At 64.5% G+C, this 177603-nt stretch carries 161 protein-coding genes and 1 rRNA gene (1 of these 162 only partly in view); 95 read left to right on the top strand and 67 right to left on the bottom strand.

Annotated elements, in window-relative coordinates; all coding sequences use genetic code 11:
- Together ASG84_RS28670 and ASG84_RS27325 are read right to left on the bottom strand one after the other, a co-directional pair.
- Nucleotides 1-448: the 5' portion of a helix-turn-helix domain-containing protein gene (locus ASG84_RS28670; protein WP_442970897.1), read on the bottom strand. It extends 260 nt beyond the left edge of the window; 448 of the gene's 708 nt are visible here — the first part of the coding sequence; the start codon lies at nt 446-448; its stop codon lies off the left edge, out of view.
- Between the two features lie 643 nt (nt 449-1091).
- On the bottom strand, nt 1092-1262 hold the full coding sequence (locus ASG84_RS27325) for a hypothetical protein (protein ID WP_156399344.1): 171 nt from the start codon (nt 1260-1262) through the stop codon (nt 1092-1094).
- A 457-nt stretch (nt 1263-1719) separates the two neighbouring features.
- On the opposite strand from ASG84_RS27325, the gene ASG84_RS01980 reads away from it, so the two are divergent.
- Both ASG84_RS01980 and ASG84_RS01985 read left to right on the top strand, forming a co-directional pair.
- Entirely contained in the window at nt 1720-2715 is a 996-nt protein-coding gene (locus tag ASG84_RS01980) for an alpha/beta hydrolase (protein ID WP_057475331.1), read from the top strand.
- 155 nt (nt 2716-2870) lie between these two features.
- A complete protein-coding gene (locus tag ASG84_RS01985; RefSeq protein ID WP_057475332.1) occupies nt 2871-3488 on the top strand; it encodes a class I SAM-dependent methyltransferase in 618 nt (205 codons plus the stop codon).
- Nucleotides 3489-3566: 78 nt separating this feature from the next.
- On the opposite strand, the gene ASG84_RS01990 is transcribed toward ASG84_RS01985, so the two are convergent.
- Nucleotides 3567-4739 carry a winged helix DNA-binding domain-containing protein gene (locus ASG84_RS01990; protein ID WP_057475333.1) on the bottom strand — a complete coding sequence of 391 codons (1173 nt, stop codon included), beginning with the start codon at nt 4737-4739 and terminating at the stop codon, nt 3567-3569.
- Between the two features lie 4 nt (nt 4740-4743).
- The gene (locus ASG84_RS01995) at nt 4744-5517 is read right to left on the bottom strand and encodes a metallophosphoesterase family protein (protein WP_235581492.1); all 774 of its coding nucleotides are present in this window, start codon (nt 5515-5517) and stop codon (nt 4744-4746) included.
- Between the two features lie 164 nt (nt 5518-5681).
- On the opposite strand from ASG84_RS01995, the gene ASG84_RS02000 reads away from it, so the two are divergent.
- From ASG84_RS02000 to ASG84_RS02010, 3 genes are all read left to right on the top strand, one after another.
- Nucleotides 5682-7025 (top strand): MFS transporter, encoded by a 1344-nt coding sequence (locus ASG84_RS02000; RefSeq protein ID WP_057475334.1) that lies wholly within the window; start codon nt 5682-5684, stop codon nt 7023-7025.
- 134 nt (nt 7026-7159) lie between these two features.
- Complete coding sequence (locus tag ASG84_RS02005) at nt 7160-7711, top strand: hypothetical protein (protein WP_057475335.1); 552 nt, start codon at nt 7160-7162, stop codon at nt 7709-7711.
- A 127-nt stretch (nt 7712-7838) separates the two neighbouring features.
- Nucleotides 7839-8162, top strand: a complete 324-nt coding sequence (locus ASG84_RS02010; RefSeq protein WP_057475336.1) for a hypothetical protein — start codon at nt 7839-7841, stop codon at nt 8160-8162.
- A gap of 5 nt (nt 8163-8167) precedes the next feature.
- Here ASG84_RS02010 and ASG84_RS02015 read toward each other — a convergent pair whose 3' ends face one another.
- Complete coding sequence (locus ASG84_RS02015) at nt 8168-9541, bottom strand: FAD-binding oxidoreductase (RefSeq protein WP_057475337.1); 1374 nt, start codon at nt 9539-9541, stop codon at nt 8168-8170.
- Between the two features lie 70 nt (nt 9542-9611).
- On the opposite strand from ASG84_RS02015, the gene ASG84_RS02020 reads away from it, so the two are divergent.
- Nucleotides 9612-11360, top strand: coding sequence for a helix-turn-helix domain-containing protein (locus ASG84_RS02020; RefSeq protein WP_057475338.1), 1749 nt, complete (start codon nt 9612-9614; stop codon nt 11358-11360).
- Between the two features lie 18 nt (nt 11361-11378).
- On the opposite strand, the gene ASG84_RS02025 is transcribed toward ASG84_RS02020, so the two are convergent.
- Nucleotides 11379-12338, bottom strand: coding sequence for an SDR family NAD(P)-dependent oxidoreductase (locus ASG84_RS02025; protein WP_057475339.1), 960 nt, complete (start codon nt 12336-12338; stop codon nt 11379-11381).
- A 71-nt stretch (nt 12339-12409) separates the two neighbouring features.
- Here ASG84_RS02025 and ASG84_RS02030 point away from each other — a divergent pair, with 71 nt between their 5' ends.
- The 3 genes from ASG84_RS02030 to ASG84_RS02040 all read left to right on the top strand — a co-directional run bounded on the left by ASG84_RS02030 (nt 12410) and on the right by ASG84_RS02040 (nt 15731).
- On the top strand, nt 12410-14323 hold the full coding sequence (locus ASG84_RS02030; protein ID WP_057475340.1) for an alpha-amylase family protein: 1914 nt from the start codon (nt 12410-12412) through the stop codon (nt 14321-14323).
- Between the two features lie 75 nt (nt 14324-14398).
- A complete protein-coding gene (locus ASG84_RS02035; RefSeq protein WP_057475523.1) occupies nt 14399-15355 on the top strand; it encodes an alpha/beta hydrolase in 957 nt (318 codons plus the stop codon).
- A 16-nt stretch (nt 15356-15371) separates the two neighbouring features.
- Nucleotides 15372-15731, top strand: a complete 360-nt coding sequence (locus tag ASG84_RS02040) for a VOC family protein (protein WP_057475341.1) — start codon at nt 15372-15374, stop codon at nt 15729-15731.
- 1 nt (nt 15732) lies between these two features.
- Here ASG84_RS02040 and ASG84_RS02045 read toward each other — a convergent pair whose 3' ends face one another.
- Entirely contained in the window at nt 15733-16614 is an 882-nt protein-coding gene (locus tag ASG84_RS02045; RefSeq protein ID WP_057475342.1) for a PE-PPE domain-containing protein, read from the bottom strand.
- 75 nt (nt 16615-16689) lie between these two features.
- Nucleotides 16690-18063, bottom strand: coding sequence for a WS/DGAT domain-containing protein (locus ASG84_RS02050; RefSeq protein ID WP_057475343.1), 1374 nt, complete (start codon nt 18061-18063; stop codon nt 16690-16692).
- Nucleotides 18064-18257: 194 nt separating this feature from the next.
- Here ASG84_RS02050 and ASG84_RS02055 point away from each other — a divergent pair, with 194 nt between their 5' ends.
- Entirely contained in the window at nt 18258-19610 is a 1353-nt protein-coding gene (locus ASG84_RS02055) for a sialidase family protein (RefSeq protein ID WP_057475344.1), read from the top strand.
- A gap of 53 nt (nt 19611-19663) precedes the next feature.
- On the opposite strand, the gene ASG84_RS02060 is transcribed toward ASG84_RS02055, so the two are convergent.
- Both ASG84_RS02060 and ASG84_RS02065 read right to left on the bottom strand, forming a co-directional pair.
- The gene (locus tag ASG84_RS02060) at nt 19664-20461 is read right to left on the bottom strand and encodes a hypothetical protein (RefSeq protein WP_057475345.1); all 798 of its coding nucleotides are present in this window, start codon (nt 20459-20461) and stop codon (nt 19664-19666) included.
- A 135-nt stretch (nt 20462-20596) separates the two neighbouring features.
- Entirely contained in the window at nt 20597-21175 is a 579-nt protein-coding gene (locus tag ASG84_RS02065; protein ID WP_057475524.1) for a TerD family protein, read from the bottom strand.
- A gap of 227 nt (nt 21176-21402) precedes the next feature.
- On the opposite strand from ASG84_RS02065, the gene ASG84_RS02070 reads away from it, so the two are divergent.
- Nucleotides 21403-22152 (top strand): DUF1906 domain-containing protein, encoded by a 750-nt coding sequence (locus ASG84_RS02070; RefSeq protein ID WP_057475346.1) that lies wholly within the window; start codon nt 21403-21405, stop codon nt 22150-22152.
- A gap of 155 nt (nt 22153-22307) precedes the next feature.
- Here ASG84_RS02070 and ASG84_RS02075 read toward each other — a convergent pair whose 3' ends face one another.
- Nucleotides 22308-23168: an Rv1157c family protein gene (locus ASG84_RS02075; RefSeq protein ID WP_057475525.1), complete on the bottom strand. Its 861-nt coding sequence runs from the start codon at nt 23166-23168 to the stop codon at nt 22308-22310.
- 277 nt (nt 23169-23445) lie between these two features.
- Between ASG84_RS02075 and ASG84_RS02080 the strand changes: the two genes are divergently transcribed.
- Nucleotides 23446-24663: a mannosyltransferase gene (locus ASG84_RS02080; protein WP_235581504.1), complete on the top strand. Its 1218-nt coding sequence runs from the start codon at nt 23446-23448 to the stop codon at nt 24661-24663.
- A 1-nt stretch (nt 24664) separates the two neighbouring features.
- Here ASG84_RS02080 and ASG84_RS02085 read toward each other — a convergent pair whose 3' ends face one another.
- Nucleotides 24665-24949 carry a 4a-hydroxytetrahydrobiopterin dehydratase gene (locus tag ASG84_RS02085; RefSeq protein WP_057475348.1) on the bottom strand — a complete coding sequence of 95 codons (285 nt, stop codon included), beginning with the start codon at nt 24947-24949 and terminating at the stop codon, nt 24665-24667.
- A gap of 14 nt (nt 24950-24963) precedes the next feature.
- Between ASG84_RS02085 and ASG84_RS02090 the strand changes: the two genes are divergently transcribed.
- From ASG84_RS02090 to ASG84_RS02110, 6 genes are all read left to right on the top strand, one after another.
- The gene (locus tag ASG84_RS02090; RefSeq protein WP_057475349.1) at nt 24964-25389 is read left to right on the top strand and encodes a (deoxy)nucleoside triphosphate pyrophosphohydrolase; all 426 of its coding nucleotides are present in this window, start codon (nt 24964-24966) and stop codon (nt 25387-25389) included.
- A 317-nt stretch (nt 25390-25706) separates the two neighbouring features.
- Nucleotides 25707-27644, top strand: coding sequence for a translational GTPase TypA (gene typA / locus ASG84_RS02095; protein ID WP_057475350.1), 1938 nt, complete (start codon nt 25707-25709; stop codon nt 27642-27644).
- Nucleotides 27645-27747: 103 nt separating this feature from the next.
- Nucleotides 27748-29547: an ABC transporter family substrate-binding protein gene (locus tag ASG84_RS02100; protein ID WP_057475351.1), complete on the top strand. Its 1800-nt coding sequence runs from the start codon at nt 27748-27750 to the stop codon at nt 29545-29547.
- A 76-nt stretch (nt 29548-29623) separates the two neighbouring features.
- Nucleotides 29624-30532, top strand: a complete 909-nt coding sequence (mshB, locus tag ASG84_RS02105) for an N-acetyl-1-D-myo-inositol-2-amino-2-deoxy-alpha-D-glucopyranoside deacetylase (protein ID WP_057475526.1) — start codon at nt 29624-29626, stop codon at nt 30530-30532.
- A 43-nt stretch (nt 30533-30575) separates the two neighbouring features.
- Nucleotides 30576-30734 (top strand): hypothetical protein, encoded by a 159-nt coding sequence (locus tag ASG84_RS27870; RefSeq protein ID WP_008714214.1) that lies wholly within the window; start codon nt 30576-30578, stop codon nt 30732-30734.
- A gap of 66 nt (nt 30735-30800) precedes the next feature.
- A complete protein-coding gene (locus ASG84_RS02110) occupies nt 30801-31253 on the top strand; it encodes a hypothetical protein (RefSeq protein WP_057475352.1) in 453 nt (150 codons plus the stop codon).
- Here the strand turns inward: ASG84_RS02110 and ASG84_RS02115 are convergent.
- The 3 genes from ASG84_RS02115 to ASG84_RS02125 all read right to left on the bottom strand — a co-directional run bounded on the left by ASG84_RS02115 (nt 31180) and on the right by ASG84_RS02125 (nt 33870).
- A complete protein-coding gene (locus tag ASG84_RS02115; RefSeq protein ID WP_057475353.1) occupies nt 31180-31878 on the bottom strand; it encodes a uracil-DNA glycosylase in 699 nt (232 codons plus the stop codon). The two genes, ASG84_RS02110 and ASG84_RS02115, sit on opposite strands and share 74 nt — an antisense overlap.
- Before the next feature lies 1 nt (nt 31879).
- A complete protein-coding gene (locus tag ASG84_RS02120) occupies nt 31880-33328 on the bottom strand; it encodes a PH domain-containing protein (protein ID WP_235581505.1) in 1449 nt (482 codons plus the stop codon).
- Between the two features lie 62 nt (nt 33329-33390).
- Nucleotides 33391-33870 carry a PH domain-containing protein gene (locus ASG84_RS02125; RefSeq protein ID WP_057475527.1) on the bottom strand — a complete coding sequence of 160 codons (480 nt, stop codon included), beginning with the start codon at nt 33868-33870 and terminating at the stop codon, nt 33391-33393.
- A 177-nt stretch (nt 33871-34047) separates the two neighbouring features.
- Here ASG84_RS02125 and ASG84_RS02130 point away from each other — a divergent pair, with 177 nt between their 5' ends.
- From ASG84_RS02130 to ASG84_RS02150, 5 genes are all read left to right on the top strand, one after another.
- A complete protein-coding gene (locus tag ASG84_RS02130; RefSeq protein ID WP_156399345.1) occupies nt 34048-36588 on the top strand; it encodes a bifunctional FO biosynthesis protein CofGH in 2541 nt (846 codons plus the stop codon).
- Nucleotides 36589-36627: 39 nt separating this feature from the next.
- Nucleotides 36628-37389, top strand: a complete 762-nt coding sequence (locus tag ASG84_RS02135; RefSeq protein ID WP_057475355.1) for a hypothetical protein — start codon at nt 36628-36630, stop codon at nt 37387-37389.
- A 114-nt stretch (nt 37390-37503) separates the two neighbouring features.
- A complete protein-coding gene (gene fdxA, locus ASG84_RS02140) occupies nt 37504-37827 on the top strand; it encodes a ferredoxin (protein WP_008714223.1) in 324 nt (107 codons plus the stop codon).
- 4 nt (nt 37828-37831) lie between these two features.
- The gene (dapC, locus tag ASG84_RS02145; protein ID WP_057475356.1) at nt 37832-38935 is read left to right on the top strand and encodes a succinyldiaminopimelate transaminase; all 1104 of its coding nucleotides are present in this window, start codon (nt 37832-37834) and stop codon (nt 38933-38935) included.
- Between the two features lie 125 nt (nt 38936-39060).
- The gene (locus ASG84_RS02150) at nt 39061-39678 is read left to right on the top strand and encodes a LysE family translocator (RefSeq protein ID WP_057475357.1); all 618 of its coding nucleotides are present in this window, start codon (nt 39061-39063) and stop codon (nt 39676-39678) included.
- A gap of 11 nt (nt 39679-39689) precedes the next feature.
- On the opposite strand, the gene ASG84_RS02155 is transcribed toward ASG84_RS02150, so the two are convergent.
- Nucleotides 39690-40112, bottom strand: a complete 423-nt coding sequence (locus ASG84_RS02155; protein ID WP_057475358.1) for a hypothetical protein — start codon at nt 40110-40112, stop codon at nt 39690-39692.
- A gap of 2 nt (nt 40113-40114) precedes the next feature.
- Between ASG84_RS02155 and ASG84_RS02160 the strand changes: the two genes are divergently transcribed.
- The 5 genes from ASG84_RS02160 to ASG84_RS02180 all read left to right on the top strand — a co-directional run bounded on the left by ASG84_RS02160 (nt 40115) and on the right by ASG84_RS02180 (nt 44766).
- Complete coding sequence (locus tag ASG84_RS02160; RefSeq protein ID WP_057475359.1) at nt 40115-41530, top strand: acyl-CoA synthetase; 1416 nt, start codon at nt 40115-40117, stop codon at nt 41528-41530.
- A gap of 84 nt (nt 41531-41614) precedes the next feature.
- Nucleotides 41615-42277: an SDR family NAD(P)-dependent oxidoreductase gene (locus ASG84_RS02165; RefSeq protein ID WP_057475360.1), complete on the top strand. Its 663-nt coding sequence runs from the start codon at nt 41615-41617 to the stop codon at nt 42275-42277.
- A 191-nt stretch (nt 42278-42468) separates the two neighbouring features.
- Nucleotides 42469-42981 carry an OsmC family protein gene (locus tag ASG84_RS02170; RefSeq protein ID WP_057475529.1) on the top strand — a complete coding sequence of 171 codons (513 nt, stop codon included), beginning with the start codon at nt 42469-42471 and terminating at the stop codon, nt 42979-42981.
- 4 nt (nt 42982-42985) lie between these two features.
- Nucleotides 42986-44284 (top strand): O-acetylhomoserine aminocarboxypropyltransferase/cysteine synthase family protein, encoded by a 1299-nt coding sequence (locus ASG84_RS02175; RefSeq protein WP_057475361.1) that lies wholly within the window; start codon nt 42986-42988, stop codon nt 44282-44284.
- Nucleotides 44281-44766 carry a CoA-binding protein gene (locus ASG84_RS02180; RefSeq protein WP_057475362.1) on the top strand — a complete coding sequence of 162 codons (486 nt, stop codon included), beginning with the start codon at nt 44281-44283 and terminating at the stop codon, nt 44764-44766. Before ASG84_RS02175 ends, ASG84_RS02180 begins: the two co-directional genes overlap by 4 nt.
- 7 nt (nt 44767-44773) lie before the next feature.
- On the opposite strand, the gene ASG84_RS02185 is transcribed toward ASG84_RS02180, so the two are convergent.
- Nucleotides 44774-45475 (bottom strand): SDR family oxidoreductase, encoded by a 702-nt coding sequence (locus tag ASG84_RS02185; RefSeq protein WP_057475363.1) that lies wholly within the window; start codon nt 45473-45475, stop codon nt 44774-44776.
- 60 nt (nt 45476-45535) lie between these two features.
- Here ASG84_RS02185 and ASG84_RS02190 point away from each other — a divergent pair, with 60 nt between their 5' ends.
- The 5 genes from ASG84_RS02190 to ASG84_RS02210 all read left to right on the top strand — a co-directional run bounded on the left by ASG84_RS02190 (nt 45536) and on the right by ASG84_RS02210 (nt 48933).
- Nucleotides 45536-45976, top strand: a complete 441-nt coding sequence (locus ASG84_RS02190) for a MarR family winged helix-turn-helix transcriptional regulator (protein WP_057475364.1) — start codon at nt 45536-45538, stop codon at nt 45974-45976.
- A gap of 77 nt (nt 45977-46053) precedes the next feature.
- Nucleotides 46054-46485 (top strand): DUF1810 domain-containing protein, encoded by a 432-nt coding sequence (locus ASG84_RS02195; RefSeq protein WP_057475365.1) that lies wholly within the window; start codon nt 46054-46056, stop codon nt 46483-46485.
- A 9-nt stretch (nt 46486-46494) separates the two neighbouring features.
- Nucleotides 46495-46947: a 6,7-dimethyl-8-ribityllumazine synthase gene (locus ASG84_RS02200; protein WP_057475366.1), complete on the top strand. Its 453-nt coding sequence runs from the start codon at nt 46495-46497 to the stop codon at nt 46945-46947.
- A gap of 15 nt (nt 46948-46962) precedes the next feature.
- A complete protein-coding gene (locus ASG84_RS02205) occupies nt 46963-47388 on the top strand; it encodes a nuclear transport factor 2 family protein (RefSeq protein ID WP_200936481.1) in 426 nt (141 codons plus the stop codon).
- 129 nt (nt 47389-47517) lie between these two features.
- The gene (locus ASG84_RS02210) at nt 47518-48933 is read left to right on the top strand and encodes an HNH endonuclease signature motif containing protein (RefSeq protein ID WP_057475367.1); all 1416 of its coding nucleotides are present in this window, start codon (nt 47518-47520) and stop codon (nt 48931-48933) included.
- An 87-nt stretch (nt 48934-49020) separates the two neighbouring features.
- Here ASG84_RS02210 and dapD read toward each other — a convergent pair whose 3' ends face one another.
- Nucleotides 49021-49974, bottom strand: a complete 954-nt coding sequence (gene dapD / locus ASG84_RS02215) for a 2,3,4,5-tetrahydropyridine-2,6-dicarboxylate N-succinyltransferase (RefSeq protein WP_057475368.1) — start codon at nt 49972-49974, stop codon at nt 49021-49023.
- Nucleotides 49975-50155: 181 nt separating this feature from the next.
- On the opposite strand from dapD, the gene ASG84_RS27330 reads away from it, so the two are divergent.
- The 12 genes from ASG84_RS27330 (at nt 50156) to ASG84_RS02265 (ending at nt 59667) form a co-directional block, all read left to right on the top strand.
- A complete protein-coding gene (locus tag ASG84_RS27330) occupies nt 50156-50299 on the top strand; it encodes a hypothetical protein (protein WP_156399346.1) in 144 nt (47 codons plus the stop codon).
- 46 nt (nt 50300-50345) lie between these two features.
- Nucleotides 50346-51290 carry an SMP-30/gluconolactonase/LRE family protein gene (locus ASG84_RS02220; RefSeq protein WP_057475369.1) on the top strand — a complete coding sequence of 315 codons (945 nt, stop codon included), beginning with the start codon at nt 50346-50348 and terminating at the stop codon, nt 51288-51290.
- A gap of 10 nt (nt 51291-51300) precedes the next feature.
- The gene (gene dapE / locus ASG84_RS02225; protein ID WP_200936482.1) at nt 51301-52386 is read left to right on the top strand and encodes a succinyl-diaminopimelate desuccinylase; all 1086 of its coding nucleotides are present in this window, start codon (nt 51301-51303) and stop codon (nt 52384-52386) included.
- A 9-nt stretch (nt 52387-52395) separates the two neighbouring features.
- A complete protein-coding gene (locus ASG84_RS02230; RefSeq protein WP_057475371.1) occupies nt 52396-53166 on the top strand; it encodes a TIGR00730 family Rossman fold protein in 771 nt (256 codons plus the stop codon).
- A complete protein-coding gene (locus ASG84_RS02235) occupies nt 53163-53726 on the top strand; it encodes a TIGR00730 family Rossman fold protein (RefSeq protein ID WP_057475372.1) in 564 nt (187 codons plus the stop codon). The genes ASG84_RS02230 and ASG84_RS02235 overlap by 4 nt, the downstream gene beginning before the upstream one ends.
- Before the next feature lie 92 nt (nt 53727-53818).
- Nucleotides 53819-55594, top strand: a complete 1776-nt coding sequence (locus ASG84_RS02240) for a long-chain-acyl-CoA synthetase (RefSeq protein WP_057475373.1) — start codon at nt 53819-53821, stop codon at nt 55592-55594.
- A 36-nt stretch (nt 55595-55630) separates the two neighbouring features.
- Complete coding sequence (gene folP, locus ASG84_RS02245; RefSeq protein ID WP_057475374.1) at nt 55631-56491, top strand: dihydropteroate synthase; 861 nt, start codon at nt 55631-55633, stop codon at nt 56489-56491.
- Nucleotides 56488-57417 carry a glucosyl-3-phosphoglycerate synthase gene (locus tag ASG84_RS02250; protein WP_032375932.1) on the top strand — a complete coding sequence of 310 codons (930 nt, stop codon included), beginning with the start codon at nt 56488-56490 and terminating at the stop codon, nt 57415-57417. Before folP ends, ASG84_RS02250 begins: the two co-directional genes overlap by 4 nt.
- 31 nt (nt 57418-57448) lie before the next feature.
- Nucleotides 57449-57799: a DivIVA domain-containing protein gene (locus ASG84_RS02255; protein WP_057475375.1), complete on the top strand. Its 351-nt coding sequence runs from the start codon at nt 57449-57451 to the stop codon at nt 57797-57799.
- A complete protein-coding gene (locus ASG84_RS02260; protein ID WP_057475376.1) occupies nt 57796-58404 on the top strand; it encodes a DNA-3-methyladenine glycosylase I in 609 nt (202 codons plus the stop codon). Before ASG84_RS02255 ends, ASG84_RS02260 begins: the two co-directional genes overlap by 4 nt.
- A gap of 95 nt (nt 58405-58499) precedes the next feature.
- Complete coding sequence (locus tag ASG84_RS26800) at nt 58500-58667, top strand: DUF3117 domain-containing protein (RefSeq protein WP_008714277.1); 168 nt, start codon at nt 58500-58502, stop codon at nt 58665-58667.
- A gap of 136 nt (nt 58668-58803) precedes the next feature.
- The gene (locus ASG84_RS02265; protein ID WP_057475377.1) at nt 58804-59667 is read left to right on the top strand and encodes a methyltransferase domain-containing protein; all 864 of its coding nucleotides are present in this window, start codon (nt 58804-58806) and stop codon (nt 59665-59667) included.
- Here the strand turns inward: ASG84_RS02265 and glgA are convergent.
- Nucleotides 59637-60800, bottom strand: coding sequence for a glycogen synthase (gene glgA, locus ASG84_RS02270; RefSeq protein ID WP_057475378.1), 1164 nt, complete (start codon nt 60798-60800; stop codon nt 59637-59639). The two genes, ASG84_RS02265 and glgA, sit on opposite strands and share 31 nt — an antisense overlap.
- Nucleotides 60801-60876: 76 nt before the next feature.
- Here glgA and glgC point away from each other — a divergent pair, with 76 nt between their 5' ends.
- Nucleotides 60877-62091, top strand: coding sequence for a glucose-1-phosphate adenylyltransferase (gene glgC / locus ASG84_RS02275; protein ID WP_057475379.1), 1215 nt, complete (start codon nt 60877-60879; stop codon nt 62089-62091).
- Between the two features lie 67 nt (nt 62092-62158).
- Here glgC and ASG84_RS02280 read toward each other — a convergent pair whose 3' ends face one another.
- Nucleotides 62159-62770, bottom strand: a complete 612-nt coding sequence (locus tag ASG84_RS02280) for an O-methyltransferase (RefSeq protein ID WP_032375949.1) — start codon at nt 62768-62770, stop codon at nt 62159-62161.
- 239 nt (nt 62771-63009) lie between these two features.
- Here ASG84_RS02280 and sigE point away from each other — a divergent pair, with 239 nt between their 5' ends.
- From sigE to tatB, 4 genes are all read left to right on the top strand, one after another.
- Nucleotides 63010-63636 carry an RNA polymerase sigma factor SigE gene (gene sigE, locus ASG84_RS02285; protein WP_052058682.1) on the top strand — a complete coding sequence of 209 codons (627 nt, stop codon included), beginning with the start codon at nt 63010-63012 and terminating at the stop codon, nt 63634-63636.
- A 16-nt stretch (nt 63637-63652) separates the two neighbouring features.
- Nucleotides 63653-63979: a zf-HC2 domain-containing protein gene (locus ASG84_RS02290; protein WP_057475531.1), complete on the top strand. Its 327-nt coding sequence runs from the start codon at nt 63653-63655 to the stop codon at nt 63977-63979.
- A gap of 81 nt (nt 63980-64060) precedes the next feature.
- Entirely contained in the window at nt 64061-65593 is a 1533-nt protein-coding gene (locus tag ASG84_RS02295; RefSeq protein ID WP_442970893.1) for a S1C family serine protease, read from the top strand.
- A gap of 18 nt (nt 65594-65611) precedes the next feature.
- Complete coding sequence (gene tatB, locus ASG84_RS02300) at nt 65612-66061, top strand: Sec-independent protein translocase protein TatB (RefSeq protein ID WP_057475380.1); 450 nt, start codon at nt 65612-65614, stop codon at nt 66059-66061.
- 143 nt (nt 66062-66204) lie between these two features.
- Here the strand turns inward: tatB and ASG84_RS02305 are convergent, their stop codons facing one another.
- The 6 genes from ASG84_RS02305 to ASG84_RS02330 form a co-directional block, all read right to left on the bottom strand.
- Entirely contained in the window at nt 66205-66978 is a 774-nt protein-coding gene (locus tag ASG84_RS02305; RefSeq protein WP_057475381.1) for an amino acid ABC transporter ATP-binding protein, read from the bottom strand.
- On the bottom strand, nt 66975-68432 hold the full coding sequence (locus ASG84_RS02310; protein ID WP_057475382.1) for an amino acid ABC transporter substrate-binding protein/permease: 1458 nt from the start codon (nt 68430-68432) through the stop codon (nt 66975-66977). Before ASG84_RS02310 ends, ASG84_RS02305 begins: the two co-directional genes overlap by 4 nt.
- A 92-nt stretch (nt 68433-68524) precedes the next feature.
- Nucleotides 68525-69661, bottom strand: a complete 1137-nt coding sequence (locus tag ASG84_RS02315; RefSeq protein WP_057475383.1) for an Mrp/NBP35 family ATP-binding protein — start codon at nt 69659-69661, stop codon at nt 68525-68527.
- An 87-nt stretch (nt 69662-69748) separates the two neighbouring features.
- Nucleotides 69749-70621: a lytic transglycosylase domain-containing protein gene (locus ASG84_RS02320; RefSeq protein WP_057475384.1), complete on the bottom strand. Its 873-nt coding sequence runs from the start codon at nt 70619-70621 to the stop codon at nt 69749-69751.
- 122 nt (nt 70622-70743) lie between these two features.
- Complete coding sequence (locus ASG84_RS02325) at nt 70744-71289, bottom strand: DUF1003 domain-containing protein (protein ID WP_057475385.1); 546 nt, start codon at nt 71287-71289, stop codon at nt 70744-70746.
- 20 nt (nt 71290-71309) lie between these two features.
- Nucleotides 71310-72584 carry a magnesium transporter MgtE N-terminal domain-containing protein gene (locus ASG84_RS02330; RefSeq protein WP_037171529.1) on the bottom strand — a complete coding sequence of 425 codons (1275 nt, stop codon included), beginning with the start codon at nt 72582-72584 and terminating at the stop codon, nt 71310-71312.
- 59 nt (nt 72585-72643) lie between these two features.
- Between ASG84_RS02330 and ASG84_RS02335 the strand changes: the two genes are divergently transcribed.
- The 6 genes from ASG84_RS02335 (at nt 72644) to ASG84_RS02360 (ending at nt 78627) form a co-directional block, all read left to right on the top strand.
- Nucleotides 72644-73600: an HpcH/HpaI aldolase/citrate lyase family protein gene (locus tag ASG84_RS02335; protein ID WP_082520731.1), complete on the top strand. Its 957-nt coding sequence runs from the start codon at nt 72644-72646 to the stop codon at nt 73598-73600.
- Between the two features lie 65 nt (nt 73601-73665).
- On the top strand, nt 73666-74154 hold the full coding sequence (locus ASG84_RS02340) for a general stress protein (RefSeq protein WP_057475533.1): 489 nt from the start codon (nt 73666-73668) through the stop codon (nt 74152-74154).
- A 195-nt stretch (nt 74155-74349) separates the two neighbouring features.
- Nucleotides 74350-75672 carry an ABC transporter substrate-binding protein gene (locus ASG84_RS02345; protein WP_057475387.1) on the top strand — a complete coding sequence of 441 codons (1323 nt, stop codon included), beginning with the start codon at nt 74350-74352 and terminating at the stop codon, nt 75670-75672.
- Nucleotides 75669-76619, top strand: a complete 951-nt coding sequence (locus ASG84_RS02350; RefSeq protein WP_057475388.1) for a carbohydrate ABC transporter permease — start codon at nt 75669-75671, stop codon at nt 76617-76619. Before ASG84_RS02345 ends, ASG84_RS02350 begins: the two co-directional genes overlap by 4 nt.
- Nucleotides 76619-77452, top strand: a complete 834-nt coding sequence (locus ASG84_RS02355) for a carbohydrate ABC transporter permease (protein WP_057475389.1) — start codon at nt 76619-76621, stop codon at nt 77450-77452. Before ASG84_RS02350 ends, ASG84_RS02355 begins: the two co-directional genes overlap by 1 nt.
- Before the next feature lie 5 nt (nt 77453-77457).
- A complete protein-coding gene (locus ASG84_RS02360; protein ID WP_057475390.1) occupies nt 77458-78627 on the top strand; it encodes an ABC transporter ATP-binding protein in 1170 nt (389 codons plus the stop codon).
- A 65-nt stretch (nt 78628-78692) separates the two neighbouring features.
- On the opposite strand, the gene ASG84_RS02365 is transcribed toward ASG84_RS02360, so the two are convergent.
- The 3 genes from ASG84_RS02365 to ASG84_RS02375 form a co-directional block, all read right to left on the bottom strand.
- A complete protein-coding gene (locus tag ASG84_RS02365; RefSeq protein ID WP_057475391.1) occupies nt 78693-80129 on the bottom strand; it encodes an MFS transporter in 1437 nt (478 codons plus the stop codon).
- A gap of 140 nt (nt 80130-80269) precedes the next feature.
- Nucleotides 80270-81133: a hypothetical protein gene (locus ASG84_RS02370; protein ID WP_057475392.1), complete on the bottom strand. Its 864-nt coding sequence runs from the start codon at nt 81131-81133 to the stop codon at nt 80270-80272.
- A complete protein-coding gene (locus ASG84_RS02375) occupies nt 81123-81839 on the bottom strand; it encodes a metallophosphoesterase family protein (RefSeq protein WP_057475393.1) in 717 nt (238 codons plus the stop codon). Before ASG84_RS02375 ends, ASG84_RS02370 begins: the two co-directional genes overlap by 11 nt.
- A 95-nt stretch (nt 81840-81934) precedes the next feature.
- Here ASG84_RS02375 and ASG84_RS02380 point away from each other — a divergent pair, with 95 nt between their 5' ends.
- The gene (locus ASG84_RS02380) at nt 81935-82528 is read left to right on the top strand and encodes a suppressor of fused domain protein (RefSeq protein WP_082520732.1); all 594 of its coding nucleotides are present in this window, start codon (nt 81935-81937) and stop codon (nt 82526-82528) included.
- Nucleotides 82529-82535: 7 nt separating this feature from the next.
- Here the strand turns inward: ASG84_RS02380 and ASG84_RS02385 are convergent, their stop codons facing one another.
- Together ASG84_RS02385 and ASG84_RS02390 are read right to left on the bottom strand one after the other, a co-directional pair.
- On the bottom strand, nt 82536-83504 hold the full coding sequence (locus ASG84_RS02385) for an esterase/lipase family protein (RefSeq protein ID WP_057475394.1): 969 nt from the start codon (nt 83502-83504) through the stop codon (nt 82536-82538).
- A 140-nt stretch (nt 83505-83644) separates the two neighbouring features.
- Entirely contained in the window at nt 83645-84733 is a 1089-nt protein-coding gene (locus tag ASG84_RS02390) for a magnesium and cobalt transport protein CorA (protein WP_057475395.1), read from the bottom strand.
- A 57-nt stretch (nt 84734-84790) separates the two neighbouring features.
- On the opposite strand from ASG84_RS02390, the gene ASG84_RS02395 reads away from it, so the two are divergent.
- From ASG84_RS02395 to ASG84_RS02415, 4 genes are all read left to right on the top strand, one after another.
- Nucleotides 84791-85627 carry a PHP domain-containing protein gene (locus tag ASG84_RS02395; protein WP_057475396.1) on the top strand — a complete coding sequence of 279 codons (837 nt, stop codon included), beginning with the start codon at nt 84791-84793 and terminating at the stop codon, nt 85625-85627.
- A complete protein-coding gene (locus ASG84_RS02400) occupies nt 85624-86238 on the top strand; it encodes a MarC family protein (RefSeq protein WP_057475397.1) in 615 nt (204 codons plus the stop codon). The genes ASG84_RS02395 and ASG84_RS02400 overlap by 4 nt, the downstream gene beginning before the upstream one ends.
- A complete protein-coding gene (locus tag ASG84_RS02405; protein ID WP_057475398.1) occupies nt 86235-86528 on the top strand; it encodes a hypothetical protein in 294 nt (97 codons plus the stop codon). Before ASG84_RS02400 ends, ASG84_RS02405 begins: the two co-directional genes overlap by 4 nt.
- A 235-nt stretch (nt 86529-86763) precedes the next feature.
- Nucleotides 86764-87969: an NAD(P)-dependent malic enzyme gene (locus ASG84_RS02415; RefSeq protein ID WP_082520751.1), complete on the top strand. Its 1206-nt coding sequence runs from the start codon at nt 86764-86766 to the stop codon at nt 87967-87969.
- Between the two features lie 90 nt (nt 87970-88059).
- Here the strand turns inward: ASG84_RS02415 and ASG84_RS02420 are convergent, their stop codons facing one another.
- Genes ASG84_RS02420 through ASG84_RS02435 form a run of 4 tightly spaced genes read right to left on the bottom strand, consistent with a single transcriptional unit; the run spans nt 88060 to nt 91536 of the window.
- Nucleotides 88060-88752, bottom strand: coding sequence for an ABC transporter permease (locus tag ASG84_RS02420; protein ID WP_057475401.1), 693 nt, complete (start codon nt 88750-88752; stop codon nt 88060-88062).
- On the bottom strand, nt 88749-89414 hold the full coding sequence (locus ASG84_RS02425) for an ABC transporter permease (RefSeq protein ID WP_057475402.1): 666 nt from the start codon (nt 89412-89414) through the stop codon (nt 88749-88751). Before ASG84_RS02425 ends, ASG84_RS02420 begins: the two co-directional genes overlap by 4 nt.
- Nucleotides 89411-90562 carry an ABC transporter ATP-binding protein gene (locus ASG84_RS02430; RefSeq protein ID WP_057475403.1) on the bottom strand — a complete coding sequence of 384 codons (1152 nt, stop codon included), beginning with the start codon at nt 90560-90562 and terminating at the stop codon, nt 89411-89413. Before ASG84_RS02430 ends, ASG84_RS02425 begins: the two co-directional genes overlap by 4 nt.
- Complete coding sequence (locus tag ASG84_RS02435) at nt 90562-91536, bottom strand: ABC transporter substrate-binding protein (RefSeq protein ID WP_057475404.1); 975 nt, start codon at nt 91534-91536, stop codon at nt 90562-90564. The genes ASG84_RS02430 and ASG84_RS02435 overlap by 1 nt, the downstream gene beginning before the upstream one ends.
- A gap of 205 nt (nt 91537-91741) precedes the next feature.
- On the opposite strand from ASG84_RS02435, the gene ASG84_RS02440 reads away from it, so the two are divergent.
- A complete protein-coding gene (locus tag ASG84_RS02440) occupies nt 91742-92620 on the top strand; it encodes a glycine betaine ABC transporter substrate-binding protein (protein ID WP_057475405.1) in 879 nt (292 codons plus the stop codon).
- On the opposite strand, the gene ASG84_RS02445 is transcribed toward ASG84_RS02440, so the two are convergent.
- Genes ASG84_RS02445 through ASG84_RS02455 form a run of 3 tightly spaced genes read right to left on the bottom strand, consistent with a single transcriptional unit; the run spans nt 92576 to nt 95941 of the window.
- Entirely contained in the window at nt 92576-93529 is a 954-nt protein-coding gene (locus ASG84_RS02445) for an alpha/beta hydrolase (protein ID WP_057475406.1), read from the bottom strand. The two genes, ASG84_RS02440 and ASG84_RS02445, sit on opposite strands and share 45 nt — an antisense overlap.
- Nucleotides 93530-93542: 13 nt before the next feature.
- Nucleotides 93543-94376, bottom strand: coding sequence for an SDR family NAD(P)-dependent oxidoreductase (locus ASG84_RS02450; RefSeq protein ID WP_057475407.1), 834 nt, complete (start codon nt 94374-94376; stop codon nt 93543-93545).
- A complete protein-coding gene (locus ASG84_RS02455) occupies nt 94373-95941 on the bottom strand; it encodes a flavin-containing monooxygenase (RefSeq protein WP_057475408.1) in 1569 nt (522 codons plus the stop codon). Before ASG84_RS02455 ends, ASG84_RS02450 begins: the two co-directional genes overlap by 4 nt.
- A 69-nt stretch (nt 95942-96010) precedes the next feature.
- On the opposite strand from ASG84_RS02455, the gene ASG84_RS02460 reads away from it, so the two are divergent.
- Nucleotides 96011-96655 carry a TetR/AcrR family transcriptional regulator gene (locus tag ASG84_RS02460; protein ID WP_057475409.1) on the top strand — a complete coding sequence of 215 codons (645 nt, stop codon included), beginning with the start codon at nt 96011-96013 and terminating at the stop codon, nt 96653-96655.
- A gap of 266 nt (nt 96656-96921) precedes the next feature.
- Here ASG84_RS02460 and ASG84_RS02465 read toward each other — a convergent pair whose 3' ends face one another.
- From ASG84_RS02465 to ASG84_RS02500, 8 genes are all read right to left on the bottom strand, one after another.
- Nucleotides 96922-100743 carry a multifunctional oxoglutarate decarboxylase/oxoglutarate dehydrogenase thiamine pyrophosphate-binding subunit/dihydrolipoyllysine-residue succinyltransferase subunit gene (locus ASG84_RS02465; protein ID WP_082520733.1) on the bottom strand — a complete coding sequence of 1274 codons (3822 nt, stop codon included), beginning with the start codon at nt 100741-100743 and terminating at the stop codon, nt 96922-96924.
- Between the two features lie 110 nt (nt 100744-100853).
- Entirely contained in the window at nt 100854-104582 is a 3729-nt protein-coding gene (locus ASG84_RS02470; RefSeq protein WP_235581509.1) for an ABC transporter ATP-binding protein, read from the bottom strand.
- A gap of 231 nt (nt 104583-104813) precedes the next feature.
- Nucleotides 104814-105584: an ABC transporter permease gene (locus tag ASG84_RS02475; protein WP_057475411.1), complete on the bottom strand. Its 771-nt coding sequence runs from the start codon at nt 105582-105584 to the stop codon at nt 104814-104816.
- Nucleotides 105581-106690, bottom strand: a complete 1110-nt coding sequence (locus tag ASG84_RS02480) for an ABC transporter ATP-binding protein (RefSeq protein ID WP_057475412.1) — start codon at nt 106688-106690, stop codon at nt 105581-105583. Before ASG84_RS02480 ends, ASG84_RS02475 begins: the two co-directional genes overlap by 4 nt.
- Before the next feature lie 111 nt (nt 106691-106801).
- A complete protein-coding gene (locus ASG84_RS02485) occupies nt 106802-107641 on the bottom strand; it encodes an LLM class F420-dependent oxidoreductase (protein WP_057475413.1) in 840 nt (279 codons plus the stop codon).
- A 43-nt stretch (nt 107642-107684) separates the two neighbouring features.
- The gene (locus ASG84_RS02490) at nt 107685-108404 is read right to left on the bottom strand and encodes a hypothetical protein (RefSeq protein ID WP_057475414.1); all 720 of its coding nucleotides are present in this window, start codon (nt 108402-108404) and stop codon (nt 107685-107687) included.
- A gap of 29 nt (nt 108405-108433) precedes the next feature.
- On the bottom strand, nt 108434-109450 hold the full coding sequence (locus tag ASG84_RS02495) for a glutathione S-transferase family protein (RefSeq protein ID WP_057475415.1): 1017 nt from the start codon (nt 109448-109450) through the stop codon (nt 108434-108436).
- An 85-nt stretch (nt 109451-109535) separates the two neighbouring features.
- Entirely contained in the window at nt 109536-110279 is a 744-nt protein-coding gene (locus ASG84_RS02500) for a GNAT family N-acetyltransferase (protein WP_057475416.1), read from the bottom strand.
- 173 nt (nt 110280-110452) lie between these two features.
- Here ASG84_RS02500 and ASG84_RS02505 point away from each other — a divergent pair, with 173 nt between their 5' ends.
- The 3 genes from ASG84_RS02505 to ASG84_RS02515 all read left to right on the top strand — a co-directional run bounded on the left by ASG84_RS02505 (nt 110453) and on the right by ASG84_RS02515 (nt 113066).
- Complete coding sequence (locus ASG84_RS02505; protein ID WP_008714360.1) at nt 110453-110656, top strand: cold-shock protein; 204 nt, start codon at nt 110453-110455, stop codon at nt 110654-110656.
- A gap of 311 nt (nt 110657-110967) precedes the next feature.
- A complete protein-coding gene (locus tag ASG84_RS02510) occupies nt 110968-111615 on the top strand; it encodes a PadR family transcriptional regulator (RefSeq protein WP_057475417.1) in 648 nt (215 codons plus the stop codon).
- Nucleotides 111612-113066, top strand: coding sequence for a DHA2 family efflux MFS transporter permease subunit (locus ASG84_RS02515; RefSeq protein WP_057475418.1), 1455 nt, complete (start codon nt 111612-111614; stop codon nt 113064-113066). The genes ASG84_RS02510 and ASG84_RS02515 overlap by 4 nt, the downstream gene beginning before the upstream one ends.
- Before the next feature lie 92 nt (nt 113067-113158).
- Here ASG84_RS02515 and ASG84_RS02520 read toward each other — a convergent pair whose 3' ends face one another.
- The gene (locus ASG84_RS02520) at nt 113159-114304 is read right to left on the bottom strand and encodes an acyl-CoA dehydrogenase family protein (protein ID WP_057475419.1); all 1146 of its coding nucleotides are present in this window, start codon (nt 114302-114304) and stop codon (nt 113159-113161) included.
- An 89-nt stretch (nt 114305-114393) separates the two neighbouring features.
- Between ASG84_RS02520 and ASG84_RS02525 the strand changes: the two genes are divergently transcribed.
- Complete coding sequence (locus ASG84_RS02525; RefSeq protein WP_057475536.1) at nt 114394-115185, top strand: enoyl-CoA hydratase/isomerase family protein; 792 nt, start codon at nt 114394-114396, stop codon at nt 115183-115185.
- Nucleotides 115186-115195: 10 nt separating this feature from the next.
- Nucleotides 115196-116137: an adenosine deaminase gene (locus ASG84_RS02530; RefSeq protein WP_057475420.1), complete on the top strand. Its 942-nt coding sequence runs from the start codon at nt 115196-115198 to the stop codon at nt 116135-116137.
- A gap of 1 nt (nt 116138) precedes the next feature.
- Here the strand turns inward: ASG84_RS02530 and ASG84_RS02535 are convergent, their stop codons facing one another.
- Together ASG84_RS02535 and ASG84_RS02540 are read right to left on the bottom strand one after the other, a co-directional pair.
- Nucleotides 116139-117626, bottom strand: coding sequence for a molybdopterin-dependent oxidoreductase (locus ASG84_RS02535; RefSeq protein ID WP_057475537.1), 1488 nt, complete (start codon nt 117624-117626; stop codon nt 116139-116141).
- A 134-nt stretch (nt 117627-117760) separates the two neighbouring features.
- Nucleotides 117761-119074 carry a D-arabinono-1,4-lactone oxidase gene (locus ASG84_RS02540; protein WP_057475421.1) on the bottom strand — a complete coding sequence of 438 codons (1314 nt, stop codon included), beginning with the start codon at nt 119072-119074 and terminating at the stop codon, nt 117761-117763.
- A gap of 158 nt (nt 119075-119232) precedes the next feature.
- On the opposite strand from ASG84_RS02540, the gene ASG84_RS02545 reads away from it, so the two are divergent.
- The gene (locus tag ASG84_RS02545) at nt 119233-119874 is read left to right on the top strand and encodes a TetR/AcrR family transcriptional regulator (RefSeq protein ID WP_057475422.1); all 642 of its coding nucleotides are present in this window, start codon (nt 119233-119235) and stop codon (nt 119872-119874) included.
- 76 nt (nt 119875-119950) lie between these two features.
- A complete protein-coding gene (locus tag ASG84_RS02550; protein ID WP_057475423.1) occupies nt 119951-121165 on the top strand; it encodes an alanine racemase in 1215 nt (404 codons plus the stop codon).
- On the opposite strand, the gene ASG84_RS02555 is transcribed toward ASG84_RS02550, so the two are convergent.
- Nucleotides 121135-124584: a TM0106 family RecB-like putative nuclease gene (locus ASG84_RS02555; protein ID WP_057475424.1), complete on the bottom strand. Its 3450-nt coding sequence runs from the start codon at nt 124582-124584 to the stop codon at nt 121135-121137. The two genes, ASG84_RS02550 and ASG84_RS02555, sit on opposite strands and share 31 nt — an antisense overlap.
- A gap of 81 nt (nt 124585-124665) precedes the next feature.
- Here ASG84_RS02555 and ASG84_RS02560 point away from each other — a divergent pair, with 81 nt between their 5' ends.
- On the top strand, nt 124666-125283 hold the full coding sequence (locus ASG84_RS02560; protein WP_057475425.1) for an alpha/beta hydrolase: 618 nt from the start codon (nt 124666-124668) through the stop codon (nt 125281-125283).
- A gap of 56 nt (nt 125284-125339) precedes the next feature.
- On the opposite strand, the gene ASG84_RS02565 is transcribed toward ASG84_RS02560, so the two are convergent.
- Nucleotides 125340-127127 carry an AMP-dependent synthetase/ligase gene (locus tag ASG84_RS02565; protein ID WP_057475426.1) on the bottom strand — a complete coding sequence of 596 codons (1788 nt, stop codon included), beginning with the start codon at nt 127125-127127 and terminating at the stop codon, nt 125340-125342.
- Between the two features lie 276 nt (nt 127128-127403).
- Between ASG84_RS02565 and ASG84_RS02570 the strand changes: the two genes are divergently transcribed.
- The 4 genes from ASG84_RS02570 (at nt 127404) to ASG84_RS02585 (ending at nt 132862) form a co-directional block, all read left to right on the top strand.
- On the top strand, nt 127404-129185 hold the full coding sequence (locus ASG84_RS02570; protein WP_057475427.1) for a DEAD/DEAH box helicase: 1782 nt from the start codon (nt 127404-127406) through the stop codon (nt 129183-129185).
- Nucleotides 129186-129291: 106 nt separating this feature from the next.
- Nucleotides 129292-129792, top strand: coding sequence for a 2Fe-2S iron-sulfur cluster-binding protein (locus ASG84_RS02575; protein ID WP_057475538.1), 501 nt, complete (start codon nt 129292-129294; stop codon nt 129790-129792).
- The gene (locus ASG84_RS02580; RefSeq protein WP_057475428.1) at nt 129789-130802 is read left to right on the top strand and encodes an FAD binding domain-containing protein; all 1014 of its coding nucleotides are present in this window, start codon (nt 129789-129791) and stop codon (nt 130800-130802) included. Before ASG84_RS02575 ends, ASG84_RS02580 begins: the two co-directional genes overlap by 4 nt.
- A complete protein-coding gene (locus ASG84_RS02585; protein ID WP_057475429.1) occupies nt 130799-132862 on the top strand; it encodes a xanthine dehydrogenase family protein molybdopterin-binding subunit in 2064 nt (687 codons plus the stop codon). The genes ASG84_RS02580 and ASG84_RS02585 overlap by 4 nt, the downstream gene beginning before the upstream one ends.
- 72 nt (nt 132863-132934) lie before the next feature.
- Here ASG84_RS02585 and ASG84_RS02590 read toward each other — a convergent pair whose 3' ends face one another.
- The 4 genes from ASG84_RS02590 to ASG84_RS02610 are packed head-to-tail and all read right to left on the bottom strand — an operon-like array spanning nt 132935 to nt 136259.
- Nucleotides 132935-133681, bottom strand: coding sequence for an amino acid ABC transporter ATP-binding protein (locus tag ASG84_RS02590; protein ID WP_057475430.1), 747 nt, complete (start codon nt 133679-133681; stop codon nt 132935-132937).
- Nucleotides 133678-135168, bottom strand: coding sequence for an ABC transporter permease subunit (locus ASG84_RS26805; protein WP_082520735.1), 1491 nt, complete (start codon nt 135166-135168; stop codon nt 133678-133680). Before ASG84_RS26805 ends, ASG84_RS02590 begins: the two co-directional genes overlap by 4 nt.
- A gap of 39 nt (nt 135169-135207) precedes the next feature.
- The gene (locus ASG84_RS02605) at nt 135208-135690 is read right to left on the bottom strand and encodes a RidA family protein (protein ID WP_057475431.1); all 483 of its coding nucleotides are present in this window, start codon (nt 135688-135690) and stop codon (nt 135208-135210) included.
- 14 nt (nt 135691-135704) lie between these two features.
- Nucleotides 135705-136259 (bottom strand): histidine phosphatase family protein, encoded by a 555-nt coding sequence (locus tag ASG84_RS02610; protein ID WP_057475432.1) that lies wholly within the window; start codon nt 136257-136259, stop codon nt 135705-135707.
- 78 nt (nt 136260-136337) lie between these two features.
- Here ASG84_RS02610 and ASG84_RS02615 point away from each other — a divergent pair, with 78 nt between their 5' ends.
- On the top strand, nt 136338-137513 hold the full coding sequence (locus ASG84_RS02615) for an acyl-CoA dehydrogenase family protein (RefSeq protein ID WP_057475540.1): 1176 nt from the start codon (nt 136338-136340) through the stop codon (nt 137511-137513).
- A 16-nt stretch (nt 137514-137529) separates the two neighbouring features.
- Nucleotides 137530-138657, top strand: a complete 1128-nt coding sequence (locus ASG84_RS02620) for an acyl-CoA dehydrogenase family protein (protein WP_057475433.1) — start codon at nt 137530-137532, stop codon at nt 138655-138657.
- A gap of 73 nt (nt 138658-138730) precedes the next feature.
- Here ASG84_RS02620 and ASG84_RS02625 read toward each other — a convergent pair whose 3' ends face one another.
- Nucleotides 138731-139540: an alpha/beta fold hydrolase gene (locus tag ASG84_RS02625; RefSeq protein ID WP_057475434.1), complete on the bottom strand. Its 810-nt coding sequence runs from the start codon at nt 139538-139540 to the stop codon at nt 138731-138733.
- A gap of 158 nt (nt 139541-139698) precedes the next feature.
- Between ASG84_RS02625 and ASG84_RS02630 the strand changes: the two genes are divergently transcribed.
- Nucleotides 139699-140610 carry a phosphodiesterase gene (locus ASG84_RS02630; RefSeq protein WP_057475541.1) on the top strand — a complete coding sequence of 304 codons (912 nt, stop codon included), beginning with the start codon at nt 139699-139701 and terminating at the stop codon, nt 140608-140610.
- Here ASG84_RS02630 and ASG84_RS02635 read toward each other — a convergent pair.
- The 3 genes from ASG84_RS02635 to ASG84_RS02645 all read right to left on the bottom strand — a co-directional run bounded on the left by ASG84_RS02635 (nt 140607) and on the right by ASG84_RS02645 (nt 143300).
- Nucleotides 140607-142106 (bottom strand): stealth family protein, encoded by a 1500-nt coding sequence (locus ASG84_RS02635; RefSeq protein WP_200936485.1) that lies wholly within the window; start codon nt 142104-142106, stop codon nt 140607-140609. The genes ASG84_RS02630 and ASG84_RS02635 overlap by 4 nt on opposite strands.
- A gap of 153 nt (nt 142107-142259) precedes the next feature.
- Nucleotides 142260-142622: a VanZ family protein gene (locus ASG84_RS02640; protein ID WP_057475435.1), complete on the bottom strand. Its 363-nt coding sequence runs from the start codon at nt 142620-142622 to the stop codon at nt 142260-142262.
- Between the two features lie 9 nt (nt 142623-142631).
- A complete protein-coding gene (locus ASG84_RS02645) occupies nt 142632-143300 on the bottom strand; it encodes a class I SAM-dependent methyltransferase (protein ID WP_057475436.1) in 669 nt (222 codons plus the stop codon).
- 84 nt (nt 143301-143384) lie between these two features.
- Between ASG84_RS02645 and ASG84_RS02650 the strand changes: the two genes are divergently transcribed.
- On the top strand, nt 143385-143858 hold the full coding sequence (locus ASG84_RS02650) for a phosphoribosyltransferase (protein ID WP_057475437.1): 474 nt from the start codon (nt 143385-143387) through the stop codon (nt 143856-143858).
- A gap of 1 nt (nt 143859) precedes the next feature.
- Here ASG84_RS02650 and ASG84_RS02655 read toward each other — a convergent pair whose 3' ends face one another.
- Nucleotides 143860-144894 (bottom strand): NADPH:quinone reductase, encoded by a 1035-nt coding sequence (locus ASG84_RS02655; protein WP_057475438.1) that lies wholly within the window; start codon nt 144892-144894, stop codon nt 143860-143862.
- 97 nt (nt 144895-144991) lie between these two features.
- On the opposite strand from ASG84_RS02655, the gene ASG84_RS02660 reads away from it, so the two are divergent.
- Nucleotides 144992-145501, top strand: a complete 510-nt coding sequence (locus tag ASG84_RS02660) for a mycothiol transferase (protein WP_057475439.1) — start codon at nt 144992-144994, stop codon at nt 145499-145501.
- 3 nt (nt 145502-145504) lie between these two features.
- Here the strand turns inward: ASG84_RS02660 and ASG84_RS02665 are convergent, their stop codons facing one another.
- Nucleotides 145505-145999, bottom strand: a complete 495-nt coding sequence (locus ASG84_RS02665) for an SRPBCC family protein (RefSeq protein ID WP_057475440.1) — start codon at nt 145997-145999, stop codon at nt 145505-145507.
- Entirely contained in the window at nt 145996-146820 is an 825-nt protein-coding gene (locus tag ASG84_RS02670; protein ID WP_057475441.1) for an SDR family NAD(P)-dependent oxidoreductase, read from the bottom strand. Before ASG84_RS02670 ends, ASG84_RS02665 begins: the two co-directional genes overlap by 4 nt.
- 101 nt (nt 146821-146921) lie before the next feature.
- Here ASG84_RS02670 and ASG84_RS02675 point away from each other — a divergent pair, with 101 nt between their 5' ends.
- Complete coding sequence (locus ASG84_RS02675; protein ID WP_057475442.1) at nt 146922-147986, top strand: iron-siderophore ABC transporter substrate-binding protein; 1065 nt, start codon at nt 146922-146924, stop codon at nt 147984-147986.
- A 146-nt stretch (nt 147987-148132) separates the two neighbouring features.
- On the opposite strand, the gene ASG84_RS02680 is transcribed toward ASG84_RS02675, so the two are convergent.
- Nucleotides 148133-149527, bottom strand: coding sequence for an HNH endonuclease signature motif containing protein (locus tag ASG84_RS02680; RefSeq protein ID WP_057475443.1), 1395 nt, complete (start codon nt 149525-149527; stop codon nt 148133-148135).
- Nucleotides 149528-149719: 192 nt separating this feature from the next.
- A complete protein-coding gene (locus tag ASG84_RS02685; RefSeq protein ID WP_057475444.1) occupies nt 149720-151192 on the bottom strand; it encodes a cryptochrome/photolyase family protein in 1473 nt (490 codons plus the stop codon).
- 127 nt (nt 151193-151319) lie between these two features.
- Here ASG84_RS02685 and ASG84_RS02690 point away from each other — a divergent pair, with 127 nt between their 5' ends.
- The 4 genes from ASG84_RS02690 (at nt 151320) to ASG84_RS02705 (ending at nt 155021) form a co-directional block, all read left to right on the top strand.
- Complete coding sequence (locus ASG84_RS02690; RefSeq protein ID WP_057475445.1) at nt 151320-152972, top strand: alkaline phosphatase D family protein; 1653 nt, start codon at nt 151320-151322, stop codon at nt 152970-152972.
- Nucleotides 152973-152990: 18 nt separating this feature from the next.
- Nucleotides 152991-153833: an oxygen-dependent tRNA uridine(34) hydroxylase TrhO gene (trhO, locus tag ASG84_RS02695; protein ID WP_057475446.1), complete on the top strand. Its 843-nt coding sequence runs from the start codon at nt 152991-152993 to the stop codon at nt 153831-153833.
- A gap of 3 nt (nt 153834-153836) precedes the next feature.
- The gene (locus ASG84_RS02700) at nt 153837-154712 is read left to right on the top strand and encodes a pseudouridine synthase (protein WP_057475542.1); all 876 of its coding nucleotides are present in this window, start codon (nt 153837-153839) and stop codon (nt 154710-154712) included.
- Nucleotides 154713-154808: 96 nt separating this feature from the next.
- Nucleotides 154809-155021 (top strand): hypothetical protein, encoded by a 213-nt coding sequence (locus ASG84_RS02705; RefSeq protein ID WP_156399347.1) that lies wholly within the window; start codon nt 154809-154811, stop codon nt 155019-155021.
- A gap of 98 nt (nt 155022-155119) precedes the next feature.
- On the opposite strand, the gene ASG84_RS02710 is transcribed toward ASG84_RS02705, so the two are convergent.
- Nucleotides 155120-160597, bottom strand: coding sequence for an ATP-binding protein (locus ASG84_RS02710; RefSeq protein WP_057475448.1), 5478 nt, complete (start codon nt 160595-160597; stop codon nt 155120-155122).
- Between the two features lie 415 nt (nt 160598-161012).
- Nucleotides 161013-161687: a TetR/AcrR family transcriptional regulator gene (locus ASG84_RS02715; RefSeq protein WP_057475449.1), complete on the bottom strand. Its 675-nt coding sequence runs from the start codon at nt 161685-161687 to the stop codon at nt 161013-161015.
- 282 nt (nt 161688-161969) lie between these two features.
- On the opposite strand from ASG84_RS02715, the gene ASG84_RS02720 reads away from it, so the two are divergent.
- The 8 genes from ASG84_RS02720 to ASG84_RS02755 all read left to right on the top strand — a co-directional run bounded on the left by ASG84_RS02720 (nt 161970) and on the right by ASG84_RS02755 (nt 172970).
- On the top strand, nt 161970-167087 hold the full coding sequence (locus ASG84_RS02720; RefSeq protein ID WP_057475450.1) for an AAA domain-containing protein: 5118 nt from the start codon (nt 161970-161972) through the stop codon (nt 167085-167087).
- A gap of 9 nt (nt 167088-167096) precedes the next feature.
- Complete coding sequence (locus tag ASG84_RS02725; protein ID WP_057475451.1) at nt 167097-168302, top strand: metallophosphoesterase; 1206 nt, start codon at nt 167097-167099, stop codon at nt 168300-168302.
- 28 nt (nt 168303-168330) lie between these two features.
- Nucleotides 168331-169170, top strand: coding sequence for an HAD-IIB family hydrolase (locus ASG84_RS02730; protein ID WP_082520736.1), 840 nt, complete (start codon nt 168331-168333; stop codon nt 169168-169170).
- 63 nt (nt 169171-169233) lie between these two features.
- Nucleotides 169234-170028, top strand: a complete 795-nt coding sequence (locus ASG84_RS27335) for a hypothetical protein (protein WP_156399348.1) — start codon at nt 169234-169236, stop codon at nt 170026-170028.
- 4 nt (nt 170029-170032) lie between these two features.
- Nucleotides 170033-170950 (top strand): hypothetical protein, encoded by a 918-nt coding sequence (locus ASG84_RS02740; RefSeq protein ID WP_057475454.1) that lies wholly within the window; start codon nt 170033-170035, stop codon nt 170948-170950.
- A 76-nt stretch (nt 170951-171026) separates the two neighbouring features.
- Nucleotides 171027-171575 carry an LpqN/LpqT family lipoprotein gene (locus ASG84_RS02745; RefSeq protein WP_057475455.1) on the top strand — a complete coding sequence of 183 codons (549 nt, stop codon included), beginning with the start codon at nt 171027-171029 and terminating at the stop codon, nt 171573-171575.
- A 109-nt stretch (nt 171576-171684) separates the two neighbouring features.
- Nucleotides 171685-172383 carry an SDR family oxidoreductase gene (locus tag ASG84_RS02750; protein WP_057475456.1) on the top strand — a complete coding sequence of 233 codons (699 nt, stop codon included), beginning with the start codon at nt 171685-171687 and terminating at the stop codon, nt 172381-172383.
- Entirely contained in the window at nt 172380-172970 is a 591-nt protein-coding gene (locus ASG84_RS02755) for an ester cyclase (protein WP_235581495.1), read from the top strand. Before ASG84_RS02750 ends, ASG84_RS02755 begins: the two co-directional genes overlap by 4 nt.
- A gap of 6 nt (nt 172971-172976) precedes the next feature.
- On the opposite strand, the gene ASG84_RS02760 is transcribed toward ASG84_RS02755, so the two are convergent.
- The gene (locus ASG84_RS02760; RefSeq protein WP_057475457.1) at nt 172977-173864 is read right to left on the bottom strand and encodes a LysR family transcriptional regulator; all 888 of its coding nucleotides are present in this window, start codon (nt 173862-173864) and stop codon (nt 172977-172979) included.
- A 103-nt stretch (nt 173865-173967) separates the two neighbouring features.
- On the opposite strand from ASG84_RS02760, the gene ASG84_RS02765 reads away from it, so the two are divergent.
- Both ASG84_RS02765 and ASG84_RS02770 read left to right on the top strand, forming a co-directional pair.
- Entirely contained in the window at nt 173968-175377 is a 1410-nt protein-coding gene (locus ASG84_RS02765; RefSeq protein ID WP_057475458.1) for a plasmid pRiA4b ORF-3 family protein, read from the top strand.
- 590 nt (nt 175378-175967) lie between these two features.
- A 16S ribosomal RNA gene (locus ASG84_RS02770) occupies nt 175968-177485 on the top strand.
- Nucleotides 177486-177603 lie beyond the last annotated feature (118 nt).

Genomic DNA, 177603 nt, shown 5'->3' on the forward strand with positions numbered 1-177603 from the left:
TCGATGACGTAATCAAAACCGACTCTCCCGATGCGATGTGGAGATGCCGTTTTGGTGTGGGTTCGCCGCAGGCCCAGGCGTCGAGGTCGTCGATGTGGATCAACCATGAACCATTCGGGGCCTTGTGTTGACGACCCCGCAGACCGGTACCCGGCTTTAACTCCTCTTGATGGAGCGCGTCGTAGATAGTTTCGCGGTGGAAACGAGCACGGTCTGCTGCCTCCGATGGGGTTAGCCATGGCGAGGTCGGAACCCGCACTGCCCGTGCCGTTCGATTCAGCTCTCCGCGGCGTTCACGCCGGACGTCACCGCTCTTAGTCTCCGCACTGAGATACGCTATCCGTTCGATGGCGGCTCCGAGCAACGTCGTGACCTCTTGGAGTTCCGCCGACACCGCAGTCCACCGGTGGCGTAGTTCCTCCACCTCGCTGCGCGCACGGAGCAGCATTTCGATCTCAGTCACCTCGATAACCCACGCGGAATCGGGCCCTGATTCTCACGAAACTCCATGTTTAGTTTCGTCTTCCATTCTCCGAGAGGCCGTGCATGTCCGGACCCGGGTAAGTACCAGCGGCCTTCTTTCTGGAACCGGTAGCGGGCCTTTGTGAACCGCTTCCAAGTCCAGTGCTCGATCCCCCGACCGTCCTGATCAAGTGGGATCCTCAAGGCGTTGGTTAGTAGGCCGTCGCCGTGTGCGTCTGCCCAAGAGAAGATCCACCATGCATCCGAAATGTCGTCCCCATCAAAGATCGTCACTCGCCATTCCATCGGCTCCGAGTCGCTGTCCATTCGATCCCGGATGGGACGATCACCATCTGGCTTTCTTGTGACGCCAACAAGGGAGAGGGCGGTGTGATGCCGCGCGCCTTGACCGATGAGTTCAATCCTGACGATGAATTCGCGACTTCCCCGGCCGGCTGAATCTGAGGTGTGGATGCCCGTTGGACACGCTGTGATGTACACACCGCGCCCGCCCGCCACGTTCTCGGCTATTCGCAGTTGCAGCCACATAACGACCAATCCCGCGAAGGACAAGACCGCGGCTGCCCCCGACAGCGCGATCGCTAACAGCTCCATCGATGAGTGCCCTGTCAATCGTCAGCGTGTTCGGCCTGACGGAGATTCCCTCTGGCCTGATTCAGGTCGAAAACTGCATCGCGCGCTACACCGTCCACCACCCGCAACTGCTCGTCCACGCCGTCGTTAAGCATCTCGGCACTTAGAGAATTGGTCGCCCCGATTGGTTCAGATTGATCGGTCATAGCTACCCCCGGGATTGTGTGGTCGGACCGTAGCCAATGCATACCAGACGTGGGCGACTGGTCCCACGAACTTCGCCAGACTGATCACTGACCGCGCCCTCCGTCCGCAGAGCGTCCGCAGTAGAACCGCTCTCTGCCGTTATAGACAGTCTCTCAATCGACCCGTAAATGCTGCTCAAGCGGCTTGCCCATCACTTACCGTTTGTTGCAATTGCCCAGCGATGAGTTCCGCTTCAACGTCTAGGTTGACGCGCGACATCTGTAGTCACCTGGACATGTCACGTGGTGGCAGCTCGGCATCGGTCAGTGCTGAACTATGTGAATCGGTGCGGTACAGAACACGCTGAATCCCGGATTTCTCACAAGTTGTCGACGATTGGTCCGATTCTTGCTCTCCCGTCGTGCAACATTGCCCAGACATCAGCGGTGGTACAGCGCCGCGGGCAGTGGGGGTTCTATGTTCGGCGTGCGGCCGGTTCTAGTGGTGATCGCAGTTCTGCTCACCTTCGTAGCGGGCGTGCCCGCTGCTGCTCAAGACATCGACGATGAAAATCCTGCACCGAGCCGGCCGGCGCGGATCGAGAACCGAATCGATACCGGCCCGACGCTGACGTGGCTGTCGGTGTACTCGCCGAGCATGGATCGAACCATCGAGGTGCAGGTTCTCACCCCGGCGGAGCGCAAAGGCCCGCGCCCGACGCTGTACATGCTCAGCGGATCCGGGGAGAACGAACCGTCGAGCAGCATCTGGCTTCGCAAGGGCAACGCGGCGGAGTTCTTTCGTGACAAGAACGTCAACGTGGTTCTCCCGCTCGCCGGTCCAGCGAGCTTCTACACCGACTGGGAGAACGACGACCCGCGCCTCGGCCGCTACCGCTTCGAAACCTTTCTGACGCAGGAGCTTCCGCCGTTGATCGACGCGGAGTTCGAGGGCAACGGCAATGACGGTGTAGCGGGCCTGTCGATGGGCGCTCAGTCGGCGATGATGTTGGCCGCCCGGAACCCGGACAAGTACTCGGCCGTCGCGGCGTACAGCGGGTGCTTCTTGTCCGAGGGCATACTCGGGCAAGTCCTCATGCGAAGCATCGTCGCCGGTTACGGCGGCAACGCGAACAACATGCTCGGTGGGCCCCTCGACGCGGGCTGGGCCGCCCACGACCTGCTGGCGAACGCAGAAGCGCTACGCGGCAAGTCCATCTATCTCTTTTCCGCCAGTGGCCTCCCCGGTCCGCACGAGCGGTACGAGACGCTGGAAGACCTCGACACGCTGGTGATCGGCGGAGCCATCGAAGCAGGCACCGATTTCTGTACGGGCCTGCTACGCGACAGGCTCGTCGAGCTGAACATTCCGGCCACCTTCGATCTGGGCAGCCCCGGTACGCACTCGTGGCCGTACTGGGCCGAGCAGCTTGCAAAGAGCTGGCCGACCCTGGCCGCCGGGCTAGAGCCGTGAGCGTATACGCAGCTCAGTAGCGCGCTCGACAAATTTTCATGCACCCTGCTGTGCAACCTCGGCGATCGCAGTGGCGTGTTCTGCCAGTGATCCGTGTCGTCTGCATCGAACATCGAAGTTGGCTACGCTCCGAATCAGACGATAGGAGAACGTAGATGGGTCTGCAGGAACTCGAAACGCTGGTGAACCAGACAGCCACCGCCGGTGAACCTTTCGAGCGGGGAGCCGACGAGGCGGAGCAGAAGTATCTATCCTCGCTTGCGGCGCGTCCGAGTACGAGGACGATCTGCGAGGTCGGGTTCAATGCCGGCTTCTCGAGCTGGGCTTTTCTGTCCGCGTCGCCCGATACCACTGTCGTGTCCTTCGATTTGGCCGCGTATGCGTACAGCTCCGCCGCGAAAGCTCATATCGACGAACACTTTCCGGCCCGCCACACCCTGATTCAGGGTGATTCGCACACCACCGTTGCCGCGTACGCGAAGGAACACGCGGACATCCGATTCGATGTCATCTTCGTCGACGGTGATCATTCGGTGGAAGGTGCTCGCGCAGACCTCGAGGACCTACGTGCGCTCGCCACCCCGGACACTGTCGTAATCATGGACGACATCACCCCGTGGCTCTGGTTCGGCGAAGGCCCGACGCAGGCCTGGCAGGAAGCAATCGACTCGCGCAAAATTCTGCATACGCAGTACTTCCGCGACGGAGAACCTGTCGACGAAGTGTCTCCTCCTGCTGCCCGAGCCTGGGCCGAAGGCCGCTACGCCTTCTGACACCGCTGTTTGCCCACGGATTGTTCAGATGCCCACCTGCGACGGTGGGCAGATGAATAATTCGTAGGCCAACGTCGGCTACTTCTTGCCGCGCAGCTTCTTCTCCAGCGGTGTTGGGAAGGATGGAACCACCGCGGTGCCGTCGAGCAGGGTGGTGAGGCGTTCTGCCTCGGCTCCAACGGCTTTCGAAACCGTCGAGCCGACGTCTTCCAGGAGCTCGGTCACCACCGCCCCGGTTGAAGTCACCGCCCAACCCCCGACGATGCGACCCCCGGACCAGATGGACGGACCGATGTTGCCGAAGGTGTCGAACAGTGGTGCCTTGTGCTCACCCAGATACCAGGCGCGGTGTTTCCAGCCCATCGGTGTGGGATCGAGAGCGGGCAGCAGCATGACACTCGTGCCGGCGGTCTTGTCGAAGGTAGTGCCGGGCAACATGATTCCGTCGCCCTCGGTCAGTTCGACTGCCACGGTGTTCAGGCCCGAGACCGCACCACGAGTCTGTGTCTTGTTCCAGCCGGTCCACCATTGCAGGTCGTCGAGAGTTGCCGGTCCGAATACTTCGAGCCAGCGTCGGGCAAGATCGGCACGTGCTTCGGTTTCATCGAGTTCGGGGATCCCGTCCGGCCACCAGTGATCGATCGGTGCCCACGCATGCCGCCGAGAAGTCCATGCTCCCCGTGGCTCGACACGCACCAATCTTCCTTCGGCGGCCATCATCACCAACACCTCGGAGGTGACGTACCGCTTGACGTCGTACACCTTGTCCGTGGTCGGCAGATATGCCGTCTTGAGGCCGGGAACTGCAGAAGACAGTTCTGCTCCGGTCGCGGTTCCCATCGACCGTAGCACCGCCTCGGTTTCCTGTTCGGTTGCTGCGAGCCAGGATTCGACATCGTCGATCACCGGATCGGTGGGCAGCGTCGAGACCTGCTTGATCAGACGTGCTCGCATGGTGCGCGCAACCCCGAGACTCGCGCCGGCATGAATCATCGGGACGTCGTCGTGCGCGACGACGAACATCGTGCGCCGCATCGCCATCAAGCGGACGAGGCTCCGGCGTTCGTACATCGCGTCGCGAACATCCGATAGTCCCAGCGATCGAGCGCGGGCCAACACCGAGAAGTACACCGTCGCCGGGTCGGTGGCATGCAGCGCGAGCAGGGACGACACCACGGCTTCGACGCTCGAAGCCTCGGGGAAGTGCTGCGCGACGAGCCGGTGTCGCCGCTGGGCGTCGGTGATCTTCACGCGATCAGTGTGACGGCTGCTGAGGCTCAGGGCCGACAAAACCGGTGAGAAGAGCGTCGGCGATGGCGTCCATGCCGTGTGCGCGGGCATCGGCGGCAGCACCGACGTGGTCGTACTCGACCAGCTCGAACGAGACCGTCCAGCTGCCTGTGCCGTGATCGTCGAGTATCGCGTAGCGCGCATGCGGCGACCCGGATTCCATGACGTGCGGGTAGGGCTGATCGTCGTCGTACGCGGGGGCGCCGACGCTGCCCGGGTTGACCACGAGTGTGCCGCTGGGAAGCGTCCACTGTCGCTGCAGATGGGTGTGTCCGCAGGCGATGACAGAGCGATCCATGAAACCTGCTGCGCGGTGGAGTATTTCGGCCTCGGTTGCCTCGCGAGAGCCGTTGGCGTCGACCGAGTGCAGGAAATACTGCTGATCGTCGGTGGGGGTTCCGTGCACTGCAAGGATTCCGTGACCCAGTTCGAGTGAGAACGGCAGCGAGCCCAGCCACTGTCGATGCTCGTCGTCGAGTCCATCGTGGGCGTGTCGATCCCAACTACCCATGGACTCGGGAACCTGCTCGACAAGATACCGATCGTGATTGCCGGCGATCGTGGGGATGTTCAGCGCCATCAGCCGGTCCGCAGTCCGACGCGGATGTAGTCCGCCGGACAGCAGATCGCCGAGATTCACCACCGAGTCGATGCCTTGCCGTTCGATGTCGTCGAGGACGGCGTCGAGCGCCGCGATGTTGCCGTGAATATCGGCTATGAGAGCTACCCGCACAACCACAGGATCGCAGCGTAGGTGTTCGCCTGCAACACGGGAGACCTCGGCGAGCGTTGGAGACTTCGCTCTCGGATGTCCGGCTTCGATGGGTGATTTCTCCATAGACCCCTGCTCGGCGTACTCATAACGTGGTCCAGGTCACTCTCGCTCTATGGAAAGCCGAGCCCATGTCTGCAGTCACGTCGAAGCCCGAGATCGAAACGAGGGTGGTCAAGAAGGTCGCCCGACGCATCATCCCTTTTCTCGGTTTGGCCTACTTCGTCAACTATCTCGATCGCACCAACATCGGTCTCGCCAAGCTGACCATGAGCGACGAATTGGGCCTCACCGAAACGATGTTCGGGCTGGCGTCGGGACTGTTCTTCATCGGATACCTGCTGTTCGAGGTGCCCAGTAACTTGGCGCTGCACAAATTCGGTGCCAGACGGTGGATCGCCCGCATCATGGTGTCGTGGGGAATTGTGGCCGCCGCCATGGCATTCGTGCCGACGGCAGGGTGGCTATACGGGTTGCGGGTGCTACTCGGTATCGCGGAGGCAGGCTTCTTCCCCGGCGTGCTGCTGTACATGACGATGTGGTTTCCGCGCGCCTACCGAGTCCGTTTGATGGGCCTGTTCATGCTGGCACTGCCGGTGTCGTCGGCGCTCGGTGCGCCCTTGTCCAGTGCGATCATTCAGTACATGGACGGGCTGTTCGGACTGTCGGGTTGGCGGGTGATGTTCCTCCTCGAGGGCATTCCTGCGATCCTGCTCGGAGTGGTCACCTGGTTCTATCTCACGGATCGACCGTCTCAGGCGAAGTGGCTCACTGTCGACGAGAAGGCCTGGCTTACCGACGAATTGGAGTCCGAGGACGCTGTGAAGGACGGGCACATCAGTGGCTCCGTCAAGCGTGCTCTCGGTGACGTCCGAGTCTGGATGCTCGGCTTGGTGTATTTCGGCATCACCTACGGTCTCTACTCCCTGAGTTTCTTTCTGCCCAGCATCGTCGCGGGATTCAAGCAGACGTTCGACACCGACTTCTCGCTCGTGACAACGGGCCTCATCGTGGCCGTGCCGTTCGCGGTGGGCGCAGTTGCGATGGTGCTCTGGAGTCGACACTCGGACCGGACCGGTGAGCGCACCTGGCACGTCGCGATCCCCACCCTGATCGGTGCGATCTCCATTCCGTTTGCGCTGTACATGGATTCACCGTTCACCACCATGATCGCGGTGACGGTCAACGCCGTGGGCGTGTTCTGCGCGCTTCCCGTGTTCTGGTACCTGCCCAGTACGTTCCTCACCGGAGCGGGGGCAGCGGCTGGAATCGCGATCATCAACTCGGTCGGCAACACTTCGGGCTTCGGTGCCCCCTATGTGACGGGGTGGCTGCTCGACGCTACCGGCAACGCCAAGGCCGGGTTGTGGGTCGTCGGCGGTGTCATGCTGATGGCGGTTCTACTGGTGATCGCTCTGCGCAGTCGAATGGGAGTCCGCTCCGAGAGCAATACGGAAGTGCCGGTGGCGCACTGACGAACGGCTGCGTAGTCACGGAGCGGAGCATCTTCTACACAGCCGGATCCAGTTCCTGCGCCGAACACCGGACATACTCGACGGATGACAAGTCGTGGGCGGGTCCGGAGCTGGGAGAACGTCCGGATGGCGCGGTGAACAGTCAGCGAGGTAAGGCCGCGTTCGCGGCGGGGGTAGTGGGTTTGCTGGTGGGGGTAGCGATTGCGATCTCGTGGCACATCTTCGTGGCTCCGCGGTTCGATTCGGAACGGTTGGCCGCTTCCTCCGAATCCTCGGTCGCAGTCGTGGTGGGATATCTGATCGAGTATTTCGAGCCGGCACCAACGTGGATTCCTACTGTGATCGTGTTCCCGGGGTTCTCGACCATGGTGTTCTGCCTGCTCGGGTTTGTCTGTGCACGCGGTGTTGTGCAACCCCGAGTTCCGATTGCTCTGGTTGGACTTGTCGGCACGGTGACCGGCGGTCTTCTCGGCCTCTGCGCGGCTGCCTGGGCGCATATTTTGCCGCCTACCTATTACGGACTCACCGATACGCGACCATTTCGTATCGAGCTCAGTAGTCAGGGGTATTTGTGGTTCATTCTGCCGCTGTGTGGTGGGCTCGTCGGCTTAGTTGTGTCTGCGGCGGCTGCAGCGCTTCTCAGGAAGTGGTTCAACACCGGGACGGATGTCGGCCAGGGGGCTTAGTCCCTCGACCGTTTGTGCACGGGTCGCTTTCCACTATGTGAACATTGGTATGCGGGCCCTGGCCTACTGCTACCCGGCCTGCGAGACTGCGCGGACAGGAACCTATCGGGGAGAGGGTGGTGGACACATGTCGCTTGCGTTGTGTGCCATCACGTTCGCTGTACTGCTTCACGTCCTGGCAGCTCGAATTGCATCTCGTGAAAACTACGGCCGTAGGTTGCCCATCGTGAACGGCTCGTATCCGGTCAGACCTGCCCAGCGTGCCCGACGTGCCCAGGCTGCCGGATGGATACTGAGTATTGTCGGTGCGCTACAGCTCGGCAACCATTTCTGGCTGACCGAGCCGTGGTTGGCGATGGGCCTCATGGTGGCCGTTCTCTTGTTGGTCAACGGCCTGCCGAGTCTGCTGGTGACCGTGCTCCACAACGGAAGTCTGCGAACGCAACAGTAAGGCCCTCAGGACGCGAACACCTTTCCCGGGTTGAGGATTCCGTGCGGATCCAGTGCCTTTTTCACCGCGCGGTGCATGTCCAACACGACCGGATCGAGTTCCTGTACCAGGCCGTCCATCTTGAGTAGCCCCACTCCGTGCTCACCGGTCACGGTGCCGCCGAGTTCCAGAGCAGCGTCGATGATCTCGGCAAAGGCGGCCTGTGCGCGCTCACGGGCCGGAAGGTCGTCGTGCGGTGTGATGAGCAGTGGGTGCAGGTTTCCGTCACCGGCGTGGGCGATGTTGGCGATCGTCGTCTCGTACCGCAGGCCGATCTGCTCGATACGCGAAAGCATTTCGGGCACATGCTTCTTCGGTACACACACGTCCTCGGTCAGTACTGGACCCAGTCGCTCCATCGCCGGATACGCCAACCGGCGGGCCGCGAACAGCGCGTCGGCCTCCTCCTGATCGGTCGAGACTGCAGACCACGTGGCCCCCGCCTCGTCGAAGCACGACAGCATCTTCTCGGCTTCCTGGTCTCCGATGAGCCCTGGATCGTCGATCCGCCCGAGTAACACCACATTCGCCTCGACCGACAGGCCCATGTTCTTCCAGGCGTCGACGGCGATGAGGCACTGTTTGTCGATCAGCTCCAATGCAGACGGCGTCAACCCGGCGGCAGCAACCGCGGCCACGGCACGACCGGCGTCGACGATCGAGTCGAAATAGCCGGCGACGGTCCGCTGCGGGTCCTGCAGCGGGCGCAGCTTGAGGGTCACCTCGGTGATGATGCCGAGCGTGCCTTCCGATCCGACCATCAGGCCGGCAAGGTCGTAGCCGGCAACACCTTTCGCGGTTTTGCGGCCGAGCCTCACCAGTTCTCCGGTTCCGGTGACCACCTGCATCCCCATGACGTAATCGCGGGTGACGCCGTACTTCACGCAGCACAGCCCGCCCGCGTTGGTGGCAACGTTGCCACCGATGGTGGACCACGGTGCACTGGCCGGGTCCGGTGGGTACCAGAGACCCTGCTCGGCGACCGCGGCTCGCAGGTGATCGTTGACCACTCCCGGCTCGACGACGGCGTATCGCTCGAGCTGGTCGATCTCCGTGATCGCGTCCATGCCGTCGAGGGCGAGTACGACACATCCCTCGGTGGCATTTGCGCCGCCGGACAGTCCGGTGCCCGCCCCGCGAGTGACGACGGGTGCGCCATGAGCCAGGCAAGCGCGAACCACAGCCTGCACTTCTTCGGCGCTACGGGGCCTCACGACGGCAACAGGCACCGCAAACGGTGCCCACTCGGCCTCGTCGTGCTGGTACGACGCGATGACGTCGGGATCGACGACGACGCGGTCCGCTGGGAGAGAATTCGACAACTGTTCGACGAGCGACATATCTCGACTCTAGCTGTGACCTGCGTCTCGGCCAATGTAGGTTTTCTCTATGACGCCCTCGAAGTCATGGATGGAATTGCTGCTGGACGATGCATCCATCGACGAACTGGAAGCCCAACGTCGAGCGCATCCCGGCGCCGAGGCGCACGCGGCGTCGCGGCTGCGCGCATTGCTCGATCAACGCAAACAGCGCAGCACCGAACTCTCCGCGCTGAACGACATCGCAGTGCGCCTGACAACCGTGCGAGACAACCGGATTCTGTTGCAGGAGGTGGTGGACCAGGCGCGCACACTTCTGGGCGTGGATCTGGCCTACATGGGTTCGGTGTATGGGAACGAGTTCGTCATCGAAGTCACGAGCGGTGCACTGACGCCGAAGCTCGTGGGCATCAGACTCACGCTCGACGAGGGGCTCGTGGGGCTGATCGTGCGCGGTGCCTCGCCGTCGTGGACCCCCGACTACCAGAACGAACCTGCCTTTCGACACATCACGGGAGCGGACAGTGCTGCGCGGTCGGAGAACATGCGCGGCTTACTGGGCGTACCGCTCCGGGTGGGCGACCGCGTGATCGGCGCACTGTTTGCCTGCAAACGGTCGGAGCGGGACTTCGCAGACAGTGAGATCGCACTGCTGTCGGCACTGGCTGCACACGCGGCTATCGCGATCGAGAACGTTCGGGCGATCGACAAGCTCGAAACTCTCAACGCCGAGTTATCTATTCGCACTGCGGAATTGGAACAAACACTGCAATGGGACCGCACGTTGACGCAGGTCGTGCTCCACGGGGGCGGTGTGCGGAGTCTGGTGCGCGAGGTGGCTGCGGCCACCGAACGCCCGGCGTATTTCGTGGCGGATGTTGCGTCTGTGCCGGCTGCTCTGGAGTACACCGCAACTACGGTCGACACCCTCGTCGACCGCTGTAGGGCGGGCGCGGATACGGCCGTCGACGACGCGATGACCGCTCACCGGGTGGTGGCAGCGGGTCACTTTCTGGGGGTGTTGATCTCGGTCGGACCTGAGGACCATCAAACCCGTTTACTTCTCGATCGGGCCGCACCGGCCATTGCGTTGTCACTGGCCGAGGAGCGGGCCGCAGCGGAATCCGCACGCCGCGCGCAGGACGCCTTTCTGGTGGATCTGCTTCTTCATCCCACCTCGTCACCCGATGACGAACGCAGGCAGTTCCACCGTGCCGGACTGACGCCGGACGTGACGTACTGCGTGGCAGTGGGGCAAGGGAATGCGTCGAGAGCCGAATTCGAAGCCATTGCACTACCTCCGGGATCAGTGGTGGCAGAGCAGGGTTCGAGGGTTCTGCTGGTCGTACCAGCCCGAGAATCTGCTGCCGTTCGCCGCATGATCAACACCGGAGCGACGGTAGGAATCTCCGAGCCCGCGCGAGGTGCCGACGCCCTGTCAACAGCATTCCGCGAGGCGCAACAAACCGTCGACGTGCTGACGACCCTGGGCAGGGACGGTGAAGTGTCCTCGGCCCGCGGTCTTGGGATCTATCGAATCCTGCTCAGCAACATGGCCCGTGAGCATTTGGACGAGCTCACCGACGAACTGCTGGGCCCTCTGATGGCGGAGCAGAACAAGCGCGGGGTTCCCTTGATGGAGACGCTGTCGGTGTATCTCGCACACGGACGGCATCATTCGGCTACTGCGTCGAGCCTGGGTGTGCACGTCAACACGCTCTATCAACGACTCGAGGCAATCGACCGGCTGATCGGTACGCACTGGCGCGACCCCGACGACGCTCTCGATCTTCAGGTGCTGATGCGGCTACGAAGATCCGCTGACCTACTCGGAAAGTGAGTGCGTCCGAGTCCGCTATCAGATCTCGATTCTCGTAGCCTCGACGACGCTGGCCCACAAAGCATCTCGCACGCGAGGTGAATCTCCCCGCCAGGAAGGGTAGTGAGTCGGGCGTGGCGCGCGGTCGTGCCAGAATGTGCCGGTGCTGGTCAACGCGGGATCGGCGGCCACGAGCCACACGATGGTGTCGGCTCCGTCGTCGGCGCTGCGCAGAATCGGCTTCATCACCGAACCGAACAGCGGCATCGAACCGGTGACGCCCGGAGTGGCCGCCCAGCCCGGGTGCATGCTGTGCACCACCGGATCGTCTTCGAGCGAAAAACGTTCGGCCAGTTGCTCGGCCACCACCACCTGCATTCGCTTCGTGCGTGCGTACGCCGTCATGCCGGAGTACTTGCCGTTCTCGTACTCGAAGTCGGAGTTCTGCAGAGGCACTGCATACATGCCGCCGCTCGAGACGAACACGACCCGCGATCCGGCGTCGAACAATTCTCGCAGTCCTACCGTCAGCGCGACCGGACCGAGAACATGGGTGGCAAAAGCAGATTCGTGCCCCTGAGCCGACAACTGCCGCTCGGCCGGCATCACTCCGGCGCAGTGAACGAGCGCGTGCACCGCCGTGAGCTCGGACGCCAGCGCCGCGACCAGCGACGCCACGGAATCGAGGTTGCTGACATCGCACTCACGCACCACCAGCGAGGCGTCGGGCACCTCGGATCTGATCGCCGCGGCCGCGGTTTCGAGTCGCTCGGCGGATCGACCCACCAGGTGCACCCGCGCCCCGAGCCGCGCGAGTTCTTTCGCGGTGGCGGTTCCCAATCCGGACGACGCACCGGTCACCACCATGTCGATGGGGGAGGGAAACGGCGTCGGATCGGCGGCCCAGAACCGGCGACGCACCGTGGCACCGATGCGGGAGTATCCGGGAACGATTGCTCTGTCGAGGATCGTGTCGACCGTGCGGCTCAGCAATGACATGCTGCTCTGATACCCCGCGGTAACCGGATGTATGCGCGTCCGCACGATGGCGTCGATGCCAGAATGAGTCCATGGTTCACCCCGCCGTCTCCGATGTCACCCGCGAGATCCTCGCCGAACTTCCCGCACACCGACGCGAGACGTTCGAGTTGCGTCTCGAGCAGTGGTTTCCCGATCTGCACGACGCGGTCACCGCTGTCTACCCCGATCCCGATGGCGTCGCGGCCGGCCTGGTGGAGACGGCTGCCCGCGCCTATGCTGCCCGGGCAGAGGATCTGCACCGGCTCGATCAGCGCCGACTGCTCGAGCCCGACTGGTTTCAGCAGCCCGACATGTTCGGCTATGCCTGTTACGTCGACCGGTACGGAGAGACGCTGCGCGGGGTCGGCGAGCGACTCGACCACCTGACCGACCTCGGTGTCACCTATCTGCACCTGATGCCGCTGCTGCAGCCCCGGCCCGGCGACAACGACGGCGGATACGCGGTGATGGACTACCGCTCGGTGCGAGAAGACTTGGGTACCAACGAGGATCTGCGGACACTAGCCCAGACCCTGCGTGGGCGCGGCATCAGTCTCGTGGTCGACCTCGTTCTCAATCACGTTGCGCGCGAGCACGAGTGGGCTGCCAAGGCGCGTGCCGGTGATCCGAAGTACCGTGACTACTTCCTGATCTATCCCGATCGGACCACTCCGGACTCGTACGAGCGCACTCTCCCCGAGGTGTTTCCCGACTTCGCTCCCGGCAGCTTCACGTTCGACGGCACACTCGGCGAGTGGGTGTGGACGACGTTCAACGAATGGCAGTGGGATCTGAACTGGGCCAATCCTGCTGTGCTGCAGGAGTTCGCGGGCATCGTGCTGCACCTGGCCAATCTCGGGGTGGAAGTGCTTCGCCTCGATGCGATCGCATTTCTGTGGAAGCGGCTGGGAACCAACTGCCAGAACCAACCCGAGGTGCATGCCGTCACCCAGGCCTTGCGCGCCACCGCTCGACTCGCTGCTCCGGCCACGTTGTTCAAGGCCGAGGCGATCGTCGGACCCCGCGATCTGCTGCCGTACCTGGGCCAGGGGCGGCACACCGGACGAGTGTCGGACATTGCCTACCACAACTCGTTGATGGTGCAGGTCTGGTCGATGTTGGCAACGGGCAGTACAGCTTTGGCGCGTCACGCGTTGGCGTCGCTGCCCCCGACGCCGCCCAGTGGAACCTGGGTGACCTACGTTCGCTGCCACGACGACATCGGTTGGGCCATCGACGACGGCGACGCGGCGTCACTCGGGCTTTCGGGCGCAGGCCATCGGCACTTTCTGGCCGACTGGTATTCCGGAGAATTCGACGGCTCCTGGGCCGAAGGCCTGGTGTTCCAGTACAACCCCGACACCGGCGACCGACGGATCAGTGGAACCGCGGCCGCGCTCACCGGCCTGGGCCCGTCCCGCCTGGATTCCGACGGCGCGTTCGGGCGCATCTTCCTGGCGCACGCCATCATTGCCGGCTGGGGCGGCATTCCCGTCGTGTGGAGTGGGGACGAGCTCGGCTCCCCGGGCGACCCGAACTGGGCCGACGAACCGGCTCATGCCGAGGACAACAGGTGGGTGCATCGTCCCCGCGTCACCGACGCCGACCGCGGCGGCCGGTTCGAGCAGGGGAGCGACGCGCAGCGGGTGTTCGACGGTATCGCTCGAATCGCGAAGGTGCGCGCGTGTCTGCCGATGTTGCACGCCGAGGCGCCGGTGGACGTGCAGACCGAATCGGACGACGGTCTGCTCGTCGTGCGCAGGCGTCATCCGAGCGGCACCCTGGTCGGCCTCTACAACGTGACGGCCGAGCACCGGCCCTTTGCTCACGCGCAGCTGATCGAGCTCGGTATACCGGCCCCGACCGAGGTGCTGTCGCAACACGATCTGCGCGTCGACGACACCGGATCGGTGTGGTTGCCGCCCCACGCGGCGTGGTGGATCGTCGACAGCCCTCTGCGCTAGAAGAAGCGCTACCGTGACCGGGCTGTTACTCTCCCCGGGACGGTGGGGCTGGATACGAACAAGGGGACAATGTCGATGCTGCATGCTCGGATACGAAGTCTGGTGCTCGCTGTAGTGGCGGTGTTGGTCGCCACGATGGCAACGGTGCTGATGGGGACCGGTGTGGCGAAGGCCGATTCCGAGCTCGTCTACGTCTACTCGCCGTCGATGGACAAAGACATCCCGATCAAGGTACTCAAAGCTGCCGGTGGCGGACCGGCGCCCACCCTGTATCTGCTCGACGGCTTGCGCGCGCCCGACAACAACAGCGGCTGGCTCATCGAGACCGACGTCGAGAGCTTCTTCGCCGACAAGCACGTCAACGTGGTCATTCCGTTCGGCGGCGGCGGAACTTTCTACTCCGACTGGCAGCGCGACGACCCCAAACTCGGACGGGTGAAGTGGGAAACCTTCCTCACTCAGGAACTGCCGCCCGTCATGGCCGATCGTTTCGGCAGTGACAACGTCAACAACGCTGTCGCCGGACTGTCGATGAGTGGCACCTCCGCGCTCAACCTGGCCGCGCATCATCCGGATTTCTTCAAGGCCGTGGCATCGTTCAGCGGCTACCCGACTGCGAGCAGCCCCGGATTTGCGCAGGGCATCTCGGTGGCCGTCGGCGAGATGGGCGGCAACGCTCGCAACATGTGGGGCACCTGGCCGTCCGCGGACTGGATCCGCAACGACCCGTCCCTCAACGTCGGGGCGTTGCGCAACACGGCAGTCTTCGTCTCGTCGGGAAGTGGCTCACCGGCGACGGACCCCGTGTTCAACCCTGCCAGCAGCCGCTTCGACCCGGTCAAGTTCGCTCAGATGGTGCCGCTCGAGACTGCCGCCGGCATGAGCAGCCGTGCATTCGTTCCGCTGCTGCAGGCCGCGGGCGGTCGACCCAACGTCAAGATCACCGGTACCGGTGTGCACTGGTGGAACCACTGGGAGCAGCATCTGCACGAGGCATGGTTCGAGACAATCGCGCCTGCTGTCGGCGGCTGATAGTTACTCTGTCGCCATGACGACCCCGAGAATCACCGTCGACTACACGGTGCTGGACTGCCCGGAACCCGCTGAGCTGGCCCGCTTCTACAGCACGATCCTCGGTTGGGAGCCGGTTCGCGACGACGGCGACTGGGTGGTGATCCATGGTCCCGGTGAACTGCGTCTGGCGTTTCAGCGGGCACCGGACTTCACCCCGATCGACTGGCCGAGCGAGGGCATCAAGATCCATCTCGACCTGGTGGTCGACGACATGGAACAGGCACGGGACTTCGTCGTCGACGCGGGGGCCGTGCTCATCGACCACGCGCAATCCTCGTTCTGGGTGTACCGCGATCCCGTGGGACACATTTTCTGCCTGTGCAAGCGCACCTGATCTAGGCCACCCGCGAGGTCGGCAACGCCCTCCCGCTGGAGTTCTGCCGCTGATCTTCTTGCTCGCCCAGCCAGCGTGCGAGTACCTGGCATCCGGTGAGTTCACCGTCGTACGGTTCACGCGCGTAGGCGATGTGTCGGCCACCGCCGGGGTTGGCCCATTCGAATCGGTGCCAGCGCATCGACTGCGGCAGATAGCCGGCCACCTCGGTGGCCGCGGTGCGGAGGCGTCGAACATCCTTCACCCATTGCGATGGTCGCAGGCGAGTCCGGGTCGCGTTCTGGAAGCTGTTGCTGCGCAACAGAGTCCAGAGTTCACGTAGCCAGATTCTCGGGGTGCGAAACGACATCCAGCGGGTGAGGTCGGCGATGTCGCGAATCAGGCTGTCGTCGCTGGCGTTGCAGATCATGTCGGTCTCGAGGCCGATCCACCGAACCGGGATGGACTCGGGCAGAGCCGGACCCGTGCCTGCGACGCCGCGTCCAGCGGACCCGCTCACCGCGCCTGCCGGTTGCTGCGGATCGGACACCAAGCCCGCAGCGACTATTCGGGTGCCGTCGATCGTTCCGTCGGCGACGAGTCCGAGTACCTCGCGGACGACGCTCGCGCCTTGGGAATACCCGATCAGCGCGATAGGTCCGGTGGTGTTCTCGACGGCGCGGCGGAGGCGGCGGACACCGATGTCGGCGCTGTGGCGAAAGCACAGTCCGCCCAGTGCGACAGGACCGTACGACGCCGGGTAGCCGACCCATCGGCCGGCGAAACGGTCGTCGAGCTCGCCGACGACGCAGCCGAGCAGCCCGGTGACGCGTGTGCGACGGTCGGACGGATGCGATTCGCCGGTACCTCCGACGGCGAGCACGGTGACCTGATCCTGGTTCATGGTGTCGAGTCTGACGGGCGAACCTGAGCCCGGCGCCCGCCGAACGCTGAGAACTGCCTGGCAGTTCGGTCCCGATCAGGTCAAGGCCGCACGTACTCGGTCGATGGCGTCGCGAAGGAGCGCCTCGTAGCGGTCCGGGTCGGGTACGGCCACGCTGTTGGACGTGATGCCGATGGTGACCGTGTCGCCGATGCCGTGCACTCCGTGGGTGAGGCTCATGGCGGGGGAGAGGGCGGGGAAGCCTGCGGTGAATCGGACGGATCCGCCGCAGAGGGTGAGGTCCGCAGAACCGCGCGTGACGCTGGATACGACGGTGTTGCCGGTGACCGTCGGTGGCGACGCGGTCGGATCGAACTGCGCTACTCCCCATTCGGCCAGAAACGCCGGCACGTGTACTTCGACGTCGTCTTGCGAAACGCGAGCTGCCTCCGCCAGTGGATGACTCGCGCGGACTCTGCGTGCGGCCAGGTCGTCCGAGATGAGGAGCATGCGTGCGCGGATGTCCGGTTCTGCGGTGAACAGTCCGACTCCCACGTTGCCGAAGTTGTTGCGAGCGGATCCACGCGCCTGTCGCGCGAGCGTGACTTCTGCGGCCAGATCGGCCGGAGCGCTGAGAAAGCCCTGCAGTGCAACCGATATGGCGGTGAGGGCGAACGTGGTGACCGTGGTGCCCACAGCCTGCAGATCGGTCTTCGCCAGAACGATGGTCCGCACGGACGTCCGGCCGGTGGGCGGAACGTCGAGGGCTGTCAGTGCCCGCGACCGGGCAGGCGGCGGGATCGAACCCGAGTCGGTGGCTCGCCCGAGGGCCATCGCGTCCCGTCGAGCGCGTAGTCCACCGCGAACCATCAGTGCCACGCGTAGCGGAAGGACTGCAGCAGCACGCACTGTGGACGCGAGTTCGGTCCCGGTGGAACGCGAAGTGCACCCGGTCACCGGCGGGAGTCGATGTGTACCGAAGAGGTCGCGGGCGGTCTCCGACGCCAGGATGCCATCGGCGGCAGCATGCGAAAGTTGCAGTACAGCAACGGTAGTCGGCCCTGATCCGCCCGGAGCGTCGGAGACGTTCGAGTACACCTGTAGGCACCACACCGATACTCGGGGGTCGACCTGGTGCTCGAACGACGACGAGATCGCCTCGAGGCATTGTCGCCAGGTGTGCGGTGCCCGGTTCACGACAATCGCGTCGGTGCGCGGATCCGCTGACGTCCACCGGGGGTAGTCGAGGCCGAACGGTGCCTCGGTGACGTGTCGGCGCAGTACGTCGATGCGAGCGCTGCGCTCGCGCAGTCGGACCACCTCGGCATCGAGATCGTCGGGACCGGAGTCGAAGCAGTACAGAAGAAACTGGTCGCTCGGGATCTTCGACGCAATCCAGTACGTCCGCGCGTCGGCCGGGTGTAGACGCGTCGACTCGGAGCGACTGCTGGCGGGTCGATCGCGGGGCACAGGAGAAATCCTAAGCGCCACGGTGTGACGGGGCGGATTACGAACTGATCAGTTCGGTTCTGTGAAGTTTCACTACGGCGGGCCGAGGACTTCTTCGATTGCCTCGGCGATTACTCGCCGTATCCCCGCTAGCCTGATTCAATGCATCGTCTCGACCTCCGTCCGCGACGCCGCGAGATCGCACGGTCGGTGTCGTGACGCCCAGGGTTGCCTCGGGTTATCGGGGAGGTCTACGTTCCTCGACCAGCGCTGCTGCCTCCGCCGACTACATCACCGACATCTCTTATACCGAGTACGGCTCGGCGGCCTGCACCCTCGGGGTCGCGTCGGACGACACGGTCTTTCTCGCCCCTGCCTTCACCGTCGACGGGATCGGTGTGTTGCGGTCGTCGGACTCCGGAAAGTCATGGCGCGCATCGGTTCCGGTGGGCATGCAGAACGGTCGGCGTCGGCCGTATCTGTACTTCGACGCTGTCGACGATCGACTGTTCTTCCATGTCGGCCGATTCGGCGCAGCACCGCAGCATCTGTTTCGGACGGGATTCGTTCTCGGCGTCAGTGACGACCGAGGGGAGACCTGGCGCATCCGAAAGGTGGCCTCCAAAGCTCGAATGAACGCAAAAATATTTGCTGGACCACGTAATTCGAGCAGTGGGAGAGTGACGTACCTGTCTGCTCCCACGCCGTTCGCGTTGCGCGTGCGACCGCTGGTCAATGTGACTCGTCAGGTGATCTGGCGGTCGTACGACGGCGGCGTGAAGTGGGAGGTGGCCGGCGGATTCGACATCGATCCGAAGAACATCCCCGGTCTGCCGAGCCGCGAGTACGTCACGTTCGGCAAGGGCGTCGTCGGCCCGGATGGAACGGTCTACATCGGTGGCCGTTACGGTCGACGGTTCGCAGTGGCAGTCAGTCGCGACGAGGGCCTGACCTGGGATGTCCGCATGGTCCCGGGGTCGGCCCTGGCGAGATACCACAACCCGCTGCATTTCCTGTTGCTCGGTTCGCGCTATCGGCTGCCGGAGTCGACGGCCGTCGACGACGAGGGAAACGTGTACGTGGTGTGGCCGGACCGCGACGGGGTGCTTCATGCCGCGTGGTCCGCCGATGGAACGGTGACCTGGTCGAGGCCGGTGGTTGTCTCCGCACCGGGAGTGCGCGATGCCCGCCTCGGCGCTATCACCGCCACCGGGTCCGGGCGAGTGGGTATTGCCTATTACGGGCGTGAGCGAGGGCGCGCATTTCACGGCTTCATCGCGCAGTGCCGTGACTTTCGCACCGCTCGTCCGGTGTTCGTCGGAGGCAAGTACAACGAACCCGACGCGCCACTGCTTCCGCACGGGTTCCGCGGTGGCGTCAGAGATTTGGTGTTGGGGCGCTCGCTCGACGACCTCGTTCGGGTGCACTTCGCCCCCAACGGTGACCTCCTCACAGGTGCCGTGATGCAGATGCGGGGTAGAAACCGGCAGCGCCCCTGGGCTGCGCGTTCCGAACGCACCGAGATGCAGGCAGTCCTCGGACGGCTGGGCCGAGTCGTCCGAGTCTGAACAAAGAAAAAGCTCTGCAGCGCTTGCGCTGCAGAGCTTTTCGGTGTTCGAGATCAGGCGACGTCGACCAGACCGACGGTGGGGAAGAAGAAGCAGCTCTTGTCGCTACCGTCGAGAGCCTTGTGGTTCACCGTGCCGAACACCGCTGCCAGCACGGTTCCCGATCCGGTGTCGACGGGTACGGCGCGGGCACCGGCAGCGGGCAACGCGTTCAGTGCGTTGACCACGAGAGGCCGGGCCAGTTCTTTCAACTCGGCCGGAATGCCGGAGTTGTCGAGGATCGACTGGGCGAGAGTGGTGGCAAGCCCACCGAAATCGGCGAAGCCACCCTGCAGGGTATTGACGTTGAACCACGCCACCTGCATGCCGGACTTGTCGGCCGAGTCGTTCACGATGCCGGCCGGGACGAATGCGAACATCGTTTCGCCCTTGTCGACGGCGTTGAGATCGGGAATCGGCAGCGGTACGGGTGCCTTCAGTTGCGGCCACGGGCCTGCTGCTCCGCCCGCGACGCCCGGGACGATACCGAGCGGCGCGCCCGGGGTGGCAGCGCAGTTGATAGCCGCTGTCGGGTAGAAGAACGGGGTGATGCCGAAGTCGGTGAGCGCCTTGTTCGCTGCGTCCAGCGCGGCGAAGGGATCGGCGGACGCGTCCTCGGCGACCGGGGTGCGCGAGTCGGCGATGGCATTGGCTGCGGCGAGCGAAGCACCGCCCTGACCCTGCAGTGCCGCGATTGCCTGGGCCAGCGGATCCGCCGGTGCCGGCTCGGCTGCCGCGGTAGCGGGGATGGCGAGCAATGCCGCGCAGGAGAGCGCGAGCGCGCCCGCCAGACGGCTGAGGCGTCGAGACATGTGTGACTCCTGTGACTGATGTGACTTATGTTGCGGTTGCGCTGATACCACCACACATCATCTCGACGTCACAAGTTCTGCCGGAATCCGTTGTCCAATCGAGACGGTTCAATCCGGACGGTTCGCGAAAGATGTTCAGCCCACGTCGATGCCGAAGTCCCGGACGATTCCTTCCAGGCCCGACGCGTAACCCTGGCCGATGGCGCGGAATTTCCATTCGGCACCGCGGCGGTACAGCTCACCGAAGACCATGGCGGTTTCGGTGGAGGCATCCTCACTGAGGTCGAAGCGGGCGAGCTCGCGTCCGTCGGACTTGTCGACAACGCGGATGAAGGCGTTGACCACCTGACCGAAGTTCTGCCCCAGGGCGTCCGCGTTGTGAATGGACACGGGGAAGACGATCGAGTCGACCTCGGGGGACAGTGCCGCCAGATCCACATCGATGCTCTCGTCGTCACCCTCTCCCTCGCCGGTGCGGTTGTCGCCGGTGTGCTCGATGGCTCCGTCGGGCGAGCGCAGGTTGTTGTAGAAGACGAAATAGAGGTCGCTCAGCGCCTTTTTGCTGGTGCCGAGGCCGATGGCGCTGGCATCCAGATCGAAGTCGCCACCGGTGGTCGCGCGGACGTCCCAGCCCAACCCGACGGAGACGGCGGTCAGGTTCGGTGCTTCCTTCGTCAGTGAGACATTGCCACCCTTGGCCAGAGTTACGCCCATGTCCATCCACTCCTTCGCGTGTTCGGCCGTGCATCGTCCTACCCACCCTATTCATCTCGACGAGCGAGATGCCCGAGTTGCCGGTGTGAGCCGCGAGGCACGCGTGCGAGGTGTGAGCAGTGGGGCTGGCGGTACCCATGGGATTGTGGTGGGATACGACAAAAGATCACAAGTTAGCAGTGGTGGTGCAGTTCAGCGAGTAGGCGCGCCGCGGCGACCGAACGACAATGGAGATTTCTGTGCAGGTTTCGCGACGTGAACTGTTCAAATACGCCGCCGCGGGGTCCGCTGCCGCCGTCGGAATGGTTGCGCTGGGAACGGCGACCGCCCACGCGGACGCCGCACTGGGGACACTCGTCGACTATTCGGGCGGGGTGCCGTCGGCCTCGGCGATCAAGCAGGCCGGTCACCGCGGTGCCGTGCGATACGTCTCGGATCGCCGACCGGACGCGAAATGGATGGTCGGCAAGCCGATGCGGAGGTCCGAGGCCGACTCGCTCACCGCCGAGGGGCTCGAGGTGGTCTCGAACTACCAGTTCGGAAAAGGGACGACGTCGGATTGGCGCGGTGGGTACGCAGCGGGCGTGAAGCACGCCGAGCGTGGTCTCGAACTTCACACGGCGGCCGGAGGTCCTGCTGACCGCCCGATCTACGTGTCGATCGACGACAATCCCACCGCCGTCGAGTTCGCGACTCTGATCGCGCCGTACATCCTGGGTTGGCAATCGGTGATCGGATCGGAGAACACGGGCTTGTACGCCAATTCGCCCACCATAGAATTGGCTTCCGTGGCCGGTCTCGGCCAGTGGTATTGGCAGCACAATTGGGGAACACCGAAGGGCTTCGTGCACCCGGCGGCGCACATTCATCAGATCCGAATCGACAAGGATTCCGTCGGCGGAGTCAGAGTGGACATCAACAACATTCTTCGAGCCGATTACGGGCAGTGGTCGAAATCCGCCGCCGATATCACCTGAATTACATCGAAGTAATTTACCGACATACAACCCGATCGGTAAGTCCGGACTTTGTCGAATTCCACTATTGGAAAGTCGATCACCCGGAACATCTTCGAAAGAATTTCGCCCCCGGCTGACGAACAGCCGGGGGCGAAATGCGTCGTGCGCGGAAACTACGGAACGTAGACCGTTCCGATGGTGGGCAGGAACGTGCAGCTGCGGGGAGCGGCCGCGGGGTCTTCCTTCGACTGAGTGGTGATCGACCCGGAGATGACCGACAGCACGCGTCCTGGGCCGGTGTCGGCGATGGCAGACAGGGTGGCCGGGCCGTCGGTGTTGATCATCGCTGCGCCGGTCAGGTCCTGTGTTCCCGAGCGACGGTTGTCGATGTTGAGCCAGGTGACAGTGAGCGGAGCGGTCTGCTCGGCGGCGATGGGAGCGGTCCCCAGAGCGGTGAAGACGAAGCCTGCCTGGCCCGCGGCGGGACCGGGAGGGGGCAGCGTTGCCGGGCCCGGTACTGCGAGTGCGGTTCCGACCGAATCAGCGGTGTCCGAGATGCATCCTGCACCGAGGGTGGGGTAGAGGAACTGGGCGATGACCGGCCCATCGGCAGGCAGCTCGGGGCCGCCACCACCCGATCCGTCGAGGAATGTGATGACAGATTCGAGCAACGACTTGACCTGCTCCGGAAGCTGCGCCGTCGCGAGCAGGGCGCGGGCCTGACCCAGAAGATCGGCCGCAGGCGCGGCTCCGACATCGGCAGGCCCGGCTGCGGCGCCGACGATGGCAGGCGCGAACGATGCAAGTGCTTCCACGTCGCGAAGGTTGGGTAGCGGTTCACCCGGTGCGGGGAAGAACTGAGCGATCAGCGCGCCGGGATCGGTCGGTGCTGCGGGTAGATCCGCAGGTGCCATGGGCACCAGTGGCTGCGCGGATGCGCTGGTCGGTACGACGAGTGCGGCGGCTGCTGCTACGGCCAATGCCGTCACGACACGACGCGTTCCGCGAGTACGAAGCACGGTGATAATCCCCATTCTGATCATGACGCGAGCACCGGCGACAGCCGGTGCACGAGGGGTCACTCTATGTAGCGCGATCCCCGATGTACAGCTGTTGACGTCGAACCCTCCCCTGTCGCAACCGAGTGAGGGCAGTCTATGTGGTCCACGCTGCGAATTCTCCGCAGGGCCAAACAATAGCCTGTTACTGGAGTTGTCAGTGTTAAAGGTGATGCAAATGTTACTCGTTGGGCCATGTGGTTAGGGAAGGTCTGTGACGCCCTATAAGCTTCGGTCTCGATATATCGCATCTATACCGAACGGAACCGCACGCACTGTGAACCGACTCGTTCGGCTGGCCCCCGTTCTGTTGGCGATATCGGTGATCAGCCGCTTCGTCTGGGCCTTCGTGACGCCGAACGGCATGAACCTCGTCGATTTGCACGTCTACGTCGAGGGCTCCGCTGCGCTGCTGGGCGACAACCTGTACGACTACACGTATTCGGTCCAGACCCCGGACTTCCCGCTTCCGTTCACGTACCCACCGTTCGCCGCCCTGGTCTTCTTTCCGCTGCACTACCTGCCCTTCACGCTGGTCGGGATCGTGTGGCAGGCCGCGACCATGGCCGCGTTGTTCGCGGTGGTGCGGCTGGCGCTGGCGATGGTTCTGGGCGACGAGCATGCCGCCGAACCGCGGTGGGTGCGGATCGCGATGCTGTGGACCGCGCTGGGGCTGTGGTCCGAACCAGTACGGACGACACTCGACTACGGCCAGGTCAACGTTTTCCTGGTGCTGCTGGCACTGCTCGCAGCGCGCAGCTCGCGATGGTGGGTCGCCGGCGGCCTTGTCGGCTTCGCCGCGGGAATCAAGCTGACCCCGGCCATCACGGGTCTGTACTTCCTGGCCACGCGACGGTGGAAGGCCGCAGCATTCTCGGCGTTGGCCTTCGCACTGACGGTTGCGGTGAGTTACGCGGTGCTCGGGCATCAGGCCGCCACCTACTTCACCACGTTGCTCGGCGATGCCGACCGCATCGGCCCCGTCGGCTCGGTCTGGAACCAGTCTCTCCGCGGAGCCCTGAGCCGGATCGTGGGCGAGGACGTCGGCCAGGGACCGCTGTGGATCGCTGCCGCGGTGATCGGCACGGTCCTCGCGGTGCTGGCATGGCGAGGGCTCGATCGTCGCGACTACCTGGGCACCCTGGTCATCGTGCAACTACTGGGCCTGTTGGTATCGCCCATCTCGTGGTCGCACCACTGGATCTGGGTGATTCCGATGGTGATCTGGTTGCTGCACGGACCACTGCGTGACGTCGTCGGCGCCAAGCTCGTCGCGGGATACTGGCTGGTGACGGTCACGGTGGGGGTGCCGTGGTTGTTGAGCTTCTTCCAGGAATCGATCTGGACCATTCCCCGTCCCGGCCTCGAGGCCTGGGCCGGTGCCGTCGACGTGATCGGATCGGCCCTGTTCCTCGGTTGGGTCGTCTATGCGGGGCGGGCCAGGAGTGGAGCCCGCGGAACGACCGTGTGAGTCAGCGTGAAGCGATCAGTGCATCGATCCGACGCGCCAGATCCACATCCTTCTGCGTGAGACCGCCGGCAGAGTGCGTCGAGAGCGTGAACGTGAGCGTCCGCCACCGGATGTCGATGTCGGGGTGATGGTCCGCTTCCTCCGCGGCGTCGGCCACGTGGTTCACTACCGCGATCGCGGCGGGAAACGATGTCAGTTCCACGGTGCGGGTCAGTGACTTCTCCGACACAGTCCAGTCGGTGAGCCGGGCGTCCTCGATCTCGCGTTCGGTCAGCAGTTCGGTCATAGAAAGATGGTGGCATGTCCGGAACCCCCACCGCAGTGGTTGTCGCCGCCGCATTGATCGAGAACGGCCGTCTGCTGCTCGCGCAGCGAACTCGTCCGCCGGAGTTGGCCGGCCGCTGGGAACTTCCGGGCGGCAAGGTGGAGCCGGGGGAGTCCGAGGACGCCGCGCTCGAGCGTGAGCTTCGCGAGGAACTGGGAATCGAGTGCTCCGTCGGTGCGGCGTTGAGTGGCGATGTCGATCTCCCCGGCGGACTGGTGCTTCGTACCTACCGCGCGGCGCTGGTCTCGGGAACCCCTGCGGCGCTGGAACATTCGGCTCTCAGGTGGGTGGACGCCGAGACGCTGCCGACGATGGACCTCGTCGATGCCGACCGGCTCTGGTTGCCCGAGCTGCTGGAGATTCTGCTCACTTCGCCCGAGCGGTCTTCAGACCTTTCTTGAGGTCTTTCTTGGTCGCGCCCGCCGATTCGAGCTTCTTCATTCGCATGATGACGACCGGGCATGTAACGCACCGAACCTTCTTGCGGCAGCATTTTTTCTTGGGCTTCATCCCCGAGACATCTGCGGCCTTTACCTTGCCCATGAGCACCAAGACTAATGGGTGGCGCAGGTCACAGACCTGAGGGTGGCGCGGGGCACGGTAGAAGTACGGGTAAACTCGATCAGTCGCGAGAACCTCGCGGTGCAGCGCGCTTCTCTAGCGACATAAGCCCGCTAGCGAACAAGAGCCCGCATTCGACTCCAGGAGAATTTTTCGCGTGAGCGCCCCAAGCAGTGCAGACAACATCGACAGCACCACTACTTTCCGCAACGTCGCCATCGTTGCACACGTCGACCATGGCAAGACCACCCTGGTCGACGCCATGCTTCGGCAGTCCGGCGCGTTCGAGGAACGTGCCGAAGCGATCGACCGCGTCATGGACTCGGGTGACCTCGAAAAAGAAAAAGGCATCACGATCCTGGCCAAGAACACGGCCGTTCACAAGCGCAATGCCGACGGCACCATCACCGTCATCAACGTGATCGACACCCCCGGCCACGCCGACTTCGGCGGAGAGGTCGAGCGCGGCCTGTCCATGGTCGACGGCGTCGTCCTTCTCGTCGATGCATCCGAGGGCCCGCTGCCGCAGACCCGATTCGTGCTGCGCAAGGCGCTCGCCGCGTCGTTGCCGGTGATCCTCGTCGTGAACAAGACCGACCGTCCCGACGCGCGTATCGAAGAGGTCGTCTCGGAGAGCCACGACCTGCTGCTCGATCTCGCGTCCGATCTCGACGACGAAGCGTCCGAGGCAGCCGAGCTCGCACTCGACCTCCCCGTCCTCTACGCGTCCGGTCGTGAGGGCAAGGCCTCGAAGGTCCAGCCCCAGAACGGACACGCCCCCGACGCCGAAAACCTCGACGAGCTGTTCGAGGTTCTGCTCAGCTACGTCCCGGCTCCCAAGGGCAACGTCGACGCGCCGCTGCAGGCACACGTCACCAACCTCGACGCATCCGCATTCCTCGGCCGCCTCGCGCTGGTCCGCATCCACAACGGTCAGCTCTCCAAGGGCCAGACCGTGAGCTGGATGCGTGAGGTCGACGGCGAGCCCGTCGTCCAGAAGGCCAAGATCACCGAGCTGCTCAACACGATCGGCGTCGAGCGCGTCCCCGGCGAGAAGGGTGTCGCGGGTGACATCGTCGCCGTCGCGGGCTTCCCGGACATCATGATCGGCGACACGCTCGCCGACCTGGAGAACCCGGTCGCACTGCCCCGCATCACCGTCGACCAGCCCGCCATCTCGGTCACCATCGGAACCAACACGAGCCCGCTCGTCGGACGCGTCAGCGGCCACAAGCTCACCTCGCGCATGGTCAAGAGCCGCCTCGATCAGGAGCTCATCGGCAACGTCTCGCTCAAGGTCCTCGACATCGGTCGCCCCGATGCCTGGGAGGTCCAGGGTCGTGGTGAGCTCGCTCTCGCCATCCTCGTCGAGCAGATGCGTCGTGAGGGCTTCGAGCTCACCGTCGGCAAGCCTCAGGTGGTCACCCAGACGGTCGACGGCAAGCTGCACGAGCCCTTCGAAGAGCTCATGGTCGATACACCGGAGGAGTACCTCGGTGCCGTGACGCAGCTGCTCGCCGCACGTAAGGGCAAGATGGTCCAGATGACGAACCACGGCGCAGGCTGGGTTCGCATGGAATTCATCGTTCCCTCGCGTGGCCTGATCGGCTTCCGTACCGAGTTCCTCACCGACACCCGCGGTACGGGCATCGCCAACGCCGTCTTCCACGGGTACGCGCCGTGGGCCGGCGAGATCCGCGCCCGCCACACCGGTTCGCTCGTCTCGGACCGTCACGGCACCGTCACCCCGTTCGCGATGATCCAGTTGGCCGACCGCGGCACGTTCTTCGTCGAGCCGGGTGCAGACACCTACGAGGGCATGGTCGTGGGCATCAACCCGCGTCAGGAAGACCTCGACATCAACGTCACCCGCGAGAAGAAGCTGACCAACATGCGTCAGTCCTCGGCAGATGTCATGGAGACCCTGGCCAAGCCCAAGAAGCTGGACCTGGAAATGGCCATGGAGTTCTGTGCAGGCGACGAGTGCGTCGAGGTGACCCCCGAGGTCGTCCGCGTCCGCAAGGTCCACCTCGATTCCAACGAGCGCGCCCGTGAGCGTTCGCGCAGCAAGACTCGCGACAAGGCTGCTCTGTAAGACTCATCTCGTGCAGGAGAAGCGACGTGTCACTGTGGTGGGGCGTCGCTTTTCCTGTACCGGTAGCCGATCACGAAGGAGATCCTCGTTGCGCAACGTGCTGATGCCGGCGGTTCTGGTTTCTGCCATCGCTCTGGTACTCACTGCGTGCACCGCGGATCCGCCACCGCCGATCGAGAGCGTCGAAACTCCGGTCACCACGACGACCGTGCCATCGAAGACCGGCGACCCCGTCGTCGTCGCCATCGACGACGTCGGAATCGGATTCAACCCTCACTTGCTGGCAGACCAGTCTCCCGCCACTGCTGCGGTGAGTTCGCTCGTGCTGCCCAGCCCGTTTCGGCCCGTGCGGAACGCGGACACGGGATCGACCACCTGGGAGCCCGACCTGTCGTTGATGATCTCGGCCGAAGTGACCTCACAATCGCCCTTCACCATTCGCTACCAGCTGCGCAACGAGGCGCAGTGGTCCGACAGCGCACCGATCGCCGCCGAGGACTTCCGCTACCTGTGGCAGCAGATGATCACCCAACCCGGTGTGGTCGATTCCGCCGGCTACGCCCTGATCAGCGACGTCGCATCCTCGGGCGGTGGCAAGACCGTCGACGTGACTCTCGAATCGCCGTACCCGGCGTGGCAGCGACTGTTCACGGACCTGGTGCCCTCGCACCTGCTCAAGGACTCGCCCGGCGGGTTCCAAGGTGGACTCACCGACAATGTGCCGGTCTCCGGCTCTCGGTTCAACATCAAGACCGTCGACCAGGGGCGTGACGAGATTCTGCTCGAGCGCAACGACCGCTTCTGGGACGAGCCCGCATCGCCCGATCAGATCCTCATCCGCCGGGGCGGTACCCCCGCGCAACTGGCCGATTCTCTGCGATCGGCCGACGCTCAGATCGCCCAGGTTCGTGGTGACGCGGCCTTGCGCGCACAGCTCTCGGCAATTCCAGGCGTCCGAACCGACACGATCAGGCAATCTCGGGTGCTGTCGATGACGGTGAACGGTAGAGCGCCCAACATGTCGAATTCTATTGTGCGCCAAGCGATTTTCGGCCTTCTGGATCCGAACCTCCTCGCAACGGTCGGGGCCGGCGGCGGCGCGACGGATCGCCGTGCTGCAGCGCAGCTCCTCTCGCCCTCCGACCCCGGTTACACCGCAACGTCGCCCGCTCCCATCGGCAGAACCGCGGCCCTCGATCTGCTGGAACGCGCAGGTTTCGTTCCGACGCCCGACGCGATGGTCACATCGACACCGAATGCGACCGCTCCGACGACTGCAGCTGCACCGACGACGACAACCGCGCCTACGTCCGCCGAGGCGGCCACCACGAGTACAGCCGTTCCGGGTGCCACCCGCCTCGCCGACGCGACCGGTACCGCGCTGCGGTTCGTGATCGGTGCCGTCGAGAACGACGACATCGCTCTCGCGGTCGCGGGGACGGCGGCGGACGAGCTCGTCGGCGCAGGGGTCGATGCGACCGTCACCCCACTGGCGGCCGACGAGCTGTACTCGACTGCGCTGACCGACGGAACCGTCGATGCGGTGGTGGGCTGGAACAGTGCAGGAGTCGACCCCGCAACGGCGCTCGCATCACGGTTCGGCTGCGTCCCGGAGCCCGCCGCAGACAGCGGCGACCGCTCGGCGGCCCCGCGGAATCTGTCCGGCCTGTGCGTTCCCGAACTCGAGCCCACTATCGACAGGGCTCTCGTGAACGGTCTCGATCCATCCGTGGCCGCAAACGACGTCGAGCCCAAGCTGTGGTCGCTGGCATCGACGTTGCCGATCATGCAGGACTCGTCGGTGGTGGCCGCGGTGCCCGGCATCACCGGTGTCTCCTTGACCGGCCCGGTCGAGGTCGGCATCTTCGCCGACGCCGCGCAGTGGATGCGGACGCCCTCGTGACCGATCGCCGCGGCGACACCGCAGGAACGACGACGTGAGCACAGGATCGAGGACGGACGGAATGACGGAGCAGGCGATGAGCGAGCAGGCGATGACCGAGCCGCAGCGGTTGCTCCTCGTGCACGCGCATCCGGACGACGAGACCATCACCACCGGCGGCACCATTGCCCACTACGTTCGCGCCGGGGCAGATGTCACGGTGCTCACCTGCTCGCTCGGCGAGGAGGGTGAGGTGATCGGCGAGACGTGGGCCGATCTGGTCGTCGATCGCGCCGATCAGTTGGGCGGCTATCGGATCCTGGAATTGCATCGGGCACTCGCGGCTCTGGGCTGCAATCCGCCGCGCTTTCTCGGCGGAGCCGGCCGCTGGCGAGATTCCGGGATGGCCGGGACCTCTGCCGCCCGAAAGCCGCGCGCGTTCGTCAACGCGGACCGCGACGAGGCTCTCGGAGCGCTCGTGGCGGTGATGCGTGAGCTGCGGCCTCAGGTCGTCGTCGGCTACGACCCCGAGGGCGGCTACGGCCATCCCGATCATCAGCAGGTGCATTCGTTGGTGACCGAGGCCGTCGAGGTCTGTGGGACGGATTCCTACCCCGGGGCCGGGTCGCCCTGGGAGGTGTCGAAGTTCTACTGGACCGTGACGGGCCACGATCAACTGCAGTCGGGGCTTGCCGCAATCGACGACGTTCCGGTCGGATGGCGAATGCCCGTCGACGGTGAGCTTCCCAGCGTCCCCGAGGACACGATCACCACCAGCATCGACATCCGCGGCGTACTCGACGCCAAGCGCGATGCCTTGCGCGCACACGCCACCCAGGTCACCGTCGCCCCGTCGGGACGCGAATACGCACTCTCCAACGACATCGCCCAACCGATTCTGCTGGACGAGCAGTATGTGCTGGTCCGGGGCACTCTCGGCACCGATGAGACGGGCAGGGAGACCGACTTGTTTGCCGGCGTACTAGGCTGTGCCTCGCATCACTGAATCACCACAAGGTCGATCTCATCACAGCAGGGGCGGAACACACATGTACAACTGGGTAGTGCAGGACGCCATCGTCGCGTTCGTCGATTCTCTCAAGCCGCAGTTCGGCGCACAGGCAGATCTGTACCAGTACGTTCTGGGTCAGATCGCCATGGGCGCAAGCAACTTGCTGACCTCGCTGGGCTATCCGCCGGTTTCCTGAGTGCCGGTGCCCGGTTTTTCGAATGCGATGCACTGAAACAACCCGGGTCAAGGCAGTATTGGGCGCATGATCTCGAAGGCCGCATCCAATACTGTCGCCCTGGTGTCGTGGGCAACCGTCGCAGTACTGGTGTTCGACGGCTTTCTCTCCGGAATTCTGTCGGTCTTCTTTCTGCCGACCTACCTCGGTTCGGTGCAATTCCCCATCAGCGCACTACTCGGCGGTATCGCCAACGTCGCGCTGATCCTGGCCGCGCGTAAGGTTGCCGAGCGGTCGATCTGGGTGGCGTCACCCCTGATCGGATGGTTCGTCGCAGTGGTGCTCTGCATGCTGGGCGGGCCGGGCAACGATGTTCTGCTGCTCGCCGATTGGCGCACGATGTTGCTCATCATTGCCGGGGCCGGTCCGCCCGGTGTTCTGCTGTTCATGTTCCGGATGAAGGCGATCACAGCAAGCGTGCATGCCGACCCGCATCCCGAAGGACATCCTCGATCATCGTCGGCGTCAACAGTCCGGTGAAAGTGTTTCGCTGGCTGACGTGGTAGCTGGCGAACACGGTGATCGATCCCAGGTCGAGTCGAACGCCGTGGCCGAACTTCGGTGCAGGCCTAGGTATTTCCCATCCGTTGGCGGCCAGTATCGGAAGCAGGGACTGCCAGCCGAAGGCACCGAGAACGAGCACCGATCGCAATGTCGGACGCAGCAACCGCAATTCGTCGTCCAACCAGGGCGTGCACCTGTCTCGTTCGGCCGGAGTCGGTTTGTTCTGCGGCGGCGCGCAATGCACCGGGGCCGTGATGCGAACTCCGGTGAGCGTCAACCCGTCGCCGATATGGGTCGCGATGGGTCGGCTCGCCAGCCCGACGGCATGCATGGCTCGGTACAGCACGTCACCACTTCGATCGCCGGTGAACATTCGGCCGGTGCGGTTCGCGCCGTGTGCCGCCGGAGCCAGCCCCACGATCAGCATCGCCGCGTCGGCCGGTCCGAAGCCGGGAACCGCCTTGCCCCAGTACGTTTCGTCCGAGAATGCCGCACGCTTCTCGGCCGCGACCTGTTCGCGCCATTGCACCAACCGTGGGCAGGCGCGACAGTTCGATACCGCGGTGTCGAGCTCGGCGATGGTCTGCGGGCGCGCCACCATGTCAGGTCCGCTGTAGCCAGATGTCTCCGGCTCCCGGGGTGACGGCGTCGATCATGGCCCACGCGTTCTCCACCGGGATATCGATCACTTCGTAGTGCCCGACGCCTGCCGGAGTAGCCGCCACGATGGTGGCGACCCCGGCGCGTCGCTGAAAGAACGTCTGCCGCACCGTCCAGCCGATGATGCCCGCGGCTTCGAGGCTGTGCCGAGTTCTGTCCAGCGAGCCGTGCTGAGTGATGAGCCAGCCGGGCAGGACGGCATGTCCCAGGCCGCGGTAGCGATCGTGAGCCAGGCCGAAGGCCGCGACGAACAACACGCCGATGGCTATCCACGCGAGGATCGGAATCGGCGCGCCGAAATACTGTGCAACTCCCAGGCCGGTGGCGATGACCAGCAGCGGCACAACCGCCCGGGTGTAACGGCGACGTCGCGCTGCGGGGCCGTGCTGCAGCAGCGGCCGGTCGGCACTGCCGTGCAGACCGGCGTCGCCGAGCACCGTGGTCATCATGCGCAGCGCCTCGGCCTGCGGAGCCTGGGGGAGCAGCAGGGACGATTCCTTCTTCTCGGCGCTGACGCCGGTCATGATGGCGTCCAGACGGGCACCGCTGACCGCACGCAGCAGGAGCGGCTGAGACAGGGAAGTGCCCCGTAAGCGCTTGCGGTCGAGAGTCGACTGCCGGGTACGCAGCAGTCCGTGGCTGACGTGCAGGGTGCGACCTTGGTCGGTGACGGTGAGGTTGCCGTAGGTCAACAGGTAGCGGACGCACGCGAAGATGCTGGATACGACGAGCAGTGCGACCAGGGCTACGACGACGAACACGGCGATTCCGAATTGCTCGGCGGAGTCGATACTGTTCGAGACCACCGACGACTCGGCCAGCGTCTGCCCCAGTCCGTACTGGAACAGCACGCCGACGGCAGCGGCGATGGTGACGATGCCGGTGATCGAGAACGGGGCGAAGCGCACCCACGAGAACTGCCAGTGGGCAATCTCCACCTCGGGATTCGTTGCTGCAGTGGGCATACCGTCGGCCGACGGAGTCTGTCCCGACACTCGCTGGAGCAGATCGCCGCGCAGTGCGGGTACCAGGGAGGTGTCGAGGGCGTTGAGCTCGAAAGCCTCGCCCTTGCCCGCCTGTTGACCGGTACCGATCCGCAAGATCGACAACCCGAGTACCCGGTGCAGCACGTTCGCTTCGACGTCGACCGAACGAATCCTGTTGCGCGGGATGGACAGTACCTTCTTCTGCAACACGCCGGTGCGCAGTTGCACATGTACCGGACCGATCCGGTAACTGGTGGTGAACCATCGCAGAATTGCGAACACCACGACGACCGCGAGGATGCCGAGACTCCAGTAGTGGTTACCGCTCTGGCTGCCCACGAAGAACGAGATCAGCAACACCGGCAGAATCTTGATGCCCTCGTTCACCGGATGCACCAACAACATTCGCTTGTCCAGGCGCAACCACGGCTGCTCCTCCTCGACCGCGAGGAGCTCCGCCTGATCGGTCACGTTGCGTCTCCGACCGTGCGGCCGGCAATATCGGTCAGTCGGGCGACCGTCTTGTCCGCGACGTCCTGATCGAGTGCCGTGATCTTCACCGCGCCGGCGGACGATGCGGTCGTGACGGTGACCGTGGCCAATCCGAGCAGCCGATCGAGTGGGCCTCGTTCGGTGTCGACTGTCTGCACGCGCGAGATGGGCGCGATGCGTCGTTCCTGACTGAGCCAGCCGGTGCGGGTGTAGACGGCGGTATCGCTGATCTCCCAACGATGGACGCGATAGCGCCACTGCGGGACGATCGCGATGTGTAGGGCCGTCAGCACTATCGATGCGACCAGGACGGCGACGTGCGGCCACGAGGTCCACTGCGAGTCGACGACGGCCCAGACGATCTGGGCGACGAAGACCGGCAGCCACAACAGGCCGGCACTCAGAGCCCAGAGAAGACGTGCACGTGGAGACGGTTGCCACTGGGGATCGGTCATCGTTGTCACGGGTACAAACCTAGAGGTGTCTTTTGCTATCCACCACCCTGCTGCGATAGCGGGCGCTGCCCCTCGTGCGCGATTTGCGTAGCTCCACGTACGCAAACCGCGCACGACGACGGCAGCCCGAAGGCCCTGCAGTGGCACGGGCGTACCGGGAAGGCGCATGATCGACGGGTGACTTCTCTACCTGACTCCGTGCCTGCCCCCTCCGCGATGCGACGAGTGTTGCGTCGCGCCCGCGACGGAGTGTCTCTCAACGTCGACGAGGCCACGGTGCTGCTGCACGCTCGCGGTGACGATCTGACGGACCTGATGGCGTCGGCTTCCCGAGTCCGCGATGCCGGGCTCGAATCTGCGGGCCGGCCGAAGACGGTGTCGTACTCCCGCAAGGTATTCGTGCCCATCACGCGGTTGTGCCGCGACAAGTGCCACTACTGCACGTTCGTCACGGTGCCGGGCAAGCTCAACGCCGCCGGGCACGGGATGTTCATGGATCCCGACGAGATCATCGACGTCGCGCGCAAGGGTGCGGCCTTGGGCTGCAAGGAGGCGCTGTTCACTCTCGGTGACCGGCCAGAGGAACGGTGGCCCGAGGCCAAGGCGTGGCTCGATTCGCGCGGTTACGACTCGACCCTGGACTACGTGCGGGCCATGTCGATCCGAGTGCTCGAGGAGACCGGTTTGCTGCCGCACCTCAACCCCGGAGTGATGTCGTGGCAGGAACTTTCGCGACTCAAGCCGGTGGCGCCGTCGATGGGTATGATGCTCGAGACCACCTCGCGTCGGCTGTTCGAGGAGAAGGGGCAAGCCCACTACGGCAGCCCCGACAAGGATCCCGAGGTTCGGCTGCGCACGCTGACCGATGCGGGCCGGCTCAATATCCCGTTCACGACAGGCATTTTGGTGGGTATCGGCGAGACGCTGCGTGACCGCGCCGAGTCAATCATGGCAATTCGCAAGGTGCACAAGTCTTTCGGGCATGTTCAGGAGATCATCGTGCAGAATTTCCTGGCCAAGTCCGATACCGCGATGCGGTCCGTGCCCGACGCCGGTCTCGAAGAATTCCTGGCAACCATCGCGGTGACGCGCATGGTGGTCGGTCCGTCGATGCGCATCCAGGCCCCGCCGAACCTCGTCGCAGCGGAGGAGACCGCCGCGTTGCTGGGCGCAGGCGTCGACGATTGGGGCGGGGTCTCGCCGCTGACTCCCGACCACGTCAATCCCGAGCGGCCGTGGCCGAACCTCGACACTCTCGCCGAGCTGTCGGCGGCCGCCGGTTACACGCTCGTGGAACGTACTGCCGCGCAGCCGCAGTACGTGCTCGCCGGTGCGCCGTGGATCGATCCGCGGATCTCGGCGCACGTGCGGGCGGTGGCCGACCCGGAGACCGGGATGGCGCGCGAGGGCGTCAACCCGACCGGTCTGCCGTGGCAGGAGCCGGACGAGGAATGGGAGTCCTCGGGCCGGGTGGATCTGAACACCGAGATCGACACTCAGGGTCGTAACACCGAGACTCGTTCGGATCTGGCGAATGCGTTCGGCGACTGGGAATCGATCCGCGAACAGGTACGTGACCTCGCCGGGCTCGAGCGGGTGGACCGCGACCTGGTGTCGGCGTTGACGGCAGCGGAGAAAGACCCGGCCGGTTTGTCCGACGAGCAGTACCTCGCGCTGGCGACGGCCGAGGGCCCGGGCATGGACGCCGTCGCCGCGCTCGCCGACGATCTGCGCAAACAGGTCAACGGAGACACTGTCACCTACGTGGTGAACCGGAACATCAACTTCACCAACATCTGCTACACCGGGTGCCGCTTCTGCGCGTTCGCTCAGCGCAAGGGCGACGCGGATGCGTTCACGCTGTCCACCGCCGAGGTGGCGGATCGGGCATGGGAAGCGCATGTCGTGGGAGCCACCGAGGTGTGCATGCAGGGCGGGATCGACCCGGAGCTGCCGGTGACCGGCTATGCCGATCTGGTGCGGGCGGTGAAGGCCAAGGTGCCGTCGATGCACGTGCATGCGTTCTCGCCGATGGAGATCGTCAACGGTGCCTCGCGCGGTGGTCAGTCGATCCGCGAATGGCTCACCGAGCTACGGGCCGCCGGCTTGGACTCGATTCCCGGTACTGCCGCGGAAATCCTCGATGACGAGGTTCGCTGGGTGCTGACCAAGGGCAAGCTCCCCGCTGCCGAGTGGATCGAGGTGATCACCACGGCGCACGAGGTGGGGCTGCGGTCGAGCTCGACGATGATGTACGGCCACGTCGACAATCCGTCGCACTGGGTCGGCCACCTGAACGTCCTCAAGAAGATCCAGGACAAGACCGGCGGATTCACCGAGTTCGTGCCGCTGCCGTTCGTGCATCAGTCTTCGCCGTTGTACCTGGCCGGTGCGTCGCGGCCCGGTCCGACCAACCGGGACAACCGGGCGGTGCACGCTCTGGGCAGGATCATGCTGCACGGCCGTATCGACAATATTCAGACGTCATGGGTGAAATTGGGAATCACGGGTACACAGGCGATGCTGAACGGAGGCGCGAACGATCTGGGCGGGACCCTGATGGAAGAAACGATCTCGCGGATGGCAGGTTCGCAGAACGGTTCGGAAAAGACCGTCGCGGAACTGCACGAGATCGCCGACGGCATCGGACGACCGGTTCGTCAGCGCACCACCACGTACGGCCCGGCACCGGAGGTGTCGGTCGCCGGCCTGATCTGACCCTGGGTCTTGATTTTTACGAATTGGAGCTTGTCTGACATGGACGACCGTCGAGTCGCCGCGGTGCTGAGCAGTGCCGTTGCCATCATCCATCCCGTGCTCGACATCCTGGCCACACGCGATCCGATCGGACTGAAGGGTCGGACGTTCCGCGAGTCCTCTGCGGACGATTCGACCCTCGACAACGTCATCGATTTTCTTGCCAAGGCATTCGACACCACCGACTTCCCAGGCACCGCAGGCTGGGAGAAGCTCGACAGTGGTGCTCGCTCGCAGTGGTGGGTCAATCGCATCGGCGCTCTCAACACCGTTGCCGTCGCGTTCCCCGGTGTGTTCGGCATCCTGGTCAACCGTCTGCCGATCCAGGATCTGCTCGGGTTCGCCAACCAGGCGATGGTGCTCGTCGCGGTGGCCCGTGAATCCGGGGTGACCGACCGCGAGACACATGTGGCGTTGCTCGGCTCGGTGCTGTGCAAGCGAGATCTGACGTCCTTGGCGGACAGCGCCCCCGTCGAGAAGAAGGAAGAGTCGCCGAAATCCGGTCCGTTCGCACTGCTGCGCGGAATGTGGCAGATCGCCAACGTGCTGCGCGACGTCACCGGAGAGCTGGAGAAGCGTCCGCATCCGCGCGGGTTCTACCGAGTACTCGGAGCCATTCCGCTCGTCGGTGGCGTCGCCGGATATCTCGGTGAGCGGGGCGCACTCTCGCGCGCCGCCAAGCAGGGCCGGAAGTGGCTGGCAGTACATCAGAAGGCCTCGGCCCTCGGTGCCGACACGACCGCGAAGCAACTGCGGCGATAGCCGAGCTGGGGCAGGTGAGGCCACCCTGGTCGGTTTGCCCCATGTTCGGACCGCGATACTAGGATGCTCAGGGCGCGTGAGCGCCCACGATCGATACAGGAGGGGAGAGCAGCAGTGACCTACTCGATTGCAGAACCGTGCGTAGATGTACTGGACAAAGCGTGCATCGAAGAGTGCCCGGTGGATTGCATCTACGAGGGTAACCGAATGCTGTACATCCACCCCGACGAATGCGTCGACTGCGGGGCCTGCGAGCCCGTGTGCCCCGTCGAGGCCATTTTCTACGAGGACGACGTTCCCGAGCAGTGGAGCGCGTACGTCGGTGCCAATGTCGACTTCTTCGACGACCTGGGATCTCCCGGCGGCGCAGCCAAGCTCGGCAAGACGGACTACGACCCGCCGTTCATCAAGGCTCTGCCTCCCATGGGCGAGAACTGACGCCTTGGCACGTAGAGCGGTGGCAGCGGCGCTGCCCGATTTTCCCTGGGACTCGTTGACCGCTGCCAAGGAGAAGGCGTCGGCGCACCCGGACGGCATCGTCAATCTGTCGGTCGGGACGCCCGTCGACCCGGTCGCCGAGGTGATTCGGGTTGCTCTGAATTCGGTTGCCGGCGAACCCGGATACCCGACGACCATCGGCACCGTCGCGCTGCGGGAGGCCGCGGTGGCGGCGCTGGAGCGCCGCTACTCGATCACCGGTATCTCGACCGACGCGGTGCTGCCGGCCATCGGCACCAAGGAAATGATCGCCTGGCTGCCGAGTCTGTTGGGTCTGGGGACCGATGACCTGGTTGTCATCCCCGAATTGGCATATCCCACATACGAAGTGGGTGCTCTGCTCGCCGCTTCTCGTATTCTGCGCGCCGACGGTCTCGCGCGGCTCGGCCCCGAGCGGGCGTCGCTCGTCTTCGTCAACTCACCGTCCAATCCGACGGGCAAGGTGCTCGGTGTCGACCACCTGCGCAAGGTCGTCGACTGGGCGCGAGAGCGCGACGCCATTGTCGTCTCCGACGAGTGTTACCTGGGTCTGACCTGGGATGCCGAGGCCGTGTCGGTGTTGGATCCCCGGGTGTGCGGCGGTGATCACACCAATCTCCTTGCCGTGCATTCACTCTCGAAGACCTCGAACCTGGCGAGTTATCGCGCGGGCTTCGTCACCGGCGACGCGTCCCTCGTGGCGGAGCTGCTCGAGGTACGCAAGCACGCCGGCATGATGGTGCCGCTGCCGATCCAGGCCGCCATGACTGCGGCTCTGGCCGACGACGAGCACGAGAACATTCAACGCGAGCGATACCGCGCCCGCCGGACGATCTTGAAGGCGGCCGTCGAGGAAGCCGGATTCACCGTCGACCACTCCGAGGCCGGGCTCTACCTCTGGGCCACGCGGGGCGAACCGTGTCGCGACACCGTCGACTGGCTCGCCGAACGTGGCATCCTCGCCGCTCCGGGAGAGTTCTACGGCCCGCACGGTGGACAGCACGTGCGCATCGCACTGACGGCCACGGACGAGCGCATCGAGGCTGCAGCTATTCGCCTGCGCGGGTAGTCGGGTTTCTCTGGTGTGCTGAGTGTCCACAATTCGGTTTGGCGAACGGGATCCCGCCTGCCGACGTGAATTGTGGACAGAAAAGTGAGTTGGACCCAGCTCGGACCGAGTGTTCTCATGTACCCATGACCCTCACCCTGCTGCTCAGCTTCGCCGGTGTGTGTTTTCTGCTGGCGATCCTGCCCGGGCCCGACTCGTTCCTGGTGCTGCGGTACAGCATCGGCGGCCTCAAGCCCGGGATCGCGGCGGCGATGGGCGTCGCGATCGGCGGACTGTTCTGGGCCGTGCTGGTAGCCGTCGGTCTGGCGGCGATCGTCGAGCAGTCGGCGACGGCATATCGAGTCGTCAAGATCCTCGGCGGACTGTATCTGCTGTACCTGGGTGTGAAGGCGTTCCGGTCTCGCCGAAAGAACAAGGTTGCCGGTGAGCCGCTGGTGCCGGTTGCTGCGCCGGCATGGTCGGCGTTCGGTGCCGGGGTTCTCTCGTGCGCGCTCAATCCCAAGGTGGGACTGTTCTACTTGGCCGTGGTGCCGCAGTTCCTCACCGTGGTCACGTTCACCGGTGCCATGACGCTCGGCCTGGTCGAGGTGGTCGTGGCCGCCCTGGTGATGGGGGTGTTCTCCGTCGTCGCCTCACGTGCGGTCGCGTTGCTGCGCAAACCTGCGGTGACCGACTGGTTGGACCGCATCAGCGCCGGATTCCTGGTCGCCCTCGGAATCGGAACCGTCGCGTCCTCCGCCTAGTAGAACGTCCGTCAGTCGAGGTCGGGCTCGCCCACGTCCCAGCCGCCGCGGCGGATGCGCAGGATGTAGACCAGCTCGTTGCTGCCGAACGCCTCGACGGTGGTGAAGCGTTTCGGCTCGGTGTTGACCTCGGGATTGCGTGCGTGGGCTTCCTCGTAGAGCTGAGTGGCTCGCAGATCGGCCAGTTCCACTCGCGTCCAGAAGTCGTCCGACTGCACCGAGTAGACGAGCCTCGGCGCGCCGTCGGTGACATGCGCGACGTCGATGGCGTCGTCGTCCGAATCCTCGTCATCGAGATCCAGGTCGAGATCGTCCTCGGAATCGGTGTCCTGCTCGGCGTCGGTTCCGATCAGATAGACGCCCGCCTGCAGGTCACCGGCGGCGACCGTCATGTACTCGGCGTAGTCGCCGGTGTCGATTCCGTCCACGTCCATGTATGTACGGTAGCCATGTGCTGCTTCGTTCACTGAACCCACTCGCCGTTGCGCGGGGAGACGATATTCCCGACGCCATCACCATCGACGGAGTCTCGCTGTCTCGCGCGGACATCCTGGGCGCGGCGACCTCGGTTGCCGAACGCATCGCGCGGGCAGACCGGCTCGCGATCCACGCAACACCGTCGGTCAAGACTGTGCTCGCGGTCGTCGGTGCCCTGATCGCCGGCGTCACCGTGGTCCCGGTCCCGCCGGATGCGGGAGCCGCCGAACGCGAGCACATCCTCCGGGACTCGGGTGCGCAGGCGTGGCTCGGCGAGGCTCCGCCCGATACCGCCGGGCTCGAGGTTCTACCGGTGCGTCAGCACGCACGTTCGTGGCACAGCTACGCCGAACCGCAACCGTCTTCCGTTGCGTTCGTGCTCTACACCTCTGGTACCACCGGCCCGCCCAAGGGCGTCCTGATCTCCCGCGGTGCCATCGAGGCCGGGCTCGACGCGTTGGCCGAAGCGTGGAGCTGGACGTGGAAAGACACTCTGGTGCATGGTCTTCCGCTGTTCCACGTGCACGGATTGATCCTCGGTATGCTCGGCCCGCTTCGGGTGGGCAGCCCACTGATTCACACCGGTAAGCCGACGCCGGAGCTCTATGCGGCAGCTCGCGGTTCTCTGTACTTCGGGGTGCCGACCGTGTGGTCGCGCATCGCCGCCGACGAGGACTCTGCTCGCGCCCTGGCCGACGCCCGATTACTGGTCTCCGGCAGCGCGCCGCTTCCGGTACCGGTGTTCGAGAAGCTGCGCGAGCTCACCGGCCAGGCCCCGGTCGAGCGGTACGGCATGAGCGAAACCCTCATCACCGTCAGCACCCGAGCAGACGGTGAGCGTCGACCGGGATCGGTTGGACTACCGGTCGCAGGCGTCGAAACGCGACTGCGCGGCGAGCAGGGCGAAGACGTGCCCCACGATGGTGAATCGATCGGTGCACTCCAGATCCGTTGCCCCATGCTGTTCGACGGCTATCTGAACAACCCCGAGGCGACGGCCGCGACCTTCACCGAGGACGGCTGGTTCGATACCGGCGATGTCGCCCTCATCGAGCCGGACGGCTTTCATCGCATCGTCGGGCGAGCGTCGACGGACCTGATCAAAACCGGCGGCTATCGCGTCGGCGCGGGGGAGATCGAGACGGTGCTGTTGGGGCACCCGAGCGTGAACGAGGTCGCTGTCGTCGGGCTGCCGGACGACGACCTGGGCCAGCGCATCGTGGCCTTCGTCGTGGGCACCGAGATCGAGGATCGGGTGCTCATCGATCTGGTGGCCACCGAGCTGTCGATTCACAAGCGGCCGCGCGAGATTCGCGTCGTCGACTCGCTGCCGCGCAATGCCATGGGAAAGGTCCAGAAGAAGCTGTTGTCGTAGTCGTCAGCGGGAGTGGAGCCTGCGGAACGACCCAATATACGTCAGCGTCAGCGGGGTTGTGAGGTGGCCGTTAACCTCGAAAGTATGACGACACTCGACGGCGCACGCATTCTCGTTTTCGGTGCCAGTGGTGGGCTGGGTTCCCCGATAGTCGACCAGCTCGCCGAAGCCGGCGCCCGGCTGACCGTCAGCGGTCGCAGTCTCGAGTCCTCGGAGCATCATGCGGTCAATGCCGATCTGACGCTGCCGGATTCGGCTCGCTCGGTGATCGCGGAGGCCGTCGAACACCACGGTGGTCTGGACGGAATCGTGATCGCCGCAGGCGTGGTGGCGTTCGGTGCGGTCAGCGAGGTGGACGACGACACCGTCGACGAGTTGCTGCTGCTCAACTACCTCGCGCCGCTGCGGGTCATGAGAGCAGCGCTGAACACGCTGGATCAAGGCGGATTCGTCCTCAACATCAGTGCGGTGGTGGCCGACAAGCCGATGCCGAACATGGGCGCTTACTCGGCGAGCAAGGCGGCGGCCAGTGCATTGCTGAAAAGTGTTCGTACAGAAGCCCGTAAGTCGAAGATCAGGATTGTCGATGTGCGGCCACCGCACACCGAGACCGGCTTGGCCACTCGGCCGATCGCCGGGCAGGCACCGAAACTGCCACAGGGGTTGACCGCGGATTCGGTGGCAGCGCGCATCGTCGCGGCCATCGCCGACGACGAGACCGACGTCGGCGCGGACCAGTTCTCTTAGGCTATTGTCGAAAACGTGACCGACACGCATGTGACCGACGCAGCCAGAAGGCTCGTTCGTCGTCGCACAATCGACTTGTGTCTGGTGTGCACCTCCTCCTGTTCGTGATTGTCGATCGAACCCATCCTCGACGAGCATGCACTGCTTCTCGGGTCGTTCCGGCAACCATTTTCCAGCGAACAGGATCATTCATGACCACATCTGTGTCCCATCTCGGCGGCGTCATTGCTGCCACCGATGACGCCGTGCAGGCCGACGCGAAGAACGCCCAGGTCGTCTTTCGTGGTTCTGCCACCGCACACGACGCCGTCGCCAGCACCATCACACTCGGCAAGTTCAGTGTCGAGGTCGACGAGCCACCGGCCCTCGGCGGAGAGAACAAGGCCGCCAATCCAGTCGAGTACTACCTGGCGTCACTGCTGTCCTGCCAGGTGGTCACCTACCGCGTGTGGGCCGAGAAGCTCGGGATCGTCGTCGACGACATCAAGGCCAAGGCCGAGGGTGACCTCGACGTACGTGGATTCTTCGGTTTCGACGAGAACGTGCGCCCCGGATTCGGCGAGGTGCGGGTGGTCGTGACGATCACCGGACCCGAGAGCCGAGAACGGTACGAGGAACTGCAGAAGGCCGCCGATGATCACTGCCCCGTGCTGGATCTGACGCGCAACCCCACCCCGATTCGCACCGTTCTCGAAACGGCGTGAGGTTATGAGCGAACGGACTTTCGGCCTGCGTACCAGAGCAATTCACGCCGGAGCGAGGCCCGACCCTTCCACCGGTTCGCGTGCTGTGCCGATCTATCAAACGGCGAGCTACGTGTTCGAGAATTCCTCGGACGCAGGCGATCTGTTCGCTCTGCAGAAGTACGGCAACGTCTACAGCCGTATCGGTAACCCGACCGTCGCCGCCTTCGAGGAGCGCATCGCGAGTCTCGAAGGCGGCATCGGAGCGGTCGCCTTCGCCAGTGGATTGGCGGCCGAGTTCGCGGTGTTCGCCGCGCTCGCGGGCAGCGGCGACCATATCGTCGCAGCGGCCGGGCTTTACGGCGGCACGGTGACCCAGCTCGACGTCACGCTCCGTCGTTTCGGTGTCGAGACCACGTTCGTTCCGGGTACCGATCCGGCGGATTACGCTGCTGCGATCACCGATTCGACGAAACTCGTCTACGCCGAGATCATCGGCAACCCGTCGGGGGAGATCGCCGACCTCGAGGGCCTTGCCGCCGTCGCCCACGAGCACGGAATCCCGCTGGTGATCGACGCGACGATGGCGACCCCGTGGCTGAGCCGGCCCATCGAGTTCGGGGCCGACATCGTGATCCACTCGGCGACGAAGTTTCTCGGCGGGCACGGTTCGACGCTGGGTGGCGTGGTGGTCGAATCCGGTCGATTCGACTGGGGCTCAGGCAAATTCCCGCAGATGACCGAGCCTGTGGCCTCGTACGGTGGCCTGTCGTGGTGGGGCAACTTCGGCGAGTACGGCTTTCTGACCAAGCTGCGCAGCGAGCAACTACGCGATATCGGTGGTGCGTTGGCACCACAGTCGGCGTTCACCCTGATCCAGGGTGTCGAGACGTTGCCGCAGCGAATGGACGCTCACGTCGCCAATGCCCGGACAGTCGCCGAATGGCTCGAACAGGATCCGCGGATCGACTACGTGAGATGGGCTGGGCTGCACAGTCACCCGCATCACGAACGGTCCGAGAAATATCTGCCCGCCGGACCGGGTGCGGTGTTCGCGTTCGGAATCGACGGGGGTCGCGACGCCGGGCAGGCGTTCGTCGAAAGTGTTCGTGTCGCAAGCCATGTCGCCAACATCGGCGACGTGCGCACCCTCGTGATTCATCCGGCAAGCACCACCCACCGGCAGTTGAGCGACGATCAACTCCGCGGAGCAGGAGTCGGCCCGGAGTTGATCCGCATCAGCGTCGGGCTCGAAGACGTCGACGATATTCTCTGGGATCTGGATCAGGCCCTGACGCTGGCAACCGGAAAGGCACGCTCGTGAGTGGACGCACCTGGCAAGGCCCATCCGCCCAAGAGCGTCAGCGCATTCTGCGGGAAACCAAGACCGTCGCAATCGTCGGTGCGTCCAAGAACCCCTCGCGGGCATCCTATTTCGTCAACCGGTATCTGTCGTCGACCAGCAACTACGAGATCTTTCTCGTCAATCCGACGGTCACCGAGATCGAGGGGACGACGGTCTATCCGACGCTCGCAGACCTGCCGAAGCCCCCGGATCTGGTCGACGTCTTTCGTAAGTACGACGACCTTCCCGAGGTGCTCACCGAAACCATTGCTGTGCAGGCGAAGACGATCTGGCTGCAGCTGGGACTGTGGCACGAGCAGGTGGCCCACGACGCCGAAGCAGCCGGATTGAACGTCGTCATGGATCGCTGTCTCAAGATCGAGCACGCACGATTCCACGGTGGATTGCATCTGGCCGGATTCGATACGGGAGTGATCGATTCGCGTCGTACACGCGGGTAGGCGCGCCTCACCATGCCAGGACGGTGTCGTCCTCGAATATCAGTCCGGTGGGTCCGTCGGCGTCGAGGGTGGCGAGCCGAATCGCAACGGCTGCACCCTCGTCCGGCGATCGTGTTCCGCGGAATCCATTGAAGTCGGTGGCGACGTGCCCGGGGGCTGCTCCGTTGACCTTGATCGGGGTATCGGCAAGGTCTCGGGCGTAATGAACGGTGAGGGCGTTCAGAGCGGTCTTCGAGCTCGAATACGCCATCGACGGCGTGCCCACCCATGCGCCGTCCTCGCCGATGGAACCGCGCTTGCTGGTGACGTTGACGATCCGACCTGCCGGGGACTTTCTCAATAACGGTAGGAATGCGTTTGTCACATCGACGACGGCAAAGACGTTGACGCCATAAACCTTTCGCAGATCCGACGAATTTTCCTCGGCAGGGCGGTGATACCCGACGTTGACGCCGGCGTTGTTGATCAGCGCGTCGAGGTGGCCCACTTCGGTGTCGATGTGTCGGACGGCCTCGTCGATGTCGTCGGCCGAGGTGACATCGAGCCGAATGGGGCGGATGTCTCCGTCGATCCCGGTGGCCGCTGCGACGCCCCCGGCGAGATCTCGCGAGCCCAAATAGACGACAAAGCCATGGGCGGCGAGGCCGCGGACGATGGCAAGGCCGATGCCTCGGTTGGCGCCCGTGACGAGAGCGGTGTGTGTTGTCATGTCAACACAATGCGCTCGGTTGTGTTGTCATGTCAACAGCAGGGTGGATAAGCTGGCGCAATGACGCTGTTGAACGAATCCGAGATGGCGCTGTGGCACGTATGGAAGCGGGCGCAGGACACCGTGTGGACTCGTGTCACGGCGGCGATTGCGGACGAAACTGGTTTGTCGGACCAGGACTTCGCGGTTCTGACCCGAGTGCACGAGCTAGGGCAGGGGGTGCTGCGGCAGAGCGCCTTGGCGGCGATGCTCGAGTGGCATCGCAGTCGGCTGTCGCATCATCTGACCCGAATGGCCGACCGCGGACTCATCACTCGGCGTCCGGTCGACGGGGGAGTGGAGGTAGTTCTCACTGCGGCAGGACGCGATGCCGTCGTACGCGCTCGGCCCGTTCACGCCGACGCGGTCCGACGGCATCTGCTCGACGCGATCCCGGCCTCCGAGCGAACGGAATTCGAGCGCATCCTCGTCGGTCTCACGCTGTCAGCAGGCGACCGCTGACCATCGTTGTCAGGCCGCACGCTTGTGTTGCGCGACGGTCGACCATTCGACGCGTGGCTTCACCTAGGTTGAGTGACATGACCGAATACGACCTGCAACGCTTCGTGGACGCCCAGGACCCCGTCTGGAATGCAGTGACGAAGGAGCTGAAGGCAGGACGTAAGCAGACGCACTGGATGTGGTTCGTGTTCCCGCAGCTGGCGGGGCTGGGCCGCAGTGCAACTGCCCAGCACTTCGGTATCGCCGATCTGACCGAGGCGGAACTGTACTTGTCTCACGAGGTGCTGGGGCCACGCCTGAACAAGGCAGCTCGGCTGACCGTTGCTATCGAGGGCCGGACGGTCGACGAGATTTTCGGCTATCCGGACAATCTGAAACTGCACTCGTCCATGACGCTGTTCGCCGAAGCTGCCAAGGGCACGTCCATTTTCGACGAAGTGTTGCGCAAGTATTTCGACGGTGAATCCGATGGCAGAACACTCGACTTGCTCGACGAGCGATACCGCTAGCATCGCACCATGACGACTCCACTCGCCGGATCCATTGCCTTCGTTCACGCCAGCTGGCACCTGGACATCGTCGACCGCGCGCGAGTGGGATTCGCCGCCGAGCTCGAGCAGCTCGGTCACGATGCCACGGTCGACGTTTTCGAGGTGCCCGGTGCGTTCGAGATTCCGCTGCACGCGCAGCGGCTCGCCAGAACTGGGAAGTACTCGGCGATTGTCGCCGCCGCACTGGTTGTCGACGGCGGAATCTATCGACACGACTTCGTCGAGACCGCAGTCATCGACGGTCTCATGCGGGTGCAGCTCGATACCGACGTCCCGGTGTTCTCGGTGGTGCTCACTCCCCACCATTTCCACGAGCACGCCGACCACAACGCCTTCTTCACGGCGCACCTCGAAACAAAGGGCGCGGAGGCGGCGAGAGCTGTCGTCAAGACCCTGGCGTCGCTGGGAACCATCGGCTGACACTTCGCTGGGAAAGTGGCGGATTCTGTGCGCGACTCCGACGCCGACTCCACTTCTCGGCTCAACGCTGTACTCGCGGAGCTCCAACGGCGAGAGCCGATCTTCCACCGCCGCGAGTACGGCATTACACGCGAAGACTTCGAGCGCCTCACTGATTCAGGCTTCTCCGAGATCGGAGCCTCGGGTCGGCTCTACAGTCGGGATTACGTCTGGTCGGTCCTCGAGGATCGGTACTCGTCCGACCCCAACGCTCGGCTCGACGCCGATTGGGAGACCAGTGGGTTCGAGCTCCGTGAAATTGCCCCGGCCACCTATCTGCTGACCTACACGCTGCTGCTCGACGGCAGGCATACCCGCAGAACGACGCTGTGGCAGTTACGGGACGGCGACTGGAAAATCCTCCACCACCAAGGAACTGTGATCGCAGACCGTGAATCCTGAGGTGTGACGGATGGGCCGACCAATACCACGGACTGCCGACAGGTTTGCTTTTCTGAATCCTTATGCAGGGCAATAGTTTTCGATTCCACTATCATTGTGTGTCGAACGCACGTTCGATACACTTGGTCCATGACAACGGAGATCTGGCAACTGAGTGAGGCAGAACTCCTCGCCGACGCTGCTGATGTCTCCCACCAAATCCAGTTGATGGAAGCCCACCGCATCGCCCTCGTCGCCGAAATCGACACCCGCGTCAGCCGCGAGAAACTCGGCTTCCCCGGACCCGCCGGCTGGCTCACCTCCACCACCCTTCTCAGCCCCGGTAAAGCCACCAAGATCGTCGCCCTCGCCCGCGGACTGAAGAACTTCCCCGACATCGCCGACGCCGTCAACACCGGCAGCATCTCCATCGACCACGCCGCCCTGATCCTCGCCTTCGCCGAAACACCACCGAAGAACCTCCCGCAAGAAGGCCAGGACCTCGCCCGAGCAGCATTGCTGACCGCCGCCACCGGACCCGACGCCCGCACCGGACCACTACGCGCAGCGATCACAAAACTCCACGACACCTACGGCGACAAGAAACCACCCGACGACACCGACCGCAACGAACTCTTCGCCTCCACCACCCTCAACGGGCGTCTCGTGGCGAAGATGGATTTCGACGCCATCACCGGAGAAAAATTCCTCACCGCGCTCTCGCCGTTGACCGAACCCCGCCCCGCTGCCGACGGCACCCAAGACGAACGCAGCCCCGCCCGGCGGCGAGCCGACGCGTTCGGACACATCCTCGACCGCTACCTCGCCTCCAGCAACCGCCCCACCGAGGGCGGGGAGAAACCGCACGTCAACCTCCACATCACCCTCCGCGACCTCACCAACCTGCGCAGCACCATGAACGCCGACACCCACACCGACTCTGACTCTGACTCTGACTCTGACTCTGACACAACGAACTACGAGAACGGCAGCACCGCAACCGAATCCGAGTGCAGTGGTGGTGGCGACGGCAGCAGCAGCGATGATTGCGCCAGCGGCGACGGGTGCGACAGTGCTACCGGCCCATCAGCGAATCGTGGCGCGTACAGGGATCTGTTCGGCGACGGCACCACCGTCGGATGGCTGCCCTGGATGGGACCACTCTCCCGCGAGACGTCCCGCCAACTGGCCTGCGACTGCATCCTAACCGCCATTGTCATGGACGAGAACGGCTCCCCGATCAACCTCGCCCGCACCGCCCGCACCGTCAACGCGAAACAAAAACGCGCCCTCACAGCCCGCGATCACGGCTGCGCCTTCCCCGGCTGCGGCAAACCCGCCGCCTGGACAGAGGGACACCATATCTGGCACTGGACCGACGGCGGCCCCACCGACATGAACAACCTCGTCCTACTGTGCGGATTTCATCACCGACTCATCCACCACAGTGACTGGGAGGTGTTCATCGGTACCGACAACCATCCCTGGTTCATACCCCCGGCGACCGTCGACCCGTACCGACAACCCCGACAATCCCACGCTCGAGCCGGCCCCCACATCGCGTGAGACCACATAAAACAATTCAGCCCCGCACCGAGAACACGGTGCGGGGCTGGAAGAGGCTAGCGGTCAACCGATTTCGAGACCTAGCTCTCAGTCGTTGGCGTGCAACGCCGCATTCAGCTCGACGCCGGTGCCCTTCCACGGCACCACCTCGACCGCACCCGACAGCGAGTTGCGACGGAACAGCAGGTTGGACTTCCCGGTCAGCGTCGCCGCCTTCACCACAGTTCCATCCGGTCCGCTGACCTTCGTTCCCGCGGTGATGTAGAGACCCGCCTCGACGACGCAATCGTCCCCGAGAGAGATGCCGAGTCCGGAGTTGGCACCGAGGAGGCAGCTCTTCCCGACGGAGATGACGTTCTTGCCACCGCCGGAGAGTGTGCCCATGATCGACGCGCCGCCGCCGACGTCGGAACCGTCGCCCACCACGACGCCTGCCGAAATCCGTCCCTCGACCATCGAGTTACCGAGCGTGCCTGCGTTGAAGTTGACGAAGCCCTCGTGCATGACCGTCGTTCCGCTGGCCAAATGGGCACCGAGGCGCACACGATCGGCGTCGGCGATGCGAACTCCGGTGGGAACGACGTAGTCGACCAGACGCGGGAACTTGTCGACGCCGTACACGGTCACGTGGCCGCGTGCGCGAAGCTTCGCGCGCACCGTCTCGAAGCCGTCGACCGCCGCGGGGCCGAAGTTGGTCCATACGACATTGGCGAGCAGGCCGAACACGCCGTCCAGGTTCTGCCCGTGCGGCTGAATCAGCCGGTGCGAGAGCAGATGCAGTCGCAGATACGCATCGTGCGCGTCGATCGGGGCGTCGTCGAGGGAGGCGATGCTGGTGCGAACCGCAACGACCTCGACGCCGCGCGCGTCGTCCGGTCCGACGAGCGATGCGAACTCCTCGGGGATGTCGGATCCCTCGAGCCGAGTGGTGCCGGTCTCGAAGCCCGACCCGAGCTCGGGGCTCGGAAACCAGGTGTCCAGAACGACACCCGACGTCGTGATGTTGGCAATACCTACTGCTGATGCTCCCTGTGCGCTCACGGCAGGAAGAATACGCGGTGGGTCTGGCGCGCGGGTTCACCCGTCGTCGCGGGTACGCGGACTGTTTCCGGATTCCGATCCTGATGCGGCGTCGGTTCGTTACCGATTCGACTGTCGAGTGTGATCGCATCGGGATACCGATGATCTGGAAGGCGGCGGGGGAGCTGACAGAGTTTCACCGGTGATCACCCGTACCGGCTCGCGCAGCCGTGGAGCCGCCGCGGTGATGGTCGACGGTGTTTCCTTCACTGGATTGGTGACGACGCTGGCCACCACGATCATCCTCGGAGTCGCCCTCGGTTTGGTTGTCGCAGGCGCGTGGTAGACATGCCCATCGGCTGACAGGGGGTCGCCGAGTCTGGGGGGACGTCATGGGTTCGATCAAGTCCACACGTACACGTTCGGCAGTGACGGTGATCGCTGCTGCGCTGATCGCCGCGAGCAGTGCCATCGTCGGTTCGGGCACCGCTGCCGCCGATCCCAACTGCGCCGGAGCCGGCGGTTCGTCGGCCGTCGTCGCGCGGATCCCCGGTGCAGCTCTGGAAGGCCTGGCCGTCGACCGGTCGGGACGCGCCTACGTCACCGACATCGTCTCCGGCCGCGTGTACCGAATAGATGCGCCAGGCCTTCCTGCGTACCCCATCGCGAAGGTGCCGAGCGGCGGCGGCGGAGCTCTGGCATGGATGCCCGACGGCACCCTGCTGGTCGGCTATGGCGCCGACCCTCGCGTCTTCGTGGGAGACGTCGTCAAGGCCGCGGGAATTGTGCGGCTCGACGTGAACACGCTTGCCGTCACTCCCTTCGCGAAGGGTCTCAGTGCTGCCAACGGACTTGCCGTGGCCGGGGACGGAACCGTGTACGCCACCAACGACTTCGGCGCGCTCATCGGTCGAATCAGTCCCAATGGTGCCGTCGACCCGGCTTGGGCGCGCTTTCCGAGCGCGAACGGCGCAGTCCTCGATGCGGCAGATCAGTACCTCTATGTCTCGCGAACCTTCAGCAACCCGGGAGTCAGCCGGATTCCGATCGCCAACCCGTCGGCACCGGAAAGCCTGCTCGACCTATCGGGACTGGGTTCCTTCGGAGCCCCGGACGGTCTGACACTCGATGCCGCCGGACGCCCCGTGGTACCGCTGAATGCCGGCGGATCGGTCGTCCGCATCGATGCGCCGGGGGCCACGTGCGTCATCGGCACCGGTACCCGGTTGACGAGTGTTGTCGTCTACGGGCGTTCCGAACAGGGTTTTTCGAGCGGCCGATTGTTCGGCGCAGGCTTCGACGGCGTGGTCCGCGAGATTCCGGGACCCAAAGCCTAGGGTGGTCGGCGTGACGCTCGAACTGCATGCCGACCCGATAGATCTGACCGCTGCCCTGGTGGATATCCCCAGTGTCAGTGAGGACGAATCGCGCATCGCCGACGAGGTGGAGCAGGCGCTCCGCGAGCAGACCACGGGCTTCGAGATCATTCGGAGTGGCAACGCCGTTCTGGCCAGAACCAACCGTGGGCTGGGATCGCGGGTGATGCTGGCCGGCCATCTCGACACGGTTCCCATTGCCGACAATGTCCCCTCGCGGCGCGAGCACGACAGTGCCGAGGGGGACATTCTGCACGGGTGCGGAACCGTCGACATGAAGTCGGGTGACGCGGTGTTCCTGCATCTCGCGGCCACGATCGACAACCCCGCGCACGATCTGACGCTCGTCTTCTACGACTGCGAAGAGATCGCGGCCTCACGAAACGGTCTCGGCCGCATCGAGCGCGAACTGCCGGAATGGCTGAACGCCGACGTTGCGATCCTGGGCGAACCGTCCGGCGGTTTCATCGAGGCCGGGTGTCAAGGGACGCTGCGGGTTCGACTGACGGCGTCGGGAACGCGGGCGCACAGTGCCCGTTCCTGGTTGGGAGACAACGCAATTCACAAGTTCGGTGCCGTACTCAACCGGCTCGCTGCCTATCGAGCCCGCACCGTCGATATCGACGGCTGTGTGTATCGCGAAGGGCTGCAAGCAGTTCGGATCTCCGGCGGGGTTGCGGGAAACGTCGTTCCCGACGCCGCCGAACTCGACGTGAATTTTAGGTTCGCACCGGACCGCAGTGTCGACGAGGCCGTCGGGCACGTCCGTGAGGTCATCGACGGGCTCGATCTCGGGTTCGAGGTCACCGACTCGTCGCCGGGTGCCCTCCCCGGCCTGAATCGGCCCGCGGCTGCTGCGCTGATCGAGGCCGCAGGCGGGCAGTTCCGGGCGAAATACGGCTGGACCGACGTGTCCAGATTCTCGGCGCTCGGCATCCCGGCGGTCAACTACGGTCCGGGCGATCCCAACCTTGCCCACAAGCGGGACGAACGCGTCCCCGTCGAGCAGATCACCCACGTCACACAGGTTCTCCGGGGCTACCTCTCTGCCGGATAGCCTGACGACATGAACAGTGATCAGGGTCCAGGTGGTGTCGAGGAGCACGGCACCGACAAGCCGGCCAAGCACAAGGGATCCGTTGTACTGCGGCGGGGCCGAAACACCGAGACGTCCACCTCGGATCAGCGCCTGCTCGACGAGCGAGGTCCAGGGAACTGGATTCACTCCGATACCTGGCGCGTGCTGCGTATCCAGAGTGAATTCGTGGAGGGATTCGGCGCGCTCGCCGAGGTGCCGAAAGCTGTGACGGTATTCGGCTCGGCCCGCACCCCCGTCGACCATCCCGAGTACGCCCGAGCCCGGCAGCTCGGAGCCTCTCTCGCCGAGGCGGGCTTCGCCGTCATCACCGGCGGGGGCCCGGGCGTGATGGAAGGTGCCAACCGCGGTGCGAGCGAGGCCGGCGGCTACTCGATCGGATTGGGCATCGAATTGCCGTTCGAGCAAGGACTCAACGAGTGGGTCGATCTGGGCATCAACTTTCGATACTTCTTCGTTCGCAAGACCATGTTCGTCAAGTACTCCCAGGCGTTCGTATGCCTGCCCGGTGGCTTCGGTACCCTCGACGAACTGTTCGAGGCCCTGACCCTGGTGCAGACCGCCAAGGTCACGAAGTTCCCGATCGTGTTGTTGGGCAAGGACTTCTGGTCGGGATTGCTCGATTGGATCAAGACGACACTCGTGAAAGAAGGCAAGGTGTCCGAGAAGGACCTCGACCTCATCCACTGCACCGACAGCGTCGACGAAGCCGTGCGCATCGTCCGCGAGGCCCAACAGTGAGCGAGGGTGCATCGACCTCACGCACGCTCAGCGTCTGCGTCTATTGCGCGTCGGGTCCCGTCGACCCCTCGTTCATCGAACTCGCTCGCGACGTCGGTACCGAGATCGGCCGACGTGGCTGGCAACTCGTCTCGGGCGGCGGCAACGTCTCGATGATGGGCGCGGTGGCCGCGGCGACGCGAGCGGCAGGCGGGAACACCGTCGGCGTCATCCCGAAGGCGCTCGTGCACCGCGAGGTAGCCGACGTCGACGCAGACGAGCTGATCGTCACCGACACGATGCGCGAGCGCAAGAAGATCATGGAGGATCGCGCCGACGCGTTCATCACGTTGCCCGGCGGTATCGGAACACTCGAGGAACTGTTCGAGACGTGGACTGCGGGCTACTTGGGCATGCACAGCAAGCCGATGGTGATGCTCGATCCGTTCGGACATTTCGACGGGATGATGCAGTGGATCGACGGTCTGCGGGAAACCGGATTCGTGCAACAGCGAGCCCTCGACGCGCTGGTCAGGACAACGACGGTCGATTCGGCGCTGGATGCGTGCGCAACGTTGTGACAGGTCACGAACCTCGGCCACGGAGTGAGCTGCTCAAAGTTGTTACTCTCAAGTAGGGTAAGAAATCTCACACTGTCTTCGAAGGGGAGTTCATGGCTGTCGATGCCCGTCAGAAAATTGGAGTGACCGACCTCGCGGTCGCGTTGCCGAAAATGGTGACGGAGGTGCCGAGCCTGCTCAAGGGCCTGGCGGGATTCACCCGCAAGCCCGATCACAAGGTGTCGATCGGCCTGATCTTCCAAGAGGCCGCTGCCAAGAACAGCAGCCGCCCGTTCGTTCGGTTCGAGGGCGAGTCGACCTCGTACAAGGACGCCAACGAACTCGTCAACCAGTACGCCGCAGTGTTCGCCGACCACGGAGTCGAGCGGGGTGACGTCGTCGGCGTGCTGAGCAAGAACCGTCCGGAGGCGCTGTTCGCCGCTCTTGCCGCCGTCAAACTCGGTGCCACCGCGGGCATGCTGAACTACAACCAGCGCGGCGACGTGCTCGAGCACAGCCTCGGGATTCTCGACGCGAAGGTGCTCGTACTGGACGAGAACGCGCAGGAAGCTCTCGATTCGCTCGACGGGGAGCCGAAGGTGGGAGCGGTGCTGCCACTGAAGAAGCTCACCGAACTCGCGGCATCGGCGTCCACGGCCAACCCCAAGGTCACCGCGCAGATCCAGGCCAAGGAGAAGGCGTTCTACATCTTCACCTCGGGCACTACCGGTATGCCGAAGGCCAGCCTGATGAGCCATTTCCGCTGGCTCAAGTCGATGTCCGGTCTGGGCAACATGGGTGTCCGGTTGCGCAGCAACGACGTCATCTACTGCTGCCTGCCGCTCTATCACAACAACGCGCTGACGGTGACGCTGTCCTCGGTGCTTGCCGGCGGTGCCACCATGGCCATCGGCAAGCAGTTCTCGGTGAGCAATTTCTGGGACGACATCCGGGTCAACAAGGCCACCGCGTTCACCTACATCGGTGAGCTGTGCCGCTACCTGTTGACGCAGCCGAAGAAGAGTTCCGATCGCGACAACTCGGTCAAGCTGATCGTCGGCAACGGACTTCGTCCGGAGATCTGGGAGGAGTTCACCGAGCGGTTCGGTATCTCCCGCGTCGCCGAGTTCTACGGTGCCAGCGAGTGCAACATCGCGTTCATCAACGCTCTCAACATGAAGAAGACCGCAGGCATCTGCCCGCTTCCGTACGCCGTCGTGCAGTACGACGAGGAGTCCGGCAAGGCCAAGCGCGGCCAGGACGGCAAGCTCCGCAAGGTCGGCAACGGAGAGATCGGACTGCTGCTGTCCAAGATCACCGATCGGGCACCGTTCGACGGCTACTCCGACGACAAGGCCACCGAGAAGAAGATGGTGCGCGACGGCTTCAAGGACGGAGACGCCTGGTTCGACACCGGCGACCTGGTCCGCAAGCAGGGCTGGATGCACGTCGCGTTCGTGGATCGTCTCGGTGACACCTTCCGCTGGAAGGGCGAGAACGTGGCCACCACCCAGGTCGAGGGTGCCCTCGGCGGACACTCCTCGGTCGATGGTGCCGTCGTCTACGGCGTCGACATCGACGGAACCGACGGTAAGGCCGGCATGGCGGCGGTCACTCTGCGTGAAGGCGAGACCTTCGACGGCAAATCGGTCGCCGAGCACCTCTACGACAAGCTGCCGAGCTACGCAGTGCCGTTGTTCGTGCGCGTCGTGGACAGCCTGGAGCAGACGTCGACGTTCAAGAGCCAGAAGGTGGCCTTGCGCAAGCTCGGGTACGAGGAAGACAGCGACAGCGATCTGTACGTGCTGCGCGGTAAGTCCGGTGGCTACGAAAAGGCGTACGACGGCTACGTCGACGAGGTCGCTGCAGGTAAGGCCCCCAAGGGCTGAGCACTCGAAACACGCGCGCGTGCCACTATTGATTTCATGAGTACCCTCTGCGGCAAACCGGTCGCCGACGATCGCGCTCTGGTGATGGCCATCGTCAATCGCACCCCCGATTCGTTCTACGACGGGGGTGCGAACTTCACCGACGATGCCGCGATGGCGTCGGTGCATCGGGCCGTCGCCGAAGGTGCCGACATGGTCGACATCGGCGGTGTGAAGGCCGGTCCGGGCGCCCTCGTCGACGCCGACGAGGAGATCCGCCGTGTCGTTCCGTTCGTCGAGGCGATCCGCGACGCCTATCCGGAGCTGCTGATCAGCGTCGACACCTGGCGCAGCGAAGTCGCCAGGTTGGCCTGCGGAGTGGGCGCGGATCTGATCAACGACACCTGGGCCGGGGCAGACCCCGAGTTGGTGCGCGTCGCAGCGGCCGAGGGTGTCGGCATCGTCTGTTCGCACACCGGTGGTGCCGTTCCGCGAACCCGTCCGTATCGGGTTCGCTACGCCGATGTGGTGGCGGATGTGATCGCGGAAGTCACCGCAGCTGCCGAGAATGCTGTCGCGGAGGGGGTGAAAAAGGATTCGATATTGATCGATCCGACGCACGATTTCGGGAAAAACACCTATCACGGGCTCGAGTTGTTGCGGCGCGTGGACGATCTTGTAAACACCGGGTGGCCTGTGCTCATGGCGCTGAGCAACAAGGACTTCGTAGGCGAGACTCTAGGGGTAGAACTCGCCGACCGGTTGGAGGGAACATTGGCAGCGACAGCATTGGCAGCAGCAGGCGGAGCCCGAATGTTCCGGGTGCACGAGGTTGCGTCGACCAGAAGAGTCGTAGACATGGTGGCAGCGATCCAGGGGCTGCGAACCCCGGCGCGGACGGTCAGGGGTCTGGCATGACACTCGCAGATCGAACGGACGTGACCATGGCATGGTCCGAGACCAACAGCTGGGACGTACCCGACTGGACCATCGCCGAACTGGAAGCCGCGAAGGCGGGCCGGACGGTGTCGGTGGTACTCCCGGCACTCAACGAGGAACAGACTGTCGCCGCGGTCATCGACACGATTCATCCCCTGCTCGGGGGACTGGTCGACGAGCTGATCGTGTTGGACTCCGGTTCGACCGACGAGACAGCCGTCCGCGCGACGGCGGCAGGCGCACGAGTCATCAGCCGAGAAGAGGCGGTCCCGGGGATCGACCCGGTACCGGGCAAGGGCGAGGTGCTGTGGCGATCGGTCGCGGCGTCGACCGGTGATCTCATCGCCTTCGTCGATTCCGATCTGATCAATCCCGATCCGGCCTTCGTCCCGAAATTGCTCGGCCCTCTGCTGATGGGCGACGGTATCCACCTCGTCAAGGGCTATTACCGTCGTCCCTTGCGGGTCAGCGGGACCGAGGATGCCAACGGTGGTGGACGTGTCACCGAGCTCGTGGCCAGGCCATTGCTCGCCGCACTGCGGCCGGAGCTGACGGGTGTCATTCAACCGCTCGGCGGGGAGTACGCGGGCACTCGCGAACTGCTGTCCGCGGTGCCGTTCGCGCCGGGCTACGGAGTCGAGATCGGGCTGTTGCTCGATACGTACGACAGGCTCGGCCTGCAGGCGATCGGTCAGGTCAATCTCGGTGTGCGCAAGCACCGCAACCGTCCGCTGGTGGAGCTCGGGGCGATGAGCAGGCAGATCGTCGGAACAATGCTGAACCGGTGCGGCATGGTCGATTCCGGTGCCGGGCTGATGCAGTTCCGGGTCGACGGCGACTCGTTCGAGCCGTTCTCGACCGAGGTGTCGCTGATGGATCGACCGGCGATGAACTCGCTGAAGTAGGCGTGTCGTTCGGGCGTGACAAGATCGTGGCATGTTGACGCTGCTGATCTACGTTGTCGTCATTGCCGTCGTCGCTGCTGCATTGTTCTTCGTGGCGTCGATGGTGTTCGGTCGCGGTGAGGAACTGGGCCCACTGGCCGAGGGAACCACCGCGACCGTGCTACCCGCGGAGGGTGTCACCGGTACCGACGTGCGCTCGCTGAAGTTCCAGCAGACTCTGCGGGGGTACAAGCCGAGCGAGGTCGATTGGGCACTCGAACGGCTCGGCGGCGAAATCGACTTGCTTCGGTCCCGGTTGTCTGCCGCGGAGGCCGGGGAACGGTTGGGGTCGCAGTCTTCCGCAGGCCCGAAGCCGGGTGTCGCCGAACCGGACCAGCAGTGAGTGCTGTCGCCGGGCCGGACGGCAGGTTGCGCTGCCCGTGGGGTGCCACCGACGACGAGCTCTACCGGAATTACCACGACACGGAGTGGGGACAGCCGCTGCACGGACGCAACGAACTGTACGAGCGGCTGTGTCTCGAGGCGTTCCAATCCGGCCTCGCGTGGATCACGATCCTGCGCAAGCGCGAGAGTTTCCGCAGCGCGTTCGCCGGTTTCGACCCGGAACGAGTGGCCCTGTTCGGCACCGCCGATGTCGAACGGCTGATGAACGACGCGTCGATCGTGCGTAACCGCCTCAAGATCGACGCTGCGGTGATAAATGCTCGGGTCATTGTCGAACTGGACGACACTGACCTGGACACTCTGCTCTGGTCCTATGCGCCCGAACCCAGGCCCGCGCGGCTGACCGAGTCCTCCGACGTGCCTGCCTCCACCTCCGAGTCGAAGGCTCTGGCCAAGGAGCTCAAGCGTCGAGGGCTGCGGTTCGTCGGTCCGACGACGGCGTACGCCTTGATGCAAGCCACTGGAATGGTCGACGATCACCTGTCGGAGTGTTGTGTGCAGGTCACGAATACAGACTCCGTTTCCCGGTATCGAGGTCGATAGGGAAGAATAGGAGTCAACACCCGTCGCCCCGCGACGAATTTATCTTTTAGGCCGAGGCGCCGAGTTGGTGGGCGCAGATCTGGAGGGAGCAGAGGATGGCGGCGATGAAGCCCCGGACCGGGGACGGTCCCCTCGAAGCAACCAAAGAGGGACGAGGAATCGTCATGCGTGTCCCGCTCGAGGGGGGCGGCCGATTGGTCGTCGAATTGACCCCCGATGAGGCCGCAGCACTCGGAGACGAACTGAAGGGTGTCACCGGCTGATAGTCACATGGGTCGCTCGTCGCTCAGCCCCGCTCGCCGTACCGGCAAGCGGGGCTTTGTGTTGTGGCGACGAGTGTTGTGGCGACGAGTGTTGTGTCGACCGGTGGCGTTCGTTCCGGTGTGAGAGAGGTGCTCGATGCTGATCGATGTCGTCGATCTGCTGCTCTGTCCGCAGTGTCGGGCGCGCGACGTCGAATCCGGCGTGGACTTCGGCGATACCGATCGCACGCTGTTGTGCGATCGAGGACATTCGTTCGACGTGGCTCGTCAGGGCTACGTCGGTTTGTCGACCGGAGACGGTGGCAAGTTCACCGGTGACTCGGCGGAGATGATCGCCGCTCGCGACGCGTTCCTCGGGAAGGGGCACTTCGACTCGATCGCGGCAGCGGTCTCGCACGCTGTCCCGTCGGACAGTGAGGTGGTACTCGACGTCGGTGTCGGCACCGGTCACTATCTTGCAGCGGTGCTCGACGCCCGTCCCGATGCGCGGGGCATCGGCGTCGACGTCTCGAAGTTCGCTGCGCGCCGTGCCGCGCGATCACACGCGCGTCTCGGGGCCGTGGTCGCAGACATCTGGAGTGGACTGCCGGTGCGGACGGCGAGCGCGTCTGCGGTGACCTGTGTGTTCTCTCCCCGCAACGCCGGAGAGTTCAGTCGAGTCCTGGGCACCGACGGCGTGCTGGTGGTCGTGACACCCACGGCGCGGCATCAGCACGAACTGCGGGGCCCGCTCGGCCTCATCGGAGTCGAGGAGAACAAGACTCGCAGGCTCGGAGAATCGCTGTCCGGCCTGTTCGAGCCGGTGGCGGAATCTCCGCTCGAGTACTCGATGACGCTGTCGCGCAAGGACATCGAGACGCTGATCGGAATGGGCCCGTCGGCGCGACACGGTGACCCCGAGGCGCGATCGGCGGCGCTGGCGCAGCTACCGGACGGCATCGAGGTCACCGCGTCGGTGACCGTGTCGACCTATCGTCGACGGGCCAACGCTGCTTCATAGACCGCGAGGGTCTGCTGCGCAATCGATGCCCACGAGAACTCGGCGACGGCGAGCTCGCGTCCTGCCTTGCCCATTGCCGTCGCGAGTGTGGGGTCGAGGGCGACTGCGTTGACGGTGTCGGCCAAGTGTCGCTCGAATACGTCGGGTTCGTAGGAGTTGTAGTGCACCAAGCGCCCGGTGCGGCCGTCGTCGACCACCTCGGGGATTCCGCCGACGTCCGATGCCACGACGGCGGTTTCGCAGGCCATTGCCTCGAGATTGACGATGCCGAGCGGCTCGTATACCGACGGGCACACGAATACCGCTGCTGCAGTCAGTATTTCGCGGATCTTGTCGGTAGGAAGCATGTCCTTGACCCAGAAGACGCCGCCGCGCTGTTCGGCGAGCAGTGCCACCGCGCGCTCGGTTTCCGCAGCGATCTCGGGAGTATCGGGCGCGCCCGCGCACAGGACGAGCTGGATGGACGGATCGAAGTGGTGAGCGGCTGCGATCAGGTGTCCGACGCCTTTCTGCCGGGTGATGCGCCCGACGAAGGCGACGATCGGCTTGCTTCGATCCACGCCGATCTCGTCGAGGGTCGAGGTGCCGTGATCGGCGAACCAGCGCTCGGTGTCGATTCCGTTGCGCACCACATGAACCCGGCTCTTGTCGAGTCGCGGATAGGCGTCGAGCACATCTTTGGCCATGCCCTCGCTGACGGCAATGACGGCGTCGGCGTACTCCACGGCGTTGCGCTCGGACCACGACGAGATGCGGTATCCGCCGCCGAGCTGTTCGGCTTTCCACGGGCGGCGCGGTTCGAGCGAGTGCGCGGTGAGGATGTGGGGGACGTCGTACAGCTCGGCCGCGAGGTGGCCCGCGAAGCCGGTGTACCAGGTGTGTGAATGCACCACGTCCGCGCCCGATGCCGCGTTCGCCATCCGTAGTTCGGCAGACAACTTCGTCAACGCAGCGTTGGCTCCGGCGAGAGCCGGGTCCGGGTCGTGCACCTGCGCAGTGTCGCGGGGCGCGCCCATACAGTGGATGTCCACGTCGCACAGCGATTTCAGTTGCGCGGACAACTCGGTGACATGAACTCCTGCGCCACCGTAGATCTCCGGGGGATATTCCTTGGTCATCATTGCTACGCGCACGTGAACGAACCTACATTCCCCAGCAGTTGTGCGTGTACTGCTCGCAAGGTTCTCTCGGTGCGGATAGGTTGAGTGGGTGAGGACACAACCGCACGTACTAGGGATCGTGCTTGCCGGCGGTGAGGGTAAACGTCTGTACCCGATGACCGCCGACCGAGCCAAGCCGGCCGTTCCCTTCGGGGGCGCCTATCGACTCATCGACTTCGTGCTGAGCAATCTCGTCAACGCCGGTTACCTCCGGCTCTGCGTGCTCACCCAGTACAAGTCCCATTCACTGGACCGCCACATCTCGCAGACGTGGCGGCTGTCCGGGTTCGCCGGGGAGTACATCACTCCGGTGCCGGCGCAGCAGCGACTCGGGCCCCGGTGGTACACCGGCAGCGCCGACGCCATCTTCCAGTCACTGAACCTGGTCTACGACGAGGACCCCGAGTACATCGTGGTGTTCGGTGCCGACCACGTGTACCGAATGGACCCCGAGCAGATGGTGCAGCAGCACATCGATTCCGGTGCGGGCGTGACCGTGGCGGGCATCAGGGTTCCACGCAGCGAGGCATTCGCGTTCGGCTGCATCGACTCCGACGCCGACGGCAAGATCACCCAGTTTCTCGAGAAGCCCGCGCAACCGCCGGGAACTCCGGACGACCCGGACGTCACCTACGCCTCCATGGGCAACTACGTGTTCACCACCAAGGTGCTCGTCGACGCCATCAAGGCCGACTCCGAGAACTCCGACTCGGACCACGACATGGGCGGCGACATCATTCCGGCGCTCGTCGAAGCCGGCGTCGCGTCGGTCTACGACTTCAACGACAACGTCGTTCCCGGTGCCACCGAACGTGATCGCGGCTACTGGCGAGACGTGGGCACCATCGACGCGTTCTACGACGCCCACATGGACCTGGTGTCGGTGCACCCCATCTTCAATCTGTACAACCGCCGCTGGCCAATCCGTGGATCGGCCGAGAACCTGCCACCCGCAAAATTCGTTCAGGGCGGCTTGGCTCAGGAGTCGGTGGTCGGTGCCGGCTGCATCCTGTCGGCGGCCACCGTGCGCAACTCGGTGCTCAGCTCCAACGTGATGATCGACAGCGGCGCGACGGTCGAGGGCAGTGTCCTGATGCCCGGCGTCCGGATCGGCAAGGGTGCCGTCGTGCGGCACGCGATCCTGGACAAGAACGTCGTCGTGGGCGACGGGGAGATCGTCGGTGTCGACCACGAACGCGATCGTGAACGATTCAACGTCAGCGCCGGGGGAGTGGTCTCGGTCGGTAAGGGCGTCTGGATTTAGAGCCTGCGGCATGTGAGCGGTAATTCGTAGCGGACTACGAATTACCGCTCACATTCGTTGCAGCCTCTCAGGCTCTCGACGCGCAGATCAAACCGTCGCCGAGGGGCAGCAGCACCGTCGTGAGCCGTTCGTCCTCGGCGATTGCCCGCGCGGCGGAGCGAACGGCCACTGCTGTGGCGTCGCGTTGAGTCGGATCGGCAACTCGTCCGCCGAGCAACGCGTTGTGCAGCACCAGAACTCCGCCGGGTCGAAGCAGACGCACGCTCTCGGCGACGAAGTGTGGATGGTCTGCGGGACTGGCGTCGATGAACACGAGATCGTACGTGTCGTCGGCCAATCGGGGGAGCACGTCCAGTGCCCAGCCGTTGATCAACCGAGTTCGTGAGGGCGCAATTCCTCCGGCGCGGAACGCTTCTCGCGCTGCACGCTGGTGCTCCGGCTCGGTGTCGATCGTGGTGAGAACGCCATCCGCGCGCATACCGTCGAGCAACCACAGGCCGCTGATTCCTGCGCCCGTTCCGATTTCGACGACCGTCTTGGCCCCGAGCATCTGGGTGAAGATGCTCAGGATCGCCCCGACCGACGGCGGTACCGGGGCCGCACCGAGATCGATGGCGCGCTCTCTGGCTGCGATGAGAACCTCGTCCTCCTGAGCGGAGTCTTCGGCATAAGCGAGCATCTTCTCGGCGTTGGTCGGCACGCCCCGAGGTTATCGTGCCGAGAGCTCGATCTCACGCGCACATTCTCAGGTGGGCCTCAGCTGATTCATACCGCACCCACACGCGGGTCGGTCAGGCTATGGAGGAATCGAAGGTCCGTCTCGATTGCGAAGTGTGAGCTGGAACATCCGAGGGTAGTCGTCGGTTGAATCAGAAGGACGTACGCAGTCCTGAGCAGGAGGATCCAGCTATTTACAAGATCAACGGCGATCGCGACACCGCGCGTCTACCCGAGTCCGTACCCGCGCCCGAGGACCTCAGCGGAACCGCAGTGTTCGATGCGACCGGCGAGGATTCCACCATGCCGTCCTGGGACGAGCTGGTTCGTGAGCACGGCGACCGCGTCTACCGTCTGGCCTACCGCCTGTCCGGCAATGCTCAGGATGCCGAAGACCTGACTCAGGACACGTTCATCCGGGTCTTCCGCTCCCTGTCCAACTACCAGCCCGGCACCTTCGAGGGCTGGCTCCACCGCATCACCACGAATCTGTTCCTCGACATGGTCCGTCGCCGTAGCCGCATCCGCATGGAGGCACTGCCCGAGGACTACGACCGCGTCCCCTCCGACCGGCCGAACCCCGAGCAGATCTACCACGACGCGCGCCTGGACCCCGATCTGCAGTCTGCGCTCGACTCGTTGGCACCCGAGTTCCGCGCCGCAATCGTGCTGTGCGATATCGAAGGACTGTCGTACGAGGAGATCGGTGCGACACTGGGCGTCAAGCTCGGAACAGTCCGCAGTCGCATTCACCGTGGACGCCAGGCGCTACGCGAGTACCTTCGAGTGCACGGGAAGGTCGACTCCGGTCACGCAAGTGTCCACTAGCTACGAGGAGGGTTGGATGACGCAGGCGCGCAAGCCCCGGCAGTTCAGCTCCACCGAACATCTGGCCAGTGAGGCCGTTGCGGCGTACGTGGACGGCGAATTGCGCATGCCCGCGTATCTTCGTGCTGCCCACCACCTCGCAGAGTGCCCGGAATGCGCAGCCGAGGTCGAAGCGCAGCAGCAGGCGCGTCGGGCATTGCGCGGGGCGGGCGAGATGTCGATGCCGCACTCACTTCGTGGCCTGCTCAGTCAGATCCCCTCCTGCGCCGGCGAGGATCGGCCGGCCCACACCAAGCGAACCTTCATGTCGTCCGTCGCCGCTGTGCGTCGTCGCCGACGCTGATCGCACCGAGATCCGGCCGACGTCTCACCTGCATCGAGCCGAGCCGACCGCTCGAGTGATACTGAACTCTCACACCGACGTATGCGAGGGGTAACCGGACGCGTGACATCGAATTCGACCAGTACCGAGACCGCAGGCATCGACCCGTCGGATTTCGAGGCCGCGCAGAACGGTCCGGATGGTCCGCGGTTGCCACCTCGCCCGGTGTATCGGCCCTCCGTCGATCCGGTGTCGGCCTCGGTGTTCGGACGACCCGACGACGTCGACGGCTCGTTCTCACCGCGCCGATCCGGCGAGCAATTGCCATCGCGGGTATCGGTGCGGCCACCCGACCCGATCTTGGCCGAGGCATTCGGACGTCCGGAAGACGCTCAGGAATCGATCCAGCGTGACCCCGACGCCCACAACGACAGTGACACCGCCGCGTCGGAACCGGCCGATCCGTGGCGCGATTCAGAGTCCAGAGTGTCTCTCGGCAGCGCAGCTGTCGACTCTCCACCGCCCCCTGTACTTCCTCCCGGAACCAAGCTCGGTGTACGCGACGTGTTGTTCGGACGGTCGGTATCGACTCGGGCCCTCGTTGTACTCGGTGTCCTCGCGCTCGTCATCGGGCTGGTCGGTGGCCTCTTCGGCCGCCTGACCGCCGAGGTGACCGGCGCACTGACCAGCCAGAAAGTGACCCTGACCCAATCCAGCGGTGACGACATCCCGCGCGGGCAGATCAGTAAGGTCGCCGACGCCGTACTGCCGTCCGTCGTGTCGATCCAGGTGACGCTCGGGGAGACCGGGGGCACGGGCTCGGGCGTCGTGATCAGCGGTGACGGCTACATCGTGACGAACAACCACGTGATCTCCCTGGCCGCGTCCGACCCCGACAACTCGACACTCGAAGTCACCTTCTCCGACGGCACCAAGGTGCCCGGCCGCATCGTCGGCCGCGACACCAAAACAGACCTCGCCGTCCTCAAGACCGAAGTCGGCAACCTCACCGAGGCTCAGCTCGGTAGCTCCGGCGACGTTCGCGTCGGCCAGGATGTCATCGCCGTCGGATCGCCGCTGGGATTGAACAAGACGGTCACCTCCGGCATCGTCAGCGCCCTCGACCGTCCCGTCGCGCTGTCGGGTGAGGGCACCGACACCGATGCAGTCATCGACGCCGTGCAGACCGACGCCGCCATCAATCCCGGCAACTCCGGCGGCCCGCTGATCGACTTCGAGGGTCGCGTCATCGGGATCAACTCGGCGATCCGAAGCGAGAGCGGTGGATCGGTGGGCCTGGGCTTCGCGATTCCGGTCGACGAGGTCACCGAGGTGGCACAGAGTCTCATCCGGGACGGCGTCATGAAACACCCGGACTTCGGTATCAACGCCCGCTCGGTCATCAACGACACCTCGGCCGGTGCCGAAGTCGCCAACGTGCGCACCGGCGGTCCGGCTCAGCAGGCGGGAATTGTCGAAGGGGACGTCATCACCAAGGTCGGCGATCGCGCAGTGGGAGATGCAGACGAGCTGGTGGTCGCGGTGCAGGAGACCACGATCGGCCAGGCGGTTCCGGTGCAACTCGTCCGTTCCGGACGGCTGGTGGACGTCTCCGTCACGCCGGTTTCGGACTGACGACGTAGGCTGGCAGGCGTGTTCGGCAACATCGGTTGGGGAGAGCTCGTCATTCTCCTCGTAGCAGCTCTGGTCATCCTCGGCCCGGATCGCCTTCCCGGCGCCATCAGCTGGGTGTCCAAGTCCATCCGCCAGGTGAAGGACTACGCCAACGGCGCGAGTCAGCAACTCAAGGACGAGCTGGGTACCGACTTCGAGGACCTTCGCAAACCGCTCGCCGATCTCAACCAGCTCCGGGGAATGACCCCTCGTGCGGTCATCACCAAGCACTTGCTCGACGGCGACGATTCGATCTTCAAGAACCCCTTGGACGACACCTTCAAGGGCAAGCCATTCGAGACGAAGCCGAAGAACCTCGGCGGACCGACGCCGCAGACCGGTACTCCTCAGGGTGGGGTGTCGATGAGCAAGGACGCACCGAAGCTCGCGGCGGGCGACACTCCGCCGATCGACGCCGACGCCACGTAAGTACATCCGTCAGCCGGCCTTCAGGCCACCCCGGCTGCTGGTACCACCCTTCCGACCCCGCCCCGGATGAATGTGGGATTCAGTCGCTCTGAGTGCAACAAAGGCGCATTCATGCGAGGGCGGGTGAAACTGGGGGAGCGGGGCTAGAGCACCTTGTTCAGGAAGTCCTGAGTACGGGGGTTCTGCGGATTACCGAACAACTCGTCGGGGGTTCCCTCCTCGACAATGACGCCCTCGGCCATGAAGATCACTCGATCCGCGACTTCGCGTGCGAAGCCCATCTCGTGGGTGACGACGACCATCGTCATGCCGCCCTTGGCGAGGTCGCGCAGCACCTGCAGTACTTCCCCGACCATCTCGGGGTCGAGTGCGCTGGTGGCCTCGTCGAACAGCATGATCGACGGGCTCATGGCCAGTGCTCGCGCGATGGCGACACGCTGCTTCTGCCCGCCCGACAGGTTGGCCGGCTTGTAGTCGGCGCGCTCGGACAGGCCGACTTGTTCGAGCAACTGCGCAGCCGCTTCCTTTGCCTGCGACTTCGACATCTTCTTCGTCTCGACGGGTGCGAGCATGACGTTCTCGAGGGCGGTCATGTGCGGGAAGAGGTTGAAGTGCTGGAACACCATGCCGATGTTCTGGCGCACCTTGTCCAGGTCGACGTTCTTGGCCGTGAGGTCGGTGCCGTCGACGACGACCGATCCGGCAGTGATGTCCTCGAGCTTGTTGAGGCAGCGCAGGAACGTGCTCTTGCCCGAGCCCGAGGGGCCGATCACACAGACCACTTCACCGTTGGCGATCTCGGCGTCGATGCCCTTGAGAACCGTGTTGTCGCCGAACGCCTTCTGCAGGCCCTTGATCGAGATCTTCGTTCCCGGACCTTGGTCGACCGGCAGGTCCTTGGTCAGTTCGGTGCTCATTTGTTGATCCTCTTCTCGAGCCGGTTCGACAGCTTGGTGAGAGCCATGATGATGATGAAGTACAGGACGCCGACGATGAGCCACATGTTGAACGACTCGAAGTTGCGAGCGATGATCAGACGACCCGTCTGCGTCAGCTCGGCGAGGCCGATGACCGAGAGCAGCGACGTGTCCTTGAGCGTGATGACGAACTGATTGATGTACGACGGGATCATCGTGCGAATTGCCTGTGGCATCACCACTTTTCGCATCGACTTGAGGTAGCTGATGCCGAGGCTGCGCGAGGCCTCCATCTGTCCCTTGTCGACGGCGAGGATGCCGCCACGCACGATCTCGGCCATGTACGCACCGGCGTTGAGCGAGAGCGTGATGATACCGGCGGTGAACGCCGACATCTGGAAGTTCAGCGCGGCGGGTACGCCGAAGTAGATGAAGAATGCCTGCACCAGAAGCGGTGTGCCACGGAAGATGTCGACGTAGGTGGTACCGATGCCGCGCAGCACGATGTTGGTCGAGACGCGGAACAGGCCGAAGATGCCGCCGAGTACCAACGCGATGGCGATGGAGATGACGGTCAACACGATGGTCAGCCACAAACCCTCGAGCAGCAACTGCCAGCTGCTGGCGATCAGGCCGGGGATGGACGTGTCCGCGGTGGAGGCGTCGGCATTGAGATAGGTGTCGAGGATCTGGTCGTACTGGCCGTTGGCGCGCAGGTTCTCCAGCCCGGTGTTGAACTGCTCGAGCAACTGCGCGTTGGTGCCCTTGGCGACGGCGAATCCGTAACTGGCACCGGCTTCTTTCTCGGTGACGGTCTTGAATCCGTTGCCCTGGGTGATGCCGTAGGCGAGCACCGGGTAGTCCTCGAAGGCGGCCGCCGAGTTGCCGGTGCGCACTTCCTCGAACATGGTCGCGGAGTCGTCGAAGCTGCGAATGGTGAAGCCGTACTGATCTGCGATCGACGCGGCGAAGGTCGCGCCCTCGGTGCCGTTCTTGACCGCGACCGACTTACCGCGGAGATCCTCGTAGCCCGTGATCTCGTCGTTGGAATCCAGAATTGCCATCTGGACACCGGAATCGAAGTACGGCTCGGAGAAGTCGAAGGTGGCCTTGCGCTCGTCGGTGATCGACATGCCGGCGATCATTCCGTTGAACTGGCCGCTGGTGACGCCCTGGAGCGCGGTATCGAAACCGACCTGCTCGACGGTGTACTCGAAGCCCTGGTCGACGGCGATGGCCGCGAGCAGGTCCATGTCGATTCCGACGAGTTTGCCTGTCTCGTCCTGGAACTCGAAGGGTGCGAAGGTGGTGTCCGTCGCGATCGAGTAGTTCTGCGCGGGCGGGGCGGGTTGTGCGGATGCCAGGCCAGGACCGAGCAGCGATCCCAGCAGGGTCATCAGCAGTGCGATCAGAACCGGAACGACGACCGGCCTGATCCGATGCGGCTTCTTCATGAAGGCCACTCTCTATCGACAGTAGGATTGAAGGCAAATCCTAAGGCTTCGACCCTGTTTCCCGCGTCGTTTATCGGGTATAAGCGCGCGCCCTACAGTTTCCGGGCCGTGTCGATTCCCAGCGACATTCCCACCAGCCCGCGCTCGCGCACCGCCAGCTTTCCGGCGACTGCCTCCAAGGCTTGTGCCGCAGGCGATTCCGGGTTGCTCAGCACGATCGGCGTCCCGGCGTCACCACCCTCGCGGACGGCGGTGTCGAGCGGAATCTGGCCGAGAAGGGGAACGCTGGCACCCACTGCCTTGGTCAATCTGTCCGATACGTCCTGTCCACCACCGGATCCGAAGATGTCCATACGGGTGCCGTCGGGTAGTTCGAGCCAGGACATGTTCTCCACCACGCCCGCAACACGCTGACGGGTCTGCAGAGCAATTGCTCCGGCGCGCTCGGCCACCTCGGCCGCGGCCTGCTGCGGAGTGGTGACGACGAGGATCTCCGCGCTCGGAATGAGCTGTGCGACAGAGATTGCCACGTCTCCGGTGCCGGGGGGAAGGTCGAGCAGCAACACGTCCAGGTCACCCCAGAAGACGTCGGCCAGGAATTGCTGTAATGCGCGGTGCAACATCGGTCCACGCCAGACGACCGGGGTGTTGCCCTGCGTGAACTGGGCGATCGAAATGAACTTCACGCCGTGCGCCTGCGGCGGCATGATCATCTTCTCCACCTGGGTGGGCCGCGCGTCGTTGCCGAGCATGCGTGGCACGGAGTGGCCGTAGATGTCGGCGTCGAGCACGCCTACCGACAGCCCCCGCGCAGTCAGTGATGCCGCGAGATTGACCGTCACACTGGACTTGCCCACGCCGCCCTTGCCCGACGCCACCGCGTACACCCGCGTCAGCGATCCGGGTTGTGCGAAGGGAATGATCGGCTCGGCGGAATCGCCGCGCAGAGACTTGCGTAGTTCGGTGCGTTGCTCGTCGTTCATGACGTCGAGCTCGACGGTCACGGTGCCCACACCTGCGACGTCGGCGACGGCGTTCTTCACGCGATCGCTGATCTCGGTCTTCATCGGGCAGCCGGAGGTGGTGAGGTAGATGCCGACACCGACGGAACCGTCGGCGGATACATCGATGCTCTTGACCATCCCGAGGTCGGTGATGGGCTTGCGGATCTCGGGGTCGATGACCTTCGTCAGCGCGGTCCGAACGTCGGATTCGGTCAGTACAGCCATTGCTTCATGCTAGGCGGTGCGCGGACTCCCGATGAACAGCAGGGCAGCGCGATCCAGTGCTGCGTCCGATTCAGTGCAGTGTTGGATTCAATGAATGCGCGGCAGCTGGTCCGACGTCGGGATGATGCCGGTGGCGTATCCGGCCGACCATGCCAGCACGTTCGCCACGTAGGCCATCGAATTGTTGTAGCGCAGGATCGCTCTGGTGGTGGAGCCCAGGTCGCGCATGTTGGTGCCGTCGTCGCACAGGTACATGCCGGTGGCCAGGGCTGCGTCGTACAGATTCTGTGGGTCTGAGACTCCGTCGCCGTTGCCGTCGGCGTGATAGAGGTTCCACGTCGAGGGCAGGAACTGCATCGGTCCCACTGCGCGGTCGTACTGGGTGTCGCCGTCGAGTGCGCCGCCGTCGGTGTCGCGGATCACCTGATTGCCCGCAAGGGTGCCGTTCAGAACCGGTCCGAGGATGGGCTCGTGCAGTTCGCCCGAGTCGTCGACCTTGCCGTTGTTGGCGTGGGTGGACTCGACGCGGCCGATGCCGGCGATGACGGTCCAGCTGATGCCGCAGCCGGGCTGCTGCTGGGCCAGGATCCGCTCGGCGTTCTTGTAGGCGGCGACGTTGACCACCGGAATCGCGATGGGGCTGACGGCCAGGTTGGTGGGGAGCTCCGGTGTGGGCGGGATCTCAGGGACCGGCGCGGGTGCAGGGACCGGTGCCGGTACCGGAAGCTCGGCCTGAGCAACCGGCTGAGCCTGCTGGTCCTGGGCGATCGGCTGCGGGGTCTCGACCACCGAGTTCGATTCCTGGGCAGCCGGCGAGGTTTTCGCACTGACGAAAGGAATGTATTCGGTGGCTCCGGCGCTGGTGGCGGCGGTGACGAGTCCTGCGGGGACGAGACCTGCCAGAGCAATCACCGAATTCCGTCGAACCTTGGAAGTCGATGGTTTTCTGTGACGACCCACGCGTGCTGTACCTCCTGATTTCCCCGGACGACGTCCGGGGCCCGACCTGATGACCGGGATCGAGGGTACCTGATTCGAGACTGTTCTGTTATCGGGCTGTTACCAGCGGGGATGCCGTGCGGTCAGGACAACGGATCGATATCGGACGCGTCCGGCACACCGCCGTCGTCCTGCACCCGCGCGGCTGCCTTCTTGCGCGCTTTCTTCGGTGATGTGACCGGCTGACCCGTCGCCTGCTCGAGCAGTGCCTTGATCTCGTCGAGTTCGCGGCGCAGGTAGTCGCGGGTGGCGACCTCACCGACGGCGATGCGCAGCGCAGCGAGTTCGCGGGCCAGGAATTCGGTGTCGGCCTTGGTCTGTTGGGCGCGGGAGCGATCCTCCTCGAGGGAGACGCGGTCGCGGTCGTCCTGCCGGTTCTGGGCCAACAGAATCAGCGGCGCGGCGTACGCAGCCTGCGTGGAGAACGCAAGGTTGAGCAGGATGAAGGGATACGGGTCCCACTGCAGATTGACCGCAACGACGTTGAGGAAGATCCACACGATGACGATGCCGGTCTGAATGGCCAGATAGCGCCCCGTGCCCAGGAACCTGGCGGCCTTCTCGCCCGACTTGCCGAGATCGAAGTCGAGATTGACGTTGAACATCCGCGATCCGCGCGGAGTGTCCATTCTCTGGCGTGCTGTTTCTTTCACTGTCCGGCCACTTCCTGATCTCGCCAGTCCTCGGGCAACAGGTGATCGAGGACGTCGTCCACGGTCACGGCCCCGACCAGGTGGTCCTCGTCGTCGACCACCGGGCCACAGACGAGGTTGTACGTCGCGAAGTATCGCGTCACGGCGGTGAGGCTGTCGTCGGGAGACAACCGTGGAAGAGCGCTGTCCACGACTCCGCCGACCAGGCTCGCCGGGGGTTCTCGCAGTAGCTGCTGCAAGTGGACGCAGCCGAGGTAAGGCCCGGTCGGTGTCGCGGTCGGCGGCCGCACGACGAACACCAGTGATGCCAGCGCAGGCGTCAGGTCGGGGTTGCGCACCCGAGCGAGAGCCTCGGCCACGGTCGTCGATGCGGTGAGCACGACCGGTTCGGGTGTCATCAGACCACCGGCAGTGTCGGGGGAGTGCTCGAGCAGGCGTCGGACAGGCGCGGAGTCCTCCGGATCCATCAGGCGCAGAAGCGATTCCGCTTCGGTCTCGGGCAGCTCGCCCAGGAGGTCGGCAGCGTCGTCGGGGTCCATGGCCTCGAGCACGTCGGCGCCACGGTCGACACCGAGGTAGTGCATCAACTCCACCTGATCGTCGTCCGGTAATTCCTGGACGACGTCCGCGAGCCGCTCGTCGTCGAGAGCCCGTGCCACCTCCATGCGGCGTTTGACGGGCAATTCGCGCATCGCGTTCGCCACGTCGGCCGCCCGAAGATCCTCGAACTGCATGAGTAGCTGCGCCACACCCTGATCGGGCATCGACAGCTCGTTCTGGGTGAGTCCCTGCACGTGCTGCCAGTCCACGACGTGGATAGCGCCGCGGCGCGCGAGCCGTTGACGCTGCTTGCGTACAGCTACCCGGGCCACCACCCAATCCCGTGTTCGGGTGAGCTCGAGACCGAGGTCGACGACGATCGAATCGGCGTCGTGCAGCTCGTCGAGCTCGGGGTCGTCGACGCGCACCTTGGAGTCGAGGATCTGCGCGAACACCAGGATCTCGTTGGCTCGCTGGGTGAATCGACGCAGACTGACGTTACCGGTCGTCAGTTGAACGGAGTTGGGCTCGATGCTGGTCACGCGGAGCATCGGCACGAAAATTCTTCGGCGAGTTGCCAATTCGACCACCAGGCCGAGGACTCTCGGTTGCGCTCGGCCGACGCGCATCGAGATGACCACGTCGCGAACCCGGCCGATCGATTCGCCGTCGGGGCCCAGGACGCCCAGGCCCGCGAGCCTGGCCGCGAATACCTTGCTCAGTGCTGCCATGATGGCAAGGTTAGAGGCTGGGCAATACAGAACATGAATCAGACAGGGGTTGTGCTGCGGTGAATGCGTCGGGCCTACGGCGATCGGTACTGGCTGTTCCGGGTAGTTCGGACAAGATGATCGCCAAGGCCAAGGGTCTGCCTGCCGACGCGATCTTCCTCGATCTCGAAGATGCGGTCGCCCCCATCGCGAAGGTCGAGGCTCGGGCTCGCATCGTCGATGCGCTGAACTCCGACGGTTGGGGCGATCAGATCAAGGTCGTGCGTGTCAACGATTGGACGACGCAGTGGACGTACGGCGATGTCATCGACGTCGTCTCGGGCGCAGGCCGCAATCTCGACGCGATCCTGTTGCCGAAGGTCGAGTGCGCCGCGCACGTTCAGGCGTTGGATCTTCTTCTCACTCAGCTCGAGAAGGAACACGGTCTCGATGTCGGCGGCATCGGGATCGAACCGCAGATCGAGAGTGCACGCAGCCTGCGCAACATCGACGAGATCGCGACCGCGAGTCCCCGGGTGCAGACGTTGGTGTTCGGGCCTGCGGATCTGATGGCCAGCGTGAATATGCGCACCCTCGTCGTCGGCGAGCAGCCGGTGGGATACGACACCGGCGACGCCTATCACCACATTCTGATGACCATTCTGCTGGCTGCACGGACCCACGGACTGCAGGCGATCGACGGCCCCTACCTGCAGATTCGCGATCTGGACGCCTTTCGTCGGGCCGCCGGCCGCACGGCCGGTCTCGGGTTCGACGGTAAGTGGGTACTGCATCCGACGCAGATCGAGGCCGCCAACGAGATCTTCGCGCCGCGCCAATCGGACTACGACAAGGCCGAGATGATTCTCGACGCCTACGAGTTCCATACCTCCGCGGCGGGCGGAGGTCGCGGCGCGGTGATGCTCGGCGACGAGATGATCGACGAGGCGAGCCGCAAGATGGCGCTGGTCGTCTCCGCGAAGGGTCGCGCGGCCGGTCTGAAGCGCACGACGACGTTCGAGCCGCCCACCTCCTGATCCACGCCGTGTTCGCGGACAGGACAATGGGTGTGACCGTGTCCGTTTCGGGGCACAATGGAGCCATGACCAATCCCCTCTCACAGCCAGGTCGCCCAGGGCAGGGACTGCCGACGCCGCCCTCCGGTTGGCCCATCGGTTCGTACCCCACCTATGCCGAGGCGCAGCGCGCCGTCGACTATCTCTCCGACGAAGAGTTCTCGGTGCAGGACGTCACGATCGTCGGCGTCGACCTGATGCAGGTCGAACGTGTCCTCGGCCGCCTCACCTGGCCTAAAGTCATTGGTGGAGGCATCGTTTCGGGTGCGTGGCTGGGTGTGTTCCTCGGCCTGGTACTCGGCATCTTCAGCGAGAACATCTTCGGAGCGCTGCTCATCGGCGTCGGCGGCGGCATCATCTTCGGTCTGATCTCGGCGTCCATTCCGTACGCGGCCACCAAGGGTCAGCGAGATTTCGCGTCGAGCATGCAGTTGGTGGCGGGCCGATACGACGTCATCTGCGAGCCGCGAACGGCCGAGAAAGCACGCGATCTGCTCGCCAAACTGTCGATCTGATCACACCTGCTGGACGACCAGGCAACCGGCAGGTAACGGAATAGCCCCAAATCGCCCTCGATGCCAGTGAGTTCGGTTACGTTTCTTTCGTGCACGGCAGTCCCACACAGTGTGCTGCGCGAGTAACTGAACGTACGGAGGCGGAAAGTGCCGAGACATCGTGGTCGTAGGCGTCAAAGAGCGACGAGAATAGGGGTGTTGGCAGCAGCGGCTCTGGTCACGAGTCCGTTGCTCGCAGCGTGTGGTTCGTCCGACAGTTCGGTTCCGGTTCTGAGTTTCTACACCGCCGCAGACGGCGCAGAGCAGTACGCCGCTGCGGCACAAGTGTGTTCGGATGCCTCGAACGGTCGATACCGCGTGGAGCAGCGGACTCTTCCCAAGAGTGCGAACGATCAGCGTCTCCAGCTCGCGCGGCGGCTTGCCGGAAACGACAAGACTCTGGACCTGATGACGCTCGACGTGGTGTGGACGGCCGAATTCGCCGAGGCCGGATGGGCATTGCCCGTCCCGGAGGGCCTGTCCGCGAAGTTGCGCGACGGCTCCACACTCGAAGGGCCGCTCGCCACCGCGGAATGGCAGGACCAGCTGTACGCCGTTCCGCTCAACTCGAATACTCAGTTGCTCTGGTACCGGCCGGACGAGGTGCCGGGCGGCACCCCGCCACAGACGTGGGACGAGTTGATCGACGAAGCCGAGGCCAATGCGGCCGCGGGTAAGCCCGCCCAGATCGGCGTACAGGCCAAGCAGTACGAGGGCTTCATGGTGTGGTTCAACTCGTTGCTCGAGAGCGCGGGTGGGTCGGTCGTTGCGGAAGACGGAACGACGGTGACGCTCAACGACACTCCCGAGCACCGTGCCGCCACCGAGAAGGCCCTCGAGATCATCAAGCGGGTGGCCACTGCCGACGGCCACGATCCGTCGGTCTCCCAGAGCGACGAGGCCACGGCCCGGCTCGGCATGGAATCGGGACGGATGGCTTTCCAGGTCAACTACCCGTTCGTGCTACCTGGTCTGAAGGAGAACGCCATCGCCGGTGCCGTCTCGTTCCTGAACCTGGCCGGTGTCCCTGCCGATCAGCAGGACGCGAGGATCGCCGAGGTCTTCCGTAGTGCTCCCTATCCGGAGGTGAATCCGGGTGAGCCCGCCAAGGTCACCATCGGCGGGTTCAACATCGGCGTCGCGAAGACCACCCAGCACGAGGACCTCGCCTGGGAGGCCGTCGAGTGCCTTACCAACGAAGAGAACCAGCGCAACAACGCCGTCAACGGCGGCGTGCCGCCGGTGCTGAAGTCGCTGTACTCCGACCCTGAGTTCCAGTCCGTCTATCCCGCATGGGAAGGGGTGCTCGGTTCCATCGAGTCGGCCGCAGTCCGGCCCGTTTCGCCTGCGTACCAAAGCATTTCGATCCTGCTGACCGACGCGCTGAACCCGCCGCAGGACATCGATCCGGTAGCCGACGTGGACAAGCTGGCAGATCTGGTCACCAAGGCCGTCAATTCCGAAGGGTTGATTCCATGAGTGCTCCTACCGATTCAGAGCCCCAGTCGCAACCTCTGGACAAGCAGGCAGCCCTGAAGAACGTCTCCGACGGCAAGAAGGCCGAACGGCGGCTGGGACTGTTGCTCGTCGCACCCGCCGCGATCCTGATGCTCGCCGTCACCGGGTATCCGATCATCTACGCGTTCTGGCTCAGCCTGCAGAAGTACAACCTCGCGTTCCCCGAGGACCGTGAGTTCGTCGGCATCTCCAACTACGTGACGGTGCTGTCCGACGGGTACTGGTGGACGGCATTCAGCGTCACCGTAGGGATCACGATCATCTCGGTGATCATCGAGTTCATCCTCGGTCTCGCGGTGGCACTGGTCATGCACCGCACCATCTTCGGCCGTGGACTGGTACGCACCGTCGTGCTCATTCCGTACGGCATCGTGACCGTCGCCGCCGCGTACAGCTGGTACTACGCGTGGACTCCCGGCACGGGTTACCTCGCGAATCTGTTGCCCGACGGTAGTGCTCCACTCACCGAACAGTTCCCGTCACTGGCGATCGTCGTGTTGGCCGAGGTGTGGAAGACGACGCCGTTCATGGCGCTGTTGCTGCTGGCCGGTCTGGCTCTCGTGCCGGACGACCTGCTCAAGGCGGCCGAGGTCGACGGTGCCGGTGGCTGGACCCGGTTGATGCGCATCACGATCCCGTTGATGAAGCCGGCCATCCTCGTCGCGGTGCTCTTCCGCACTCTCGACGCGTTCCGCATCTTCGACAACATCTACGTGCTCACCCGAGGTAGCAACGAAACCGGATCGGTCTCGATTCTCGGTTACGACAACCTGTTCGGTGCGTTCAACCTCGGACTCGGCTCGGCCATCAGCATTCTGATCTTCTTCTGCGTCGCGATCATCGCGTTCGTGTTCATCAAGTTGTTCGGTGCCTCGGCACCGGGATCCGACGACGGAGGCCGCAAGTAATGACCACTGTTACGCCTCGCAAGAAGGTCGGTTGGACGGTAGTCAACGTCCTCGTCCTGCTCTACGCACTGGTTCCGCTGCTGTGGATCATCAGCCTCTCGTTCAAGTCGACGGCCACCATCGCAGACGGCAACTTCATCCCGCGCGCATTCACGTTGGAGAACTACAAGGGCATCTTCTCGACCAATCAGTTCACCTCGGCGCTGGTCAACTCCATCGGCATCGGTCTGATCACCACGGTGATCGCCGTGGTGATCGGCACGATGGCCGCGTACGCCGTCGCTCGCCTGGACTTTCCGGGAAAGAAAGCTCTCGTCGGCGCAGCGCTGCTGATTGCGATGTTCCCCCAGATCTCCCTCGTCACACCGTTGTTCGACATCTCCCGGTCGCTGGGGCTGTTCGACACCTGGCCGGGTCTGATCATTCCGTACATCACGTTCGCGTTGCCGCTGGCGATCTACACCCTCTCGGCGTTCTTCCGCGAGATTCCGTGGGAGCTCGAAAAGGCAGCGAAGATGGACGGGGCTACGCCCGCACAGGCATTCCGCAAGGTCATTGCCCCGCTGGCCGCGCCCGGTATCGTCACCGCCGCCATTCTGGTGTTCATCTTCGCCTGGAACGACCTGCTGCTCGCCATCTCGTTGACGGCAACGGAACGTTCGGTCACCGTCCCGGCGGCCATTTCGCAGTTCACCGGTAGCTCTCAGTTCGAGGAGCCCACGGGATCCATTGCGGCGGCAGCAGTCGTCATCACGATCCCGATCATCATATTTGTGCTCTTCTTCCAACGACGTATCGTGGCGGGCTTGACGTCCGGCGCAGTGAAGGGATAACCGTCATGGCCGAAATAGTTCTCGACAAAGTCACCAAGCTCTACCCCGACGGCGCGGCTGCAGTCAGCGACGTCGACATCACCATCGCCGACGGCGAATTCATCATCCTCGTCGGGCCGTCCGGTTGCGGAAAGTCCACGACCCTCAACATGATTGCCGGTCTCGAGGACATCTCCTCGGGCGAGCTGCGCATCGCGGGGGAGCGCGTCAACGAGCGCGCACCGAAGGATCGCGACATCGCCATGGTGTTCCAGTCCTATGCGCTGTACCCGCACATGACGGTGCGCCAGAACATCGCCTTCCCGCTCACGTTGGCGAAGCTCTCGAAGTCCGAGATCAACACGAAGGTCGAGGAGGCAGCCAAGATCCTCGACCTCAGTCAGCACCTCGACCGGAAGCCGGCCAACCTCTCCGGTGGTCAGCGACAGCGAGTTGCCATGGGCCGCGCCATCGTTCGTACTCCCAAGGCCTTCCTGATGGACGAGCCTCTGTCCAACCTCGACGCGAAGCTGCGCGTGCAGACGCGCGCCGAGATCTCGCGGTTGCAGAAGCGCCTGGGCACCACCACCGTGTACGTCACGCACGATCAGACCGAGGCCATGACGCTCGGCGACCGCGTCGTGGTGCTGCGTGGCGGATTGGTACAGCAGATCGGTTCCCCGCAGGAGCTCTACGACAAGCCGCGAAACCTGTTCGTGGGTGGCTTCATCGGATCGCCCTCGATGAACTTCGTTCCCGGACAGCTCACCTCGAACGGAGTGTCCACCGCACTCGGTGAGATCGACATCCCGCTCGAGCGGATGGACGCGATCAAGGCCAAGAACCCGGGCCGTGAGGTGGTCGTCGGCATCCGTCCCGAGCACTTCGAGGACGCCGCGCTGATCGACGGCTACCAGAAGATGAGCGGTGCCACCTTCACCGCCACCGTCGACGTGCTCGAGTCGATGGGCAGTGACAAGTACGTCTATTTCACGCTGAAGGGCGCCAAGGTCGAGTCCAGCGAATTGCAGGAGCTCGCGGCCGACGCGGGTATCGCCGATCTCGGTGGTGCACAGGTGGTTGCACGTCTGGCCGCCGAGTCCAAAGCAGCCGAGGGTGGTCAGGTGGAACTGTGGTTCGACCCGGCGAAGATCTCGGTGTTCGACCAGGCCTCGGGTGCAAATTTGACGCTGTAGAGCGCTACGCGCATGTGAGCGAAACTTCGTAGTGGGCTACGAAGTTTCGCTCACATGCCGCAGGCTCAGAGTGACATGTTCGACGCGGTGTTCGGTTCGGACTCGGCCACTTTCACCGATTCCCGAGTGGCGGGCGTGCTCTTGATGGCCAGGGCCGCGAGTACGACGACGAGGCAGGCCACCGCCCCTGCGACAAAGGCTGCGGTGTACACACTTTCGCGCGCAACAGCTGTCCCGTCGATGGTGAACATGGCCAGAACGGTGGACAGCGTGGCGCTGGCAATCGAGGTACCGACCGTCCGGACGATCGAGTTGACGCTGTTCGCCACCCCGGTGTCCGATGCGCTGACCTCGGCCATGAGCAGGTTCGGCAGGGCAGCGAACGCAAGGCTGACGAACATGTTGATGACGATGCCTGCGGTGATCAGCTGCCAGGTGTGATCGTGAGCGAGTGCGACGAAGACGAATCCGACCAGCCCGATGGCGGCTCCCGCGATCAGCACTCGGCGCGGTCCGAACGACCGGATGAGGCGGCCGCTGACGATGGCCGCGACTACTCCTACGGCGGCACCGGGTAGGAGATAGACGACGCTCGCTTCGAGAACGTTCGCGGTGAAGCCGTAGCCGGCCACGGCGCGTGGTGTCTGCACGAAGTACGAGCAGGCGAGGAAGTTGACGAACATCCCGATGCCGACGAACAGGGTGGCGACATTGGTGGCGAGCAACGGTCCGTGGGTGAGCATGCGGGGTGCGACGAGCGGCTCGCCGACGCGCTTCTCGAAGTTCCACCAGACTGCACCCGCAATGACACCTACGACCGCGCAGCCGATGGTGGCAATCGAACCCCACCCCCACGTGCGGCCCTGGGTCAGGGCGAGGAAGAGCAGCAGCAGAGTCACTGCGAGCAGAGCAGCTCCCCACCAGTCGACGGTGCCGCCGCTTGTTCTCGGACGCGCCGGTACGCCGAACCAGGCGATCGCGAGGGCAATCACGACGAACGCGACAGTGAGCCAGAACACGCGGTGGTAGTCGGCACCATTGGCCGTCAGCAGCCCGGTCAACACCAGCCCGAACCCGCCGCCGACGCCCAATGTGCCGGACAGGACGGCCATCGAGCCGACGAGTTTACGAGGAGGCATCTCGTCACGCAGGACGGCGAGCGCGATGGGGAACAGTGCGTAGGACACGCCCTGCAGGACCCGTCCGACGATCAGCCACAGCAACGAGTCGGTCAGGGCCGCGAGTAACGATCCGGCAAGGACCACGGTGAGCACACCGATCAGCACCGGACGCTTGCCGTGCAGGTCGGCGAGCCTACCGATGACCGGGGTGGCGATCACCGCTGCGAGAAGATTGGCCGTCAGTACCCATCCGGCGGCGGTGGTGCCGACTCCGAGTTGGGTGCCGATTGTCAGCACGATGGGGACCACCATCGTCTGCAGAACGGCGAGAGTCATGACGATGAAACAGAGTCCGGGCAGCAGGATGCGGCGGGTGGACATGGAAGAACTACCTCGTTACGTATCGACTATGCGGTGACACCGAAAAATTAAAATGATGAACGCATCTAATTAACTATCAGACATCGGTGCACCAGGGAAGTGAGCCTGGGCCGCCGCGGCCGCCGAGCATCGACGCGGCTCTACTGCGGACGGGTGGGTTTGCCCAGAGCCTTCTGCCGGAGTTCGCTGACGATCTCGTCGTTCCAGACGTGTTCGCGTACCAGGCGGTAACGCTCCCGGCTCATCCAGAGGTACGCCTCGGCGTCCGTGCGATCTTCGAGGATTTCGGCCGCGCGCACCATGCGCACCACGGGCAGGTACTCCTCACCGAACCAGCGCCGCGCGACGGTACCGCGGTCGACGAATTCGCCGACCTCCTGCATCAAGCGGAAGCCCCAGGCCTCCACCGATTCGCTGAGCTGGGCGTAATCGAACGGATCGGTCACCTTCACGGCCTCGCGTGCCTTGCCCACCAACGGGACACGACCGAGGAAGATGCGCCGGTGATCCTTGATCAGCAGGTCGCCGCGCCGGGTGATGCCCTCGGGGGATATGCGCGTGATGATCTCGGTGACGACGGCGTCGATCGACGTTCGGTGCATCGCGAACGCGATGGACACTCGATGATGGCCGTCGACGACGAAGTGCATGCCGCCGATGCGGTACACCTGGATCGGGGGCATCGCCTCGCCGCGGCGTTGGGCGGCGGCAAGTCGCTGCCAGCGTTCACGGATGCGCGCCGACGTCGGGCGGAAGAAGCGGTCGAAATCGCGAGTGCGGTCGACGCTTCCGACGATGGTCTCGACGCGAATGACCTGCAGGCCGAGGTGACGCTCGCCCACCTTGCCGAGCGCGGCAACCACCTCGTCGAACGGCAGGATGGTGTTGACGTCGTCGGGTTGACGCCGGAGCCATCCGACCAGACGGGCGACGTCGGCGCGTCGACGCTGGCGGGTGAAGTCGTTCTCCGCATCGGCGGCCGGAAATCCGGTGTCACGTGCCATGCCTGCGCCTCACGATCCTCGGTGCCTCGAATTCGGCTCTCTGTCCGCCCGGTTCGATCTCGAGCAGCGTGTACCCGACGGTGTTGATCACGGCTGCGCCGTGCAGTGTCAGATCCTCCGGCGTAGCGCCGTGCGGATGAATATGGCCGTGCAGCAACAACTGTGGGGCGAGTCTGCGCGTCACCTCGTCGAGGCAGTCGAAACCGATGTGTGCGGGGTCGGTGTCGTCTCCGACACCGAGCGGCGGACTGTGGGTCAGCAGAATGTCCAGGGGTCGAGAGTCGTTGCGGACGTTGCGATGCCACGCGAACGTCCGGGTCAGGGTGCGTGAACGCCGACGCTGCTGCCGCTGGGTCCATTGGTTGGGCCCGCCGTTGTAGCGGATGGACCCGCCGAGACCGGCAATCCGCAGGCCCGCAACCGAGACGATTCGGCGGTCGGCGTTGACAGCACCGACAGGTCCGGGCCAGGTGGTGGGGAGCCCGGCGCGCATCCATCCCGCACGTCCGGCCGAGTAGCCGGTGAGGTCTGCGTCGTGGTTGCCGGGCACGAACACGCACGGCGCGTTCAAAGCATCGGTGAGGTATTCGAGGTAGTCGAACGGCAGGTCGCCTGCGCCGAGAACGAGGTCGACTCCGAGCGACTTCACCTGCGGACTCCACAGGGATTCGATCGTTTCGTCGGACACTGCAAGAACGGAGACCACGGGTACGACGGTACCTACCTCCGTTGCGTGGCACCTCCGAACGGACTTCTCGGGCATCGGTGGTGTTGGATGGATCAGGTGAGCGACAGTGTTGGATGGACCTCGTGAGCGACAGTGTCATTACAGCGGTACGCGCACACCTGCTGACCGAGATCGGCGACGAGAACCCGTCGTCGGCGTCGGTGACGTTCCTCGGCCTCGAGCCGCTGGACGTCTTGAGATTCGGCGCGGACTCCGACGTGGTTCGCTACGTCAGTCTCGGCTGTTCTCGGCACCCCATGGCCGACCCCAACGAACTCGTCGCAGATCCCTCGCGCGGCCCCCGGGCCGAACTGGTGCTGACTCTCCGAGGTGGTGCAGGCGTGGCCTCCGGCGTGCACAAGAGCGTGGCCGTCCTTGCTGCGTCACCCGCGGTGGAGGGCGTCGTACTGGTCGAGGACGCGCTGCTCGATCTGAGTGAGCCACTGTGGACCAACGCGCCGTTCACCGCCGTGCTGCTCGGGGAGAGTGACATCGCAGACCTGACACTGCCCGAGCCCTACGATCCGGTTCGCTTTCTGGCCGCCGTCCCTCTCACGGGCACCGAGGCGGCCTGGGTGCGGTTGCGCGGAGCCGACGCGCTGCGCGAGGCATGGACAGAAGCGGGAATCGACGTCCGAGACCCGAACCGGTCCGCAGCCAGCCTCTGATCCGGCGCTACCGCGCATAGGACGCCAGCTCGGGTTCGGCGTCCACCGAGTCGTTCTCGAAATGTTGGGGAACACCGAGGCCGTAGGCAAATCCGGAGATCGACGATTGCAGTGTGTAGCGCAGATTCGGCATCGTCGTGGTGAAACACAGGTTCTTCGAAATACGTTGCCGCACAGCGGGTCCGTCGTGTTCGAGGGCATCGAGCACGATGTTGTACGCGACGTTGTCACCGAGAATGCCGAAGTGCTCGACCGGCCGCAGTGGACAGACGTCCTGCACTGCGATGTTCGCGGCTCCCGTGAGGGTGCTGGCGCGAGGCTGCGGATAGATCAATTCGTCGAATCGCGTGAAGATCGACGTGTAGCCGGGACCCTGCGGTAACGGACGTGCGGAAAGCGCAGTGAGGAAGTGCGACCCGGTTGCGATCTGCCAGTTCGCCGGCGGGCACTTCTGCGCGTCGTCACATCCCGAGCGCGCCGAGTCGGTCCCGTTGTACGGGGTGGCGAGCGAGATGACATCCGACACCAGCGCAGGCAGGTCCGGCCAGAACGTCAGAGCCCACAGTTCGTCCAAGGGGCCGTGCTGGTGGCCCATCATGACGACCTTGCGGCCACTGTCGGCGGCCATCGTCCGAACTGCGTGTACGACGTACTCCGCCGAGATCTGTAGGTCTCCGTAGCCCTCGTCGGGGAACGACAGGCTGCACACCGGGATTCCGATGGCAGGCAGCGACTGCAAGTAGTTCCAGCCGAACGATTGCTGATCGGTGGCGAAAGCCGGGGTGAGCAGAACCGGATCGCGGGTGGCGTCGTGCAGATCCGTGGTGCATGTCAGCGCCTTGTCCAGATCGGCTTGCGCGACGGTCAGCGGTGGGCCGGTGGGATCGGCGTGAGCAGGCTCAGCCGACGCGGCCCCCGGTGCGGACGAACAGATCGCGGCGGCGACGACGGCCAGTACCAGTGTGCGGATTCTCATCGTTACCTTCCGAAATGAACTGCAGGTCTTGTGCAGTGTCATCCGGTCAGGGCCGGTGGGCTCAACACCTGTGGAGCTTCGGGGGAATCACCAACGATCGCGTCCGCTTGTTGGGCGATGTCCAAGGTGCCGTGTGGCCGCTAGAGCCAATTGTTCTTGTGGAACGTGCGCCACATGCCCACGCACACGCAGGCCACGATCGCGACGATCGTGTGGTAGCCGTACGTCCAGTGCAACTCGGGCATGTTGTCGAAGTTCATGCCGTAAATTCCGGCCACCATCGTCGGCACGGCGGCGATCGCCACCCACGCCGAGATCTTGCGCATGTCCAGGTTCTGCTGCATCGTCACCCGGGCCAATGCGGCATCGACCAGCGAACTGAGTACTTCGTCGTATTCCGAGATCCGCTCGGCCACGGTGGTGTGGTGGTCCTGTACGTCGCGCAGATACCGTCGTACGGCCTTGGGCACACTCGGTTCCTGCACCAGACGGGCCAGCGGCGTCGACAGCGGCGTCACCGATCGGCGTAGCTCGACGACCTCGCGCTTGAGCAAGTAGATGTTCTCGATGGGCACGTGATGGTGCGGAGAGAAGACTTCCTCCTCCATGCCGTCGACGTCCCGCTCGATCGACTCGGTCACCGCCAGATACTCGTCGACGACGTGGTCGGCCACAGCATGCAGCACCGCCGAGGGGCCGAGGGCGAGCTGTTCCGGGTTCGCCTCCAGGCGCTGCCGGACGCCGGCCAAACCCGAATGTTCCCCGTGCCGGACGGTGATGACGAAGTCGCTGCCGACCATCACCATTATCTCGCCGCTCTCGACGATCTCGTTGGCGGTGGTCACCGACTCGTGCTCGACGTACTTCACCGTGCGCAGCACCAGGAACGCGACGTCGTCATAGCGCTCGAGTTTCGGTCGCTGATGTGCGTGCACGGTGTCCTCGACCATCAATTCGTGCAACCCGTAGCACTGCGCGATCGCGTTCATCTGATGGTCGTCGGGCGCATGCAGGCCGACCCACACGAAGCCTTCGCCGCGCGAACGCACCTCCGCGATCGCCGAGGTGTGAGTGAATCTGCCGGGCAATCGGGAGCCGTCGACGTACACCGCGCAATCGACGATCGCACGCGCCGTGGGCACCGGAATTCTCGGACCGGCATCGGGTGCGGCCTTGGGTCCTCGTCGATGCAGTGACGGTAGCGACGGTCGAGGTGGAAGGGACGGCATGGCGGGCAATCGTACGCCAGCAAAACGACGAGAGGGCGAGCCTGGAACACTGTCGAGGTGCTCATCGATCTTCATACCCACTCGACGGCGTCCGACGGTACCGACAGCCCGGCCGAGCTGGTCCGTGCAGCATCGGCGGCGGGACTGTCGGTGGTGGCGCTGACCGACCACGACACCACGTCGGGCTGGGACGAAGCGGCTGCGGCCGTTCCTACCGGTCTGACCCTCGTGCGCGGTATGGAACTCTCCTGCACCGGACGAGGTGAGGACGGCGAGCCGGTTCCTGTGCACCTGCTCGCGTACCTCTTCGATCCCGAGAACGAAGCGTTCGCGGCGGAGCGCGCGCGTCTGCGCGGCGAACGGGTGACGAGGTTGCGAGCCATTGCCGAGAAGATGGCGGCCGACGGTTTGCCGATCGATCCCGACGCAGTGTTGGCCTCGGCCGGGGCCGCAGCCGGGCGTCCCCATCTCGGCCGTGCACTGATCGACGCCGGCTACGTCCCGGACATGAACGCCGCGTTCGCCGGGCCGTTGGCGACCGACGGCAAGTACTACGTGGAGAAGGTGGACACTCCGCTCGAGGCCGCGGTACAGATGATCACGGCAGCAGGCGGGGTGAGCGTGCTCGCGCATGCTCGGGCCCGCGCGCGCGGTCGCATCCTGGACCTGAACCAGATTCGAGAACTGACGCCCTTGGGGTTGGGCGGAGTCGAGGTCCATCACATGGACCATTCGCCGCAGGACACTGCGGTCATGGCCGATCTCGCCGCCGAACTGGACCTGATCGTCACGGGCTCCTCGGATTACCACGGGACCAACAAGACGGTGCAACTCGGCGAACACACCACCGCCCCGGAGCACTACGACCGAATAGTCGCGGCGGCTCGCTCATGACCTTCGATGTGACGCTCTACCTGACGGTGCTCATCACCCTGTTCGTCATCATGGATCCGCCGGGCGCTATCCCGGTGTTCCTGTCCCTGGTGGGCCGCAAGAGCAAGGAAGCTCGCAACAAGGCCGCGTGGCAGGCACCCGCCGTCTCGTTGACCGTCATCTCGGTGTTCGCCATCGGCGGTCAGGCGATCCTGAGCTACCTGCACATCGGCATTCCCGCTCTGCAGGGCGCGGGCGGATTACTGCTCCTGCTCATCGCTCTGTCGTTGCTCACCGGCAAGGGTGCGGGCGGGGACTCCGCGGCGGAGGACGTCAACGTGGCCCTCGTGCCGCTCGGAACTCCGCTGATGGCAGGTCCCGGCGCCATCGCCGCAGTGATCGTCTACGTCAGCCAGGCCGACGGTGATGCGAGCTCCTTGCTGGCGATTGCGCTGGGCATCATCACCATTCACGTGCTGTTCTTCCTGGTCCTGCGATTCTCGACAGTGTTGATCCGTCTGCTCGGCGAAGGTGGCATCTCGCTGCTGGCGCGCATCGCAGGTTTGCTGCTTGCCGCCATCGCGGTGCAGTTGATCGCGGATTCGGTTCGCGGATTCGTGGCCGGCGGATGAGCGGGGCCGGAGCGGGAGCGGGGCTCCGCTTCCTGCGCGGGTTCAGTGGTGTCGTCACCGCCGGACTGGTGGTGCTCGCGATCGGTGTGGCCGTCACTCAGTATCTCGGGCACTCCCGCGGCTTCCCGGGGCCCGGGGCTCTGTCCGTCGCTGCACACATCGCCGCCGCCGTGGTGGCCGTCGTCGCCCAGCGCATCGCAGATCATCGGCGTGGCTTCTCCGCGTTCGCCGGTGCGCTTGTCGTCTTCGTCGTCACGGCCCTCGTGCTGTGGACGCAATGGTGGCAGTGAGGACACTTCTGACTCTGTGGTCAGGTAGCTGGGCCGTGTGGCACACTGGGGCCACCGATCGGGCTACAGCCCGTCGCTGACCGTGTCGGCACACCCGCCGCACCTGCGAGACACGCTTTCGGCAGTTTGCAGCCAGCACTGGCGCACTCCGAGCACTCTCGATTCCCAGAACCACTCACTTCGTCGACACGCGTCGCCTTGCTGGTCGAGGTCGACAGTGCAAGGAGCTTTCACCGTGACGGCAGTCGAAGACACCACAGCACCGAACTCGGCAACGGCAGTGCCGGCCGCGATCACCGACGAGGAGATCTTCGCCGGCCATCTTGGCGGAAAGCTGTCGGTCGAGTTGGCCGCGCCGCTCGAGACCCAACGGGATCTGTCCATCGCCTACACCCCCGGCGTAGCCCAGGTCAGCCGCGCCATCGCGGCCGATCCGTCGCTCGCCAAGCGCTACACCTGGACCGATCGCCTCGTCGCCGTCATTTCCGACGGTTCCGCAGTGCTCGGCCTGGGCGACATCGGTCCTCGCGCATCGTTGCCGGTGATGGAGGGCAAGGCAGCACTGTTCAAGAAGTTCGCGGGCCTCGACTCCATCCCGATCGTTCTCGACACCAACGACGTCGACGAGATTGTCGAGACGATCGTGCGGCTGCGGCACAGTTTCGGTGCCGTGAACCTCGAAGACATCTCGGCCCCGCGCTGCTTCGAGATCGAGCGACGCGTCGTCGACGCGCTCGAGTGCCCGGTCATGCACGACGACCAGCACGGCACCGCCATCGTCGTGTTGGCCGCGCTCAACGGGGCCGCGAAGGTCCAGGGCCGCAGTACCGCTGAACTGAAGGTCGTGATTTCCGGAGCCGGTGCAGCAGGCGTGGCGTGTGCCAACATGCTCCTCCTGGCCGGCATCCGGGACGTGATCGTGCTGGACTCGAAGGGGATCGTCTCCGCTGATCGCCAGGACCTCACCAGCGTGAAGACCGATCTCGCGGCGCGCACCAACCCCCGTGGGCTGTCCGGCGGAGCGGGCGACGCCCTGGCCGGTGCAGATGTGTTCCTGGGTCTGTCCGCGGGCAAGGTAGACGAGGCCTACATCGCCTCCATGGCCCCGGAGGCCATCGTGTTCGCGCTGTCGAACCCCGATCCCGAGATCCACCCGGAGGTGGCGAGAAAGTATGCCGCCATCGTCGCGACCGGACGTAGCGATTTCCCGAACCAGATCAACAATGTTCTCGCCTTCCCCGGTGTGTTCAAGGGCGCGCTCGACGCGGGTGCCCGCCGCATCACCGAAGGCATGAAGCTCGCCGCTGCCGAGGCAATCCTCTCGGTTCTCGGCGACGAGTTGGCTGCGGACAAGATCGTGCCCAGCCCACTCGATCCTCGTGTCGCCCCGGCCGTTGCGGACGCAGTAGCGGCAGCAGCGCGAGCCGAGGGCGTCGCGTAGGAAAACGGAAGAAACACCGGCGAACCCAGCCCCACCCGGGCCAGCGGTTCGCCGGTGTCTTTCGTTCGAAGGCTTCTTCGCTCTGGTCGGTCAGACCTTCGCCAGTCCGGTCGGCATCCGCCGCAGCCGGCCGGTTCCCGGAACCGATGTCCAGACCGCGAGAGCGAGCAGACCGTCGACGACGAGAGTCAGCACGGCTACCAGAATTGCGCCGACCAGCACCCGTTGGTAGTCGTACAGCGCCAGGCCGTCGAAGATATAGCGGCCGAGTCCGCCTAGGTTGACGTAGGCGGCGATCGTCGCAGTGGCGATGATCTGGAGAGTGGTGTTGCGCAGCCCGCCGAGGATCAGGGGGAGTGCGTTCGGAATCTCGACCCGAAGCAACACCTGGGTTTCCGTCATGCCCATTGCACGGGCGGCGTCGACCACGTTCGCGTCGACGTTGGCGATGCCGGAATACGTTCCGGCCAGTAGCGGCGGAATGCCAAGTAGCACCAGCGCGATGATCGGCGGCACCAGCCCCAACCCGATCACCAGAACCAGGAACACCAGGATGCCGAGGGTGGGCAGCGAACGTAATGCGTTGACGAGGCCCACGATCACGGCTTCACCGCGTCGTAGATGGCCGATCAACAAGCCGATGGGTATGGCAATCGCTGCCGAGACCAGTACTGCCAACAGGCTGTACCACATGTGCTCGATCAGTCGTGCGCCGATTCCCGTTGGGCCGGACCAGTTTCCGCCGTCGAATATGTACGAGAACGCCTCGGAGAACAGATTCATGCGCGTGCCTTCTTCTTCGACGAGCCCGTGCCGAGGCGAGTCCACGGGGTGAGTCGACGACCCAGCAAGAACAGGGCTGCGTCGAACACCAACGCCAGGAACACGATCGAGATGATGCCCGCGAATATCTGGTCGGGATAGTCACGCTGGTAGCCCTGCGTGAACAGTTGACCGAGGCCGCCGATACCGATCACCGAGCCCACCGAGACCAGCGAGATGTTCGTGACCGCGACCACCCTGATGTTGGCGATGAGTACCGGAAGTGCCAGGGGCAGTTCGACGGTCACTGCTCGTCGCAGTGTCGAGTAGCCCATTGCCTCGGCGGAATCGACCACGGCGAACGGCACCGAGTCGAGTGCCTCGGGTACAGCGCGCACCAGCAGTGCCGTCGAGTAGACGGCCAGAGCGATTACCACGTTCAGCGGATCGAGAACGGGGAGACCGATCACTGCCGGGATGGTGACGAACAGTGCCAGCGACGGGAGGGTGAACGCAATACTGGCCACCGTCAACGTGATTCGACGAACCCAGCGGGTGTTGCGAATGACGGTGCCCAGCGGGATGGCGATCAGCAATCCGACGCACAGCGGAACGAGCGACAGATACAGGTGTGTCTTCGTGTAGCCGAGTACGACATCGAAATTGTCGAACAGCCAGGTCACCGGTCTGCGTCCCCAGCCGTGCGGAAGTGGTGCCTATTGCGCTCCGCGTCTTCCGACTTGCGTTGTACGGCAAGGTTTTCGAGTATCTCCGCGCCGTCGACACTGCCGACGGCCGCCCCGGACGAATCGACCGCGACGCCGATGCCCGACGGCGACGAGATCGCGGAGTCGAGTGCCTGCCGCAGATCACCGCCCTCGAGGAACAACGACCCACCTGCCGCTGTGCTGTCGTCGATGCTCCGACCGTCGCGCACTTTCTCGACGCCTGTTGCATCGATCCATCCGAACGGACGTCGTTGCGAATCGACCACCAGAACCCACTGACCCTGGTCGAGCCGAAGACCGCTCACCTCGTCCTGCGTGGCCGTCTCGATCGGGTGCATCGTCACCGATTGCGCCGAGCGGAACTGCAGACCTCGGTAACCGCGGTCGCGACCGACGAAACCGGCCACGAACGGCGTGGCAGGTGCCGCGAGGACGGTCTCGGGCTTGTCGTACTGCTGCAGGCGGCCCTGTGGCCCGAAGACCGCGATGTGATCACCGAGCCGCACGGCCTCGTCGATGTCATGGGTGACGAAGACGATCGTCTTCTTCAGATCGGCCTGCAGGCGCAGCATCTCCGTCTGCAGTTCCTCGCGAACCACCGGATCCACCGCGCTGAAGGGCTCGTCCATCAACAGGATGGGCGGGTCGGCGGCCAGCGCTCGCGCCACGCCCACCCGCTGTTGCTGCCCACCGGACAGTTGCGCCGGATACCGCGAGGCGAACGCCGGGTCCAGCCCGACACGTTCGAGGACGTCGAGTGCCGCCGTGCGCGCCGCGCGACGAGATTGGCCGTTGAGCACGGGCACAGTGGCGACGTTGTCCACGACAGTGCGATGCGGAAGCAACCCGGCACTCTGAATGACGTAGCCGATTCCTCGGCGCAATTTCACGGCATCGGTGTCGGCGATGTTGCGACCGTCCACGGTGATCACGCCCGAGGTGGGTGTGATCATGCGGTTGATCATCCGCATCGAGGTGGTTTTGCCGCAGCCGGACGGCCCCACGAACACGGTGAACGAGTGTGGCTCGATCACCAGGTCCAAGGAGTCGACCGCCGTGGTGCCGTCCGGATAGGTCTTGTTGACGTGCTCGAAGGTGATCATCAGCTGACCGGCTGGTCCAGACCCTTCTCCTTGACCCAATCCGCCGCTGCTGCCGCGGGTTCGACCTTCTCGTCACCGGACACTCGCGTGTTCAGCGCAATCAGTTCCTCGGTGGTGATCTGCGCCGACACGGCGTCCAGCACCTGAGTGAGCTTGTCCGACTGCTTGGACGTGCGCAGCACCGGAATGATGTTCTGCGCGGCGAAGTTGTTCTCCGGATCCTCGAGCACGACGAGATCGTTCTGTGCGATCGAGGGCGCGGTGGTGAAGATGTCCGCGGCGACGACCTGACCGGAAACCAGCGCCTCGACTGTGGCCGGGCCGCCCCCGTCGGAGATCGGGATGTAGTTGCCGGGCGAGATGTCCAGACCGTACTTGTCGCGCAGACCGGGCAGGCCGCCGGTGCGTTCCTGGAATTCCGGGGTACCGGCAAAGGTCACCTCGGAGGAAAACGGAGCGAGGTCGCCGATAGTGGTGAGGTTGCGCTCGGTGGCTGTCTGGCGAGTGACGACGACGGCATCCTTGTCCTCGCCGGGGGCCTGCGCCGTCACGGCAAGGTCGTCGCCCAGTGCCGCAGGCAGGGCCGCGAGGACGTCCTCGGAGGACGTGGCCGTCGCGGACTCGTCCAAGTACTGCAGAAGGTTGCCGGTGTAATCGGGGATCATGTCGATCGACCCGTCCCGCACGGCGGGAATGTAGGCCTCACGGCTACCGATGTTGAGCTTGGTGCTCACCTCGAAGCCATTGGCGCGCAGAGCCTCGGCGTAAATGTTCGCCACGGTCTCGGACTCGGGGAAGTTGGCCGAACCGACGATGATGGAGTTGGTGTCGCTGTTGCTCTCGCCGCCGCCGCTCGAGAGCGGATCCGAATTGCCGCCGCAGGCGGTCAGGGCGGTGACCGAGAGGGTCAACGCGGCAACGGCCGCCACTGTCCTCGGAGCGGAGAACGCACGCGTGAGTCGGGAGGTGGTCATGGTGTCCTTCCATCGGTTCGGGCACAGTCCTACCCATCTCCGCCGATCGGCCCCGGGGGCATCGGCAGAACCAGGACTCGGGCTGCTCGGGATGGTAGTCGAAATAGCCGTGCCCATAAGGTTGGTTCGACTACCGTCTCGTTCGCACTAGTGCCCCGCGGTCGGGATCGGTAAACCACACGGGCAATGAACAGGAGAAAATACAGTGCGCTCGTCGGTTCTGGCCACGGCTGTGGTGGTGTCGATCGCCGGACTCCTCGGCGGCTGCAGTGCCGTGACCGAGCCTGCTACCGGTCCTGTCGTCGTCGGATCCGGCAGTTCGGACATGTCCCGGTTGCTCGCGCAGATCTATGCCGGTGGCTTGCGGTCGACGGGAGCGGACGTCGAGGTGAAGGAAAACCTGGGCGACCGTGCCGACTATCTCGGAGCGCTGGACCGCGGTGAGGTGACGATGGTTCCCGACCTGACCGGAGAGCTGTTGCGCACCTACGACACTCTTGCCGCGGCAACCGAGGCCGAGGACGTCTATACGGATTTGAACCGCTCGCTGCCCGCCGGACTGTCGGTGGGGGACTACGCGACGGCCGAGGATCGAATCGCCATTGCCGTGGCGTCGGGTGGCGAATCGGGCGAGGAGACGGTGACGGATTTCCTGGGTCGTGAGGAAAGAACGGTGGGTATCGTCGACGGCCAGGTCGATCCGATGGACGTCTTTGCGCAGGGTATGAGGAGTCCCACGTTCACGGGGGCGTCGTTCACCGATGTGACCCCGTACGCCGATGCGCAGGCCGCCTTCGACGGGGTGAGTGCCGGGGAGGTCGACGTGCTGGCGATTCGTACCGCATCGTTCGGCCCGCTGGCCAAGGATCTGACAACCCTGCCCGACGACGATCACGTCTATCCGGCGCAGAACGTCGTTCCGCTCTACCGCAACGGAGTGATCGGCGAGAGTGCCTCGAGGTCGTTCTCGGTGGTGGCGGGGGAGCTGACGACAGCGGACCTCGCCGACATGATCGGCGAGGTCCGCAGTGGTGCTTCGTCAGGCGATGTCGCTGGCCGCTGGCTCGGTGAGCACAACCTGTGAGCCGTCGTTCGTCGAGGCCCTGACCTTGCGGCCCAGATACGCGCCCATGTGCTGGACGGCCTGAGCTGCCTCCCGCAGAATCGACGCCTGCAGATGAGCAACGTGCCAGAGCTTCTTGTACTCGACGTGTTCGAGTTCTGCTCCGGACAGGCGCAGCTTGTCCGCGAACGCGGTGATCTGTGCGTACAGGACCTCGTCGGTGCCGACGTGCATGACGATCGGCGGCAGGCCGTCCAGGTTTCCCAAGAGCGGCGCGAAGCCCTGATCCAGCGGATCGCCCGCACCCAGGTAGGCGTCGGCCGAGCTGTAGGACCAGCCGGTGTTGACCACCAGATCGCGGTCCTTGGGAGCGTCCCGAGAACCGGGATCGACCCACGGCGAGATCAACCCGAGGGCGGCCGGGCTCATTCCGTCGTCCACCAGACGACGGGCGGTAGCCACCGTCAGACCGCCGCCGGCCGAATCGCCCGCGATGGCGATGCGATCGGCGGTGAAACCGTGTGATCGGACCAGCTCACGGAACGCGGCCACGGCATCGTCGAGGGCGGCCGGGTACGGGTTTTCCGGGGCCAACCGATAATCGAGCACGTAGACGGCACTCGCCGATTCCCGGGCCAGGTGCGCGGCCAAGGAGCGGTGCGTGTTGATCGATCCGATCGTGTATGCGCCGCCGTGCAGATACAGAATCGCGGTGTCGCGTTCGGTCGCACCGACGGTGACCCGCTCGGCTTTGCGGCCCGCGAGCGTCATCTTCTGCGCGACGGTTCCGTGCGGAAGCGTCTGCGCCGGAGCCGCGGCCTCGAGCAAGCGGCGCTGCATCCGAAACGACAACCGTGGGTTGAGGGCGGCTCGGTAGAACGGCTTCAGCGCTGCCGCAACGATGGGCAGGGGAACGTAGAAAGATTTCATGGTCGGTGCTCGCCTACTTCTTCGTTCGCGGCAGCGCGCGCTTGGACACTGCGGCGATCAGGCCCTGGTAGCGCGAACCGGTGATGCGCTGCAGCAGATCCAGGGCAATGGCGTCGGAGCCGATGAGTACTCGGCCCTTGCCCTTCTCCACGCCCTTGAGGATCGTTTTGGCCGCATCGATCGGGGTGGCCTTGGCGAGCTTGGTATCGAAGAACTTGGCGAAATCGGCCTGGTCGTAGTTCTCCGCGACGGTCGCGTTGCGGGCGATTGCGGTCTTGATGCCACCGGGGTGCACCACGGTCACCTTCACCGGAGCCTTGGAGATCAGCATCTCGATGCGCAGGGATTCGCTGAACCCGCGAACGGCGAACTTCGCCGCGTTGTACGCCGACTGTGAAGGGATGGCCAGCAGGCCGAAGAGGCTGGAAATGTTGATGATGTGGCCGTCGCCGGAGGCCTGGATGTGCGGTAGGAAAGCCTTGGTGCCGTTGACAACTCCCCAGAAATCGACGTCGACGATGCGCTCGATGTCCTTGAACGAGGACTTGTCGACGTCGCCGTGGTACGCAATACCGGCGTTGTTGTAGATCTGATTGACCTTGCCGAAATGCGCAACGACGGCCTCGGCGTAGTCCAGCACGGTCTCGCGCTGGGAGACATCCAAGAAATCCGACTTGACCTCGGCACCCAATGCTTCGACGCGTCGGACCGTCTCGTCGAGTCCGGCGGTGTCGACGTCGGACAGTGCCAACTTCGCTCCTCGCCCGGCCAGCTCGAGAGCCAGTGCCCGGCCGATGCCCGAACCCGCGCCGGTGACGACGGCTACCTTGCCAGTGAATGTGCTCATCGAGCGGCCACCTTGTCTGTGTTGTTGCCCGCGGTCTTCGCCGAGGTTCCGGAAGTGATGTCTGCGTTGGCGACGCTACGGTACGCATCGAGATCGAACTGCTTGGTGATTCTGCGGAACTCGAAAGTGAAGCCCGGCCACAGTGTCGTGTTGTTGCCGTGCTTGTCGAGGTACCAGCTTGCGCAGCCGCCGTTCATCCACACACTCTTGGACAGCTGGTCCTGCAGGGTCACGTTGTACTCGTCCTGCACGTCCTTGCGCACCTCGATCACGCCGATGTCGTGCTTGTCGATGGTGTTCAACGCGTCGACCAGGTAGTTGATCTGCGATTCGATCATGAAGACCATCGAGGTGTGCCCGAGGCCCGTGTTGGGGCCCACCAGGAAGAACATGTTGGGGAAGTTCGCGACGGCCGCGCCCTTGTAGCCCTGCTGGCCACCGTCTTCGAAGGTGTCGGCCAGTGTGCGACCGTCCTTGCCGACGATGCCTTTGTAGGCAGGCGAATCGGTGACGTGGAAGCCGGTGGCGACGACGAGTGCGTCGATCGGCCGCTCGGTGCCGTCCTTGGTCACGATGGATCCTTTGCGGACCTCCGCGATGCCGTCGGTGACGAGATCGACGTTGCTTTGGGCAAGAGCGGGGTAGTACGCGTTCGAGATCAGCATGCGCTTGCAGCCGATACGGAAGTTCGGCGTCACCTTCGCGCGCAGCGCCTTGTCCTTGATCTGGGTACGCAGGTGATTCTCCGCCGCCCACTGCAGGGGCTTCATGAACGCCTGCGCCTTGGCCAGTCCGACGACCTGAGTCTCACGCATCGCGTAGATGCCGGCGCGAGAGAGGCGCTGGAAGCCGGGCACGTGCTTGAAGGCGAAGCGCTCGAGCTTGGTGTACGGGCGATCGGCGCGGGGAAGGATCCACGGTGCCGTGCGCTGATACACGTCGAGGTGCTCCACCTGGCCCGCGATGGCGGGCACGATCTGGATTGCCGACGCGCCGGTGCCGATGACGGCGACGCGCTTGCCTGCGAGCGACACGTCGTGATTCCACTGCGCCGAGTGGAAGACGTCACCCTCGAAGTCGTGAATGCCCTTGATGTCGGGCAGGTTCGGCTCGCACAGTGCACCGACGGCCGAGACGACGATCTTCGCGGTGTAGTTGCCCGAGGTGGTCTCGATGTCCCAGCGGTTGGACTCGGCGTTCCAGCGAGCCGAGGTCACGTCCGTGCCGAACACGTGCTTGTCCATGACGCCGTACTTGCGCGCCACCCCGGCGATGTACTTCTGGATCTCGGGCTGCGTGGAGAACGACCGGGTCCAGTCCGGATTCAGCGCGAACGAGTACGAGTACAGGTGCGACGGCACGTCGCAGGCGGCACCGGGGTAGGTGTTGTCGCGCCAGGTGCCGCCGACGTCGTGGCCGCGTTCGATGACGACGAAGTCCTTCTTGCCTGCCTTCGTCAGCTTGATTGCGGCACCGAGGCCGGCGAATCCGCTGCCGATGATCAGCGTATCGACGTGACGCGGCGTCGTTGCACGGTCCGAAGTGTCTGTTACGGGAAGACTCATGTAGGGGAGCGTAGAAGCTTATTGAGTGTGAGTCAATAGTTATTGACTAATATTCAGTAGGGTGGTTGCATGGCGATCGTGAACAGCCCTGGCGCGACGACGAAGAGGACCAGACTCAGTCCCGAGCAACGCCGAGCTCAGCTGATCGAGCTCGGCACCGAGATGCTCGCCGACCGGCCACTCGAACAGATCTCCGTCGAGGACATCGCAGACCAAGCAGGAGTTTCGCGAGGCCTACTGTTCCACTATTTTTCGTCGAAGCAGGAGTTTCACCTCGAAATCGTTCGCGAGGCCTCCCGATCGATGATCGAACGCACCGCACCTGACCCCGGCCTCGAACCCTTCGAGATTCTCCGCGACTCCATCGCCAACTACGTCGACTACGTCACCGAGAAGCGCGACACCTTCATCTCCCTGCTCCGGGGCACCGCGAGCGGAGACCCTCTGATGCGCGAGGTGTTCGAGCAGACCCGCACCACCATGGCCGAGCGCACCCTCGTCCAACTCGCCAACCTCGACATGGAGGTGACCCCCACCATCGACCTCGCCGTCCGTGGCTGGATCGCTTTCGTGGAGGAAGCAACCATCACCTGGCTGCGGGATCCCCACATCAGTCGTGACGAACTCATCGACCTCAATGTCAACGCTCTGCCTGCCGTCGCCCTGGCGCCGAGCATGATCTCCGCAATCCTGGGTGGCGACACGGACGCCTGATCGCGTCCCGCACGCCCCTGCTGCATGCCCCCCGTTGGACCATCCCCGGTTTGGACCGTCCCCGGTTTGGATCAATGTCCCTTTCTTGCAGTCTGACTGACTGAATCTCGCATTCATCCAGTCTGCCGCCGTGGCCCCAGCCGGATGAATGCGCCTTTGTTGCAGTCTGACCGACTGAATCTCACATTGATCCCAAACCCGGGGCCCAGGAACGACAACAGCGGCCCACTTCCGAAGAAGTGGGCCGCTGCTGTTACCGAACGTGTCTAGCCTTCGCCGACTGCGTTGAAGGCCTCGTCGATGATTTCGAGTTGCTCGACGGCGTGCACCTTGCTCGAGCCCGACGACGGTGCGGACATCGCGCGACGGGAGATGCGCTTGATGCCGACCAGCTTCTCGGGCATGAGCTCGGGCAGTGCGAGACCGAAGAACGGCCACGCACCCTGGTTCGCAGGCTCTTCCTGAACCCAACGGAATTCCGTTGCGTTCGGGTAGCTCTCGAGTGCTTCCCGGATCCGACGGACCGGCACGGGGTACAGCTGCTCGACGCGGACGATCGCGACGTCTTCGCGGTTGTCCTTCTGCTTGCGAGCGAGGAGCTCGTAGTAGAGCTTGCCGCTGACCATCAGCACTCGCTTGACCGCGCTGCGGTCGCCGGTGCCGGTGTCGTAGGTGGGCTCGTCGAACACCGAGTGGAACTTGCCGTCGGTGAAGTCCTCGATGTTGCTCACTGCTGCCTTGTTGCGCAGCATCGATTTCGGGGTGAAGACGATGAGCGGGCGACGAATGCCGTCGCGCGCGTGCCTGCGCAGCAGGTGGAAGTAGTTCGCGGGGGTCGAGGGGAGTGCGACGGTCATCGAGCCCTCGGCGCACAGCGTCAGGAAGCGTTCGATGCGTCCGGACGTGTGGTCGGGACCCTGGCCCTCGTGGCCGTGCGGCAGCAGCAGCACGACGTCGGAGAGCTGACCCCACTTGGCTTCACCGGACGAGATGAACTCGTCGATGATGGACTGAGCGCCGTTGACGAAGTCGCCGAACTGCGCTTCCCACATCACCAGTGCGTCCGGGTTGCCCACGGAGTAGCCGTACTCGAAGCCGACGGCTGCGAACTCGCTCAATGCAGAGTCGTAGACCATGAATTTGCCGGGGTTGTCGCTGCCGATGTTCTGCAGCGGCGTGTATTCGGCACCGGTCTTGCGGTCGATGATCACCGAGTGTCGCTGGGTGAACGTGCCACGGCGGGTGTCCTGGCCGGAGAAGCGGATATTGCGTCCCTCGTCCACCAGCGATCCGAGTGCCAGCAGTTCGCCGAAGGCCCAGTCGACCTTGCCCTCGTGCGCCATTTCACGACGCTTCTCGAGCACCGGCTTCACGCGCGGGTGCACGTTGAATCCGTCGGGAACGTCGAGGTGCGCATCGCCGATGCGGTGCAGAACAGCTTTGTCGACGGCCGTGGTGAGCTTGGCCGGCAACTGCTGGTCGAGCTCGACCGATTCGCTGGGTTCCGGGGTGTACTTCTCGAGTTCGCGCACTTCGTTGAAGACGCGTTCGAGCTGGCCCTGGTAGTCGCGAAGTGCATCCTCGGCTTCCTTGAGCGAGATGTCTCCACGGCCGATGAGCGATTCGGTGTAGCTCTTGCGGACGCTGCGCTTGGTGTCGATCACGTCGTACATCGCCGGCTGGGTCATCGAGGGGTCGTCGCCCTCGTTGTGACCGCGACGGCGGTAGCAGATCATGTCGATGACGACGTCCTTGTGGAACTTCTGACGGAAGTCCACGGCCAGCTGAGCAACCCAGGCACAGGCCTCGGGGTCGTCGCCGTTGACGTGGAAGATCGGCGCAGCGATCATCTTGGCCACATCGGTGCAGTACTCGGACGAACGCGAGAACTCCGGTGACGTGGTGAAGCCGACCTGGTTGTTGACGACGATGTGCACTGTTCCGCCGGTGCGGTAGCCCCGCAGATCGGACAGGTTCAGTGTCTCGGCGACGACGCCCTGGCCGGCGAATGCGGCATCTCCGTGGAGCATCAGCGGCAGGACGGAGTAGCCACCCTGGCCGGTGCCCTTGTCCAGCAGGTCCTGCTTGGCGCGGACGAGGCCTTCGAGAACAGGGTCGACGGCTTCGAGGTGCGACGGGTTCGCGGTGAGCGAGACCTTGATGTCGTTGTCCCCGAACATCTGGATGTACGTGCCCTCGGCACCGAGGTGGTACTTCACGTCGCCGGAGCCGTGTGCGGCAGCCGGGTTCATGTTGCCCTCGAACTCGGTGAAGATCTTCGAGTACGGCTTGCCGACGATGTTGGCGAGCACATTGAGGCGGCCACGGTGAGGCATGCCGATGACGACCTCGTCGAGGGCGTACTCGGCACTCTGATCGATGACGGAGTCCATCATCGGAATGACCGCTTCCGCGCCTTCGAGCGAGAAGCGCTTCTGCCCGACGTACTTGGTCTGCAGGAACGTCTCGAACGCCTCGGCCGCGTTGAGCTTGCTCAGGATGTACTTCTGTTGCGCCACAGTCGGTTTGACGTGTTTTGCCTCGACACGCTCCTGCAGCCACGAAACCTGCTCGGTCTCGAGGATGTGGGTGTACTCGACGCCGACGTGGCGGCAGTACGAGTCGCGCAGCACGCTGAGGACGTCGCGCAGCTTCATCTTGTCCCGGCCGTGGAATCCGCCGACCTTGAACTCGCGGTCGAGGTCCCACAGCGTCAGGTCGTGGCTGATCACGTCGAGGTCCGGATGCATCCGGAACTTGTCCTTGGTGAACTGCAACGGGTCGGTGTCCGCCATCAGGTGACCGCGGTTGCGGTACGCCGCGATGAGCTCGAGCACGCGGGTGTTCTTGTCGACCGTGCCCTCGGGCAGATCCTTGCGCCAGCGGATGGGCTCGTACGGAATCTTGAGCGAATGGAACAGCTCGTCGTAGAACTCGTCGCTGATCAGCAGGTTGTGGATCGTCTTGAGGAAGTCACCCGACTCCGCACCTTGAATGATGCGGTGGTCGTACGTAGAGGTGAGCGTCATGAGCTTGCCGACGCCGAACTCGGCGAGACGCTCGTCGCTGGCACCCTGGAACTCTGCCGGGTACTCCATTGCTCCGGCACCGATGATGGCACCCTGGCCGTTCATCAGACGCGGCACCGAGTGCACGGTTCCGATTCCGCCGGGGTTGGTCAGCGAGATGGTGACGCCCTGGAAGTCCTCACCGGTGAGCTTGCCGTCGCGGGCGCGCCGGACGATGTCCTCGTACGCGTTGTAGAACTGCGTGAACGTGAAGTCCTGCGTGTTCTTGATGGCGGCGACGACGAGCGAGCGGTTGCCGTCCTTGCCGGGCAGGTCGATCGCGAGGCCGAGATTGATTGCAGCCGGAGTGACGGCGTTCGGCTTGCCGTCGACCTCGGCGAAGTGGCGGTTCATGTTCGGGAACGCCTTGACGGCTTGCACGATGGCGTAGCCGAGCAGGTGAGTGAACGAGATCTTGCCGCCGCGCGTGCGGGCGAGGTGATTGTTGATGACGAGACGGTTGTCCACCATCAACTTCGCCGGAATCGCACGCACACTGGTTGCGGTCGGAATCTGCAACGAGGCCGACATGTTCTTCGCTACCGCTGCTGCTGCGCCGCGCAGGATCTTGCTCGACTCTTCACCGAATTCGGCTGCTGCCGGGGCCGATTTTGCGGGAGCGGACTTCTTCTCGGCCGGCTTTGCCGCGGCGGCCGGCTTCGCAGGCTCGGCCTTGGGAGCGGCGGCTTTCGGGGCAGCCTTGGGAGCTGCGGCCTTCTGAGCGTCGGCTTTGGGAGCGGTGTCCTTCTGCGGAGCCGAGGCGGCAGGCTTGGCAGGAGGCGCGGGTGCTGCGGGGGGAGCGGACTTTGCCGAACTACCGTTCGAGGCTGCGCCGTTGCCGTTACCGGACGCACCGTTGGAGCTGCCGGCGGTCTCGTCGGTCACGGCCTCGGGGTCGTAACCGCTGAGGAACTCGTGCCAGCTTGCGTCGACGGAAGCAGGGTCTTGCTTGAATCGCTGGTACATCTCGTCGACCAGCCATTGATTTTGTCCGAATTGGGTAGTAGAGCTGCTGCTCACGGCAGTAGTTCGCCTCGTTTCTGTCTTCGTTCCCGTTCAGCGCGCGTACGACTCCAGGCTAGACCTTTGGTCCAGCTCACGTGCGCCCGGGACGTAGCTGTGATATGTACTCACCGGTAACCATCGGCCTCGTTGCCGATGGCTCCTTGGACTATCGAATTATTCCCCCGGTTCGTTTCCGCCGCAGTCCACAACCGAGCGTAGAAACCGCCCCGGTCGCGAAGTTCCGAATGGCGTCCGGTCTCCACGATACGTCCGCCGTCCACCACGACGATCAGATCTGCCCGTGCTGCGGTCGCCAAACGGTGCGCGACCACCACTGCGGTGCGGGTGCGAACGACCGCATCGCTGGCTGCGAGGACGGTGCGTTCGGTGGCCGGATCGAGCGTGGCGGTCGCCTCGTCGAGGAGAAGCAGATCGGGGTCGACCAGTTCGGCCCGTGCCAGCGCGATCAGTTGTCGTTGGCCTGCGGAAAGCCCCTGACCGCGCTCTCCGACGGGTTGGTTCATACCGCCGCGAAGTGCAGCGATGGTGGTCAGGGCACCCACCGAGCGAGCCGCGTTCTCGATGTCGGCGCGGCTGGCGTCGGGTCTGCCGTAGGCGATGTTCGATGCCACGGTTCCGGTGAACAGGTGCGCTTCCTGCGGTACGACGCCCAGTCGTTGTCGATAATCGGAGAGTCGATAGTCGCGCAGGTCGTTGCCCCCGACGCGCACCGATCCTGAGGTCGGATCGTAGAAGCGGGCCAGCAGTTTCACCACGGTGGATTTGCCCGCGCCGGTTCGCCCGACCAATGCGACGGTGGTGCCGGCCGGGATGGTGAGAGATACCTCACTCAGTGCATTCGAGTGAGCTCCGGCATAGCGAAACCCGACGTCGACGAGGGCGATGTCGGCGCGGAGGCGACCGCCGGGAAGTGCGGTCGTATTCGCGGTCGTGGCGGTTTCGATCGAACTCGGGGTGCGCAGCAGATCGCCGATGCGTCCGACGCCGACGCGGGCCTGCTGGTAACCGTCGAACACCTGTGAGAGCTGCTGAATCGGTCCGAAGAGCAGTCCGAGATACAGGACGAACGCCACGAGGGTGCCCGCGGTAGTGGTGCCGGTCGCGATCTGATGAGCACCGACGAACACGACGACGGCGAGGGCGATGTCGGACAGCAACGTGATGAGCGGGAAGAACACCGAGATCGCCGTCTGCGAGCGCATGCGGCTGGTCCGGTACCTGTCCGAGCGTTCGGCGAACCGGGATGCGGCGTACTCCTCGCGCCGGTAGGCCTGTGCAGCGCGCAGGCCCGTGACGTTTTCCTGGAAATCGGCGTTGACGATCGAGATGCGCTCGCGGGACGTCGAGTACGCCGCCGACGAGATCCTGCGGAAGAGGATGGTGGCCACGGCGAGGGGCGGTACGACCGCCAACGCCACCAGGCCGAGTGTGAGGTCGGTGACGAGCAGGGCGGCCGCGATACCGACGACGGTCAACACGCTCACCACAGCGGTCGATGCTCCGGTCTGAATGAACGACGACAGTGCATCGACGTCGGTGGTCATCCGAGTCATGATGCGGCCCGAGAGCTCACGCTCGTAGTAGTCCAGGCCGAGCCGCTGAATGTGTGCGTAGCTACGCACACGAAGACCGAAGAGCACTCGCTCACCTGCACGCGCGGTGATGACCGTCGTCCAACAGACGACGAACCAACTCGCCGCTGCCAGCAGAACGCCGATCGACGTGGCGATCCACAGCGTGTTCGAGTCTCCGCGCGCCACTCCGCTGTCGACCGCGTAGCGAACGAGCGAGGGAAAGGCGATGGAGGCCAACGAGTCGAGTGCGAGCAGCACGACGACGGCGGCGAGCAACATTCGGACCGGGCCGAGCAATCTGGACAATCGGAATCCGGGGTCGGGTCGGCGGAGATCGGATCCCGACGCGTCCGGGTCCTCGGTGGCCGGCGGCAGGGCCGCGACGGCCGCGGCAATGGCGGGTGTCGGTGCCAGTGAGCCGAACGCCCCCGCCATTGCAGTTCCGTGCCCCCCGCCGCCACCGGGCGCTGCCACGTTGCCGGTCCCGGCCGACGACTCCGGCGCGGTCTCGGGCCACAGCGTCTCGGTAGAGGGCTCCTCGATCGGGTGCTGGGCCGGCTCGGTGTCCGGTTCGTCGTCGCCACCGGCCAGAAGAGTCCGGAACAACGGGCAGCGCCGGTCCAGTTCGTCGACCGTCCCGGTGTCGATGATGCGGCCGTTGTCGAGCACGGCGACACGGTCGGCCAGTGTCAGGGTCGAACGGCGATGCGCGAGAACGAGGGTCGCGCGCGTCCGGATGCCACGCAACGCGTCGAATATCGCGGCTTCGGTTTCGGCGTCGACGGCGGATGTGGCGTCGTCGAGAATCAGAATGCGCGGTTCGACGAGCAGGGCGCGTGCCAGGGCGATGCGCTGGCGTTGACCTCCGGAGAGGGTCAGTCCGCGTTCGCCGACGAGGCTGTCGTATCCCTCGGGCAATGCCTCGATGAAGGTGGAGGCCTGCGCCAGGCGCGCCGCGCGCTCGATGTCCTCCGAAGTGGCGTCAGGCCTGCCGAGGGCGATATTGGCGGCGATGGTGTCGGAGAACAGGAACGGTTCGTCGAACACCAGTGACACCGCCTCGCGCAGTGACGCGGAGTCCAGGTCGTCGATATCGATCGCAGTACCGTCCGACGTCAGCGCGATCTGTCCCGCGGAGGGTCGGTAGAAGCGGGGGAGCAGCAGTGCGAGCGCGGTTTTCCCGGAGCCCGCATGTCCGACCACGGCAACGGTTTCCCCGGGGGAGATGGTCAGGCTCAGATCGGCGAGCACGTCCCTCTCGGATTCGAAACCGAACGTCACCTCGCGAATGTGAACCCCGAGAGGTCCGTCGGGCAAGGGAAGAGGCTGTGCAGGTTCCGGGTCGGACGGTTCGGTGTCGACCACCTCGTAGACGCGTTCGACGGCCGCGCGGGAGAGTTGCGCCATGATCACCACGGACGAGACGGTCCTGGTGACGGCGGACAGCGTGGCGACGTAGGTCGCGAAGGCCAGGAACGTGCCGATGGTGATGTGGCCCTGCAGCGCGAGGTATCCGCCGAGAGCGATGACGCCGACGAGACCGAGCTGCGGAATGGTGGCCATCGTCGGCGCGAACCGCGAGTTGATCTTCGCCGACCTCATGCGCTCGGCGAACAGCGTGCGGCCGAGGGCTTCGATGCGATCGACGGCGCGGGCTTCCTGGCCGAAGCCCTTGACCACTCGAACGCCGGTGACGGTCTCTTCGACGTGTTGCGCAAGATCGGCGGCACGTTGTTGAGCCGACCAGGTGGCGGCGAAGAGCGTCGGCCGTATTCGGTACACGACGATGCTGACCGCGGGAACGATGAGGACCGCGACGACGGTGAGCAACGGCGAGAGATACGCCATCACCACCAGCGCGAGGACGAACTGCAGTATCGCTCCGGCCGAGAGCGGCACCATGGCCAAGAGGCCCTGGACGAGTTGTAGGTCGGTGATCGATCGCGACACGACCTGGCCGGTCCGGATCTCGTCCTGTTTGCGGCCGTCGAGCCGCTGCAACGACGCGAGTAGATCCAGACGTAAGTCGTGCTGAACGTCGATCGAGAGCCTGCCGGCGAGCATGCGTCTACCGAACTGGCAGGCGAATCGCACCAGACCCAGCAGACCGATGGCGACGGCGACCGTGAGAATCACGTCGCTCTTGCCTGCGGTCGCGTCGTCGATCGCCACTCTGGTGAGCAGCGGGAACGAGATGTCGATGACCGCGGCGATCATCGTGACACCCAGCGCGCCCAGCGCCGTCCGACGGTGCAGCATGCATTGCGCTGTCAGACGTCGGATCCAGCCGCGCGGGGTGCGCGACGCCGCGCTGTCGGGCGAGACATCACCAGTCGGCGGAACGGACTCGACGAAGGTGCCGTTGTTCGCCGCATCGCGATCCACTGCCGCGCCGCGGTTCGTCACCGAATTACTGTGTGCCATCGATAGACCAAAGTAGACCCGGGTACCGACAGCATTCGTCGTCGATCGCGGGAACCGGTCCCGACCTCAGTCGATGTCGCGAGTGCGGGCCAGAAACCAGCCGGCGCCGGTGAGGATTGCGGCCCACACTGCGAGTCCGAGCGGTGCCCACGGCCACGACGCCAGATCGCCGGTGCCGTCCAATTGGGTGGCCGCCATCGTCGGCAGGGTCAGGTTCGACGGCAGCACGAAAGCAACCGGTCCCAGTCCCACTCCCGACAAGATCAGTGAGATCAGACCCTCGCCGAACGGGAGCCAGGCGACGAGCACGATGGCCGCCCAGGTCGGAGATTTGAGCAGCAGGCCGAGCCCTGCACCGATCATCGACCACAGCACGACGGCCAGCAGGCACGACGCGACCACACCGATGAACGGGCCGTCGAGGATCACGGTCCGGTCGTTGAAGATCAACAGGCAGATCAGGCTGGCCAGTAGTACCACCAGGCCGTACCCGAGCCCGAACAGGGCGGTGACGATCAGTTTGGCGGCGATCACTCCGTCGCGGCCCCGGGCCGTCAAGAAGCTTGTCGTGATGGTCTTGTGGCGAAACTCGGTCCCGGCATTGACGGCACCGAAGATTCCGGCGAAGAGGATTGCGGCCCCGGCGGCGACGTACAGGCCGATCGAGGCGACACCACCCGAAATATCGAGGTCCTCCTCGTACGGACCCAACTGGTTCGCGATCACCGAGGTGATGACGGACGCGAAGATCCCGACGACGATCGGCGCGATCGCCAGTGCCCACCAGAACTTCAGCGTCGTGACCTTGCGGATCTCCGACGTCAGCAGCGCGTTCATCGCTGGCCCCCGTTCCAGTTCTGCGGCGGACCCCAATCAGGCGGCGGCGGGCCGTACCCCGGCGGCCCATAACCCTGTGGCGGACCGTAACCCTGTGGCGGACCGTAGCTCTGCGGTGGGCCGTAGTTCTGTGGCGGCCCGTAACCCTGCTGATATCCCGGCGGCGGGCCGGACGGATTCCGACCGATCGGTGCCGCGGTGTACTGCCCCGCCGTCATCGACAGGAACACCTGCTCGAGATCGACGTGCTCTGCGGTGGTGCCGAACACCGTGACGTCGGCACCGGCGGCGATGCGTGCGATCGTGGCCGCGTCGGTGCCGGCGACGCCGATGCGGCCGTCGGGCAGGAGCTGGGTGTCGTTCAGGCCGTTCGACGCCAATGCGATGGCCAGTTTCGCCGGGTCCGATGCCGCCACGAGCACGCGGCTCGGACGGCTGGACCGCAATTGTGCGATCGAACCCTGATACATCAACGATCCGGCGCTGACGATCACCAGATTGTCGACGGTCTGCTCGATTTCGCGAAGGATGTGACTCGAGATCAGGACCGTCCGCCCGGAAGCGGCGAATGCCTTCAGGAAATCGCGGAGCCAGGCAATCCCCTCGGGGTCGAGACCGTTCGCCGGTTCGTCGAGCACGAGAATTTCGGGGTCTCCGAGTAGGGCAGTTGCCAATGTCAGACGCTGCCGCATGCCGAGCGAGAAGCCGCCCGCGTGGCGGTGGGCAGCATCGCCGAGACCGACGAGGTGCAGTACGTCGAGGGCGCGGCTGTCGGGCAGGCCGATTGCCGCGGTGTAGATCTTCAGGTGATGCGCGGCGCTGCGTTTGGGGTGCATGCTCAGCGAGTCGAGAACGGCCCCCACGGTGTGGGCCGGGTGGGCTGCTGCAACGAACGGTGCGCCGTTCACGAGCCCGATTCCCGAGGTGGGTGCCACGAGCCCGAGCAGCATGCGCAGTGTCGTGGTCTTACCCGATCCGTTGGGACCGAGGAATCCGGTGACGGTGCCGCGCGGAACGACGAAGCTCAGATCCGACACCGCTCGGACGGTGCCGAATTGCTTGGTCAGTGCCTGCGCCTCCAGCGCTGCTCCCGAGTAGCTGGTCATCGCTGCGGAATCCCCCTGGCCGTCGAAATGCTCGTGTACCGGTTGCGCGCGGCAACCGGTACACGAGGCTACGGGGTGGGACCGACTGCGTCGCGGGTGTGGGCCCCGGTGTCAGCGATGAAGCGCGTCGGCGATCTCGCGGTAGGTCTCGAGCGGATCGGCGTCGTCGGGAAGAGAATGCAGCGTCACGTGGGACGCGCCTGCGGCGAGGTGTTCGTTCAATCGTGCGGCGATCGCATCGGCCGTGCCGTGCGCCACCAGCGCGTCGATCAATCGGTCGCTGCCGCCGTCTCCGATTTCTTCGTCCGAGTAGCCGAGCCGGTTCAGGTTGTTGGTGTAGTTGCGGAGGTGCAGATAGGGGTTGTTCACCGGTGGCCGGCCGATCGACCGGGCCTTCTCCGGGTCGGATTCGAGAACTACCTTGTGCTCGGGTGCCAGTATCTTGTTCGGCCCCAACGCTTCTCGAGCCTCGCGGGTGTGCTCGGGGGTGGTCAGGTACGGATGCGCACCGGCTGTACGGTCGGCGGCCAACGCGAGGACCTTGGGGCCGAGCGCGGCGAGGACGCGTCGCTCCACCGGCACTCCTGCAGCGTCCAGCTCGTCCAGATACGACACCAGCGCGTCGTACGGCTTGGTGTATTCCTGCGTCGCTTCCGGGTGGCCGGCTCCGATTCCGAGGAGGAAACGTCCAGGATGCTTCTCTTCCAGCCGGTGATACGACTGCGCGACGTCCGCGGCTGCGTCCGACCAGATGTTGACGATGCCGGTTGCCACGACCACCGTCTCGGTGGCGTCGAGGATCTCCTCGGTAGTGGTCAGATCCGCAGGCGGGGAGCCGCCGAGCCAAATCGTTCCGTAGCCGAAGGACTCGATGGCACGAGACAGTTCGGGAGTGAACGCCGAGTGCAGTCGCCAGACGCCGTACTTGCCGAGTTCAGGTGTGGAGGTCATATTCGATGTCAACGCAGCAGCCTCTCGAAGATTCCGGGCATTCTCAGTCGTCCGGGTCGATGATGCGGTTTTCCGGGAACCGCGCGGGCGGCGGACCGAAGGCGTCTCGTGCGTTCTTGATGACGCCCTTGCCCACCACGCGGTTTCCCGCGCCGCCGATCGCTGCGCCGATTCCGGCGGGAAGCATCTTGCCGACCAGCAACGCGCTGCGTTTGGCGAGATATTTGGTGATGAACTTCTTCACGAGGGATTTGTTCATGCTGGCCATCGACCCGCCGGGGATGCGGGACGTGATCAGCGGTCCCCAGTTCTTGGCGGTCTTGCCGACCGTCCGCTGCACGATCTGCATGCCCGATTCGCCCAGGGCAACCGATAGCACCAATGCGCGCCGCTGCTGGTGGTTCTCGACGGGGATGCCGTGGACGGATGCGACCGACAACGTCAGTAGTGCCGAGGACTCGATGAAGAAGGCGGTTTCGGCACCCACAGCGGCGAGCGAGGCGGCAGTTCCGATGCCGGGAACGGCCGCAGCACCGCCCACGGCGGAACCGCTGCCGGTGACCGCGAGCAGGAATCGCTTCTCCAGCCGTTCGATGATCTGGGCCGGAGTGTCGTACGGGTGTGCACGACGCACGTGCGCCACGTACTTGTCGACGGCAGGCCCCTGCAGGCGGCTGGCGTTGTCGAGAATGTTCACCAGCGCGCGTTCGAGCCTGCCTCCGTTCGAGACCTCGACCTGCGCGTCGTCGTTCTTGCGGGCCATGGGTCCTCTTTCTTGTCGTGAGTTGAGAGTCAGTGCACCCAGTGGGCAGCCGGCACGAGCTCGTCCGGCTGCGGGGGTGGGGGTGCGGTGCCGTCGCCGAAGGGAGAACCACCCAGTGACTCTCGCCCGTGCGGCTCCAGCCAGCCCTGTAGATCCGGGCCCTTCGGCACGATGCCCGACGGATTGATGTCGGTGTGCACCTCGTAGTAGTGCCGCTTGATGTGGTCGAAGTCCACGGTGTCGCCGAATCCTGGGGTCTGGAAGAGATCACGGGCGTAGTTCCACAGCACCGGCATCTCGGTGAGTTTGCTGCGGTTGCATTTGAAGTGGCCGTGATAGACGGGATCGAAGCGCACCAGGGTGGTGAACAGGCGCACGTCGGCTTCGGTGATGTGGTCTCCGACGAGGTAGCGCCGTGTGGACAGTCGTTCGACGAGCCAGTCGAGGCGGGCGAACAGTGTGTCGTATGCCTTGTCGTAGGCCTCTTGTGAACCGGCGAATCCGCAGCGGTAGACACCGTTGTTGACGTCCTTGAACACCAGTTCGGCAACCTCGTCTATCTCGCTGCGCAGTGCTTCGGGGTACAGGTCGGGGGCACCGTCTCGGTGGTACTGCGTCCACTCGGTGGACAGATCCAGCGTGATCTGTGGGTAGTCGTTGGTGACTACCTCGCCGGTGGGGACGTCGACGATGGCGGGGACGGTGATGCCGCGCTCGTAGTCCGGGAACCGGGCGAAGTAGGCGTCCTGCAGCCTCTCGATTTTCAGAACCGAATCGATCCCGCCGGGCTCTTCCTGGAAGTTCCAGCTGCGAGGATCGTGAGTCGGACCCGGAATGCCCAGGGAGAGAACATCTTCGAGTCCCAGGAGTCGACGCACGATGATGGACCGATGCGCCCACGGGCAGGCGCGCGCAGCGATCAGGCGATACCGTCCCGGTTCCACCGGATAACCGTCGCGGCCGTCGGCGGTGATCCGTGACGGTATGTAGTTGGTGTCGCGCTTGAATTCCTTGCCCGGTTCCACGTATGCGGCTTCGTCGGCCATGCTCTCGAACTCCTCACATCGTTCTTGCTCCGGCGCAGTGGCAGGTTGTTTCGACGCTACCCAGTTCGGAGTCACCTCAACCGGGTCAGGCTCGAACCACCGCTTTGTGGCACACACCGATTTCGGTGTAGCCCAGCCGCGCGGCGAGGCGTCGGGCAATGGAATTCTCGGGACGTGAGCGCCACTGCGGGATCAGGCCCTCGTCGATGGCGTCGTTGGTGGCCAGCCGGCCGACCACCTGAGCGTGACCCCGGCGGCGGTGATTCGGGTCGGTCAGTACGCGCATGTCGGCCAGAACGATGTGCTCCTCCGAGTAGCCGGCGGAGGCGAGCGAGTGCGCCGAGTCTGCGGGCCTGCCGTCGCCCAGCAGCGTGAACCAGTTCCGCGAGACCGCTTGTCCGAACGCCTCGGCAACATCGGCATCGGCGCACTTCGCCGCCAGGTTGCGGACATGGACGGCATCGTGGGAGATCAGCGGATCGTGCACGTCGATGGAATGGCCGATGTCCGAGCCGTATGCCAGCGTGTGCGTGCCGATCTCGTATCGGTCCGAGCGGTCGCCGAGTATCGAGGACATCCAGGTCCGGTCCTCACCCGGCCTGCCGGTGACCGAGCGGGAGGTGTCGATCGCCCAGGACGGCCCTGCGATCACGGTGGTGTCGGCCAGTTGCAGCACGGTGACGTGATCCGTCGAAACGAGGTGTTCGACGCGGTCCGCGTCGGTGTTCAGGGCCGTGTCGTCCAAGCCCAGCTGCCGGCACCAGGCCAGGCGCACGATGTCGAGTTTGTGGGAGTCGAATCGGCCGGCGTCGAAAAGTGAGAGATCCACGCGTCGAGACTAGCCATGACGCCCGTGAGCACCGTTTCGGTTTCACCGTCCAAAAGCAATCTTTCGAACTTTTTTGCCCCCGGTGTTTCCCTCAGCGCCGATTGATGGCAGACTCGCATTTGAGATTAGAGCTTCGACGTGAAGATCTAGCTCGCTTACAGAAGGTTTACAGAATGACGCAGGGCAGTGTGAAGTGGTTCAACGGCGAAAAGGGCTTCGGCTTCATCGAGCAGGATGGTGGCGGACCGGACGTTTTCGTTCATTACTCGGAGATTCAGGGTAGCGGCTTCAAGTCGCTCGACGAGGGCCAGCGCGTGGAGTTCGAGGTGGGCCAGGGTCAGAAGGGCCCCCAGGCTACCGGCGTCCGCGCCATCTGATTCAAGCTTCGTAACCCGATTTCTCCTGGCGGAGTGACCTTCTCGAAGTAATCACCGCCAGAAACTCGGTGACAAGGCCGGATACACGGAAGATATTCCGAGTATCCGGCCTTCGTCTGTTCGAACGGGACATCGACGGCGGTCGGTGTCCCTTCTGTGTTTGATTGGCACGGTGTTCGATCGGCAATGTTGTGGCTTTTGTCCGTTTCAGCCCAGGTCAGAGCTTTGTCGGGGTTGTCATCCACTGAACCATGACGTTATATTCCAACTGGAATAATTCGGCTGGGATATCGAGATGGGGGTGAGGTTCGATGCGTAGGGAGGCAGTGAACCCGCTGGCGGTCTCGGTCCTCGCCCTGCTCTCGGAGGGGTCGATGCATCCCTACGAGATGTATCAGCTCCTTCTCGAGCGCAAAGAGGACCGGATCGTCAAGATCCGCCCCGGATCGCTCTATCACGCCGTTGCTCGACTCCACGGGCAGGAATTGATCGCCGAGGTCGGAACCGACCGCGGGGGTAACCGTCCCGAACGCACCACTTACGAGATCACGCCCGCTGGCAGGCGTGTTCTGGTCGACCGGCTTGCCGAGATTCTTGGTTCCCCGGTCCGCGAATATCCACAGTTCACCCTCGGCCTGTCCGAGATGCACAACCTACCGGCATCCGAAGCGATCGCGCTGCTCAGTGCTCGCACCGAAGACCTGGCTCGGGAGATCGAGGAACTTTCCGGATTTCAACAGCTCGCACAGCAACGCAAGGTATCCGAAATCTACTGGGCTGGAATCGATTACACCTACCACATGCTCGTCGCCGAAGTGAAGTGGTTGACGAGCTACATCGCTCGCGTCGACAGCGGCGAGCTCGAGTGGCCGCATGCCATATCTGCACAGCACACCGCTCTGACCGATCCGCACCGACCACACGATCCCGACGCCTCGGGACCAGGGAGAACGCAATGAACACCGTCGAGACCGTCCCAGTCCAACAGGAAATCAAACCGTGGCCCGCTCTGTGGGCGCTGTGCCTCGGGTTCTTCATGATTCTGGTGGACACCACCATCGTCGCCGTCGCTCAGCCCGCGATTCTCGCCGGACTGAACACGGACATCAACAACGTCATCTGGGTCACCAGCGCGTACCTCCTGGCCTATGCCGTTCCACTGCTGGTCACGGGTCGGATGGGGGACAAGTTCGGCCCGAAGAACCTCTACATCGCCGGCCTCGTGCTCTTCACCCTTGCGTCCGTGTGGTGCGGACTGTCGGGATCGATCGAGATGCTCATCGCGGCGCGCGCGGTTCAGGGTCTCGGCGCGGCGATGATCACCCCGCAGACGATGGCCGTGATCACTCGTGTGTTTCCGGCGGAGAAGCGCGGAACTGCGATGGGAGCATGGGGCGCTGTCGCAGGCGTCGCGACGCTCGTCGGGCCGATTCTCGGCGGCGTGCTGGTCGACTCGCTCGGCTGGGAGTGGATCTTCTTCATCAACGTGCCGGTCGGAATTGTCGCAATTGCGTTGGCGCTGAAGTTCGTTCCGGTGTTGCCGACTCACGATCACAAGTTCGATCTGCTGGGCGTTGCGCTCAGTGCCGTCGGACTCTTCTGCATCGTCTTCGGCATTCAGGAAGGTCAGAAGTACGACTGGGGTACCGGTGTCTGGATCCTCATCGGTGTGGGGTTGCTCGTCTTCGCGGGGTTCGTCTACTGGCAGTCCGTGAACAAGAACGAGCCGCTGGTGCCGTTGGCGCTGTTCCGCGACCGTAACTTCTCGTTGTCCAACGTCGGTATTGCAGCCATGGGCTTCGCGATGTCCGGCATGATGCTGCCGATCATGTTCTACGCGCAGAGTGTCACCGGTTTGACGCCTACCCGGTCGGCGTTGCTGTTCGTGCCGATGGCGCTGCTCACCGGAATCCTCGCGCCGAATGTCGGCAAGCTGGTCGACAAGACGCATCCCCGCTACATCGCCGGTTCGGGGCTGTTCATCCTCGCGGCCGCGCTGCTGTGGTTCGCGTACGAGATGACGCCCACCACCGCAATCTGGAAGCTGCTGCTCCCGGTCGCGGCTATGGGCGTGGCAAACGCGTTGATCTGGTCTCCGTTGGCGGCCACGGCAACCCGCAATCTGCCGATGAGTCAGGCGGGCGCGGGATCGGGTATCTACAACACCACCCGAATGATCGGGTCGGTTCTCGGTAGTGCCGGCATCGGCGCGCTCATCCAGTCGCGGCTGGCCGCTGAGCTACCTACCGATGGATCTGCCACGGGGGCAAATGAATTCGCGGGTCGCGTACCGGAGATGCTGCGCGACGGATTCACCACCGCCATGGCGCAGTCGTTGATTCTGCCCGCCGCCGTATTGATCGTCGGCATGATTGCGGTCTGCTTCTACGCCCGGCCCGCGTTCAAGTAGCCATGTGAACGGAACTTCGTAGCCCACTACGAAGCCGGAGTGGAGCCTGCGGAACGACCGCAGGCTCCGCGTGCACATGCGGCGAAGCCGCTCTACAGCCCCAGATCCCGGCCGATCAGCTCCTTCATGATTTCGTTCGAGCCGGCCCAGATCTTCGTCACGCGAGCGTCTTTCCAGGCGCGGGCGGCGCGGTATTCGTTCATGAATCCGTAGCCGCCGTGCAGCTGGACGCAGTGGTCGAGGATCTCGTTCTGCACCTGCGAGCTCCACCACTTCGCCTTGGCTGCATCGATGGCGGTCAGTTCACCGACGCCGTGCGCGGCGATGCAGTTGTCGATGTACGCCTGTGCCACATCGAGTTTCGTGACCAGTTCGGCGAACAGGAACTTGTTCCACTGCAGCGAGCCGATCTGCTGGCCGAAGGCCTTGCGGTCCTTGGCGTACTGCAGCGTCTCCTCGAGAATGGGGCGCACGTGTCCGAGGTTGGCCACCGAGCAGCTGATGCGTTCCTGGGGGAGCAGCTGCATCATGTGGATGAAGCCGCCGTCGAATTCGCCGATCATGTTCGAGCTCGGGACACGCACGTTCTCGAAGAACAGTTCGGCGGTGTCGGATTCGGGCTGCCCGACCTTGTCGAGTTTGCGGCCGCGGGAGAACCCTTCGGTGCCGTTCTCGACGGCGAAGAGCGTGATGCCCTTGGCCTTCTTCTCCGGCGTCGTGCGGGTGGCGACGATGACGAGATCGGCGGAGTTGCCGTTGGTGATGAACGTCTTGGATCCGTTGATGATGTAGTCGTCGCCGTCCTTGACGGCGGTGGTCTTCAGGGCGGCAAGGTCAGAGCCGCCGGACGGCTCCGTCATGGCGATCGCCGTGAGGATCTCGCCACTGCAGAAACCGGGCAGCCAGCGCTTCTTCTGCTCCTCGGTGGTGAGCTTGACGAGGTACGGAGCGACGATGTCCACGTGAATACCGAAGCACGACGCCACCGCGGCACTCGAGCGGGCGAGTTCCTCGGCGAGGACGGCGTTGAATCGGTAGTCCTCTGCCCCGCTTCCGCCGTATTCCTCCGGTACTTCGAGGCCGAGGAAGCCGTTGCGTCCCGCTTCGAGCCAGATCTCGCGGTCGATGTACCGCTGTTCGACGAGCTTCTCCTCGACCGGGGTGATGGTTCGGGTGACGAACTCGCGCACCGATGCACGGAAGTCCTCGTGATCGGCCTCGAACAGGCTGCGCTTCATGTATGTGTTCCTCTCGGTAACGGTGACTTATCTGCGCACAATACTCGCTGGTAACAACCGTCCGAGACGGGTGTGGCACTATGCGAACCATGGCTGACGCACCCACTTCGCTCGTTCGATCCACCACAGATGCCGGCGCAGAGATCGCTGTCCTCACCTTCGATCACGGTCCGCTCAACCTTTTCGATCAGGCGATGTTCGACGCGGTGGCCGCGAACGTCGCCGACCTCGTCGCGCGACCGCCGCGTGCGGTACTGCTGCGCGCCGAGGGCAAGGTGAACTCGGCAGGCGTCGACGTGCACGTGTTCGAGGGCCTGTCCGCCGCACAGGGTGCCGATCTGTGGCGTGGTCTGTTCGCCGACATCGCGCATCCACTCGAGGCGCTGCCCTGCCCGGTGATCTATGCCGCGCACGGTCTGACCCTCACTGCGGCATTCGAGATCTCGTTGGCCTGCGACATCATTCTGGCCGGACCGAAGGCGAAATTCGGTCTGGTCGAGACCGTCGTCGGTCTGACGCCGTCGATGGGTGGGCCGCAGCGTCTGGCCGAGCGAGCCGGTTCGGGTCGGGCCCGAGAACTCGTCATGACCGGAGATCTCTACGACGCCCAAACGTTGAAGGAGTGGGGCGTGGTCAACCAGGTTCACGAGGATGTCGACGCCGCGGCACTCGCGCTGACGCATCGTCTGGCCGACGGCCCCACCGTCGCGCACGCGGCGACGAAACAGATTGTGGCTCCCTGGCGTTCGGGCGGCGTGGCGCACGCGGACGAGATCACGTCGGAGGTGTCGGGTGCGTTGTTCGAGACCGACGATCTGCGGGGTGCGGTGCAGAGCTTCCTCGAGGTCGGTCCGGGTAAGGCGACGTACACCGGCAAGTAGCATCGGATGAGTGAGTAACGATCAACTGGCCGAACTGCACCTGCACATCGAAGGGTCGCTCGAGCCTCCGCTGATCTTCGATCTTGCCGAGCGCAACGCAATCACGCTGCCGTACAAGGATATCGACGAACTGCAGGCGAAGTACGAGTTCACCGACCTGCAGTCCTTTCTGGACCTGTACTACGCGAACATGTCCGTGTTGCGCACGGCCGAGGATTTCGGAGATCTGGCGCGCGCGTACTTCCGCCGCACCGCGCAGGCCGGGGTGACGCATGCGGAGATCTTCTTCGATCCGCAGGCGCACACCGAGCGCGGCGTGCCGCTCGCGGCCGTCGTCGAGGGATTGGCCGACGCGTGCGCCACCAGTGAGCGTGAATTCGGCGTCACCAGTGGCTTGATCGCGTCGATCCTGCGCGACAAGCCGGTGCTCCACGCCAATCAGCTGCTCGACGACCTGTTGGCGATGAAAGCGCCGATCATCGGTCTCGGTCTCGACTCCGCCGAGGTCGGCTACCCGCCGTCGCTGTTCGTCGACGTGTTCGCCAAGGCGCGCGCCGAGGGTTTGCATGTCGTCGCCCACGCCGGTGAGGAAGGCCCGCCCGACTACATCTGGCAGGCGCTGGATCTGCTGAAGGTCGAGCGCATCGATCACGGCGTGCGGTGCCTGGAAGACGAGGCGTTGGTGAATCGGCTTGTCGAGGAACAGATTCCGCTCACCGTGTGCCCGCTGTCCAATGTCCGGCTCAAGGTGATCGACAACGTCGGGCAACTGCCGTTGCGGCAGATGCTCGAGCGCGGCCTGTCCGTGTCGATCAATTCCGACGATCCGGCCTACTTCGGTGGCTACGTCGACGACAACTTCGCTGCCCTCGAAGCGGGAATGGGCCTCACCTCGGCTGAGCGAAAGCAGTTGGCCGAGAACTCGATTCGCGCGAGCTTCCCAGCTACCTAGATCAGTTGGCCGTCACCGAGATCTTCGGGTAGCCGGTCGCTCCGTCGGGAACGGTATCGGCGGTCTTGTTGGTCTGCAGCTCTCCGGCGGAGTTGGTGGCGCGGGCACGGATCGCATGCTGGCCGGCAGGCAGGTCGAGTTCGACGCTCCATTGCCGCCACGTGTCCTTGGAGTACTCCTCCGAGAGCGTGGCCGGCACCCAGTTGCCTTCGTCCACTTGCACTTCGACGCCCTGGATGCCGGTGTGCTGATCCCAGGCCACCCCTGCGATCACCGACTTCCCGGCAGGCATGGAGCTGCCCGATCTCGGGGTGTCGATCCGGGAGGCCGTCTTGATCGGTCCGAGTGCGCCCCATCCGCGGTCGGTCCAATATGCCGTCACTCTGTCGAATCGGGTGATCTCGATGTCGGTGACCCACTTGGTCGCCGAGACGTAGCCGTACAGGCCTGGAACGACGAGCCGCGCCGGGTAGCCGTGCTCGACGGGCAGCGGTGCGCCGTTCATTCCCACCGCCAGTAAGGCGTCGCGGCCGTCGAGCAGAACCTCCAGTGGGGTGCCCGCGGTGAAGGCGTCGCTGCTGGACGACAGAGCCATGTCGGCGTCCGGGGAGATGCCTGCTTCTTCGAGAATGTCCTTGAGCGGGTAGCCGATCCACGTTGCATTGCCCACGAGGTCGCCGCCGACGATATTCGACACACAGGTCAGGGTGACCGTCTTTTCGACGGCCTGGCGCTGCGCCAAATCGGCGAACGTCAGCTCGATCTCGCGGTCGACCATGCCGTGGATACGCAGCGACCACGTATCCGACGCCACCCGCGGCACGACCAACGCGGTGTCGATGCGGTAGAAGTCCTCGTTCGGGGTGATGTACGACGCGAGGCCGTCGATCTGCAGGTCCGCGCCGGCCGGTATCGGCGGTTGCGGCGTGGGCGTCGGAAGCATGAAGCCTAGGCGATCGGCGGTGACGGCCCGCGCCGAGGTGAGCATCCGTCCGGCCGTCCCAGCGACGACGCCCAATACTGCGGCACCGGCGGCGAGGGTAAGGAAACTGCGACGGTTCATCCCCTCGGTTGCCGGGGCGGCGGCTCCGATCAGGGCGTGCAACACGACGATGCCGACGATGACGCCACCGATGGTCGGCACTGCGTAGAAGGCCGTGGCGTCGGGTCGCGTCACGGCTGCGAGTACGCCGAGCACGCCCAGTGCCGCGAACACGACGGCACCGATCGGTTTGCGGGCGATCCCGGCCGCGGCGGCGATAGCGGCGATCACGACGGCCATGCCGATGAACAGGGCGAGCTTGTCGGAGGTGCCGAACGTATCGATGGCCCATTCACGGACCGGGGCCGGACTGTTGTCGACGGCCGAGGACCCGACGGCGGTCAGTGGCGACGAGTTCGGTCCGATCGGGACGGCGATCAATTGGCCGACACCGAGGACGACTCCGGCGGCGATGATGCCGGACAGCGCGCGTTTTCCTGTGCTCACTCGCTCCAATGTAAGCGTGCGGGGAGTGGCTGCGTGCACAGGACGCTCCACTCGACGCGGTGGCCTGGGGAAACCTACGTGAAGTTCACGGGAGTGGAGCAGAAATTGTGCCGAACGCTCTACCGGGCTGCCGCTCAGAGCAGCAGACGTGCGATGTACTCGCTGACGAACAGTCTGTGCGGGTCGATCGAATCGCGGACGCGGAGAAAATCGTCGAAGTGCTCGTAGGAATCACGCAGTTCGTCGCCGCCGAGTGAGTGCAGTTTGCCCCAGTGCGGCCTGCCGCCGACACTGCGGCAGATGGCCTCGACGGCGTCGAAATACTCCCGGTGATCGCGGCGGTGGTACTGGTGCACAGCGATGTAGGCCGTCGGGCGTTCATAGGCCGTGGAGAGCCAGATGTCGTCGGCGGCGGCGAATCGTACTTCGACGGGAAACGCAATGGATATCGAAGACTGCTCGAGCCAGCGATCCACCTCGCGCAGCACCCAGCCGATCTCGGATGCCGGCACCGCGTATTCCATCTCGACGAACTTGACCGTCCGCGAGGATGCGAACACTCGGTACGAGCGATCGGTGTACTCCCGGGCCGAGAGTGCCCGGGCCGAGACTGCGTTCAATCGAGGAATCAGGGCCGGCACCCGCGTCACCACGCGGTTGAGTCCCTCGAAGACCGTATTGGACAGCAGTTCGTCGTCGACGTAGGAGCGCACCTTGCCCAGCGGGTGCAGCCCGGCGTTTCCGGGGAGGCGGGTGTTGCGTTTGGTCAGCACCCGGTCGGTGTGCGGAAACCAGTAGAACTCGAAGTGGTCGACGGAAGCGACGGTGGCGTCGAGCTCAACGAGCGTTGCCGTCAGCGTCGACGGTTCCTCGACGGCCCGCAGGGCGAACGCCGGAACGCAGTGCAGTGTGACTCTGGTGATGACGCCGAGCGCACCGAGACCGACACGGGCCGCGTCGAACAGGTCGGGGTTCTCCTGGCGGGAGCACTGCACCAGCTGTCCGTCCGCGCTCATCAGCTCCAGCGCATGCACTTGGGTGGCGATGCCGCCGAACCGGCCGCCGGTTCCGTGCGTGCCCGTGGAGATGGCTCCGGCAACGGATTGTTCGTCGATGTCGCCGAGGTTGGTCATGGCAAGTCCGAGCTCCCACAACTGCGCGGAAAGATCGCGCAGCCGAGTACCGGCAAGCACTGTCACTCGGGCGCAGCCGTCCTCGTCGCGGACCACCGATTCGATGCCGCACAACGAATCGAGGCTGATCTGAACACCGTGGGTGACGGCTATCGGGGTGAAGGAGTGACCGGCACCCACGCACCGCACCGGCCGCGACGCGTCGACGGCTCGCCGCAGAACGCTGCGCAGATCGTCCACCGATCTGGGCTCGGCGCGGTCCGACGGGAACGCGTGTTGATTACCTGCCCAGTTCTGCCACGGCCGCCCGATCACCGAATCACTATCCCACTCCCGAACCCACACCGAGCTCCCCGATGCAACCGCAGGGGCATTCCGCAGGCTCCACTCCCGTGGGGCATGGTCATTCCGCAGGCTCCACTCCCGTGGATCAATACGAGGCACAGTCTTCGGCAGCGCCCTAGTATCGGGTCATGCAATCGAGGCTGCCCGCGGATGTGCGACGCGCACAACTGGTGCAGTCGGCGATCGACGTTGCCGAGCAGGTGGGTATCGAGTCCCTGACGGTGCGCGCACTCTCGGAGTACGCCGATGTCACGAAGGGCATCGTGCAGTACCACTTCGACACCAAGCAGGATCTGGTGATCGCGATGGGGGAGCACCTCATCGTCGACGTCACAGAGATTCTGCATGCGGCACTGGACAGCGCCGTCGGGACTCGGAAACTGCCGGGAGTTCGCGGTCTGCGCGAGCTGGTGCACGGCGGACTGAGCGCGGTGTGGTTGTTGATCGAGAAGTCGCCTGATCGGCAGTTGCTCGCGTACGAGATCAAGACCTACCTGTTGCGGCATCGCGCGCTCGGATCTGCCACCGCTGCCGAGATCGCCAATGGTCAGTACCGGATCCGGGACACCGAGGCCCAGCTGTTCTTCGAGAAGTGCTCCGATCACACCGGCACGAGATGGCTCGAGCCGGTGGAGTCGATCGCGCGCTTCGGGATGGCGACTCTCGACGGGCTGGTGCTGCGGTGGTTGGTCGACGGCGACGACCTCGAGGTGCTGGCGCAGATCGACGACCTGTCCGGGCTGATCGCAGGCAAAGCTCTGGACCGTTGAGTGCTCGCCGGGACTTCTCGGCTGCGGAGTGTTTGACTGTGTGGGCCCGGCAACGACGACGAAGGAATGTTGAAGTATGAGTTCGATCGCCGGTGTCGTCACTATCGACACGACACCACTGTCTCGTATCGCCACTGCTACCGAGGGTCTCGAATCCCCCTTGGCTGCAGTCGATTCCGTCGCCCTCGATGCCAATGCGGCGGCGTTGCGGGCGCGAGCGAAGGGTGTGCCGATTCGGATCGCCAGCAAGTCGGTGCGTTGCCGTGCCGTCCTCGATCGGGTACTCGCAACCGACGGCGTGAGCGGGGTCATGGCGTACTCGCTGCGTGAGGCTGTGTGGCTCGCGCGCCAGGGCGTCGAGGACATCCTGATGGGCTATCCGAGTGTCGACCGCACTGCCCTCGCCGAGGTCGTCAACGATCGGGTTCTGTCGGGTCGCATCACGTTGATGGTCGACGACGTCGCACAATTGGACATCGTGCGCGACGCCACCCGCAGCGACCTTCTCAAGCCCCGTATCTGTATCGATGTCGATGCCTCGCTGCGAATCGGGCCGCTGCACATCGGGGTCAGGCGTTCTCCGCTACGCGATCCCGAGCAGGTCGCCGCTTTCGCGCGGGTGGCGCATTCGCGGGGGTTCCGGGTCGTCGGTCTGATGTTCTACGAGGCGCAGATCGCCGGAGTGCCCGACTCCAATGTTGCGGTGGAATGGATGAAGTCGCTTTCTGCTCGTGAGATCTCCACGCGCAGAAGGGCAGTGGTCGAGGCGGTGTCTGCGGCGGTGGGTCGAATCGAGATCGTCAACAGCGGTGGCACCGGGTCGATCGACTTCTCGGCTGCCGATCCGGTCGTTACCGAGGTCACCGCCGGATCCGGTCTGTTCGCGCCGACACTCTTCGATCGGTACCGCGCCTTCTCGGCCGAGCCGTCGCTGTTCTTCGCTCTGCCGGTGGTACGCAAGCCCACCCCGCAGATCGCCACGTTGTTCGGCGGTGGCTACATCGCGTCGGGTCCGGCGTCGGGGTCGCGATCCCCGCGGCCGGTCGCCTGGTCGAGAAAGGCCGCCGGAGTGATTACCTCAGGGTTGAAGCTTCTGCGCAACGAGGGTGCCGGTGAGGTGCAGACTCCGGTGAGCGGGGCCGACGGGGTGCAGATCGGTGATCGTGTCTGGTTTCGGCACGCGAAGGCGGGCGAACTGTGCGAGCGATTCGACACCCTGCATCTGGTGCACACCGACGGATCCGTCGAACCGGTCCCCACCTACCGCGGCGAGGGCATGGCCTTCGGCTGAATCCCGTTCTCGCACAGGCTCATGAAGGTGCCCAGGGTGCGCAGTCCGTCCGGGGTCGACGGCAAGTACTGGGTCAATCCTCGTGATCGGATCAGTATCGCGGCCCACTGACCGCGAGAGACGGCGACATTGAGTCGGTTACGTGAGAGCAGAAAGCCCATGCCGCGTGGCACGTCCTCGATCGCCGATGCCGCCATCGAGATCAACACCACCGGTGCCTGTCGGCCCTGGAACTTGTCGACGGTTCCAACCGAGACGTCGTCCAGGCCGGCGGCCGCCAAGCGCTCGAGGATGACGGCGACCTGCGCGTTGTAGGCCGCGACGACGAGAAAGTCGGATTGCTCCATCGGACGCGCGCCCTCGAACGACTCGGGGTTGCTCCACGATCGACCCACGAGACCCTGGACTCGTGCGACGATCTCGTCGGCCTCTTCGGCCGAGTCCGTGGAGTTCCCGTGATGGTCCAGATAGACGACGTGCAGGCCGGGCTCCAGTCCTGTCAGTGAACGCGCCTGTGTCACAGCGCTGTTGGACTGCAGTTTGCCCTCGTACGACAGCGTCGAGACGGGTGCGCACAAGGCCGGGTGCATCCGCCACGTCGTCGCCAGGAAGTACCCGCGATCGGCGGGCAGTGTCGGGTGACCGTCGGTGATCCAACCCAGCGCGGATTCATCGACGCGTTCGGGGTGGGTTCCCTGGCTGACCTGCGGTAGCTGTGCCGGGTCGCCGAGCAGCAGCAGATTGCGTGCAGACACCGAGACGGCGATGGTGTTGGCCAGCGAGAACTGCCCGGCCTCGTCCACGACCAGCAGATCCAGAGCCTCGCGCGGTATCCGGCCGGGGTTGGAGAAGTCCCAGGCGGTGCCGCCGATGACGCAACCTTGCTCGGCGTCGGTGACGAAGCGGGCGTAGTCGGTGGGTTCGACGACGGTGTGGGCTGTCGGGGCCTTCTTGCCCACCTTGGCCGGGTCCACCCCGGCCGCGACGATGGTGTCCAGCAGATTGTTCACCACGTGATGCGACTGGCCCACCACGCCGATGCGCCAGTGATGGATATCGACCAGTTCGGCGATCACCCGCGCGGCGGTGTAGGTCTTCCCGGTCCCGGGTGGGCCCTGAACGGCTACGTAAGAGTTCTCCAGATCGAGGAGCGCTGCGGTGACCGCAGCTGCGTAGTTGTGGCCCTCGACCGCGGGAAGGCCTGTGCCGGAGCGGGTTCGCGGCGCAGACAGCGTCAGCAGATCGGCGATGGCCGTACGCGGAAGGTGGGGCAGGGCGGCGCTGACCTCGGTGGCCACGGCGAGGATCGCCTCTTCGAGGTACTTGGTCGCGGGCGGCGGCTCCGGTGCCGTCGCGATGGGAAAGTCGGTGTAGGCGGTCACGCCCTTGCGCAGGTTCTCCTGCACGACGACCATGTCGAGGGTGCCCTCGTAGCCGGCCTGCACGATCTCGACGGACGTGGTCGCGCGATGGGTCGGTTGCTGTTTCGGCAGTCCTTCCGGAGCCGGTTCCGCGTAGAGGAGTTTGACCTTCGAGCCCCCGAGCACGCCGCTGCTCAGATGGCCCAACAGCTTGATCTGGCGTCGTTGAACCCGCTGTGTGGGTGCCGTTTTCATCCAGTCGTGCACCAGTTCCGCACGTTCGACTTTCAATACGTCCGCCGCATCGGGCCACTCGTCCATCGGGTGGGTCAGTCGGTCGAAGTGGGCCCACCAGAACGGCTTTCGCTCTCGGCGGTGATAGCCGACGGCACCGGCGAACAGGGCCACGGCCTGCTGCGTCGGGGTGCGATCCCAGGGCAAACCCGCATACTCGGCAAGGTCGAGTTCCAGCGGGCTCGCGTTATCGGAAGCGCCATTGTCGAGGTCGAGCTCCAGGTTCTCGCGCGGCGAGACACCGGCGTCCGCTGCGCGCTCGAGCAACCAATCGCGCAGTCGCAGAGTCGATTCGCAGTCGGTGCGGTTGTACTCGGCAATATCGGCTAGAAGAGCGGCGGCCTCGACATCCATGCCCTGATCCCGCAGATCGCACCAGTTCGCGTATTCGACGATCGATGCAGCGGCGTCGGTGACGTCCCCGTCGCGGGCGGCAGGCATGTAGAGCGGTTCGAGTTTCTTAATGCTGTAGGAACGGGCTCCGATGCGCACCGCAGACCGCACGACCGGATAGAGGTCCACCAACACGTTGTCCCGCAACAGATCGTCGACGGCGTCCTCGCCCACTCCGTAGCGCCCGGCCAGTCGCAGCAGCGCCGTCTTCTCGTACGGCGCGTAGTGATAGACGTGCATGTTCGGGTGTGCGGCGCGGCGCGCGGAGACGTAGTCGAGAAAGTCGATCAGGGCACGGCGTTCCTGTGCGCGATCGTGCGCCCAGAACGGCAGGAAGTCGCCGTCGGCGGTGTAGACGCCGAACAGGTACTCGAGGCCCCATTCCGTGCTGCCCGTCTCGGCCCACAGCGGATCGCCCTCGAAGTCGAAGAAGATGTCGCCCGGATCGGGTTCGGGGATCACGCTCAGGGCTTCGGCGTCGAATATCTCGAACTCGGCCTCGCCGCTGCGTTCCTGACGAACCTGCAGCGCCGCCTGGGCGCGCAGGTTCGCCGTCGTTCGAGTGGACATTCCCTCGATGACCCCGGTCGATGCCGCGAGCTCGTCCACCGTGGTGATTCCGGCGTCGATCAGCTTGTCGCGTGTGCTCGCACGCATGCCGGCCACGAGAACCAGGTCTCGGTGCTGTTCCACTTCGACAGCGCAGGCCTCGCACTGCCCGCAACCGGAGTAGCGCGAATCGAACCAATCGACGACGGTGCCTTCGGCCTGGTGCTCGTCGAGGATGTGCTGTAGATGCTCTCGGGACTGCCGGTAGACCGGAAGTATCTCGGCGAGAGAGTGCGCGGAATCGCTGCCGTCGCCGAGCATCAGGTGAACCTGGTCGCTCGGTGAGACTCCGCCGGCCTTCAGCGCGTCGGCGTAGGCCGCCAACTGCAGCAGCGCCGGCACCTTCGCGTGCCGCGAGAGCTTGGTGTCGTAGACGCCGTAGCCCTTTCCTTCCGCCACCAGAAAGTCGCAGAAGCCCAGGAACCGGCCGTCGAAGAAGGTCGCCTGGTACACCACGGGGGTGCAAGCGGTCAGCGCGGTGAAGGTTGCCCATGCAGCGTCCGCCAGTTCCTGGGCGGTACGTCCCGGTCTGTCCATCGTCAGGACTCCGCCGGGGTAGCGCAGCTCGAAGGCCTCCAGTTGGCGGCGTTCGTGCTCGAATCCGAGCGCGGACGTGCGGTCCAGCATGGGGTCCGGTTCGGCGGCAGCGCGCGGGATCAGTCCGGTCAGCCCGTCGAGTCGGCGGAGCAATGCGAACTCGCAGGACGCCGCCGCCGCGAGGTCGCTGGCGCTGTAGACGACCCGATCGGCGAGGAGGAACACAAGTGCCCACCCTAGCCATCGACGACAGCGGCGCCGGTCACGTTGCGCGCGGATGCCGACGAGAGGAGGCAAAATGATCGAATGCCATTTTTCGACGGAGCCACCGGTGCTGTCCATTACCGAAACTGGACCGTTCCCGATGCTCGTTTCGGTCTTGTGTTCCTCCACGGTCTCGGTCAGAACAGCGGCCACTATCACCGGTTCGCTCGGGTGCTGAACGGTCGCGGAGTGGACGTGTGGGCGGTCGATCATGTCGGCCACGGTCTCACCGAAGGGGAGCTCACCGACGCGGCTCAGATAGCCGGCCTGGCTCAGAATGCGCTGCAGCTGCTCGACATCGCCGAGGCCGAACATCCCGAGTTGTCGTTCGCGCTGATGGGGCACTCGTTGGGTGCTGCGACGGCCATCGCAGCGCTCGGGGCGCATCCGGAGGCAGTTCGGTGCGCCGTGCTGTGCGGCACTCCGAAGTCGGTGACGGGCGCGTCCGACGACCTTTCGGACAATGTGATTCCGATCTTGGCCGTGCACGGTGTCGACGACCGCTTGGCTCCGATCGATGCGGTACGCGAGTGGATCGGCGGCGTACCCGACGCGTCCCTGCACGAGTTCGACGACGGCGGCCACGACCTGTTGCACGAGAAGATTCACCTGCAGGTGACGATGGCGGTCGCGGAGTTCCTCGACGAGCACATGTCCTGATCCCAGAACGTCGAAGGCCCGGCGTGCACAGCACGCCGGGCCCTGTCGAGGTCGATCTACGAGTAGATGGCCTCGATGTCGCTGCCACGCTCGGAGTGGATGATGTTGCGCTTGAGCTTCATCGTGGGGGTGAGCTCTCCGGTTTCGACGGTGAAGTCGTTCTCGAGGATCGTGTACTTCTTGATCTGCTCGGGGTTGGAGACCTTCTTGTTGGCCTCGGCCACGGCCTTGTCGATCTCGGCGACGAGATCGGCGTTCTTCGACAGCTCGGCGAACGGGATGTCGGCCGACAGGTTGTGGCGTTCGAGCCAGCCCGGCATTGCCTCGGGATCGAGGGTGATGAGGGCACCGATGAACGGCTTGGCGTCACCGACGACGAGGCACTGACTGACGATTGCGTTGGCGCGCAGGGCGTCCTCGAGTACTGCGGGAGCGACGTTCTTGCCGCCCGCGGTGACGATGATTTCCTTCTTGCGGCCGGTGATCGAGACGAAGCCCTCCTGGTCGATCGCGCCGAGGTCGCCGGTGTGGAACCAACCGTCGACGATCGCTTCGGCGGTGGCCTTCTCGTTGTGCCAGTAACCACTGAACACCACCGGGCCCTTGAGCAGCAGTTCGCCGTCCTCGGCGACCTTGACCGAGTGGCCGTCGATGGGCTTTCCGACGGTGCCGACGCGCTGTTCCTTGGTGGTGTTGACCGTGACGGCCGCACTGGTCTCGGTCAGTCCGTAGCCCTCGTACACCGGGACGCCTGCGCCACGGAAGAAATGGCCGAGGCGAGCGCCGAGGGGGCCGCCGCCGGAGACCGCACGGTCGCAGTTGCCGCCGAGCGCGGCCCGCAGCTTGGAGTACACGAGCTTGTCGAAGACGGTGTGCTTGAGATTGAGAACCAGGCCTGCGCCGCCCTTCTCCTGGGCCTCGCTCCACTCGATGGCCGTCGCGGCGGCCTTGTCGAAGATGCTGCCCTTGCCGCCGTCGTGTGCCTTCTGCTTGGCCGAGTTGTAGACCTTCTCGAACACGCGCGGCACCGACAGGATGAAGTTCGGCTTGAAGACGGCGAACTGCTCGACCAATGTCGAGACGTCCGAGGTGTGGCCCACGGTCACCTTCGACTCGAACGAGCCGAACGACACCGCGCGGGCGAACACGTGCGCCATCGGGAGGAACATCAGCGTGCGATTGCCCTCGCGCATGGAGTCGTGCAACGCGATCTGGGTGGCCTGGACCTCGGCGTAGAAGTTCGCATGCGTGAGCTGCACACCTTTGGGGCGACCGGTGGTGCCCGAGGTGTAGATCAAGGTGGCCGGGGAAGCAGCGGTGACCTGGTGTCGACGGGTATGCACGTCCTCGTCGCTGACTCCCGCGCCGCGGGTGGTCAGCTCGTCGATTGCACCGGAGTCGATCTGGAGTACCTCGCGCAGATCCTTGGCACCTTCGGTGACCTCTTTGAGGTTCGAGGCATGCTTCGGGGTCTCGACGACGAGCAGCTTCGTCGCGGAGTCCTCGAGGATCCACTGGGCCTGGTCGGCCGAGGAGGTCTCGTAGATCGCGACGGTGCAACCACCGGCGGTCCAGATGGCGTAGTCGAGAACGACCCATTCGTAGCGGGTCGCGCTGAGAATCGCGACGCGATCACCGAGTTCGATGCCCGATGCGATCAGGCCTTTGGCGACGTTGGTTACCTCTTTGGCGAACTGGCCCGCGGTGACGTCGGTCCAGGTGCCGTTCACGAGTCGCTGGAAAGGTACGAGGTTCGGCGATTCCTTCTCGTACCGGAAGACGGTGTCGGCCATGGAAGCGTCGTCGGGAATGGTGAACGACGCCGGCACAGAATATTCGCGCACTGCTGGACCCCTTACGGAAAAATAGCGTGGTAGTTGTGCATTTCATCACACCCCGGTCCGTAACGCACCACCGAGGGTGTCCGGTTTGTGAATTTTGGTCGGCTCAGGGGGGAGTTGAGTGTGACTCGGCGTACAACTTATCCGTCCGCAGCCGCCCCTCGCCGCCGGGTCGTGTCTGTGAGGCTCCTCGCACGAAGTGTCGGTGGCACCGTTTTCGTCACCTGATCAGCGTAGAAGGGGTCGCAGGGGTCGAGCAGGTACTAAACTCGGCGACATATGAGCACTTCAGAATCTGATCAGGATGCCGCCGTGACGTCTGACGAGACGAGTTCGCCCCCTCCCGCCCCAGAGGGTGACGACATCACCTTTGCCGATCTCGGAATAGACGAGCGGGTCCTGAAGGCCCTGCGCGACGTCGGCTACGAGAGCCCGTCGCCCATTCAGGCGGCCACTATTCCACCGTTGATGGCGGGTAACGACGTCGTCGGCCTCGCACAGACCGGAACCGGCAAGACCGCCGCGTTCGCGGTGCCGATCCTGTCTCGTCTGGACGTCTCGCGCCGCACGCCGCAGGCATTGGTGCTGGCACCGACCCGCGAGCTGGCATTGCAGGTGGCCGAGGCGTTCGGTAAGTACGCCACCCACATCCCGGGTCTGCACATTCTGCCCATCTACGGCGGCCAGGCGTACGGCATCCAGTTGTCCGGTTTGCGCAAGGGTGCCCAGATCATCGTCGGTACACCGGGTCGTGTCATCGACCACCTCGAGAAGGGCACGCTCGACCTGTCCGGGCTCGAGTACCTCGTGCTCGACGAGGCCGACGAGATGCTCAAGATGGGGTTCCAGGAGGACGTCGAGCGCATCTTGTCCGACACTCCCGAGTACAAGCAGGTCGCGCTGTTCTCGGCCACGATGCCGGCCGCGATTCGCAAGATCTCCAAGCAGTATCTGCACGACCCGGTGGAGATCACCGTCAAGACCAAGACGTCGACGGCACCGAACATCACCCAGCGGTACGTCCAGGTGGCGCATCAGCGCAAGCTCGAGGCGCTGACTCGAATCTTCGAGGTCGAAGAGTTCGAGGCCATGATCATGTTCGTGCGCACCAAGCAGGCCACCGAGGAGCTTGCCGAGAAACTGCGCGCACGGGGCTTCTCGGCCGCTGCGATCAACGGCGACATCGTGCAGGCTCAGCGCGAGCGCACCATCGGCCAGCTCAAGAACGGCCAGATCGACATTCTGGTGGCCACCGACGTGGCTGCTCGTGGTCTCGACGTCGACCGCATCTCGCACGTCATCAACTACGACATCCCGCACGACACCGAGTCCTACGTGCACCGCATCGGTCGTACCGGCCGAGCGGGTCGCGCCGGTCAGGCTCTGTTGTTCGTCGCGCCGCGGGAACGTCACCTGCTCAAGGCCATCGAGCGTGCGACGCGTCAGCCCATCACCGAGATGCAGTTGCCCAGCGTCGACGACGTCAATGCGCAGCGCGTGACGAAGTTCAAGGACTCCATCACCGAAAGTCTCGGTAACGAGAATCTGGCGCTGTTCCGCCGGCTCATCGAGGACTACGAGCGCGAGCACGACGTGTCCTTGGTCGACATCGCGGCAGCGCTGGCCATCCAGTCGCGCGACGGCGAAGCGTTCCTGTTGAAGCCTGAGCCGCCTGCCCCGCCGCGCGCACCCCGGGAGCCGCGTGAGCCGCGTCCGCCTCGCACGTTCGACGAGGATGCGGCCAGCTCGCATCACCGCAAGACGGGCCAGGAAATGGCGACGTACCGCATCAGCGTCGGAAAGCGTCATCACGTTGCACCCGGTGCCATCGTCGGTGCTATCGCGAACGAAGGCGGTCTGCGTCGAAGCGACTTCGGACACATCAGCATTCGTCCCGACCACTCGCTGGTCGAGCTGCCTGCCGATCTGGCCGACGAGACGGTCGAGGCGTTGCGTCGTACCCGCATCAGCGGCGTGCTGATTCAACTGCAGCCCGATTCCGGTCCTCCCGGACGTAGTGGTGGGCCGCGCGGCGGCGGGAAGTTCAAGGGCAGGCGCTAGAGCGGCTTCGCCGCACGTGCACGGCAATTCGTAGTGGGCTACGAATTTCCGTGCACGACCCCAGCGCAAGCGTTTGGTGGATCCGGCCTCGGGTATCCGCCCGTGCATGACCCACGTCACACTCAGTGTCAACGGAACCGAACGCGAGATCGACTGCGATACCCGAACCACCCTGCTCGACGCACTACGCGAAAACCTCGACCTCATCGGGGCCAAGAAGGGGTGTGATCACGGGCAGTGCGGTGCCTGCACAGTTCTGGTCGACGGTCGCCGGATCAACAGTTGCCTGACGTTTGCTGTCGCGCAGCACGGTCGTGAGATCGTCACGGTCGAGGGATTGTCCGACGGCGACACGCTGCACCCGGTGCAACAGGCCTTCGTCGATCGTGATGCGTTCCAGTGCGGATACTGCACGTCCGGGCAGATCTGCTCGGCGGTCGCGGTGATCGAAGAGGCCAAGCAGGGATGGCCCAGCGCCGTCACCGAGGACCTCGAGGCTACCGACGTCGAACTCGACTCGGGCGAAGTGCGAGAACGGATGAGCGGCAACCTCTGTCGCTGCGGTGCCTACGCCAACATCGTTCCGGCTGTGCAGGACGCATCGTGAAGACGTTCGAGTACGGCACCGCTACGGCGGTCGACGACGCGGTGGCCCGCCTCGCCCAGGACGAGCACGCGATGGTGCTCGGCGGAGGAACCAACCTCGTCGATCTGATGAAGCTGGGGGTTGCGAGCCCGTCGACTCTGATCGACGTGACGCGATTGCCGCTGCACGACATCGAGATAGTCGACGACGGTTCCCTGCGCATCGGTGCCGCTGTGACCAACAGCGACCTCGCCGTGCATCCGGTGGTGCGTCAGCGCTATCCGGTGCTGTCGCGGGCGGTTCTCTCCGGTGCATCGGGTCAACTACGCAATATGGCGACCACCGGCGGAAACCTGTTCCAGCGCACTCGATGTGTGTACTTCATGGACTCGTCGAAGCCGTGCAACAAGCGCGAACCGGGCTCGGGCTGCCCTGCGCGCGAAGGCGAAAATCGAAACCTGGCCATCCTCGGGGCGTCGCAGGCCTGCGTAGCAACGCACCCTTCGGACATGGCGGTGGCGCTGTCGGCACTCGACGCGCGCATCGTCGTTCATGGAGTCGACGGCGAACGCGTCCTCGCGATCGACGACTTCTACCGACTCCCGGGGGACGAACCCGAGCGCGACAACACGGTGGCTCGGACCGAGATCGTCACGGCCATCGAGATTCCGAAGCCGGCCGACACCGCCGTCTCCACTTACCGCAAGGTGCGCGATCGGCAGTCCTACGCCTTCGCGATCGCGTCCGTCGCCGCTGTTCTCGATGTCGAGGACGGGATCGTGCGTGGAGTGTCGATTGCTCTGGGCGGCGTCGCACACAAGCCGTGGCGGGCACACACTGCCGAGCATGCACTGTTGGGTACCGCCGCGGACGAGGCGTCGTTCCGGCGGGCCATGGCGCTCGAGCTCGATTCTGCAGAGCCGTTACGCGACAACGCGTTCAAGATTCCGTTGGTGACCAATCTCGTTGCCCGCACTCTGGTCGAACTCGTGGAGTCGAGCGCTACGAAAGAAATGGGAGACCGAGCATGACGGCTTCGATCGGACAGTCGATTCAGCGCACCGAGTCCATCGCCAAGGTCACCGGTACGGCGCGCTATGCCGCGGAGCAGCCGCCGGCCGTCGGGCAGTTGTATGCCTGGTACGTGCCCGCGACGGTTCCCGCCGGGATTGTCGAGCACGTCGAACTCGGTACCGACGCCGCGGTGCACGCCGTCCTGTGGCACGGCAACGCCGAGAAGCTCGGCGAGGTCGAGGACGCCGAACTGCATGTGCTGCAGTCGAATACCGTCTCCTATCGCGGTCAGATCGTAGCCGTCGTTGTGGCCGACACCCTTCAAGCCGCGCGTGCCGCCGCCGCCCAGGTTCAGGTGCGGTACGCCGACGTTCGCTCACCCGACAACACTTTGACCGCCGAGCACAGCTCGCTGTACGCGCCCGAATCAGTGAACGCGGGGTTTCCCACGGACGTCACGATCGGCGATGCCGATGCTGCGTTGAAGACGGCCGAGCACGTCGTCGACAACTGGTACTCGACGGCTCCGATGCACAACAGTCCGATGGAGCCGCATGCCACCACGGCGCAGTGGTCCGACGGCGTTCTGACACTGTGGGATTCGACGCAGGCACCGTCGGGTGTCCAGGGCGACCTGGCCACGGCGTTCGATCTGGAACCCGAGAACGTTCGTGTGATCGCCGAGAACGTCGGCGGCGGATTCGGCGCGAAGGGCAGCACTCGGCCCAACGCGGTCCTCGCGGCGATGGCGGCGCGGGCGACCGGCAAGACCGTCAAACTCGTGCTGCCGCGGCAAGCGCTGTTCGACCTGGTCGGCTATCGCACCCCGACGCTCAATCATGTTCGCTTGGGCGCTGATTCGAGCGGCACACTGGCTGCGATCGCGCACGATTCCTTCCAGCAGACCAGCACCATCTTCGAGTTCTGTGAGCAGACCTCGGAATCGACCCGGCACATCTATGCGGCCCCGAACCGTCGCACCACCCACCGACTCGCGAAGCTGGACGTCGGAACACCGCGGTGGATGCGGGCACCGGGTGAAGCGCCCGGAATGTTCGCGGTCGAGACGGCGATCGACGAATTGGCTGTGGCCACCGGTATCGATCCGATCGAACTGCGCATTCGCAACGAGCCGGAAGTCGATCCCGCCAGCGGCAACCCGTTCAGCTCACGCAGTGTGGTGCAATGCCTTCGCGAGGGAGCCGAGAAATTCGGCTGGGATCGCCGCAACTCTGTGCCCGGACAGCGCCGAGAGGGCAACACCCTGATCGGAATGGGAGTCGCGACAGCGAGTTACCCGGTGCTGATTTCGCCGAGTACCGCTGCGGCGCGAGTGGAGCAGGACGGCACGATCACGGTATCCGTGGCCGCGACGGATATCGGCACCGGTGCGCGGACCGTGCTGCGGCAGATTGCCGCTGATGCTCTGGAGGTCGACGCGGACACCGTCACCGTCGAACTCGGCGACAGCGCTCTGCCGAAGGCTCCGGGTGCCGGCGGGTCCTCGGGTACCTCGTCGTGGGGTTGGGCCGTCACCAAGGTCTGCCACTCGCTGAAGTCACAGGGTTCGTACGAGCTGGGGAACTCGGCCGAGGCCGACACCACCGATGACGTGGAGGGCCAGAAGGAGTTGGCGCGCATGGCTTTCGGTGCCCAGTTCGCCGAAGTGGCCGTGGATATCGACACCGGTGAAGTACGAGTCCGCAGAATGCTCGGAGTCTTCGGTATCGGCGCGGTGATGAATCCGCGGTTGGCCCGATCTCAGCTCATCGGCGGTATGACGTTCGGGCTCGGGATGGCGCTGATGGAAAGTGGCATCGTCGACCACGAGTTCGGCGGGTTCGCCAACCACGACCTCGCCGAGTATCACATTCCGGCGTGCGCGGACGTCACCGACCTCGAGGCCGTCTGGGTCGAGGAGAGCGACACCGATATCGCTCCGATGGGTGGCAAGGGAATCGGTGAGATCGGTGCGGTCGGTTCGTCGGCGGCCATCGGGAACGCGGTCTACAACGCCACCGGCGTCCGAGTCCGCGACCTGCCGATCACTCTGGACAAGGTGCTGCCTCACCTCTAGAGCGGCTTCGCCGCATGTGAATGGAACTTCGTAGTGGGCTACGAAGTTTCGTACACATGGGGCGCAGCCCCTCTAGGCCAGAATCCGCTGCAGGAACTGTCGGGTGCGGGGCTCGGTCGGGTTCACGAGCACCTGCTCCGGCGTGCCGCGTTCGAGGACGACGCCGTTCTCGATGAAGAGCACCTGATCGGCGACCTGCTGGGCGAAGCGGATCTCGTGCGTGACGATCACCATCGTCCAGCCCTCGGCGGCAAGGTTTTTGATGACGGCTAGTACTTCGCCGACGAGTTCGGGGTCGAGGGCCGAGGTGGGCTCGTCGAACAGCATCAGCTTGGGACGTAGGGCCAGAGCTCGGGCGATTCCGACGCGTTGCTGTTGGCCGCCGGAGAGCTGGAACGGGTACTGGTCGGACTTCGCGTCGAGACCGATCTGGTCGAGGATTGCGTGAGCGTCACGACTGGCGTCGTCCTTGGCGCGCTTCTGGACGATCACCGGTCCCTCGATGATGTTCTGCAGCACCGTCTTGTGCGGAAACAGATTGTGGCTCTGGAACACCATGCCGCTCTGAGCGCGGAAGTGTCGTAGTTGCGCCGCGCCGACGGGCTCGGCGAAATCCACCGATACGTCGCCGATTCGGATGATCCCGGCGTCGGCTCGGTCGAGTGCGTTAAGTGTGCGGAGCACCGTGGTCTTGCCGGAGCCGGACGGTCCGATGATGACGGTGACGGTGCCCGACGGCACGGTGAACGAGATGTCCTTCAGCACCTCGAGCGGTCCGAACGACTTCTTCAGAGCGGATACTTCCAGCAGGTCTGTCATTTGGCCACGTACCTGTCGAGTCGGACTTCGAGCTTGCCTTGGAAGAAGGAGAGGACTATGCAGATCACCCAGTAGTACAGCGCTGCAACGGTGTACAGGGTGAAGAAGTCGAAGGTCGGGGCCGCCGCCAGTTGAGCGACGCGGAGCAGCTCGGTCACCAGGATGGTCGACGCGAGCGAGGTGTCCTTGACCAACGAGATCAGCGTGTTCGACAACGGCGGTACCGCGGTGCGCAGTGCTTGCGGAAGCACGATGCGCTGCAACGTCGTTCGGTATCCCATTCCGATGGTCTGAGCGGCTTCCCACTGGCCCTTGGGCACGCTGAGTATCGCGGCACGGATGACCTCGGCCGCGTAGCCACCGACGTTCAGCGAGAACGCGACCACCGCGGCCGGGAACGGCGAGATCACGATGCCGAACTGCGGTAGCCCGTAGAAGATGATGAACAGCTGCAGCAGTAGGGGAGTGCCGCGAATGATCGAGACGTAGAACCGGGCCACTGCGGCGAGCGGTGTGATCGACGAGATGCGGGCCAATGCAACCGCGAGCGCGATGACGAGCCCGATCACAAAGCTGATGGCAGTCAGTGGAACGGTCATCGTGACAGTGGCTTTGAGCATCGGCCACAGGTTGTCGAGAACCAACTGCATCTTCGACGGCGCAGTCGACGCGGCGTCGTCGCTCACCGGAACCACGGTGTCGGCTGTCGGTGCGGCGACGTCGCTACCGAAGTACTTGTTCGAGATCTCGGCGAGGGTGCCGTTTTCACGCAGGGTGTCGATGGCGGCGTCGACCTCGTCCATCAGGCCGCTGTTCTTGCGGGCCACGAAGGATTGCAGTGTCGTGTCTCCGGTCTCGCCGGCTATCTTCACCCCGGTGTCGCCGGTCTGCTGTAGGTATTCGGCGATCGCGAGGGAGTCGTTGACGGTGGCGTCGACGCGTCCGTCCTTGACGAGGGTGACCGCTTGGACGAATCCCTCGACGGCTTCGACGTTGGCACCCGCGTTCGCGGCGACCTCGGCCCAGTTGCTCGTCGACGATTGGGCGGTGGTCTTGCCTGCCAGGTCGGCCAGCGTCGAAATGGTGGAGTCGTCTGCAGCGGTGAGGATCTGACCTTCCGACACCGTATAGGGCGCGGACAGGTCGTACGCCGATTGCCGGGCCGGGGTGATCGAGACCTGGTTGGCGATGAGGTCGAATCGCTGGGATTGCAGGCCGGCGAATATCGAATCGAACGGGGTCTGCACGAAGTCGACGAGGACCCCCAGTTCCGCACCGACGGCGTTGATGACGTCGATGTCGTACCCGGTGAGCTGCCCGTCTGCGCCCTGATAGCTGAACGGGCTGTAGGTGCCTTCGGTGCCGACGACCAGGACGCCCTCGTCCTGCACCCGGTCCAGCAACGACTGAGACGACGAACTGCATCCGGACAACCCCAGTACGGCGATCAGAATCGCGACCAGAGCAAGAGTAGATCTGCGCACCATCCGCGCCTGCTTTCACCGTAACTACGAGTGCACCGAAACCTACCCGTCGATCTCCAATTCCGCTGACACCACCACGGTGTTGTTCATCGGCAGTGCGGCGACCCCGAGTGCAGTGCGTGCGTGCGCGCCGATGTCGGGACCGAAGATCGCCAGCACCAGATCGGAGAAGCCGTTGACGACCGTCGTGGTCTGGGTGAAGCCGTGATCGGCGTTGACCGAACCGGTGACGGTGAGCCAGGCGCTGATTCGATCGAGGTCGCCGACGGCGCGGGCGACGCTACCCAGGAGGGCCAGTGCGGTGTCGCGCGCGGCATCGGTGGCCGCGTCGAGACTCACGTCCGACGGGACGGCACCGAACGGGCCCGCCAACGTCCCGTCCGAGGCCAACGGAGAATGCCCCGAGGCGAACACTCGGTTGCCGCGTACCCGCACCCACTCGAACGAGAACTCGAAACCAGGCGGCGCGGTCGGTTCCGCGGGCAACGTGAAACCGAGTTCGGTGATGCGACGTTCGATCTCCATGGACGAAAATCCTGTCAGACCGCAACGCCGTTGATGGTGCGAACGGTCCAGCGAGAACCGTCGTGTTCGAGGGTGGAGACTCCGGCGTTGAGAATCCTTGGGGAGTGCCGCCGCCGGATCGCGTCGAAGATCGCTCGGATGACGCCGCCGTGCGCCACGGCGATCACCGCCGAGTCCGGGTAGCGAGAGGCGATGTCGTCGACCGCGCGCACGCCTCGGACGATCAGGTTCGAGCGAGGCTCCAAGCCGGGGTACATGCCGTTCGGCCAGTGCGAATACGCATCCCAGTCGGTGAATCCTTCGGCCTCGCCGAAGTGTCGTTCGGCCAGATCGGGGAACTCGGCGGTGCGAGTCATGCCGAGGTGCGCACCGATGATGTCGGCGGTTTCGGCTGCTCGGACCAGCGGCGAACTGACCAGGTGATCCCATTGTCGGTACTCGAGTTCGTAGCCGGCCTCGCGGGCCTGCGCACGGCCGGTGTCGTTGAGCGGAATGTCCGACGAGCCCTGCAGACGCCCGTGCAGATTCCAGTTCGTCTCACCGTGCCGAACCAGTGCCAGAAAAGTCATAGTGAGCGGAGAATATCTCAGAGTTACCAGGGAGTACGGTCGATACGAAGATACGTGAACGAGCTTGGAGGATTGTCGATGAATCTTGCCCTGACAGAAGAAGAGGCCGCGTTCCGTGACGAGATGCGGACGTTCTTCACTACGAAGGTCCCCGCCGAGATTCGCGAGAAGAGCGCGACGGGTCAGGAGTTGAGCAAGGACGAGGTGGTCGCGACCATGCGAATCCTCAACGAGAACGGCTTGGCGGTGCCACATTGGCCCGCCGAGTTCGGTGGCCGTGACTGGACTCCCGTGCAGCGTCACATCTGGCTCGACGAAATGCAGCTGGCGTCGGTACCCGAGCCCCTGGCTTTCAACGCCTCGATGGTCGGCCCGGTCATCGCGACGTTCGGCTCCCAGGAGCTCAAGGAGAAGTTCCTGCCCAAGACGGCGAACCTCGACATCTGGTGGTGCCAGGGCTTCTCCGAGCCCGAGGCCGGATCGGACTTGGCGTCGCTGCGCACCACGGCGATCCGCGACGGTGACGACTACATCGTCAACGGACAGAAGACGTGGACCACGCTCGGCCAGTACGCCGACTGGATCTTCGCGCTCGTGCGGACCAACCCGGACGCGCCGAAGAAGCAGGCCGGAATCTCCTTCCTGCTCATCGATCTGAACACCCCCGGCATCGAGATGCGGCCCATCAAGTTGATCGACGGCAGCGTCGAGGTCAACGAGGTCTTCTTCGACAATGTTCGCGTTCCGGCCGAGAACCTCGTCGGCGAAGAGAACCAGGGCTGGAGCTACGCCAAGTTCCTGCTCGGCAACGAGCGCACCGGCGTCGCCCGGGCCGGACACACCAAAGTGCATCTGGGACAGGCGAAGAAGCATGCAGCACAGACCAAGGTTGGCAGCGGCACGTTGCTCGAGGACCCGTTGTTCGCCGCCAAGATGGCCGAGGTCGAGAACGAATTGCTCGCCCTGGAGCTGACTCAGCTGCGCCTGGTCTCCAGCTCGGACGACGGCAAGCCGAATCCGGCGTCGTCCATTCTCAAGCTGCGGGGATCCGAATTGCAGCAGGCCACAACCGAATTGCTGATGGACGTCGCAGGCCCGGACTCGCTGCCCTACGAGGCAGGCGAGGACATCGAGAGCGAAGGCTGGGCGCAGCGCTCGGTACCGGGGTACCTGAACTACCGCAAGGTGTCGATCTACGGCGGCTCGAACGAAGTTCAGCGCACCATCATCGCCTCCGCGATTCTCGGACTGTAAGGGAGCATCTGAAGACATGGATTTCGAACTCAACGAAGAGCAGAAGCTGCTGCGCGACACCACTCGTGAGGTCCTCTCGCGGGCTTACGACACCGAGAAGCGAAACAAGATCGTTGCCGGTGAGCTGGGCTGGAGCACCGATGTCTGGAAGCAGCTGGCCGAGGTCGGCCTACTGGGTCTGACGTTCAGTGAGGACGACGGCGGCATGGACGCCGGCCCGGTCGAGATCATGGCCGTGATGACCGAGGTCGGCCGACGCCTCGCACCCGAGCCGATCCTCGATGCCGTGCTCGTCCCCGGCGGATTGATCTCCGAGCTCGGCAGTGCCGAGCAGCGCGCGCGGCTCCTGCCGCCGGTGGCCGAGGGATCGTCGATGTTGGCGTTCGCGCACACCGAATCCGGCAGTCGCTGGCCGAACATCGAGGTCGCCACCACCGCCACCGAGGACGGTGGATCGTGGTCGATCAACGGTGTCAAGAATCCGGTACCGCACGGCGGAAGCGCCGACGTGATCGTCGTCAGTGCAACGCTTCCCGCCGGAGGAACCGGGTTGTTCGTCGTCGACGCCGACGCGAACGGTCTCACCCGCAAGTCCTACGCCACACACGACGGTCAGCGCGCCGCACAGATCGAATTCGTGGACGTCGCAGCCGAGCCACTCGGCACCGCCGAGAACGCGGCTGCGGCGATCACCGGTGCCGAGGTTCGTGCACAGGCTGCCCTGTGCGCCGAGGCAGTCGGTGCAATGGAAGAGGCACTGCGACTGACCACCGATTACCTCAAGGCGCGCAAGCAATTCGGGGTTCCGTTGGCCAAGTTCCAGGCGCTCACCTTCCGCGCGGCGGACATGTACGTCTTGCTCGAACTCGCCCGCAGCATGAGCCTGTACGCCACGATGTCGTTGGCCGATGGCAACGTGGACACCACGATCGCGTCGCGCGCGAAGCTGCAGATCTCCCGGTCGGGCCGCAAGCTCGGCCAGGAGGCGATCCAGTTGCACGGCGGTATCGGCGTCACCGCCGAGTATCCGGTCGGGCATTACACCAGTCGGCTCGTGGCCATCGAACACACTCTCGGTGGTGCCGACGAGCACCTGCGCATCCTGGCGTCGAAGGTCTCCGATCACGACCTCATCGGGATCTGACACACCCCGGAAGACAACTCGGGCCCGGTCACCTTTCGAAGGTGGCCGGGCCCGAGTCGTATCCAGAGACGTGTCAGCTTCCCGAATCGGCCTGCACCACAAGATCGGCCACGGCTGCGGGGTTCGAGACCAAGATCGCGTGCGAGCCCGGTACCTCGGTCACTCGAGCCCCGGCCCGTTGCGCCATGAAGCGCTCCGCCGAGGTCGGGATGATCTGATCCTGTTGGGGGATCAATGCCCAGGACGGGGTGTCCGCCCAGGACGGTGGGCCGCTCGGCTCGAGCAGAGCACCGGCGGCGATGGTCTTCTGGTGGGCCGCCATACGGGCGGCCTGCTCCTCGCTCAGGTCGGGTGCGAAGAACGTGCGGAACAGGGCGGGCGTGACGTACGAGTCGACGTTCTTGCCGATCGGGTTGGACGAGTCGTCGACGATCGACAGACCGATCACCGGTGGCACCAGGGCCGTCACGGGGAATCGGAACGGATCGAGTTCGAGCGCGACGGGTTCACCTTCGACGGGCATGAAGGCCGCGACGTAGACCAGCGCCTCCACGTTGTCGGCGTGCACGTTGCTGATGACGGTGCCGCCGTAGGAGTGGCCGACGAGTACCACCGGGCCGTCGATGTTCTCGACCACATCGGTCACCGACGCTGCGTCGATCGCGGGCCCGCGAAGCGAGTTCTCTGCGGTCACCACCGGGTAGCCACGTCCGCGAAGGTTCGCAGCGACGCCGTCCCAGCTGGTGCTGTCGGCGAATGCCCCGTGTACCAGTACGACGGTCGGCAGGCCCTGCGCAGCGGCCGGGGCCGCGCCGATACCGACCGTGGTGCCCACGGTCAGTGCCGCGGCCGCGAGCAGTGAAGTCCACTTCGGTTTCGTCATGCTCTCAACCTGTCACACGCTCAAAGTTTCCGCGTTGTTCACCGCGGAGATTCGACCAGCTTTTTCTCAGTGAACGCTCGTATGCTTGGGTTGCAGTAGTGGCGTTCGCCCAGCCGGGTGAACGTGAAACGGTAGGTCCGATCGTGAGCGAGAGTTCGATGAAGTCTCGGATGGCCGAGTACCCACGTCCGCATCACTGCTTACTGCACATCAGTGACACGCATCTCGTCGACGGCGACGGCCGGTTGTACGGCGGCGTGGACAGCGAGTTGCGGCTCGAACAGGTGATGACCGACGTGCGCAACTCCGGTGTGCGGCCCGATGCGTTGGTGTTCACCGGTGATCTGACGGACAAGGGCGAGGCGGGTGCGTACGAGAAGCTCCGCGCTCTGGTCGAGCCGGTTGCCGAGGAGCTCGGCGCACAGATCGTCTGGGCGATGGGCAATCACGACGACCGAGCGACGTTCCGTCGGACGCTGCTCGACGCGGAACCGAGTGGGCAGTCCATCGATCGCGTGCACGATGTCGACGGTCTTCGCGTCGTCACCCTGGACACCACGGTTCCGGGCAAGCACCACGGCGAGCTGGGGGACGAGCAATTGGCCTGGCTGGCCGACACTCTCGCGACCCCTGCCGAGTTCGGCACGATTCTGGCGATGCACCATCCGCCGGTGCCGACCGTGCTCGATCTCGCAGTGCTGGTCGAGCTGATCGATCAGCCGCGGCTCGCGAGCGTGCTTCACGGAACCGATGTGCGGTCCATTCTCGCAGGGCACCTGCACTATTCGACCACGGCCACGTTTGCCGGTATACCGGTCTCGGTGGCGTCGGCCACCTGCTACACCCAGGATCTCAACGTCCCCACAGGCGGACTACGCGGTCGCGACGGAGCTCAGGGATACAACCTGGTTCACGTGTACGACGACACCGTCGTCCATTCGGTGGTGCCGACGGGGTCGTACGACACAGTGGGAGAGGCGGTCTCGGCGGAGGAGACAGCACGCAGGCTCGATGCGGCGGGTGTCACCATCGCAGACAGCGCCCGGCGAAAGACGTTCAGCGACGCCTAGCGCTGTTCGCGTTCCCACGGCGCGACGATGGGAAAGTACTTGTCCAGGAACTGCGTCACGGTGCGGGTGCGCAGATCCAGGTCGACTTCCGGAAAGCTGCCGTCGTTGAGGCAGAAGAAGTCGACGGACCGCTTGGGGAGCAGCTTCTCCATCAAGTCGAGGCCTGCCACCGACGTGGTGTCGATGTACCGAACCTTCGCGTCTTTCTGGACCACAGCGCGGCCACTCATCAATGCGTAGTAGTGGTACAGCGAATTCGTCACCGAGATGTTGGTGCTGGCGCGGAATGCACTCGCCGCCGTGGAGGCGAACTCGTCCGGAAACTCGTTCTCCATTTCCTGCATCACACTGCGGCGCAACGGAGTTGCCGCATGTTCGAGATGCCGGGTGGTGGTCATCCCGAATCTGTCCTGCAGGATTCGACGGTTCACCCGTGCTGCATTCTCGAAGCCGCTGCGGTCGGCGTCGCTGTAGCCCAACCCGATTCGCGTCGTAGCCTCGATGAACATGCTGATTCCGCCGGGGGAGAAGAACATCGACGGGCTGACCGGACGACCGAAGAACATGTCGTCGTTCGAGTACAGGAAGTGCTCGGACAGGCCGGGGATGTGGTGGAGCTGGCTTTCGACGGCCTGCGAATTGTGTGTCGGCAGAACGGAGGTGTCCACGAAGAACGCCTCGCTCGGCACGAACGTCACCTTGGGATGGTCGGCGAGCCACGCCGGCCTCGGGGAGTCGGTGGCCACGAAGATGCGCCTGATCCACGGTGCGTACAGGTGCACCGACCGCAGGGCGTACTTCAGTTCGTCGATCTGCCGGTAGCGAGCCGCTGAATCGTCACCTTCTCCGACAACATAATTCGCCATCCGCCGCGCACGTTGAGCTTGGAACTCTGCCGACGAGCCGTCGACCCAGGAGAACACGATGTCGATGTCGAAATTGATGTCCGACGCGTGGTCGGCAAACATGTTCTCGATGGTCGGCCACGTTCTACCGAAGCGTTCGACGGTGCCGCGGACGGCCTCGTCGGGCCGGATGTTGCGTCGGGTCAGGGAGTTCTCGATCGGCAGCACGATCTCGGACGGGGAGAAAGACCACAGCTCTATCTGCACGGCCGTCGACGCGCCGTAGTACAACCCGCTGAACGGCTCGACGCGCGGTCGGTAGAGGCGCACGATCCGCGCATTCGCGGATGGCGAGAGTGTGCCGTCGGCAACCAGAACGGCTTTCCCGCGGGCGTCGACGGTCTTGGAGTAGAACGGCTCGGCGCGGCAGGCGTGCACCAGCGCTGTGGTGAGCGCGTCCCGGGCAGCCAGTTCGATGGCGATGACGGGTCGTTCGTCGTTGCCGCGAACGAGTAGGTACTTGATGCGTGCGGCGTCGAGTACGGCGCGGACGAACAACAGATCCTCGACCATGGCCTGGTGCGGGGTGGTCGAGGTGATCGTCAATGCGTAGCGGCCCTCGTGGCTGACCACGTCGGATCGTTCGCTCAATCGTGCTGCGGACGCTGCAGATTCTCGGGTGACGGCATCGTTCGTCTCGTGCTCCGGTGGAACGAGGTAGATATCGTGCGGGGCAGAAGACGAGGTGATGGCGTTCCTTCCTGAGTGTGCGCGCCGGCCGAGGGAACTCGGCGCGGACTCAGTCTAGTGCAGGTCCGGGGCATTCTTGACGCGCTGCGGTAGAAGCCAGTTCGCCGCGATCAGGCCCACCGCAACTCCAGCAGCGTCGGCCAGAGCGTCGATCACCGATCCGGAGCGTCCCAGAGGCAGGATCGCCTGCAGAAACTCCGACACCACCGCGAACACCAGCACCCACAGTGCGGTCCTGCCCCAGCCGATTCCGGCGAGTCGCGAGGTGTAGGCGAGCGCTGCGAACAGCACGAAGTGAATGATCTTGTCACTGTGCTGAAACCCGGACGGCACCCCGGACGCGGGCGTGAAGAGAATGATCAGCGCGACGACGAACGTGACGGCCAGGGGAATTCGATACGTCGACGACGAGAACACCGCCCGAGTTTACCGGCGCTGCAGCACCACGACCGTGTCGGTTCGCTCGTCGCCGTCCGGTGTGGTGCGGGTGCGGTGTTCGGCGTGGATCACCTCGAACCCGTCGCCTGCCGCAACGACGACCGGTTCCGGTGCGAACAATCGGTGCTTGGCCGGATGTTGCGAGGCGTGACTGTCGCTGGGACTGTGCCCGACGACCAGCAGACGCCCCTTCGGCGCGACCGCCGCGGCGAATCTGCGGGTGGTCAGTTCGAGTTCGTCGGGTGGTACCTGCAAGAAGTGCACCGACACCAGATCGAACGCGCCGGCCGGGGGAGTCCATTCCAGCAAGTCTTCTTGTTCCCAGTGCACCGCCAGTTGCTGCGGTTCCAGTGCCTGCTGTGCTGCGCGAGCGCGGCCGAGGGCGACGTCCGAGATGTCGACGCCGGTGACGGTCCAGCCTGCACCGGCCAGCCACAGTGAGTCGGCACCTTCACCGCAGCCGATGTCCAAGGCTCGGCCCGGAGTCAGCACGGACGCTTCCTGAACCAACACCGCGTTGGGATTTCCGCTCCAGATGGCGGTGCGTTGGTTGTAGAGGTCGTCCCAGAATGCCTCGTCGAAAGCGCCGTTCTCGAAGTCCGGCTCTCCGGGAGTGGGGTCGGCGGCATGAGCGTGAGCGTGCGTGTGGTCGGCCATGGTTCGAGACTGCCTGCTCTCACGCGCAGGCGCAAACACATTTGCTCGATCAGCAAAAGTGGATTCTGAGTAAAGTGGTTCTCCATGACCGAACAGGAACGTGAAGTACTGACGTGGGAGACCTTCGGAGACGCCTCGCGCGACCTGACCAAGAAGATCGTCGACGACGGGTTCGTTCCGGACATCGTGATCGCGATCGCGCGTGGCGGGCTCATCCCCGCGGGTGCGATCGCCTACGCGATGGGAGTCAAGGCTGCGGGCACCCTCAATGTCGAGTTCTACTCCGACATCGAGGAAACCCTGCCCGATCCTGTTGTCCTCGAACCACTTCTGGACACCGATGCGATCGTCGGTAAGAAGTTGCTCGTGGTCGACGACGTCGCTGATTCCGGCCGCACACTGGCGCTGGTGATCGACCTGTTGAAGGCGCATACGCCCGACGTACGGTCCGCTGTCATCTACACCAAACCCAGAACCATTGTGCAGCCCGACTATTCGTGGCGAGAGACCGACAAGTGGATCAATTTCCCATGGTCCACGTTGCCGGTCATCGCCTGAGTTACTCGCTGGAGACGTCGATCAGCACCTTGCCGACGGTTCCGTTCTCGACGGCGTCGTGTGCTGCGGCGGTTTCGCTCAGCGGGAAGCGGTGCAGCGGTAGGCCGGTGGCTTCGCCTACCTCCAGCACGCCTGCGGCTGCCGCCGCGCTGACGTCGGCCTCGGCGTTGCGCAGAGCCTCGTCGCCCACGGTGTAGAGCAGCACGAACTGGTAGCGAGTGTTCAGCACCATGTTCGGCCGGACGTCGAGGGTCACAGTGTCGCCACCGTTGTTGGCGTAGACGGCAACCGATGCACGGTTCGCTCCCACGGCGGCGTTGAGCGCGGCGTTCTGCGCGGGTGCGACCTCGACGATCAGATCGATTCCGGCGGGAACCAATTCGCGGATTTCGGCGACCGCGTCTCCGGTCTTGTAGTTCACCACGTGGTGCGCGCCGGCAGCGGTGGCCAGTGCGCCCTTCTCCGGTCCGCTGACCGTCGTCACCACGGTCGCGCCTGCCCAACGGGCCAATTGGATCGCGGCATGGCCGACGGCACCGGCCCCACCGGCGACGAGGACCGACTTTCCGTCCAATGCGCCCGGGTGCAGCCGGGTGGGTCCGTCCTCGGACAAAGTCAGTGCACGGTGCGCCGTCATCGCGGGAACTCCGAGGCTTGCGCCCACGTCGAACCCGACGCCATCGGGCAGAGGCACAACCCGGGAGGCGGGCAGGATTGCAAAGGACTGTGCTGTTCCGGTCGGACGCTGGTGCTGGGCCAGATAGATCCAGACGCGATCTCCTACGGAGACGCCGTCGACATCGGGGCCGACCGCGTCGACCACTCCGGCACCGTCCTGATTCGGTACCACCTCGTCGAATGCCAGCTTTTCACCAGGCCCGGAGCCGGTTCGGTTCTTCCAGTCCGTCGGATTGACGCCCGAGACCACGATGCGGACGCGCACTTCACCTGCGGCGGGCGCGGTCACCTCGCGATCCTTCAGCTCGAGGACGGACGAATCGCCGGTGCGGGTGTACACAATTGCTGGAGCAGTCATATCCGGTTCAACGCGACTCGAGGGCGCCGATGTTCCCTGCGAGGTAATCGGGGTATGCATGACCAGTTATCAGTGCTCGACGAAAGAGGCGTGTTCGATGAACCACAACGACCTGCTGACCGACGCGTTCGGCCGGATCAAGGAACTCGTCCACTCGGTGCTGGACGATATCCCCACTGCCGCGTTGACGTATCGACCCGACGCCGACGCCAACAGCATCGCGTGGTTGCTCTGGCACCTGACGCGGATGCAGGACGACCACATCGCGGGTGTGGCCGGGAGCGAACAGGTCTGGACGTCGGACTCGTGGTTCGAGCGGTTCGGACTCCCGTTCGACAAGTCCGACATCGGCTACGGCCAATCGTCCTCGGACGTCGCTCAGGTCACCTCGAGCGCCGAGTTGCTGCGTGAGTACCACGACGCCGTGCACTCGAAAACCGTTGCGTACCTGAGCAGTGTCGGGGCCGACGATCTGGACCGGATCGTCGACGAGAACTGGGACCCGCCCGTCACACTCGGTGCACGGCTGGTGTCCGTGGTGTCCGACGACCTTCAGCATGCCGGGCAGGCCTCGTACGTTCTCGGCCTGTACACCCGGCAGGCCTAGCCGTCAGGCGTAACGCTTCTGCAGGTTTTCCAGCGTCTTTCGGATGTTGCGACGCTGGAACTGCGGGAACGTCTTGCCGCTGGTGACGATCTTGTCGAACACGAGGGCCAGAGCGTCGGGCCATCTCGTTCGGTCGTCGGTCCAGGTTTCGGTGACTTTCGTGCCGCTCGACACCGGCTCGAAGTCGTATCGCCAGGTTGCGTTCGCGCCCTTGATCTTCGGAGTGCTCTTGCCGATGGCGTGGACGCGGAACTCGAAGGTCTTGCCCGGGTCGGCCGCCGTGACGGTGCAGCGAGTGATCCACTTCGCCCGGCCGCGCTTGTTGGTTCCGTCGAACACCATTCCCACGTAGGCACTCTCGCGGGGTTCATGGACGGTGGCACCGGTGTTTTCGGGGCTCCACTGCCCCATGTTGGTGGGGTCGCTGATCGCAGCGTAGAGAGTGTCGGCGTCGGCATTCACGACGATGCTGTCCGAGACCACGAGTTCGCGCTTCACGACGACGCACCGTTCTTCAGGCTGGGATGAATACGAGTGAGCATGGGCACCAACAGTGTTCGCGGCGTGATCTGAGCAAAGATCGATCCGATGCGGTTGGCAGGTCCGGGAATCGACACCATCCGTCCCTTGGTCATGTCGTCGACGGCAGTCTTGGCCACCGTTTCTGCCGACACCCACATGATCGACGGAAGCGCTTTCTCTGCATCGTCTTTCGCGAAGCCCGCAGCCTCGCCGAATCCGGTCTGCACCGGCCCGGGGCACAGTGCGGTGGCGGTCACTCCGGTGCCGCGCAGTTCGCCGGTCAGAGACTGGGTGTACGAGAGAACGAACGCCTTGCATGCGCCGTAGCCCGCCTGTCCGGGTAGGGGCTGGAACGCCGCCGTCGACGCCACATTGAGCAGTGCGCCGCGTCGTCGCTCGACCATTCCTGGAAGGAAACGGGAGCACAGGTCCGAGACGGCGACCACGTCGACCTCGATCATGTTCATTTCCGCATCCGGATCCGATTCTGCGACGGGTCCGAGGGTAGAAAGTCCGGCGTTGTTGATCAGAATGTCCGGGATCAGACCGAGATCGGTGATCCGGCCGAGCAATTCGGCGCGCGCAGTGCGGTTGGAGAGGTCTGCGGCCAGCACCTCTGCTCGGACTCCCCGTGCTCGAATCTCCTGTGCCAACTCTTCGAGCTTGTCGGCACGCCGGGCGACGAGGGTGACGCCGTGGCCTCGGGAGGCGAGCTGGCGGGCGATGGCAGCTCCGATACCGGAAGATGCTCCGGTCACGACGGCAGTCCGATCGGGTGCGGGGCGAGGAAGGCTCATCTGCCCACCGTAGCGAATGCGCCTTGTGCAGCGCGTTTGAATCCCTCTAGTAGGTTAGCCTAGTCTTACTTTATCGCACCTTTGATCATCGAGAGGTAACCATGTTCATTGCTTCAACAGCCGGTCGGCGGTCTGTTCGACGGTTGTCCGCGCTGTCTGCGCTCGCTGTGTCGGCCCTCGTGGTCGGAGCATGCGGCAGCAGCGACTCTGCTGAGACTCAGAGCGCCGACGGTAGCGATTTTGCGGCCGTGACGATCGATTCGGCACTGGGGCAGGCGGTCATCACCGAGAAGCCGGAGCGCATCGTGACCCTCGGGCAGGGTTCGGCCGAGACGGCGATCGCGTTGGGTACCGTCCCTGTCGGCGTCGAGGAGTACTCATGGGGTGCCGACGACACCGGTTACCTACCGTGGGTGCACGATGCGGTTACCCAATTGGGGGCCGAGCTTCCCCAACAGTTCACCGGTGGTACCGAATTGAACATCGAGGCCGTCGCGGCTCTCGAACCGGATCTGGTCCTGGCACCGTGGTCCGGCATCACGCAGGATCAGTTCGACAAGCTCAGCGCCTTCGCCCCGGTGGTCGCGTACGAGGAGCAGCCGTGGACCACGACCTGGGAAGACCAGATCACCGTGATCGGCAAAGCCATGGGTGAGGAGGCGAAGGCTGCGGAGGAGATCGACAAGATCGAGAGCCGCTTCGCCGACGCCGCCGCACAGCACCCCGAGTATGCGGACGTGAGCTTTTCGTACATCTACAACACCGGTCCCGGCACGCTCGGCGTGTTTCTCGCCGACGAGCAGCGCGTCGCGATGGTCCGCGGTCTCGGGTTGCAGGTCGATCCGGTGGTGAACACACTGGACGAGACCGAGGGCACCGACTCGTCCGTGATCGGGTTGGAGAATGCGAATCTGTTGAACGATTCCGACCTGATCTTCACCTTCTACTCGGACCCTCAGAACCGTACCGACACCGAAAATCAGCCTGCCTACAAGCAGATTCCGGCTGTGTCCCGGGGTTCGGTCGTTGCGCCGACGGATCAGTCCTTCGTCACGGGGTCCTCCATCATCAATCCGTTGACGGTGCCCTGGGCACTCGAGCGGTATGTGCCGATGATCGACGAGGCTGTCGCGAAGGTCGACGCCGGCATGGCTTCGACCAATTGAGCGGAGCGTAGAGGAACAAGATGGGCCGACCTAGGGCGACGGTACTCTCGAGTCACTCGAATCAACCTGTCGAACAAACTTTTCCAGCCCCGCACCGTGTTCTCGGTGCGGGGCTGGTCTCGGTTTGCGGGTTGGGTGTGGCCGGGTTACGCGATGTGGGGGCCGGCTCGGGCGTGGGATTGTCGGGGTTCTCGGTAGGGGTCGACGGTCGCCGGCGGGATGAACCACGGGTGGTTGTCGGTACCGATGAACACGTCCCAGTCACTGTGGTGGATGAGTCGGTGGTGGAAGCCGCACAGTAGGACGAGGTTGTTCATGTCGGTCGGTCCGCCGTCGGTCCAATGCCAAATATGATGCCCCTCTGTCCAGGCGGCGGGTTTTCCGCAGCCGGGGAATGCGCAACCGTGATCGCGGGCTGTCAACGCGCGCTTTTGTTTTGCGGTGACGGTGCGGGCGGTGCGGGCGAGGTTGAGCGGGTTGCCGTTCTCGTCCATGACGATGGCGGTGAGGAGGCAATCGCACGCGAGTTGGCGGGACGTATTGCGGGAGAGTGGTCCCATCCAGGGCAGCCATCCGACGGTGGTGCCATCACCGAACAGATCCCGATACGCGCCGCGATCCTGGCTCGGTGGCGTAGCATCATCACATCCATCGGCACTGCCGGTGAGGTCATCGGGTTCGGTTGCGGTGGAGGTGTTCTCGTCTGTTCCGTCGTCTGCCGTGGCGTCGGTATCGGATTCGTTCGTAGCGTGCGAGGTTTCGTCTTCGGTGATGTCGGTACCGCGGCTCTGAAGGTCGCGAAGGGTGATATGGAGGTTGATGTGGGGTCTTTCGCCGCCTTCGGTGGGGCGATCCTTCGAGGCGAGGTAGTGGTCGAGGATCTGCCCGAATGCGTCGGCGCGGCGTTGGGCGGGGCTGCGTTCGTCGGGGGTGCCGTCGGCTGCGGGGCGGGGTTCGGTCAACGGTGAGAGGGCGGTGAAAAGTTTTTCTGCGGTGACGGCATCGAAGTCGGCTTTGAGGCACAGGCGTTGGTTGAGCATCTTCGATGCGAACAGTTCGTTGCGGTCGGTGTCCTCAGGGGGCGGCTTGTCGCTGCCGTAGGTGTCTTTGAGTTTGGTGATCGCTTCACGGATCTTGTCGGTGCGTGCCCCGGGCCCGGTGGCGGCGGTGATCATCGCGGTACGGGCGATATCACGACCTTCTTGGGGGAGGTTCTTCGGTGGTGTTTCGGCGAAGCCGAGGATTAACGCGGCGTGGTCGACGGTCATGCTGCCGGTGTTCACGGCGTCTGCGATGTCGGGGAAGTTCTTCAGTCCGCGGGCGAGGGCGACGATCTTGTGCGCTTTGCCGGGGGTGAGCAGGGTGGTGGCGGTGAGCCAGCCGGCGGGGCCGGGGAAGCCGAGTTTCTCACGGCTCACGCGGGTGTCGATTTCGGCGACGAGGGCGATACGGCGGGCTTCGAGCAGTTGGATCTGGTGGGAGGACGCGGTGGCGGCGGCGAGGAGTTCTGCCTCGCTCAGTTGCCAGATCTCCGTCGTCATGGACCAAGTGTATCGAACAGGTGTTCGACACGCAACGATGATTCAATCGAAAACTATTGCCCTGCATAAGGATTCGGAACTGCAACGCTGTCGGTACGTCGTGGTAAAGGATCGACGGCTTCCGGCGATCGCATGTCTCGGCCACTCTTGCTGTGACAAGTGCACCCGAACATCGGTGCATTCCCTGATGCGTCAGTACACTTCGCGTTGCCGCTCCTGTTCCAGCACCTGCTCGAGGTCGCTCAATCGGTTCATCGACGAGACCTGACGCGCCGTGCGGTGATTGAGCGCCAACATCTCGCGGTGCCGGTGCACGAATGCCCAGTAGCCGGCAGTGAAGGGGCACGCGTCGTCGCCCAGTCGCTTCTTCGGGTTGAATTCGCACGGCTTGCAGTAGTCGGTCATGCGGTTCAGGTACGCCCCGCCCGACGCGTAGGGCTTGGTGGCGATCACCCCGCCGTCCGCGTGCTGACTCATGCCGATGACGTTCACCGGCATCACCCAGGCGAACCCGTCGACGAAAGCCGTTGCGAACCAATCGGTCAACGCTCGGGGGTCCCACGCATGTTGCAGCGCAAAGTTTCCCAGAATCATCAGCCGGGGGATGTGGTGCACCCAGCCGCGGTCGCGTACGCCGTCCACCGTGCTGGACAGGCACTTCGAAACCACGGCGTCGCCGTCCAAGTCGAGTAGCCAATCCGGCAGTGGCTCATGGGCATCGAGCTTGTTGCGTTCCAGGTATTCCGGCCCCAGATGCCAGTACAGGTGCCACACGTATTCGCGCCAGCCGAGGATCTGTCGAACGAAACCCTCGACGCTCGCCAGCGGGGTGCCGTCTCGGTGGGCGTCCTCGGCGGCATGCGCCACGTCCAGCGGTTGCAGCAGACCGAGGTTCAGGGGAACCGAGAGCAGCGAGTGCGACATCGTCCAGTCGTCGGCCATCACCGCGTCCTCGTATTTGCCGAAGTCGTCCAAGCGGTAATTCACGAAGTGCGCCAACGCTTCCGACGCCTCGGAAGCAGTCACCGCGAACACTCGTGGCCCGTCGACCCCGACGGTGTCCAGGTCCCACGAATCGAGATCGACACGCACCTGGTCGTCGATCGTGTCCTCGGTCGGCCACCACGGTTCCTCCACGCCCAGGTTCAGCCGTCCCTTCGGCGGCGGCGACTGATTCTCGGCATCGAGGTTCCACTTACCCGAGACCGGGTCGGCACCGTCCATCAGCACCGAGAATCTCTTGCGCTGCTCGCGGTAGAACGTCTCCATTCGGAAGGTGTCGCGCTCGGCCGCCCAGTCGGCGAACTCTGCTCGCCCCAGCGCGAACATGGGCGTCGGCAGAATTTCCGAAACCAGGCCTTCGTCGTGCAACAACCCGACGAACTTATCCGCCGCGTGCGAGGTGGGCTCGAACACCACCACCGGCTTGCCGTACTCGGCCAACCCTTCGCGATACGTCTCGGTCTGCAGATAAGTGACGCGATCACCCAGCTCGTCGGCCAGGTGCCGCATCCCGGACAGCACCAAATGGAGCTTCTGTCGGTGGTATCGCCGACGGCGGAACACGCGCCGGGACTCGATCATCAGCACGTCTCGCTCGGCATGCTCGTCCACCGAGTGGAAGTGCGGACCGAGCTGATCACCGAACAACCAGAGAGCATCCATTCTCCGAGTGTTCTCCCGCAGCGCAGACGGCAAACCAGTATCCGAACCATGGCCGGTTGGTGAACACTGTGGCCGACCCAGGCGCGCCTTACTTGACCGCCGCCCATCCATCGCATGGACTGACCCGATGCACGCTGAGTCTGCGCTTTCCAGAAGAACGTTTCTTCGCTCGTCGTCGGTAGCCGTCGCGGTGGCCGGAGTCGCCACGACACTCCCGGGAACCGCCCAGGCGCAGAGCAGCGATCGAGGCTTCCTGCACGGGGTGGCATCGGGAGATCCGTTGCCCGACGCGATCGTTCTCTGGACCCGCATCACCCCCACGCCCGACGCCACCCCGGGCTCCGGCGTCGGCGCGCAGGTATCGGTGACGTGGCGAATCGCCCGAAGCGCAGACATGAGCGACGTCGTCGCCTCTGGAACGGTCGCCACCGGTCCCGATACCGATCACACGGTCAAGGTCGACGTCGACGGACTCAGCGCGGACACCACATACTTCTACGACTTCCGGACGAGCGACGCGGTATCGGCCGTCGGGACCACGCACACCGCCCCGGCCAACGACGCCGATATCGATGCCATGCGGTTCGGCGTCGTCTCGTGCTCCAACTGGGAGTCGGGGTACTTCGGTGCCTACCGGCACCTGGCGGCCAGGACCGACTTGGACGCCATCGTGCACCTCGGCGACTACATCTACGAGTACGAGACGGGCGGCTTCCCCGGGCGCGACGGGGTGATCCGGCAGCATTCGCCCACTCACGAGATCGTCACCGTCGCCGACTACCGCCAGCGTCACGGCCAGTACAAGTCGGATCCCGATCTGCAGGCCGCGCACGTCGGTGTGCCGTGGATCTGTACGTGGGACGACCACGAGTCCGCCAACGATGCCTACGACGGCGGTGCCGAGAACCACACCCCCGCGACCGAGGGCGATTGGTACACCCGCAAGGCGAACTCGGAGAAGGCGTACTACGAGTGGATGCCGGTGCGCGCGGCAGGCACGGCGACCAACCGTCACCTCTACCGTCGGCTGCGGTTCGGCAACCTCCTGGAACTCTCGATGCTGGACCTGCGCACCTACCGCTCGCAGCAGGTGCTTCCGTTCAATGGTCCCGAGGTCGATTCTCCCAACCGAACCATCACCGGCGCGGAGCAGATGCAGTGGCTCACCGACGGCATCGTTTCTTCGCCGACGCAGTGGAAGATCGTCGGTAATCCGGTGATGATCACGCCTACCCTCATTCCGCCGCTCGACCGTGATGCGGCCAAGGCCGTCACCTCCCTGCTCGGCATTCCGGAAGGCGGCCTCCCCTACAACGCCGATCCGTGGGACGGGTACACCGCCGACCGCCGCAAGCTGCTCACCGCGATCGTGGACGCGGGCGTCGACAACACGGTCTTCATCACCGGCGACATCCACTCGGCTTGGGCCTGCGAGGTACCCCTCGATGCGGCCCAGTACGCGACCACCGAACCTGCTGCCACCGAGCTCGTCGTCACCTCGGTGAGCTCGGCCAATATCGACGATCTGACGCGTACTCCGCCGCACACGCTGGGCCGCGTCGCCGAGGAGGCGTTCAAGGCGCTCAACCGGCACGTGAAGTTCGTCGACCTCGACAGTCACGGGTTCGGCGTCTTCGAAGTCACCAGGACGGCGGCTCGGATGGATCACTGGTTCCTCACCGCCAAGGAGGATCCGCAGACCGGCGTGTACTGGGGAGCGGGCTTCACCGTCGACTCCGGCACCCAGCGAGTCCGGGCGGCGGCACCGCCCGCCGGATAACGCGCCATACTGGTCGGCGTGGCTGTACCGAAAATCGTCCTGTTCTACGTGTTCACTCCATTGCCCGATCCCGAGGCGATCCGGCTGTGGCAACAGACGCTGGCCGCGTCGAACAACCTGACCGGACGCATCCTGATCTCCGAACACGGCATCAACGCGACGGTGGGCGGCGACGTCGGCGACGTCAAGAGGTACGTCCGCGGTACCCGCAGCTACCCGGCCTTCAATGCGGCCGACATCAAGTGGTCCGATGGGCTCGGCAACGATTTCCCGCGACTGAGTGTGCGCGTACGCGACGAGATCGTCACGTTCGGTGCGCCCGGGGAGCTGAAGGTCGACTCCGAGGGTGTGGTCGGCGGTGGCACTCATCTGAGCCCGGAACAGGTGCACGAGCTCGTCGATGCTCGCGGCGACGACGTTGTCTTTTTCGACGGCCGTAATGCCTTCGAGGCGCAGATCGGCAAGTTCAAGAATGCAGTGGTGCCTGACGTGGAGACGACGAAGGACTTCGTCTCGCAGCTCGATTCCGGTGCCTACGACCATCTGAAGAAGTCTCCGGTGGTCACGTACTGCACCGGGGGAGTGCGGTGCGAGGTGCTCTCTTCGTTGATGGTGGCCCGCGGGTTCGAGGAGGTCTATCAGCTCGACGGCGGAATCGTTCGATACGCAGAGACTTTCGGTGACGATGCCCTGTGGGAGGGCTCGCTGTTCGTCTTCGACAAGCGGATGGCGCAGAACTTCTCCGATCACACCGCCGTCATCGGACGCTGCAGCGCCTGTGGCAACCCGACCTCGCGGTACCAGGACTTCGACGGTGATGCCGGCCGTGGTCTGCGGTTGATCTGTCTCGACTGCGCCTGAGTGATGTTGCCGTTCCGGGACGGTCTTGCGCCGATGAGACTGCTGCTACCGCATGGTGATTCGGCCACCACCATCGTGGAGTACTTGGAACGCGAGATGCCCGACGACGACTGGCGGCGGGCCATGCGCGACGCCGAAGTGGTGGACGAGAAGAGCAGGCCCGTCTCCGTGGACACGCGGTACCGCCCCGGCAGTCAGGTGTACTTCTATCGCGTTCCAGCGCAGGAGGTTTCGGTGCCGTTCGAGATCGGCATTCTGCACCAGGACGAGGACCTGCTGGTGGTCGACAAGCCGCACTTCCTCGCCACCATCCCGCGTGGTCGGCACGTCACAGAAACCGCGACCGTCAGGCTACGAAAGCAATTCGACTGCCCCGATCTCACGCCCGCGCACCGGCTCGATCGCGCCACCGCCGGGGTACTGCTCTTCACCAAGACCAAGCATGCCCGACGGCCGTATCAGGAACTCTTCTCCTCACGCAATGTCACCAAGGAATACGAGGCGATTGCGGGATTCGATGCGGCACTGCAGTTTCCCCGCGTCGTACAGAGCCGGATCCTGAAGGAGCATGGCGTCATGACGGCATACGAGGAGTCGGGGGAGCCGAACAGCGAGACCCGCATCGAACTCGTCGACGCGTCCGGTGATCGTGCCCGCTATCGACTCTTCCCCAAGACCGGCAAGACTCATCAGCTGCGGATTCACCTGTCCTCGTTGGGTATTCCCATAGTGAACGATCCGTACTATCCGGTGTACACATCGACTCCCGCCGACGACTTCACCCGGCCGCTGCAGCTTCTTGCCCGGGCGCTGAATTTCACGGACCCCCTGACCGGTGAACCGCGCCGATTCGAGAGCCGCCTGACTCTCGAGGGTTGAGGGGCGGCATCGTTCGTTCGGACGATTGTGACACTTGGGACGCGAGGTTAGCGTGTCGAGCGAGCCATGTCCGATGGAAGAGAAGAGGAGAAGAGTGTGAAGCGTCGTATTGCTGTTGTGTTGGGAGCGGCCGTTATAGCTGTAGCGTCGCCGGCGGTCGCGGTGGCCGATACCGGGAGCGCAAGCACCGGTAGCGCGAGCGGCGCGTTGTCGGATCTGTCGCGGTTGTGGGAGGCCTGCGCGCTGACCATCTTCACCGGGCAGTGCACCGGAATCGTGGCCACGATTCCTCAGTACGACATCCCCTGAACCGACAAACGCGCGCGCATTCGCCAGATGCTCACGGAATCGTTCACCATTCCGCGAGCGTCCGGCAAACGCGCGCGCGTTTGCGGGAACCCCAGGCCCTACTTGGCCAACGACCGCGCCATTCCGCGTTCGATGGCAGCGACCAGCTGCGGGCGCAGTTCGGCAGCGGGGACGATGTGATGCACCGATCCGACGTTCTGTGCTCGCTGGATGTTGTGGATGGCCTCGAATTCGGCTGCCACTTCACCCAGTTTGGCGTTGCGGGCGTTCGCTCGCACGGTGGCGAGCTCGACGCGCAATGCCGAGCGGGTGGCGTCGTCCTCAGCTGTGTTCAACCGGGCCTCGAGCTCCTTGACTTCAGCATCCGCTGCGGTGCGGGCATTGACGTCGCGGGTGAACACCACTGCGGCGGCCGGGGCACCACCGAGTACGGAGGCGAAGGAGCCCTCCACTGCAAGGACTTCCATGTTGTCGTTGAGCGCTCCGGAGAACACCACGAACGCGCCGCCGTGGTAGCGCGAGACGACACAGAACACGACCGGTCCGTCGAAGTTGACGATGGCGCGGCCGATCTCGGCACCGTATTCGAGCTGGATGTTGCGCAGCGATTCCGGTGATCCGTCGAAGCCGGAGAGGTTGGCCAGCACCACGATCGGCCGGCTTCCGCTGGCGGCGTTGATGGCGCGTGCCGTCTTCTTCGACGAGTTCGGGAACAGGGTGCCCGAGGTCCACTGATCGGGGCCGTCGGACGGGAACCAGCCCTTACGGGGGATGGCCCGCGATTCGATACCGATGACGGACACCGGGATTCCGGCGAGGTGGGCGTCGAACACCACGGAGGTGTCGGCGTCGGCCATGTCGGCCCAACGCTCGAGTACCGAATGGTCCTGGTCCACCACAGCGCGCATCACGGTGCGAATGTCGAACGGCTTCTTACGGTCCGGGTTGGTGACCGAGGAGAAGATGTCGCCGACGGTGGTGAAGTCGCTCGACGGGTGCACGTGCGGGTAGGTACGCACGTCGCGCTCGGTCGGGTCTGCGGTGGCCGCGCGGCGTGGGAAGCGTTCTCCCGGTGCCGCATACGCGTGGTCGTAGTGCGCGAACAGGATGTCGCACGCGGCCCGCAGGTTCGGTGCCCAGTACTGCGCCTGGCCGTTGGGGCCCATGACGCGGTCGTAGCCACCGATGCCGAAGTTGTCCTCGGCCGAGACGCCACCGGAGTAGTCGAGGGACTGCTTACCGGTGAGCACCATCGCACTGTCGGGGGTCATCACCAGGATGCCCTTGGTGTGGGTGAGCATCGTGGCTTCGGCGTTCCAGTAGGGCTGCGCGCCGACGTTGATGCCCGCGACGACGATGTTGATCTCGCCGCCGGCCTGGGTGAAGGTGATGATGCGACGCAGGCCGCGCGATACCCAGTCCATGTTCTCGGTGCCCGATTCCATGGAAATCGTTGCGCCGGAGGACAATGCGAACCACTCGACGGGCGCACCGAGTTGTTCGGCGAGGTCGATGGCTGCAACGATCCGCGAGCACTCGGCCTCGGCGACCGTGCCGAGCGCCTTCGTCGGGTCACCGAAGAGCGCGACGCGGGTGATGCCCTCGGGGTACTTGGCAGTGGGCGTGGTCGCGACACCGACGATGACGCCCGCCGTGTTTCGGCCATACGGACGCTCGACCGGGGCGAGGACGCCGTCGGCGTCGAAGTCGTACTCGGTGAACGTGCCGCCGTTGCTGCTCAGCAACGGAATGAGCTCGTACGGGTAGACGGTGCCGCGGGCCTGTGACCGCTGCACCTTCTGGGTGTACTCGTCGAGCGGACGCATCGGCTCGGTCGGCGGCGGGGTCACCTTGGCGACGATGCCGGCACCGGATCGGTACGACAGACGCAGTGCGACCTCGCGTGGTGCCGCGCCGGGTGTTTCGGCAAGCCGAGCGATGAGAGTGATCTCTTCGAGGCCGGCCCCGATCGTCAGCGGCGCGATGTGCCGGGCGATGGTGGCGATGCGGTCGGCGGGCACGTTCAGTACCGGCCAGACGTAGAGCACGACGCGGTTGGCGTCGAGGCGCTTCTTGCCGCGTCCGGCCTGAGCGCGGCGGATGCCGTCGAGGCAGGCCGCGACGGTTCGTTCGATCTCGGGCACGGCGACGATGTTTCCGGCGTCGTCCAACTGTGTTGTGATGCCTCGGATCTCGGCGAGGGCAACCAGGCGCTCGTCGGAGGGGTTGGCCTTCGACGTCAGGTGGAACAGGTAGGTTCCGGCGCTGGCGGGCAACCGAACTCCGTCGAAGTTCTTCAGGCGCCACAGGTCGAGCCGTTGACCGGTCAGCGGGTGCATGTCCCGGATGATCGTGTCCTCGGCGAGGGGCTCGGAGCCCTCGACCGTGGTGCGGCGATACGTCATCTTCCGCGTGACGGTGCCGAACACCGTGACGGTGACGCGACGCCAGCGGCCGGTGCCGGGGTGTGCGGCCAGAACGGCCTGCAGTTGATCCGAGAGTGCATCGCCGTCGGTCGGGGCGTCCGGCCAGGACAGGTAGAGATCCACGGCCAGGTTCTCGGGCGAGGGGCCGGCGATGTCGTCGACAGCATCGAGAGTAGCTGCGAGAGAATCGAAGTCGGTTGCCGTGGAGATCAGGTGCAGCTGCTCACCCGAGAGCTCGAACGCGCCGGTGACGAAGTACTTGCCGTCGCGGTCGAACGCCTTGACGTCTTCGAGGGTGCGAATCTCGTAGTACTGGCGGGTGATCACCTCGAGCAGGGCTCCGGGATCGGTGATCCGTTGTGCCAGCAGCTCGATCAGCGGCTCCGGGGTGGCGACCAGTGCGGCGACGCGGGCCGAGTAGTCGGCGGCGTCGGGGTTCTCGGCGAGGTACTGCAGGCTGCCGCGAACGCCGTCGTAGATCTTCTCTCGGGCGATGCGGATCTGCGGCTCGTCGAACAGTCGGAAGCGCAGGTTGCGTGCGACGTCGCCGATGACGGGGTAGCGGGCCTGGGTGGCACCGATGAGGCGTTCGAGCACCTCGGCCATGGCGGGGGTGGCGTCGGGCTGCTGCGAGCTGTCGCTGAGCCAGTGGCCGAGCAGGGCGGCGATGACCGGAACCTGGTTCTCCATGCGCTGCAGGGCGAGGAAGACGCGGTAGACGGCTTCTTCGAGCTCGGGTGTGCGGCCCTCGTCGATGGCGGCGTCGTAATGTGCCATAGCGCGAGTGAGCTTGCCCCGGAACGACTCCGGCAGTCCTTGCACATCGGCGTCGAGCGACTGCATGAACGAGTGGAAGTGCTCGCGCGGGGAGTGGACGCGCTCGTCGGTGCTCTCTTCGTCCATCGTCGGTCGGTTGCGGGAGAGCTCGCAGATGTCGGCGAAGGTGTTGAGCAGTGCCAGTTCGGCACCGACGAGTGCCGAGTCGTTCCGCGGCACCTCGGCGCGGAGAGTCTCGTAGGTGGACAACAGGTTTCGAGCGCGGGCACCACTGACGTCGAATCCGGTGATGAGGGCTGCGAGTTCGTCGAGGCGGTCCAGGGCGCGGCGCTGCGGAGAGCGCTGCGCGGCATCGTCGATCCCGCGGAACTGCACGCGCGGTGCCTGCTCGGACACCTTCTGCTCGCCGGCCTGATCGACGCGCAGCAGGGCTGCTCCGGCGTCGACCTGTCCGTTGACCGAGGCCAGTACCTCACGCACGGTGCCCGCGTACGGAGACCGGACGGCGGTTTCCATCTTCATCGACTCGAGGACGACGAGCGTCTGTCCGGCTTCGACCTCGTCACCGACGGCGACCGGTACGGCGACGACGACGGCGGGAGCGGGCGCGCGGACCAGCCCGGCCTCGTCCTGGGAGATCTGGTGGCTGATGCCGTCGACCTCGACGAGGAAGTGGGCAGCTCCGGCGACGGTGACGACCTGGTAGCGGTGGTCACCGATGACCAGACGGCTCTCGTACGTGCCGAGGCGTTCGACGTCGACCTGCAGTTCGCCGATGGCATCTCCGTCGATGCTGTAGCGGTGCGGGCCGGCCTGGCCCACTTCGAGCTTGTAGGCCTGGCCCTGGTAGTTCAGTTCGACGGTGCGGCCGATGGCATGGGTGGCGCGCGGCCGGCCGCCACGTGCGGAGCTGAGGAACGCGGCACGCTCGCGGCCTTCCTCGGCGTCGTAGGCGTCGATGGCCGCGGCGATGATGGCGATGTCGGCCACCGCCGTCGGGCCCACCTGCGAGCCGGCTTCGGTGCGGTCGAGCCAGCCGGTGTCGGCGGAGGCGGAGATGACTTCCTCGCGGTCGAGCAGGCTCAGCAGGAACGACTTGGTGGTGGTGCCGCCGTCGATGACGACGGTGGTCTCACGCAGCGCGTTGCGCAAGCGAGCCAACGCTTCGCTGCGGTCGCGGCCCCAGGCGATGACCTTGGCGACCATGGAGTCGTAATCGGGCGGGATCACGTCGCCCTGAGCGATACCGGTGTCGACGCGAATTCCGGTGCCGAGCGGGAACTTGAGTAGTTCGACCGTGCCCGGCGCGGGCGCGAAGCCGTTGTCGGCGTCCTCGGCGTTGAGGCGGGCCTCGACGGCGTGGCCGAATTCGGTGGGGCATTCACCGGGCAGTGCTTGACCGTCGGCGACGAGGATCTGCAGCTTCACCAGGTCGATGCCGGTGGTGTACTCGGTGATGGGGTGCTCGACCTGCAGGCGGGTGTTGACCTCGAGGAACGTGAAGATCTTCTGCTCGGGCTGGTATAGGTACTCGACGGTGCCTGCACCCTGGTAGCCCGCAGCCTTGACGAGCTCGGCCGAGGCGGTGCGCAGCTGATCGGCCTGTTCCTTGGTCAGCAGCGGCGAGCTGGACTCCTCGATGACCTTCTGGTTGCGGCGCTGGATGGAGCAGTCACGCACGCCGGGTGCCCACACGTTGCCGTGGCTGTCGGCGATGACCTGAACCTCGACGTGCCGGGCATCGGTGACCAGACGCTCGAGGAATACGACCGGGTCGCCGAACGAGCGCTCGGCTTCGCCCTGGGTGCGCTCGAGGGACAATTCGAGTTCGTCCTCGTGGAAGACCTTGCGGATACCGCGGCCACCGCCGCCCGAGCGGGCCTTGATGATCAGCGGGTAGCCGATTGCCGCTGCGTGTCGTCGAGCGTCTGCGCGGGTCTCGACCGGTCCACCGGACCACGGTGCGACCGGGACGCCGACCTTCTCGGCGAGGATCTTGGCCTCGACCTTGTCGCCGAGCAGACGCATCGCGTCGGCGGACGGGCCGATGAAGGTGATGTTCAGTCGGGCGACGAGATCCGCGAACGTCGGGTCCTCGGCGACGAAGCCCCACCCGACCCACACGGCGTCGGCACCGGACTCCACCAGTGCCGCCTCGAGGACGTTGTAGTCGAGGTACGCCGAGCCGGTGGCGGGCTTGCGCAGCGTGACGGCCTCGTCGGCCTGGCGGACGAACATGGCCCGCTTCTCCGCCTCGGTGTGCAGCGCTACGGTGCGGATGCCGTAATCGTGTTCGGCGTTGAGCTCTCGGACGGCTCGGATCAGCCGTACTGCTGCCTCGCCTCGGTTGACTACTGCAATCCGCTTGAACAACGTATCTCTCTTCGCTCGGTATGGGCGCACTTCGTCGGTGCACTCTCGATGGAACGTGGACTGGTGCTGAGCATGTCCGTTTATTTGTCACCGGGTCGTTCTGCAGGCTCCACCCCTGCACTCATGCAGCACTCCGACCGACCTATTCTAACTGCAATGTGCCCCCGTGCATCGCCAACGACGTTCGGCGTGAGTGTGATTGATCACCAAGAACTCAATGATCTTCTGTAGCAATGCGTTTCATTCTTGTCCGGTCGGTGCTACTGAGCAGTAACACTGGTGTACTCGCGAGTAGCGTTGTCGTAACGGCTAATTCGTCATTCGGCCACTCGCATTACTACCGGCGGGTACATTACCGGCGGGTACAACTCTGCTGAGCCCCCTCGAACGAGCCGATCGGTCGCTCGTCCGGCCCTCATCGGGCACTCTCGTCGTCGCCACGGGGCAGCCGCAGCGCGTTGACCCACAGTCTCGTTGCCGTCTCGAGCAGGCCCTCGTAGTCCGCCGCGGACCGACCGCCCGCGGCGTCGACGACGAAGTGGTTGAACGCGAGCCGACTGATCATCGACGAGAGGGCTCGGGAGGCGAGAAGAGGATCGAGTGCGGTATCGGCCAGGCCCCGGTTCTGCAGACTCTCGATGCTGCGGGCATTGCGTCTGACGAAGGCGTCGGCGCGCTCGCGGCGAAGCCGGCGAAATTCGGGGTCGATGTTCGAGACCTGCTCGAGCAGGGCCATCAGCTTCGCGTTGCGTTGGTACGCCTCGAAGTAGGCGCGGTTGCTCGCTGCGATCACGGCCACCGGATTTTCGTGGGGATCCACCCGTTCCGTACCGGGGTGCAGCATGTCGTCCCTGGCCTGTTCGAGCACCGCGGCCAGGATTTCTTCTTTGCTGGTGAAGTACGTGTAGAAGGTTCCGGCAGAGCACCGAGCGGCGCGAGTGATATCGATCAGCCGGGAGTCGAGGTATCCGCTCTCCTCGAATACGCGACGTGCGGCCGAGACGAGAGAGGATCGAGTTCGTAGCCCGCGTGGGGTGATCGGCAGCTCCCGATCGGGAAGCTCGCCATCGGACTCCGACGCAGCAGGCATTCAGTCTTTATACGTCATTGTGCGCACGGTTCCGTGCGAATCTCACAGCACTGGGTAACTCTGGTGTTCGTGCGTATTCGAGCGAGTGCCGGGGGAGTGGATCGGGGCTCTTCGCTGTGGTGCACACGGCCACCGAAACTCCGTCTTTGTGACCGGGCACTAGAACGCATTCTGTCTGCTCAGCACGCGGTGAACAACGGCTTTCGAGCGGCTAGTGTGGCCGGGGTGCGCAAGCACTGTCCCTGAAAATGGGACGGCCATTCGAGTATTTGTGGGGAAACTGTGACGGCTGCAGCGGCTACCGGTCGTGAACACGACGACGAGCTCAAGAGCAGGGTGCAACGCCTGCTGCGCTTCCTTCGCGAGATCGTCGAAGCGCGATCGAACCCAGTGCTGCGATTCGACGATCACGTGCAGGTCGAGTGGGTGCATTCCGGTGACGTGCCGATGCAGATCGATCCGCTGGCCAAGCAGGGTGGCGTTGTGCTCCGTGCGCCGCGCATCGCGGTCGACGAGCCGCCGGTGCCTCCCGAGCTGTTGTCGGGGTGGCTCGATCCTCAGATCGTCGCCGACAGCCGCTACCGCGAGCTGGAGCTGGCCGACGCGTCCTCGGTGACGTCCCGCCGTCGGGCGGAGGCGCAGGAATCCGACGCCGACTTCGATATCCGCAAGGCCTACGAGATCAAGAAGGCGTTCGAGGAGTACTCGCAGTCGTGGAAGGAATGGGCGCAGGAAGACCGCGAGCGGCGTCCCCAGGCTGCGATCTACCAGGCCCTGCAGTTGATGATGCAAGAGCTCGCGTCCCGGCCCGAGTCGATCGAACTGGTCGTGGCGTCGGGCTTGCTGACGTCGAGCAACGCTGATCAGCAGCGCAGTGTGCGCACCCACCTGATCACGCAGCAGGCCAACATCGAGCGGGACGTTCGCACCGGCGACCTGCTGGTACGGCTCGCAGCGAACACGACCCCTCGGCTCGAGGACGGGCAGCTGCTGACGGGCTCGAACGAATTCGACACTTCCGGATCGGTGGAGCTGGCGCAGCTGTTGCACGATTCGGTCACCTCACCCATCGGGGCCGGGGTGGAGCAATTCCTCCGAACCTGGGCCGAGCGAGTCCCGCGGCACGAGATCGAGGTTCTCGATCGGGTCGGACCGCCCGGAGCCCTCGCGTACATCGACGACGACCGAACGCTGACCGTCTCGCCTGCCCTCGTGCTCCGCACCCGTAACTCGTTTGCCTTGGTCGAGTACTACGAGCGGATGATCGCCGATCTCGAGTTCGCCGACTCCCCGGTACCGCTGGGTCTCGCGCAGCTGGTAGATGCCATCGAGCCGGCAGATCGGTTGGCGTGGCTCGAGCGCACCGGTGCAGGTGAGTCGTCGGTCCTGGCCGAGGATCCGCTGTTTCCGTTGCCGGCGAACGCGGAGCAGTCGCAGATCATCGAACGTCTCGGACGCGACAGCGGTGTCGTGGTCGAGGGGCCACCCGGTACGGGCAAGACCCACACCATCGCAAACCTGATGTCGGGGCTGTTGGCGCGAGGTCAGCGGGTTCTGGTCACTAGTGAAAAGTCACAAGCTTTGCGGGTGCTCCGTGACAAGCTGCCGCCGGAGCTGCAGGAGCTCTGTGTGTCCATCACCGACCTGTCTCGTGGTGGTTCGGACGAGCTCAACCGCAGCGTCGCGAAGATAGCCGAACGCAAGACCTCGTTCGACGAGGCCAGCGAGGTGCAGAAGATAGAGGCGCTGACGACGAAGCGCGCGGCGGCTCTCGCTCGGCGGGCCGAGCTGCTGGACCGTGTCAGCGCGCTCCGCGAGTCCGAAACTGTTGTGCACGAATATGTTTCGGATGGTTACGACGGCACGGTGTCCTCGATCGTGCGCAAGGTCAAGGCGGCCGAAAGCTCACACGAGTGGCTGCCGGGCCCACTGCTGGCCGACCGGCCACCATTCGACGGTGCCCAAATCGATCGCTTGCGCACGTTGATCGCTACCTCGAACGAGAGTCGTGAACTGCGCTCCCGCCAGGTGCTGCCGCGCCCGGAGACGATGCTGCCGAATTCGGCCGAGCTCGCGGCGCTCTGCCAGCGCGCCGGCGCGCAGATCGACGCGGTCTCGCCCCAGGCCGAGGCCCTCATCGCGCTGCTCGACGGCGTGCAGCCGGCGGTGTCCGCCGAAATCAGGCAACTGTGCGAAGAACTCGCCGCCCGAGTCCGAGCGGTGGTCGAACTCGACGGTTCCTATTCGCGCCTGACCGATTCGGTGCTGTCCGGTGAAGCCGCGCACCTGTGGTCTCGGGTCAGTGGACTGGACCTGATGGTCGAGACGGCTGCTGCGTCGGATCGGTACGTCGGTGCGCACGACGTGCAGTGTTCGTCGAGTTCGTCGGCGGCGCTGGCGGCAATGGATGCGCTCGCCGCAGCGCTGGAGTCGGGTGTCGAGTGGAAGCCGCGGTTCCGTCGCAGCGAGGAACAGAAAGCTGTCGAGGCTCTCGGCATCGTGGCCACGGTCGACGGGCAACCCGTGACGACGGCGATGGCCGCGCGTCTGGTGGCCGAACATCTTCGCGCGATGGACGCCGTGCAGACCGCAGCGGTCCTGCTGGCCGACCTTGCGGTCATCGTTCCGCTCGACGGAACACGTTCGATTCGCGTGAACGACCTGGCGCGGATCGCCGATCGGCTCGGTCTGGTGACGTCGGTGGTGTCCGCACGTGACGCCCTGGTGCACCGGCTATACGCCATTTCCCCTGCGGCACCGTGGATTCGGACCTTGGCCGAGGCTCGTGAGGTCGCAGGAGCCGCCGACGCCATCGCACAGCGGGCGGATATCGATGCCGCGCGTGCCGAGCTGGAGGCCCTGCAGTTCTCGGTCGCCACTCGCATCGATGCCGGGCCTTCGCCCGAGGGTTCGACCCTGGTGAGTGCGTTGAGCACCGCCGATCCGGTGGAATTGGCAGCTGCTGTTGCCGCGTATTCGCAGGCATGTGCCGAGCAAGAAGATCAACATCTGCTCGAGTCGATGTCTGCGGAACTGTCTGCGGTGGCACCCGCCCTGTTCGATCTGGTCGAGGACACCGCCGCGGACGTCGAGTGGGACGAGTTGAGTTGGCAGATGTCGAAGGCCTGGGCGTGGCGTCGTGCTCGCGAGTGGGTCGGCGAACAACACCATGGCGGTCTCGAACAGCAACTGGAAGCGGATCTGACCGCGGCCGATACCGATATCGCTTATCTCACTACCCGTCTCGCGGCCGCGAGTGCGTGGCGCAACAGTCTCGAACGGATGACCGCCGTCGAGGTCCGCGCGTTGCAGACCTACCGCGAGCATATCTCCAGCATCGGATCCGGGGCCGGCAAGTATGCCGAAACCTACCGCAGCGCAGCGCGATCGGCGATGCGTGAGGCGCAGAGCGCAGTGCCTGCCTGGGTCATGCCGCTCTCGCAGGTACTGGCGTCGATTCCGCCGGTGCCGGGTAGCTTCGACGTCGTCATCGTCGACGAGGCCAGTCAGGCCGACATCACCAGCCTGTTCCTGCTCTATCTCGCGCCCCGAGTGATCGTGGTGGGCGACGACCGTCAGTGCGCACCCGCCGATGTCATGCAAACCGGCACCCTCGAGGACGTGTTCGACCGATTGGACGTGTACCTGCCCGATCTGCCCGAACACGTACGGGCGACCTTGACACCGAGGTCGAGCCTGTTCTCCATGTTGCGCACCAGGTTCGGTCAGGTGGTGCGGTTACGCGAGCACTTCCGGTCGATGCCCGAGATCATCAATTGGTCCAGTCAGCAGTTCTACGGAGACTCACCGCTCGTTCCCGTTCGGCAGTTCGGGGCGGACCGGCTACCGCCGTTGCGGCACACGTACGTTCGCGGTGCGACGGTAACCGGAAAGAATGCGTCGCTTGTCAACCGCACCGAGGCCGTTGCGATCGCCCAACAGATCGCCGACTGCCTCGAGGACCGCTCTTACGACAATTTGACCTTCGGTGTCGTTGTGCTGCAGGGGCAGTCGCAGGTCGACGAGATTCGCAACGAGCTGATCAAGCGCATCGGCATCGAGCAGTGGGAACAACGTCGACTGCGCGTCGGTACGCCGCCGGACTTCCAGGGCGACGAACGTAACGTCGTGTTTCTGTCGATGGTGGTGGCACCCGACCAGAATTTCGCCACTCTCACCGCCAACCAGTACAAGCGGCGGTTCAACGTGGCGGCCTCGCGGGCACAGGATCAGCTGTGGCTCTTCCACTCGGTGACGGTCGACCGCCTCAAGCGAGCGGATCTGCGTAACTCGTTGCTAAGCTATGTCACCTCCGTGTCGCCGGCCCCGGCCGATCCGATGCCGGTGAACGTTTCACGTGAGGTCCGGACGGCTCCTTTCGAGACGCTTCTCGAACAGCAGCTGTGGAACGACCTCGTGGACCGTGGATTCCACGTCAATCCAGGTGTGCACGTGAACAACCGGCGTCTCGGCCTGGTGGTCACCGGAGAATCCTCGCGGCTGGCGGTGGAGTGCGACGGCGACACCTTCCTGTCCACCTCGGCGCAGCGGTTGGCCGATCTGCAGCGTGAGCAGGAACTCAAGCGCTGCGGCTGGACGTTCTGGCGCGTGCGCGAGTCGGAGTACTACCTCGACCGCGATGCAGCGTTGGAAAGTCTCTGGGCAACGTTGGCGCAACTGGGCATCAAGCCCAACAGTGTTGTGGTGGACGGTGTTACGTCTCCCGACGAGGCGTGGACGCCGGTGCCGCTCGAGTCCTCGCAGTTCGACGACTCCGGTGCCTTCGATACCTCGTCCACCGACGACTCCGCGGTGCCACACCGATCGGTGCTGTCCCTGTGGACCATGCCGCACGTCGACATCCCGACCGAGACCGACCCCGGAGCATCGACTCCGACGCTCACCAACGGCTCTCGAAGCGCCGATGGAACCGGAACGACCAATGGGTCCGGAACGACGAACGGGTCCGGAACGACGAACGGGTCCGGAAGCAACGGTGCTCACGGGACCAACGGATCCGCCGGTCCGGCTGCCACTCGTGGCTCTGCTCATCCGAACGGGTCTTCGACGCCGAGTCGGTCGCCGATGACCAACGGATCCTCGCAGTCGAAGCCCGAGAAGCCGACAACCGCCGAGGTCGAACATGCGGCCGACAACGAAGCGTCCTCACCGGTGGGGGCGGAGGAGGCGGCTGCGGCTCGCGACGACACCACCTCGAGCGTCGAGCCGCTCGAGCCCGGCGGCACCGTGCCGAAGCAACCGGAGGAGAGTCCGGTGAAGTCGGAGAAGCCCGATGTCGAAACGAGCGCCGGTCTCGAGGAATCGGACGACCAGACGATCGCCGAGCACGAACTTCCGCTCAACGGACTGCGTGGCTACACCACCCGGCGTCGACCGTAGCGCTCGCCGATGACAGACCGCCAGACTCAGCACCCCGATCGGTCGGCCTCACCCCACCGATCGCGCCGCCGCAGGATCGTCTTGCCGACCGTCGTGTTCGTGGTCTGCGCAGCGCTTTTCGCGCTACCGACGTGGACGATCGTGTTCGCGGGCCCGCAGTGGGTGTCGGCTGTACAGGTCGTCGGGATCTCGGTTGCGATCGTCGCCTTCCTCGCGCTGCCCGCGTCGATGTACCTGGGTCACCGACCGGGTCCGGAGGGGCCGAGCAAAGATGCCTGGGCTCGCGTCGCAGACGTGCTGCTCGGTTTGGTCTGGATCTCGTTCGTGTGGTCAGCGCTGTCTTTGCTGCTGCGGCTGGGCCTGTGGGTCGCCGGAGTCGACGACCCGATGCGGTCGCGGATCGTGTCGCTCTCGACAGTGGGAATCGTGGTGGTCCTTGCCCTGTGGGGTCACTACGAGGCGATGCGCACGCCGCGGGTCCGGCATACGACCGTGCGGATCGATCGGCTCGGCCCTCGATTCGACGGCCTGCGAGTAGTTCTGGTGACCGACACGCATTTCGGTCCGCTCGATCGGACGACGTGGTCGCACCGTTTGACCGACGCCGTCAATGCACTCGAGCCCGATGTGTTGGCTCATGTGGGAGACATTGCCGACGGTTCGGTCGACCGGCGCCGACAGCAGGCAGCACCGCTGGAATCCATGCTCGCAACATCGGCGCGCGTGTACGTCACCGGCAATCACGAGTACTTCGGTGAGGCACAGGAGTGGCTCGATCACATGGAGAGCATCGGGTGGAACTCGCTGCACAATCGGCACGTGGTGCTCCATCGCGGCGACGACGCATTGATCATCGCCGGCGTCGACGACGCCACGGCCCGGGGTTCCGGTGCGCCGGGCCACGGTGCCGACCTCCCTCGGGCACTCGCAGGTACCGATCCTTCGATGCCGGTGTTGTTGCTGGCTCATCAGCCGAAACAGGTCGGCGACGCCGTCCGAGCGGGTGTCGATCTGCAGGTGTCCGGCCATACGCACGGCGGCCAGATCTGGCCGTTCTCGGCATTGGTCCGCCTCGACCAGCCGGTGGTACACGGACTGAGCCGTCATGGCGAACGAACTCAGCTCTACACCAGTCGCGGATCGGGATTCTGGGGTCCGCCGTTCCGAGTGTTCGCGCCGAGTGAGATCTCCGTCCTGACCTTGGTCGCCGGCTGAAGCAGCGATACCTGGCAGTATCGGTGGAGTGAAGAGAGCCCAAGACGTCGTCGTGGTCGCAACCGATCTCGACGGCACGTTGTTGCGTTCGGACCGAACGATTTCGGCGCGCACGGCCGATGCGATGGCCGGTGCCGACGCCGTCGGAATCAGGGTCGTGTGGGCGAGCGCACGGGCGCGTCATTCCATCGACCAACTCGCTGCGTCCTGCGGATTTCGAGGGACGGCGATCGGTGCCAACGGTGCCGTGGTTCTCGACCTGGCCGACGGCACCCCGAAGATCGTCGGCACCAGATCGGTACCTACCGAGACGGTCACGTCGGTCAAGTCGGCCGTGCGGTCTCTGGTGCCCGGCGTGGCATTCGCAACCGTCGGTGCCACTCGATTCGTGGCAGAGGCCAGGTATGCCGAACTGTGCGTGTTCGCCGACCATCATCGGCACCCACACGAGATGGAACTCTCCGATCACGGTCTGTCGGTAGATATCGAGCCGACGGTCAAAATTGTTGCTCGGCACAGAGATACGAGCAGTGAGGCCCTGTACGAACTGGTTGCCGCGGCCGGCCTGGACGGGGTGGAGTTGACGCACTCCGGTGCGCCGTACATCGAGATGTCGGCTGCGGGGGTCTCGAAGGCGAGCGCGCTGCAAGAGCTGTGTGAGCAATGGGGAGTATCGACGAATTCGGTTGCAGCAGTAGGAGATGCGCGCAACGACTTGCCGATGCTCGCATGGGCGGGCACGGCGTTGTGCCCGTCGAATGCCGCGGCTCCGGTGCTCGCCGTCGCACATCGTGTCCTGGAATCCAACGACGACGACGCGGTCGCACGATACCTGGAAGAACTCACCGCACTCCGCGCCGAACTGTAACGTCCGGTCTGCTCGTTTCGACGCTGTGTGAAAGGCTGGCCTCATCATCGGCAGAAGGACACCATGAGCTATCCAGGTTCGGGGGACCCCTCGCAGCGCGCTTACGGGCAGTACGGCCAGCAGCCGGATCCGTCCGATCGCGTGATTCCGCCGCCGGGGTATTCCCCGGACACTGCAGAGCCCGGGCCTGCCGATTTCCCGTCCCCGTCCGGTCGTCCCCTTCACCCGCCGCGTGCCGCAGCCCAGCCCGGTGCCGCAGCCCAGCCCAATGTCACGGCCCAGCCCCACGCGTCAGCGCACTCCAAAGCCCCAGCGCAGTCGGGAGGGTTCGGCGAAGTTCCCTTCCCTCCGGTGTTCACGGGTGGCCCGCCGCAGCCGCCGCGTCATGAACACGGTGGACTGTGGATAGTCGTTGTCGTTCTGGTGGCCGTCGCACTGATTCTCGGTGGCGTGTTCGCGTGGTTGACGCTGCGCGACGATGCCGGTCCAGCCTCGGCGAGCGCTGTGCCGCCGTCGATGGAAATCGACGGCAGCGCTTCGGGTGCAGTGCCGGGCTCCTCGTCGACGGGTGGACAGGAACCGGGCGTGACGACTCTGCCTGCGGGTGCACAGACCTGCCCGGCCACCGTTTCGTCGACCGGCGGCCTTCGAGGTTCGGCCGTGGGTTCGGCGGCCACGTCGTGCCCGTTCGCCGAGGAAGTGCGGTTGGCCTACACGCGTGGCGGCTCGGATCGCAATTCGAGAACGGTGGTGGCCAGTAGTCCGGTGACGGGCAAGCGGTACGAGATGAACTGCGTGTCGTCCGCGCAGTTGGTCACGTGCACCGGTGGCGAGAACGCTGTTGTCTACCTCTTCTAGGTCGGTGCATCGCGTCACCGGAAGCTCGTACGCGATCGCGCTGTCGCTTGCACTCCTCATCTCCGGCTGCACCATTGCCACAGATGACGGCCCTGCTACGGATACGTCGAGTGTCTCCGAGTCGACGTCCCTGCCGATGCCCCGGTCGTCCGAACCGACGTCGGAACCGGGTGTGTGGAGCACCGCGGCTCCGGTCGAAACGCTGTCTGTCGTCGACCTGGCGGCCGAGTTCGGCGTACTCGAAGCCGCGGCAGGTGGCCCCATCGGCGTCGCTCTGGTTCCGGTCGGCGGCGGTCCGCCCATCGTGCTCGGAACATGGACCTCCGGTGTCGCCTGGTCGACCGTCAAAGTACCGATGGCCGTGGCCGCCCTACGCAATGGTGGTGACGCGGTGCTGGCCGACGCCGCAGCCGCGATCGAACGCTCCGACAACGCGGCGGCCGACGCACTGTGGGTCTCGCTGGGTGATTCCGCTGCGGCGGGTTCCGCAGTCGAGGCGGTTCTGCGGCAGGGCGGTGACTCTGTCACGACGATTCAGAGGGAGCGGGTCCGTCCCGAATTCAGCGCGTTCGGGCAGACCGAATGGTCGACGCAGAACCAGGCGACATTCGCGGCCGGGTTGTCGTGTATCCCGGACGCGCAACCCGTGGTCGAGATGATGAACAATGTTGTGCCGGAACAGCAATGGGGCTTGGGGCAGCTGTCCGATGCTGCGTTCAAAGGGGGCTGGGGACCGCGAGTGGACGGTGGCTACGTCGTGCGGCAGGTCGGCATCGTCACCACGGTTGCGGGACGTGTGGGTGTAGCGATTGCGGCGCAACCGGATTCGGGTTCGTTCACCGACGGAACCGCCATGCTCGACGCGGTCGGTGGCTGGCTCGAGTCGCGCAGTGATCGGCTTCCCGCGGGGCACTGCCTCTAGCGATTGTCGGGGCACGGATCGGCGCAGGTAGCCTCTGGCGTGCCCGTGATTCGTCCGCCATCGAAAGGCCCATGCTGTGAACGACGCCCAGTCGCCGGAGCCGCCCGAACCCACCACGATTGCCGAATACTTGAACGCGCACGCCATACGGGTGTCACCGCTCGACCATGCCGCGGCTACAGAGCTGGGTATCACCGTGCCGATGCCGGCAGGCTGGCAGACGCTCGATCCAGCGCAGTTTCCCGGGGCTACCCAGGTGATCGTGGAACCGAATCTCGTGGAGAACGGATTCGCGCCGAATGCAGTACTGCTCGTCGGTGCCCTCTCGCGCACGATCGATCCGGAAGCGTTGATGGCGTTGGGTTTCGGAGACGGCCGCGCGATGCCCGGTTGGGTGGAGAGTGAGACGAGTACGGCGTCGTGGCTCGGTTGGCCGTCGCGATTCATTCGGGGTTCCTACGTCGCGCAACAGCTCGAAGCAGCGGTGACGACTCGGTACGTGTTGGTGGGCGTCGATACCCAGTACTTGGTGCAATTGACGGTCACGACGTTGGCATCCCAGCTCGACGCGTTGGCCTTCGATGTCGCAGCGATCAACGACGGCTTGACGGCCGACGAACAGTAACGGCGGACCCATCGATCCTATTTATGGCAGCAGACGGTAATTGCGATTGTCCGACGGTGAACTCTGCGCTTGGCTGGTGAGGTACCAATCGAGCGAAGGGTGATGCGTAATGCGAGTACTGCTGATAGGTGGAGCGTCGGGAATCGGGCGGGCCGTTGCTGCCGAGATCGTCGACGGGGGAGGCGAGGTGATCCTGGCCGGTCGACGTCCGGAAGCGCTGAACGACGCAGCCACGACACTGGGCACCAGTGCGAGTTCGGTGATCGTCGACCTGACCGACGAGGCGTCCATCGCCGCAGCGGCGGCAGAGGTCGGGTCGGTCGATCACGTGGTGAGTCTCGCGGCCGATCACGCGAACGGTCCGGTCGCGGACCTCGATGTCGCCGACATCCGAAAAGCGTTCGACGCGAAAGTGATCGGGCCCCTATTGCTGGCCAAACATTTCGAACCGAGTATTGCGGAGGGTGGCTCGCTGCTGTTCTTCTCGGGGGTGGCCGCGTGGAAGCCGGCTCCGGGGCTTTCGGTGATGGCGACGACCAACGGGGCCGTGGCGTTTCTCGTGGAGGCGCTCGCCGTCGAATTGGCTCCGGTTCGGGTCAACGCGGTGTCTCCGGGCATCGTCGATTCCGGCGCGTGGGACTCGATGGGAGCCGGGAAGGATGCGTTCTTCGCGGAGACGGCGCGAGCCAATCCTGCGGGGCGGGTCGGCAAGCCGGACGACGTGGCGGCCGCGGTGCTCTTTGCACTGACCAACACCTTCGTCACCGGTACCACGGTGCACGTCGACGGCGGAGGACGGTTCGGATGAGGCGAGTGACGTTCGGGCTGCTGTTGCTCTTGTTCACGGCGGCGTGTGGTTCCACTGCGCCGGCTGTAATGCCGCCGGCTGAGACGGTGCCGGCCGATAGCTCGGTGGTCGACCGGTCGAGCGATCTGATCCAGCCGGGGGCGGTTCATCTGGGTGACGCACCGGTCACCGATCGGACGCGTCACCTGGTGTCGATCGCCCAGAATCTGTACACGTTCTGGGACACGGGCGAACGGGTGTACCTCGATCGCGCGGTGGACGATTCGTTCGTCGACCGCACTCTGCCGACGGGTCGGCCACAGGGTCCGAGCGGGCCGCTTGTCGCCTCAGCGGGCTTTCGTACCGCAATTCCGGACCTGTCCTGTGAGCTGGCCGACCTGTACATCACCGGGGATACGTTCACGGCAAGGCTGATCTTTCGGGGACATTTCACCGGGGCATACGGGTCGACGGCCGGTAGCGGTCAGACGGTCGAGTTCGGCGCCATCGACATCCAGCACATGGGGGAGGAGCGCATCGTCGAGGACTGGCACCTGGAAGACAACCTGACGTTCATGCAGCAAGCAGGTCTGGTGGGGTCGAGCTGATGCATGTCATCGCGGTCGGCCGGCTGGAATGCCGCGGCGGAGCAGGTCGGCGACGAACCGCTGAACCAAGGCGTCACTCGGCGATCCGACCATGGCGACCACGGTGCGACGTAGCTTCGGTTCCAGGGGCTTGACGACGCCGTCGAATCGAGGGGGGAGTGCCGATGTCGGCACCAGAGCGATCCCCAGGCCGGCGCGGGCCAATTGTGCTGCGGTGGTGGCGTTTCGAGTACGAGTGCTGACGGTCGGGACGATATCGTGCGCCGCAGCCTCGGCATCGATCCACGCTCCGAGTCCATTCGACGGGTGATAGTGGACCATCGGTCTACCGCGGAGGTGTTTCCATGCAATGCTCTGCTCGTCGGTGAGGTCGAGGCCTTCGGGTATCACGGCGACGATGTCCTCGGTGCCGATCTCGGTGACCTGCCCGGTGAATCGATCCGACGCTGGGCCGACGGCAAGGTCGGATGCTCCGCCGGTCACGGAGTCGGCCATGGCATCGGCGCTGCTGTGTTCGGAAAGCTCCACGTCGACGGCGTGGTACTTGCGGGCCCACGTACGCACGATCGGAGCGACGACGGGGACTGTCATCGTTTCCACACAGGCCAGCCGGAGTCGTCCGCGAGAACCGTCGGCCCGGGCTCGTCCGGTGCGGATCAATCGATCAGCCGCTGCCAGTGCGGCTTCGGCGTCGGCGAGTATTGCCAAGCCGGTCGGGGTGGGACGAACACCGCGAGGCAGCCGCTCGAGCAGGGATGTGCCGATCTCGGTCTCCAAGGCGGCCAGCTGATGCGACAGGGCGGGTTGCGAGAGGTGCAGCCGCACCGACGCGGCGGTCACGGAACCGCATTCGACGACGGTGACGAAGCATTCGAGGGCACGCAAGGTCGGCACAGTCCGAGCGTAAGTGCAAGGGTGTGCGCGTTGCCCGGGGCCGGAGCACCTGACGAGGTCCGACGCCTGTGTCCGACGCATCGATCCGGCTAAGGTCGACCGCATGTCGATCAGAACCGGCCGCGTCCGGCACTTGTCGGTGGTCCCGGATCTGCCCGATCCCCTGGGGCTGCCGGACGGCGGTTCGGCACAGGTTACGGGGCGAGGCCTGGTCAGGCTGGTCCTCGGAGTGACCATCGATCACACGCAGCCGCAGATTTGGCGACGGGTGCGAGTGCGCTCGGACTTGCTGCTGTCCGAACTGCACTCGGTGTTGCAGTGCGTGCTGGGTTGGGAAGACCGCCACATGCACGCGTTCAGCATCGGAACTGTCGGTGCGATGCGTCGCTTCGAGATGGCCGAGACGCTGGATCACGAACCGGACGACGAGGCAACGAGCGAGGAGCGGGTTCGGCTCGACGAGGTGCTCTCGGTGCGCGGGTCCGTGCTGATCTACGAGTACGACTTCGGTGACGGATGGACGCACAGCATCGTGCTGGAGCAGATCGATCCCGACATCGACGACCTGCGATCCATCTGCCTCGATGGAGCTCGCGCGTGCCCACCCGAGGATTGCGGCGGGCCGTCGAGTTATGCGCAGGACCTCGAGATCGCATCCGATCCGACCGATCGCGAATTCCCCCTCCTGCTCACGAGGTGGGGTGCGACCTTCGATCCGAACCGGTTCGACGTCGATGCCGTCAACAAGAAGTTGCGCGCGCTCGACACGGGACGGTCGGTACTCGCCGAAGCGGTGGCGACGGCACCCGCTATCGGCAGACTCTTCGATCGCGTGCGTCCCGGGGAAGTGCCGTTGTTGATGGCGCTGTTACCCCGATGCGAACTCACCATCGAGAGTTCGGTGGATCTGCCGGTGGCCGAGGTCGCGATGGCCAAGTTGGTGTGGTTCCTCGGCCGGATCGGCGACGCCGGAGTGGTCCTGACCGATGCCGGCTATCTCAAGCCCGCCCTCATCGCGGCGATCCGCGAAGAGCTCGATTGGGGTCTGGGATGGGTAGGAACGAGCAACCGCGAGATCGACCACCATCAGGTCACCGACCTTCGCGAAGCCGTGCGGCTGCTCGGATTGACGAGGGTATCCAAGGGCCGGCTGATGCTCACGAAGCTCGGGGCCGGTTTGGTCGACGACCCGGTAGGGATGTGGCGACACGCAGCCTCGCGACTCCCTTTCGGTAGGGAGACGTACGAGACCGACGCCGCCACGCTCTTCCTGATCTCGCTCGCCGCATCTGCGTCCTCCACGCACCGAAACGAAATGCTCATCGAGACCGTGGCCGAGCTCGGTTGGGCGAGTGAGGATTCCGGTGTGTTCGACGCGCAATTCGCGGCGCAGGCCACCGTGAGCTTCCTCGACCTCATCGGCGCTCACGGTCCGCAGTTCTACTTCCGGCAGGGTGTATCGGACTCGCCGAGCTGGTCGCGGAGATTCGCCCGAGACGCCTTGCTGACCTGATCCAGTGGGCGTCCACCGGGGTTGATCTTGCTGCGGACGTTCCTGACCTGCCGATTTGCGTTGGTGGGGTTGGTGGCGTAACTTTTGTCGAGTCAGAGCGACGGACACCGACCCGGTCTTCACGGACAGGGATACGAGGTTGGACGTGTGGCCTGGCAGGNGGTGGGGTTGGTGGCGTAACTTTTGTCGAGTCAGAGCGACGGACACCGACCCGGTCTTCACGGACAGGGATACGAGGTTGGACGTGTGGCCTGGCAGGTTGTATCCCCCAAGAGTCGGGCCTTGTGTCCGAGACCAAGCTGGGATAGGCTGGAACAGTTGCCCTGGAGGCCTACGAACTACGTGTTCGTGGGTCGAGAGTGTGTGCGTGTTCTTTGAGAACTCAACAGTGTGTCGATGAATGTCAGTGCCGAAATTTTGTTTTGGTGAAAGCATTCGATGTATCAGCTGCCCGCTTGTGGTGGTTGTTGTCGGGTGTTGTTTTGAAAATGCTAGTTGAGTTTTTTTGCTAGTGATTTGACTTGATGTCTTTGACTGATTCGCAATGTCTTGCCTCTTTTCTGGGGTGGGTGTTGTTGTTTCGCAGGTCTTTTACGGAGAGTTTGATCCTGGCTCAGGACGAACGCTGGCGGCGTGCTTAACACATGCAAGTCGAGCGGTAAGGCCTTTCGGGGTACACGAGCGGCGAACGGGTGAGTAACACGTGGGTGATCTGCCCTGCACTCTGGGATAAGCTTGGGAAACTGGGTCTAATACCGGATATGACTACAGCATGCATGTGTTGTGGTGGAAAGATTTATCGGTGCAGGATGGGCCCGCGGCCTATCAGCTTGTTGGTGGGGTAATGGCCTACCAAGGCGACGACGGGTAGCCGACCTGAGAGGGTGACCGGCCACACTGGGACTGAGACACGGCCCAGACTCCTACGGGAGGCAGCAGTGGGGAATATTGCACAATGGGCGGAAGCCTGATGCAGCGACGCCGCGTGAGGGATGAAGGCCTTCGGGTTGTAAACCTCTTTCAGCAGGGACGAAGCGTGAGTGACGGTACCTGCAGAAGAAGCACCGGCTAACTACGTGCCAGCAGCCGCGGTAATACGTAGGGTGCGAGCGTTGTCCGGAATTACTGGGCGTAAAGAGTTCGTAGGCGGTTTGTCGCGTCGTTTGTGAAAACCCGGGGCTCAACTTCGGGCTTGCAGGCGATACGGGCAGACTTGAGTGTTTCAGGGGAGACTGGAATTCCTGGTGTAGCGGTGAAATGCGCAGATATCAGGAGGAACACCGGTGGCGAAGGCGGGTCTCTGGGAAACAACTGACGCTGAGGAACGAAAGCGTGGGTAGCAAACAGGATTAGATACCCTGGTAGTCCACGCCGTAAACGGTGGGCGCTAGGTGTGGGTTCCTTCCACGGGATCTGTGCCGTAGCTAACGCATTAAGCGCCCCGCCTGGGGAGTACGGCCGCAAGGCTAAAACTCAAAGGAATTGACGGGGGCCCGCACAAGCGGCGGAGCATGTGGATTAATTCGATGCAACGCGAAGAACCTTACCTGGGTTTGACATACACCGGAAAACCGTAGAGATACGGTCCCCCTTGTGGTCGGTGTACAGGTGGTGCATGGCTGTCGTCAGCTCGTGTCGTGAGATGTTGGGTTAAGTCCCGCAACGAGCGCAACCCTTGTCTTATGTTGCCAGCACGTAATGGTGGGGACTCGTAAGAGACTGCCGGGGTCAACTCGGAGGAAGGTGGGGACGACGTCAAGTCATCATGCCCCTTATGTCCAGGGCTTCACACATGCTACAATGGCCAGTACAGAGGGCTGCGAGACCGTGAGGTGGAGCGAATCCCTTAAAGCTGGTCTCAGTTCGGATCGGGGTCTGCAACTCGACCCCGTGAAGTCGGAGTCGCTAGTAATCGCAGATCAGCAACGCTGCGGTGAATACGTTCCCGGGCCTTGTACACACCGCCCGTCACGTCATGAAAGTCGGTAACACCCGAAGCCGGTGGCCTAACCCCTTGTGGGAGGGAGCCGTCGAAGGTGGGATCGGCGATTGGGACGAAGTCGTAACAAGGTAGCCGTACCGGAAGGTGCGGCTGGATCACCTCCTTTCTAAGGAGCCTCTTCGCTYGGATGCACTGCTGAACAGTCAGCAGACGATCCAGCGACAGAAACCGTTTCGGATGCATACGTCATCCGGCGGTGCTCACGGGTGGAACACTGACAACCA

This window comes from Rhodococcus sp. Leaf278, assembly GCF_001426085.1.
Taxonomy (GTDB): Bacteria; Actinomycetota; Actinomycetes; order Mycobacteriales; family Mycobacteriaceae; genus Rhodococcoides.

Bases quoted from the DNA above. Each gene is read 5' to 3' on its own strand.
- ASG84_RS27325 (WP_156399344.1), bottom strand. From the start codon at position 1,262: ATGACCGATCAATCTGAACCAATCGGGGCGACCAATTCTCTAAGTGCC.
- ASG84_RS01980 (WP_057475331.1), top strand. From the start codon at position 1,720: ATGTTCGGCGTGCGGCCGGTTCTAGTGGTGATCGCAGTTCTGCTCACC.
- ASG84_RS01985 (WP_057475332.1), top strand. From the start codon at position 2,871: ATGGGTCTGCAGGAACTCGAAACGCTGGTGAACCAGACAGCCACCGCC.
- ASG84_RS02000 (WP_057475334.1), top strand. From the start codon at position 5,682: ATGTCTGCAGTCACGTCGAAGCCCGAGATCGAAACGAGGGTGGTCAAG.
- ASG84_RS02010 (WP_057475336.1), top strand. From the start codon at position 7,839: ATGTCGCTTGCGTTGTGTGCCATCACGTTCGCTGTACTGCTTCACGTC.
- ASG84_RS02015 (WP_057475337.1), bottom strand. From the start codon at position 9,541: ATGTCGCTCGTCGAACAGTTGTCGAATTCTCTCCCAGCGGACCGCGTC.
- ASG84_RS02020 (WP_057475338.1), top strand. From the start codon at position 9,612: ATGGAATTGCTGCTGGACGATGCATCCATCGACGAACTGGAAGCCCAA.
- ASG84_RS02025 (WP_057475339.1), bottom strand. From the start codon at position 12,338: ATGTCATTGCTGAGCCGCACGGTCGACACGATCCTCGACAGAGCAATC.
- ASG84_RS02030 (WP_057475340.1), top strand. From the start codon at position 12,410: ATGGTTCACCCCGCCGTCTCCGATGTCACCCGCGAGATCCTCGCCGAA.
- ASG84_RS02035 (WP_057475523.1), top strand. From the start codon at position 14,399: ATGCTGCATGCTCGGATACGAAGTCTGGTGCTCGCTGTAGTGGCGGTG.
- ASG84_RS02040 (WP_057475341.1), top strand. From the start codon at position 15,372: ATGACGACCCCGAGAATCACCGTCGACTACACGGTGCTGGACTGCCCG.
- ASG84_RS02045 (WP_057475342.1), bottom strand. From the start codon at position 16,614: ATGAACCAGGATCAGGTCACCGTGCTCGCCGTCGGAGGTACCGGCGAA.
- ASG84_RS02060 (WP_057475345.1), bottom strand. From the start codon at position 20,461: ATGTCTCGACGCCTCAGCCGTCTGGCGGGCGCGCTCGCGCTCTCCTGC.
- ASG84_RS02065 (WP_057475524.1), bottom strand. From the start codon at position 21,175: ATGGGCGTAACTCTGGCCAAGGGTGGCAATGTCTCACTGACGAAGGAA.
- ASG84_RS02070 (WP_057475346.1), top strand. From the start codon at position 21,403: ATGGAGATTTCTGTGCAGGTTTCGCGACGTGAACTGTTCAAATACGCC.
- ASG84_RS02075 (WP_057475525.1), bottom strand. From the start codon at position 23,168: ATGGGGATTATCACCGTGCTTCGTACTCGCGGAACGCGTCGTGTCGTG.
- ASG84_RS02085 (WP_057475348.1), bottom strand. From the start codon at position 24,949: ATGACCGAACTGCTGACCGAACGCGAGATCGAGGACGCCCGGCTCACC.
- ASG84_RS02090 (WP_057475349.1), top strand. From the start codon at position 24,964: ATGTCCGGAACCCCCACCGCAGTGGTTGTCGCCGCCGCATTGATCGAG.
- ASG84_RS02100 (WP_057475351.1), top strand. From the start codon at position 27,748: ATGCCGGCGGTTCTGGTTTCTGCCATCGCTCTGGTACTCACTGCGTGC.
- mshB (WP_057475526.1), top strand. From the start codon at position 29,624: ATGAGCGAGCAGGCGATGACCGAGCCGCAGCGGTTGCTCCTCGTGCAC.
- ASG84_RS27870 (WP_008714214.1), top strand. From the start codon at position 30,576: ATGTACAACTGGGTAGTGCAGGACGCCATCGTCGCGTTCGTCGATTCT.
- ASG84_RS02110 (WP_057475352.1), top strand. From the start codon at position 30,801: ATGATCTCGAAGGCCGCATCCAATACTGTCGCCCTGGTGTCGTGGGCA.
- ASG84_RS02115 (WP_057475353.1), bottom strand. From the start codon at position 31,878: ATGGTGGCGCGCCCGCAGACCATCGCCGAGCTCGACACCGCGGTATCG.
- ASG84_RS02120 (WP_235581505.1), bottom strand. From the start codon at position 33,328: ATGTTGTTGGTGCATCCGGTGAACGAGGGCATCAAGATTCTGCCGGTG.
- ASG84_RS02125 (WP_057475527.1), bottom strand. From the start codon at position 33,870: ATGACCGATCCCCAGTGGCAACCGTCTCCACGTGCACGTCTTCTCTGG.
- ASG84_RS02135 (WP_057475355.1), top strand. From the start codon at position 36,628: ATGGACGACCGTCGAGTCGCCGCGGTGCTGAGCAGTGCCGTTGCCATC.
- ASG84_RS02150 (WP_057475357.1), top strand. From the start codon at position 39,061: ATGACCCTCACCCTGCTGCTCAGCTTCGCCGGTGTGTGTTTTCTGCTG.
- ASG84_RS02155 (WP_057475358.1), bottom strand. From the start codon at position 40,112: ATGGACGTGGACGGAATCGACACCGGCGACTACGCCGAGTACATGACG.
- ASG84_RS02160 (WP_057475359.1), top strand. From the start codon at position 40,115: ATGTACGGTAGCCATGTGCTGCTTCGTTCACTGAACCCACTCGCCGTT.
- ASG84_RS02165 (WP_057475360.1), top strand. From the start codon at position 41,615: ATGACGACACTCGACGGCGCACGCATTCTCGTTTTCGGTGCCAGTGGT.
- ASG84_RS02170 (WP_057475529.1), top strand. From the start codon at position 42,469: ATGACCACATCTGTGTCCCATCTCGGCGGCGTCATTGCTGCCACCGAT.
- ASG84_RS02175 (WP_057475361.1), top strand. From the start codon at position 42,986: ATGAGCGAACGGACTTTCGGCCTGCGTACCAGAGCAATTCACGCCGGA.
- ASG84_RS02185 (WP_057475363.1), bottom strand. From the start codon at position 45,475: ATGACAACACACACCGCTCTCGTCACGGGCGCCAACCGAGGCATCGGC.
- ASG84_RS02190 (WP_057475364.1), top strand. From the start codon at position 45,536: ATGACGCTGTTGAACGAATCCGAGATGGCGCTGTGGCACGTATGGAAG.
- ASG84_RS02195 (WP_057475365.1), top strand. From the start codon at position 46,054: ATGACCGAATACGACCTGCAACGCTTCGTGGACGCCCAGGACCCCGTC.
- ASG84_RS02200 (WP_057475366.1), top strand. From the start codon at position 46,495: ATGACGACTCCACTCGCCGGATCCATTGCCTTCGTTCACGCCAGCTGG.
- ASG84_RS02210 (WP_057475367.1), top strand. From the start codon at position 47,518: ATGACAACGGAGATCTGGCAACTGAGTGAGGCAGAACTCCTCGCCGAC.
- ASG84_RS02220 (WP_057475369.1), top strand. From the start codon at position 50,346: ATGGGTTCGATCAAGTCCACACGTACACGTTCGGCAGTGACGGTGATC.
- ASG84_RS02230 (WP_057475371.1), top strand. From the start codon at position 52,396: ATGAACAGTGATCAGGGTCCAGGTGGTGTCGAGGAGCACGGCACCGAC.
- ASG84_RS02240 (WP_057475373.1), top strand. From the start codon at position 53,819: ATGGCTGTCGATGCCCGTCAGAAAATTGGAGTGACCGACCTCGCGGTC.
- folP (WP_057475374.1), top strand. From the start codon at position 55,631: ATGAGTACCCTCTGCGGCAAACCGGTCGCCGACGATCGCGCTCTGGTG.
- ASG84_RS02250 (WP_032375932.1), top strand. From the start codon at position 56,488: ATGACACTCGCAGATCGAACGGACGTGACCATGGCATGGTCCGAGACC.
- ASG84_RS02255 (WP_057475375.1), top strand. From the start codon at position 57,449: ATGTTGACGCTGCTGATCTACGTTGTCGTCATTGCCGTCGTCGCTGCT.
- ASG84_RS26800 (WP_008714277.1), top strand. From the start codon at position 58,500: ATGGCGGCGATGAAGCCCCGGACCGGGGACGGTCCCCTCGAAGCAACC.
- ASG84_RS02265 (WP_057475377.1), top strand. From the start codon at position 58,804: ATGCTGATCGATGTCGTCGATCTGCTGCTCTGTCCGCAGTGTCGGGCG.
- ASG84_RS02280 (WP_032375949.1), bottom strand. From the start codon at position 62,770: ATGCTCGCTTATGCCGAAGACTCCGCTCAGGAGGACGAGGTTCTCATC.
- ASG84_RS02290 (WP_057475531.1), top strand. From the start codon at position 63,653: ATGACGCAGGCGCGCAAGCCCCGGCAGTTCAGCTCCACCGAACATCTG.
- ASG84_RS02295 (WP_442970893.1), top strand. From the start codon at position 64,061: ATGCGAGGGGTAACCGGACGCGTGACATCGAATTCGACCAGTACCGAG.
- ASG84_RS02305 (WP_057475381.1), bottom strand. From the start codon at position 66,978: ATGAGCACCGAACTGACCAAGGACCTGCCGGTCGACCAAGGTCCGGGA.
- ASG84_RS02310 (WP_057475382.1), bottom strand. From the start codon at position 68,432: ATGAAGAAGCCGCATCGGATCAGGCCGGTCGTCGTTCCGGTTCTGATC.
- ASG84_RS02315 (WP_057475383.1), bottom strand. From the start codon at position 69,661: ATGGCTGTACTGACCGAATCCGACGTTCGGACCGCGCTGACGAAGGTC.
- ASG84_RS02325 (WP_057475385.1), bottom strand. From the start codon at position 71,289: ATGGACACTCCGCGCGGATCGCGGATGTTCAACGTCAATCTCGACTTC.
- ASG84_RS02330 (WP_037171529.1), bottom strand. From the start codon at position 72,584: ATGGCAGCACTGAGCAAGGTATTCGCGGCCAGGCTCGCGGGCCTGGGC.
- ASG84_RS02340 (WP_057475533.1), top strand. From the start codon at position 73,666: ATGACCAATCCCCTCTCACAGCCAGGTCGCCCAGGGCAGGGACTGCCG.
- ASG84_RS02350 (WP_057475388.1), top strand. From the start codon at position 75,669: ATGAGTGCTCCTACCGATTCAGAGCCCCAGTCGCAACCTCTGGACAAG.
- ASG84_RS02355 (WP_057475389.1), top strand. From the start codon at position 76,619: ATGACCACTGTTACGCCTCGCAAGAAGGTCGGTTGGACGGTAGTCAAC.
- ASG84_RS02360 (WP_057475390.1), top strand. From the start codon at position 77,458: ATGGCCGAAATAGTTCTCGACAAAGTCACCAAGCTCTACCCCGACGGC.
- ASG84_RS02365 (WP_057475391.1), bottom strand. From the start codon at position 80,129: ATGTCCACCCGCCGCATCCTGCTGCCCGGACTCTGTTTCATCGTCATG.
- ASG84_RS02370 (WP_057475392.1), bottom strand. From the start codon at position 81,133: ATGGCACGTGACACCGGATTTCCGGCCGCCGATGCGGAGAACGACTTC.
- ASG84_RS02380 (WP_082520732.1), top strand. From the start codon at position 81,935: ATGGACCTCGTGAGCGACAGTGTCATTACAGCGGTACGCGCACACCTG.
- ASG84_RS02385 (WP_057475394.1), bottom strand. From the start codon at position 83,504: ATGAGAATCCGCACACTGGTACTGGCCGTCGTCGCCGCCGCGATCTGT.
- ASG84_RS02390 (WP_057475395.1), bottom strand. From the start codon at position 84,733: ATGCCGTCCCTTCCACCTCGACCGTCGCTACCGTCACTGCATCGACGA.
- ASG84_RS02400 (WP_057475397.1), top strand. From the start codon at position 85,624: ATGACCTTCGATGTGACGCTCTACCTGACGGTGCTCATCACCCTGTTC.
- ASG84_RS02405 (WP_057475398.1), top strand. From the start codon at position 86,235: ATGAGCGGGGCCGGAGCGGGAGCGGGGCTCCGCTTCCTGCGCGGGTTC.
- ASG84_RS02420 (WP_057475401.1), bottom strand. From the start codon at position 88,752: ATGAATCTGTTCTCCGAGGCGTTCTCGTACATATTCGACGGCGGAAAC.
- ASG84_RS02430 (WP_057475403.1), bottom strand. From the start codon at position 90,562: ATGATCACCTTCGAGCACGTCAACAAGACCTATCCGGACGGCACCACG.
- ASG84_RS02435 (WP_057475404.1), bottom strand. From the start codon at position 91,536: ATGACCACCTCCCGACTCACGCGTGCGTTCTCCGCTCCGAGGACAGTG.
- ASG84_RS02445 (WP_057475406.1), bottom strand. From the start codon at position 93,529: ATGAAATCTTTCTACGTTCCCCTGCCCATCGTTGCGGCAGCGCTGAAG.
- ASG84_RS02450 (WP_057475407.1), bottom strand. From the start codon at position 94,376: ATGAGCACATTCACTGGCAAGGTAGCCGTCGTCACCGGCGCGGGTTCG.
- ASG84_RS02455 (WP_057475408.1), bottom strand. From the start codon at position 95,941: ATGAGTCTTCCCGTAACAGACACTTCGGACCGTGCAACGACGCCGCGT.
- ASG84_RS02460 (WP_057475409.1), top strand. From the start codon at position 96,011: ATGGCGATCGTGAACAGCCCTGGCGCGACGACGAAGAGGACCAGACTC.
- ASG84_RS02470 (WP_235581509.1), bottom strand. From the start codon at position 104,582: ATGCTGCACCGTCGGACGGCGCTGGGCGCGCTGGGTGTCACGATGATC.
- ASG84_RS02475 (WP_057475411.1), bottom strand. From the start codon at position 105,584: ATGAACGCGCTGCTGACGTCGGAGATCCGCAAGGTCACGACGCTGAAG.
- ASG84_RS02480 (WP_057475412.1), bottom strand. From the start codon at position 106,690: ATGACCAGCTACTCGGGAGCAGCGCTGGAGGCGCAGGCACTGACCAAG.
- ASG84_RS02485 (WP_057475413.1), bottom strand. From the start codon at position 107,641: ATGACCTCCACACCTGAACTCGGCAAGTACGGCGTCTGGCGACTGCAC.
- ASG84_RS02490 (WP_057475414.1), bottom strand. From the start codon at position 108,404: ATGGCCCGCAAGAACGACGACGCGCAGGTCGAGGTCTCGAACGGAGGC.
- ASG84_RS02495 (WP_057475415.1), bottom strand. From the start codon at position 109,450: ATGGCCGACGAAGCCGCATACGTGGAACCGGGCAAGGAATTCAAGCGC.
- ASG84_RS02505 (WP_008714360.1), top strand. From the start codon at position 110,453: ATGACGCAGGGCAGTGTGAAGTGGTTCAACGGCGAAAAGGGCTTCGGC.
- ASG84_RS02510 (WP_057475417.1), top strand. From the start codon at position 110,968: ATGCGTAGGGAGGCAGTGAACCCGCTGGCGGTCTCGGTCCTCGCCCTG.
- ASG84_RS02515 (WP_057475418.1), top strand. From the start codon at position 111,612: ATGAACACCGTCGAGACCGTCCCAGTCCAACAGGAAATCAAACCGTGG.
- ASG84_RS02520 (WP_057475419.1), bottom strand. From the start codon at position 114,304: ATGAAGCGCAGCCTGTTCGAGGCCGATCACGAGGACTTCCGTGCATCG.
- ASG84_RS02525 (WP_057475536.1), top strand. From the start codon at position 114,394: ATGGCTGACGCACCCACTTCGCTCGTTCGATCCACCACAGATGCCGGC.
- ASG84_RS02545 (WP_057475422.1), top strand. From the start codon at position 119,233: ATGCAATCGAGGCTGCCCGCGGATGTGCGACGCGCACAACTGGTGCAG.
- ASG84_RS02550 (WP_057475423.1), top strand. From the start codon at position 119,951: ATGAGTTCGATCGCCGGTGTCGTCACTATCGACACGACACCACTGTCT.
- ASG84_RS02560 (WP_057475425.1), top strand. From the start codon at position 124,666: ATGCCATTTTTCGACGGAGCCACCGGTGCTGTCCATTACCGAAACTGG.
- ASG84_RS02570 (WP_057475427.1), top strand. From the start codon at position 127,404: ATGAGCACTTCAGAATCTGATCAGGATGCCGCCGTGACGTCTGACGAG.
- ASG84_RS02575 (WP_057475538.1), top strand. From the start codon at position 129,292: ATGACCCACGTCACACTCAGTGTCAACGGAACCGAACGCGAGATCGAC.
- ASG84_RS02585 (WP_057475429.1), top strand. From the start codon at position 130,799: ATGACGGCTTCGATCGGACAGTCGATTCAGCGCACCGAGTCCATCGCC.
- ASG84_RS02590 (WP_057475430.1), bottom strand. From the start codon at position 133,681: ATGACAGACCTGCTGGAAGTATCCGCTCTGAAGAAGTCGTTCGGACCG.
- ASG84_RS26805 (WP_082520735.1), bottom strand. From the start codon at position 135,168: ATGGTGCGCAGATCTACTCTTGCTCTGGTCGCGATTCTGATCGCCGTA.
- ASG84_RS02605 (WP_057475431.1), bottom strand. From the start codon at position 135,690: ATGGAGATCGAACGTCGCATCACCGAACTCGGTTTCACGTTGCCCGCG.
- ASG84_RS02610 (WP_057475432.1), bottom strand. From the start codon at position 136,259: ATGACTTTTCTGGCACTGGTTCGGCACGGTGAGACGAACTGGAATCTG.
- ASG84_RS02615 (WP_057475540.1), top strand. From the start codon at position 136,338: ATGAATCTTGCCCTGACAGAAGAAGAGGCCGCGTTCCGTGACGAGATG.
- ASG84_RS02620 (WP_057475433.1), top strand. From the start codon at position 137,530: ATGGATTTCGAACTCAACGAAGAGCAGAAGCTGCTGCGCGACACCACT.
- ASG84_RS02625 (WP_057475434.1), bottom strand. From the start codon at position 139,540: ATGACGAAACCGAAGTGGACTTCACTGCTCGCGGCCGCGGCACTGACC.
- ASG84_RS02630 (WP_057475541.1), top strand. From the start codon at position 139,699: ATGAAGTCTCGGATGGCCGAGTACCCACGTCCGCATCACTGCTTACTG.
- ASG84_RS02645 (WP_057475436.1), bottom strand. From the start codon at position 143,300: ATGGCCGACCACACGCACGCTCACGCTCATGCCGCCGACCCCACTCCC.
- ASG84_RS02650 (WP_057475437.1), top strand. From the start codon at position 143,385: ATGACCGAACAGGAACGTGAAGTACTGACGTGGGAGACCTTCGGAGAC.
- ASG84_RS02655 (WP_057475438.1), bottom strand. From the start codon at position 144,894: ATGACTGCTCCAGCAATTGTGTACACCCGCACCGGCGATTCGTCCGTC.
- ASG84_RS02660 (WP_057475439.1), top strand. From the start codon at position 144,992: ATGAACCACAACGACCTGCTGACCGACGCGTTCGGCCGGATCAAGGAA.
- ASG84_RS02670 (WP_057475441.1), bottom strand. From the start codon at position 146,820: ATGAGCCTTCCTCGCCCCGCACCCGATCGGACTGCCGTCGTGACCGGA.
- ASG84_RS02675 (WP_057475442.1), top strand. From the start codon at position 146,922: ATGTTCATTGCTTCAACAGCCGGTCGGCGGTCTGTTCGACGGTTGTCC.
- ASG84_RS02680 (WP_057475443.1), bottom strand. From the start codon at position 149,527: ATGACGACGGAGATCTGGCAACTGAGCGAGGCAGAACTCCTCGCCGCC.
- ASG84_RS02685 (WP_057475444.1), bottom strand. From the start codon at position 151,192: ATGGATGCTCTCTGGTTGTTCGGTGATCAGCTCGGTCCGCACTTCCAC.
- ASG84_RS02690 (WP_057475445.1), top strand. From the start codon at position 151,320: ATGCACGCTGAGTCTGCGCTTTCCAGAAGAACGTTTCTTCGCTCGTCG.
- ASG84_RS02700 (WP_057475542.1), top strand. From the start codon at position 153,837: ATGTTGCCGTTCCGGGACGGTCTTGCGCCGATGAGACTGCTGCTACCG.
- ASG84_RS02715 (WP_057475449.1), bottom strand. From the start codon at position 161,687: ATGCCTGCTGCGTCGGAGTCCGATGGCGAGCTTCCCGATCGGGAGCTG.
- ASG84_RS02725 (WP_057475451.1), top strand. From the start codon at position 167,097: ATGACAGACCGCCAGACTCAGCACCCCGATCGGTCGGCCTCACCCCAC.
- ASG84_RS27335 (WP_156399348.1), top strand. From the start codon at position 169,234: ATGAGCTATCCAGGTTCGGGGGACCCCTCGCAGCGCGCTTACGGGCAG.
- ASG84_RS02750 (WP_057475456.1), top strand. From the start codon at position 171,685: ATGCGAGTACTGCTGATAGGTGGAGCGTCGGGAATCGGGCGGGCCGTT.
- ASG84_RS02755 (WP_235581495.1), top strand. From the start codon at position 172,380: ATGAGGCGAGTGACGTTCGGGCTGCTGTTGCTCTTGTTCACGGCGGCG.
- ASG84_RS02765 (WP_057475458.1), top strand. From the start codon at position 173,968: ATGTCGATCAGAACCGGCCGCGTCCGGCACTTGTCGGTGGTCCCGGAT.